Genomic DNA, 230,686 nt, shown 5'->3' on the forward strand with positions numbered 1-230,686 from the left:
GTTAAGCCCACCAGCGCCGATGGTACTGCTAACGCGGGAGAGTAGGCCGCCGCCAGTTTTTATTTTATTTTTAAAAATCCTTTATCTGATGATAAAGGATTTTTTTTGCTTTATACTCTCCACTCCACTATACCTATATACACCCGTATATACCTATAACTACCAGCTTGACTCATAAATAATGAGTAATAAGCAATAAGTAATGAGTAATATCCAACGTATGCTATATTACTTATTACCCATTACTCATCTTTACCGTTCATCACACTCAAACTGTCACTCCGTAGGAGTCTCAACAATCCATTTAAAATTCTGTAGTTTATCCTTTGAATTCTTTAGAGTCTAATAAATGTGGCTAGATTCCTACGGAATGACATAATCAGAACTATTAATCTCACGATATAAAACTGATCATTCTTAAATCGAATCCCGAAGCTCATAATTCATAACTTATAATTCATAATTGATTTTCTCCTAGCCCCGATAGTAATGGTTACCCCGCAGCTTGGATTGGCGAGTGGGTGGGTCTGAGCGTGGAAGCGTGCAGGCGCGAGGAGTATGAATGAATAGCGGGATAAAGCTCCTGAAATATCACTACTTAAATTTTATTAAACTTCTTTATTTAATCAAGAGGAAGGGTTCATTATTTATACGCTGATTATTTATGCTCATAAGCGGCTTATTATCCTTGGAAGCTTATCTGTATATGGAAAATATATATAAACCCTCAGAACCTGCCTTATCTTAATCCAGAAGAAATGAAAAAACCGCTTCTTAAAGAAACGGTTCTTATTTATGGGATTGGGACTTTCAATCTTACATATCACTGTTTGTGTCCGGGCATTTAAAATCATCACTGCAGGTAGCACATACAATGGTTCCATTGCAGTAGTACATACAGAAATCTGTTTCAGGAAGATTAGCACCTCCAGAAATGTTTTTTAATTGGCCTTTTTGTAGTTTTTTTAAATTTTTCATATCGTTTTAATTAATAATTTGAAGTTAAAGTAAAATTAGTTAAAATATTTTTAATTAATAATGTTTGTTGTATTAAAAATAAAAAATTAATATAATAAACAGTTTTAAGAGTTATATGATCAATGATTTTCACATAAATATTTGATTGACAATAAAATAAATGCTATTTTTAAGCTAGCGTTATCCGAAAAGCTTATAGAGTAGGAAAAATTAAAACTATAACTATGAAAAATTTAAAAAAACTTTCAAGAGACGACAAGAGAAGTATTGTTGCGGGGGTCAATTTTCCAGCCTATTGCTTAGAAGGCGGTGGACCGGGAGAAGGAGGATGTTCTGCAGGACAAATCTGCTCAGGGGGAAAATGTGTTCCTTACGAAAATCCTGGAGGTGGAGAAAATCCTGGCGGTGGTGGAGATACATACACCTGCATCTGTCCATGGGGTACTTTTACACAACCTACACCATGTCCTGAATTTTATTGTATAACAGGATAGTATAATGAAAACGGCTACCTCAAATAGAGATAGCCGTTTCTTTTCTTATTTTTTAATCAATCCTAATTCGATTAATCTTTCATGCAGGAATTCTCCGGCAGTTGTATCTTCGTATAATTTTGGATTGTTTTCATCTACACAGTTCTCAAGTGCATTTAAAGACATTGCACTGATAGGATGCATAAAGAAAGGAATTGAATACCTTGAAGTACTCCACATTTCTCTTGGCGGGTTTACCACTCTGTGGATGGTAGATTTCAATTTGTTGTTGGTGTGTCTTGAAAGCATATCTCCAACATTGATCATCAGTTCATCCGGTTCTGCAATAGCATCAATCCATTCTCCGTTGTGGTTTTGAACCTGAAGACCTTTACCCTGTGCTCCCATTAAAAGGGTAATAAGGTTAATGTCTCCGTGAGCAGCAGCTCTTACCGCATCATCTGGTTCTTCGGTGATTGGCGGATAGTGAATAGGTCTTAAAATAGAATTTCCTTCTGCGATTTTATCATCAAAATAAAACTCATTTAACCCAAGGTGCAATGCTAAAGCTCTTAACACATACTGTCCTGTTTTCTCAAGCATCTGGAATGCCTCTTTACCTACTTCGTTGAATTTTGGAAGTTCATCAACGATTACATTGTCTGGATACTCAGTTTTGTATTTTGAATCATCAGACAGATACTGTCCGAAATGCCAAAATTCTTTTAAGTCTCCTTTTTTGAAACCTTTTGCAGTTTCTTTACCGAATCCTACATAGCCTCTCTGTCCACCAATTCCTGGAATCTCATACTTCTGTTTCGTTTCCACTGGTTGTTCAAAAAAGTTTTTTACCTCTCCATACAAATCATCCACTAGGTTGTCATCAAGAAAGTGGCCTTTTAAGGCTACAAAACCAATTTCTTCATAAGCTTTTCCGATTTCATTTACAAATTTCTGTTTGCGTTCCGGGTTGTCCGAAAGGAAATCACGCAGGTCTACACTAGGTATTTTATCCATTTTTAGAAATTTACGAACAGCAAAATTACATTTTTTTTAAATTAAATGATTTTAAAATCATTATTTATAAGTTAAATTTGCTGTATGAAAAAATATTCTTCTAAGAGAAGTATCCAAATACTTGCACATCTTCTTCAGCAGTACGGAATTGCAGATATCGTAATTTCTCCGGGGTCAAGAAATGCTCCTTTGGCCATTCATTTTTCAGAGGTAGATAGTTTCAACTGTTACAGTATTGTAGACGAAAGAAGTGCTGCTTTCGTGGCAATGGGAATGGCAAAAAGCGAGAAAAAACCTGTAGCCATTACCTGTACCAGCGGATCAGCAGTCGTTAATTATTATCCGGCAGTGACTGAAGCCTTTTATCAGAATGTTCCCCTTTTGGTATTGACGGCTGACCGACCTACTGATTTTGTTGATATTTTCGATGGGCAGACGATTAGACAGAAAGATGTTTTTCATCAGCATTCCTATGGTGACTTTCAGCTTTTGGAAGACAGCAAAGAAAATGCAGAAGATATTAATTTCGATATCATTAAAAAAGCAATTGAGCTTTGTTTTGAGAAACAAGGCCCGGTACATATTAATATTCCTTTAGAAGAACCTTTATACGAGCTGGTATCTGAGCTTCCTACTTTTCCTACTGTTGAAAAAACAATCAAACATAAAGAGTATGAAATTCCATCCAATCTGATTGCAGAATGGCATACCTCACAAAGAATTTTGCTGTTGGTGGGAACGAGAGATTACAGCCCGGAATTGGAAAATCAGTTAACTCAATTGGTAAAAAACCATTCTGTTGTTGTATTGAGTGAAGCCAACTCAAATTTACATCACGAGAAGTTCTTCAAACATATAGACCGCTATATTTTTAATTTTACAGAAGAAGATTATAAAACCTATGCGCCTGATCTGTTGATTACAATAGGACAGAATGTGGTTTCTAAAAAGGTAAAACAATTCCTGAGAAAAGCCCACCCGAAGCAGCATTGGCATTTGGATGAAGTGTGGCAGCCTGATACTTATTTCTCCCTCACAGAAAAGATAGAAGTTAAGCCGGAAGTATTCTTCTCAAAACTGCTGAAATTTATCAATCTGGAGCCGAGACCTTATTTTAATCTTTGGGATGTTTTAAGGGATAAAAAAGATGCCAAGCATGAACAGTTTTTGAATACGATTGATTTTTCAGATTTTTATTTCTTCAATAAGGCATCACAAACGATTCCTGAAAACTATAATATTCATATCAGCAACTCTTCCGGAATCAGATATGCACAGCTGTTTGATTTTGGAAAGAGAAAAATATATTGTAACAGAGGAACAAGCGGTATTGACGGTTCTACTTCTACGGCAATGGGATTTGCTATCAAAAATGAAAATCCAACCTTATTAATAACAGGAGATTTAAGTTTCTTTTATGACATCAATGGTCTTTGGAATCAATATATTCCACCATTTGTAAGAATTATGATCTTCAATAACGGTGAAGGAAATATCTTTAAAATCATTCCGGGACCGGGTAACGCCAATCCGAATACGCTGGATGAATTTATTGCTACAAAACACCGTAAGAATGCAGAATATCTGGCGAAACATTTCGGATTCTCCTATATTCGGGTAGAGGACGAGCTTACGCTGGACAGGGTTCTTGAGAATTTCTTCAAACCTGATGCACAGCCAAAAATCCTGGAAGTAAATACTCACGGGAAGAATAGTGCAGATGTACTGAAGTCGTATTTTGAATTTATGAAATAGGGTTAAAGATCAAGATATTCCTCATTCCCCGGCAGGTTGATAATCCTGTCGATAGGATAGATAAACATATCATCAAAATCATTCAACGCATTAATGATCTGGAAATGGGTGAATTGCTTTATATTCTGTAAAGTAATCTCCGTTTCTTTGATCTTTTTATGCTTTAAAAGATGCTGTCTCTGTACTCCGTTCAACAGATAGGTAGAAGGAGTAAACCAATCTTTTCCTTTTAAAAACAAAAGGTTGGAAAAAGAGGTATCAGTGATATGGTTGTTTTTGACAATGATGATTTCTTCAGCTTTTGCTTTCATTTTCATCTTATCCAACTCTTTTCGGTCTTCAAATTTAAATGAATAATCAAAGCTGTTGTTTTCTACCAGCTTGAAATCCTGTATTTCAGGAATAGCATAAGGAATCATCTGTGTTCTGATTCTTTTATCAAGGTCATAGGCAATTCTTAGTTTGAAAAGACCATCCTCATCATGCTGCAGGTTTTTATAGATCTTGGCCAGATCGATAGAGTCTTCCTTCCCGAAATGGGAAAATGTTTGATTGACACGTTTCTGATGTAGATCCAATAGAAAAACCTCCTGATCTTCTACTTTAATGCTTTCAATGAATTGGGACATAGATTTTATTTTTCATTTCCTGATACTCGTCTTCTAACTTACTCATGTGCGTTATACCGCCTCCGCTTTTGAAATAAAGTTGATCTCCTTCTTTTTCAATAAAGCGTATCATTACACAGCTGTCAACATTTTGACCGTCAAACCAGCCACAAACTCCTGTGTAATATCCTCTGTCATATCCTTCCGCATCCAGAATTATTTCCAGTGTTTTAGGTTTGGGAGCTCCTAAAATAGAGCCCGCAGGAAGAAGCTTCTGCATAATACTTCCTACTTTTCCGTTAAATTCAGGTTTTATTGTTCCTGAAATCTCAGAACTCATGGCATACAGATCTTTCTGCTGGGTTTTGATAAAGTCAATATGCTGAAACTGATCTACTTTTACCTCATCAGCTACCATGCTCAGATCATTTCGGAGCAGATCTACTACAGTATAATGTTCTGCCTTTTCTTTCTTATCATTTTTTAGAATTTCTGCTGCATTTTCAATAGAAGCATCAATTGTACCTTTCATGGGATAAGTCAGAATTTTTCCATCAATAATCTTTACAAAAGTTTCAGGAGAAAAAAATACAAAAAAATCTTTATAAAAAACTTTGTACTTCGCATTTGAGTGGTAAAAAATTTCTTCTAAGGTTAAATTGGTCTCTATCTTTGTTTTTCTAGTATAATTTACTAAATAAGAGTTTCCTAAACGAATATTTTTCTGAACCTTATTAAAGCCTATTTTAAAGCTCTCCAGTGTTTCAGGAACTGACTTCCATATTACTTTTTTGTCTAGTGCATGGGTCTCTTTTGACTCTGTAAGTTCTTTGAAATCAATAATTAAACCTTCTTTTTCAATTTCATGTTCCTGATATATTTCTACATTCTCTGCGAGAAAGTCGATGACGAAAAAATAGGGAACCTTCTGAAGGGAAAGCTCGTCCATTTCCATAAATTTTTGATGATTCACTGAAAACATTCTGCAAAAATACTTATTGATGTTTACTTTTGCATAAATTTTTTATGATGCAGAACAAATATCCTCAGAAACCGGGACTAGATTTTATATTGAAGCAGGCATTTTTTTATTGGAATAAAACACTCGTTTTTCAGTTGATGTTTTCAATTTTTTATTTTGGAATTTTCCTGACGGTGTTTTTTGCCGCAGATCTGAAATATAATATTTTTAGCCAGTATATGGAAACCAGCAAGTACCTTAAAGATGGAATGCAGGCTTATGCCACGCAGTATACTAAAATGGTTTCTACTCCGGAATTTCAGAGTTTTTCTCTGATGATTGTGGGTACTATGATTTTTCTTTATCCTCTTAATATTGGTTTTTATCAGATTTACAGAAAGATTGATCTTAAGGAAAAGCTTGAGCTGGGCGATTTACTGGTAGGATATAACGGACTTAACTTTTTTAAGTACATAGGATATTATATTTTCTGGTTTTTCATCTATGTCAATGCTGCCCAGACTATTATTCTTGGAATTGTTTGGGTGATAATAACTGTGTTTGTAGCTCCATTGATGTTCTTTACCAATAAAAGGATTTTTGAATCAATTTCTCTTAATTTTAAAGCACTCAGGATGTATTTTCTGGAAATAACGGTTTGTGTGATCGTTGCTTTTATATTTAAGTATTTGGGTTTTGCCCTGTTTTTTATAGGAGGATTGTTTACATTCCCTTTTTGGAATGCCATGATTTACTCCCTTTATAAAACGGTTTTTTCGGAAAAAAGTTAAAATTCATTCGTGTTTAATATGATTTTTTACTAAAAAAAAGTAAATTTGGTAAAATCATTAAATATTTAAACTATGTCTGAATTTAACGAATTTGATCAGCAAGGCTCTGTGCCTAACAGAGATACGGGATCAATTATTTCTCATGCCTTTGAAATGTACAAGGGTGTTTTTGGTTACGGAATCGTAGCAATGATCATTTACATGATTGGAGGATCTCTTATTCAAATGCTTACCGGATTTGATTCTGCTTCTGTGGCGGAAGAAATAAAATCTTCAGGAGGTGATTTTAATTCCTTGAGTACACCAGGACTTCCCTTGTATATGGGTGCTTCCAGCCTTTTCGGACTTTTGTTATCTCCTTTATATGTAGGACTGATCTACATGGTGAATAAATACAATACCAAAAATCCAATTGAGTTTTCCGACCTTTTCATCGGATACCGTCAGAATTTTGTAAACATTTTGATTTACAGCCTTCTTGCTTGGGTGATTTCGTCAATTGCTCTGGCATTGTGTGTATTGCCTATCATTTTTGTGTATCCTTTCCTTTTATTAGGATATCCTATTCTGTTATTTGAAAATGCTTCAGCTACAGATGCTCTGTCAAAGTCTTTCAATATTGCTAAAGAAAACTATGGAACTTTCTTATTAACAGGTCTTTTAGGGTTTCTAATTTCTTTTGCAGGAATTTTCCTTTGTATTATAGGGATTATCTTAACAGCTCCGTTTATTATGATTGTAATGTACTCCACCTATTGCGCTTTCTTAGGAAAACCAAGACAAATTATGTTCAGCAAATAAAATATAAAAATTGATGATGAATAAGGACAAACAAATAAGCAGTGTTGCGATAAAGCAGATGTCATTGCTGGCCATTATTCTGGTATTGGCAGGTTTAATCTGTTTCAATCTGGCATTGTTTATTCCCTCAGTTCTGGGAGCAATTACCATTTATGTCGTCTGCAGGAAGTATAATTTTTATCTGCAGGAAGAAAAAAAATGGAAACCGTCACTGGCCGCTTTTGCGCTCATGTTGGCGAGTCTTATTGTTCTTATTCTTCCCATCTATTTTATTGCCGATCTGATTATTGATAAACTAGGCAATGCTCAGGCTTATATGGCCAAGTTCAATATTTTCCTGGATAAAATCCATTCTTATATTTTCTCTAAAACAGGATTTGATATTCTGAGCAAGGAGAATATGGCAAAGCTGAAAGATAATGTAGGAAAATTTTCTACATCAGCAGTCAGTGGTACATTCAATACTCTTACTGTAGTAATGTCTATGTATTTCATTCTTTATTTTATGCTGGAAAGGCCGAGACTCTTTGAAAAGATACTGACTTCTTCTGCACCATTGAAGAGAGCCAACATTTCTTTGATTGGCGATAAAATGAGAAAACTAATTATGGCGAATGCTATCGGGATTCCGGTTGTAGCTATAGGACAGGGGATTGTTGCTCTCATCGGTTATCTAATTTTTGGAGCACCCGGAGCAGCATTGCTTTTTGCACTAACGGCTGCAGCTTCAGTGATTCCTGTAGTAGGAACGGCTATTATCTATGTTCCGGTGTGTATCTTTATGATTGCAGAAGGCAATACCGGGCAAGGAATTGGTTTGGCAATCTATTGTCTTGTGGTGGTAGGTCTTACAGATAATCTTCTTCGTTTTACCCTTTTAAAGAAACTGGAAAATATTCACCCACTGAATACTGTATTCGGAATTATCATGGGAATGAATCTTTTTGGCTTCATGGGGCTTATTTTCGGTCCTATTCTGATCTCCCTGACCCTTCTTCTGGTTCAGGTATACAGAAATGAATTTTCGGATGAAGATATGCCTCCGGACCTTGAACTGCCTGGCCAGGATGATATAAAAGAAAAATTAATTTAATTATATAAAAACGTGGAAGGACTCAATCCCGAAATATTAAAAGAAATCTGTGTAATGAAAATGCCCTTCGGAAAGTATGAAGGGACAGTTCTTGTAGACCTCCCGGTGAGTTATCTGGAATGGTTTAACAGAAGCGGAATGCCAAAGGGAAAGCTAGGAATGCAGCTTTCAACAGTTTATGAGATCAAGATAAACGGTCTGATGGATCTTTTGGCTCCTATCAGGGCAGCAGTAAGAAATGGATTGTAAAAACTAAAATATATCAATCTTAGATAGGATTTCGGCGGCATCGAAGATGCCGCCGAAATTTTTTATTATCAGTTGTATTAAGCTTTCAAAGCTGCAATTTCATCTCTCAGTTTGGCTGCTTTTATAAAATCAAGATTTTTTGCGGCAGCTTCCATTTCTTTCTGTTTCTGGGCAATCATTTTCTCAATATCTTCACTTGCGTAGCTGGCTTTTGTTTCAGCAACTTTCTTAAGAATTTCTTTTTGGGTATATTTTTCATCAGGGAAATCTTTGCTTCTCCCTACAAGATTCTCAGAAATCTTTTTATTTAAAGCTTTTGGTTTAAGGCCGTTGTCTTCATTATATTTCATTTGCTTGGCACGGCGGTATTCGGTTTCATCCAATGTAGCCTGCATCGATTTGGTGATTTTGTCTGCATACATGATCGCTTTTCCGTTTACATTCCTTGCGGCACGTCCTACGGTTTGTATCATTGATCTTCTGCTTCTGAGCATTCCCTCTTTATCTGCGTCAAGAATGGCTACTAATGAAACTTCTGGTAGATCCAGTCCTTCTCTTAATAGATTGACTCCAATTAATACATCAAAAAGTCCTAAACGAAGATCCTGCATGATCTGAATACGTTCCAGTGTTTCAACATCAGAGTGAATATATCGTGTTCTGATCCCGAATTTGGTAAAGTATTTCGTAAGTTCTTCAGCCATTTTCTTCGTTAAAGTGGTTACCAGTACTCTTTCATCAGCATCAGATCTTTTATGGATTTCTTCCATCAGATCATCAATCTGATTGATGGTAGGTCTTACTTCAATAATAGGGTCAAGAAGTCCTGTTGGACGGATAATCTGTTCTATATAAGCGCCTCCGGTTCTCTCAAGTTCATAATCTGCAGGAGTTGCAGAGACATATATTACCTGATTCTGAATGGCTTCAAATTCTTCAAATTTTAAAGGTCTGTTGTCCATAGCAGCCGGAAGTCTGAAACCATATTCCACTAATGCTTCTTTTCTGCTTCGGTCACCACCATACATGGCATGAACCTGTGGAACTGTAACGTGGCTCTCATCAATAACCATCAAAAAGTCTTTAGGGAAATAGTCAATCAGGCAGAAGGGTCTTGTTCCCGGAAGACGGCCATCCAGGTATCTCGAATAGTTCTCAATTCCTGAACAATAGCCCAGCTCTTTAATCATTTCAAGATCCAATTCGGTTCTTTCCTGAAGTCGCTTGGCTTCTAATGGTTTTCCTACAGCGCTAAAGAAATCAACCTGTTTTACCATATCATCCTGAATGTCTTTAATGGCACCGTTTAAGGTCTCCTTTGAAGTTACAAAAAGATTGGCAGGATAAATTTGTATCTGATCAAAATTGTCTTCTACATTCCCCGTCACAGGATCAAAGCTTTGGATTTTTTCAATTTCATCTCCAAAAAACTGAATTCTGATGGCATTATCAGTATAGGCAGGAAAAACATCAATTACATCTCCCTTCACCCGGAATGTACCTCTTTGGAATTCGTTTAATGTTCTGGCATAAAGTGCGTTTACTAATGAGTGAAGGAGTGCAGTTCTTGTTACCTTCTCACCAATCGCTATGGAAATTAAAGATTTATGAAATTCCGTAGGGTTTCCGATACCATAAATACATGAAACGGAGGCTACAATCAAAACGTCTCTTCTTCCTGAAAGAAGGCTGGCCGTAGCGGAAAGACGTAATTTTTCTACCTCTTCATTGATACTCAAATCTTTTTCAATGTAAGTTCCTGTTGTGGCAATATAGGCCTCTGGCTGGTAGTAATCATAGTAGCTGACAAAGTATTCCACCGCATTTTCCGGGAAGAATTCTTTAAATTCCATAAAGAGCTGTGCTGCCAGTGTTTTATTGTGTGCCAGGACTAATGTTGGACGTTGAACATTTTGTACAACATTTGCAACCGTAAAGGTTTTTCCGGAACCTGTTACCCCAAGAAGGGTCTGATATTTTTCACCGATCTCTATTCCTTCGGTAAGTTTTTCAATAGCTTGAGGCTGATCTCCTGTAGGTTTATATTCTGATTGAAGCTTAAAATCCATAGAAAAGAATGTATACAACAAAAATACAAAAGAAATTATTAGGCAGGATAATGTTTTGATGTTGAATATTTTGGTAATAAAAATTTCATTAATAATCTTATCGTTTTGATTTTTTGCTACAGTCTGAACAAGAAGAGGTGAAAAATAAAAAGCGCTAATTTCTAGCGCTTTTGTTATTATGGTCGTGTAAAAGTCATCGTTGCAGGAACCTTTAATATGGAAGCAATGGCCTTTCCATCTTTCATTGCGGGGATCCAAACTGTTTCATTACTGATTGTTGTAACTGTTTTCAGAAGTTCCCGGTTCAGGATTTCATTTTGTCCCGAAGTGGTTACCTGAGTTGTTTTTCCTTCCTCATTGATATGAATATAGGCGGTAGATGTTATAGGACCTTTATAGTCTTCTAAACTACTCACATCCACATTTCTGCTTATTTTGATTTTTAAATCTTTAGCTCCCCCAGGATATTGTGCTGGAAATTCGTTTGTGTTTTGTTGAGTATTGATGGCGGTATTTATGTCTTTACCTTCAGTCTTAGATGTTCTTGGAGTGATTGTGTCCGAAACTTTTTTTAATTCCTGGTTTTTGATGTCCGTGATCATTGAGTGGTTTTCCTGTTGAATCTTTTTCTCTTGAGTGTCTGTTGTTAAAGGGGATTGATACAACTTTGGGGTTTCCACTGTCCTTGGATTCGGAGAAGATATTTCTCCTGTTTTATTAGAAAGCGAAATATTGGCTGGATTACCTGCATAAGTTCTCTCAGAGAATAATGCTGCCGCTGCAATCAGTACTGTAATTCCGGTTGTTTTCTTTAACAGACTGAATTTTGATTTTTTTGTTTTCATCATAATAAATCTTTTTTTGGTATTATTAAAATTAAATGAATGGGTCAAAGGAGGATTTTGCTGATTAAGTATTTCTTCGAGAATAAGATTCTGATATTCTTTCATGTTACAATTACTTTTCATCACGGCTTCATCTGCCAGAAATTCATGATTCGTGATCATAGCTTTCTTATACAGGAAAAGAACAGGGTTGAACCAGGTGAAAATATTTAAGATATTCAGAGCCAATAAGTCCAGGCTGTGTTTTTGTTCAATATGAGTCTTTTCGTGAAGGAAAATTTTTGGATCTATCGTATCATTTTTCATATAGCTTTCCCCCATATAAATGGTGTTCCAAAAGCTGAAGGGCGAAAGGTTTTCTTTTGTTAATACAATATTATGATCTTGATAAGTAAGTTTTTCTCCAGATATTTTTTTGATTTTCAGAAGAGAAATAAGGCCTTTTAGCAAAAGAATAAGCGTGATGAAAATATAAATTCCCCATACTGCATTCATCCAGTTAAAACTTTCCTGTTCCTGCTGGATAAAGATCATTTGCTGGGCTGCTTCTTTAATGATTAGCTGAGGAGTAGGCTCAGTGTCCTGGCTTGGCAGGGTAATCGTAACAAACGGAATTGTATATGAAAGCAATAATGAGCCTAATAAATACACTCGATTGAATCTGTGCATTCTTTCTTTTTCCAAAAACAGATAATATATTGCAATGAAAATAGAGGAGCACAAAACTATTTTGAGAATGATGGCTGTCATATCTATTCTTTTATCTGTTCGTCAATAATATCACGAAGTTCTTTCAACTGTTTTTGGCTGAGTTTTGCATTGGAAGTAAAGAAAGAAGCAAACTGTGTCACAGAGCTGTTGAAAAAACGGTCAATCATGGAAGTCATTTCTTCCTTGAAATATTCTCCTTTTTCTACCTTTGGGTAGTATTCACGGGAATTTCCATACAATTTATAGCCTACCAGTTCTTTATTCTGCATTCTTTTAAGGAGGGTTGCAATGGTAGTGGGTGCGGGTTTGGGTTCCGGATAAGCATCCAGAATATCCTTCATGAAAACAGTTTTCTTTTCCCAAAGAATTTCCATAAGGCCTTTTTCAGAATCGGTTATTTTAATCTCTTTCATTCTACATGTTTGTAATTTGTTCTACAAATGTAGAATAAAAATTAATATAAACAAGTTTTATGGCATTATTTTTCCATTCATTTTATAAAAAATAATCATAATAATATGAAAATCAATCAATTTTATATCCCTGTATTAAGCCTTTTTCTTTTTTTATCCTCATGCAAGGAGGGCAATACCAATGCTCAGAAGACCGGAAACGCCGGTAGCGTGGAGACAGAGAGTCCCAATTCTGAATATAAACCGGCATTTAAAGGGCAGACAAGAATCAAGGCCGTGAAGACAGCAACCGCCTATACTGTAGAAATATTGAATAAAGATTTGGGAAGACCCTGGGGAATTATCAATTTGCCTGACGGGAGGTTTCTCATTACGGATAAAAAAGGTCATATGAATGTTGTTTCAACAGATGGAAAACAGGTGTCAAAAATTGAAGGCTTTCCAAAAGTGGATTCAAAAGGGCAGGGAGGAATGCTGGATGTAGCCCTTGATCCTGATTTTAAAACCAATGCTATTATTTACTTTAGTTTCTCTGAACCATTTGGAAAAGGAAACTTAACGTCTGTGGCGAAAGGGAAGTTATCTGCAGATCTCAAAAATATTTCAGAGGTGAAAGTTATTTTCCGTGCCGAACCTTCTTATGACGGAGATAAGCATTATGGAAGCCGTCTGGCTTTTGATAAAGATGGAAATCTATTTGTCAGTACCGGAGAAAGATCAGATAAAGTAACCCGCGTTTACGCTCAGAAAACAGATAATTATCTTGGAAAAATTCTAAAGATTACAAAAGAAGGCAAGCCCGCTCCGGGAAATCCTTTTATTGGGAAGCAAGGCTTTAAGCCTGAGATCTATGCCTATGGTATCCGTAATCCTCAAGGTATGGCAATTGATTCCAATGGAAATTTATGGGATGTGGAAATGGGACCGAGGGGAGGAGATGAGATTAATCTGATTCAACCGGGAAAAAATTATGGATGGGGAGATGTAACGTATGGGATTGAATATTCCGGAGACAAGGTAGGAAAGGGAATAACCCAAAGAGAAGGAACGGAACAACCGGTTTATTATTGGGATCCTGTAATTTCACCAAGTGGAATTACTTTTTACACGGGGAATATTGATGAATGGAAAGGAAATCTTATTATCGGATGTCTGAGTGGCGAGCATATCAACAGAATCGTAATGAAAGATAATAAAGTAGTAGGAGAAGAGCGTCTTCTTGCAGATCAGAAAGAACGTTTCCGTGATGTACTGAATGGAATGGACGGAAATCTCTATGCTGTAACAGACAGTGGTAAGCTTTATAAAATTTCAAAAAAATAAAATAAAAAACTCCTGAAGATTCTCAGGAGTTTTTTATTTTCAATTAAAATTTAAAGTTGACCCTGGCGAAAACCTGCCTTCCGGCAAATCCCATCTGTACAGGATCAAAAATACCTCCGGCTTCTGTATTTCCGCTAGATACATGAGAGGTCTGTAAAGTAGGATATCTGTTGAACAGATTTTTACTTCCTAAAGTCAGATTCAGGTTCTTACAGAATTCATATCCGAAAGAAAGATCGGTGGTAACTTTTGGATTATAGACCTGTTCTGAGTCATCATAGCCAATCAGGGTCACCTTATCAAACCTTACCATTTGCAGATTTACATTGAACTTATTAAGCTTGTAATTAAGGTTTAAGTTCACTTTTGTTTTGGGAGCAGAAGCAAGAATAAATGCTTTTTCTCTTGCACTAAGGTAAATGTCTTCTTTTCCTGCCAGCTGTTCTGAAGTATTTACTTTTGTGATTTCCATATCATTATAGTTTCCGGCTAAAGTAGCAGTCAGTTTTCCAGAACCAATATTTTCAGTATAACTTAAGATAAGGTCAACCCCTTTTGTTTTAGTATCAATAGCATTGGAAAAAAACTGTGCCTGGTCGATGAATGGATTCTCTGCCTGAACATCTGCCGGCAAGTCTGCTTGTGCAAAATATCCGGTCAAAACGATTCTGTCTTTTACACGAATATAGTAGCCATCTATTGTTGCTGTGAATTTCCCTGTATTGAAAGTAAATCCGGCACTTCCGTTCACAGAGGTTTCCTGTTTCAGTTGAGGGATTCCAAGGCTGCTTGCCAGTTTGCTGTCGTTAGATGCCAGCTGAATTGTAATCAATTGTCCTCCCTGGAAGTTGGTAAACTGTTGGCTATAGTATTTCTGAGCCAGAGAAGGCGCTCTGAAGCCCGTAGAAACAGACCCACGGAACGCAAACTGTGGCGTGATCGCGTATCTTGTAGCAAACTTACCATTCAAGGTACTTCCGAAATCATTATAATTTTCAAACCTTCCGGCAATACTTATCATCCAGTTTTTGGTAACATCCAATTCAGTATCTACATAAGCTGCGAAATTGTTTCTGCTCTTGCCAAAATCAATAGAATAGCCGGGAAATCCTTGTGATCCCCCTGGACGATAACGTAAAGGGTCAGAACCAGGAACTGTTACCCATAAATTTTGAGGAGTATCTTTTGTAACTACATTTCCATTGATATCATACATGGCATAGGAGGCTTCTTCTCCTTTGATGATGTCAAATTTTTCATATCTGAATTCTGATCCGAAAGCAACGTTAAGCCCTTCCAGTACTTTGAACTGTTTCACAGCATTAAACCCGGTGGTATTCTGCAGCAATGAATGTCCGCCTGCATTAAAGCTTGTAGGAGATTTAACTCCTAGAGTAGCATTGATTGTATTATCAATCTGGTAAGTAAATCTGTTGTTACCAAAAGCATTATAGAAATCTACATCCCAGTCTGCAACTTTGAATTTTAAGCCATTGTCAAACGTGAAATCTGTAATGCTGGTGTTTTCAATCGGGTTGAATCCATTAGGATAAACTTCAGGAATATTTCCGTCTGCATCAGGTGTTCTGGTCCAGGCATAAGCCTTAGTATTTCTATGTGAAAAGCCCTGACGGGAATAGAATTTCAGACCATCAGTTAAGGGTACCTCAATATTTCCAAAAAAGTAAATATTTTGCGCTTTTGCATCCCCGAAACGCTGTCTTGGTGATGTGTACATATCCGGATTAGCATTTCGAATCGCATAATCTTTATTGATAAACTCTACAGTAAAGTTTCCAAAACCTCCTTTTGAACCTATTTTAGTTCCTAAATTTCCACTGAAATCAAAAGTCGTTCCGTCTATTTTATGATCAGAGACCACATCATTGTTTCCGGGGCTTTTAAAAAGGTTCATTCCTGTGAATAGATTTCCTTCAAAACCTTTGTCTCTGTCATTCAAAATAACATTAATTACTCCTGCAATAGCATCCGAACCGTACTGAGCTGATGCTCCGTCACGTAGAACTTCCACTCTTTTTATCGCGCCAATCGGAATGGTATTCATATCATATCCGGTGTTTCCTCTTCCTTTGGTTCCGAAAAGATTAATCAGTGAAGACTGATGGTATCGTTTTCCATTTAAAAGAAGTAAAGTCTGATCAGGACCAAGACCTCTTAAAGTAGCCGGATCTACAGCATCAGCACCGTCAGATCCTGATTGTTTATTGGAGTTGAAAGATGGAGCGGAAAATTGCAAAAGCTGGTTGATTTCTACCTGTCCTGTGGACTGGCTTACCTGTTTAATGTCTATAATATCGATAGGAACGGGCGTATTGACTACGGTTCTTTTTTTGTTTCGGCTTCCGGTAATGGCTACTTCGTCAATCTTTGATTCTTTCAGAGTGTCTTTTATTTGCTGGGCATAGGAGAGAGTAGAAACTCCAAGGAAAATAATGCTGATATATTTTATTTTCATATTAATAATTTTAAGTGGTGATTCAATCAAAATTATCAATATTTATTTTTAAATCAACATTAAAATAAAATATTTAGTATGAATATCTTAATTTAATGTTGATTTGGACTAAATTCGGAAAAATAATAATCTATTATCTGAATTTAATTAAAAATTTTAATGTTAAAAGCTGGTAATGATTCTGTTAATTCCTTCTTCTAAAATTTCCTGTGAGGTGGAAAAGCAAATTCTGATATGACCTTCAGCGCCTTTTCCAAACCATCTTTCTGATCCGGGAACAATCGCTACTTTTCCGTGTTTTAAGACATGCTGGGCAAATTCATCACTGGACATTCCGTTTTCTATCTTTGGAAACAGTACAAAAGTTGCTTCAGGCAGATTCGGGGTTACAATTTCTGAACGGCTTAATAATCTAAAAGCTAAGTCTCTGTTGTTCTGTAAATGGGCTAGAAACTCTTTATACCAGGGTTTTGCCTTCTCCAGTGCGACACTTCCTGCAATCTGGGATAAAGTAGAAACACCTTCTATGGTGGAGTTGAAATTGGATTTCTCTGTGAAATCTTCAAGGATATCCTGATCATTGCACAGTACAGCTCCAATTCTCAATCCTGCTATTCCGAATGATTTTGAAAATCCATATACTGTAAAGCTCTTTTTCTTTGCCTTCTCAGATACTGAAGAATAGGTATGAAAACTTTTATTGTCATAAATAATATCACTCCAGATTTCATCACTCATGACCCAAAGATCATGGGCTGAAGCAATCTCTGCTACTTTAATCAATATTTCTTTAGAATAAACTTTTCCAAGGGGATTATGCGGATTGCATATGCTGATAAGCTTGGTTTTAGGACTGATTAAAGAAACCAGCTTTTCAAAATCAATTTCTCCCGTCACTGTATCCACAGGACATAATATTACTTTTCCTCCTGCTGTTTCTACTGATTTTTTGAAAAGAAAATCTACCGGATCCAGAATGATGGCTTCATCTCCGGGAGTAAGAACATACGAGGCAATCAGAAACATTCCCTGTGCAGCACTATTGACTGCCAGTACATTTTCAGGAGAGAAATTTCCGTGTTTTTCAGCATTAAAATGATCTGCAACACTTTTTTTGAATTCCGGAAGTCCCGAAAAAGGGCCGTAACTTAAATAGCCGTCTTTCAGGTATTCAATAATTCCCTGTTCTATTTCAGGAGCTGTTCTGAAGTCGGGATCTGCAGCTGTAAGAGGGATAATTCCGTCTTCCAGGGTTGCCCATCTTCCGTTGTAAGCCTTTCTTTTTAGCGCTTCAAAGTTGATATCGTTATTGGTGAACATATTTATTTATAAGATATGGGTAAAATATTTTCTGTTTGTTGGTTGAGAGGGAGTAAAAACTGATTGAGTAATATCCTCCCATTGCTGATGTGAACCTCGATTTCAGGTTTTCTCTCAGACTCATATTTACTGAAAGCATACTCTACAGAATTTTCTTCAACTAAATATTTCGTTAGTAAAAAAGAATCTTTCAAAGCAGAAGTAACGCCCTGGCTTGTAAATGGAATCAGCGGATGTGCTGCATCACCGATAAATACGGTGTTTTCTTTGTAAAATGGATTGAGTTCTTCCAGTTCATAAACATTCCATAAATGTACATTTTTATAGTCTGATTTTCGTATGATTTCCGGAACTATAGGATGCCAGTTTTCAAAAACTTCAAGCATATATTTTCTTAGATTCTCTGCAGAACACTCATTGATTGTGTATTTTTGGTTATCAAACTGTGAATACCAAAGAATCGTATCATCAGAAAGCTTAAGAATCCCGAATGTCAGACCGCCTTCTTCATGATGAAATTTCATAAAGTCATTTTCAATAGAATCTGCAATCTCTTTATTCTGAATGATATTGACAACTTCACTTTCTCTTACCATTCTCATTATTTCATCTTTAAAAAGATTCTTCCTGATGCGGCTTCTGGATCCGTCAGAAATAACAATAATGTCTGCATCAACATTGGTTCCGTCAGAAAACTTAAGACTGTCACTTTGCTGATCATCGTAGAATATGGTTTCTTCGTATGATATCTTTTCTTGAGAAATGTTTTGGGCTAACAGATTAATCAATGCGTGTCTCGAAATTGCAAAAACATTATCCAGATCTTTTTCTGCCAGAAATTTTCCGGTGTGAGAATACTGTACATATTTTTTTAGGAAATTTCCATTTTTGAGAAGAAGATCAGGAGTGATGATTTGATAAAGATAGTCCATCCCTTCCTTGGGGATGAGAAAGCCGTGACCAGCCAGATCTTTCCTTTTTCTTCTTTCATAAATGTGATAATCAATCTTGTATTTTTCTAAGTAATTCGCCATGCTTAAGCCGGAAATACCGGCGCCCACGACAGCAATTTTCTTCATTTGCGGAATAATGTATTTTTCAGGTTGGTTTTTTAAGTATTTTTTATCTCCTTTAGATAAATACAAAATTAAAATTAAAAACCTTCACTATCTCAAAAAATGAGTCAATTTGATTTTTGTTTTATAAAAAATAAAATGAAAAGCATAACGTATTATTTGCAATAAAAAAATATGATTGATTTATTTTTATTTATAATATCTAAATGATTGTGAGATTGTTATGTGGGTAATGATAGCGACAACAAAAACGGGTAAACTTCTTCCTGTTTGATGAATTCTTGAATAGTAATGCATAAAAAAACCGGAAAAAATTTCCGGTTCTATCATTAAGCTTTTTCAAGCTGAACAGTAAAATGTCTTAAGATTTCCGGTTCCCAGGTGATCTTGTATCCTTTTGCTATTTCTTCACGTCTTTCGTATACGTTTTTGATAGCAGCAGCAATATAATCCATATGGTTGTTGGTATACGTTCTTCTAGGAATTGCCAGACGTACCAATTCTAACTTCGGATAGCGGTTTTCTCTTGTTGCAGGATCTCTGTCGGCTAACAAAGTTCCGATTTCCACAGTTCTGATCCCTGCTTCCTTATAAATTTCAAGTCCTAAGGTCTGTGCCGGATATTCTTCACGGGAAACTTTCGGAAGGAAATTTAAAGAATCAATGAATACAGCATGTCCTCCAATAGGTTTCTGAACAGGGATTCCATATTCTATTAATTTATTCCCCAGATATTCCACCTGAGAAATTCTGCTTTCAAGGTAAGCAAATTCAGTAGCTTCATCAAGACCTACTGCCAATGCTGCCATATCTCTTCCGGCCATTCCTCCATAAGTAATAAACCCTTCGTAGATAATGGTAAAATTGGATGCTTTTCTGAAAACTTCTTCATTATTCAATGCAATGAAACCTCCTATATTGACTAAGCCGTCTTTTTTAGAGCTCATTGTCATCCCGTCTCCATAAGAGAAAATCTCTTTACAGATCTCCTTAATACTTCTGTTTTCCTGTCCTGCTTCTCTTTTTTTGATGAAATAAGCATTCTCTGCAAATCTTGCTGAATCAAAGAATACAGGGATTCCATATTGGTCAGAAAGAGCTTTCACTGCTTTCATGTTTTCCAAAGAAACAGGCTGTCCTCCAGAAGAGTTACAGGTAATTGTAATTAAACAGAAAGGAATGTTTTCTTTAGGATGGCTTTTATAAACTTCTTCCAGTTTTTCAAGATTGATATTTCCTTTGAAAGGGTGAAGGTCATTAATATCAAAAGCTTCATCAATTGTACAGTCGATGGCATGAGCTTTTCTGATTTCGATATGTCCTTTTGTCGTATCAAAATGAGAGTTTCCGGGAACTACATCCCCTTCTTTTACCAATACTGAAAAAAGAACATTTTCTGCTGCTCTTCCCTGGTGTGTTGGCAATAAATATTTGAATCCTGTGATACTTTCAACGGTTTGCTGTAATTGTTCGAAAGAACGGGATCCTGCATAGCTTTCATCTCCTGTCATCAAAGCTGACCATTGTCTGTCAGACATTGCTCCGGTTCCGGAATCAGTAAGCAGGTCAATGTAAACATGTGAAGATCTTAAATTGAAAAGATTGTAATTCGCTTCTTTAAGCCATTGCTCTCTTTCTTCTCTTGTAGATTGGTAGATTTCCTCCACCATTTTAATGCGGAAAGGTTCCGCGTACGGTAAATTCATGAGTTAAATATGTTTTAAATTGTTTGTAAAGAAAATGTGCTTGAAAATAATTTTTCAAATTTCATCAATGTATAAATAAGGCGGAAAAAGAAATTATTCCGGAGCCTTAAATATATTTTCATCAGAATGGAATCCGGCTACACCGCCACTCACTGCGAACTTCATGGCAGAAGCCGCTGTCATTCCCACTACAGGTTTGATGTTTTTTTCTTCAGTAACAATTACCCAGCCCGAGATGGCGTACGAGTGGGGAAGATATACCGCAACGTAATTATGCTTGTCAACGTCCGACATTTCTTTTTGGGTTAAAAAGCCGATTCTCCAGATTTCCGGATTCTCATTGGTTTTTACCCATACAGGATCGTTGAATTTTTTCTTATCGCCCACGAATGAAGACATCACGTCTTTCGTAGGAGTATAGATATGTTTTACTCCCGGAGTTTTCTCCAGTAAGCTGTCCATCGTATCGAAAAAGAATCTTCCGACAACGAATTTATTTCCTAAATATCCTAAAATAGCCGTAAACAGAATGATGGATACAAATACGAGCCCCGGAATCTGCTTGGCCAAAGAAGGAACAAGGTTGTCAATCGCACTTACGATATACCAGATGACAAAAATGGTAAGCCCGATAGGACCAATGATCACGAGCCCCTGGAAAAAATTTTTCAGGAATAGATTGGCGATATTTTCAAAGCTTGGCTTCTTCAATGGATACTCTTTACTATTTTTATTTTAACCGTGGATGGTTTCTTTGTTTCCGTAGGATTTAATAATATTGGCCTCATATTCCAGCCATTCTTCCCAACGTTTGTTTACTTTTTCAGGATCTCCAAGCTGTCTTGCAAACCTTATGAAAGTTGTATAATGATTGGCTTCAGAAATCATCAGTTCTTTGTAGAAAACCTTAAGCTCTTCGTCTTTGATGTTTTCGGTAAGAACCTTAAATCTTTCGCAGCTTCTGGCTTCAATCATAGCTGCAAAAAGCATTTTATCTACGATGAGGTCTTCTCTGGTTCCCTGCACAATAAATTTTGCCAGTTCATTGACATAATCATCTTTTCTGGCTCTTCCAAAAGTAAAACCTCTTTTCTTAATGATTTCATGCACCTGATTAAAATGATCTAATTCTTCCTGTGCAATGGCAAGAAGTTCGGTCACAATCTCAGGATATTCCGGAAGCATTGTAATCAGCCCTATGGCATTGGTGGCTGCTTTTTGCTCACACCAGGCATGATCCGTTAAAATTTCTCCAATGTTTCCTTCTGCAATATTTGCCCACCTTGGATCGGTAGGTAGTTTCAACTTAAACATGTTGTAAAATTTTTGTAAATTTAAACAAATTGAGGTAAGGAATGTGACTTTATTTCAATTTGATCATTAAAGTCTTAAGATGCGGTCTTTCTTCTTAAGAATTCCAGAATATTCCAACCTGATGTATCTACTTTTTTCAATCCTGCCGAAATAATGAAGGCCAAAACGATATTAATACCATAAATAATGATCATCAAAAGCCACCACGGCATGTTTTCTTTTAATGGAACTACCAGGAAATAAACCAGAGAAGAACTGATTCCCTGTGCAAAGTAGAAGAAAATGGCATTCTTCCCGATATAGGTGATGAAGTTTTCTTTTGTAATCTTCAGTCGGTTATAAAGGACAAATAAAGTTACCAGAGAGAATAATGCCCAGATGATATAAGGGATTTTTGGAGGAAACTTATTCTTATTGATTTTATAGAAGATATCACCTCCATAGTACCAGAACATCCCTATAAGTGCTGCACCCACAAGTGCATATAATACAGGAATTGCTTTGGCTGGAATCTTTTTTCCACGCATGGTGTGGCCAATTAAAAAGACAGCAAGATAGAAAGCAACATATCCCACCTGTCCCGCTGGATAATATTCCGGAAAGATGTTGAATAGCAGTGTTAAACCTATACAAAGTCCGATGAACCAATGGATATGTTTTGGGAAAAATCTTAAAATTAATACCCCGAAAACGGTGAGGATATAATATACTTTTAGATACCAGAAGCTTCCCATTACCACAGGGAAGGTATCGGCGTTGGTGTACTGATGAAGATACCAATTTCCAAGATTTTCCCATTGGGGATAGACTGAAATACTGGTTGTTGAATATTTGGAACCAAAGGTGGAGTAAAAACTCTGGAGCCATTCCATAGAAAAGAAACTCAATCCAAATACTTTAAAGAAGTAATCTAAAAAGAAAAGGAAGGTTACAAAAATCATATAAGTGATCTGCAGTTTCAGAAGACGGTATAATGTTTTTTCAATATTTGCTCCCGAAGTAATACCGCTCAACGCATAAAAAAGTGCGACATCAAAGACCAGAGAAAACACTCTTACTTCTGCGGGAATATAAAACTGCCCAGACCAGAAAGCGGTATGGATAAATATGATGGAAAGTGTGGCCAGTCCTTTGGCGAAATCAATGTAGAGATCTCTGTTCATCGTAGTTGCTTGGATATTCTTTTTATTTTTCAAAAATACAAACAAATTGATTTTATAAATAGAGAAAAAAAATGTTAAAATAAAAAGGGGCGGAACATACTGTCCGCCTCCTTTCTTAAATATGCTAAAAATGAATGTTCTCGTTTATTGAAGATGTTTAAATTCTTCCGCAGAAATTTCTCCTGACTGAATTTTTCTAAGTTCATCAATATATTGACTCATATACGCGTCAATTTCAGGATTTACGGTATTCTTAGCCATCTTATAAGTTCCGTTTAATACTCCCTGATAATAATAGAAGAAGTTATAATCGAAATTTGAAGCATTAAGATCATACTGTCCTAAAAGGAATCCTAAACGAACTGCTGATCTTCTTTGTGCAGGTGTTCCGTGATGGTTAACACTCGTTGTCTGATAGTCCCCAATGCTTTGAGCAAATTCATAGGCTGCTGCAATTTCCGGGAAACTGGTTTTGTTGTACCCGTTAGGTCTTCTCAGATAATATCCTGCAAAGCCATCCGCTTCAAGTTCGTTCGGTCTGTATGTTGATTCTGATACAGAAGGCAGATTGAAGATGTACTGCAGCTGATGCCCATATTCGTGAGCAAGAATCATTGCGTTTACAATATCACCTCCTTTTGATTTTGCATCATAATAGATTGCATATCCATAATAGATCTTTCCTGTGGAGTAGGAAATCGCATTATAGGTTGAATTGAAATTGGATGGATCGTTTACAAAACGCAGCGTAGGATTGCTTCTTCCCCACATGCTTGCAATTTTAGTCATCTGACCGTTCATAAAATTGGTGTCTGTGGTGTTTTGAAGCCCAGTCAGTAAAACTGAATTGGAGCTCCAGTTGTTGTCAACATAAGAACACCCTTTTTCAGTAGTTCCTGGCTGATCAATTTTTGCACTCTGTGCTTCTTGTTGAGGTTGAACATTGTTGTCCATTTGGTCATCACTACATGCTGTTAATGAAGTTACAGCAATGGCACCTGCTAGTAAGCAGAGATTAAAGTTTCTTTTCATATATAAATTCAATTTGGTAAAACGAAGGTATGAAATTATCTCTTAAGTGTGAGTACATTATTTAAAAAAATTATTCAAAACATAGTGAATAGGATTTTAATTAAAAAAACATTGCTTTGATTGTAAGCTAATTAGAAATTTATATGTATATTTGCACCTCGAAATAACTAAAAATTTATAAACAATGTTTGCAATTGTAGAAATAGCAGGGCTTCAATACAAAGTTGAGCAAGACCAGAAGTTGTTTGTAAACCGTTTAAAAGGAGATAAAGGAGGAAAAGTTTCTTTCGATAAAGTTCTTCTTACTGTAAACGGTGCAATCACTGTAGGCGCCCCAGCTGTAAACGGAATCACTGTAGAAGCAGAGATCCTTGACCACGTAAAAGCTGATAAAGTAATCGTTTTCAAAAAGAAAAGAAGAAAAGGTTACAAAGTGAAAAACGGTCACAGACAATCTTTAACTCAAATCGTAATCACTGGGATTACAGGATTTGAAGGTGGAGCTAAAAAAGCTGCTGCTAAAAAAGAAACTGTGAAAGGTGAAGTTCTTTCTGACAACGCAACTGTTAACTTTGGTGAAGATCACGAGTTGAACTATCACTTAAAGAAAAACAACTTGTCTCAGTCTAAAGAGAACAGAGAAACTTTAATTACTTTAGGTAAAGCAGTTAAAGTTGAATTAGAAAAGAATATTCTTACTCATGAAGAAGTAGATGCTGCTATCATTAAGAATATCGATCAATTTAAAGCACTTAATAAATAATCCAGTAATAAAATGGCACACAAGAAAGGAGTCGGTAGTTCCAAGAACGGTAGAGAGTCTCACTCTAAAAGATTAGGTGTGAAGATTTTCGGAGGACAAGAAGCTATTGCCGGAAATATTATTGTTAGACAAAGAGGTACTCAACACCACCCAGGTGATAACGTGGGAATCGGTAAAGATCACACTTTGTTTGCATTAGTAGATGGTAAAGTAGTTTTCAGAAAGAAAGCAAACAACAGATCTTTCGTATCTGTAGAACCAAACGCATAATTTTTAAGCGTTTTATAAAAATTAAAACCTCAGTTTTTACTGAGGTTTTTTTATTTACAGGTTTTAAAGTATTCATTTATTCGTGAAATATTTTATATTTGTTAACTGTCCAGTTTTGAGTCAGTTGCGAAAGCCGAAAAGCATAAAGAGTAGGCCAATAATAAAACAAAATATCCATGAAAAATGTAAGAAAATTAACCAGAACGAATTTAAAAGGAGTAACCGGAGGTGTGGCAGCAGTATGTCCTTCCATGTTTCAGTCCTGTGACGAATGGTGCAGATGGTCTCCGTGGCAGAAATCACACTGTATGCTTTCTCAGCCATGTACAGAATGTTTCGAATAAGATATACAAGTACAGACTTTATTATTCTTGAAAATAACAAGAGAGCTGAACCTTTAATAGTGTTCGGCTTTTTTTTAAACTATTAAAAAACGTTAAATAATATCTCGTGGTTGTGAAATATTGATATATTTGTCCGTAATCAAATAAAAAAGTCATTGCGGAAGCCGAAAAGCAGAGAGAGTAGGCAACAAATAAAACTAAACAATCATGAAAAATTTAAGAAAATTAACCAAGAAGAATCTGAAAGAAATCAACGGAGGAGCGGGTGCAGTATGGTGTCCACCAAAACCAATTACTTCATGTGGTACGTGGTGCGGACTGACGAAGGAGCAGAAAATGCGTTGTCTGCTTGACGTGGAAGAACCTTGTGAGTGTTTTTAAACATCACTGACTTTATATAAAGTTTAAAAAATAAAATCCGGCGGCTTCAAAGAAGCCGCCGGATTTGTTTTATCTTATTTTCAATTTAGAATCCTACCTGGAAACCCGCTTTAACACCGAATTTTGAGATATCCGGTCTGTCAAGGTAATTACCTCTCCAGTTGAAATCAACTCTGAAGATTCTAAGGTTTCCGATTCCTATATTTTCAATCCCGAATCCGTATTCATAATAAATATGTTCGCTGGGCGCTGAATATCTGAAGCCTTCCACATTGATTGCCTTGGCCGCATCACTTAATGTTCCATACGCTCCTCTGATGAAGGCAACCTCTCTAAGTTTCAGTTTTTTAATCAGCGGAATATAAGAAAGTATCTTACCGTTAAAATGGTGCTCCAGCTGAAGGGTGGTATAGGCATCAGCCACAAATTCATAATAGTTAAGCTGAGAGAATGTATTGGGTACCAAACCATAGGAAAGGTTGGCAGGAATGATATTCTGTAGTGCCAAAGGAACTGTATTAAAGTTCTTTCCGGCCTCAAAATTCACCACTAGTTTTCCCACACTTCCAATCAGGAAAGGTTTATAAAGCATAAACTGCAACTTGTCATAGTTGAAATCTGCATTAAATAACCCTTCAATACCTCTTGTATATCTTAAAACAATAGTTGGAGCTAAGTTTCTGGCCTGGTAACGGTCAATTCCGGTTTGTGAGAATTTTGCCCCGGGTTTTGCAATTAAACTGATGGTAACATGAGAGTCATTCACTGTTTGTCTCAGCTGGCCATCTTTATAATACATCAGATTGAATTTCTCCGGAATAGCAGACTTAATACTCTGCATTACTCCGTCTATTCGGATCTGGAAGTTTTTCCAGGGTTCAATAGCAGCAAAGACACTTGTTTTGTTTACAGAGCTTAAAGAAATGTTTTCTCCTCTTGCAAAAAAGGTACTGGAAGATGAAGATTGTGGGGTAACCCCATCACCGGAGGTAAGCTGTCCTCCAAGCTGAACAATATCTCTGCTGGTTCCTGCTCCAATCATAAAACGGTTAAGCTTATTGAACATATATCTTGCCTCAACCCCATATTTGAACTGTTGATCTTTGAATCCGTAGGCTGTATAAAACTGAGCTCTCCAGGTATCATTCAATCCAAAATAGGTTCTTGCTCCTAATCTTATTCTGTCTCCTTCTACCTCATTTCTTCCGTAAATTGAAAATATAGGACCAATATCTATTCCTTTAAATGCATTATAATATCTTGAACCAAGCGTTTCAAACAGTTTTACCATCCTGTTGAATTTAGGAGTCTGCTGAAGCTGATCAAGCATGTTGTATACTCCCTGCTCTGCTTTAGATAAAGTATCAGGTCTGGCTTTAGTCCAGTAGGCTTCATCTTTATTGGTAAACTTGTCTTCGTATTCTTCTTCGGTGCGTTTGAATACTTTAGGATCAAGAGGTTTGTTGAATTGATAATCGGAATAATCTACCGATCTTTTGGCTATGATGCTTTTCGCTCCTTTCTTTTTTGAAAAAGGACTCATTTCAAATTCCGTAACCAGTTTTTTAGGAAGAAATGTAGCGTCATCAGGGTTGTCATATTCCACCTGAGTATACACACTGTTGACAAAGTTGACATTGATTTTCTGTGTTGATTTCAATGTTGCTCCTAAAACAGCATAGGTATCTGTATCAATATAAAGATTTCCCTGGAATGCAAGGATGTCTTTTCTTTTAGGCTGGTATCTTATCTGGAAGGCTTTTTCCCCACGAATAGTAATGGTGTCCATCAGACTATAGTCATAGGTGCTGAAGCCATCCGTTCCCACAGGGCTTTGGAAACCAATATCGAAATAATTTAAAGTATTGTCGTAGATATTGATATCACGATATAAGTTTTTAGCAGAAACCGTAATCACCTGATTGTCCTGAAAACCTGAGGTCTTTTGAGCAACTAATGTTCTTTTGCTGTCCTTATCAGGTCTGTTTTTACCAAAATTCTCATAAACGGCTTCATTTAGGAAAATAGGGAGGCCTAATCTTCCACTAGCTGTGGAATCTGCATAGTCAAAAATAAAATCCAGTTTGTTGAAAATCTTTTTCTTCATGAACGCACTGTCAAGATTGTTAAGATCAAACTGTGTTTTTTCGTACTCCTTATACGAATAGGTATCGAATTTCTCCAGTCCGTTATTTCTTTTTTGAGCCCAGACTTTCTGCATAATCGCATAAGCCGGGTTTTCTTTCTTGTTCTTATATTTTGTTTTACCACTTTGAAGAACAATCTCTTGAATATCACTTACTTTAGCCTGTGAAAGCTGTACGAAAATATTTTCAGCATTTTCGGGAGTGATATCAAGGGTTTCTGTAGTATAATTTTTTCTGGAAAATCTTAACTGATGAATGATGCTGTCTGACTGAACGATGAAACTACCTGAAGTTGTCGTCAGGGAAGGAGTCTTATCATTGTTGATAAAAATATCAACTTTATTCAGTTCTTTATTGTTCTTTTCGTCAACCACCTTACCGCTGGCCCTGTTTTGAGCGCATACGGAACTGGAGAGAATCAGAAAAAAAAATAAAAGATAGTGTTTTTGGGAGTTATTGTTTAACATCATTCGTTTCTTCAGGCAATTATCATAAACAAAAAGCATGCAGTTTATTAAAAAAATAGGTGAAAAAGTAAAATATTTTTATTCTATAATATAAAACGACAAATGTAGCGAAAATTATATATGCGTTTGTGAAAATTAAAAAGGAAATTTTAATGCTTAAAGGATAAGAATCAGAGGATTAATAGCAAGTAAAAAGTCTTTCCCTATAGGAGTGAGTCCAATTCTTTTTCTGTATGATTAATAAATAAAAAAAGACCTACATTTCTGTAAGTCTTTTGCTCCTCCTGCTGGGCTCGAACCAGCGACCCTCTGATTAACAGTCAGATGCTCTAACCAACTGAGCTAAGGAGGAATTTCCCTTGTTTTAGGTGCTGCAAATATAATATGAATATCCGTACCAAGCAAGTTTTATCCCTTATTCTTACTAGTTTTTAACTAAATGTATTGAAATTCAATAAGAAATATTTTCAGAAAATTTCAGGTAAAGCTAGATGTCTTCAAATAAATGTTGAAAATAACGTTCTGGTGATTCCAAAAAATTCTTTGTGAGCTGATAATGCTCTGTTTCTTTATAGTGTATTTTTTGAATTTTATCATCAAGCAGATAAATTTCTGCAGTCGGATAACTCATTAAGATCGGAGAATGGCTTGAAATTATAAACTGAGCCTTCCCTGTTTTTTCTAATTTGTGAATAATAGAGAGTAAGGAAAGTTGCCTTTGTGGTGATAAAGCAGCTTCCGGTTCATCAAGAAGATAAATTCCGTGTTGAAAATGGTTATGGAATAATGATAGAAATGCTTCACCATGGGACTGTTGGTGTAAAGATTTCCCTCCATAGGCTTCCAGAACTCTTTGATCCTCTTCAGCAACTTCGTCAATATAGGTCGCAAAGTTGAAAAAACTTTCAGCCCTCATGAAAAAACCTTGAGAAGTTTTATGACGCCAGGAAAGAGTAAGATATTCCGACAGCATCGATTCTGTTTTATGAAAGTTGTAATTATGATTGCGATTTCCTCCGGCAACATTGAAATTACACTTGTCTGCAATGGCTTCAAGCAGCGTGGATTTTCCAATTCCATTTTCGCCAACAAAAAAGGTAACATTACTTTTTAGTCTAATATCTAAGCCCTCGCGCAAAAAAGGCAGGGTGAAAGGGAAGTCTTGTGGATGATTATCTTTTAAATAAATCCTGGATAAATAAGGCATTTTGCTTGATAAAAATTATTACCATTATCAAGCAAAATATGTGCAAAAAACAAGAACTAATCCTTATTTCTTCAAATCCTTAAGTATTTCCTGAACAGCTCTTTCCAGCTGGGGATCGTTATCCTGAAGACGGTCCATAAAGGTGTTTTTAATGTAAATGTCAGGTTTTACTCCTGTTTTTTCAAGATTTTGTCCGTCCAGCGTATAAGTACCCCACGAAGGCAATCTATAAGAAGAACCGTCTACAAGGCCTTTTGCTGAAGTGAAAATAATCCAGCGATATGTATCCTGGCCAATGATTTTGCCCAGTTTCAATGCTTTAAATCCGGCTGCAGTCATTTCTGCGTCACTTAAGGAGGCTTCATTAATCAAAAGGACAATTGGTTTTCCGGAAGGGGCAAAATTAGGTTGTGTGGTTATTTTTCCTTCACGGTATTTCCATTGCAGATAAGGTTTTTGAGAAAGGAAATTCAATACTTTGTCATGAACATTTCCTCCCGTATTATAACGAAGGTCAAGAATAACAGCATCTTTTCTGTTTTCCTGCTCTACCATATCCAAAAGAAAACGGTCCAGCTCATCAGTAGACATGTTTTTCATGCATGAATAAGCGATTCTGTTGTTGCTAAGCTTATCAACACGCTGGTGATTGTTGTAGATCCACTCATCGTAAAGCAATCCTTTTAATTCTCCATTAGAAATCGGATGCACTTTGGCGGTTACATTTTTACCATCACGGTTGAACGTGAGTACAAGCTCATCCTGTTTTTTAGGGCTTGTAAAATACGTTTCGATATTTTCGTTTGGATCAATTTTTTTTCCGTTTACAGAAATCAACTGGTCGCCAGGTTTAATATCAACTCCTGAACGGTAAGCCGGAGATTTTCTTAAAATGCTTTCTACGGTGTAAGGCTGGTCTTTTTTGAAGGTAATTCCTGTTTCGTTGGTGAAATAGCTCAGGAACATGGTCTCTTCTTTCCCTGTAGAAGAAAATCCTGTGTGTGAAGAATTAAGCTCACCTAAAAGATCATTTAGTAAAATTCGCAGATCATTTCTGTTATGCACATAGGGCAGATATTTGGCGTACTGTTCTTTTTTTGCTTTCCAGTCAATGCCATGGAACTTTTCATCATAGAAGTTTTCTTCTACGCCAGTCCAGGCTTCAGCATACATCTGGGTGAATTCTGATGCCAGATCCTTGTCAAAACTATATTGAATGTTTATTTTCTCAGGTTTTAAGGCGGCAACCGTTGTTTTATAAATATTACCTTCTACCAGGGCGAAGAGGTTTTTCTCATTTTTAGTAAGGTAGTATGCTGCTTTATCGAAAACTTTTTCTGATTTGGCAGGTTCAAAATCTGTGAAAACTTTTTTGAACAGTTGTCTTTTTCCATTATCCTGATTAGAATTGAAAAGGAGGATTTCTTTCTTGTCATCAGCAAAAACGGCAGGGTCGTCCTGATAGCCATATCGGTCCGTAACCAGCTCGATTCTGTCCAGTGTATCTTCAGGATTTACTTTCAGTTCTTTGATAATCGGTTCTTTTTCTTCTTTTTTCTCTTTTTCCTTATCGTCGTCTTTTTTATCCTTCTTGTCTTTATCTTTTGCTTTGTCTGAAGATTTTGTTTCCTTCTTTTCTTCAGTAAAAAGATTATCGAATTTTTCAGATTTAAAAGGTTCGTCAAACCAGTCCAGCGCCATGCGGTAAATATTAGACTTCTGCATGCCTAAAGGATAAGACGGATTGGTTCTGTCGCTGGCGAAATAAATATACTTCCCATTCGGTGACCATACAGGATCTTCCTCTGAAACACCTGTGTTGGTAAGGTTCAGCGTCTGTGCTTTTTTAATATTGTAGATGAAAATATCAAGTTCAAAGTTTCTCTTCGCTGAAAACAATACATATTCATCGTTAGGAGAAAAAGAAGGTCTGGAGTTTTGGAAAGCCCATATTTCATCCTTCACAATGGTTGTAGATTTGAAGCTTTTTAAATCCAACAATCTTACTTCATCACGACCGCTTAAATAAACTGCTTTTGAAAGGTCGTTATTCAGGGTGATATTGCGGTTGTTGCGCAAATCTTCCGTTAATTGCTTTGGTTGACCTTTCCCGTCTGCAGGAATCGTAAACCAGTTTTGATAGCCGTTATACGTTTGATTGTAAAGAAGCGTTCTGTTGTCTTTCAGCCATTTTACTTCCATTGCCCGTTCTTTCCCATCAGAAACCTGCTGGGCAAATTTTCCTTCAATATCTGAAACGAATATAATCCCACGGCTTATGAATGCCATTTTTTTACCATCGGGTGATACATCATAATAAGAAATATTATTTTCAACATTGAAATTCTGGGCTTTTTCCAGTGTTTTGTTGGCATTCAGACTGATGGTAAGAGGTGCGGTGTTTTTTGAGGCTGCATCATAAGTGAAAAGCTGATAATCCTTTTCAAAAATAACTTTAGATCCATCCGCTGAAACATAAGGTTTTTTAATAGAAGTATCAAATTGGGTTAAAGCAGTCTTTTTACCATTTTCAAGTTTGTAAAGGTTGTATTCCCCGTTGTTCTCATCAGAAATAAAGTAAATAATACCATTTTTATCTACACTTGGGTTGAAGTCCTTTCCTTCGTAATGGGTGTATTGTTTGAAAGAATTGCTTTTTGGGTTGTATCCAAGGATGTCAGGATTGTTTTCTCCTTTATAGCGCTTTCTCTGTACCTGATGAGCGCTTTCCGAAGAACTCGTGAAAAGATATTCTCCCGAAGGGGTTTCTACAAGCCCGTTGGTATTGTTAAAATAATTATTGAACAGTTTTTGTGGTGTTTTCCCTTCAATGGTTGTTTTAAAACTGCCGAAGTTATTATTTCTGCTGGACGTAAAATAAATGGTTTTACTGTCCCATGCCCAGCTTTCCATTTCGTCTCTTCCGGTATGAAAGGTTAGCTGTTTGATCGTTCCTCCTCCTGCAGGCATTATATACACATCATAATTTCCATATTGGTTGGAACTGAAGGCAAGCCATTTTCCATCCGGAGAAAGACGGGGATTGATCTCTTCTCCGTCCAGTGCCGTAATTCTTGAAGCATTTCCGCCATTGGAATCTGATTTCCAGATGTCACCATCGTAAGCGAAATAGGCTGTTTTTCCATCAGGACTTAATGAGGGACTTGATAAAAAATATGACTTTTCCTGCGCTGAAATTCCTATAATAGAAAATGCTGTTAGTAACGAAATAATAGTTTTCTTCATGGTACATTGAGGTATTTATGCAATACTATATGTTGGTTTTATTATTCTTTGTTTTTATAGAGGGATATTTTACTCTATAAAAGAATAGTCGGATTATTGACGAAATAGTTACAGGTAAAATGCCTGAAGAGGTGGGTATTATTTAGTGAAACAGATCGATATTTCATGAAAACTTAAGATAAGTTGCAAATATCATTCAACGATCTTAATGATTAAGTGTGTTAAGAAAGTGACTTAGCTGCTGATGAAAGGATATAAATATGCTTAGAAATTATCAGTGAAGTTGATTGGGTTCTCACAATTTGCTCCTGATCTGTCTTTTTTAGATCATAGCTGTACTATTGTTCAGATTAAAGCACAAAAAAAGACTTACATTTCTGTAAGTCTTTTTGCTCCTCCTGCTGGGCTCGAACCAGCGACCCTCTGATTAACAGTCAGATGCTCTAACCAACTGAGCTAAGGAGGAATGTCCTTTGTTTTAAGTGGTGCAAATATAGGACGAATATTTATACCCTACAAATATTTTTAAGAAAAATTTTAAAAAAATTATAATTTCCCTGTGAATACCTTGAAGATGTCGCTTCCGAAGATGAGTAACATTAAGCCTAACAGGAAGATAACTCCAATCATCTGAGCATTCTCTAAAACTTTCTGTGGAACCGGTTTTCCTACAATAATTTCATATAAAGTAAATAAAACGTGTCCACCATCAAGTCCCGGAATAGGAATAAGGTTCAGGAATGCCAACCATACAGAGAACATCGCTGTAAAACTCCAGAAAGCAACCCAGTTGATTTTAAAGCTTCCGTCAGCATCTTTATCCACAGGCATATTCTTTACAATAGCAATAGGACCTCCTACATTTTTATACCCCTGAACTTTAGAGTTGAACATAATTTTGAACTGCTTAACCTGAGTGGTCAACGCCTCGATAGTTCTTGTAAATCCTCTTGGAATAGATTCTCCAAAAGAATATTGTTTATTGGTTACGATTTCTTTTGCAATGCTTTTTGTATCAATAGCTATTCCTAATTTTCCGTTTTTATCAACAGAAACTGAAGGTAAGGTTTGTACAGCTCCGTTTCTTTCAACGTCTACAGTAATTGTTTTTCCTTTATTCTCAGCTAAAAGAGCGCTTACTTCATCAAAGAATGCTGCTTTCTTACCGTTGATTCCTACAATTTTATCACCTTTCGCAAGACCAGAGGCCTGAGAAGAAGGAGTTGCTAATGAATCAATAACCATAGAAACTCTTGGAGTGATGTATAGTTTCGCTTCTCTCTGTTTAAGAACATCCGCAACACCGTCAGCATTTACCGGGAAAGTGACTTCCTGTCCGTTTCTGTTTACAGTAACATGGTCTCCTAAAAGAATATTGATTGAAGTGTTTTCAAGTCTTTCTGCCGGTTTTCCATCTACGCTGATGATTTTGTCACCATTCTGGAATCCCATTTTCTTTCCAGCTGAAGTAGCTTCAATACCGTTGTTGAATTTCGTGATATCTGTATACGTTTCTCCATTGAAGAAAGATAGAGAACTGTAGATTAACCATGCAAGGAAAAAGTTAACAGTAACCCCTCCCAGCATAATAATAAGTCTCTGCCAAGCTGGTTTTGATCTGAATTCCCATGGTTCTGCCGGTTTTTTCATTTGGGCAGTATCCATACTTTCATCTACCATTCCTGCAATTTTCACGTATCCTCCGAAAGGAAGCCATCCGATTCCGTATTTGGTTTGTTCAGGATGCTTTCTCCAGTCATTATCCGGAAGTTTTGATATATCGATAGGAACTTCTTCCTTCTTTCCGTTTATCTCTATTACTTCAGAATCCGGCAGGTTCTTTGATAAAAATTTGTACTGCCATTTTCCATTGATTTTCTTCATGGAGAATATGGAGAAGTAAGGATCAAAAAACAGGAAAAACTTCTCTGCTCTTGTCTTGAACCATATTGCGGGTAAAAAATGCCCAAGCTCATGAAGAAGCACTAGTATAGAGATGCTCAGAATGAACTGAAAAAGTTTGATTGCTATTTCCATTAATAAATTTTAGATTTTAATTTGCAAAGGTAACAATTATCAAAACTATGCCAAATAAAAAAGCTCCCCGAAACGAGAAGCTTTGTCATATTTAAAGACGATTTGTTTATAAATTGAAAGAAACCCCAAGGCTGCCATTATTACCAACCTCTGCAAAGACTCCTATTTTCTCTGTGAAGAAATAGCGGGCTCCGATGTGAGCACCCACTCCGAAGTCTTTTCCCAGAACTCCAAGGTCCACTCCTGGGTAGATGTCCCATTTTGAAGGCAGGTTCAGCGCTTCCTGTAAGTGAAAGTTCAGCCTCCCGAAAACAAAAACACGATTATCCTTATCGTTGTTTTTATAATTATCAAAATAGCCGTTGATACCGGCTCCTACTGAAATAAGTTGATTGAGTCCGTAGTCATAAGTTCCCGTTATTCCGGTTCCATATCCCCAGGCACTCAGCCCCAGTTGTATTTTCTGATCTCCTTTTCCTGTCCAGGCCTGAGCATTGGCCATTGCACCAAAAAATAAGATCGTCACCATAAAAAACAATTTCTTCATAAATTTTTAATTTTTAAGGATAGTAATAAAAAATATTTCTATCAAAAATGAAACCGAAAGAATGTTAGTCCTATAAAAATGGATGACTTTAATAAATTATTATGAAAAAGGATTCTGTTTTTATGGGTAAAATTGTCTTTTCAATAGTTTTAATTCCTCTTTTGTAATCATAAAAGCTGTATTTTTATACATCAGATTTGGAATAATTTAAAAAAGAATAAAAGATGAAAGTTGTAGGGCTTAATTTAGATATCATCTGGAAAAATAAAACTGACAATTTTAAACTCATAGAAAACGAACTGCAAAATGTGGAAGCTGATCTGTTTCTCCTTCCTGAAATGTTTTCAACAGGTTTCTGTATGGATGCTTCTGAAGTTTCGGATAGGAATAATGAATCACTGGAGTTTTTGAAAAGAATGTCAAAAGAAAAAAATGCAGCATTCTGTGGAAGTGCTCCCGTAGAGCAAAACGGAAATTTTTACAACAGAATGTATTTTATACAACCGGATGGTGAAACGGCTTTCTATGACAAAAGACATTTGTTCTCCTTTTCGGGTGAAGATAAAGTTTATACGCCAGGGAAAGACAGGGTAATCGTTGAATATAAAGGGATACGTTTCCTGCTTCAGGTCTGCTATGATCTGCGTTTTCCTGTTTTTGCAAGAAATAATGATGATTATGATGCTGTTTTATATGTTGCAAACTGGCCGGAGAAAAGAGTAGGAGCGTGGGAACACTTGTTAAAGGCCAGAGCCATTGAGAATTTATCTTTCGTATTTGGTTTAAATAGAATTGGAACGGATGGGAATAACCTCTTTTATCAGGAGAGCTCTCACTGTTTCTTTGCGGACGGAAAAGAAATTTCCCAAAAGCATGGGAATCTTGTATCTGCAGATTTGAATAGGGATGAACTGAAAGATTTTAGAGAACATTTCCAGTTTTTGAATGATAGAGATTCCTTTTCTATTGAATTTTAGGATTTTCCCACAGATTTCGCAGATCTTCACAGATTTTTAATTTCTATATAAAGAAAAATAAGCATAATTATCTGTGGAAATTTGTGCGATCTGCGGGAATGATAAAAAGCAAAAACTGTGAAAAATCACAGTTTTAAGCATATTCTTGTAAAAGTTGTGTGAGGGTATTCACATCATGAACACCACTTTCCTTCCATAGCATTTCTCCATTTTTGAAAATGGCCAGAGTAGGTACTCCTCGCACTCCGTATTGAGCTGCCAGTGCAGGATATTGGTCTACATCTACCTTTATAATTCTGGCTCCTTCACCAATATTTTCCTTTACCGTATTTAATACCGAAGACTGTACTTTACAAGGCTGACACCATGTTGCGAAAAAGTCAATAAGTACCGGTCTTTCAGAATCAATAATTTCCTGGAATTTTTGTGACATAGTTTGGGGTTTATTAGTTTGCTTTTTTGTTTGTTTCGTCCTGGATTGCTTTTACGTTTTTCCAGCTTGTACCATCATAGGCTTCAACTCCATTTTTCTTCAGTATTTCCATAGCCTGATCTGCCTGAACTCCTTTATTGCAGAACACAACAACTTTTTTGCCCTTCAGGGTTTCTATATTGTTTTGAATCTCCGCTAATGGAATATTGATGGCATTTTTTGCGGTTCCTGCCGAATACTGTTCCGGAATTCTGACATCCACCAATGTGACATCAGAACTGTTGACCACTTCTTTGATGTTCGCTTTGGGTGTGACAGTCGTATGAGATGTTTTACAGGCACTTAGCGTAAAAGCCATTGCTAAAACAAGTCCAAAAAACTGTATCTTCATGATCTTACGATGTTTTGGATTGGCAGACAAAATCTGTAGTCGGGAATTTTTCCGTCTTTTTGATGCCGTTAAAACCTCCTTCTATTTCGGTGAAATTTCTGATTCCGTGTGAGTTAAGTATGCTTGCTGCGATCATGCTTCTGTATCCCCCGGCACAGTGCAGAAAGAAATGTTCAGAATCATCAATCGTACGGGCCCAGTCACTGATAGTATCCAATGGCTTGTTGTAAGCATTGTCAATATGCTCGGCAGAATATTCAGTCAGTTTTCTTACATCCACTACGGTAGAGTTTTCTGTAAACTGTTCTGCGAATTCGGCTGGAGTGATTCTTTTGATCTCGTCAATTTCATTACCTGCATTTTTCCAGGCTTCAAAACTTCCTTTCAGATATCCTATTACATTATCAAAGCCTACTCTGCTCAGTCTGGTGATTACTTCCTCTTCAGTACCTTCATCAGTTACCAATAATAAAGGGTGTTTTACATCCACAATAAGCGTTCCTACCCATGGTGCGAAATCTCCTTTCAGACCTATGTTGATAGAGTTAGGTACAAATCCTTTATGGAAATCTGCAGCTCCTCTGGTATCTAAAATTAATGCTCCCGTTTCTTCTGCCAATGCTTCGAAATCTTTTGGAGCAACAGGTTGCATCCCTTTGTTCATCACAACATCCAGGCTTTCATAACCGCCTTTATTTAAAGCGACATTCATTCCGAAATATTTCGGTGGAGCGGTCAAACCGTCAAGTACTTCTCTGATGAAAGATTCTTTATCTGGTTGATTAAGAGCGTAGTTCGTCTTCTTTTGGTTTCCTAAAATATCTACCGTTTCCTTCTGCATATTTTTTCCACAGGCAGATCCGGCACCGTGAGCTGGATAAACCGTAATGCTGTCATCCAATGGCATAATCTTATTCTGAAGACTGTCGTAGAGAATTCCTGCAAGGTCTTCCTGCGTAAGATTTGTTGCTTTCTGCGCAAGATCTGGTCTTCCAACGTCTCCTAGAAATAAAGTGTCACCTGTAAAGATTGCAGTTTCAACACCATTTTCGTCTACTAAAAGGTAAGTGCTGCTTTCCATAGTGTGCCCAGGAGTGTGCATTACCTTTATTTTTATTTTTCCGATTTCAAAAATCTGATTGTCTTCTGCAATAATGGCTTCAAATTCCGGAGCGGCCGTAGGTCCATATACAATGGGAGCACCTGTTTTTTTACTTAAATCCAGATGTCCTGATACGAAATCAGCATGGAAGTGAGTTTCAAAAATATATTTTAAAGTGACATTGTCTTTTTCCAGACGATCCAGGTAAGGTTTTACTTCTCTTAAAGGATCAATAATGGCAGCTTCATTCTCTGATACAATATAATAGGCACCCTGAGCCAGACAGCCCGTATATATTTGTTCAATTTTCATTGGGGTCTTTTTTTAATGAGTTAAAGATACAAAGTATTAGATAAATTCTAAATGAAATGTTAAATCCCATTGATAGTTTCTTTCAATACTTTGTTAAACGGATGTTTAACGTAAGATGTTTTTCAGCAAAAAGAATGCCTTACATAAAGACAATTGGGAAATGCTGTTTTATATCATGTTTAGCTTTTGAAGCCTAATTCCTTTACTCAATGATATAGTATAATTTGTAAAAAATTTCATTGGTATTTTCTGTGATGTTTTTATCCGTTTTGAATTGAAGATATTCATCTTTTTTAGCTTCTCCTTCATCATATTGAATCAGCCTGTTGTATTTGTCATAGAGATAATCTTTAATCTTCCCATGGTCTGCAATCCTGATCATTTCATCAAAATATTTCTTAGTGTCTGCATGCATAGGCCCATCTTTTTCATGGGTTTTATAGAATTCTATCATTTTCTGTATGGAATATACCTCAGATTCAATATTCATATCATTAAACCCAGTCAAAAGTTCTTTTTTTTCTGAATTTTTACCCAGCCATTCTATTTTTGCATGAGCTGCAGCAATTACAGAATTAATCATCATAGAATCTCTTTTGATAACGGGAGATAAAATAATAGCGGGAGTATTGCTGATGGGAAGAGATTTTTTAGAGGCAATGTCCAATAATCCAAAATAGACTTCAGTTTTATTTTTTAGTTCTGCCAGTTGATCAGAAGTCATATCATCACTTGAAACCCTGATTTTAAAGCCCCATCCTCCACATTCATAAATGGCGAGGAGAGACTTCTTATTCGTATATTTTACTCCTTTAAAAAAATCACGTTCACCCATGGCATGATCAAATATTGAATAGAGATAATGTACTTTTACTTTATCATTGGATGAACTTCCAAACATCGGTTTGAGGTCTACACTTTTATTAGAATTCTGATTAAGAACTGTTTCATACACAGCAAATTCATCCCTCAATAGCTGATTGTCAACTGATTTTTTAGGATAGAGATATAGAGTAAGAACCGTTTTGCTTTTTTTACTGTTTTGCTGTACATAGCTTACTACAACGTGTTTGTTCTGTATATCATAAGAGGTGATCGTTTCTCTTTGAAAATCAGACCATAAAGCTGGGAAGACTACTGAAGTAGATGTATGGGTAAAATCTCCTTTTATCTGTAAATTGACAGGTTCATTTCTTTTTTGAGAAAAAAATAATGTAGAAAAAATAGAAAGAATAACGAATGTAATTTTCTTAAATGAAATCATGTGTGGTATATATGTTGTTGTCATGGCTAAGTGAATAGTAAATTTAATGAACTTAGAACAAAATTTAATCATATAATATTACTTTAATTACTCAGACTTTTACAAAAAATTTTATATTTATAAGTTAAAAAGCGATCAAATGGCAGACAAAACACAATTTATTGAAGAACTCAACGCTAGATACACTCCGAAAGGAGAGCATATAATATTAGGAAAAGGAATGCTGGATGGAGAAGTGGTCACAGAAGTGAACGTAACCATTCCCCTGAAAACGATTAACCGCCACGGTCTTATCGCCGGCGCTACGGGAACAGGAAAGACAAAAACATTACAGGTATTTGCAGAACAGCTTTCCCATGCAGGAATTCCCTCTTTGGTTCTTGATATTAAAGGAGATTTCTCCGGGATTGCAGAAGCCGGCCAGATGAATGCTATCATTGAGGAAAGATATGGCAAAACACAGCTTCCTTATAACCCACAAGGCTTTCCGGTGGAACTGATGAGTATTTCCGGAGGAGAAGGAGTGAAACTGAGAGCTACGGTTACAGAATTTGGACCTGTTTTACTCAGTAAAATCCTTGAGCTTAATGATACACAGCAAAGCATCATGTCTATTGTCTTCAAATACTGTGATGATAAAGGTCTTCCATTGATTGATCTTAATGATCTGAAGAAAGTACTTCAGTATGTGACGGATAATGCACAAGGAAAAGCTGAGCTTGCAGCCAATTACGGATCTATTGCGCCATCATCTCTCGGAGCGATTTTAAGATCTATTGTTGCGCTGGAACAACAGGGAGCAGCAGGTTTTTTCGGTGAGCTAAGTTTTGATGTTCATGACTTACTGGAAACACGAGACGGAAAAGGAGTGGTTAATATTTTAAGAGTAGCAGATATTCAGAACAAGCCACAGCTTTTCTCAACATTCATGCTTTCGCTTTTTGCTGAAATTTATATGACGTTTCCGGAAGAAGGAGATAGTGGTAAACCAAAGCTGGTATTATTCATAGACGAAGCCCACCTGATTTTTGATGAAGCTTCCAAAGCCCTTCTTTCACAGATTGAAACAATGGTAAAACTCATCCGTTCCAAAGGAGTAGGAATTTATTTTATTACTCAGATTCCGGGTGATGTTCCTGAAAATGTACTTTCCCAATTAGGATTGAAGATACAGCACGCCTTAAGAGGTTTTACCGCAAAAGATAAAAAAGAAATTACCAAAGCTGTCGAAAATTATCCTACTACAGAATATTATAATGCTTCCAGCCTGATTCAGAACTTGGGAATTGGAGAAGCATTTGTTACGGCTCTGGATGAAAAAGGAATTCCTACCCCATTAGTGCATACTTACCTGATCTCTCCGGAATCAAGAATGGATGTTTTGAGTGGAGCAGAAGTTTCTGATCTGACTTCAAAATCAGCTCTTGTTGCAAAGTATGAGCAGGCTGTTGACAGAGAATCTGCTTATGAAATGCTGACTAACAGAATGGAACAGGCTGCACAAAATCCTGCTCCTACCCAAAAGACCAGACCAGTAAAAGAAGAGCCGGGAATGTTTGAACAGGTATTACAGAGTAAAGCAGGCCGTACTTTTACCAGTACATTAATGAGAGAAGGAGCAAAAGCTATTCTCGGAATGTTTGGTCTGGGAGGCAGAAGAAGATAATTTTGAAGAATAATCTGTTATATTTTAACATATTTTTTGTTATTTTAGCAGGTTATCTTTACTTAACAAGAAAAAATAGAACCGGATTTTATCGGGGAAAAGACGCCGGTTTTAAATATAAATGACAAAAAAACAGCAGTTAATATTAAATGTATTCAATTATAGATATAGAAAGTAATGGTGCAGGTTATAGAAATGAATGCATTATAGATATCGCCATATACAGATATGATGGTCAGAAAATTATTGATCAGTTTATATCTCTGGTAAATCCTGAAGGTGATATTACTCCTTTTGTACAGAAGTTGACCAGTATTACCCCGAAAATGGTCAAAACTGCCCCGAAATTTCATGAAATTGCCAAAAGAGTTATCGAAATAACTCAAAATACAACGTTGGTAGGTCATAATATTGATTTTGATTACAGAATGCTTCGTCAGTCATTCAAAAGGCTTGGCTATGATTTTAAAATCAATACGTTAGATACAATTCCATTGGCGAAGAAACTGATTCCTGATGAGGTAAGTTATTCGTTGGGAAAATTGGTGAAGTCTTTGGGAATTCCTTTGACAAACCACCACAGGGCAGAAGGTGATGCCAGAGCTACGTTAGAGCTTTTTAAGCTTCTGATTTCGAAGGATACCGAAAATGAGATCATTCAGAAACAGCATGATGAGTCCAACGCAAAAACCTATATCAATAAGATCAAAGAACTTACCCAGGATCTTCCTAATGATAAAGGGTTTGTCTATTTTCAGGATGAATCCGGGCGGATTATGTTCTCGGATTATGTTCAGGATATCAATAAGTTTTCCAAAAAAGTCTTCAATTCCAAATCAAAAAAATGGGAACAGATCCAGAAAGAGGTGGAGCAGATTAATTTTGAGCTTACCGGAACAGACACTATTGCCAAGCTGATTCTGAATTCTAAGAATATTAAAAAGAAAGAAGTTCTGCCTTTCGGACTCTATTTCAGGAATAATAAATATATAGTTGAAAAAAATACACTCAATAAAACTGAAAAACCAGTCTTGAAATTCAGATCATTTACTCAGGGATCCAAAGCGGTTCAGTTTATCGGTTCTCAGGAAGAATTTAAAGATTTTTCTGCCTTGAAACAGAAAATTGAATTCAGAAAAAGAAATGAACTTTGGCTGGGACAAGGAAGGAAATTGGGTGAAAAATTATTTTTAATCATAGAAAACGGAAAAGTAGTTTCCTTTGGTTTTTATGAACTTTTTACACAAATTCAAACCTTAAGTAAGCTTACTAAGTTAAAAATTGACCTTCCATTATCCTCCACGGATTTGAATAATGAATTGCAGCTGGCACTGCTTCGAAGCGATTTTGAAACACTTCCGTTGCCGAAATAACAGAGAAATTTACACTTTATAAACTTTTGTTAACAAGAAGGTGCTTTTCAAATCAATTTTCGTAAAATAAAAAATAAATAGTATTTTTGCAAAAAATAAATAGTAGCAATGCAAAATTTTAAACAAATTAAAACTGGAAAAAAGGGAGCTGTAAGGTTCTCTAAGGTTTGGAATATTTAAAAGAGTTGTCTTGCATAAAAAATAATCAATGCGGCAGACTCTTTTTTGAAAGAATCTGCCTTTTTTTATGTTAAAATGAAATTATGAATTCAAAAGAATTATTAAAGATTGCCACTGAGTTTGGCACCCCGGTGTATGTTTATGATGCTGAGTCCATCAAAGTTCAATACGAAAAACTTACATCTTCTTTCTTAAAACATACGAAGTTTTTCTATGCAGCAAAGGCTTTGACAAACATCAATATTCTTAAGTATGTCAAGAACCTGGGCGCTTCTTTGGATTGTGTATCGATTAACGAAGTTAAACTTGGATTAAAGGCAGGATTTTCGAAAGAAAAGATTTTGTTTACTCCCAATTGTGTTGACTTGGCTGAAATTGAGGAAGCAATGACTTTTGGAGTTCATATAAACATTGATAACATTTCTATTCTTGAGCAATTCGGGAATAAGTACGGAAATACCTATCCTATTTTAGTAAGAATCAACCCGCATATTTTTGCCGGAGGTAACTATAAAATTTCAACAGGACATATCGACAGTAAGTTCGGTATTTCCATTCACCAGGTTCGTCACATTGAAAGAGTGATGAAAAGTACAAATCTGAATGTTGAAGGACTTCACATGCATACAGGAAGCGAGATCAAAGATCCGGATGTATTTCTACAGGCATTGGAAATCATGCTGGAGCTTTCTGAGCACTTCCCGAACCTGAAATATCTGGATATGGGAAGCGGCTTCAAAATCCCTTACCAGGACAGTGAAGAAGAAACTGATGTGAGAACATTAGGTAAAAAAGTAGAAAAAGTAATTTCTGAGTTTTCAAAATCTACCGGGAAAAAATTCGAATTATGGTTTGAACCCGGAAAATTCTTAGTAGGAAAAAGCGGATATTTATTGGTTAAAGCTAATGTGATTAAGCAAACAACAGCTACTGTTTTCGTGGGAGTAAACTCAGGATTCAACCACCTGATCCGTCCGATGTTCTACGATTCTTACCATATGATTGAAAATTTATCCAATCCAAAAGGAGCGGAAAGAATTTATACTGTAGTAGGAAATATCTGCGAAACAGATACTTTTGCATGGGACAGAAAACTCAATGAAGTGAGAGAAGGAGATATTCTTGCTTTCCACAATGCGGGAGCTTATGGTTTTGAAATGAGTTCAAATTTCAATTCAAGATTAAAGCCTGCTGAAGTACTGTTCTTAGACGGAAAAGCACACCTTATCCGTAAGAGAGACGAATTTGAAGATCTGTTGAGAAATCAGATCGAAGTAGTGATGTAAATCCGAAACATATGATATAAACAGCCGCCTTTTTTGGGTGGCTGTTTTGTTTTAAAGTAAACATCCAATCTGTAAGGTTTTATCATAAATTCACAAAGTTTTAACAGGGTAATAACGGGAAAATTTCAATTTAATTAGCTAAATTTGATAGAGATAGGATGGGAATTATTTTTCTCAATTACTATTTTTCACCCAAAAAACAACCACCAAAATAAAGTAATTATGGCAAAAAACATCGCTGAGCAGATTGTTGAAATGCTCGAAAATGCCAATGTGAAAAGAATTTATGCAGTAACCGGTGATAGTCTCAATCATCTGAATATTGCTGTTAAAAAAAGCAGTATCAAATGGATTCATGTAAGACACGAAGAAGTAGGAGCGTATGCCGCGGCGGCAGAAGCAGAGCTTGATGGGCTGGCCGTATGCGCCGGAAGTTGTGGTCCTGGGCATGTTCACCTGATTAATGGAGTTTACGAAGCACATCGCTCTCATGTTCCAATGTTGGTGATTGCTTCCACAATTCCCAGTGATGAAATGGGAATGGATTACTTTCAGGAAACCAATACCATAAAACTTTTTGATGACTGCAGCTACTACAATCAGATGATTACCCGTCCGGAGCAGGTGCAGAGAACCGTTCAAACAGCTATTCAACATGCGATTTCCAAAAAAGGAGTTGCTGTGATAGGTCTTCCGGGAGATGTTTCCGAACTGGATGCTGAAGAAGGATCTACTTCCACTCAAATCTTTAAAACCAATCCTGTAATAAGGCCTTCGGATACTGAGTTAAAAAGCTTATCAACACTCATAAACAATAGTAAAAAAGTAACGGTATATTGTGGAATAGGTGCTGCAGAAGCCCGTGATGAGGTAATCGCTTTATCCAACCTGTTAAAAGCCCCTGTAGGATATTCATTTCGTGGGAAAATGGCCATCCAGCCGAATAATCCTAATGAAGTGGGACTTACGGGATTATTAGGATTTCCTTCAGCGTATCACGCCATGCATGAAGCAGACCTCGTGATTCTTTTGGGAACGGATTTTCCGTATCAAAAATTCATGCCTGTAAAAAATAAAATAGTGCAGATTGATGAAAGTCCTGAAAGATTAGGAAGAAGGGCAAAGCTGGAGCTGGGGCTTGCAGGAGATGTTAAAGAAACAATTAAAGCATTGCTGCCATTACTGCAAGAAAAGACAGATGTTCATTTTCTGAATGAGCAGCTGGCATTTTACGATAAAGTAAAAGAAAACCAATTGGAGTATGTGAAAGATTTTGGGAAAGAGAATGCTATTCAGCCGGAATATGTGGCACATACTCTAGACAAACTTGCTAAGCATGATGCTATTTTTACGGTAGATACCGGAATGTGCTGTGTTTGGGGAGCCAGATTTATTACCGGAACAGGAGAAAGGAAAATGCTGGGATCATTTAATCACGGATCAATGGCGAATGCAATGCCTATGGCAATTGGTGCTGCCCTGGCTCATCCTGAAAAGCAGGTTATTGCTATGTGTGGAGATGGAGGGTTATCCATGTTACTAGGAGATATGGCGACTATTTTTCAATATAAATTGCCGGTAAAACTGATTGTATTCAACAACAGAACCTTGGGAATGGTAAAGCTGGAAATGGAAGTGGGAGGAATGCCCGATAATGAAACAGACATGATTAATCCGGATTTCGCGATGGTAGCCCATGCGATGGGGTATCCCGGAAAAAATGTACACCTGCCGGAAGATGTGGAAAGTGCTATTAAAGAATGTCTGGATCACAACGGTCCTTATCTTTTGAATATTTTTACCAATCCTAATGCGTTGGCTCTTCCTCCTAAAATTGAGTTTGACCAGATTATGGGAATGACCAAGTCTATGGCTCAGCTAATGCTTGGCGGTAAAATGGATGAGGTTTTTGAAACGGTGAAAAGCAATTATAAACACATTAAAGGTCTGCTGTAAAATTATAGGGTGATCATTTCAAATATATCCTGAACCTGCAGTGTTCATGTTTAAAAACTTCATACTTTGTGTGAAGTTTTTCTTTTTTACCAATAGACTAAATATTTACCTTTGTTTATTATTAGGAAACAAAATTATGAGAACGGTACTTTTATTTTTGGCTTTATGTGCAGCGAATTTTTCATTGGCACAGGATCAGGAAGAACGTGATGATTCTTTTATCAGGGAAAGCAATAAAAATCTTTTAAAAATAGATATTAAAGAACCCTTTATGCAGGTTGCTATAAAATGTAATGATTTTAAACCCGCAGCTTATGAAGGAGGTGTTGCAGCCTATAAAGATGTTCTGAACAAATATATGTATGCCTATCTGAATTCTGACTTCTATGCTTTAACCGGAGATTTTACATTTACCTTAGTCCTTGATGACAAAGGAAAAGTAGTGGATGTGAAAGGGATGCCTAAAGTTCAGAACAGTGAAGTTTTTTTTGACGATATGCAGTATGTGGTGAGACGAATTAAAAAGAACTGGACTCCGGCGTCTTGTAACGGACAGCCTGTGGCTTCACAGATTAAAGTTAAAATGAACTTCTCTTCTATTTCAGCAGATATTGATTAAATAATTTAAACACAAAAATGAAAAAGACTTTTATTATTTTTTTTCTGGCTTTTGTCTCTCTGTATAAAGCTCAAATACTTGATGAATACCCGGAGAAGCAAAGCTTTTATGAAGGTGGAATGGTTAATTTTTACAAAGATGTTCATGAATTTCTTATCAATAGTAAATTGAAAGAATGTGATGGTAAAGAAATTTATCAGCCTAGAATTATCATCACCGATAAATCTGAAGTTAAATTTATTAAAGACCAGGATACGGCTAATATTGCAAGGAACAAATGTGCATATGATCTTTCCAGAGAAGTTCTTAAGAATCTTAAAAAATGGAAACCTGCTGAAGTAAAAGGCTGGAAAATTGGAGCCATTACTGAATTTATTTTATATCCAAAAGATGTGATGAGTAATTATCAACCGGGTTATGATGCCAATAAATTTGTAGCACATACCAAATACCCGGAAGGATCAAAAGCTTTTCATACATTATTTCATGATAATTTTATGATGATTTTTGAAGATTATCAACTTAACGGAAAGGTAAATCTGGAATTTTATATCAGTAAAGACGGGCATATTATTAATCCTAGAATTTATCCTGAGATTTATAATCAGAATTTTAATAATGATTTTATGCGGACTCTTGCAAGGATGAAAAAGATCTGGATACCAGCTTTCTATAAAGATATTCCTATCGTTGAGAGGATTTCATTTCCGGTACAGTTTTCAGTAACATTTACTGAAAGATAATCCTGACATTCTGTCACAATATTTTGTATCTTTGCAAACTTATTTGTTCGTAATTGATGATTGCGAAACTTAAATTGATTATCGTGCAGGAAAAATATATAGACGAAACAAAACAGGGCGAAGCTTTTGCTATTGCAGAAAGACCTGAGAATTCTAAAAAACTGTTTTTAGAAAGCTATGGTTGTCAGATGAATTTCTCTGACTCTGAGATTGTTGCATCCATTCTTAATGAACAGGGGTATAATACAACAATGAAGGTAGAAGAAGCCGACCTGATTCTTTTAAATACCTGTTCCATCCGTGAAAAAGCGGAACAGACTGTAAGAATGCGTCTTTCTCAGTTCAAAAACCTCAAAAAAGAAAGACCGAATATGACGGTAGGTGTTTTGGGATGTATGGCTGAAAGATTGAAAACCAAATTCTTAGAAGAAGAACAATTGGTTGATCTTGTTGTAGGACCAGATGCCTATAGAGATTTACCAAATCTTTTAAAAGAGACTGATGATGGAAGAGATGCAATTAATGTTATCCTTTCCAAAGAAGAAACGTATGCAGATATCAATCCCGTTCGTTTAGGAGGAAACGGTGTTACCGCTTTTGTTACCATTACCAGAGGTTGTGATAACATGTGTACATTCTGTGTAGTTCCTTTTACCAGAGGAAGAGAAAGAAGCCGTGATCCTCACTCCATTATAGAAGAATGTAAAGATCTTGCCAACAACGGATATAAAGAAATTACCCTTTTAGGACAAAACGTAGACTCTTACCTTTGGTATGGAGGAGGTCCTAAAAAAGATTTTGCCAAAGCATCTGAAATGCAGAAAGCAACAGCCGTAAACTTTGCTCAGCTTCTTGATTTGGTTGCTAAAGCTGTTCCGGAAATGAGAATCAGATTCTCTACTTCAAATCCGCAGGATATGAGTCTGGATGTATTCAGAATGATGGCAAAACACGACAATATCTGTAAATATGTACACCTTCCTGTACAAAGCGGAAGCAATAACATGCTTGAAGCAATGAACAGACAGCATACCCGTGAAGAATATCTTGATCTGATTAAAAAAGCGAAAGAAATTGTTCCTGATGTATCCTTTTCTCAGGATATGATCATTGGATTCTGTAATGAAACAGAAGAAGATCACCAGGATACTTTAAGCCTGATGAGAGAAGTAGAATATGACTATGGTTATATGTTTGCATACTCAGAAAGACCTGGAACTCCGGCTCACAAGAAAATGGAAGACAATATTCCTGCTGATGTGAAACAGAGACGTCTTGCTGAGGTTATTGCACTTCAGGGTGAACTTTCAAAACAAAGAATGAAATCTTATGTGGGAAGAATACACCAGATTCTGATTGAAGGAATTTCCAAAAAGAACAAAAATCAATGGAAAGGAAGAAACTCTCAGAATGCAGTATGTGTATTCGATCAGCTTGAAGGACAGAAAATAGGTGACATTGTGGATGTTTTTGTATATGACAACACACAAGGCACACTTTTAGGGAGAACAGCGGAATAAAATTAAGTTTTGATCAAAGCGGCTTACCTTTTCACAATGCTTTCCTTTGGTTGGGTATCCTGCCAGACAGAAAAAAATGTGAAAAAATATCCCGGTACCGTAGGAGATGTCGAGTTTGATCATCAACTGGATGATCCTGATTTTAAAAAATGTGGTTCTGAAAAATGGGGACATTTTAGCTTTCAGTACTATCAGGGAACAAAAGAATTTAGCTACAAAGGAGAAAAGATAGCGATTGCTGAAAAACTTAAAAAAGAAAATATATATTCTGAAAAGAAGGTCAACGGCTATATAACCGTGAGATTTTTAGTAAATTGTGAAGGAAAGACAGGACGGTTCAGGTTACAGCATATGAGCCCGGATCTGAAAGATTCTGTATTGGATGAAGAATTGGAAAAGAAGGTACTGCAGTTTACAAAATCACTCGATGGCTGGATGCCGAAAGAGATAAAAGGTTTAAAAGTAGATTACTATCAGTATTTAACCTATAAAATTGAAAATGGAAAAGTTTCAGAGGTATTACCTTAGCTTTTTGTTACTTATCGTTTACACCAATACTATTGCACAGGTTAACTGTAATGCAGTAGAGGGTGAGAACTGCAAAAAAGCGTGTGAGTTATACAACTGGGCTTCAGATTTACAAGGATACGCAGAATCGCAGGAAGGCTTTGATAAAGCGATTGAGCTGTGCCCCGATTTCTCCCGTTCCTATATGGAAAAAGCCGTTCCATATCTTAAAAACGGAGATTTTGTTACCTGGAAAATTTTAATTGACAAAGCTGTTGCTTTAGATCCTCAAATGCACCTTGGCTATAGAGGCTGGACCAAGTTTCAGTTTTTAAGAGACTATAAAGGGGCTATTCAGGATTTAGATGCATTAAAAAAATATGAGCCCGGAGACTTAGGAAGATCTCAAAACGGAGACTATAATCTGGATGTAGTAAGAGCTATGTCCTACAGTGCTTTAGGACAGAAAGAAAAAGCAGCGGGGATTATAGAAAGGCTTCTGGCTACCAGAGGTTATGTGAAGGGAATGTTTGATCATTATCAGCTGGGAGTGACCTATTTTGAGCTGGGAAGGTATGACAAAGCCCTGGAAAATTTTGAAAAACAAAGCAAAGAATACAACTTTGCCGAGAACATATACTTTAAAAGTAAAGTTTCTAAGATCAGAAACAAAGATTATTTGGATTTAAAAATGTTAGCCCTGCAAACGTATGATGAAGGGAAGACCATGAAAGATGTCTACACTCATCATTTTAACAAAGTCTACAGAAAACAGATAGAAGAACTGTAGAAGATTAACATTAAATCAATAATCAAAAATTTACTTATGAGCAACGAGCTACAAAACATAAAAAACCGTTTCGGAATTATCGGAAACTTTCCTGCACTTAACCGGGCCCTGGAAAAATCTATACAGGTGGCACCTACAGATATTTCTGTGCTGGTCATTGGAGAAAGTGGGGTAGGTAAAGAATTTATTCCGAAAATCATTCATTCAGAATCAAAAAGAAAACATCAGCCTTATATTGTGGTAAACTGTGGTGCAATTCCGGAAGGAACCATAGATTCTGAATTGTTCGGACACGAAAAAGGAGCTTTTACAGGAGCTACAGCTACAAGAAAAGGATATTTTGAAGTAGCAGATGGCGGAACTATCTTTTTAGATGAGGTAGGAGAGCTTCCGCTGCAGACTCAGGTTCGTCTTTTAAGAGTGCTTGAGAGTGGTGAATTTATGAAAGTAGGTTCTTCACAGGTTCAGAAAACGAACGTAAGAATTGTGGCCGCTACCAACGTTAATATGATGAAAGCCATCCATGACGGAAGGTTCCGTGAGGATTTATATTACCGTTTGAATACCGTTCAGATTGATATGCCGCCTTTGAGAGAAAGGAAAGGTGATATCCATTTATTATTCAGAAAGTTTGCAATAGATTTTGCAGAAAAATACAGAATGCCGGAGCTTGAATTGGAACCAAGCGCTGTTCATTACATTGAAAGTTATTCTTTTCCAGGTAACATCCGTCAGCTAAGAAACTTAGTAGAGCAGATGACCGTTGTGGAAAGGAATAGAAATATAACCGCTGAGAAATTGGCCGAGTATATTCCTATGGAAACCCACCTTCCCATGGTAGTAAATACTCAAAGTACTCCAAAGCAGAGCGATTTCGGAAGTGAAAGGGAAATCATGTATAAAATTCTATTCGATATGAGGAATGATATTAATGATTTAAAATCCTTAACTTCGGAATTGATCAAAAACAGAGGAACAGCAGATCTTAGTAATCATGAGAAAAACCTGATCAACAGGATTTATACCCCCGAAAGTCAGCCGCAGGTGAATTCCGGATCATTGTTGTATTTTGAAAATAATAACGATACACCGACCGTTCAGACTCCTACGATTATTTCGACTCCTGATGACAGCTATGAAGATATTGAAGACATCGAAATTGAAGAAAACAGACCGGAATCACTTTCGCTTCAGAATAATGAAAAAGATTTGATTATCAAAGCTTTGGAGAAGCATAAAGGACGCAGAAACAGAGCGGCAGATGAGCTGGGAATCTCACAAAGAACTTTATACAGAAAAATAAAACAATATAACCTGGAAGATTAACACAACATAGATAATGAAAGTAAATTTAACACCCAAGCCGATCAATTTTAAACTCGGAGAATATATTAACAAAGGTTTCGAACTTTTAAAGAAAGATTTCGGGAATATTTTTGTAGCATTTTTACTATGCTTTATCATGTCGATTATTCCGTTCTGCGGACTGTTGGCAAAGGGTAATTTATACAAATATCTTCAGAGATTAAATAGAAATCAGCCGGCAAGCCCGGGAGATATCTTTGATTTTAAAGATTTCATGCCTTATTTTATGTTGCAGTTAATTATTTTTGGTAGTGTTTTATTACTTTACATTCCTTTATTTGCGGTGTTGGGTATATCAGGGGCATTATCAGAGCGTAATGAACCTAACCCAATGGTTGCTCTTTTCGTGTTTCCTTATATGTTTTTATTAATTGCAGCGATATATTACTTCGTATTGAAGGGCTTTTATATCATCCCGTTAATCAGTCTTAAAGGGATTAAAGAAATAAAAGAAGCCTGGAAGATTTCAAAAGTAATGACCAAAGGAAATCTCCTGTCGATTTTTCTTTTCTCAGTGGTAGTGAGTATTTTAGCTCAGATTGGTATTGTTGCCTGTGGGATAGGAATTTTTCTTACCTTACCATTTTTATACACAGCAAACTATTTTGCTTATGAAGACGCTATTCAACAAATTGAGTATGATGAAATTATTGAAATCGGATCTAAAAATGAATTTTAACATTAAAAATATCAGCCTGAAACAATCACTGTTAACGGGAATGCTTTTTGCATTGCTGGGAGTTTTAAATTCATGCTACAGCTTTACAGGATCGTCTCTTACAGACGAAAAGACTGTTCAGATCAATGAATTTCCCAATAATGCACCTCTTGTAAACCCTGCATTATCGCAACAGTTTTCTACAGCAATACAAAACAGATTCCTTCAGAGAACTACTTTGAAAGGAACAAAAGAGAATCCTGATATTCTTATTGAGGGAGAGATTACAGACTACTCCATCACGCCTACCACAATCAGTTCCAATACCCAGACAAACCCTTCTGGTGGGGTGATTCAGCAAGCACAGAATAAACTTACGATTACAGTAAAAGTACATTATGAAAATAAAATTCATCCGGATGCAAGTTTCGACAGAACGTATTCTGATGAAGCTGCTTTCAACAGTGATGTATCACTAAGTCAGATCGAAGACCAGCAGGTAAAGCTGGTAACAGATAGAATCATTAATAAGATATTTAACGACATTGTAGCGAATTGGTAAGATGAATCCACGAGTTTTAGAATTAATAAAAAATCCGAAAAATATTCAGTCCGAAGACCTTGGTCTTTTGAAAGAAGAGATTCACACTTTTCCTTATATTCAAAATATCAGGGCACTTCACCTGTATGGAGTACATCTGTACGAGAAAGAAAACTATCAGAAAGAGCTTTCCACAACAGCGGCATATACTACTGATAAGAAGATTTTGTATCAGCTGATTAACGGAAAGATCAAACCTGAAGTTGTTAAAGAAAAGAAACCTTCTAAGACAACTGAAAAAGCGGCTCAGTTTATACCAAAGACCCAATCTTTCCCTATCAGGAGAGAAGAGGAAATCTCTTTGGAAAAACCATCTGAGGAGCAGGAAAATACGTGTGTAATTCCAGCTGCACAAGAAGTTAAACATATCTATGTAAACGGTGAACGAAACAGAATTTTATTTGAAGGAGAAGAAAACTTTCTGGATGAACAAAATTCTGAAACGATAGATATTGAGTCTACTCTGGAATCAGGAACTTTGGTAACCCAAAAGACTGAACCTGTAGTGGAGGAGCCTATTCAGCAAGAAGAAAAGCAAACTGAAATAGAGGAAAAAGCAGGAGAAGACTTTACACCGGAAACGATCATTGATGAAGATCAGATTTCTTCAGAAAAAGAAGAAGAAAAGGTTGACGAAGAAGAAAATATCAGTTTCCATGAAGTATCTCCTTTAGCATCAGAGGAAAGTATTGAAGAAGTTACGGAAGAGCCTTTAAATACAAGATCAACTGATATTGAAGCTATATCTGTTTCTGAAGAAGAAATCGCTCAACAAGAGATACAAACTGAAGTAGAAGATAATGCTGGAGAAAATTTTACGCCAGAAACCATTATCGACGAAGATCAGATTTCTGCTGAAAAAGAAGAGGCAAATAGTAATGAAGAAGAGTCATCAATAGAAATATCTGATGCTGAAGTAAGCTTCCATGGAACAGATTCATTTATGCCGGACGTTAAAATTCAGGCCAATAATGAAGAAACTTTAGAGACCGTTGAGATTTCCCAACCGAATGTAAATAAACATGAGGAGGAAATGAGACGCCTGATTGAAGAGGTTGAGAAAAAAATGAAGGAGACGAAACCTGTTCTGCAAGAGGAAGTAGAGCCTGAAGTGGTTGAAGATCATGAAATTAGCTTTGCTGATACTCAGAATTTTCATTTCTGGTCAACAAGTGAGGATAAACCTGAGGAAACAAAAGAAGAATCCTTACCTGAAGAAGTTGTTGAAAGTCAATTGCCTGTAGAAGAAGCTAAGGTTGAAATTACAGAAGAAAAAGAAGAAGAAACTCCTGGAGTACAGTCTGTATGGAAGCCCATGAGCGTGGAATCCAATATGCCAGATTCTTTAATCAGCAAATCAGAAAAAGGATCAGCGCCTGAAATCAAAATTCCGGTAGCGGAAGCAGCTCCTGTTGCAGAGCCTGAAGCAATCATTGAAGAACAGCAGCCTTCCGAAACTGTTACAGCAACCGTTCAGGAAGAAGCTCTTCCAGTATCGGAAATGTCTGAAAATGAAGAGAATCACTCTGTGTTAATTGAATCAACTGAAGAAGAAAAAACGGATACAGAAAATGGAAAAGAAGATGTTCCTGTGATGAATGTTTCATTCTTTGGAACTGATATTTCTACCCTTAAAGTTGAAGAAAAGCAGAAGGAAAAGAAAGAAGAACCTGTAGAAAAAACAGAAGAGGTTACTATGAAGAATACGGCTCAGTCGTCAATAGACAGCAATGTCCCAGGTTTTATCAATACTTGGCAGAGCTGGCTTAAGATTGGCAGAACAGAAGAAAATGAAAAGGAAAAGTTGGAAATTAAAGATAAAGCTATTGAAACCTTTATTGAAAACAATCCTAGAATCAGTCAGTTAAAAGAAGAAAGTACCTATGTTGTAAAAGAAAAGAATGACGATATCTCGCATTTGATGACAGAGACATTGGCCAATCTTTATTTTGAACAGAAACTCTATACAAAAGCAATAAAAGCGTTTGAAATATTAATCAAAAAGAGTCCTGAGAAAAAGGAATATTTTGAATCCAAGATTAAGGATATTAAGGACTTCAGAAGTAAAAATTAAAAAAGAATAAGGTACTGATTAGAACAGTACCTTTTTTTATTTTATCATTTCTGAGGATTGTTTTTACTGCTTCTTAATTTTTTCCAGGCTTTTCGTCCGAACACAATAACAACAATTAAGGTAATTATTGCAAAAATAGCGGCCAGTACTGGAGCTGCCATCGCGAGAATAGACATTATGCCTGCTCCTGCCGTCTCTGTTGTTCCTACCATAGAATTTCCCAGACCTCCTGTTGTTGCAGTAGAAGCGGCCCTTATTCCTGCAAATCCGGAACTGATTGTTGCTGCGGTGCCTCCACCTGCAATTAATGCCAGCGCCCATTGCGGAAAAGTTCCAAGTTCAGCAAACTGGCTGGCAAATAAAATGGAACCTGCAACCGTTGCCATAGGAATAGAGACCGTGTCCAGTAAATGATCAATAAAAGGGATATAATAAGCCAGAATCTCAATAATAGTGGCTATTCCTGTTGTAATAAGTGTAGGCAGACCTGCAAGCCATTCAAAATGCTCATTCATAGGAATCCAATTGAAATAAGAGGCAAGACTTACGATAAACATGGGAAGAAATACCCGGAAGCCTGTAGCAGCCGCCAATCCAATGCCGATAAACGCACTGATTATATAAGAAAAATAGGGAATATTGTCTAACATATTAATTTTCAGATTTATTGTTTTCTCTAAAAATACAAAAACTATCTGAAATTAAGAGTACGGTTGATTTTTGAGTCCCGGGATACGAGTTTCGAGCTTCGCTATTTGTGATTTACTGTAGAATAAAAAAAGTACCGATGTAATAATCAGCGTAAATCTGTGTGATCCGTGGGAAAATAAAAAATCTGCATGGTTAGCATAATCCGCGAGATAAAATACATCACAGATCTTTTATTCTAAAGGAAAATTACTTTTTCTGTGCTTCACAAAGCTTTATAAACTGAGCCTCTACATCCTGAAATTTCGGAGGCATCTCAGCAGAAACCCAGAACAGCATCGCCACAGTTTTTTCTCCAAACGCTTGTTTAAACAAATCTTTGTTCAGACGATAGCATTCTCTCAGTAATCTTTTGATACGGTTTCTGTGCACTGCTCTTTTAAAATATCTTTTAGAAACAGAAACTCCAAATTTTGCTTCTTCTACAGGAAGATTGGGTTTGTCTTTCAGAATAATGATTCTCAGATTTCCACTCGTTCTCCATTTGCCTTTTTCAAAAAGCAAACTGATCTCTGTGTTTTTTTTGAGCTTTTCCGCTCTGGGATATTGGAAATTTGTCATTTACGGAGTGTAAATAGGGGTTTTTATTTTTTCTCCCATCTATTTCACGAATTTATATACGAAATCGTTTTGTAAATCCGTGAAATAGGCTGGGGAATATTTTAATCCTGGTTTAATAAATGATTAATCACTTCTGAAGCGGTATACAACCCGAAAATGGCAGGCATATAGCTTATTGTTCCGTAAAAAGATCTTTTATAATTAGTTCCATCAGTCATTTTCAAACTTTCTTCATCCTGAATATCATTGGCAAAAACACAACGAACTCCTTTGTCAATTTTTGCTTTTTTCAGCCTTTTTCTTACCTGTCTTGCAAGGTGGCAATGTTCAGTTTTGCTAATATCTCTTACCAATACTTTGCTTGGATCGGTTTTTCCGCCGGCTCCCATTGAACTTACAATTTTTATCCTTCTTCTTTTGGCAGCGATAATCAGGGAAAGCTTTGGCGTAACACTGTCGATGCAGTCCAGAACATAATCAAATTTTGCAGAATCCAAAACTTCATCCATTCTTTCCGGATTCAGAAATTCATTGATTTTCGTTAAATTCAGCTGTGGATTGATGTCAAGAAGTCTTTCAGCAACCACCTCTACCTTATGTTTTCCGACCGTAGAATGCAAAGCAGGAAGCTGTCTGTTGATATTGGTGATATCTACTGTATCGCCATCCACAATCGTCATATTTCCCACTCCGGCTCTTGCAAGAAATTCCGCGGCAAAAGAACCTACTCCGCCCAGGCCTACTACAAGCACATTGGCTTTTATGAGCTTTTCTAATCCATCTTCTTTTATCAAAAGTTCAGTTCTTTCCAGCCAGTATTTATCCATTTTTTATTCTGTGTAAATTTTCTAAAATTTGTTCATTGAGTTGTTCCAAAGAAACTTCTTTTATTTCCGAAACTTTAACGTACAATTCTTCGATGTTAAAATTTTCATTGTCAGTCTCTAAAAAGATTTTGTCTAATGGAGTGTTTTTCAAAATATCCTGCAAAGATAAATTATACAAAACAGCTTTTCCAAAACTCAGGTAAAAATTATTGGCAAGAAGATCTTCAGCAATTTGATGTTTTTTATTAAAACCATGAATGATCATAGGCTGTTGCGCCTTCTTTTTAAATGAAATAACCTCATAAAATTTTCTTACACAATGAATAATCAGAGGTTTTTTTACTTCATTAGCAATCTTAATCTGCATTAAAAAGACTTCTTCCTGAATTTTATGATCAACAGAAACTAAAGAATCCAAGCCGCATTCACCAATGGCAAAACAGTTCTGAAATATCATATTTTTCATCCACAAAAACTGCTGTTCTATATTATTTACATCAATATCCTGAGGATGAATTCCGATAGAATAAGGGGAATCAGGCGGAATTTGCTCAATGTTCAGATTGTAAATTCCGTTTCTGATGTTTTTTTTATGATGGTGAAAATCAAAAAAGTCCATATTCAAAAGTAAGGATTTTTCAGAATTAATTTAAAATTATTAAACGTACGTTTATAAATGTGTTAAAAATTTCTTAACTTTACTCAAAGTACACTTCATGAAAAAAAAATTTACAGAAAAACAGATTCACATACTGGATATTGCAGAAGAGCTGATTGCAAAAAAAGGATACGAGGGAACTTCTGTAAGAGATATTTGTTCTAAAGCAAATATCAATGTTGCCATGATCTCTTATTACTTTGGTTCCAAAGAGAAAATGATGTCTTACCTCTATCAGTACAGGGTGCTGAAGACCAGAGAGAACTTTTCGGAATTTGCGGATACCATCAAAGAAGGGAAACCGGAAATGCAGTTGCGGGAAATGATTAAATATATTGTTTCTCAGCTTTTTAAGTATAATTATTTCCACGGTTTTGTGACTCAGGAGCTTCGTCATACAGAAAATCTGAAAGATGAATTGCTTGATTTCTATCAGTTATTCGTCAAAAAGCTGGATGAAGTCATTAAAAAAGGTGTTGCATCAGGTGTTTTTACTTTTACACCAAAGCCTGAAGATATTCTTACCATGATTATCGGATCTACTTTATTTGTAATCAGGAACAAAAATTTCTATGAGCTCTATGTTCCGAGCAAAAATGAGGAAACCTATGCAAAAGAAGCTGAGAAAAAGGTGAGAATGAATCTTTTATTAAGTGTTTTTGCGATTCTGGGATACGCTGCAGACTAAAATTACGTTAAATATTCATAAAAAAAAATCTATTGACAAAAAAGTTATATTTTTGCAAATTAGTAAATCGGCTGTATAATCCGAAAACTGTTGAACTTTTTATATGAAAAAATATATTTTAGGTCTTTTTGTTGTAGCGGTGATTTCATCTTGTGTAAGCCAACAGGAAAGAGCAATGAGAAGTGCTGATAAAGAATTTATCTTAAAGGCAGCTAATGAAAATTTCGCTAAGAAAAAGTGGAAAAATGCATTGGCGCTTTACGACAGACTTGCAAATCTTGTGGCAGGAACGGATGATTTTCCTAATGTAGGTTTCAACACTGCTTATGCTAACTACTATGACAAGAGTTATAAGCTGGCAGGTCACCAGTTTAAAAACTTTGCAGTGAGTTTCCCAAAAGATCCAAGAGCTGAAGAAGCAGCGTATATGTCTGCATTGTGCTATTATGAAGGATCTATGGATTATAACTTAGATCAGTCCAGTACAGAATTGGCTATTAATGAGCTTCAGGAGTTCCTGAACAATTATCCCAACTCTGAAAGGTCTAAAAATATCAGCCAACTTATTGATGAATTGTCTTATAAGCTTGAATTTAAAGCTTACGAAAACGGAAGACAATACTATAAAATGGGAGAGTATAAAGCAGCGAATGTAGCATTTGAAAATGTTTTAGAAGACTTTCCAAGTACAAAACTTCGTTCAAAAATTTATGATTATATCATGAAGTCACGTTATGAACTGGCGATGAAATCAGTATATAATCTTAAAGACGAGCGTATTGAAAGTGCTCTGACTTACACAAAAGTGGTAGAGAAAGAGCTTCCTAATACAGAATATTCTAAAACGGCATTAGATCTTAGAGAAAAACTGGAAAAGGAAAAACAAAACTTCGTTGTTGTTAAAAAACAAACTGAAGCAAGAATTGCAGCTTTAACGGCAAGACAGAAAAAAGAAGCTGAAAAACTGGCAGATAAAGATAAAGCTGATCAGCAAATAAAGGATCAGATCAGCAATGAAAAGAAAGCAATCCAGTTACAGAGGGACAGTGCGGCACTTAAGACGCCTCCTCCTGCAGCGACTTTCAAAATTCAAAGATAATTCGTAAATTTGCCATCTTAAAATAAAATAATTTTCTCAAAATGAGTGTAAAAGATACAAAAGCAGAAGTAAATACTATTACTTACGATAAAGATAAGATTGAAGATAAAGTAGGTTCAATCTATGAAGCTATTGTTATCATGGGAAAGAGAGCAGAGCAGATCAATGCGGAGATCCGTACGGAACTTCACAACAAATTGGATGAATTTGCTGTTCATAATTCTACATTAGAAGAGGTTTTCGAAAACAGAGAGCAAATTGAGATCTCTAAACATTACGAAAAGCTTCCAAAGCCAACTTCAATTGCTATTGAAGAATGGTTAAACGAAGATGTTTATTTCAGAAAAACAGAAGAAAGAAAATAATCAATCATCTGTGTTTTAATAAATCAAGGTCATAAAGGAATTCATTTCTTTTATGACCTTTTGTTGTTTTAAAGCCTCATTGTGTGGGAAAAAATAAGTACTTTAGTATTTCAAAAATTAGAACTAAATGAGTGTTTCCGGTAAAAAGATACTTATCGCTGTCTCTGGAGGAATTGCGGCTTACAAAATTCATTTTCTCATCAGAGATTTTGTGAAGAAAGGAGCCGAAGTACAGGTTATTATGACTCCTGATGCTGAAAACTTTGTGACGAAACTAAGTCTGTCTACATTATCCAAAAAACCTGTGTATTCAGATTTTTACAGCAGCAACGGAACATGGAACAGTCATGTGGAAATGGCTTTGTGGGCAGATGTTATGATTGTCGCTCCATGTACGGCCAATACACTGTCTAAAATGGTCCACGGAATGTGTGATAATCTGGTTATTGCAACGTATATGTCTGCAAAATGCGCGGTATTCATTGCTCCTGCAATGGATCTTGATATGTATGCACACCCTTCTACAAAAAAGAATCTGGAGCTGGCAGAAAGCTTCGGACATATAATCATACCTGCGGAAAACGGAGAGTTGGCAAGCGGACTGATCGGGCAGGGAAGAATGGCAGAGCCGGCAACGATCTTTACTACAGTTGAACATTATTTTCATTCAGATAGCCATTCCGGAAGTCTTGATGGGAAAACGGTTTTAATTACTGCAGGACCTACTTATGAAGCTATTGATCCGGTAAGATTCATCGGAAATCATTCGTCTGGGAAAATGGGCTTTTCTCTCGCAGAAGAAGCTTCGAAAAGAGGCGCAAGAGTAATCCTGATTTCAGGGCCAAGTTTTCAGACCCTTAATGATCCAAATGTTGAACTTCATAAAGTAACTTCGGCAAAAGAAATGCTGGCCAAAGTATTTGAATTTTACGACAGAATAGATATTGGGATTGCCAGTGCGGCAGTAGCAGATTATGCTCCAAAAGAAGTGGCTAAGGAAAAGATCAAAAAAAATGATGAAAACCTGACGATTGAATTGGTTAAGAATCCTGATATCCTTAAAACAATGGGGGAAAAGAAGACTCACCAGTTTCTGGTAGGATTTGCCCTGGAAACCCAAAATGAAGAGGAAAATGCAAAAGGAAAACTGGAAAAGAAAAATCTGGATATGATTGTTCTGAATTCTCTTCGTGACGAAGGTGCTGGTTTTAAAAATGACACCAACAAAATCAAAATATTTACAAAAACAGAGAAAAAAGAATTCAATCTGAAATCAAAGGATGATGTAGCAAAAGATATTCTCAATTTTGTAGAGGCTCAATTTTTAAAATAATTTTAATAAATTTCCGTTCTCAATTTTTAATAGACAATGAAAAAAATTATAAGTTTATTTTTTCTGTTTTTTCTATATACCCAAAGTTTTTCTCAGGAGCTGTTGGCAACAGTACAGGTAAACTCCAATCAGCTTGGGGGAAGTAACCAGCAGGCCTATAAAGCATTGGAGAAAAGTCTCAGGGATTTTATTAATAATACCAGTTGGACGGGTAAAAAACTTCAGAATTTTGAAAAAATAAAATGTGCTTTTTCTATTGTTATTTCTGAAAGAGACGTAAATAAATTCAAAGGAACTATTGTTATTCAGGCAGTAAGACCTGTTTATAATACGACCTATGAATCTCCTTTACTGAACCTTCAGGATCAAAGATTTGCTTTTGAGTACATTGAAAATGAGAGTCTTATTTTTAATGAAAGACAGTTTTCAGGGAAAAATCTTACGGATGTGATCAGTTTCTATATCTATGTGATTTTAGGGTTGGATGCAGATAGCTTCCAGTCTATGGGAGGATCTCAATGGTATGCAAAAGCACAACAGATTGCTCAGAATTCCCAAAACAGAAACTATGAGGGCTGGAATACCATCAATGAGCCAAGAAGCCGTTCTATTTTGATCAACGAAATCATGAACCCAAACTGGGGTCAGTTGCGTTCTACCATTTATACTTACCACAGAGCAGGATTGGATAACCTTTTCAACCAGGATCAGACGGCCGGGAAAAAAGTGATTTTTGATGCGCTGATGCAGCTTAAAATGTACGAAAACAATTTCCAGCAGGCATTTTTCTTCAACCTGTTCATGGATACCAAAAGTGATGAAATTTTCAATATTTTCAATTCTGGAAATAATGGAGGCCTCATTCTTAATGACCTTAAACAGAATATGATTATCCTCTCACCAAAGAATATAGAGAATAAGTGGAATAAATGGAAAGTCTAAAATTTCTGAGTACGTTTAATAACAGATAGCATTATTGATGAGTGCACAATCAAAAAACGATTTCTTAACTCATTAAAAAAACTTAATTTTACCGTTCAAACTCAAATTGGATTATAACCCGGATTATCAATGCTTTCGAGAATTTACATTAAAAACTTTGCCCTGATTGATACCCTTGAAGTATCATTGAAAAATGGTTTACAGGTTATTACCGGAGAAACCGGGGCTGGTAAATCTATTATTTTAGGGGCTTTGCGACTTATTTTAGGAGAAAGAGCAGATGTAAAATCTATTGCCAAAACTGAAGAAAAAAGCGTTGTGGAAACCGAGTTTTCCCTCAACAATCAGTTTAAGAAATTCTTTATTGAAAATGATCTGGATTACGAGCTTCAGACTATTATCCGAAGAGAAATCCTTCCTTCAGGAAAATCCCGGGCTTTCATTAATGATGTGCCGGTAACGCTGGATATTCTTAAAGAACTTTCCTCACAACTCATTGATATCCATTCTCAATTTGAAACCTCTAACCTTTTTACCTCAGAATATCAGTTTAAAATTATTGACGGGCTTTCTGAGAATAAAAAAATCATAGAAGATTATCAACAGGAGTTTTCTGATTTTCAGACTCTTAAACTGTTGTTGAAAAAGCTGAAAACCCAGCTTTCAGAATCTAATAAAGAAAGTGATTATAAAGAATTTCTGCTTAACGAACTGGAAGAGCTTAAACTTGATGATGTAGACTATGAAGATGTTCAGAACCAGCTTTCCATTCAGGAAAATGCAGGGATGATTTCAGAAAATGTAGGCCAGATCTTATCAAGATTCCATCAGGAAGAAATAGGTATTTTATCCTTCTTCCATGAAGCTACAAATAAGCTTTCGAAAATTTCCGAAGTTTCCACCAGTTTTGCTGAACTTGATGAAAGACTTGAAACCTCTTTTGTAGAGCTTAAAGATATCATTTCCGAACTGGAACATGAGGCGGAGAGAGTTGAAATCAATCCGGAAAATCTGGTATACCTTACCGATCTTAATAACAAAATCAATGCTTTATTTCTGAAGCACAATGTTTCAGATCTTCATGAACTGATTGAAATCAGAAACCAGCTGGCAGGAGATCAGAAAGGAGCTTCGGATCTTGAATCACAGATTGAAGAAACGGAAAACAATATTTCTCAAAAAGAAAAAACACTTCAGACTCTTGCTGCAAAGCTTTCAAAGAACAGACATAAGAATGTTCCTGTTTTCATCAAAAAAGCAGAAGTCCTTTTGAAAAAACTAGGGCTGGAAAAAGCAAAAGTCGATATAGAATTACAGGATGCTGAAGAATTCAACCCGTTTGGAAAAGAAAATATCCAGCTGTTGTTTCAGGCCAATTCCGGTTTCCCTTTAAAACCTATCCAGACTGCTATTTCCGGAGGAGAAAGATCAAGAGTAATGCTTGCTGTAAAGAAGATTATTGCAGAAAGTGATGAGCTTCCAACCCTTATTCTGGATGAAATTGATACCGGAGTTTCAGGAAAAGTAGCTGAAGAGATCGGAAACCTTATGAGAGAAATGTCTGAAGACATGCAGTTGATTGTTATCTCTCACCTTGCACAGGTTGCCGCCAAAGGAAATGATAATTATAAAGTGGTGAAGCAGGATATTTCGGGCAAAACACAATCCACCATTATTCCTTTAAGCAGTGAAGAAAAACTGAACGAAATTGCCCAATTGCTTTCCGGAAGTAAAATTACAGAAGCCGCTCTGGCACAGGCAAAAGAACTTATAGGATAACGAGAGAAATCTAATTTTCGTTAAAAATTTGTAACATATTTTGCATTATATTTACTAATGTAAAAAACTAACATATGTTTCTAAAGTTCCTTAGGCTTGAAATCAAAAGCTTCTTTCGTGGTACATCTTTAGGGATCAATCTGACCATGAAAATCCTCCGTTTCATAGGAATTCTTTACTTCATAGGATGTCTTATTGGGGGTGCCTTTCTTGCTTTTTTCTACATTCAGGAAGAAATGCATCAGAATCCTTTAAAGATGGTTTCAAAATTCATGATCGTTGCGTGGATTATAGATTTGGTTATTAAATATTTATGGCAGGAAGTTCCTACACAGAATATTAAGCCATTTCTTACCATGAATATCAGGAAGAATACACTGGTCAATTATATGCTGGCCAAAACCTTTCTTTCTGCATTCAGCTGGCTGACCTCATTATTCTTTATCACATTTTCCCTGATTGCTTTATTCAAAGGATATAGCATTATAGGAATGCTGGTGTGGCTTATTGGAGTCATAGCATTGCTCTATCTGAATAACTTTATCAATATTTTTTTCAATGGGAAAGAGCCTTTAGCTATTGCCATTGGAATCTGTTTTGTGATCATCGGAAGTCTGGGATACTACAATATCATTCCGGTTTTATCATATTCAGAATCAGCTTTTTTAAGCTTCTATGAAAAACCTTACTTTGCGCTGATCCCTGTTATTCTGTTTGTCCTGCTGTGGTGGATTTGTTTCCGTTATCTGCGTAAAGAATTTTATCTTGATCAGGGGCTTGAAGCTAAGAAAACAGTAGGGAAAACAGAAAATATAGCTTTCCTGAATAAATATGGTGTTATTGGTACATTTATCAATAACGATGTTAAAATGCTGAGACGTAATAAGGTCGCAAAAGGTATTTTACTCGGCAGTGTTATGTTTCTTTTTTATGGATTGCTGATGTTTACTTCTTCACTATACAAAACCCCTGCAATGATGATGTTCATGGGATTATTTGTAACAGGTGGTTTCCAGTTTCTTTTTGGGCAGAGGGTGCCGGCTTTTGACAGCTCATATTATCCTCTGATGATGACTCTGAATGTTCCGTACAAAGAATATTTAAAAGCAAAATGGTGGCTGATGAATATTGTAACCGGAGCTTCTATAATTATAGCACTTTGCTATGCTTATTTTGGCTGGGAAGTATATGTCACATTTTTTGCAGCAGGATTGTACAATATGGGGGTGAATTCTCAATTTACTTTGTGGTCGGGAGCCTTCAACAAAACTCAGATTGACCTGAACTCAAAGGAAAAAAGACTGGGACAGAAAGGAAGTTTTAATATGGTGGCTATACTTTTATTGATTCCTAAAATGCTTCTTCCTATGGGAGTATTTGCTTTGGCAAAATATTTTACAGGAATTACAGGTGGAGTGGTAAGTATTGCTATTATTGGAGTTATCGGATTTTTTATGAGAGAAAAGATCTTCGATATTATTGTAAAACAATATAAAAGAGAAAAATACAGCGCACTTGATGCATTTAAAAATAAAGGTTAAATCATGATCAACATACAAAATTTATCCAAGACATACGGAACAGCAACTGTTCTTAATATCGAACATCTTGAGATTCCAAACGGGGAAACATTTGGCCTTGTAGGAAATAACGGAGCAGGAAAAACAACTCTTTTTAGCCTGATGCTGGATTTGATTCAGGCAAGCACAGGATTTGTGAGTATTGACGGAATTAAGGTCAATGAATCCGAAGCCTGGAAAAATAAAGTTTCAGCATTTGTAGATGATACCTTTCTCATTGGTTATCTTACTCCAGAGGAATACTTTTATTTCATCGGGGAGCTGAGAGGTCAGAACAAAGCATCTGTAGATGAATTCCTGAAACCTTTTCATGATTTTTTCAATGGTGAGATCCTGAAATCAGGGAAATATATCCGTGATCTTTCAAAAGGAAATCAGAAAAAAGTAGGAATTGTAGGAGCTATCATTGGAAATCCTGAGATTATTATTCTCGATGAGCCCTTTGCCAATCTCGATCCTTCTACACAGATCAAACTTAAAAATCTGATCAAAGAATTATCAAAACAAGATGGTGTTACTTTCCTTATTTCCAGTCATGATCTTTCACATACAACAGAAGTATGTAACAGAATCGTGGTGGTGAACAAAGGTCTTTTGGTAAAAGATATTCAGACCAATCCGGAAACTTTGAAAGATTTGGAACAATATTTTGCAGATCAGGTTTCAGTTTCGGATATTTAATACCACAAAAATAGAGGTATGAATACGACAGAATCACAGAATGTGACAGACTATCCAAATAGCAATACTATTTTCATGGTCTGGAAACTTCATGACAGCCCGCAGCTGAAAGATATTTTTCAGGAGCTATGTGCTTTGGTTTTAAATCTTAATAATTCGGTTTTTAACCGTTTCCCGGACAGCAGGGCAAGTTGTGTAATGGGAATTGGTGCTGAAGCATGGAGGAAGCTGGAACTTCCAATGCCACTGCCAAAGGAATTGACTGGTTTTGAAGAAATAAAAGGAGTAAAACATACGGCTGTCTCCACTCCCGGAGATCTTCATTTTCACCTGAGAGCAGATAACAAAAGCCTGATTTTCGATATGGCGGTTGAAATATCCAAATTATTGAGTTCGGTAGCTGAAAGTATTCTGGAGATTCACGGATTTAAATATTGGGATGCACGTTCCATTCTTGGTTTTGTAGACGGAACGGAAAATCCGCATGGTGACGACCGTGATTATTTTGGAAAAATAGGAGATGAAGATCCTCAATATAAAGGAGGAAGTTATCTTTTCGTTCAGAAATACCTTCACAATATGGATGCCTGGAAAAGCCTGTCCACAGAAGATCAGGAGAAAGTGATCGGAAGATCAAAGGAAAATGATATTGAAATGTCTGATGATATAAAACCTTCCAATTCACACATTGCCTTAGCCAATATCGAAGGTGAGAATGGAGAGGAATTGAAAATAGTCAGAGATAATATGCCTTTTGGTAACCCATCTACGAATGAGTTCGGAACCTATTTTATAGCCTATTCAAGTACATTTACCACAACAAAAAAGATGTTGACCAATATGTTTATAGGTGATCCACCAGGAAATTATGACAGAATCTTAGATTTCAGTACTGCAGTTACAGGAACACTTTTCTTCGTTCCCACCAGAAATATGCTTGATGAATTCTCAGGATAAAATATAAAGGCTGTCTTATTCTAAGGCAGCCTTTTTCCTTTATTAAGTAATATCAATAAAAATATTTTTAAAAAATTGTAACCTTTTTTTGTTTTGAGTGTCTTTAAGATAGAAACAGCATAAGCATGAAACTTTTGTTCGGAAATAAAAAGAATGATTTGTTGAGCCTCCTGAAAAAACAGGATCCGGCTGCACAGAAGATTTTCTATGAACAGAATGTAAAGAGATTTCTGAGCGTAAGCAAAAGCTATGTGAGCGATTTGTATCAGGCGGAAGATTGTCTTATTAAAGCATTCTGTAAAATTTTTAAGCATATAGAAAGCTTCAGAGGAGAATCGAACCTGGATAGCTGGGCGAGGAGAATTGTCGTTAATGAATGTCTGAATTTTATCAAAAGCCATAAAACAGTATTCTATCTGGACGAAATCAACCAGTCTTTTCACGAAGACATTCATGAGGCGGAGATAGATTGTGATTTTAATGCACAGGAACTTTTGGATCAGCTTCCCGATGCCTACAGAATGGTTTTTAACCTGTATGTACTGGAAGGCTATTCTCATCAGGAAATTGCTGATACTTTGCAGATTTCAATTGCAGTGAGCAAAACCCAGTTGTTTAGAGCAAAAGAAAAATTAAGAAAGATCTACTTTCAACAACAAAAAAAAGTGAAAAATGAAAACGTCTAAAGATAATATTGAATGGCAGATCAAAAAACAGATGGAGGAAAGGGAAATTACCCCATCGCGCGATCTGTGGTCTGAAATTGAGCTTCAGAACAGCAGTAATCGTCCCAGATTACAGGTGAACTGGATATTAATAGCGGCATGTTTCCTGTTGACATTTGGTTTAGGGAGTGTTTTCTTTTTTCTTAATCAGCCTTCAGAAACACAACCGGAAATTGTAAAGAAAACAGCAAAAAATAATGAAGAAGAAATTATAAAAGCTCCTGTTCAGAATAATATTCCGCTGGCAGTTGAGAATAATGATAAAAAGGAAGTGAAGAAAACACTTTCAGAAGATAACAAAGAAGTTATTTCTCCATTGGCAATGGGGGAAAATAAACTTCTTCCTAAAGAAATGATTCCTATTAAGAAACTGGATATTCCTCAGATTTCCAATCCTAGACTGATGGCGAAAGCCGATTCTTTAAAAACTCCGGTTAAAAAGAAAAAATATGTAGATCCTTCCACACTTCTTTTCTCAGTAGAGCATAAAGATGTCATCGAAAAAACAAAAGATGGAAGTAACGTGGCAACTACTATTGATTTGAATGCCAGATAATTTATCCGTAATAAATAAAAAATAATACTATGATCAAGAAATTAATCGTAATGGGATTGCTGTGCTTTTTTTCAGCGTCAATCCATGCACAAAAGAAATTCAATATTAATCTTTCTTCTAAAAAAGATACGGAGGTAAGCCCGATTGTAAAAGAGAAAGTAGAAGAATATGCAGTTAAAATCAACGCTATTATTCAGGAAGAAAAAAAACTGATGGAGGAGGAATTGGTAGTTTTGCAGGCAAAAAATCTCAATAAATCTGATTTCGACAGAGAAAAAGCTCTGATTGCAGATCGGTATTCTGAGAAAATGGATAAAAGAATTGAGGAACTTGGATTTGATCTGGATGATGTGATTCAGAAGCAGGTAAGATATTCTCTTTTGAATACAGATGTTACGTCCAAAGAAGAACTTAAAGAAAAGCTTTTGAAAAAATTCCGTCCCAGCAGAAGCTTTACAGGATATTTCTCCTACGGAATTATGACATTAACGAATAGCTCTCCGGATAATGTACTTGATAAAAATATCGGATATGCCAATAACCTGGAATTTGGTCTTAAACTCAATTATCAGCTTAGCAGAACAAGTCCCTGGGCTATTATTTCCGGATTAGGATTCTCCTGGAGAACGGTAAGAGCAGATAATAATATGCTGTTTACAAGAAGTGCAGATCAGGGAGTTGCTTTAGTTCAAGCTAACGAAAACCTTGATAAAAGTAAACTGAGAACTGGGTATATTATGGTTCCTTTGGGGGTACAATATAATTTCTCCAAGCTTAAGAATGCAGGAATGGATATCCAGTACCGCAGCTATTACACCGGATTTAAAATAGGAGCCAATGTATACGGAGGGGTAAAAATGTCAACCAACAATATTATAAAAGATGGTGATGGTGAAACCAGAGACCGTGGAAATTATCAGGTGAATCCTTTTGTATACGGAGCACAGATTACGGTTTCCTATAACAGCTTTAGTCTCTTTGTTAAAAAAGATTTCAGCAACTTCTTTAAAGACAGCTATTTCAAAAATGATAAAGCATTGATATTCGGCCTGGCTATTGGATTAGATTAAATATATTTTAATAGCAAACGAAAAACTCCGGGAAAAGCTCCCGGAGTTTTTGCATTGTATCAGTTATAGAATCATTATTTTAAACTTCCTACCATATCTTCTGGTTTCACCCACTCGTCAAACTGTTCAGCAGTTAATAAACCAAGATTAACAGCCTCTTCTTTTAACGTTGTCCCGTTCTTATGAGCGGTTTTTGCAATCTTAGCTGCATTTTCATATCCGATATGAGTATTTAATGCTGTCACAAGCATTAAAGATTTGTCTACAAGCTCTTTAATTCTCTCATGGTTCGGTTCAATACCTACAGCACAGTGATCATTGAAGGAAATACATGCATCAGCAATCAACTGGGCCGACTGTAAGAAATTGTAAGCCATAACCGGTTTGAAAACATTCAGCTCATAATTTCCCTGAGTTCCGGCAAAAGAAATGGTGGTGTCATTTCCTAAAACCTGTGCACAAACCATCGTCATTGCCTCATTTTGAGTAGGATTTACTTTTCCAGGCATGATAGACGATCCCGGTTCATTCTCAGGAATATGAATTTCCCCGATTCCTGAACGAGGACCTGATGCCAGTAATCTGATATCCTGAGCTATTTTATATAAAGACACAGCCAGTTGCTTTAACGCTCCGTGAGATTCAACAATCGCATCGTGTGCAGCAAGGGCTTCAAATTTATTTTCTGCAGTAATAAAAGGATGGTTGGTAAATTGGGCAATATATTCTGCCACCTTTACATCGTAGCCGTTAGGAGTATTCAATCCTGTACCTACAGCTGTTCCTCCCAATGCCAGCTCAGAAAGATGGGGTAATGTATTTTTCAAAGCTCTCAATCCGAATTCCAGCTGAGCCACATATCCGGAAAATTCCTGTCCGAGAGTAAGCGGAGTAGCATCCATCAGGTGGGTTCTCCCGATTTTTACAATATCTTTGAAGGCTTTTGATTTCTCAGCCAGTGTATTTTTTAATTTCTCTACTGCAGGAATAGTTACCTCCACTACTTTTGTATACGCAGCAATGTGCATGGCAGTAGGATATGTGTCATTGGAAGATTGGGATTTATTCACATCATCATTCGGGTGAATTTCAGATTTTTCACCCAACGTTCCTCCATTATTAACATGGGCTCTGTTGGAAACGACTTCATTGACATTCATGTTCGATTGCGTTCCGGAACCTGTCTGCCAGATCACCAACGGAAACTGGTCATTAAGTTTTCCCTCCAGAATTTCATCACATACTTTAGCGATCATATCTCTTTTTTCAGCAGGAAGTACTCCCAGATCTGTATTGGTATAGGCTGCTGCTTTTTTCAGATAAGCAAAAGCTTCAATGATTTCTTGCGGCATTGAACCCTCAGGTCCGATTTTGAAATTATTTCTGGAACGTTCCGTCTGTGCACCCCAAAATTTATCTGCAGGTACCTGCACTTCTCCCATGGTGTCTTTTTCTATTCTGTAATTCATATTATTTATTTGATTTTTCTTTTGTTAAAATGAGATCCTTTATATCGGGCATATTCCTCCCCACATCATAGCTTATAAAACATATTGGGCCAACTGATTTTAAATTTAGTCTCATGCTGTCCTGCAAGACATTAAATAGAGTTAAAGTTCCTGTGGAAAATATGCAATCTTCGTAGCGTTGTGAAGAAAATTTAGCCTCTTTAATAGAAATAACAAACTCATTTTTTTCATTAGTTGTTACATCAGATTTTAAAATTGTAAACCTTTCATTTTGAAAATTGATAAACGAAAAAGTAATAGAATGGGGTGTTTTTTCCAAAATCTCAAATTTAATTGGATGCCCCTCAACTTTTCCGGTCCAAGTTCCTGAAAGTTGTATCGTATTTTCATATTGACCGAAATAGCTACTGTACATTATAAAACAGAAAAAAATGACTAATGTATTTTTCATTAAATTGAATTATGCAAATTTGAAATCTATTACAATAACATTCTATAAAGGTACTTATAAACTCAGAAATCTCCAATTTATAATCATTATAAATATCAATATAAATGACTGATTTTACTCATATTTTTTTAAAGGAGGCGTATTTTTGTACAAACAAAAATTGAATGGATTTTAGATATCAGGATCCGTATCCTATTCAGAAGGATGATACGGTGTACAAAAAGCTTACATCAGACTATGTAAAGGTTGAAAAACTAGGGGACAGAGAAATTTTAACAGTAGATCCGAAGGGATTGGAATTATTAGCCGAAGAAGCGATGGCAGATGTTTCTTTCATGCTTCGTACTTCCCACCTTGAAAGCCTTAGAAGAATTATTGATGATCCTGAAGCTACAGATAATGACAGATTCGTTGCTTATAACCTTTTACAAAATGCTGCAGTGGCTGTTGAAGGAGCGCTTCCTTCATGTCAGGATACAGGTACAGCCATTGTAATGGGGAAAAAAGGAGAAAATGTGTACACAGGAGTAGAAGATGGAGAGTACCTGAGCAAAGGAATTTTCAATACTTACCAAAAAAGAAATCTAAGATATTCTCAGGTTGTTCCTTTGACGATGTTTGAGGAGAAGAATTCAGGGTCTAACCTTCCTGCACAGATTGATATCTATGCTAAAAAAGGAGATTACTATGAATTTTTATTCTTAACAAAAGGAGGAGGTTCAGCTAATAAAACATTCTTATATCAAAAAACGAAATCTTTATTGAACGAAAAATCTCTTGAAGAATTTGTTAAAGAAAGAATTTCAGATCTTGGAACAGCGGCTTGCCCACCTTACCACTTAGCATTGGTAATCGGAGGAACTTCAGCAGAAGCCAACCTTGCTGCAGTGAAAAAAGCGTCAGCAAAATATTATGACAACCTTCCGACAGAAGGAAATGAGGCTGGACAGGCATTCAGAGACCTTGAATGGGAAGCTAAAGTTCAGAAAATATGTCAGGAAAGTGCAATTGGAGCTCAGTTTGGAGGTAAATACCTTACCCACGACGTAAGAGTAATCAGACTTCCAAGACACGCTGCATCTTGTCCGGTAGGAATGGGAGTTTCTTGTTCTGCAGACAGAAATATCAAAGGAAAAATTACAAAAGAAGGAATCTTCCTTGAGCAATTGGAACAGGATCCGAAAAGATTCTTGCCTGATACTCCTCCGCACCTGGAAGAAGCTGTTGAGGTTAATCTGAACAAGCCAATGCCGGAAATTCTTGCTGAGCTTTCTAAATATCCGATCAAAACAAGATTAAAACTGAACGGAACATTAATCGTAGCAAGAGATATTGCGCACGCAAAAATCAAAGAAATTATCGACAGTGGGAAACCAATGCCGGAATATTTTAAAAACCACCCAATCTATTATGCAGGACCGGCTAAAACTCCGGAAGGAATGGCTTCAGGTAGTTTCGGACCTACCACTGCAGGAAGAATGGATGTTTATGTAGACGAATTCCAAAGCCACGGCGGAAGTATGATCATGCTTGCAAAAGGAAACAGAAGTAAAGATGTTACCAATGCATGTCATAAATACGGAGGTTTCTATCTTGGATCTATCGGAGGACCAGCTGCTATTCTTGCGAAAGACAATATTGTGTCTGTAGATGTAGTAGACTTCCCGGAATTAGGAATGGAAGCGGTAAGAAAAATTGAAGTAAAAGACTTCCCTGCATTCATCATTTCCGATGATAAAGGAAACGATTTCTTCGCAAATCTTGCTCACTAATTAGTTTAAAATTAAAATAAATAACAAAATAGAACGCCGATCTTTTGTGTAAAAAGGAAAAAAGTTCTATTTTTGCCTAAAATCTTTAAGAGAATGATAACGATATTATCAGCATTTTGGCCGTTCTACCAGTTCCTTTGGACTATATTCTTCATTACTATGTTCTTAGTAGGATTCTGGTGTATTTTTATGTTCTTCGGATTAGTAATCCCAATGTGGCTAACTGAAGGTTTGAAAGAGTATTTCGGAAAAGTAAAGCCTTTCGACCCTGAAGATATCAGAAGAAAGCTTGTTTCTGAGCAGGAAGGTGTAGAGGTTATCTACAGCGAGCCTAAAGGAAACGGACCTTTCCTTCACGATCACGGACATCATCATTAATTGATTGTCATTGCTTTTTCACCTGAATTCTGAAAAAGTAATATCAAAGCAAAACAACATATATAAACCGCTTAATTATTTAGGCGGTTTTTCTATTTATTATTTCTCAGACTTTCCGGAGAGACACCAAACTTCTTTTTAAAAGCCCGCGTAAAGTTCTGGAGATATTCATAGCCGCATTCAATGGCGATCTCTTTGATCATAATTTCCTTATCTGTAATCAGTTTCCTGGCTTTTAACATTCTAAGTTCCGATATATAATGAGCAATCGTTGTATGATACTGAGCTTTGAATTCTTTTCTTATGATATTTTGATTCATACCAATATATTTTCCGATCTCTTCCGCTTTTATATTCCTGTGATAATTTTCATCAATGAATTTTCTGATTATTTCCGGAGTCTTTGGGGTAGATTCCAATGTGTTTTTCTCATTAAACTGTTCAAAAATCAGAATAAGAAGTTTGATGATTTTTGCTTCTATGAATAATTTCTGCATGATTCCTTTCTTGGTATACCCTAAAATTTCCTTTACGATCATATGCATTTCAACGGTCATGTCCGGAGGTGTTTCTTTATGCAGGAATATAAAATTATTATGAATCATATTTTCAAGAATCTCTGCATTCTCACGATTATGCTCAGGATTGATGAGGTTGAAAATATATTGATAATTGATCTGAATCTGCAGATATTTCAGGATTTCCTGATTTTCAGTCCATAATTCTGCAACATTTTCTTTAGGGGAATAATGAAGGATATATTGATTTTTCTTGAACAAAAATTGAGTTCCACAGTCATGAGCCTCCAGATTAATGGCATTGCTCAGAAAGAACAGAAGGTTAAAGCTTGACTTCCCTTCCAGCATATGAGACTTGAAGGTTTGGTCAGGACACAGATCTTCCTGCATAATGATTTTGATGTCTTCGGATCTGAACAAAAGTCCATTTTTAGATTGACTCCTCATACAACACATTTTTACGGCCATGGTACAACTTACTTAAGGGAAAAGTCCTTCGCAGGATAACCAAAAGTTCGAAAATGATAACTCGGGGTTAATTATGTGAGGTACTTTTGCGCAAAATTAAATTAAATTTAGAATAATTAAAAATAATATTTCATATGTTTAAAGATTTACATTTTGCAATAAAGAAAATCAGAACGGGATTAGCGCTGCTAACCCTTGCTGGAAGCTATATGTATGCCCAACAATGGGAAAATGTAGGAGGAGCTCAGGATGTATCTGCAGGAGGAAGCAGTTTTAATAATTTGGTTATTGATAATCAGGGAAATTATTATCTGTCATATTATGATGTTTCAGTAGCTAAAGGCTCTGTTCAGAAATTTAACGGAACCTCATGGGCTTACTTAGGGGGAAGCCCTGGAATTACTACAGGAACAGCAACTTACAACTCACTGTCAATAAGTCCAAACGGGAATAGTATTTATTATACCAACCAGCTTGGTTATCCAGGTTCCGGAATGGAAGTACGCTTGTTTACAGGATCTTTATGGTCTCAGCTTCCCAACGCTACGGATAGCTCTGTTAATTATCAGGCTTCCGCAGTATCAGCTGATAATATCATATTTACTTATGGATCTTATGGCTCAGGAACTGTTAAAAGATACTTTGGAGGAGCTTGGGAACAAGTAGGGAATGCAGGCTTTTCAGGAGGAGCTGAATTTGCTGAAATGGTCATCGGAACCAATAATATGGTGTATACCTGTAATGTTTCCGGAGGTTTGAAAGTATATCAAAACAGTACTGGTGCCAACTCAACACAAAACTGGAGTTTAGTAGGCGGAGCTGCGGCAGACGCTTCTTCTTCAGGAGAACAGTATAATGCTGATATTGCTTTAGATGGATCCAATACTATTTATGTAGCCTATGTTTCAAACTCAGGAGGAGGAAAAAAGGTAAATGTCAAAAAATTTGATGGGAATTCATGGGTGCAGGTTGGAAATGCTAACTTTTCCGAAGGAAGGGTACAACATGTTGCTTTAGCTGTAACAGAATCTGGGAAACCTTATGTGGTTGCCAGCCGTTTTGAAAATGACAATTTCCTGAGAAATACCGTTTATAAATTAGATGATTCACAAAACTGGGTTTCATTTGGAGGTGACTTCGTTTCCGATGATGAAGCAAAATACAATGATCTTGCAATAGATAAAGCACACAACTACCTTGTTCTGGCTTATTCTGACAACACCACAAAAGTTAAAAGAATTTCATTAACATTAAATCCTCAAACGTGCAGTAATACAGATCCAGGAGCAAATGTAGGTGACGTAGGCTGTGTAAGTTTTATGTATCGCGGTCAACAGGTAGCGTATTCTACAGTAAGAGGCGCTGACGGAAAAATATGGCTTCAACAGAATCTTGGAAGTACGCAGGTAGCTTCTTCAGTAGCCGATGCGAACGCCTATGGAGATCTTTTCCAATGGGGAAGATGGGATGATGGTCACCAGCTTAGAAATTCTCAGGTTGTACAGGCTCCATCGCCCAATACACCAGAAGGAACAAGTACCACGGGAGGAGGTTATATTGCCGGATCTCCAGCATGGTGGGCTGGTTTTTCAAGTGGAGATACATGGACAGGAGTATCAGCGGCAGATGTTAATGCATCGGCTGGAGTAGATCCTTGTAAAGCAATAGGTGCAGATTGGAAAATGCCTTCTCAGGCGGACTGGACTGCTTTAGTAGGAGCAGAAGGTATTGCCAATCCGGCAACGGCCTATAGCAGCAATCTTAAATTACCGGCTGGAGGATACAGAAGCTCCAGTGATGGTAACTTTACTTTTGTAGGACAAAGAGGTTATTTCTGGAGCTCTGATACATCAAGTCTGGGAGCAAAATATCTGTATATCGGATCAACAATTGCCAATCCGTCAGCAGGATCTATGAGAGGACAGGGATCATCGGTAAGATGTATCAAGCCCACAACTTCTTTGGGTACTTCAGAAACTACACTGAAAAATGCAGTAATAGGAATGTATCCTAATCCTACAAAAGGAATTCTTACGGTTAAATCTGATTCCGGAATTGAAAAAATAAATGTAGTAAATGCTGTAGGACAAAGAATGAATGTACAGTTTTCAGATAATCAGATTAACATGACTGAACTTCCTTCAGGATTATACATCGTAGAATTAAAACTTAAGAATGGACAATCCATTTCGAAAAAGATTATAAAAGATTAAACGAATTTCAAGAACATCGATTTTCGTCAAAAAATTAGTTCATTACAATTACTTTTATTGGGAGGCTCATGAAATTTTCATGAGCCTTTTTTTTATTTATTTTTTCCCGGAAAATTGAAATATTTGATGAAGACTGGACAAAAATAGTCGTTATGAAGAAAAATTTATGCTATATTCGATAAAAAAATAAGAAATGAAAAAGTTTTATTCCGTTGGTTTTCTGCTGATTACATTGTTTGTTTTTGGGCAGATCAATTATACCATTACCCCCAACCCATTCGATGAGACAGATGCTGTAACACTTACAGTTCAGGGAGATCAGATTGACGAATCTGCGTGGGGTGTTTCCAATAATGCCATCTATATCTGGTCCTGGTCTTTTGACACGAATTATCAGAACAGTCAGGATTGTCCTACCAATGGCAGCTGGAACAATTCCAGTGATGTAAATAAACTGAATTATAATGCAGCTACAGATAGTTACTCGCTTACTTTGACTCCAACAGCCTTTTTCGGAAGAACAGGAATAGGCAGGTTTGGATTTTTATTAAAAGATAAAACAGGATCACATCAGACCTCACCGGATATTTTTGTGAACGTAGGTACTTTAAGCTTAAGTCTTACCCATCCGCTGGCCAACAGTTTAACTTCTGTTCCCGTTGGGAATTCTATCAATATTACGGCTGCCTCTAATGGTAATGCTACATTTCAGTTAAAAGCCAACGGAACGGTTGTAAATTCAACAACAACGCCTTCACAATCCTATTCTTATAGTTATACTGTTTCTCAGGATGCCAGTATGGAACTTATAGCTACTCAGGGATCTAATTCTAAAACCGCAACGTTCATCCTACAGGTTCCGAGAAATGTAGTTTCTGAAGCAATCCCTAACTGGATTAAGCAGGGAATCAATTATCATCCGACAGATCAGACCAAAGTGGGACTTGCTTTATATGCGCCGGGTAAAAACTTTGTGCATGTCATCGGAAGTTTCAATAACTGGACAGTGAATGATTCTTATTTAATGAAAAGAGACACCACAAACCCGGATCTTTATTGGATTGAACTCAACGGGATTACCCCTCAACAGCTCTACACTTTCCAATACAGGACCAATGATTTGAGAAAAATAGCAGATCCTTATTCACCACAAATATTATCTTCTTATGATGATCCGTGGATTTCGGCTTCTACCTATCCAAACTTACCTGCATTTCCTGCCGGACAGGGTTTTGAAGTGTCAACATTTAAAACAGGGCAGACAGCCTATAACTGGCAGGTTACCAATTTTCAGAGACCCGCGAAACAAGATCTGGTGGTGTATGAATTATTATTGAGAGATTTTACACAGGAAAAGAACTGGCAGTCATTGATTAATAAAATTTCTTATTTAAAAAATCTAAAAATCAATGCTATAGAACTACTTCCGATCATGGAATTTGACGGAAACCTTTCGTGGGGATACAATACTTCCTTCCATTATGCATTGGACAAAGCTTATGGAACTCCTGAAAAATTCAAAGAATTTGTAGATCTGTGCCATCAGAACGGAATTGCTGTTATTCTTGATGTTGCGTTTAATCACGCTACAGGACGTTCACCTTTGGTAAGGCTGTGGAATGTAGATCCTGATGGTGACGGCTATGGAAATGTTGCGCCAGACAACCCTTATTTTAATCAGGTTCCGAAACATTCGTACAATGTATTTAATGATTTTAACCATACAAGTCCTTCAACGCAATATTACGTTGAAAGATGCCTTCAGCAATGGCTGACTGAATATCACATAGACGGATTCCGTTGGGATTTAACAAAAGGTTTTACCCAAAGCTGCTCTGAAAATGATGAAGCCTGTACCAATGCTTATCAACAGGATAGAGTGGATATCATGAAGCATTATGCTGACAGACAGTGGGCTATAGACCCGAATTCTTACATGATTTTTGAACATCTGGGAACTGATGCAGAGGAACAGCAATGGGCAAACTACAGGATAGTAGAAGGAAAAGGCGTTATGCTTTGGAATAAGCAGACAGAGCCTTACAACCAGAATACAATGGGGTATCAGGAAAACAGCAATTATGACCGTATGAATCACAGTCTTCATGGTTTTACCAATATGAGTGCTGTAGGATATGGAGAAAGCCATGATGAAGAAAGGCTGATGTTTAAAAACCTTGCCTATGGCTCCACTAATGGGAGCTATGATGTTAAAAACCTGAATACAGCTCTTGAAAGGATGAAAACTTTCGGTGCCACGTTCTTTACCATTCCCGGTCCGAAAATGATCTGGCAGTTTGGAGAATTGGGATATGAATTCAGCATCAACAGATGTGCTAACGGAACTATCGACAGCGGATGCAGAACAGATGAGAAACCTGTTGCATTTACATTAGGATATGATACCAATGCAAACAGAAAAGCAGTTTATGATACATGGGCTAAAATCATCAATATCAGAAATACCCATCAGGTTTTTAAATCTAAAACGTACAGTATAGAATCCAATAACCTTACGAATGATCCCAATGGGCTGATCACGAGAATTTATGTGTATGATGCAGCAATTACAACTGGAATAAAAAATATAGTAGTATTGGCTAATTATACTACTTCTTCCCAAAATGTGGTGCCTTATTTCCCTTACACAGGTCAATGGCAGAATCTGATGGATGATAGTATTTCGAATGTGGCTTCTACAACAACTCCGATTACTTTACAGCCTGGAGAATTCAGAATATTTGGAAACTATGCAGGTGCTTTGTCAACAATGGATATCAATGCAGGAAACAAATTGTCCCTTCAGGTTGGAGACAATCCGATACAAAACGGAATCGCTCGATTCATTTTCAATAAAGCAAAAAACGGAGAAATTTTAATTTTTGATATGACGGGTAAAAAGCTGGACTCTTTCAAGCTAGATAAAGAAAACGGTACTCATGAAACGAAAATCAGTTATCCACCGGGAACCTATCTGGTACAGCTGAAATCGGACACCGGAATTGCCATTCAAAAGATGATGATCAAATAAAAACAAATTATAAAGTTGTTTAACTTATCAAAAATGTTGAATATAGTAAAACCATTAAGAAGGATTTAAGAAATAAAGGGTAGTTAAGATGAATTATTCTGATTTTTAAGCTTAAAGCGAAGCTTATCTTAATACTCTTATCACCTTAATATCATCTTAATGTTTCAAAAATAAAAGTGTAAACAAGTTCTATAAAATAATGAAAGGCAGATTTGCAGTACAGCAGATCTGCTTTTTTGTATATTTAAAAAAATAGTCTACTTTTGCAGTAGATTTATCAAGAAAGGTGGAGGGATTTGGCCCGGTGAAACCTTAGCAACCTGCACGATTCCAGAAGTGTAAAGGTGCTAATTCCAACCCGGAGGGGGAGATAAGTGAAGTCAATATTCTATATGAATTCCATTTCTTGAAGTCTTGTGTATCTGCGGAAAGATCCGTCAGACTCGTATTATTAATTGGCAAGAACAAAAATGAAAAAATTAAGCACAGCTGTATTATTGCTTGGGGCAATGTTAGTCGCTGCTCAGGAGAATGAGGAGAAAGGCAAAGAAATAGAAGATATCATCATTGTCGGAAACCGAAATGTCAAAAGAACAAAACTGGAAACACCAGTTCCTGTAGATGTTATTAATATTGACAAAATACAAAGAAGTTCTCCACAAATGACGGCTCAGGATCTCCTGAACTATGTGATTCCATCGTTTAATGCCGTGAGACAGTCTGCTTCTGATGGGACAGAGCATATTGATCCTGTAACCTTAAGAGGAATGGGGTCAGATCAGATCCTGGTTTTACTTAACGGAAAAAGAAGACATTCTACCTCTTTAGTTAATTATCAGAATACTGTTGGAAACGGATCTGTAGGAACAGATTTAAGTACAATTCCTGTCATTGCGATTGATAGAATAGAAGTGTTAAGAGATGGAGCTGCAGCACAATACGGTTCTGATGCCATTGCAGGAGTGATCAATATTATTCTTAAAAAAAATACGGGAGCCTCAGCAAGTCTTACGTATGGATTGACTGGAAGAAATGATGGGGATACTTATCAGGCAGGAGCCAATTATGGGACTTCATTAGGAAAAAAAGAGGGTTATATCAACCTTTCCCTACAATTAAGCCATAGAGGAAAAACAACACGAACTCAAAATCATGATCTGGATATTTTTGGAAATAATTTTGCCTATGCATTTGCTGATGATCCGGAAGCGGCAAGAGCAGCAGATGATGCAAAGATTAAAGAACGAGGATTAACCCGTGACGATTTTAATTTTCAGATCGGAGATGCACAGATCAGACAGGGACAGTTGTTTTTCAATGCAGAATACCCTTTTAATGATCAATTTAAAATCTATTCTTTTGGAGGCTTCAGCATCAAAGAAGGAAAAGGGTTTGGTTTCAGAAGACTTCCAAGCGAAACGTCTAATGTGGTTTCATCCATTTATCCGAACGGATTTCAGGCAAATCTCGGATCACAAGTGTATGATGTCTCCTATGCTGTAGGAGCAAAATATAATGTTAATGATTGGTTTTTTGACCTTAGCAATACATTCGGAAGCAATACATTCAATTACAATGTTAGCAATACCAATAATGCATCTCTAGGAGCAAATTCACCAACCCGTTTTTATGCTGGAGCACACAGCTTTCTTCAAAACACAATTAATCTTGATGTTTCCAAAAAGATAAACCGTTTCAATATCGGATTCGGGGGAGAGTTCAGATTGGAACAATACCAGATCAAACCCGGTGATGAAGCTTCTTATACCCAATATGACACCAACGGAAATGTTGCCACTGAAGGATCAACAGTGCTTGGAGCGGGCGGATCTCAATCTTTTATCGGATTCTCTCCAAACAATGCAGTGAAAAAAGACAGACATTCCACGGCAGTATATGCAGATGTTTCCTATGATCTGGATAAAAAACTGAATATTGACGCTGCTGCCAGATTTGAAAATTATTCAGATTTTGGAAATACCCTGAATGGGAAATTAGCAGTGCGATATGAATTTGTAAAAAATTATGCAATTAGAGCAGCTGTGGGAACAGGTTTTAGAGCTCCTTCCCTTCAACAACAGTATTTTAATAACTCTTATGCCGATATTTCTACTTCCGGTTCAGGAATTGTAACCAAAGGGATTTTTCGAAATGATAGCGAAGCAGCCAGAATTCTTGGGTTTGATAAGCTTAAACAGGAAACGTCTGTCAATGCAAGCGCTGGATTTACCCTGAGACCTTTAAACAAACTCTATATTTCGGTAGACGGATACTGGATAAAAGTAAAAGACAGGATTGTAATTACCAGCAATATTACCGATCCCAGACTGGATCAGTTTAACGTAGAAAGCGGAAGATTCTTTACAAATGCCATCGATACTGAAACAAAAGGAGTAGATGTAGTTGTTTCTTATGACTGGATTCTTGGAAGCGGAAATTTAAATATTAATCTTGCCGGAAACTATACAGAAACAAAAATCACAGACTTTCATTTTCCGGAAAACTTAGGAACTCCTCAAAATGAATTCTTTGGCCCGGATCAGATCAACATCATTGAAACCCTGTCTCCAAAAACAAAAGCTTCATTAGGCTTGAATTATGGAATAGGAAAGTTCAATTTTCTCGTAAGAAATACCTATTTTGGTAAAGTAATAAGAGATGGTTATCCATTTGGAGGCGTTCAGGAATTCTCTCCGAAAGTCGTAACGGACATCAGTGTAGGGTATGACATCACAAAAAATATCAATTTTACAGTAGGAGCCAATAATGTATTTGATGTTTTCCCGGATCGCCAGATCTATGAAAATTCATATTATGGAGTATTCAAATATGCGCCGGTTCAAATGGGAACACTGGGAAATTATTTCTTTGGAAGACTTAATTTTAACTTTTAATCATTAAATGAGTACTGCTTCACATCAGATTGGCTGGAAAACAGCCGCCGCTATCGTCGTTTCCAATATGATCGGAACCGGGATTTTTACAACCCTGGGATTTCAGTTGTCCGATATTACCAATACCTACAGCATTTTCCTGCTTTGGAGTATTGGAGGAATTCTCGCCTTGTTCGGGGCTTTTTGCTATGCTGAATTAGGTTCATATTTTAAAGGAAACGGAGGCGATTTTATTTACCTCAAAGAAACCTATCATCCGATATTCGGATATCTGATAAGCTGGATTTCACTTATCATCGGATTTTCTTCTCCGGTTGCACTGGCAGCATTGGCAATGTCAAAATACCTTTCCGTATTCGATTATTCTTTTGGAAATGGGTTTGCCATTGCCGCAATATTTCTGGTTGCCATTGCATTATCATTTAGCCTGAAAACATCCAGTAGATTTCATAACTTTTTTACATTCATTAAGATTGCGTTCATTATTGTCCTGGTCATTCTTGGAGTAGGAATTTCAGGTTCACCGCAGATTGGGAACAGTCTCAATTTCAGTGACAGCTGGCAGCATGAGATGATGCTTCCTGCCTTTGCTACATCACTTGTGTTTGTTACCTATTCCTATACGGGCTGGAATTCAGCTTCTTATATCGCAGGAGAAATAAAAGATGTTCAGAAAAACCTTCCTAAATCTCTTATTATAGGAACTGTTTTCGTGACGGTAAGCTATATTCTGGTGAATTATATTATGCTGAAACATGCTCCTGTGAGCCAGTTGGCAGGAAAAGAAGATGTGATGGGAGAAGCTGCTGTCAATATGTTGGGACCTGCTTTTGGAAAGATTGTCAATGTTTTTATTGCCCTGCAATTGATAGCAACAATTAGCGGATATTTGTGGGTAGGTTCGAGGTTAACACAGGCTTTTGCAAAACATACCTATATTTGGAAACCCTTATCCGAAGGGAATAAAAAAGGAATTCCGGTAAGAGCCATTTTTGCTCATGCAGTGATTGCCTCTGTTATTATTCTGACAGGAAGTTTTAAAGAGATCTTTGTCTATACAGCTTTTATTTTACAGCTTTTTGCCAGCCTGGCAATTTCTACCGTGTTCTTTCTTAAGAAAAAAGACAGAAAAATCTTTAAATCTAATGCTTTTCATATTTTTCCGGTAGTTTTTCTGTTGTTCAGCATCTATATTCTTTATTTTACTTTCATTCATAATCCTAAAGAAAGCTTGATAGGATTGGGGATTATTGCAGTGGGAATTGTTTTATATCTGATTGACAGAAGGCTTTCTAAAAGATATTAAAGTACGTTTTGGTGATGCCGAAAGACGGATAAACAACTGGGAAATTGGGAATTTTCTTCATTTTGCGCCCTTTATCCCTAATGCTCAAAAATTTATGATGATTCGGAATTTTAATTTTGAATTAATAATCCTTATCTTTGCACCCACAAAATTTCTACAATGTCTAAATCATTAATTCCAAAATTAGAAGCTATAAAACAAAGATATAATGAGGTTGCAGACCTTATTATACAGCCTGATGTCATTTCAGACCAAAAAAGATATTCTTCTTTGAACAAAGAATATAGTGATTTGGGAAAAATTGTAAGAGTTTACGATCAGTATAAAAGTGCGCTGGATAGTATTGCAGAATCTGAAGAAATTATTGCAGACGGTTCAGACAGAGATTTGGTAGATCTTGCTAAAGAAGAAAAGCTGGAAGCTCAGGCTAAAATTCCAGGATTGGAAGAAGAGCTGAAAGTATTACTGATCCCTAAAGATCCTGCTGATGACAAAAACGTTATCGTAGAATTACGTGCCGGAACTGGAGGTGATGAAGCCGCTATTTTCGTAGAGGACGTGTACAGAATGTATACCATGTATTTTAAAACAAAAGGATGGAGACATGAAGTAACAGATTCCAACGAAGCTGCAAAAGGATACAAGGAATTGATCATGAAAGTGGAGGGAGAAGGAGTTTACGGAATCATGAAATTTGAATCCGGAGTTCACCGTGTGCAGCGTGTACCTGAAACAGAATCTCAGGGAAGAGTACACACTTCTGCCATTACAATTGCTGTTTTACCGGAAGCTGAAGAAGTAGATTTTGAATTGAACCCTGCTGATATTGAAATGCAGACTTCTCGTTCAGGAGGTGCCGGAGGTCAGAACGTAAACAAGGTTGAAACTAAAGTTCAGCTTACACACAAACCTTCCGGGATGGTAGTGGTTTGTCAACAAGCTCGTTCTCAGCTGGCTAACCGTGAGCTGGCAATGGAAATGCTAAGAACAAAATTATACGATATCGAATTACAGAAAGTACAGGGAGATATTGCAGCACAACGTAAATCTATGGTGTCTACAGGAGACCGTTCTGCAAAAATTAAAACGTACAATTACCCACAAGGAAGAGTTACAGACCACAGAATCAACAAGTCTATGTACAACCTTGATGCTTACATGAATGGAGATATTTCTGAAATGATTGATGCAGTAATCATGGCGGAAAATGCAGAGAAAATGAAGGGGGAAGAAGAAAATTACTAAAATTATCAATACATAAAAATAAAGCCTCTGACTTTTCAGGGGCTTTGTTTTGCCAAATAATAAAACAAAATATACACTATGAAAACCTACAAAATTATTTTATTGTTGTTGCTTACGATGATGGGGCAGCAGCTTATCGCTCAAACTGAAGTAAAGAAACCTAAAGAAGCCTTTGAGCTCTTCTTTGGTACTTTCGTGAACAATGATGAAGCAGCATTGGGTAAGCTTAATGAGTATTTAAAGCCTACAGTAGACGGACAAGTTGCTTATCAGGTGAATTTTAAAGAAACTTCACAGGAAATGATCAATGGCAGTGTAGAGAATTTTCTTTCAGCTTTTCCTAAAGGAACAGCTGCAGCATGTAAAAAAGAAGCACAAGATTATTTCACGGCGATGTTTGGGAACTTTAAAACCGGAAAACTTAACGTCAAAGAAGTGAAAGTGGTTCCTAATGAATACGTTGAAGGGCAAAAAATTGCAGAAATAAGTTATGCTGTAAGCTTCCTGGTTCCTTCCAAACTGACTTCTGGTCCAAAAGGAGATCTGAATAAAATAAAAACTGAGGATCTGAAAAAATATTTAATTCAGGCAGTTCAGGATTTTAAAAATGCCGATAAAACGGTAACAACAGATCAAAACTTTACTTTATATGAATTGAAAGAAGGAGATAAAATATACTATTGGAATGGAAGTCCGGATGAGATTGTTAGCAACCTTACCGATTTCTATTTTGAAAGCTTCGGTGCCAATGAATAGTTGAAATATCCTATAATAAATAAAAAAAGTCCCAATGTAAAGGGACTTTTTTTATTTCACATACTTTGCGTATTTTTGAGAAAAACCGATCAGTATGAATTTTAAACCTATATTGTTAACTGCTGGAGTGTTGTTTTCAGCATCTTTTTATTCTCAGAAAATGATTTATCCTAAAGCACTAAAAGGAAGCCAGACAGATTCCTATTTCGGAAGCGCTGTTTCCGATCCATTCAGAGATCTGGAAAATGATTCTGAACCTACAAAAAAATGGGTAGATGAAGAAGTCGCTTACAGTCAGAATTATCTATCTAAAATTCCGTTCAGGGATAAAATCAAAAGCCAGCTGAAGGATATCTGGAACTATGAAAAAATTTCAGCGCCTTTCAAAGAAGGAGATTACACCTATTATTCTAAAAACGATGGATTGCAGGCTCAGTCTGTTTTGTATAGAACAAACAATAAGACCAATGTTACAGAAGTATTTTTAGATCCTAATAAATTTTCAGAAAAAGGAACTACTTCACTTTCCAACCTGTCATTCAACAAAAAAGGAAACCTTGCTGCTTATTCTATCTCTGAAGGAGGAAGCGACTGGAATAAGATTATTATCATTGATGCAATTACCAAAAAGCAGATTGATGAAACTTTACTGGATGTAAAATTCAGCGGAATTTCATGGCAGGGAGATGAAGGATTCTATTATTCCAGCTACGACAAACCTAAAGAAGGTACCGTACTTTCGGGAATGACAGATAAACATAAAGTATACTTTCATAAACTGGGAACAAAACAATCTGAAGATAAATTGATTTTCGGAGGTGATAAAACCCCAAGAAGATACTTAAGTGCAGGCGTTTCTCAAGATCAGAGATACCTTATTATCTCTGCAGCTAATGCTACAAATGGTAATGAATTGTACATAAAAGACCTTAAAAAAGGAGGTGACTTTGTGCAAATTGTGAATGGGTTTGACATTAATGCCAGCATCGTAGATACACAGGGTGATGATCTTTTCATTTTTACAGATAAAGATGCCCCGAATATGCGTCTTGTGAAAACAACTATCGCTAACCCGGCTCCTGCAACATGGAAAGATCTAATTCCACAAACGGAAAACGTATTAGGAATTTCTTCAGGGGGAGGATATTTCTTTGCAACCTATATGATTGATGCCATAGATCAGGTAAAACAGTTTGATAAAACAGGAAAACTGATCAGAGAAATTACACTTCCCGGAAAAGGAAATATTTCAGGATTCGGAGGGAAAGAAAAAGAGAAAGATGTGTATTTCTCTTTCAGTAACTATATTACACCGGGAACTACCTACAAATTCAATGTAGACTCAGGAAAATCTGACGTGTATCAAAAACCTAAAGTGAAGTTTAATCCGGAGGATTACGTTTCAGAACAGGTATTCTATACTTCAAAAGACGGTACAAAAGTTCCTATGATGATCAATTATAAGAAAGGAACTAAACTTGACGGTAAAAACCCTACTATTCTATATTCTTACGGAGGTTTCAACATCAGCTTACAGCCTTCGTTCTCTGTAGTAAATGCAATCTGGATGGAAAATGGAGGTATTTACGCTGTTCCAAACATCCGTGGTGGTGGCGAATATGGTAAAAAATGGCATGATGCAGGAACAAAACAACAGAAGAAAAATGTTTTTGAAGACTTTATTGCTGCCGGAGAATACCTTCAAAACAAAGGCTATACTTCAAAAGAATATATGGCACTGTCAGGAAGATCAAACGGAGGATTATTGGTGGGAGCCACAATGACAATGCGTCCTGATCTGGCTAGAGTAGCATTTCCGGGAGTAGGAGTTTTGGATATGTTGAGATATAATAAATTTACGGCTGGAGCAGGCTGGTCTTACGACTATGGTACAGCAGAAGACAGTAAAGAAATGTTTGAATATCTTAAATCCTATTCTCCTGTACACAATGTAAAAGCAGGAACCTGCTATCCGTCAACAATGATTATTACCAGTGATCATGATGACAGAGTAGTTCCGGCACACTCATTTAAATTTGGTGCAGAGCTTCAGGAAAAACAGGCATGTAAAAATCCTATTCTTCTGAGAATTGAAAAGAATGCAGGACACGGTGCCGGAAGATCTACAGATCAGGTGATTAGTGAAAATGCGGATCTTATATCATTTGCATTATACGAGATGGGAATAAAGAAATAACTCTAAAAAAGAGATATATTTAATAAAACGGCTAATTTTATCTAAAATTGGCCGTTTTTTTTATGTTGTTGTGTTTATAATTATTATTTTTATGGCGGATATTTAAAGTTTATCAATTCTAAACTAATTAGGTAATTATGAAAAAAAGAATTTTACTAGTGTGTGCCTTGGCTGCTGGGCTTTCCAGTCTCCATGCACAGAGGTGGGAACCGGCCTCACAGAGAACCTCTCAAATCAGAAAAGAAGTAGAAGTTCAATATTCTTACAGGTTTGATTTGCAATCGCTTAGGAATATTTTAAAAGATGCTGTAGAAACAGGGAAAGGAGCTCAGGCTGTGATTGTCTCTCTACCTACAGCAGAAGGAAAAATTGAAAAATTTGCTGTATACAGTGATCCTGTTATGGAAAAATCTATGGCTGACAGATACCAATTGGGTTCTTACGTAGGGATTGGAGTAGATGATCCTTCTAAATATTTAAGATTCAGTACTTCTCCAACAGATATGCAATCCATGATTATTAAAGATGGTGTATATCAGTTTATAGAGCCAATTACTACAGATAAACAAACATACGGTGTTTTCTATAAAACAAAAAGAACAGAAGGATTACATGGTTTTGAATGTGATACTGACGGAAAAGGATTAGACATCAAAACATTAGAGGCACACGGAAAAAAAAATCTTTCTAATGTAAATGCTGGAATTACAAATAGACCAGCAATTACAAAATTTAGAACTTATAGGTTAGCTTTAGCAGTTACAGGTGAATATACGAAAAAGTTTGATCCCAATGGAGGGACAGCAAATACTGTAGCTCAAATGAATGCTACGATGAATCGTGTAAATGGTATTTTCCAGAAAGATTTTGGAATTAGGCTAATTATTCAGGATCTTCCTACGATTATATTTACAGATCCTAATACAGACTTCTATACTCCTCCAGCAGTTCAGGGTGATCCTTCATTAAATCTTCAGCTTCAAAGGATGCTTACCCAAAATGTTGGAAATGCTAATTATGATATCGGTCACGTATTTAATGCAGCAGGAGGTAACGGAAATGCGGGTGGAATAGGAATAATATGTCTTAACCCTGCAAATAATAACTCTTTAGCAAAAGGAGCTGCATTTACTCAAATGGCGTTGCCAACGGGTGATGCTTTTGATATTGATTACGTAGCTCATGAGATGGGGCATCAGCTTGGAGGGAACCATACTTTTTCACATGCTACTGAAGGATCTGGCGTAAATATTGAGCCGGGTGGAGGTACTACAATTATGGCCTATGCGGGAATTACACAGGATAATGTACAGATGGTCTCTAATCCTTACTTCCATTATTCTTCCATTAATCAAATTTTAAATACTCTGGATAGTAAGCCAACATGTGGAGTTGCAGAAATCATAAATGATAATACAGCGCCTGTTATTTCAACTCTTACAGCATATACGATCCCAAAAGGAACAGCTTATTATCTAGAGGCATCGGCAACTGATGCACAAGGTGATGCTATTAATTATACGTGGGAACAATTTGATACAGCAAGTAGCAAAACCTCTATTTCAGGAGATAGTGGTTGGGGCTTCATTACAGAAGGTTCTATTGCAAGATCTTTTACGGGTACTGACAGTGGAAAAAGATACTTCCCTAGCTTACCGCTTGTAATGGCTGGTAAACTTACAAACAAAGCAACATGGGAGACTGTTTCGTATGTTCCTAGAGTGCTTAATTACGCTGTAACAGCAAGAGATGCAAATACAGTAAGACCAATGCTTTCGTCTTTAGAAACAACAGTTACAGTAGGTAATGAAGGACCATTTAAATTCAATGGAATTACGGGGTCTACATCCCTTTATAACAATGCTGCCAATACCATTTTATGGGATGTTGCCAATACCAATATAGCACCTTATAATGCAGCTAATGTTAAAATTGAATATACTACAGATCTTGTAAACGGAACAACATGGACCCAGTTGGTAGCTTCTACTCCTAATACAGGAAGTTATACTGGGCAAATGCCAGCTAATCTGACAGGAAATATTAAGTTGAGAATATCTGCTATAGGAAATGTTTTTTTTGCAGTATCTCCTACAGTTAAAGTTGAAACAGCGCCTACTTCCTCTACTGCAGCACCTACAGGTGTTTTAGCATTAGATACTGAAATCTTAAAAAATTCAGCTAGATTATCTTGGAATAATTTTCCGGGAGCTACCTATTTAATAAACTACAGAAAAGTAGGTGAAACAACTTGGCAGAATACAACAAGTACAACAAGTTCTGTAGCATTATCAAACCTTGAAGACGAAACGAATTATGAAGCTCAGGTTGCAGCTGTTGTAAACAGTGTTCCAGGAGCATATTCTTCCAATTATGCCTTTAAAACAAAAGGTTTAAGAACAGGTTATGATTACTGTTTAATGACTACCGGAGGTAATAACATGAATGGATATTACTATAGTGGAGTAATTGGGTTCAAAGTAGCAAATTTAAACTTTTCACAAACGAGTATTGCCGCATTATCAAAAACTTATTTAGATTATAGCGAAGATGCAAGTAAGGTGGTTAATTTAACAAAAGGGACACAATATACTATTACATATAGAAACTTAGGTAATGCTGCCGGATATAATGATTTTATTGAAGTATGGATCGATTACAACAGGAATGGTGTTTTTGAAGCTTCAGAGAAAGTTGGTTCTAAAGGTAGTGTTCCTGTTTATGATAATGCTTCTGAATTTGATTATCATGATGGAACAATAACGTTTACAGTACCATCTACAGCTTATTCAGGCGATAAAACACTTAGAATGAGAGTGGCAAGCACTTTCTTTAATCCTGCATCAGGTCCGTGTGGATTTCCTTCTGTAGCTTCAGGTCCTAATAGCATTGTTTCAGCCGGAGGGTTCAGAGATTTTGCTGTAAAAATTACAGAAACTCTTGCTGTAAACGAAACAAAAGATGTAAAATCATCTGAAATTTCAATTTATCCGAATCCTGCAGATACATTCGTAGAAGTGAAAAATCTGAAAGGAAAAGCAGACTATAAAATCTATACTGCTGACGGAAGATTAGCTCAGGAAGGGCAGATTGACGGACAAAGAATTAATGTAGCTTCATTAATCAAAGGTATGTATGTAATCACGATAAAAGATGACAAAAATACTTACAATACGAAGCTTATCAAAAAATAAGCATACTATTTACTAATATGAAAGGCCGGGCATTTGCCCGGCCTTTTTCTTTTCATAAATTGAAGTAAAACAGGACGTTAACAGAAGTTTCATGTTTCGCTCAAAAAAATTAACTTTACGGGGACAAAAATAATTGGAATGCGAAAGACAATTTCTGTGAAAAAACCGGATTTTAATGTATCATCTCAGGAAAGAGAGATTTACAATTTTGAAAAAGACGGACTTGAACTCAAATCATCCTATGAAAAAAAAGATGTAAAAGATGAATCATTAACGCAGACTTCTCCAGGAATTGCACCCTATCTTAGAGGTCCGTATTCCACCATGTATGTTCAAAAACCATGGACGATCCGTCAATATGCCGGATTTTCTACGGCTGAAGAATCTAATGCGTTTTACAGAAGAAACCTTGCTGCAGGCCAGAAAGGACTTTCAGTAGCATTTGACTTAGCAACACACAGAGGATATGACTCTGACCACTCAAGAGTAGTAGGAGATGTAGGAAAAGCAGGAGTTGCTATCGACTCTGTGGAAGATATGAAAATCCTTTTCAATGAAATTCCCCTGGATCAGATTTCAGTATCTATGACTATGAATGGAGCTGTACTTCCTATTTTGTCTTTCTACATCGTAGCGGCAGAAGAACAGGGAGTAAATCAGGATCAGCTTTCAGGAACGATTCAGAATGATATTTTGAAAGAATTCATGGTAAGAAATACCTACATTTATCCGCCGGCACCTTCCATGAAGATCATCGCAGATATTTTTGAATACACTTCGCAAAACATTCCAAAATTTAACTCCATTTCTATTTCCGGATACCATATGCAGGAAGCAGGAGCTACACCTGTACTGGAAATGGCTTACACCCTGGCAGACGGTCTTGAATATGTAAGAACAGGAATAAAAGCAGGAATGAACGTAGACGATTTCGCTCCAAGACTTTCTTTCTTCTGGGCAATCGGGATGAATCATTTCATGGAAATTGCTAAAATGCGTGCTGCAAGATATATCTGGGCAACTCTTTTAAAACAGTTTAATCCTCAGAATCCAAAATCTCTGGCATTAAGAACCCATTCACAGACTTCCGGATGGTCTCTGACAGAGCAGGAACCTTTCAATAATATCACAAGAACAGCTATAGAAGCATTATCCTCAGCACTAGGAGGAACGCAGTCTCTTCACACCAATGCGCTGGATGAAGCTATTGCCCTGCCTACAGACTATTCAGCAAAAATTGCAAGAAATACACAGATCATTCTTCAGCAGGAAAGCGGAATATGTGATGTTGTAGATCCAATGGGAGGAAGTAATCTTGTAGAAAGCCTTACTCAGCAAATGATTGAAGAAGCGATGAGGTATATTGATGAGGTAGAGCAGGAAGGAGGGATGACTAAAGCTATTGAAGCCGGAATTCCAAAAATGAGAATTGAAGAAGCGGCAGCAAAAAAACAAGCGAAAATTGACAGCGGAGAAGAATTTATTATTGGAGTCAATTCATTCAAATCTTCATTGAAACAGGATGCAATAGAAATCCTGGACATCGATAATACAGAAGTTCGTAGGAAACAGATTGAAAGATTAAATACAATCAAAACAGATCGAAATACAGAAGCCGTTGAGCAGATTCTGAATGAAATCCGCGAAAGTGCTCAGACAGGGAAAGGAAATCTTCTGGCATTATGTATCGAAGCAGCAAGAAGAAGAGTTACCCTTGGAGAGATGAGCGATGCCATGGAAGAAACCTTTGGAAGATATAAAGCAAATATTAAAACAATCTCTGGTGTATACGCTATGAATGCCGGTAAAAACGAATACTTTGAAAAAGCCCTTAATCTGACTCAGAAATTTGAAGAAGAAGAAGGACGCCGCCCAAGACTTATGGTCGCCAAAATGGGGCAGGACGGCCACGACAGAGGAGCAAAAGTAGTGGCAACAGCGTTTGCCGATATGGGATTTGACGTGGATGTCGCTCCTTTATTCCAGACACCGGAAGAAGTGGCTAAACAAGCTGTAGAAAACGATATTCATATTTTAGGAGTATCTTCATTAGCGGCAGGACACAAAACATTAGTTCCTCAGGTAGTAGAAGAATTATCCAAACTGGGAGCCGATGATATTACCATCGTTGTGGGAGGAGTAATTCCTCAGCAGGATTATGAATTCCTTTATGCCAATGGTGCAGACTTTATTTTCGGGCCTGGAACCAACCTTCCGAAATGTGCAGTAGAAATTCTGGAAAGATTTTTAGAAAAATAAAAAGAAAAGTTTTAATTTCATCACAGAGATTAAAACATACCCCATGAATCTAAAAAATATAATAAAGCCTACGAGGAAAAAACTGTTTCTTCTCGTAGGCTTATTTGTTATTACAGGTGTTTTCTTGCTGGGTTCAGGGAAGAGCAATAGATCAATCCAAAGCTCGAAGGTTGTTGCAGATACTGCTTTGGTTAAAAAGCATTTGATCGCAATGACCCAAACTCCACAATTTAGAAACCATAAAAATATAGACCAGCTGAATGCCATTGCAGACTATATCCATCAGACTTTTAGTACTTATGGTGACAGCACTGCTTATCAGGAATACAAAGTTGATGGAAAAATATATAAAAACGTTATTTCATCCTTTGGAACAGAAAATAAGAAGCGGATTATTATAGGTGCTCATTACGATGTTTGTGGAGATCAGCAGGGAGCAGACGACAATGCCACCGGAGTTACCGCTCTTCTGGAACTTGCAAGAATGCTTAAAGGACAAAAACTGAATTACAGAGTAGATCTTGTAGCCTATACCCTGGAAGAACCTCCTTATTTCAGGACTGAAAACATGGGAAGCTATGTTCATGCAAAATATTTAAAAGACAACAAGATCGATGTCTATGGAATGGCCAGTGTAGAAATGATCGGCTATTTCAAAGATGAAAAAGATTCCCAGACTTTTCCTGTAGGGCTTCTTTCCTGGATATATGGTGATCAAGGAGATTTCATTACATTGGTGAAAAAAATCAGTGGAGCGGGTCCTTTTGTAAGAAATTTCATAGGTAATTTTAAAGATTCAGGACAGATAAAAACAGAAACCTTCTCAGCCCCAAAATTTGTAGCAGGAATAGACTATTCCGACCATCTGAACTATTGGAATTTTGACTTTCCCGCGCTCATGATCACGGATACTTCCTTCTTCAGAAATAAAAATTATCACGAACCCACGGATACGCTGGAAACTCTCGATACAAAGAGAATGGCAAAAGTTATTGATGCCATTTTTCTCAGTATTATTCACCTTAAGTGAAAAAAATATTTTGATTCTCAGAAAAATTTATATATTTGCACCTGAAAATCAAGTTTAACCAATAAAAAACAACGAAGCAATGTTCAGAACAAAACAGAATTCTACAGTTGGATTACCCCTTATGGTGGTAAGGCTTCGCGGTTTGGTACATTCTTAGAATAACAGTACAATGAAATATCAAAACCCGAAGTCGTAGAGATTTCGGGTTTTTTATTGCGCAATATTTCAAACTCCCAAGTTTACCCGAAATCTTTTTTAGTGTCATGAAGGACAAGATTGGATGAGGTATATCCTCAAAACTTTCATTGTCTATTATTAATCCATTCAACGAGTATTTTAGTTGATTAAAAGTTGTGTGAGATAAAATAAACGGAAGTCTATTTTATCATATCCAACTTCTGTTAACAATGGAAAATGATAACCTTCTGTTTTCCCGCCTGAGAAGTGTGAGGAGCAGAAAAAGAACAATTAGAAAAGATGTAGAAAAGCAGATAAGAAAAAAATATCGACGTAGTGATGAGCTTTGGGATATAAGACGAAATATCCCATGGATTCCTTTGGAAAAACCCTATCAGAGAGGATTTGTAAGATTCTTTGCGGTAAGGGAAGATGTAAGGAGATCTAAAGACGGAGATTTCTTTGAAGGAATTTTGAAGAAGATCAATACCTACATGTATTCAGAAAGCCGCCAGTTTTTGAAAAAGAAAAGAAAATTCGGGCGTAGAATATATGTTGAAAGAGTACAAAAACTCAAAAATATCTCTTCATATTCCTGGAATGATCCGAAGCTGGGACTCACAACAAGAGAAAGACAGTATTTTTTGAAACAGGAAGAATATTGCCCTATCCGGAAGTCTTATGTTCCTTACTACGAATTTATTGAACCCTGGAGATTTACCTTACGTACAAGACCCAATATGATTACCCATTATAAACCTGTAGACTTTGAATTAGAAAAAGAATGCGCAGAACTGGGATCCTATTTAGGGCAGCATACAATTGTAGGGATTATCCACAAAACAATTTATGGTAGATCATACCCATGGAGAAGAAAAAGAGAAGATATTTCACTTATTAAAAGCAGGAAATATAGTACCTGCGTAATGTCTGCAACAGAAATTGCAGAAAGCTTACTGGACGTATAAGTCCGACTGTTATTTAAAACAAAAACAATGGGAAATTTAAAACTAAAAGGAAAAGATATATTAAAACTGGGCTATCCAAATAATCAAAGTGTAAACGTAGCATTGGAAGTCATGAAAAGAAATTTTGCAACGAAGAATATTCACCACGTAAAATCTCTTTTAAAGGAAATCCTGCTGAATCCGGAAGAATTTGAAAAAGATCTGACCTTCGGACAAATTGCAGAAACCCTGCTTTCATCCAAAAAAACAGAAAAAAGAATGCTGAATTCACAGCGTGCTTCGTTTCAGATTTTTGGAAACAATATCTCGGAAGAGGCTAAAAATCAGTTGTATACTGCTTTGAAACTGCCTATTTCTACTCAGGGAGCATTAATGCCTGATGCCCACAGCGGTTACGGACTTCCGATAGGAGGAGTTCTGGCAGTGGAAAATGCGGTAATCCCTTACGGAGTAGGAATGGATATTGGCTGCAGAATGAGCCTCAGTATTTTGGATACACCGGTTTCATATCTTGAAGGAGCAAGAGATAAATATGAAAAAGCTCTTGCAGAACATACAAAATTCGGAATGTATGAAACGCACAAGTCTCACATAGATCATGAGATTTTCGAAAGAGATACATTCGATATGATCCCGATCTTAAGAAGATTAAAGGGAAAAGCAATCAAACAGATGGGTTCCTCAGGCGGAGGAAATCACTTCGTGGAATTCGGAGAAGTGGAAATCACTGAAGAAGATGAGCAAATTGGTCTGCCAAAAGGAAAATATCTGGGAATCCTTTCTCATAGTGGCTCAAGAGGTCTGGGAGCAGAGATTGCCCAGTATTACTCAAGAGTGGCAACAGAACAATGTCCGTTACCAAAAGAAGCTCAAAACTTTGCCTGGCTGGATCTTAGTACCCACCTGGGATTGGAATATTGGACAGCAATGAATCTTGCCGGAGATTATGCCTCTGCCTGCCATGATGATATTCACAGAAGGCTGGTAAAAGCTGTTGGCGGAAGGGTAAAAGCCAGAATTGAAAACCATCACAACTTTGCCTGGAAAGAAATCCATAACGGTAAAGAAGTGATTGTTCACCGAAAAGGAGCAACACCTGCCAATGAAAATGAACTGGGGATGATTCCCGGATCTATGACGGCAAAAGGATTTATCGTCCGAGGAAAAGGAAATCCTGAATCCCTGAATTCAGCATCACATGGCGCAGGAAGGGCTCATTCAAGAGGAGAATGCAGAAGCCTTTTCACTCAGCATGATATCAAAAAAGAACTGAAATTGAAAAATGTCACCCTGATGGGCGGAAATGCAGAAGAAGCCCCTATGGCCTACAAAGACATTAATGAAGTGATGAATGCACAGAGCGAATTGGTAGATATTCTGGGAACTTTCCAGCCGAGAATTGTGAGAATGGATAAGTAATTAGCCTAATATTTTATAACCTTACAGGTTTCAAAAACCTGTAAGGTTTAATCAGGAAATATTTAAAAACAAAGAAATGGGAGCACCACATAACATAAAAAGATACGGTGAAATCTGGCCGGAATACAGAATCCGGTTAGGGCTCGAAATTTTAAATACATTAAAAGATAAAGTCATTATATCAGGTGGCTGGGCGTGGCATTTTATGTCAGAAACAGGACATACGGAATATAAACATGCTCATGACCATAAGGATATTGATGTTTTTGTAAAAAAAGAAAATGTAGCAGAAACGGTTATCATCCTTCAGCAGGAAGGGTTCCAGAAAGTATGGACCCGATATGATCATCTGCCAAGTGAGGAGAACTTTCGCAGGTACGAGAAAACAGTAGTATTGGAAAATGATAAATTCTACAGAATTACCATTGACTTCTTTGAAAAAGATGATCTCGAGACTATTGAAGCTAATGGTTTTACCGTTGTGAAACCTGAAATTTTACTTTCTTTTTACAGAAATATTCACTCCAGTGACAAATGCTGGGCAGTGATGGCTGCAAAAAATTTATTAGAAAAAGGAATAGATCCGGTAGGACATCCTTTATTAAGCAAAATGCCAACATAAAATGGAAAAATTAATACAGATCACTTCAGGAAGAGGGCCTTTAGAATGCCAATGGGTAGCAGCCAAGGTGCTGAAGACCTTTCTTGAAGAGGCAAAACAAAATACAATAGAATACGAAATCATTCATCGTGAGAATGGTGATGAGAACCTGACATTAAAATCGGTGACTGTTCTTTTAAAAGGAAAAGAAGTAACTCCTTTTTTAAAAAACTGGCTGGGAAGTGTCTGCTGGATAGGGAAAAGCACATTCAGGAAACTGCATAAAAGAAGCAATTGGTTTATCGGAATTTTTGAATTGGAAAATATAAAAATGATTGATTTCAATGAAAAGGATATCCGGTTTCAGACCGCCAGAAGTCAGGGAAGTGGAGGGCAAAACGTAAACAAGGTGAATACCGCCGTACGGGCTACTCATATTCCTACTAACGAAACTGTTTTTGTACAGGATTCCCGTTCACAGCTGGAAAATAAAAAACTATCCGTTATCAGATTAAAAGAAAAAGTAATGGCGGTTTATATCCGGCAGCTGGAAAGAAAGTTGAAAGATACTTGGTCTCTTCAGATGCAGGTAGAACGCGGAAATCCGGTTCGGACATTTTCAGGAACAGATTTTAAAAAGAATTATGAAGACAAGACATTCAAAAAACAGAGGAATGCCTTGAAAAATGAATTAAAAAACTACAACAATGACCTTAACTAAAAATAAATATTATTTTGAGGCATTAGATAATTATCCATATAGCCTTCCCTCCTGTTTAGAGGCATTAAACTACGCTTTGTCATATGATCCGGAAGATGCAGACAGCCTGTGTCTGATGGGAAGAATTTATAGTGAAATGCTGTTTGATTATGAAAAAGCTAAACTGTATTTCGAAGAAGCGATGCAATGCAATATTTCTAATCTGAATACACCGCAATATCATATCAAGTGCCTTTTAGACAATGAAGATCTGGATGATGCAGAAAAACTGATTGACTATTCTTTAAAGATAAAAGGAATAGATAAAAGCAGAATCCTGATCCATCAGTCTTTACTCTTTGAAATCAGATTAGAGTATAAACAAGCTTTGAAACCTTTAAAGCTTGCCCGCGCATTTGCCTATGATCAATGCATGCTTGATTTCTTAAAAAGCAGAGAAAAATTTATAAAAAGTAAAATGCCACAGAAAAAAAAGAAAAAAATAATTGAAAAAAAGAAAAAACATTAATTAATTTCACTTTTTGATAAAAAATCCGAAATTAACATTTCAATATCGCAAATAATTTATAGTTTTGTTGTGTAAAAATCAATCTTATGAATAAAAAATTATTTTTATTACCTGTATCTGTAGTATTTTTTTTCTGTTTTGGGAAAATGAATGGCCAGAACTCTAACAGGCTTATTCAGGATTATTATCAAAAAAGTGGAAAACTAAACCAAAATAAAGTGGGCGTTATCATTCTGAACGAAGATATGTCCAATAGTTTAGGAGCAAATATTGTGAATGTACAGCAGACTTATAAAGGGCTGAGAGTATACAATGCATTGGGAAAAGTCATCATTAAAGGGGATCAGATACTCTCTGAAAATAATGACTTCAACAGGAATATTATAGCTGCCAGTACAGCAAAAGTGCATGAGAGATTTTCAGATGCCCTTCTTAAGCAAAAACTGGGATTAAGTGCTATTTCGGATACAGACTATTTACCTGATGTCTATTTTGAGAAGAATGGTAAGTATATTCTGGCCAAAGAACTGTTTGTTTCAGATCAAAACTCTTCAGATGTGTGGCATGTACTTGCGGATGCTGAAAATGGAGAAATACTCAGTAAAGATAATATGACACTAAACTGCAGCTTTGAAGATCACGGTCATTCTCATGAAGCGGTATCCAAGGAATGGGAGAAAGCATCAACAGTGGAGAATCAAAGTAAGCTGTTAAATGCCTTGTGGGCACCTACAAATGCGTCTTATAATGTTTTTCCATTGCCGGTAGAAGCTCCTACGTTTGGGGCTCGTGCATTGGTAAATAATCCATGGGACTTAGTGGCATCACCGGAAGGCTGGCATTCTGATGGAACGAACAGCTATACCAATACAAGAGGAAATAATGTATATGCATATTCAGATCAGGATAATACGAATAATCCGGGATATTCCCCGGACGGAGGAAGTTCCCTCACTTTCAATTTTCCTTTTGCCGATGGGAGATATGATAATCCTATAACCTATAGAGATGCTGCGATTACCAATCTGTTTTACATGAATAATAAGATGCATGATATCTTTTATAAATTCGGATTTACAGAAGCCGCCAGAAACTTTCAGACGAATAACTTTGGAAAAGGAGGTATACAGGGAGATGCTGTAAGAGCTGAGGCTTTTGACGGAAGCGGTCTTAATAATGCCAATTTCGGTGCAGGCTATGAAGCGGTCATTAGTGGAACCACTTATCTTTCTGCACCAAGAATGCAAATGTATCTTTGGGACAGAACACAGCCAGCCAATGATCCTATCTTAAGATATCAGTATAATGCTCCGGCCGCTATTGTAAACCGCCCTAAAGTGGCAACCGGAGGGGCAAGTTTTGGCCCTCTTCTGTTAGGTGGCCAAACGGTAACAGGAGATCTGAAAATTGCTACACCGGATGATGCCTGTACAGCTCTTGCAGCAGGAAGCATGACAGGGAAAATAGGAGTTGCCAAAAGAGGAACCTGCAGTTTTGCCACTAAGGTTAAAAATATGCAGCTTGCAGGAGCCTTGGGAGGAATTATCTATGATCCTAATAATGTGGATCCAATTTCAATGGGGAAAGATGATGCCGTGACAGGAATTACCATTCCTTCCATTATGATGGGGAAAACAGAAGGCGAGTATATTGTAAATCAAATCAATACAGGAGAGACTGTTAATACAACATTAAATTTCGACTATAATGGTTTTAAGCATTCCAGTCTGGATAATGGAATCGTTGCCCATGAATATGGACATGGTATTTCAAACAGATTAACAGGGCAGGGATATAGCTGTCTTCAAAGTGCTGAGCAGATGGGTGAAGGATGGTCAGATTATTTTGCTTTAATGCTTACAACAAGACCCGGGGATACATCAGCGTTGGCGAGAGGAATTGGAACCTATACAAGTAGCCAGCCTATTACAGGAGGAGGGATCAGACCTGCCAAGTATTCACCAGACTTTAGTGTAAACAATTATACGTATGGCAAAACGAATACCGTTTCAGGACCACATGCCATTGGGTTCATCTGGGCAACAATGTTGTGGGATCTTACCTGGAAATACATTGAAAAATATGGCTATAACAGTGATGTCATGGCAAGCAGTACTTCCGGAAATGCTAAAGTGCTGCAAATAGTAATGGACGGACTGAAATTACAGGCTTGTAACCCTTCATTTATTGATGGAAGAAATGCCATTCTTCAGGCTGATGCTGTAGGTAATGCAGGCTTGGATAAATGTATGATATGGAACACCTTTGCTAAAAGAGGTCTGGGGGTAAATGCTTCAGCAGGAAGTAGTTCTGCGGCTAATGATCAGGTGGAAGACTTTACGGTACCACAAGAATGTATTACAGCACTGGCTACTCAGGATGTTAAACTTTCAGATCAGAAATTTATTATTTTCCCTAATCCTACTTATGATGAATTCTTTGTAGGAAATATAGACAAATCTTCTAAAGAAGTTAAGATCAGAATATTTGATATGTCAGGCAAACTGATATTCTCTGATACCAGAGAATCAAGTTCTAAAAAAGCTATTTCTACTCAGGGATTCCAGAAAGGAGTTTATATGGTTCATATCCAACAGGGAGAGAAAATTCAGGTTGAAAAACTGATGGTAAGATAAGTGGTTAAGTATTATTTTCAACAGAAAAATACCCTTGATATATTACAAAAGAAGGCCTCATTTCTGAGGCCTTCTTTTATTTTTTATTTACAGAGATCAGATAATCATAGACCATTTGATGCTGGTCATCAGTTAACTTAGCCTTTGGAGCCATTCTGCTTAAAGTGTTGATCCATCCCTGGTTGTCATGCTTGGTAGGTTCTGGCAGCTTATGACATTTTGCACAGGAATTTTCAAAAATGGTTTTTCCTTGTGCCAACTGCTCAGATGAGGTATACTTTGGCCCTGTTACAGCCACACTTTTTGGCCCGCAGGACACCAGAAATGCTGATGCTGCTATGCCGCTTAAGATGAGTTTTTTCATACCATATTTTTGTTTGATGATTACTTTTTCACAGAAACAATATAATCATAAACCCATTGGTGCTGTTCATCCGTCAGTTTTGCTTTTGGAGCCATAGAATTCATAATTCCTACCCATTGTACAGGATTGTGTGAAGCAGGATCCGGTAATTTATGACATCTTCCACAAGAGTTTTCAAAAATAGTTTTCCCCTGAGCAATCTGTTCTGCAGTAGATGTAGATGTTCCTGCAGTAGTAGCGGATGTAGAAGCTTTCGGCGTACAGGAAACCAGCAAAATAGCAGTAAACGAAGCCGCAGCGATGAGTTTTTTCATGTTTCTTCTTTTTGATATATAACAAATGTAATAAATTCCTTAAGCCGTTGATACAGGGCGTTCTAGTTTTAATTTAGAAGAAATAAAAATTGAATTCATGAAAAATCGTTAATTTCCAATGAAAACAATTTAGGGCTTTTGTCTCATCATTATGAGCGGGCTATTGACCATTCGCATTTTAATTGTTAATTTTGAATCAATGAAATTTACTACAGAAGAGTTAATAGAAGGAATACAGTCAGGAAATAAACGCCTGATTGCAAAAGCTATTACATTGGTTGAAAGTAAAAAAGCAGAACACAGAATACAGGCAGAAGATCTATTGAAGAAAATTATGCCCCTTACCGGAAACTCTGTGAGAGTAGGAGTAACAGGAGTTCCCGGAGCCGGAAAATCCACTTTTATAGAAAACTTTGGCCGCTTGGTTATTGCTCAAGGTAAAAAAGTAGCTGTTTTAGCAATTGATCCCAGTTCAGCGATCAACAAAGGAAGTATTTTAGGGGATAAAACCAGAATGGAAGAACTTGCCAAAGAAGAGAATGCATTTATACGTCCTTCTCCCAGCTCAGGTTTTTTGGGTGGAGTAGCCAATACTACCTTTGAAACCATGATGATCTGTGAGGCAGCAGGATATGATTATATTTTGATAGAAACCGTAGGCGTAGGGCAGTCAGAAGTATTGGTCGCTGATATTACCGATGTTTTCCTGTTCCTTAAAATCATTGGCGGTGGAGACGAACTTCAGGGTATAAAAAGAGGAATCATGGAAATGGTAGACCTTATTTTCATCAACAAAGTAGATCAGGACAATCTTCAGAAAGCCAAAAATACAAGACTTGAATTAAAAAGAGCTCTGGATTTTATTCCACCTAAAGAAAAAGGATGGAAAATCCCTGTTTTATTAGGTTCTGCCCTTTATAATGAAGGATTACAGGAAGTTTATGATACAATTTTCGAATTTATTGATCTGAAAAAGAAAAGCGGACGTTTTGAAGAAATTCGTGTTCAGCAGGCTGAAAAACGCTTCGAATACTGGGTTCAGGAATATATTTTATCACTGATGAAAAAGAGCAATGCAGTAGAGGAAGCTTACCATATGCATAAAAAAAATGCTTCAGCTATGGTTTCGAATCCAAGTACTGAAGCAAAATTATTTGTTGAAAAATTTTTATCTAACGAAAAAAGAAATTAAAGCTTCTCTTTTTCCTGTTTTACTTCTGTTTTAGAAATATATCCGTCATAAGTAATGGGCTGTCTGTCGCTACTTCTCACAGAAACGAAAGCTTTACCGTTTTTAAAAACTTCAATATTAAGTTCATCAACATTTCTTGCATCTTTAGGCTTGAACTTTAACGTCCAGGTTCCTTTTTTATTCTGAGTTTTAGTTATTGTAAAATCTTTTGAAGTAAATCGGTAACTATTATCACTTGCTCCTCCATAAGTTGGATTGAACATCCTTCCAAAGTAAGGTAGCACTACATCCAGCGTATTTTTGCTTACATCAATGGTATACTCTCCATTGAGATTAAGTACTCTCGTTGCAGTAGAATTAGGCATTGAGTTCAACACATTAATAACATCATAATTCGTTGGGTTGGCTCTTTGTGCATAGAAAGTAAACTCCTGAGAATCTATCAAATTATCTACTGTTTTCGGATCTAATGACCCTTGTGAGGCACAACTCTGAAAGAAGAACAGGAATCCAAAAATCGTCAGTAAAGAAATATACTTTTTCATAATGAGATAATTATTAAATTTAGACAGCAAAATGTATGCAAATATATTCTTTCTGGAATATTTTGGAATAAAAATTGTTAAGGTTGAATTATTAACACTCAAACTATGAAAGTTACACATCTATTTGGAATAGGAGCTATTGCTCTGTCGGCTGTTGCCTGTACTACGAACCCAATTACTGGAAGATCGTCTTTACAGCTGGCCAATAACTCGGAAATTTTAACAATGTCTTCACAGGAATATAGAACGACATTGTCTAAAGGTAAAGTAATTACTGGTACGGCAGATGCAAAGAGAGTGGTAAATGTAGGAAACAGAATTAAAAGCGCTGCGGAAAGATATTATCAAAGTATCGGTAGATCAGCAGATCTTACCAGCTACAGCTGGGAATTCAATCTTCTGCAAAGCAGTGAGCTGAATGCCTGGTGTATGCCTGGTGGTAAAGTAGCCGTTTATACCGGAATATTACCGATCACAAAAGACGATAACGGTCTTGCAGTGGTAATGGGACATGAAGTTTCCCACGCGCTGGCAGGCCATGGAAACGAAAGAATTTCTCAGGCTATGGTAGCTCAGTATGGAGGTGCTATCTTGGGAGGAACTATCTCAAACTCACAATGGGCAAGTGTTTTCCAGAAGGTGTATCCTATTGGTTCACAAGTAGCTTTATTGAAATACGGAAGAGGTCAGGAATCTGAGGCAGATGAAATGGGTCTTTACCTGATGTCTATGGCTGGATATGACCCAAGAGCGGCCATCCCTTTCTGGAACAGAATGGAAGCGGCATCTTCAGGAGCAAGACAGCCGGAATTTTTATCTACCCACCCAAGTCCGGAAACCAGAATTTCAGATATCAATAAAGATCTTCCGAAAGCTTTAGAATATTATAAGGCTGCGGGAGGAAAAATATAATTAGAATTTTAATCTTGAGTAAGGCCTTATTAAATTTTTAGTAAATTTGGTAAGGCTTTTTTATGTAACCACCTAAACACAATATTATGAAGAGTTTATCCATTACCGGACTTATACTTTTAGCTGTTTCAGCATTACTTTTCTATTTAACGACTGATTTTGCCGTAGAACAAATAAAAATCTCTCATATTATGGGAATCATGGCAGGAGTCGGGATAGGGCTTATCATTGGAGGAATGGTAGGGTATTTAAGTAAAGGAAGCGCTATCAAAGAAGAACAGAAGAAAAAAGAATTTAAGCAGCTACAGAAAGACAAAGAAGAGCTTGAAAAGCAGGCCGCAGAAATTGCAAAACGTCAGGCTGAACTTGAAAATCAAAATAAAAACCCTCAAATATAAATTTGAGGGTTTAAAATTGCTATTTTCAATAATTCATTAGAATTTATATCCTAAACCTACCATAAACAGGTTAGGTCTGTTGTCATACCTGATTTCAGAACCGGAAACTTTATTGATGAAATTTCTTTCGTCTTTACTGAAAGCTCCTTCATATCTTGCATTTACAATAAGCTTTTTAATTTCAAGCTGTGCACCAAACTGGTATCCTACTGTAAAGTCATTTTTAGCATTTTCTTTGAAATCATTGTAAGTATTGTCTTTGTTTAAGTTAAAACTTCCAACGGGTCCTACAAAAACTCCCAGCATATTCCCCAAAAGGTTATATCCTAAAAGAACCGGAACATCAATACGGTTGCTTTTTACATCAAAAGTAGTGTTCTCTGTAGTAAACTCATTTTTGAAGTGAGTATAATAGATTTCGGGCATCACAAACAATGAAGTAGGAAGTCCTACTTTTAATGAAAGTCCTACGTTAAAACCTACATTGTTTTTACCTGTTCCATCAATGGCATCATTCACTGTTCCTTTGATATTGGACCATGAAGGAGAGCCTGTTGGAAAAATTAAGTTAGCCTTACCTGCCAGTGAAATCTGTGCAGAAGCCCACATTGAAAACCCTAATAACGCTATACTAAGTACCTTTTTCATTATCGTCTATTTTTGTATTTGTAGTTTCAATCGTTTTATTATTCTCAAGTAAATATTCTCTCAGCTCTTTAAACAGTTCTGAAGAATAAACGAAATCAATCAGATTTTTATTGCCTGCGGTAATCAGAATGTCTTTGTTACCTTCCCATTCTTTAATTCCCAGTCTTAGGTATACAATTTTCTCGCCAATCGTCATTACAGAGTTCATATCGTGGGTATTGATGATGGTTGTAGTATTGTATTCTTTTGTGATTTCATAAAGAAGATCATCAATGATCTTTGAGGTATACGGATCGAGCCCGGAATTGGGTTCATCACAGAACAGGTATTTGGGATTATTTACAATAGCTCTGGCAATAGCCACCCTTTTTTGCATTCCCCCTGAAATCTCGGACGGATATTTTCTTTCCGCTTTGTCAAGATGTACTCGTCCTATTACTTCAAAAACTCTTTTCTTTTTTTCTCTGTAGGTAAGATTGGTAAACATATCCAGAGGAAACATAATATTTTCTTCCACAGTTAAGGAATCAAATAAGGCACTTCCCTGGAATACGGTTCCGATTTCTGAACGAAGATGTTGTTTCTCATCTCTCGTCATGGTATTGATATCCTTACCATCAAAAAGGATTTCTCCTGAGGAAGGCATATAAACATTCAATAAACTCTTTAAAAAAACGGTTTTTCCGGAACCACTCTGTCCAATGATTAAGTTTACTTTTCCTTTATCAAATGAAGTTGAAATTCCTTTCAATACTTCAACATCATCAAAACTCTTCTTAAGATCTTTTACCTCAATCATCAGCTTAATATTAATTGGGTTAAAATTAATTCAGAAATGATAATGAATACCATTGTCCATACCACGGCCTGCGTACTCGCTCTACCAACTTCCAGTGATCCTCCTTTTACATTATATCCGAAATAAGAAGGAACTGTTGCAATGATAAACGCGAACACTATAGTCTTAGAAAATGCATAGTAAATAAATAAATTCGGCATATACATTTGAATACCAACGATATAGTCGTTTTCTGTCCAGTTTCCTGTTAAAATCCCGGCAATATAACCTCCACCAATACCAAATACGATACTGATAGCAATAAGAATGGGATTAAACAGCATACAGGCGATAATTTTAGGAAATATCAGAAAATTGGGTGAGTTTACTCCCATGATATCCAATGCATCAATCTGTTCGGAAACTCTCATGGTTCCAATACTTGAAGCAATATAAGAACCTACTTTACCCGCCAGAATCAGACTGATAATGGTAGGAGCAAACTCCAGAACCAAAACCGCTTTCGTAGCATATCCTACAAATGAAGGCGGAATAGGAAAAGAAGATGCATCAAAGTTGTTGAACATCTGAATAGCCACTACAGCTCCAACGAATATGGATGTGAAGATGACAAGTCCGAAAGAATTTACTCCCAAATCATTAATTTCTCTCATGAACAGCTTCCAGAAAACCCTCATTTTCTGAGGTTTCTGCAGGGATTTTCCCAAGAGGATAATGTATTCCCCTACTGCTGTGAAAAACTTTTTTAACATACTGCTAAATTAGACTTTTTTATTTAATTGGGCTACAGTCAAGAATAAGACTAAAGCCTGGTTTTGTGTTAAAATTATTTCAATATAAACCTTATTCGGTTTATTATTTTGCGTTTTTATCTCCTCCTATCACCAATAAGACGGTTTTCAAAATAATAACCAGATCGAGTACAAAACTCCAGTTTCTTACATAGAAAGCATCGGCCAGAACCCTCTTTTTCATCTCTACTTCCACGTCTCCGAAGTCACCACGCAATCCATTTACCTGAGCTAATCCCGTAATGCCCGGATTGACCATGCTTCTTAAACTATATCTTCCGATTTTGGGTTTATAATAATTGTCAACAGCCAGCATATGGGGACGCGGACCTACCACAGACATCTCACCCTTCAATACATTAATGAATTGGGGAAGCTCATCAAGACTGGTTTTTCTTAAAAATCTACCCACTTTGGTAATCCTGGAGTCGTTTACGGATGTAGTTTTAGTTGTAGATTCATCATTAACCACCATGGTACGGAATTTAAAACAATGAAAAACTTCTTCATGAAAACCATATCTTTTCTGAAGGAAAAAAACCGGACCTTTGGAAGTGGTTTTGATTAAAATGGCAATGATTGGAAATACCCATGAGCAAATTAAAACCAATATAATGACAGAAAAGAAAATGTCAAACGTTCTTTTCATCAGGAAATTAGAATAATAATCCAAAGGATATCTAGCCTGATTCAGTACTGGCTGAGTCTGTATATAACCAAGGTCATACAAGAAAAAATCACTTTGTGTGATACTTGGAATAAGTGAAATATGAATCTTATTATCTTCTGCCAGTTTGAAAAGTTCATTCTGAATCCATTCATCATAAGAGTTTTCCAGAGATAAAAATAAGGTATGAATCCCATTCTTTTTCCAGAAAGCAACCAGTTCATTAATATTGATATCAGAATTTTCGTATTCAAATATTCTGTATCCGTAATCTTTACGTTCTATGAAGATATTCTTAAGAATCTCTGTAGAATGATTATCTCCCAAAAACATTACATTCCTGTAGTTGGCTCCAAGGGATCGTAAGTATTTGATGGCGAAATAGACCAGCGATTTTGCCAGGAAAATAGAAATAAAAAGATAAAGGGAAAGCCAGTAAATATCCGAATTAAAAAATACATTATTACTTACCTTTCCTATAAGCAGTACGCCAAGTATAAAAAAGAGGAAATGGATTAAAAGACGTTCAAGAAACAAGGTATAAGTAAGGTTCCTCGGAATATTGTATATTTTTGTCCTACCACTAAGGAGCACCCAGAACAAAAACAACAGAATCAGAGAAAAACTATTCTGATACCAGGTTTCTTTATTGTATTTTAAACTTTCGTTTCTGCTTATAAAAAAGAATATGAAGATAGATGCAATAACCATGAGGTCAAGCAACATAATGATTGATTTCAGGTATCTAGAGTATCGAATTCTCTGCATCTATCAGTATTATAGCGGATAAGCCCGGCTAATTTACGCTTTTTTACGGTATATTCAGATATTTGTGAGTCTGAACAGAAGCCTGCCATTCCGGATTTTCCAGGATAAAATCTGTGATCTTAGGATACATATCATCTCTCTTGCTCCATTCACTCTGAAGATAAAGCTTACAGTTTTCGGAAACTTTTGAAGCCTGTTCTTGAGCAAACGTAAAGTCATGCTGATTGAAAATGATTACTTTAAGCTCATTGGCCTTTTGATAAATCTCTTCTTTAGGCAATCCTGTTTTCTTTGGCGAAAGAGTAATCCAGTCCAGATGTCCGCTCATAGGATAAGCTCCTGAAGTTTCAATATGTACTGTACATCCTAGTTCTTTCAGTTTGGAAGTCAGTATATCTAAATTCCACATTAAAGGTTCACCACCCGTCAACACAATTGTTTTACAGTGTTTGGCAGCAGTTTCTGCAATTTCTTCTGCATTCATTAAAGGATGAAGTTCCGGATCCCAGCTTTCTTTTACATCACACCAGTGACATCCTACATCACAACCTCCCAGTCTGATAAAATAGGCTGCTTTTCCGGTGTGTGCTCCTTCTCCCTGTAAAGTGTAAAAATGCTCCATTACCGGGAGCATTTTACCTTCTTTTAATAAAATATCTTCTTCTTTATTCATTTTAAAATTAGTCGTTATAGACCGAAGTTTTGTAGGCAATGATGGTGTTTTTCATCAACATCGCTCTTGTCATAGGGCCTACTCCTCCAGGTACCGGTGTAATCCAGCTCGCTTTTGCAGCACAGCTGTCAAAATCTACGTCACCTGCAAGGTAATATCCTTTTGGAGAATCATTATCTACTCTAGTAATACCCACGTCAACAATTACCGCTCCTTCTTTGATCATATCTCCTTTCAGGAAATGGGGATCTCCCAAAGCAGTAATAACGATGTCTGCCTTTCTTGTATATTCTTCGATGTCTTTTGTGTATGAGTGTGTAAGGGTAACGGTAGAGTTTCCTGGGAAATCTTTTCTTCCCATAAGGATACTCATTGGTCTTCCTACAATTTTACTTCTTCCGATAATTACACAGTCTTTTCCTTTGGTTTCAATATTATATCTTTCCAATAATGTTAAAATACCAAAAGGAGTTGCCGGTAAGAAAGTATCCATTTCAAGAGCCATTTTTCCAAAGTTTTCAGGGTGGAAACCATCCACGTCTTTTCTAGGATCAATAGCATTGATAATCTTCTCCTGATCAATCTGATCCGGTAAAGGCAGCTGAACGATAAATCCGTCTACTGCTTTAGATTTATTAAGCTCATCAATTTTTTCCAATAATTCAGATTCAGAAACTGTACTTGGAAATTTGATTAAGCTGGATTGAAACCCTACTTCCTCACAGTCTTTTACTTTAGAGTTTACATAGGCCTTGCTTGCTCCGTTATTTCCTACAAGAATAGCCACCAAATGTGGAGCTCTTCTTTTGCCAGCGAGAATCTTTTCTACTTCAACCTTGATCTCTGCTTTTATTTCCTTGGATACTTTAAGTCCGTCAAGAATTTCTGCCATTTTTACTTTTTTACTTTATAGATTTACTTTTACTTTCTTTTTACTTACTATTTGTTTTCCTTATAGTAATTGATCAATCCGTTGGTAGAACTGTCATGAGAGCTTATTGCTTCATTGTTCTCAAGTTCAGGAAGGATTTTATTGGCTAATACTTTTCCTAATTCCACTCCAAACTGGTCAAAGCTGAAAATATTCCAGATTACACCCTGAACAAAAATTTTGTGTTCATACAGAGCAATCAACTGACCTAGTGAAAAAGGAGTTAATTCGTTGAATAATATTGAGTTAGTTGGGGTATTTCCATGGAAGACTTTGAAATTGATCAGTCTCTCTATTTCTTCATCAGATTTGCCTGCATTTCTCAATTCTTCTTCTACTTCTTCTTCCAGTTTTCCGAAGGCAAGTGCTTCAGTCTGAGCGAAAAAGTTTGCTAATAATTTATCCTGATGATCCGAAACTTTGTTTGGGCTTTTTGCATACGCAATAAAGTCTGCCGGAATCAATTCTGTTCCCTGGTGGATCAGCTGATAGAATGCGTGTTGGCCATTTGTACCTGGTTCTCCCCAGATGATAGGTCCTGTTTCATATTCTACAAATTCACCGTTTCTGTCTACACATTTTCCGTTACTTTCCATATCTCCCTGTTGAAGATACGCTGCAAATCTGTCCAGATATTGAGAATAAGGTAAGATTGCATAAGTAGTTGCTGCATAGAAGTTACGGTACCAGATTCCCAAAAGTCCCATTAATACCGGAACGTTTTCAGAAAAGTCTGCAGTCTGGAAGTGTTGGTCAGTATCAAAAGCACCCCTTAAAAGCTGTTCGAAGTTTTCATATCCTACAGAAAGTACAATACTTAGTCCGATAGCACTCCAAAGAGAATATCTTCCACCTACCCAGTCCCAGAATTCAAAAATATTTTCTTCTGCGATTCCGAACTTCTTAACTTCTTCAATATTAGTGGATAAAGCAACAAAATGTTTTGCTACATCTTCCTGTTTTCCAGCTTTCAGGAACCAGTCTTTCGCTGAATTGGCATTCGTCATTGTTTCCTGAGTCGTAAAAGTCTTGGAAGCAATGATGAATAATGTGGTTTCAGGATTTAAGCTTTTTACCACTTCTGCAATATGATTTCCGTCTACGTTGGAAACAAAATGAACATTGAGTCTTGTTTTAAAATGCTTTAAAGCCGAACAAACCATAACGGGTCCCAAATCTGATCCTCCAATACCGATGTTTACGACATCTGTGATCTCTTTACCACTGAAACCTTTATGTTCTCCTGAAATAATTTTTTCAGAAAAAGATTTCATGTGCTCAAGAACTCTTTTGATTTGTGGTTTGATATTTTCTCCGTCCACAATAATTTCACGGTCTGAGAAATCTCTTAATGCCGTGTGCAGCACTGCTCTTCCTTCTGTTTCATTGATTTTATCTCCTGAGAACATTTTAGAAATAGCATCTTTTAGCTGGCTTTCTTCAGCCAATTGCAATAAAAGCTCCTTTGTTCTTGAATCAATTAAGTTTTTAGAATAATCAAAAAGATAGTTGTCCTTTTGCAGGGAAAACTCATTAAAACGGTTCGGGTTATATTGGAAAAGAGTTCTAAGATCAAAGTCATTTCCACCGAAGTGTTCGTCAAGTGCTTTCCAGCTGTTAGTTTGTGTTGGATTTATTTTTGATAGCATATTACAGAATTTTTATCGTTCAGAAAATCATGTATTGGATGGAAATAGCTCATAATCCATAATGATTTATTTCTGATCTGCAAATTTACGGAAAAATAAAACCTCAGATAAATTTGAAGATGATAAATAACGATTTTTTAAAAAACAAAACCTCAGAAAGGCTCTGAGGTTGTATAAAAAGTGTTTTGTGATAGATGTTTTAAATGTTATTCATCCATTTCGTTCAGGATATTTTCCAATTGTTTGGCGCTAGGTCCGTAAAAATATTTTGTCCATAAAATAATACTTGCTACAACAGAAAGAACGCCTATCAAGACTAATAAAATAAGGGATATTTGATGTTCATGGCTAATATCCGCCAACGATTCACCTTTTTTCTCCAGAAGATTATATGCCACTAAACCTAATGTTATTATAAAATGGGGAAGTAACAAGAATCCAAACGACTGGTATCTTTCCATATTTAACTTGAGTTCGTGGTAGATCTTCCAAAGACTATTTCTTGTGTTTCCGGTATAAAGTTCCGCTTGTTTGTAAAATTGGTAAAATCCGAATAAATAATAACAGGATACCACTACCAATAAAGCATAAGATATATAATAAATGGTATACTGTGAAGGCGGAAACTGGAATAGCATCGGAAAGAAACCAATAAGGATGATGGAAATAACCTGCGCAGGAAATTCCTTTTTCATACTCTTTTGAATCTTCTCTATAGGATGTCTACTTTCCTTTAATTGTTCTATGGTATCAGGAATATGGACATCGCTGTCTTCTTTATTCCATTGTTCTTTTAATTGATCAAAATTCATAACCTGATTTTTTTATGATTTGTTGTATTTTTTCTTTTGTTCTGTTGAGTTTTACACGGGCATTGCCTTCACTAAGCCCTAAATTATTTCCTATTTCTTTGTGTGACATCCCTTCCATGAAATAAAATATGACTGCTTTTTCTAAGGAGTTCAGCTCCTGAACGGCATTGTAGAAAATTTCCAGCTGCCTGTCCTTTGTAGGATTGTAATCCTCCTGTTGTACTTCAAAATGAGCAGGAGCATCTGTATGATTATTGGATCTTTTCTTTTCTTTTTTTAAATAGGTGATTGCGGTATTGATGGCAACCCGATACATCCAGGTAGAAAACTCACTGTTACCCTTAAAATTCTGATAAGATTTCCAAAGCTGGATAAGAATTTCCTGCTGCAGGTCTTCGCGGTCTTCTACGGAATCTGCGTAGATCCGCGAGGCTTTGTATAAAATACCCTTGTGCTGGTTAACGAGCTTTAAAAAAGCAGTTTCAGTTGGATTACTCACAATAGTTTCATGGTTTGGTTAGTGTTATAAACTCGATACAGGTTTTACCGTGTAACCCTTTGCCTGTAGAAGAGGAATAATTCCGTTTTCACCCATAAGATGAGAGCCTCCAACGGCAAAGAAAGAACTTTCTTTTTTCATCATGTCCGGCATTATTTTTACCCAGTTTTGATTTCTGTTGGTCAACATAGCCTTTTCCTGCTGAGCATTCATGAATCTTTCATCCTTAAAAAGGCTGTATAGAGATTGTATATTTTCATTTTTAAAAGCTTCAATCATCTGTCTGAACAATATTTGATATTCCTTGTCCATTTTAAGCTGAGAGATCGTGCTTTTCAGATCATATGCTTCATTGATTGATTTCATTTGATCTTCCACTTTTTCAAGTCCTTTGATGCTTTTTTTATCTTTTATTGCTTTTTGAAGAAGTTCCATTTCGTAAAGCTTTACTTCGGTCTGAGGGCAGGGGATTGCTTTGGTAGAAAGCAGTGCATACAGAGTCTGAGGACTTGAAGAATCTATACTTTTCAGATCAGTTCCATAATTAGCGAGAACAGTATTCAGTTCTTTAGCTTCTTCGGGAGAAAGCTGATCCGATATTTTTTTATCTGCTTTAAACATTTTCTGTAATGACATCATTTCAGCGGGATCCGTATAATTGATTTCCATTACAAAGCTTTCTGACTTGTTGAGTGCATTCCAAACTTTCGGTTTTATTTCAAAATCTTTACTGCATAAGATATGAAAAGTTCCGGTAATGTAAGATGGCTTCGAAAGGCCGTTTCCGGAAACCTCCCAAAGAAGACTGTTTTCTTTGTTCGTATTGTTACTTTGTGCTTTTGCAGTTACTGTGCTTATTGATAATAATGCTGCGAATCCAAGTTTTACTAAATTTTTCATAGTATTAATTTTTTTGATTTTCTGTTCTTTTAAAGAGTAGGTAAAGCAGGGGTTATAATCGTTACAGTTTTTTTTGAAAAAAATAAAAACCTCTCAAAAATGAGAGGTTGTAAAATCTAAAATTATGATGATAACCAATTGGTTAGGAATATTTTCTATCCCTGAATTTTGGACTGTTCAGATTTTAAAGTTTTTCTTTTTCTTAAAAAATAAATGATAGCTGCGGCAATTAACAGAATAGGCCAGACATTGATAAGACCCACTATAATTCTCTGAATCAGATAGAATCCGTAAACAAAGCCATCTTTAGCATCATAGATGAAATTGTATTTATATTGATTGTCGATGTTTGTTGTATTGGTAACAGCAATTTCAGCGATACGTAATTGAGGTTCTTTGATGTAGATATCAATAGTGCTGTATTTTAAATCATCTGTCATATTCATACTTGACAGTTTTTGAAGGTTTCCTTCAGACATATTTTCGTCATCAAGCTTTACCTTGTCCTTATTTGTTTTCAGCTTGCTGATATTCTCAGAGGTCTTTTGATTTCTTTTTCCTTCCAGCTCAGAATATTTGATATTTGCTGTCACATCTTCCGCATTGATAGATCTTGAATTCAAAAATAATTTGTTTGTATTGATTGCCGTCAGCAGTTCCCCAAGCTTTTCCGTAGGAATACGTACCTGCATTCTATTCTCTGTCTGATATTTTTTGACCAGCATGGCTTCTTCACTAGATGTGTTGTAAGTGTTTTCAGAAACTACGTTACTTTGAAGATTGCTATTGGTGACAAAACCTCCAAGCTCCTGTACTGATTTTTCAATGGCAATAGTGGTATTGTACACATCTTTTACCTCCATATTGACATCTGCAGTCTTGATAAACTGTTTGTCTTTTACTTTCATACTGGCTACAGAGGAGATGCTGTCCGAAACAACAACAGCAGCTGAGTCTGTAGTAGCATAAGCTTCAAGATCGGTTGAGGCAACTTCACCCTTTTTACATGAATAAATTCCTAATAAAAGAGCAGCAGCCAGAGATAGTTTAATGTAAGTAGTTTTCATAACGTTAATTTTTATTGTTTTCCTGAGATCAAAGTTCAGTCAGGATCTTTTGTAACGCTTGAAAATCAAAAGTAAAAAGCTTGTAAACAAAATAGGTTGTTTTAATTCGTTGAAATTAAGTGTTTTGTAAAACGATAGTAAGCTTTGCCCTTTGCTTTCGGAGCAATTTTTGCTTATCTTTTACAAACCAAAACTACAATCTATCATTATGTCGAATACTTTTTCCAAAATCAGAAACGCAATAGAATTATTTACCTCCATAGATTTCGATCAGTTGAGTGCCATTTCTAGAAAAGTAGATCTGCCAAAACTGATGCAGAATTTCTCAAAACTGGATGATAAACAGCTTTCCGGGCTTATGAAAATGCTTGATCCGGAGAAGAAAAAAAAAGAACTTCCTCCCATAGATGGAGACTTTTATGATATTTACCATACGCTTACTCCTGAACAGCGTGAAATTCAGCTTAAAGTGAGAGCATTCATGGAAAAAGAAGTAAAACCTTTGGTGAACCATTACTGGCTCAGAGATGAATTTCCTTTCGAACTGATTCCTAAATTCCAAAAACTTGATATTTGCGGCGTTACCTATGAAGGTTACGGTTGTCCGGGGATGCCTTTCCTGATGGAAGGAGTCATTGCGATGGAAATGGCAAGAGTAGATGCTTCCATTGCAACGTTTTTCGGAGTACAGTCTGGACTGGCGATGGGTTCTATTTATATCTGCGGATCTGAAGAACAGAAACAAAAATGGCTTCCGCAGATGCAGAAGTTTGAAAAAATAGGCGCTTTCGGGCTTACGGAGCCGGAAGTAGGCTCAGGCGCAGCAGGTGGACTTACAGTGACCTGTAAAAAAACACCGGAAGGCTGGGTTCTTAACGGCCAGAAAAAATGGATTGGAAATGCCACATTCGCTGATCTGATCATAATCTGGGCAAGAGATCTGGACAGCGGAGAAGTAAAAGGATTTATTGTAGAAAAAGATAATCCGGGATACGCTGTAGAAAAAATCAAGGGGAAAATGGCTTTAAGGATTGTCCAAAACGGATTAATTACTTTAAAAGACTGTCTGGTAACTGAGGAAAACCGTCTGCAGAATGCCAATTCCTTTAAAGATACCGGAAAAGTACTGAGAATGACCCGGGCAGGAGTTGCATGGATGGCTACGGGTTGTGCACGTGGCGCCTACGAAAGTGCTTTGGATTATACCCGAAAAAGAGAACAGTTTGGAAGACCTATTGCCTCATTTCAAATGATACAGGGACATTTGGTAGAAATGTTGTCTAACCTTACTGCCATGCAGACTATGGTTTTCAGACTGTCCGAAATGCAGGATGAAGGAATTTTAAAAGATGAACATGCTTCGTTAGCAAAAGTTTTCTGCACACTCAGAACAAGAGATATTGTTTCCAGAGCAAGGGAAGTGATGGGAGGAAACGGAATTCTGCTGGAATATGATGTTGCAAGATTTGTTGCCGATGCAGAGGCTATTTATTCTTATGAAGGGACAAAAGAAATTAATTCGCTCATCGTAGGACGATCGATTACAGGTTTCAGTGCTTTTGTATAGGTAGCAGGCGGCAGATAATAGGTTACAGGTAGTGAAAAGAAACAATAGACTTCATCTGAAGTTTACTGGTACTGCAACCTGCAACCTATAATCTATTGTCTGCCACCTTATGAAACTAAATGTTTGTATTTCTCTCTGTTGTCAATCAATATCCAGATATTAATCAGAAACATAATTCCAGCAATGCTCATTCCCATGGGAGATTTATCCATCGTGAAAACATGGGTAACAATTCCTATCATGACAGGCAGAATAACAATGGCACCTAATGCTCTTGTTTTTGGGAAAATAAATAATAATCCGCCAATGATTTCCACGATACCAACCAAAGGCATCAGCCAGCTAATTTCTCCAAAAGCGGCGAAGAGTTTCATTTGCTCAGGAGTGGGTTTCTCCATGGGCATATAATTAAAAAACTTGTTAAGCCCGGCATTAATAAACATAAGCCCGAAAAGCAGACATAAAATGAATTTTACTATTTTCATGATTGATGATTTTATATCAAATGTAAAATAAAAATAGGATATCTTGTGTTTTATTTAACATAAAATATGAAATCAATCATTAATATGTGTTAGTGGTTGTTTTTGTGTAATTTTTTTTTCTCCGCTATCCACGGTCAATCCATTTCCTTCAGTGTAATATTCTTGGAAATCTTATAACTTTTCTTCTTTTTATGAGGTTTTGGCTCTTCTCCCAGCAATCTTCCCCAAGGTTTGAGATCATCCACTCTTTCACAGATAATCTTAATAATAGCAATGGCCGGAATACATAAGAACATTCCTGCAATTCCCCAAAGATGTTCTCCTAAAAGAATTCCAATAAAAGAAAATAAAGCATTGATCTTTACTTTAGAACCCACAACAAATGGAAGGACAATATTACCATCTACAGCATGAATTGCAATATATCCTAAAGCAACATAAATACATGTTGACGGAGTAGAAGTGGCAAATGCTATAAAACAGGAAATTAACAGTGAGATAAAGATTCCCAGGTACGGAATAACGTTTAGTAATCCTGTCAAAACTCCTAAAAGAATCGCATATTTTACGCCCAAAATCGTAAGGAGGGTGGAAGTAAGAACAGATACGATAATTACCTGAAGAAAGAGTCCGAAGATATATTTCTTGGTCATGATTCGAATCTCATTTACAGCTTCCTGTACACTTGATTTATGTCTTTCGTTAAAAACAGTAACGATAAAATTATTTAAAAGCCTTCTGTAATTTAAAATAAAGATAAAAAACAGGGTGAAAAATATAATGAAGCCGAATCCCGTTGAAAAAATCCCAAATGTAAATCCTAAAATGACTCCCGAAGAAGACAGTAGTTTAGTTAATCCCTGGTTAATGTAATCCACCTGTTCATCCACTTTCACATTAAATGTTTTGGAAACCCAATGCTGAAGGCTGTTAAAAACAGTAGTAAACTGTTCCTTGAGGTGGGGAAGATCCTTACTAAAATCAGAAAGCTGATTGGTAAAGAAATAAATGATACCACTTAGAATCATCAGCATAATGAACACTGAGGTCATCGTAGACATTGATCTTGGAAATCTTAACTTTCTTTCCATAAAAGTTGCCGCTGGCAAAAACAGCATAGCCATAAGGAATGCCAGAAAAAAAGGAGCTAAAATACTCTGTCCTAACGCCAGAAGATAGCCAAGTCCAATGATGGAAACCACCACGAGCGTAAGCTTGACAAGGAAAGGAAGTCTAAGAAAATTCATAATGTAAAAATATGCAGTGTGGAATAAAAATAAGAAAACCCGTGTGAATTGAAAAACTTTTTATTCAATCCTTCGAAATTTTCTTGTATTGCAGCAAATTTTATTCCACCGAATAAGGAGCATTGTACTTTTTGGCTCTAAAACAGAAACACGCTCTGAATTTCAGAACGTGTTTCCTTATTGAGAAGTTAATATGTTATAAGTTGTTTTATTCTTCAATGGCGATGTCAATGACTTCTTCCATTCTGTTGACGTAGTGTACTCTCAGATTTTTCAGATAATCTTTTTTGATCTCTTCCACATCTTTTCTGTTGGCTTCACAAAGAATAACATCTTTAATGCCTGCTCTTGTTGCAGCCAGCAGCTTTTCTTTGATTCCTCCTACAGGAAGTACTTTTCCTCTTAATGTAATTTCTCCCGTCATGGCAAGGTGTGGTTTTACCTTTTTGTTTTTGAATGAAGAAACCATAGAAGTCAGCATGGCAATACCCGCAGATGGTCCATCTTTAGGTGTTGCTCCTTCAGGAACGTGTACGTGAATGTTTTTCTTATCAAGGTCTTCTTGTGGAATTCCCAGTTCGTCATGTTTTGCTTTAATATATTCCAGGGCAATTGTAGCAGATTCTTTCATTACCGTTCCAAGATTTCCGGTCATTGTTAAAGCTCCTCCTTTGCCATTGCTTAAAATACTTTCAATATAAAGAATATCTCCGCCTACACTTGTCCATGCAAGCCCTGTTACTACACCGGGAACTCCTGTGATTTCAGATAAGCTTTTCGGTCTAGGAACGCCAAGGATTTCATCTACTTTTTCCAATGAAATTTTTGGATCATATTCTTTTACCAGAGCTGTCTGAAGTGCTACCCATCTTCCAACGGCAGCAATTCTTTTTTCCAGTGTTCTTACTCCACTTTCTGAAGTATGTGCTTCAACAATATGTTTAAGTTCTGGATTTCCGAGTTTAAATGATTTTGCATCCAGACCATTTTCCTCCTGTTGTTTCTTGATTAAATGTCTTTTAGCGATCTCAATCTTTTCTTCCAAAGTATAACCGGCAATCTGAATAATTTCCGTTCTGTCTAGAAGAGGAGTCTGTATCGTTGAAAGTGAGTTAGCCGTAGCAATGAACATTACTTTAGATAAATCATAGCCCATTTCCAGGAAATTATCGTAGAAAGATTTATTCTGTTCAGGATCAAGGACTTCTAAGAGTGCTGAGCTTGGATCCCCATGAAGACCCTGTCCGATTTTATCAATTTCATCAAGAACAATCACCGGGTTTGAAGTACCGGATTTCTTGATAGACTGCAAAATTCTTCCCGCCATAGCACCAATATAGGTTTTTCTATGCCCACGGATTTCACTCTCGTCATGAAGACCTCCTAAAGATAATCTTACATACTTTCTTCCTAAAGCATCTGCAATGGATTTTCCTAAAGATGTTTTACCTACTCCAGGAGGCCCTACCAATAATAGAATTGGAGATTTCATGTTGTTTTTTAATTTTAAAACAGCCATGTGCTCCAGAATTCTCTTTTTAATATCTTCCAATCCGAAGTGAGCTTTATCAAGTACTTTTTCAGCCTTAGCAATATCAAAAATATCTTTTGTGTATGTTTCCCAAGGAAGGTCCGTAAAGAAGTCCAGGTAATTTCTCTGTACATTATAGTCCGGAGAATTAGGATTCTGACGTTGCAGTCTGCCGATTTCTTTCTGGAAATGTTCCTCTACTTCCTTACTCCATTTTTTGGTTTTTGCCTTGGCTATCAGATCCTCAACATCGCTTTCAGGTCCGCCACCCAATTCTTCCTGGATGGTTCTGATCTGCTGATTCAGAAAATATTCTCTCTGTTGCTTATCAAGATCCTTAGAGGTTTTCTGATGAATCTGATTTCTCAGTTCCAGCTTTCTGAAATCCTCATGCATCATTTCATAACACTGATTGGCTCTGGTCATCAGGTTTTTCTCTTCAAGAAGCTTTTGCTTTGCAATGGAAGAAAAGTTAGCATTGGTACAAATGAAATTCAGAAGATCATCATTGTTATTAATGTTTTTGATGGCAAAGTTGGCGGCATTGGGAATATTGGGATCCAGTTCAATAATCTTTAGTGCAAGATCCTTGATGTTCTCCAGCAATGCTTCGTACTCTTCCTGATCCTTAGGTCGGGTATCTTTTAATTTTGATATTTCTGCTTTGAAGTAAGGTTGGTTATCAATGATCTTTTTAATCTTAAACCTGTGGAATCCTTTGGTAATAGCCGTGATATTGCCTTCCGGCAGCTTAATGATCTTAATGATCTTAGCCAGCGTACCTGTAGAATAAATATCTTTTTCGGAAGGTTGTTCCAGATCCGAATTTTTCTGGCTTACAATTCCAATAAAATCCCCGTTCTTCTGTGCTTCCTCAAGAAGCTGTATCGAGGTTTTTCTTCCTGCAGTAATAGGAATTACCACGTTAGGGAACATAACCATATTTCTTACCGGAAGTATAGGGAATATTTTCTGTTCGGAATTTTTATCAGTCTCTGCGAAGTCGGAAAGATTGATTTCTTCAGCTACGATATCAAATCCGTCACTGATCATTTCTTCTAAACTAATATCTTCAAATTCTGTCATAGTCAATCGAATGACAAATTGTCATTTTCGTTTTTTATCGTTATAAGGATTTTTTATAATATACTCTGAAAACGTGTGGCATATTATAATATTCTAAAGATGCACAATACTTATGCCATTTGTTTTTTACTTAAAAATACGGTCAAAATTTCCTTTTTTAGATAATCTTTGCATTAAAAATCAAAATAAAGCAGTTCTGTTTCTGTAATTTCTTAAAAATGTGTATTTTCGCAAACTGATAAAAAACTATAATTTATAAAATGGCAATTTTAGGACAGATTAGGAGTAAGCCTTGGCTTTTAATGGGAGTAATAGCCTTAGCGCTTTTGGCGTTCTTGGTGAACCCGGATAGTATCGACAAGGTTTTTGGTAAGAATCCTGACGTTTTAGGAAAAGTAAACGGTGAGAAAATCACCCGCGAAGAGTTCAATGATCAGCTTTTCGTGTTGCAGCAGCAGGCTGAACAGCAAGGTCGTCCGAAAAACGGTCTTGAAGAGCAGGCTTGGCAGTTACTTGTACAATCTAAACTTATCAAACAACAGTTTGAGAAATTGGGCTTTGAAATGACTGATGATTATTTCTGGAATCAAATCCAGTACGATCAGATGTTTGCCCAGAATCAACAGTTCTTTGATGAGAAAGGTAATTTTAAAACTCAAGAGCTTAAAAAAGAAATTGAAACATTACAAAACACCAATCCTCAAGGATATACTCAATGGTTGAAAACAAGAAAGACAATCGAGTACAGACTTATGGCAAGACAGGTGTTTACTAATCTTTCAGCAGGTATTACTACAGGTAAGAAAGAAGCTGAAGAATTGATGAAGCAGAGAGATCAGCTTGCAGATATCGACTTTGTGAAAGTAGATTATGCAGCGTATCTTCAAAAAACAAAGATCAATGTTTCCACACAAGATCTTGCTGATTACATCAAGCAGCACCCTGTAATGTTCAAAGCAGAGCCAAGCAGAAATATCGGTATTGTATTTTTCCCGTCTAAACCTAGTGCAGCAGATGATGCAGCAGCCTTGAAAGAAATTACTAAATTATATTCAGGAGGTACAGATGCAAGTGGAGGAACTGAAAACTTCCAAAATACTAAAAACGATTCTATGTTTGTGGCGGCAAACTCTGATGCACCATTCAATCCTCAGTATTTGAATCCTGCTCAATTGCCTCCAACAATCAAAGATCAGATCGCAGCTGCAGCAGTTGGTCAGACTTTTGGCCCTTATAAAGAACAAGATGTATATGTAGTCTCTAAATTGGTTGGTAAAAGACCTTCAGATTCTACCTTATCAAGACATATCCTTATTGCATTCAAAGGAAGTCCTGCAGGTGAAGGAGTAACAAGAACCAAAGAGCAGGCTAAGAAATTGGCAGACTCTATTGGGGCTATTGTAAAAGCGACTCCTGCTAAATTTACAGAATTCCTTAAGCTTTCAAGCGATCCGAATTCTGCAGCACAAGGCGGAAGCTTAGGATGGACAACTCCGGAAACACCTTTTGTTCCTGAATTCCTTGCTTATCTTGCAAGCAATCCTAAAGGAGCTACAGGTGTAGTAGAAACACAGTTCGGTTATCATATCATCAATATTGAAGATAAAAAGTCAGGATCAATGGGTTATAAAGTTGCTAACCTTGTGAAAGCAATCAAACCTTCAGATGCTACTGAAGCTGAAACAGACAAAAACTCAAGAAAATTCATTCAGCAGGTTCAAGGGAAATCTTTCAACGATTTCGTGAACATTGCTAAGAAAGGAAACTATCAGTTCTCCAATCCAAAAGCAGCAAAAAGATTTGAAGGCCAGCTTCAGGGCTTAGGTACTGAAAAAGATGCTGATATCCTTACTTGGGCTTTCGATAAGAAAAGAACAAAAGGAGATACTGAATTATTTACAGTAGACGGAACAGGAGATAAAATTGTAGTATATCTGAACGGAAAACAGGACGCAGGTCTTGCTGATCCGGAATCGGTAAGAGACCAGATTGAAGTTCTTGTTAAAAATAAATTGGCAGCAAAACAAATCTCTGATAAGATTGCAGCAGCAAAAGCTTCTAGTTTAGATCAGATTGCTAAATTGTTTGCCGCTCCAAAACAATCCGCTCAGGTGAATTTACTGAACCCTTCAGTAGCGGGTGCTATGGAACCTAAAGTAGCGGGTGCAGCATTCGGTGTTGCAAAAGGTAAACTTTCTAACCCGGTTGAAGGAGGAACAGGAGTTTATGTTTTGGTTAAGAAATCAGAAACAGTAAACAAACAGCCTGGAGATCTTAAGCAGTTTACAGAATCTCTTACTCAGAGAAATGCAGGAATGTTCGGACAGGCTTGGATGAAGAGTCTTCAGGACAATGCAGATATCGAGGATTACAGAATTGAGATCTGGAACAAGCTGGGAAATCAGCAACAATAAGAAATTCATTTCTATAAATATTAAAAGCGACAAATTTTTTTGTCGCTTTTTTTGTATTTAACGCAGAACAATAAAGGAAAAGATTTATTTAAAATGTATTATATTTGCTTATTAGAAAAAAATTAGCAAGTGAAGTTCAGTAAAGAATTAAAAGCTGGTGTGATTGCACTTCTAGCTATTGTAGGCTTTGTGGTGTTGTTTCAGTTTATGAAAGGGAAAAGCCTTTTTACTACCGACAATATATTTTACGCAAAATATGATAATGTAGAAGGTCTGGCACAGTCTTCGGCAGTCTCTATTAATGGTCTGAAAGTAGGACAGGTAGACAAGATTATTCCTATAACGGCAAAAGATGGAAAAATTAATTTTGTCGTAAAAATTACAGTCGACAACAAATTCGAGTTTTCAAAAAATTCATCATTGGAGATCTTTGAACCAGGATTAATGTCTGGTAAAGAAATGAGAGTAAATCTTATGTATGGAGGCCCGACTGCAAAGGACGGTGATACCCTGAAAGGAGCTTTCAAACTTGGAACTCTGGGAAGTCTTTCTTCTCAGGTAGGTCCGGTAAAAGATCAATTGCAGGTAGTATTACACAGAGTTGACTCTTTAATGGCCAATGCAAACCAGGTTTTTGACGCTCAGAACAGAGCTGAAATAAAAGCTTTATTAGCGAACCTTAATAAAACAGTAGGAGCATTACAGTCTACCGCAGGAAGTGTTAACAACCTTGTAGGTCATAACGATCCTAAATTGCAGAAAGTATTGGATGATGCAAGTCTTACTATGCAAAGCGGAAAGGTGACTTTGGATAAATATGGAAATCTGGCTCAGAGTATTGATACTAAACAGTTGAATGCTACTATTGCCAATTTAGATGCTACTGTAGGTAAATTGAATCAGGTGATTGGCGGTATAGATAAAGGAGAAGGAAGCTTAGGCAAACTGATGAAGGATGAGCAGCTTTATAACAACCTGAATTCGGCTTCTTCCAATTTAAATTCATTGATCGAAGATATGAAAGCGAATCCGAAGAGATACATCAACTTCTCGGTTTTCGGTAAAAATAACAAAGACTAATACGCCTTATGCAGTACATCGATAACATTATTTTCCTGATTTTATTAGTGGCAGGATTCGGGCTGTTTGCCAAAAGCCTGCAGAAGATCTATAGAAATATCAGATTGGGTCACGAAATCAATAGAAACGACAGAAAAGGAGAACGTTGGGAAACTATGGCTCGTGTAGCTATGGGACAAAGTAAAATGACGGCACGTCCTGTAGCTGGAGTCTTACACCTTTTTGTGTATGTAGGTTTTGTGATTATTAATATCGAATTAATAGAAATTGTTGTTGATGGAATATTTGGTACCCATCGTTTCTTATCAAGCATTTTCGGACATACATTTTATAATTTCTTTACTGCAACCTTAGAAGTTTTAGCTCTTTTGGTGGTTATTGGGGTTGTCATTTTCTTTATTCGTAGAAATTTTTATGGAGTGAAGAGATTGACGATGAAAGAACTTTTTGGATGGCCAAAAAATGATGCAAACTGGATTTTGATTATTGAATTTGCTCTGATGATGGCTTTCTTTATGATGAATTCATCAGATTTTATTTTACAGTCGAGAAATGTTTTGCCAGAACATGGAAGCTTCCCGATCAGTGAGATGACATTGGTTCCGTTTTTAGAGATTTTCAGCTTTGATAACGGATTTTTGATGTTCACAGAGAAAGCGGCATGGTGGTTTCACTTTGTAGGAATTCTTTTCTTCATGAACTACCTTTACTATTCAAAACACCTGCATATTATCCTTGCGTTTCCAAGCACATGGTATGCAAATCTAGATAAAAAAGGAAAATTCAACAATCTTGAATCTGTTACAAAAGAGATCAAATTAATGATGGATCCTAACGCAGATCCTTATGCTGCTCCGGCTGAAGGAGCAGAAGCAGATGTACCTTCTAAATTCGGTGCTGAAGATATCTTTGACCTGAACCAAGTACAGTTGCTGAACGCCTATTCTTGTACAGAATGCGGACGTTGTACTTCTGTTTGTCCTGCTAATATTACCGGAAAAAAACTTTCTCCAAGATTGATCCTTATGAAAACAAGAGATCGTTTGGAAGAAGTAGGAAGAAATATTGATCAAAACGGAAAATTTGTTGACGACGGTAAAAAACTGTTGAACGACTATATCACAAAAGAAGAACTTTGGGCGTGTACCACATGTAACGCATGTACAGATGCCTGTCCGGTATTGCTTGACCCGCTTTCCATTATTTTTGAAATGAGAAGATTCCTGGTGATGGAACAATCTGCTGCTCCACAGGAACTGAATCTGATGATGACCAATGTGGAAAACAACGCGGCTCCTTGGCAGTACAATCAGGCTGACCGTCTGAACTGGGCATCGGAAAACTAGATAATTAATCAATTTGAATGTTTGAAATTGATACCAGTCTACATCATTTTCAAATCTCCAAATTCTCACATTTTCAAACTGAAAAAGAAATGGATTTCAATATAAAAACAATGGCAGAATATGCTGCCGAAGGAAAAGCCCCGGAAGTTTTATTTTGGGTGGGATGTGCGGGAAGTTTTGATGACCGTGCTAAAAAAATTACAAAAGCATTTTGCAAGATATTAAATAAAATAGGTGTTGAATTTGCGGTTTTAGGACAGGAAGAAAGCTGTACCGGAGATCCTGCAAAAAGAGCCGGAAATGAATTTGTTTTCCAGATGATGGCCCTTACCAATATCGAAGTATTGAATGCTTACGAAGTAAAGAAAATTGTAACGGCTTGTCCACACTGTTTCAATACTTTGAAAAATGAATATCCAAGCTTAGGTGGACACTTTGACGTGGTACACCATACTCAGTTCCTTAAAACATTAATGGAAGAAGGAAGGCTGAAAATTGAAGGAGGTGCATTCAAAGGGAAAAAAATTACTTTCCATGATCCATGTTACCTGGGACGTGCCAATGACGAATATGAAGCGCCAAGAATGCTTCTTGAGAAACTGGATGCAGAACTTGTAGAGATGAAACGTTGTAAAACCAACGGACTTTGTTGTGGAGCAGGAGGAGCACAGATGTTTAAAGAGCCTGAAAAAGGAAATAAAGACATCAATATTGAAAGAACAGAAGAAGCTTTATCTTTTGAACCTAAGGTAATTGCTACAGGATGTCCTTTCTGCAATACCATGATGACGGATGGGGTAAAACACTTTAACAAAAACACTGAAGTAGCCGTAAAAGATATTGTTGAACTTCTTGCTGAAGCAGAAGACTTATAATCTTATAAAAGGTTATGAAGGTGAAATGGAGACTCTCCTTTTTATTGATCATTTCAATACTTGCTCTTCTTACATTCTGGAATTATCAAAACAGAGTATATGATTGGGATATGCCGGGCTACATGGGAAGTATGTATACTTCTGAGTTCCCGGATTCACCGGATAAGGTTCGAATCATTACCTATCAGGAAATAAAAAAGGAGGCTCCTGCAGACCATTATACAGACATCATCGGAATAAAGCAATGGGATATTCCAAGGCAGTATTTCGTAAAAAATACACAATCTTTTACAGAACAATTACCCTATTTTCAGATTAAAGTAGGGTATATTCTTGTCATAACTCTTTTTTATAAGCTTGGGCTTTCATCTCCAATGGCAGTCCTGTTTACCAGCCTTATTTCGTACTTTTTTTCAGGGGTATTATTATTTTATATTTTAAAACTGCTGTTTCCAAAGAAATATTGGCTTGCGGTAGTATTAACGGTTGCCTCCATGCTATTGCCCCCCATGACCTACATGTCCAGAGTTTCTACACCTGATATGTTTATTTTTCAGTTTATGCTGATCTTTATTATTGGTTTGCTCAAAAAATGGAGCAAGTGGGCCATGTTTGTGCTTCTATTTGGGATTACTTTTATACGGCCGGATTATATCACATTCACTCTCACCTATATTATTGCTGTTTTCTTTTTCCAGTATCTTCAGGAAAAGAAAATTGATGTTTCCTTTATCGCACAGGGAACAGTTCTTCTGATCATGTACCTGGTCATTATTAAGTTTTATCATTATCCTGGATGGAAAGATCTCTTCTATGATACTTTTATCGATAGAAGGCCTATTATCTCAACACATCCTATTGATGTTAGTGTAAAAGACTATCTGAGTATTATTTATATTAAAATTATCTACTTTAAAAAAGTAACGCTATCCGTAGCCATTATGATTGGAGTCATATTTTGGCGCTCCAAAGATGTTTGGGTAAGAATGATCTCAGTTCTTTTTCTGATCAATGTGTATATCAAATTCTTTTTCTTTCCGCAGTCAGCAGCGTTAAGATTTTTCTTTCCGTTTATTTTTCCGCTTTTCATGATGATGCTCTATGTACTGAGCAAAAAATACAATGATCTTAAACTGGAGAAAATTGCGTAATTTTGTCTTTAAGAAGATAGGGATTTACCATCACTGTTCAATTCATATTCTGTTCAATAACCGGAATTGATGATACGTGTTCAAGTTCCTGAAAAATAAATATTTACATTATGAAAATCGAAGAATCTAATATTGTAGAAACCAACGACTACAGAGTTATTATATACCCGGCTTCAAGACCTTTTGAAACCAAAGAAGCAAAAGCTATCACTGAAAAACTTTTTGATTTCCTTGCCACATGGGCTGCTCATGGAAAACCGCTTTCTTCTTCATTTAAAATTGAAAAGAATCAGTTTATCATAGTATGTGTAGATGAAGAAAAAGAAATGGCTTCAGGATGCAGTATTGATGCTCTAGGGAAGATCATGAGAGAAATTGATGAAGAGTATCAATTGGGTCTTTTTGACAGGATGAAAGCAAGCTTTGTAGAAAATGGTGAAGTGAAAACGTTAAAGTTAATTGATTTTAAAACGAAGCTGAGAAATGGAGAGCTTGCAGGAGATATCCAGGTTTTTGACTTCTCTAAAAATACTTATCTGGACTTTTTAAGCCACTTCCTGCTTCCTTTGGAGAAGAGCTGGGCGGCTTCTATAAAATAATCGCTGTTATCCTGATACAGCAGTATAATCATAAAGTGGAAAATATATTTCCACTTTTTTGTTTTAATGTATATTTGTATAGATTCGAGTAGAGACTAATGCCTAAAGTACTTTTTTTAACGACTTCCCATAGCTATAATGATGACCGGATTTTTTATCATCAGGCCAAAGCTCTTAGAGATAATGGGTATGAAGTAAAAATATGCAGTTTACATGCAGAGTATAAAGGTTTTATAGATGGAATTGAAATAGAATCTTATGCTGTACTGGAGGAAAGTATAGATCATAAAATGCAAACTTTCCGGAAAGTTTGTAATGATTTTCAACCCCAATGTATCATCTGCTCTGAACCTCTGGCTATTGTAGCGGTAAGGAACTTTGTAAAAGAAAACAAGATAAGCTGTATCTATGATGTTACAGAATGGTATCCATCCCTATCAATGCTTCAAAAGTACAGGTTTCCGGCTAAAATTTTTCAAACGGTAAAATTTTCTCTTATCCAGTTGTGTGCTGGTTTTTTAAGCACTCATTTCATTTTTGGAGAAACAACCAAAAAGTTTCCGCTGGCTTATTTTTTTGGATTCAAAAAACAAATGATTCTTCCCTATTATCCGGATTCTATTTATATCAAGGAAAGCATAAAACAGCTGGATACAGATACGATTACGCTCTGCTATACAGGTCAGATTTCTAAAGATAAGGGTATTGAAAATTTTTTCAGTACAATAGATAAGCTTCGTCAGAAAATGCCCACGCTTCATATCAGGATTCTGATTATCGGATCAACGGTAGATGGAGATGATGAAATTTATTTTTCAGCATTACTGAAGCAATATTCTTTTGATCATATAGAGATCCGAAAACCAACAGCTTTTGAAAGGTTTACAGAATCATTGGCAGAAGCAGATATATGCTTTGATCTTCGGGAAATTAATTTTGAAAACAATCATTCTCTGCCCATAAAACTGTTTTATTTTATGGGAGCAGGAAAACCGGTGATTTATTCAGATTTAAAAGGAATCCGGAAGCATTTGGGCATTCTTTCGTTTGGCAGTCTGGTAGATCCTCATCATGCCGAATTTATTTCGGAGATTATCATCAATTATATCAGGAATCCTGAGTCATATCATGCTCATGCTCTCAATGCCAGGAAAGAATTTAAAGAACAATATAATTGGGATAGAATAAAAGTTTCCTTCGTTGATTTTGTGAAAAGATCTATTGATAAATAATCACCATGCAGCTTACTATCATTAAAACATTTGTCTCCCGTTTTCTTATTCTGATCCTGAGTTTCGGATTGGTGATCTATTCTACGAATATGTGGGGTAGTGAAGGAAAGGGAACCATTTCTATTGTGGTTGCCAATGCTGCTGCAGTGAGCTTTTTCAGCAGTATCTTTTCGGGGAGCAGTGCTTCTTATTTTGCTTCAAGATTTAAAATAGAAAAAGTCTTATTGTATGCTTATCTGTGGTCTCTTCTCACAGGGCTTCTGATCCCGTTTTTATTCAGTCTGGCTTCTATTCAGAGTGAATATCTTTTTTATCTTATCGGAATCTCTGTATTTTCTTCCCTTTTGTCTACTAATATCAGTTTGTTTATTGGAAAACAGGATATTAGAAAGTTTAATGTGTATACCGTTTTACAGCAGCTTGTACATATTATCTTTATAGGATTACTAGTATATGTGATTGGGAAAAAAGACGTTTCAGTCTATTTTCTTGCACAGATTGGGTGTCTGGCACTTCTTTTCCTGACCAGCTTTTTTCAGATCATCAGAAAATGTAATATTTCCGAAATATCATTCTGTAAAGAGGTAGCCAGAAATATGTTTGAATATGGCTGGAAAACCCAACTGAGTGCTTTCGTTCAGTTTCTTAATTACAGGCTTTCATTCTATTTCCTGGAATACTTTGAAGGCATCGCCAGCGTAGGTATTTTTTCCATTGGAGTCACTTTTTCAGAAGCAATATGGACGATTACCCGTAGCATCGCTGTCGTTTTATACTCTGATGTCGTTAATAGTAAAAGTAAGGAAGAATCCATAGGGAAAACCAAAGAGTCTTTAAAGCTGACATTTATTTTAATGATAGGTTTTGTGCTGGGAATTATTATTATCCCTTCACAGGTTTATGAGATGATTTTTGGGAAAGAATTCAGAGAAACCAAAGAAATTATGCTCCTCTTATCACCAGGAATTTTTGCCATAGCCGTAAGTGATATGGTTGGGCATTACTTTTCAGGAATGAGAGAACTTAGAATTCTCAATGTTAAATCAATGGTCGGATTGGTCGTTACAGTGGTCTTTTCTTTTATTGCAATACCCAGATGGGGAATTTTAGGAGCATGTATTGCCACTACTTCATCTTATTTGGTTTCAGCTTTTCTGTTGTTCCGAAAATTTTATAGTTCCACCTCATTGAGTTGGAAAGATTATATGGTTTCCAAAGAAGAAATACATCTTTTAAAACAAAAATTATTGAAGAAATAATTACTCATTACACGAACGGAAAATAAAGTCATTTCCCTATTTTTACAAAACTATTAAGTCTTTACTATGTGCGGAATCAGCGGTTATTATTCATTTCATAAAAGTATTTCCTCAAAAAATATTCTGGAAATGAATCAGGCAATCAGACATCGCGGACCGGATGATGAAGGATTCTGGCTATATGATCACAGCCATGGACTTTGTTTTTCAGGAAATGATTCTACTCAAAAAATTCAAGAACAGTTTCCGGTTTTACAGGAAATAAATTCCAATATTGCCTTAGGGTTTCGCAGGCTATCCATTATTGATCTTTCTGAAAAAGGGCATCAGCCGATGCTTTCAGAAGACGAGCAGATTGTTATTACATTTAATGGAGAGATTTATAATTTTAAAAAATTAAGAAAAGAACTTGAAATTTTAGGACATACTTTCTACAGTACTTCTGATACGGAAGTTATTCTCAAGGCTTATAAAGAGTGGGGAAATTCAACCTTTGCAAAGCTGGATGGGATGTTTGCGATTTGTATCGTGGATCTTATCTCCCAAAAGCTTATACTGGCAAGAGATAGAGTAGGGATGAAACCTTTATTTTATCATCATAGTGAACAAGGGCTGGTTTGGGCTTCAGAAATAAAAGCATTACTGAAAAATGAATGGGTAAAACCAGAAATCAACTGGGATGGAGTGTATACTAATTTCCTTTTTCAGACCACACTGGCTCCACAAACCTGTTTTCAGCGTATTTTCTCTCTGGAACCAGCTTCCTTTATGACCGTTGATTTAAAGAATCAAAAAATTATCAAAGAAAAATTCTGGAAACTGCCTTCACCGTCTGCTAAAAACATTTCTCAGGAAGAAGCGGTAAAAAAAATAGACGAACTTCTTTCCGAAAGTATTTCAGAACAATTATATGCCGATGTTCCTGTAGCAGTTATGATGAGTGGTGGGATAGATTCTACCTTAATTGCTTCAAAATCAAAATCTTTTAATGCCAATATTAATACCTACACCATCTCTTATCCGTTTTCTGATGAAGAAGTGAAAAATGCATCTCTGGCAGCTCAGCATTTTGGGGTTTCCCATGAAGTGAAGGAAGTAAGTGATGAAGAAGCACTGGAACAACTTAAAGAAAATATTCAGCATTTTGAAGAGCCTTACAGCAGTTTTGAAGTGTTAATCAATGCGGCAAAATATGCACATGATAAAGATTTTAAAGTGGTATTGAGCGGAAACGGAGCCGATGAGCTTTTTGCAGGTTATTCCCATACGCTGAAGCTCAACAGATGGCTTCTGATGAGGAATTTTAATTTTCTAAGTCCATTGATCTTCACAAAAGACAAATTTTCGCAACGGGTTAAAAACTATTTCTCTCAGGATGATATGTTTGACTTTTTCAGACAAAGCCAGATCAGTATGATGCCTTTGGAAGCTAAAAGCCTTATACAGCCTGATATTTACAATAAAATTAATTCAGAACTTTCAGAATATCATCTTTCAGAAACAAAAAACTATTCCGGATATTTTGAATATGATATGAAATATTCACTGTCTTCTCACCACGTTTTTCGGGATGATCTGAGTGCCATGAAATACAGTGTGGAATTTCGTTATCCCTATCTAAGTAACAATCTTATTGATTATGTATCAGCCCTGCCCCAGAATATCAGGTTTAATGGTATTCAGAATAAACCCTTATTGCGTAAAACCGCTGAAAAATATCTTCCCGAATCAGTTTTGAATATGCCTAAAAAAGGGTTTTCATTTCCTGTTAATTATTTCATTAAAAACGAAAAAAGAGTAAGAGATTTTATTGTTGAAAACCTTGAAAGTTTAAAGAAGAGAAACTTCTTCAATGCAGCGGTGATTGATGAATGGTGGAATCACCAGGAACATGAATATGACTGGGTGAAAATATGGCAGCTGGTTACTTTTGAGCTATGGTACCAGAAATATTTTGAAAAATAAAGAAGCTGCCTAAAGATTAATATTTTACCTTTGTATTTATGATGAAATATTTTTGGAGTATACTTGTTGTGGTTTTTGCACTGATCAGTTGCAAAAGTGATGATGATTCTTTACAGAGAATAGATCAGGTACTTAATATCTACATGAAAAACAGCGCTGGTCAGGATCTTCTGAACAGTAAGAAAACAGGATCTTTTACAGGATATTCTGTGAATGATGTTTTCGGAGCTAAAGATAATTCTCCGGTGAGCATTTCATTGAGAATGACAACCGATTCTCTGTTTTATATGGAATATCTTGCAGGCGCAAAAAGAAGACGTCTGGATTCTATCAGCCCAGATAATCCGGGAACAGGAACTTCCTATTTCTCCAGAATGCAGATTACGTTTACTAAAAGTACTAATGTAGCTGATAATGTTATAGGATTACTGGAGGTTCAGTATCGTAATACGCCCACCGCATTTCAGGTTTCAAAGGTATTATATGACGGAAATGAAGTGTTTTCAAAAAATGCTGATGCACCAACTTCGATAAATACCGTTACGATCACAAAATAATTTTTAAATTTGTACAACTGTTAGCTGATTATAAGCTAAACATCTAATATTTAACATCTAAATAAAATGTTACAAGTCAATTTTTTGCGCGACAATAAAGAACGCGTTTTAGAAGGTCTTAAGAAAAGACAATTCAAAAATCTTGAGTTGGTAGACGAGGCGATCGCTGCCGACGAAGAAAGAAAAAGAATCCAGTTTGAACTAGATTCCCAGCTTTCCGAAATCAACAAAATTTCGAAAGAAATCGGACTTTTGATGAAAGAAGGGAAAAAAGAAGAAGCGGAATCGGCAAAGTCTAAAACAGCACAATACAAAGAGTCGAGCTCAGAATTGAAATCCCAGTTAGAAGTTAAAGAAAATGACTTACTGAATATTCTGTATCAGCTTCCCAACATTCCCAATGAATTGGTGAAGAGTGGTGCTTCTGCTGATGATAACGAAATTATTTTCCAGTCTCATCCTGTAGAAGGTCTTGGGGAAGGAGCAATCCCTCACTGGGAACTGGCAAAAAAATATAACCTTATCGATTTTGAATTAGGAGTGAAAATTGCCGGAGCTGGTTTTCCTGTTTATTTAGGAAAAGGAGCAAGATTACAGAGAGCTTTGGTGCAGTATTTCTTAGATAAAAACGTTGAAAAAGGATATACAGAAGTAAATCCTCCTCATGTTGTAAATGAGGCATCAGGTTTTGGTACCGGTCAGCTTCCGGATAAGGAAGGACAGATGTATTATATCAACGAAGATAAATTATATCTTATTCCTACAGCAGAAGTTCCTGTAACCAATCTTTACCGTGACGTTTTGCTTGATGAAAAAGATCTTCCGATCAAAAATACAGCATTCTCTCAGTGTTACAGAAGAGAGGCAGGAAGCTACGGTGCTCATGTAAGAGGGCTAAACCGTCTTCACCAGTTTGAAAAAGTTGAAATTGTAAGAATTGAAAAACCTGAAAATTCTTATGCTGTTTTGGAAGAAATGGTAGAGCATATCAAAGAAATTCTTACAGATCTTGAACTTCCGTTCAGAGTATTGAGACTTTGCGGTGGTGATACAGGTTTTGCATCTGCAATGACGTATGACTTCGAAGTTTGGAGTGCTGCCCAGGAAATGTGGTTAGAAGTAAGTTCTGTATCTAACTTTGAAACATTCCAGGCCAACAGATTGAAGTGCCGCTATAAAGGAGATGGTAAATCTCAGCTGGTTCACACCTTGAACGGATCAGCCATGGCATTACCAAGAATTATGGCTGCGTTGCTTGAAAACAACCAGACAGCAGAAGGCATCAAACTTCCTAAAAAGGTTGCAGAATATGCACGATTTGACGTTATAAACTAAAAATTAGTATAAAAATAATTAAACCCTCCTATCTTTAGATAAGAGGGTTTTTATTTTGTCGCTTATTTATTGAATAGAATATAATAAGCAAAGGTGAGGATCATTTAAATATACCTGACCTTACTGTCAAAATCTCAGATTAGTTATAACCGCAGTAGCAATACCAGCTTCCGTCTGCTAACTTAAAGCATCTGTAGATAGGTGTTGTTTTAGGACATGTTCCACCGATATCTCCTCCTGGATCTAATCCTTCACCCATGTCAATTGCACGTGCTCCGCTGATGTTTTTTAATTCGTCTCTTGTTAAACGAGATTTTGATAAATTAGTTTTTTTCATGGTTAGATTTTTTTTAGTTTTTATACCATTTTAATCACATTTCAAATGTAAAAAAGAGGATTCAATAAAAGAAAACCTATTTTACTAAGTTTCAGAAAATTTTTACTAAATTTATCATTACCATGAAAATCGGACAAAAATTAAAACAAGTGAGGGAATCCATGAGGATGTCTCAGGATGACTTGGCGTCATCTCTGAACACAACACAAAAGACTATTTCGAATTGGGAGAGTGATAAAGGTCTTCCAACAGTTATTCAGCTGGCATGCATTGAAAAAATCCTGCATGTAGATGTATTATCCTGGTTTGAAGATAATGGTATTATTTTTAAACATAAAACGGATAAAGGAGAGAATTCGGAGATTGTAACTCATAACTTCAGTAAGGTTATTGAACAATATGAGAAACGTATATTTGAAAAAGATATATGTATTGATGAACAAAAAGAAATCATTAAATCTCTGATAGAAAAGTTCAATCTTCAGAATTGAAATTTGATTTTTTGATAGATTAAACGTAAAATAATAAAACCCACCGGAATCCGGTGGGTTTTGCTTTATTCTGTGACAATAATAATTTTTTTATCGGCATTTTTGAGCTTTGCTTCGTTATTGTAGATGGCTTTCAGATCATATTCTATTCTTACAGAATAATCGTCAACCTGCTTCAGCCAGTCATGTTTACCGGTGATTGATTTTATTTTACTTTCAAATTTTAAAGTCGTTCCGATATTTTTGAAAAACATCATCATCATTCCCTCCATTTTTTCCGTTTCTTCTTTAGAACCTTGAGAGCGAAGTACTTCTTCAATATTTTTAAGATTGAAAAAATCGGTGTTAATGGTTAGAGTTTTACCATCCCAGGTATTGAGTAAATTTTGATCAAAGGGTAATTTTTCGTCATTATTGAAATTTTTAATGATCTCATAATCATATGGAGTAAAATGATCCATTTTAAAGGAAAATCCAGTGGGAATAGGATCGTTGCCATCTTTTGTGGATTTCAAAAAAACTTTTTTCAGCATTCTGAGCGTATCCTGATTTTCCGTTTTTAGTTTCCCTTCTTTCTTTAGAATATCATGCATGCTGGTCCAGACTGTTGGGAATCGATCCAGCTCATTAAATTTCTCCTGTTTCAGGGAATCAGGAGTCATAGCCTGCATCTCTGCCATAAATTCCCTGGTATCTACATCAGTAATCATAGAGGTGGCTGTATCCTTATGATAGATTACTTCAGTATTAATGTTGCAGGATTGTAGGGTAACCAGACTTATTAAAAATAAGACGATTGTTTTCTTCATGGTATATTATAAATTCTAATTAATGGCAGTTCACCGCTCCGTTGGGATCTTTAATAATCGTCATTGCTTCAGCTTTCGGGGAAACATAAGGAATACCCAGTTCAAGACCTCTCAGGATAAATAATCCTCCTAAAATAATCATGATCACCGGAACAGCTTTTAGAACTTTTACCCTGAAGGCCTGATTCATGAGGTTCCCGGCCAGAACAATGGCAAACATGAACGGAAGGGTTCCGAGACCAAATAAAGCCATATATAAAGCTCCCTGCCATATTCCTCCGCCTGCAAGACTGGCGGTAAGTGCCATATACACCATTCCACATGGTAAAAAGCCATTCAAAAGTCCAGTAGAGAATCTTGAGCGATAATCTGCTTTCTGAAGAAGTTTTCCCAAGTTCATTTTTACACTGTACAGGAATTTGGAGAGGAAAGGAATTTTTGAAGCAAAATCTTTTCCACCAAATGAAAATACAGCCATAATAATGAGGAGAACTCCCGCTGTAATCGTCAGATATTTCTGAAAGCCTGCCATTTCAAATCCCTGTCCGATAATTCCCAGAAGTGCACCCAATAATGAATAGGTGAAAATTCTTCCGAATTGATAAGTAAGGTTCTGAAGATAGAAGTTAGCGGCCTGCTTTTTAGTTAATCCCATCGACAAGGCAATAGGACCACACATTCCGATACAGTGAAAACCGGATGCAAAGCCTAAAGCAATAGCCGATACAATAAGTCCTATTTCCATATCACATCATAATCCATTCTATAGTCTGTTTTATCTTTGCTCCAACTTAATCTTAACGTGTAGTTTCCTACTTTCAATACCTGTGCGGGAATTGTGAAAGACTGGCTGGCATCAAGCTGTACAGATTTTTTGATGTCTAAATTCTGGTCGTCGGTTCTGTTTAAAACAAATTTTACCGTAGTATTTGAATTATTATATTCTTTTGGAAATGTAATTTTAATTCCCTTGGTGTCCTGGCTGTATAAAGGTTTTTCCTGTAATTCATCCGCTTTTTTCTTCGCATCAATCACATCCTGGTACTTCAGCTCTTCTTCATAATAATTATCCGTTACCATTTCGGAATTCTTCTGCCCGTTCGGGAAAAGAAACATCATGGATAATATAAAAACTATGAATGCAAGTAATGCAATTACAACACCGTGTCCCCAACTAAAGTTCTTCATTTTTTTCTAATTAAAATTGCAGTTTGAATGGTCCTTCAAAATAAGTCTGATATGAATCCACCAATTTACCTTTCATGTCATAAACACCAATGGTAATATTCTGTTTAGACAGTTTCATTTCATCTTCCGGGAAACTGATATTGATGGTTCCTTTTGATATTTTATCCCTGTCTACCTGGATTTTACTTGATGCACTGTAAGTAATTTCACCATGGGCAGGAGCAATTACTTTAATGGTCACCATTTTCTTTTCGTTCGTTTTATTAAGGAAGGTATAATTATAGGTATTGGTAATTTTACCGTCTCTTACAAAGAATGTACTTCCTGCAGGTTTGATGAATTTAGCCTCCATCTCACCACGGCTGTACAGAAGATATCCTAAGAAACCTACAAGAAGGAAAAGAAATATACTGAAACCTTTCATTCTTCCTGTAAATTTGAACTGAGTTTCTTTTTCAATTTCGTTCTCAGAAGCATATCGGATCAGTCCTTTTGGAAGTCCTACTTTTTCCATGACTTCATCACAGGCATCTATACAGGCAGTACAGTTGATACATTCCAACTGTTGTCCGTCTCTGATATCAATCCCTGTAGGGCATACTACCACACACTGATGGCAGTCGATACAGTCTCCTTTTCCTGCTGCTTTTCTGTCTTCTCCTTTTCTCCATTTTGATCTGTTTTCTCCTCTTTTGAAGTCATAGAAAACGTTGATGGTATCTTTATCAATCAATACTCCCTGAAGTCTTCCGTACGGGCATACCAGTGTACAAACCTGTTCTCTGAACCATGCAAATACAAAATAGAATGCAGCGGTAAGAAGAATCATGACAATAAAATTGGTAGGATGAGCAAATGGCCCTTCACCAATAATTTTAAATACCTGTTCATATCCTACGATATACATGAACATAAAGTGGGTAATGATCAATGAAATGATAATATAAACAGTCCATTTCAAACTTCTCTTCCAGATTTTCTCACTGTTCCACTCTTGTCTGTCCAGCTTCATTTGCTTATTTCTGTCACCTTCAATCAGATATTCGATTTTACGGAATATCGATTCCATAAAAATTGTCTGAGGGCAAATCCACCCGCAGAAAATTCTTCCGAATGCAATCGTAAAAACAATAATAAAGATTAAAGAGGCAATAGCACCTAAAGTAAGGATAAAAAAGTCCTGTGGATAGAAAGGTTGTCCAAAGATGAAAAACGCTCTGTCTATCACATTGAACATCAATAATGGGTTACCATTGATTTTGATGAACGGTAATGCAAAGTAAATAATTAATAAAAGGTAGCTTACAATGTTTCTATAGTTGGTATATTTCCCTTTTGGCTTTCTGGGAAATACCCATCTTCTTTTTCCGGATTGCTCCATTGTCCCTATAGAATCTCTGTAAGTCTCAGGGTCCAGAACCTGTCCCTGTCCGCCGCGTACTTCTATATCTTCTATGTCTGACATATGTAATAGGTTTTAAAAAAGAAAAAACATAATTCGTTACTATTTTTTAGCTAATAACAAATTATGTTTTTTTCATATATTTTTTCTAATTTTTTAAATTATTCTTTTTCCCAGTGAGCTTCTTCTCCATATGGTGGAGCTCCTCCCTGAGCCGGAGTAATTGGTTGCTGTTCCTGGTTGATATGATAAACATATGCTGCAACATTTTGAATGTCTGCTCCAGTTAAAACTCCATTTTTACCCCAAGCCTGCATTGCAGTCCCTGTAACTCCATTTTCTACAACGTGGAATACGTTTTTGAATAATGTTTTTTCAGGTTGGTTATGCCAGTAGTTATCGGTAAGGTTTGGTCCGATACCTCCTCTACCACCATCAGAGTGGCAAGAAACACAGGTTGTCTTGAATATTTCTTCCCCTGCAGCAATATTATCTGCTGAATATTTTGCAGATTCAATAGTTACAGGAGGCTGTTCTGCCATATATTTATCAATAGCTGCCAGTTGCTCTTTATATTCTTTTTCATATTCGCTTAACGGGTGAGCGAAGTCTGTAAAAGAGTATGCTGCGATATATACAATACAAAAAGCGGTCCCAAAATAGAATAAACCTACCCACCATTTTGGTAATTGGTTATCCAGCTCCATGATTCCATCGAAACCGTGGTCGATAAGGATATCTTTTTCTTCAGAAGCAGATTGCTTTTTGAAAGCACTTTGATATAATCTTTTGAAAAAAGGTACTTTCTTTTCAGCTAAATAAGCAGCCTTTTCTTCAGGAGACAATTTCTTGAATTTGTTGTTTTCAATAAGGTCTCCAATAGCTCCATGAATGTAAGCAAGGATCCCCGCAATCACAACAGTTCCCCAGAAGTAAGGTGAAGAAAGGAACGCGTAGCTCTGTACAAATAAATAATAAAAAACTATTAAAAGTCCGATTATTATTAAGATGTTTATAACAACAGGTGTTCTTTGTTTCATAAAAAATAGTTTAATTTTTTAAATTAAAATCGTCATCTTCATCATCCCCAAGAGGTGCCTCTTCTTCTTCTTTGTAATATTTTTTAGGCCTGCTAAAAACATAGATTACCAAAGCGATGAAGAACAGCATAAAGAAAATCAGAGCCAGTGTCTGGTAGAAGCCAGCATTTTCTGTATTGGATAATATATCTTTAAAGTTCTGAGGAATCATAGTATGCGCCTTTTAATGTTTTTTAGTTATTACTTGCTGTTTTGATTTCAGTTGTTTTGATATCTGTACCTAATCTCTGAAGATAAGAAATAAGAGCTACAATTTCTTTTTTCTCTAGTTCTCCCTGAGGTCTCTTAGCATAAGCTACCTTAAGGTCATTTGCTTCTGCGAAGATATCTTTTACAATTTTTGCTGATTGGTTGTTTGCCCATTTATCTGCAGAATCGATTTCAGCCTTAGTATAAGGTACATCGAATACATTCTTCATCAGCTTCATTTTGTCTACCATCTTAGTTCTGTCTAAGTCAGTAGCAATTAACCAAGGGTAACGAGGCATGATTGAACCAGCAGAAGTAGATCTTGGGTTATACATGTGTTTGTAGTGCCAAGAACTTGGGTTTTTACCACCTTCTCTATGTAAATCCGGTCCTGTTCTCTTAGAACCCCATAGGAATGGTCTGTCGTATACGAATTCTCCAGCTTTGGAGTATTGTCCGTTTTTACCGTTGAATCTTACGATCTCATCTCTGAACGGTCTTACCATCTGAGAGTGACAAGCGTTACATCCTTCACGGATATAGATATCTCTACCTTCAAGTTCCAGTGGTGAATAAGGTTTCACAGCTGAAATCGTAGGTACACTTTTCTTAAGAGATAATGTAGGGATAATTTCAATTGAACTACCGATAGATATGGTAATGAAAGATAAAATACCTAGTAATACAGGAGTTCTCTCTAACCAAAGGTGAGTTCCTTCTCCTTCTTTTCTGTTCTTGCTGATGTTTGCCAATGCAGGAGCTTCAGCAGGAACTTCTTTCTGGAATGATCCTTTTCTTACCGTAGCAATTACGTTTACGATCATTAGGATAGATCCTGAAATATAGAATAAACCTCCTACGAATCTCATTTTAAAGTAAGGAATAATTGCCGTTACAGTATCCAACCAGTTTTTCCATAATAATGTTCCATCCGGGTTGAATTGCTTCCACATTAATCCTTGTGTAAATCCTGAAATATACATTGGTACTGCATAGAAGATAATTCCTAAAGTACCTAACCAGAAATGCCAGTTAGCTAATTTTACAGACCAAAGTTTTGTTCTCCACATAATTGGTACCAAATAATAGATAACCCCGAATGCCATGAAACCATTCCATCCAAGAGCTCCTAAGTGTACGTGACCGATAACCCAGTCTGTAAAGTGACCAATTTTGTTGATGTTTTTAGTTGCCAAAAGCGGCCCTTCAAACGTTGCCATACCATAACAAGTAACAGCTACTACAAAGAACTTAAGGATAGGATTTTCTCTTACTTTATCCCAAGCTCCTCTTAGCGTAAGAAGACCATTTAACATTCCTCCCCAAGATGGTGCAATAAGCATGATAGAGAACCCTGTTCCTACCGCCTGAGCCCACGCTGGAAGAGCTGTATACTGAAGGTGGTGAGGACCAGCCCAGATATATACGAAAATTAATGACCAGAAGTGAATAATAGACAGTTTATAAGAGAATACCGGTCTGTCTGCAGCCTTCGGAAGGAAGTAATACATTAAACCTAGAACCGGTGTCGTCAATACGAATGCAACCGCATTGTGACCATACCACCACTGTACAATAGCATCTTTTACCCCTGCATATGCTGAATAAGATTTCCAGCCTGTGAAAGATAAAGGTACTTCAAGGTTGTTGAAGATGTGAAGCATTGCTACTGCAATCCAAGTACCGATGTAGAACCAGATGGCTACATAAAGGTGTCTTACTCTTCTCTTCGAAATAGTCAGGAACATATTGATACCAAAAATGATCCATGAGAATGCGATCAATATGTCGATCGGCCACTCGTGTTCTGCATATTCCTTAGAGGTATTGATCCCCATAAAGAAGGTAACGAACGTAGCAACGATCATAAACTGCCAAGTCCAGAAATGTAACCAAGACAAGGTGTCACTGTACATTCTTGTTTTTAATAATCTTTGTAATGAGTAATAAATACCCGTGTAAACGATGTTACAAACGAATGCAAAGATTACGGTATTGGTGTGCAACATTCTGATTCTACCAAAACCAAATGCACCATGAGTGTTTATTAACCCTTCAATATTACCCGATGCCAAACTTTTAATGGTTGTGTCATCTGTCCCGAAAAAGAATTCAGGTAATTCAGGGTAGAAAAGCATTAATGCCGCCGTAAGCCCGAACGTAAATCCAATGAGACCGAAAACTAAGGTCGCATAAAGGAACGCACGGACAATACTATTGTCATAACTAAACTTCTGTGTTTCCATATCAACTATTCACTATTTTTCTCAATTTTTATTATTTTCTCCTATTTCTTCCTCGTCTTTATTTTTGTCGCCAGTTTCATCCTTTTCTTTGACTTTTTCGTCATCGAAAAGGATTCTGACAGCAGGAGATTCATCATCTTCAAACTGTCCTTTTCGGGCATACACTATAAATACGACCAAGAAAATCGCAGCTAAAGAAACACTGCAGAGGATCATTAAATATAGAATATCCATTGGACAACAAAATTAACCTATTTTCGGGGTTCAAATTTAGTGAAAAATAATGACATTCATCACGAAATGCCGATTTCAGCTAATTTAAAATCAGTCTAAATAAGGGCTTTTACGCCTGTTTTTTGAAATGTTTACGACCTAATATCCAGGTTGAAAGTGTAGTAAAGGTAACCACCGTGATCGAACTGATTGGCATGATGATTGCAGCAAAAAGCGGATGCATATGCCCTGTAACAGCGTAACTTAAACCAACGATATTGTATAGGAAACTGATTATAAATGTCATTTTCACAATGGTAATAGAGCCTTTACAAACGTTCAGGTAATTGTCAAGAGTCACCACTTTATCACCGTTCATAATGACATCAGAAGATGGGGTGAAACTATTGGTGTCGTCTGCAATAGCAATTCCTACATTACTTTGTTTTAAAGCTCCTGCATCATTAAGACCATCTCCAAGCATAGCTACTTTCATATGCTGATCCTGAAGGTTTTTGATATAATTCAGTTTGTCTTCCGGGCTTTGATTAAAGGCCATTCCTTTGTAATTCGGGATAAGCTCTTTCAGCTGGTTTTCTTCTGAGGAATTGTCTCCGCTCAGAATAAATATTTTGTAGTGGGTAAGTTTTGTGAAAAGTTCTCTCAGTTTCGGACGGTACTCATTTTTAAAGATAAACTTACCTAAATATGCTCCGTTTTTGCTGATATAAACTGCTGTTTCAAGATTTTTAGGCTCCTGGTTATTATAACGGGCAGAACCAATTTTATAAAGATTTCCTCTTACGCTGGCTTCATATCCTTTTCCGGAAATTTCAACGAAATTCTCTACCGGGAAATAATCATCATTTACTTCAATGAATTCATACAATGATTTTGAAAGCGGGTGATTGGAGTTCTTTAATAATGTTTTAATATTCAGAGAATCAAATTCATTAATTTCAGCTCCCTCGTATTTGATATTGGATTTCTTTCTGTGGGTAATCGTTCCGGTTTTGTCAAAAACAATGGTGTCGAGCTTTGCGATTTTTTCAATCGTTAAAGTATCTTTCACATAAAACTTATTTCGACCTAAAATCCTCATAATGTGTCCGAAAGTGAACGGTGCAGACAATGCAAGAGCACAAGGACATGCAATGATCAGGATGGCTGAAATAACCTGGAACATTTTATTTAAATCAATAAAATACCAATACGTTCCGGCAACTAAAGCGATACCTAAAATAATGAATGTGAAATATTTACTGACGTTATTTGTTAACGTGTCAAGTCCTGTTTCGTGTTTTTTAAATGCTTCTTTATTCCAAAGCTGGGTTAAATAACTTTGGTCTACATTTTTAATCACTTCAAGTTCTAAAGAAGATCCGATCTGTTTTCCTCCCGCGAAAATTTTATCTCCGGGCTGTTTGCTGATGCTTTCACTTTCTCCGGTAATAAAACTGTTGTCAATATTTCCTTCTCCATTGATCAAAATTCCGTCAACAGGAATGATTTCCTGATTTCTAACTAAAATTCTGTCACCCACTTTTATTTCGGACAGTAAAATATTATCCTGTTTCCCTTCGAAATCAACTTTCGTTACGGCAATCGGATAGAAAGATTTGTAATCTCTGTCATAGGAAAGAGCGTTGTACGTTCTTTTCTGGAAAATTTTCCCGAGAAGCATAAAGAATAAAAGTCCGCAAAGGGTATCGAAATATCCTGGACCATAATCTGTTACCACTTCATAAATACTTCTTCCGTAGAGAACAAAAATTCCTAAAACAATCGGAACATCAATGTTGACGATCTTATTTTTTAAACCATACCATGCAGATTTGTAATAATCTGAAGCTGAATAGAATACCACAGGGGTCGCCAGTAGAAATATTAAAGTTCTGAATAAACCTTTATAATGTTCCATCCAATAATCTTCCCCTCCGATATATTCTGGAAAGGCAAGGAACATTCCGTTACCGAAAGCAAAGGCTGCAATAGCAAATTTTACCAATAAAGATTTATCGAGATGATCTTCATTTTTATCGGCAGTTTCGAGGCTGATAACAGGTTTATATCCCAGATTGGTTAAAAATTTAGCAAGTTCGCTTAATTTCAGATCGTTATGGTTGAATGAGATCTGTAAGGTCTTCCTTGTAAAGTTGACCTGCGAATATTTGATGTGGGTATTTAAAGTATGAAGACTTTCCAATAGCCAGATACAGGAAGAGCAATGGATTACAGGGATTTTGAATGTAACAAGGCTGGTGTTTCCTTCAGAAAAATCAGTAACTTTTTCAAAGATTTCCGGTGTATCCAGATAGTCAAATTGAGTAGAATTTTCATCATTCGGACGAATTCCCGCTCCTTTATTAAGCTCATAGAAATTGCTTAAATTATTTAAATTTAGAATTTCGTAAACAGACTTACATCCATTACAACAGAAAGTCTTTTCATCAAATAAAATTCTCTCTTTTTCTATCCCTTGACCACAATGAAAACAGTTCTCGCTCACCCCATAAAATATTGAACTACAAAATTATAACAAATTTTTTTGTTTATCGTGTTAAAAAGTTCTATTTTTGTGATAAATATCATATAAAATGCCGCAGGAACAACAGATAGCAATTGAAGAGAGGTTCGCCAGAGTTTTTAATGATAAATCATTTAAAGAAAGACTTTCTAGCGCAGATTTTGAAAAATACATTAATGGCAAAAAGAAACTGAGTTTTCAGAAACACGATACCATCTTCGAGGATGGCGAAACTCCCAAAGGAGTTTTTGTTCTGGAAAAAGGGGCTGCCAAACTTTCAAAATCAGGAGCGTTCGGGAAAGATCAAATTTTAAGATTTATCAAAGAAGGGGATATCATCGGCTATCGTTCTTTGCTTTGCGGGGAAAATTTCCAGGCCAAAGCAGAAGCAATGACAGATATTGAATGTGTTTTCTTACCAGCTGATATCTTTATGTATCTTTTGGAAGTAGACCCACAGCTGTCTTTCGTAATGCTTCAAAAAATTTCTTACGAATTAGGAGAATCGTCCAATACCATTACCTTCCTTGCCCAGAAAACGGTAAGAGAAAGACTGGCAGAAATTCTGCTGCTTCTGGAACAGAAACTGGGAGTAGATCCTGAAGGTTTTATCAAGATCTCATTAACAAGGGAAGAAATTGCCAATATCATCGGTACTGCTACAGAAAGTGCCATCCGTCTGATCTCAGAATTCAAACAGGATAGCCTGATTGAAGTGGACGGAAGAAATATCAAGATCTTAAATCACGACAAACTCATGAAACTCGGTCACGTAGTTTTATAAATCATACAAAAACTTAAGTCGGCTGAAGGCCGACTTTTTAACTTTTAAAAATAGATAAATTATGTCTGTTCACTCTGAAATTAAAAAAGTTACGACTGAAACCTTGCGTAAAATGAAATTCGACAAGGAAAAAATAACAATGCTTACAGCCTATGATTTTACCACAGCAAAGATGGTAGATGCAGGTGGAGTAGATGCTATTTTAATTGGAGACTCTGCAGCGAATGTAATGGCTGGTTTTGAAACTACATTGCCTATTACGCTGGATCAAATGATCTATCATGCCCAAAGTGTGGTAAGAGGAACCGACAGAGCTTTGGTGGTAGCAGATTTACCTTTCGGAACTTATCAGAGTAATCCTGAAAAAGCATTGGAATCTGCGGTAAGAATGATGAAGGAAGGTGGAGCACATGCTGTGAAAATTGAAGGCGGAAAGGAAATTTCCAAGTCTATTAAAAAGATCATCAATGCCGGAATTCCGGTAATGGGGCATTTGGGATTAACGCCACAGTCCATCTATAAATTCGGAACGTATAAAGTAAGAGCTAAAGAAGAGGCGGAAGCAGAAAAACTAATTGCTGATGCTCAGCTTTTGGAAGAATTAGGCTGCTTTTCCGTTGTATTGGAAAAAATACCTGCAGAACTGGCGAAAAAAGTTACAGAAAGCATTTCTATTCCTACTATCGGAATCGGTGCCGGAGCAGATTGTGACGGACAGGTTTTGGTATACCATGATATGGTAGGAATGAACAAGGGATTCAGCCCGAAATTCTTAAGAAGATATCTTGACCTTTACACGGAAATTACAGGAGCTGTTGCTCAGTATGTAAAAGATGTGAAAAGTGTAGAGTTTCCAAACGAAAACGAAAGTTATTAATCCATGCAGAATCAACAACAATCTATCCAGGGAATATTATCTATCGCAGCATTGATTTGCCTTGCTGTAGGATGGTTTAATTTATTTTCCCCGGAAATCAACCATTTGCTTTCAAGAAAAGTTTTTTATGTTCTGATAGGAGCCAGCTTCTTTATCCAGGCTCCGTTGCTTACGAATAAAAACTTTGTGTATGCTATGTATGCTGCAGCTGCTATTTGTGTATTGGGTGCTTTTATACCGGAAGGATCAAAGCTTTCAGCCCTTAAAACAGTAGGACTTCTGGCAGGGATTATCCTGTCATTATCTAACAGAAGAAGATAGATTGAAAAAGAATGAAGGAGCAGATTATATATGAAGATAACCATCTTCTGGTGATTAATAAAAAGGTAGGTCAGCTTGTACAGGGTGACAAAACCGGAGATGAATCACTATTAGAATCCATCAAGAACTTTATAAAAATAAGAGATGCTAAGCCGGGAAATGTTTTTCTCGGCTTGGTTCATCGTATAGACCGCCCAACTTCAGGGCTGGTGATCTATGCAAAAACTTCCAAAGCGCTTTCCCGTCTTACGCAGATGGTGAAAAACCGTGAAGTGAAAAAAACGTATTGGGCAGTTGTAGGAAAAGAAATGATCCCGCAAAGCCAGAGACTGGTTCATTATTTAAAGAAAAACGAAAAAAATAATAAAGCAATCGTGTTTCCTAAAGTTACTGAAGGAGCAAAAGAAGCCATTCTTACGTATCATGTGATTAAAACATTAGATAATTATCTTCTTCTTGAAATTGACCTTGAAACGGGAAGACATCATCAGATCAGAGCGCAATTGTCTAAAACAGGAATTCCGATCAAAGGAGATCTGAAATATGGAGCACCACGCTCCAATCCGGATGGAGGAATTAATCTTCATGCAAGAAAACTGGAATTTATTCATCCTGTTACCAAAGAAAACATTGAGATCATAGCTCCTGTTCCGCAGAATGATGCAATCTGGAGGGCTTGTGAAGAATAAGCATATCATAAAACTATACCATGAAATTCAAATCACTTTTATTAGCCACATTGCTGGTTATGGTATCTTGTTCAGACAATGATGAATTGCCAGTTGATCATTCACAACAGACGATTACCGAAAATACAAGTAAAATATCGTGGAATTATCCTGTTTTGTCACCTGTCTTTAATGGATTGGAACAAAATTATATGTTCGAATATGATGCTCAGGGAAGAGTTTATAAAAAAAATGGAGGAATTTTGAAGTCCTCAGGAGCTTCGGGAGCTCCAGACCGATTTACAAATCTGATTTATACTAAAATATCTTATTCAGGAAATACAGCTGTTGTAGGAAGTTATAGCTCAGATCCATCATTTAATGTTCAATTGAATGAAAGGAAATTTGAATTTGATAATCAAGGTAGAGTTATTAAAGTAGTTATTCCACAGGTTAATAATTCATATATGGATAAGTATTTGACCTATACTTATGATTCTTCAGGAAAATTAATTGAGATTTTAACTGAATATCCTAATGTTCCATACGATCCGACTGATCCTCAAGATTATATTTTGACCTACGTAGAAAAATTTATTTATAATAATTCAGGAAATTTAGAAAAGGCTATTAAAACTGAAAAGCATAATAATATGGATGCTTACATTACGAATGAAATTACTTTTGATAACTTTGATGCTGCACAAAATCCATTTAAAAATTTGGGTATTTTTGAAGAATATTTCTACTTTTCATTATCAAAAAATAATCCTCAAAGAATGATTTCAAAAGAATATAAACCTTATAGTTCCGAATTTTTTCTGAGCCAATCAAATTGGACTAATCAATATAATTCTGATGGAAGCTTGAAGCTTTTTTACTAAAGAACTATTTAAAATATAAGTGAAGACTGTCTCAAAATTGAGATGGTCTTTTTTCTTTCATATCATTTCAGATTTTGCTCATTCTAAAAAAATGTCTAACTTCGTTCCCAACTTTAGGGGTGTCTGTTACCAACAGACTGAGACTTTACCCTTTGAACCTGATCTGGATCATACCAGCGTAGGGAAAAGTAGATGACTTTTGCTGTACATTCTATTGTACAATAATGGCCATTCCTAAAGTATATTTTAAATTATTAGGAATGGAACTTATAATCAACCACACCCGAAAAACATTTGATGTACTTCCTGAAAACCTGGAAGCATTATTGGCTATTGAGCTACCCGGAAAGAAGAAAGGTATTGCTGTAGCCCTAAACAATCGCATTATTCCGCTGTCAGTCTGGGCGGAAACCATCCTTAACAACAACGATTCAGTTTTAATCATTACTGCCACTCAAGGCGGTTAATTCTCATATTTAATACCAATACTTATGGCTCACTCCATTACATGTTCGCCATTTCCGAACTCAAAGAAAATCTATGTTGAAGGAACATTACATCCGATCAATGTAGCAATGCGTGAAATACAGCTTAGCCCAACCAAATTGACCAATGGCGGCTTTGAACATAATGCTCCGGTAACCATTTACGACACTTCAGGACCTTATACTGACGAAAATGCAGTTATTGACATTCAAAAAGGACTTCCGAGAATCAGAGAACAATGGATTCTGGATAGAAATGACGTAAATATTCTGGAAGGAATTACCTCAGAATACGGAAAAGCCCGTTTAGCAGATCCACGTCTTGATGAACTGAGGTTTTCCTATGACCATAAACCTAAAGTGGCGCAGGAAGGAAAAGAAGTTACCCAGCTTTATTATGCAAAACAGGGAATCATTACTCCGGAAATGGAATACGTAGCGATCAGGGAAAATCAAAGAATTGAACAGCTTGATTCCGTATCAAAAGAAATGGCTTTTCAACATCCGGGACACAGCTTTGGAGCAAATACTCCCAAAAGTAAAATTACTCCGGAGTTTGTAAGAGACGAAATTGCTGCCGGAAGAGCAATCATTCCTAATAATATCAATCATCCTGAAAGTGAACCGATGATTATTGGAAGAAATTTTCTGGTGAAAATCAATGCCAATATCGGAAACAGTGCCGTTTCATCCAGTATTGAAGAAGAAGTAGAAAAAGCGGTTTGGGCTTGCCGATGGGGAGGAGATACGATTATGGATCTTTCAACCGGAAAAAATATTCACGAAACAAGAGAGTGGATCATCAGAAACAGTCCGGTTCCAATTGGTACCGTTCCTATTTATCAGGCATTGGAGAAAGTAAAAGGTGTTCCGGAAGACCTGACATGGGAAATTTTCAGAGATACCCTGATTGAACAGGCAGAACAGGGCGTTTCTTACTTCACTATTCATGCTGGTGTTTTGTTGAGATACATCCATTTAACCGCTAAAAGAGTAACCGGAATTGTTTCCAGAGGAGGATCAATTATGGCGAAATGGTGTTTGTTTCATCATAAAGAAAGCTTCTTATATACTCATTTTGAGGAGATCTGCGAGATCATGAAGAAGTATGATGTAGCTTTCTCTCTGGGAGACGGTCTTCGTCCAGGATCCATTGCAGATGCCAACGATGCTGCTCAGTTTGCAGAACTGGAAACTTTAGGGGAACTGACAAAAATTGCATGGAAGCACAATGTACAGGTAATGATCGAAGGCCCGGGCCACGTTCCGATGCATATGATCAAAGAAAATATGGAAAAACAACTGGAGGAATGTCATGAAGCTCCATTTTATACATTAGGCCCATTAACTACAGATATTGCTCCAGGTTATGATCACATTACCTCAGGAATTGGGGCGGCGATGATCGGTTGGTTTGGCTGTGCTATGCTTTGTTATGTAACGCCGAAAGAACACTTAGGTCTTCCGAATAAAGATGATGTAAAAGTTGGGGTAATTACTTATAAACTGGCAGCCCATGCGGCAGACTTAGCAAAAGGTCATCCGGGAGCACAGTACAGAGATAATGCATTAAGTAAAGCCAGATTTGAATTCAGATGGGAAGATCAGTTTAATCTTTCATTAGATCCAGAGACGGCAAGAGCTTATCACGATGAAACACTTCCGGCAGAAGGAGCAAAAATTGCCCATTTCTGTTCTATGTGCGGACCAAAATTCTGCTCGATGAAAATTACTCAGGAAATCCGTGAGTCTGCAGAAAAAGGAATGCTGGATAAATCTCAGGAGTTTATTGAAAAAGGGAAAGAAATTTATATATGATTCTCGTTATCACTCCTGAATTGATTGTCCCGAACGAAACAGATACCATTAATCAAATGTTTCAGGAAGGTCTTGATCTGCTTCATATCCGTAAACCATGGATTACTCGCGATGAAATGACTGAGTTTATCAGCCAAATTGATGACGTTTTTCATTCACAGCTGGTATTGCATACTCATTTCGATTTGGGGAAAGAATATAACATTTCAAGGTTTCATTTCAGGGAGATTGATCGGAAGGAAGAAGTATACAAGCCTTTTGCAGAAGAAAATATCATTTCAACTTCAGTGCACGATATTACAACATACAATACTTTGGACAAAGAATGGGATTACACTTTCATAAGCCCGTTCTTTCCCAGTATATCCAAAAAGGGCTATGGACTGGATTCTACTATTAAGCACGAAATAGCACAACGGAACAATCCGGATGTAAAATTGATTGCCCTTGGTGGAATTGACCAGAATAATATCCACGAAGTTTTCGATACAAATGTAGATGGAGCAGCTTTGTTAGGAGCAATCTGGGAAAGTGAAGAACCTTTAAAAGTATTCAAAGAATGCAGGAACGTCCTTATGTCATAAGTATTGCGGGTTTCGACCCTAGCGGTGGAGCAGGTTTGCTATCAGACAGTAAAACTTTTGAACAATTGAAAGTGATGGGACTGGGAGTGTGTACAGCATTGACATTGCAAACCGCTTCCCAATGCCTGAGTCTGGAATGGCGTCCTGTAAAAGAAATCACTGAAGCGATTCAGGTACTGATGGAGAATTACCCGGTTTCAGCAGTGAAAATCGGAATTGTAAAAGATGCAGAATTTCTAAGTAAGATTGTAGAAACCATTCAAAAAAGTAATCCTGAAGTAAAAATTGTTTGGGATCCTGTTCTGAAAAGTACTTCCGAGTTTACTTTTTTTGACCTTAAAACACTTCCTCAATTAAAGAACACGGTTAATAAACTCAGTTTAATAACTCCCAATTATAACGAATACAATGTTTTAAAGGAAAATAATCTTTTACCGGATACCCATCAATGTTCATTACTGATTAAAGGCGGACATAGAGAAGATCATTTAGGAACGGATGTTTTAGTTGAAAATGAAAAAGAAACTCTTTTACTTCCGGGAGAAGAAAATACAGCATATTTTCCTAAACATGGTTCCGGCTGTGTTTTATCTTCTGCCATCGCAGCTGAGCTCGCTAAAGGTGAAAATAAGGAAACGGCCTGCCGGAATGGGAAATCATACATTGAAAAATTTTTAAAAAGCAATCCCTCTTTACTGGGAACGCATTCATTATAAACATGGAAAAATTACAATACATATCACAGGGAAATACAAAACAGGAACAGGAGCTTCATATCCGAAAAGCCTTGGACAATGGAATCCAATGGGTTCAGGTTCGATGGAAAAATGCTCCGGAAAATGAATTGATCAGTCTCTGTGAAATATCAAAACAGCTTTGTTCAGAATATCATGCAGTTTGTATCATCAATGACCATGTACAGCTGGCAAAAGAAATAGATGTTGATGGTGTGCATTTGGGATTAAATGACAGCTCTATCGAAGAAGCAAGACTGATTTTAGGTGAAAATAAAATCATTGGAGGAACAGCGAATACGCTTTCAGATGTCATTCAAAGAATCAAAGAATCCTGTGATTATATTGGTTTGGGACCCTTGAGATTTACCACCACTAAAGAAAAGCTGAGTCCTGTTCTTGGTTTTGAAGGTTACCAGGAAATCATTAGCGGATTAAGAGAAAAATCAATAGACATTCCCAAAATATTTGCCATCGGAAGTGTTACCCTTGAAGATATTTTACCATTACAAGAAATCGGAATTTATGGTGTTTCCGTTTCAGGGCTTATTACCAAGCAGCCTACCATTATTAAAGAACTAAACAAAGTAATGATATGAACAATCAGAAATTAGAAATAGCAGGAAGAATTTTTGAATCAAGACTGTTTTTAGGAACAGGAAAGTTTGGAAGTCTCACAGATATGGTGCAGTCTGTCATCGCATCAGAAACCGATATGGTGACTATGGCTTTGAAAAGAATTGATGCCCGGTCCCATGAAGATAATCTGCTTGATTCATTAAGAGAAACCCATGTTCATCTTCTGCCTAATACTTCAGGAGCGAGAACAGCGAAAGAAGCAGTGTTAGCTGCACAGTTAGCCCGGGAAGCACTGGAAACAAACTGGGTAAAACTGGAAATTCATCCGGATCCAAAATACTTACTACCGGATCCTATTGAAACCTTATATGCGACTGAAGAACTGGCTAAACTGGGATTTGTAGTAATGCCTTACATTCACGCTGATCCTGTTTTGTGCAAACGTCTTGAAGATGCCGGAACAGCAGTCGTTATGCCTTTGGGAGCACCAATTGGAACAAATAAAGGATTAAGAACCCAAGACTTTCTTGAAATCATCATCAGTCAAAGTAATGTTCCTGTAGTAGTAGATGCGGGAATCGGGGCACCATCAGATGCTGCAAAAGCAATGGAAATGGGAGCAGATGCCGTTTTGGTGAATACAGCCATTGCCGTTGCAGGAAATCCATTGAATATGGCTGTCGCTTTTAAGGAAGGTGTCATTGCCGGAAGAAGAGCTTTTGAATCAGGGCTGGGAGCCATTGCCAACCATGCTGAAGCTTCAAGTCCGCTCACTTCGTTTTTATTTGAATAAATCTGACTCATGAAAAGCTTTAAAGATGTTTTTGAAAACTACCAATGGGGTGAGGTAAAGAATAAGCTTGAAAAAGTAAGCTTGTCTGATGTAAGATACAGTCTTCAAAAAAAGAATAAAACGCTTGATGATTTTCTGAATCTCCTGTCGCCAGCCGCTTCTCAGGAACTGGAACTGATGGCAAGAATGACACAGATGCTCACCCAAAAAAGATTTGGAAAAACCATTCAGCTGTATGCACCGCTGTACCTCAGCAATGAATGTCAGAATATCTGTACCTATTGCGGATTCAGTCTGGATAATCAATTGAAAAGGAAAACTCTTTCCGATACGGAACTGATGATTGAAGCATCAGTACTGAAATCAATGGGTGTGAATCACGTATTGCTGGTAAGCGGAGAAGCCAATAAAATAGTAGGAGTTCCTTACTTTCAGAATGCTGTCCGCAAGTTGAAACCTCATTTTTCCAATATTTCCATTGAAGTACAACCCTTAATGGAAGAAGAATACAAACTGCTTCATGAAGAAGGCGTGCATTCCGTTTTGGTGTATCAGGAAACCTATCATCAGGATGTTTACAGAGAATATCATCCGAAAGGTAAAAAATCAAACTTTCATTTCCGTTTGGAGACTCCGGATAGGATAGGAAGAGCAGGAATTCATAAAATTGGGCTGGGCGTTCTTCTTGGACTTGAAGACTGGAGGGTGGATAGTTTTTTCAATGCATTACACATAGATTATCTTCAGAAGCAGTATTGGAAAAGTAAATTTTCTGTTTCCTTTCCCAGGCTCAGACCGGCTGAAGGAATTATTGAACCGAATTTTATTATGGAAGACAAAGATCTCCTTCAACTTATTTGTGCCTACAGAATCTGGAATGAAGATCTGGAAATCTCTATTTCTACCAGAGAAAATGAAGTCTTCAGAAATCATATTGTGTCTCTGGGAGCAACAGCCATGAGTGCGGGTTCAAAAACAAATCCGGGAGGCTATGCTGTAGACAAAGAATCGCTGGAGCAGTTTGAAACCAGTGATGAGCGAAGTATGGAAGAGATTAAAATCATGATCAAAAAAGCAGGCTATGATCCTGTAATGAAAGACTGGGATTCTGTATATAGTGGAGTTTAAATTTTTAAACCATTAAGGATTTTGAAGAAGTGAAGGTTATTTAAGAAAAATCGAAGATTTTTAAGACACTATCTTTTTTGAAGCGAAGCTCAACTTAACTTTCCTTACAAACTTAAAGAATCTTAATGGTTCAATTATAATTATGAAAGAAGATAACTTTTCACGGTACAGCCGGCAGATATTTATCGAAGAAATAGGGTTGGAAGGACAAAAGAGAATAATAGATTCCAAAGTTCTCGTTATTGGCGCAGGAGGATTGGGAAGTCCTGTTATACAATATCTGGCTGCTGCAGGAGTGGGAACTTTAGGCGTTGCAGATTTTGATGAGGTGGAACTTCATAACCTGAACAGACAGATTATTCATACTGAAAACAGCGTAGGATTATCCAAAGTGAAGAGTGCAGAAACATTTGTAGAACACCTTAATCATCAGGTTGCATTTAAAGGAATCGAAGAAAAAATAAATGAAAATAATGCTGAAAAAATACTTTCTCAGTACGATGTTATTATTGACGGTTCAGACAATTTTTCAACAAGATATCTGGTGAATGATACCTGTGTAACATTGAAAAAAACGCTGGTTTATGGCAGTATTCTGGGATTTTCCGGACAGATTGCAGTTTTCAATCATCACGGGAGTAAAAATCTTAGGGATATTTTCCCTGAACCGCCTTTTGATGAAGAGATGCCGGATTGCGACAGCCTTGGTGTATTAGGTGCTTTGCCAGGAATAATAGGCAGTATGATAGCTCTTCAGACTTTAAAAATTATCACTGATCTTCCGGTACATGTAAATCAGCTGACATTGATAGATGCAATGGATTGGAGATTTCAAATAATAGATTTTTGATGTAAATATAAACACTAATATCACTAATGTTTTCACAAATAACACCATTTTAATATCAATAGGAATGGGCTTTAGCCAAAATCTATATTCCATACAAAAAAGAGGCGGTTACCTTAGGTGCCGCCTCTTTTATTTTATCTCAAAAAATTATTGTGCCTGCTGCATTACGCCGCCGTTATCTTCTTTTTTGGTCTGGTTAAGAATATTTGGATCCTCTTTCGCCAGTTTATTTCTTGTTGGAATTTTATAATTGATAGAAAGTCCGAAGTTTCTTGTATCATATTTACTATAGATCATTACCGGAGTTCCTGATGGCGGGTTAGAACGTACCTGCATCATCTGGCCGTTGAAAATATCATTCGCAAAAACAGAAAGGGTCAAACGGTTGTTCATAAACTTCTTCGTCAGTGTAATGTCAAGCGAGTTGTTGAAAGGCTTCTCTGCTGTAAAGTAGAAATATCCTGCTTTTGGAGTCAGATAGCTGTAATTGGCTGTCAGTTTGATATCTTTAGGCAAAATAATCTGCGTCATGATATTGAAAATCCAGAATCCTTTATTGTTCAGATTGTCGATTTCATGTTTCTGATAACCAGCATATAAATACATGAAATTAATTTTATCAGGATTAAAATTAAACTTCATAATTTCGCTCAAAGGCTTGCTGAAAATCATAAAAGGAACGGGTAATCCCACATTGAAATTATGAATTTTCATATTTGAAATGTTCACCTGCTCATTAAAGAGTTTTCTTCCGTCTTTTCTGATGATTTGTGCCACCTGATTGCTTGCCGAACTTACACTATACCCGATAAATGCATAATCAAAAGCGGATACTTTTATTTCATAATTATCAAAAATAGTAGGTTGCAGATTGGGGTTACCGTTTACTTCCGTACTGGGTCCGGAGAACGTTACGTTATTCGGGTTTAAGGCAGAAATACTTGGTAGGCTGATTTTTCTGTTGTAATTCGCGGCAATATAAACCTGATTCATCATGTTATATTGTACACTTGCATTCGGGAAAAACTTAAACTTATTGAAGGGAATCAAATTCGCTTCCACCAGTTTTGCATTTTTATCAAAATATCTTGTTACTCCGGAAATATCATAATTTTCAGCACGCGAACCCAAGGTGAAATCAAACTTTTTCAATTTAGCCTGAAACTCTAAATAGGTTGAAGCAGTCTGTCTCTGATATTCAAGATTCGTTAAGCCAAAGCTTTCCGTATCATAATCCTGTTTCTCATACAATCCACCAAAGCTTACTTTTCCACCGTCAAGAAGCTTGATAGGCTGGGCATAATCTACTTTGAAGTTGGCAATATTCATGACAGATTTATTGTTCAGAATATCTTTCAACCCATTGGTAGGGCTATTGATTGGCAGATTTGGAGCAGCTGCAAATGTACCATCCTGAAAGAAATTGTCCTGAGAAAACTTACTGTCTGATCTGGTATACCCAAACTGGAAGTCCAGTTTTTGAGATTTATCAGCAAAACGTTTCTGATACGTTACTACAGCTTCCTGTCTCAAATTATTGGTATGAGCCACATCCGAAGACGTATAAAATGCCTCTCTTAAATCCTTAGGGTTATTCTCAAAAGGCAAATCTCCATGCCCGTCACTTAAAGTGTAGTTGTCATTATTGTTGTGATAAATATCGTAGTTCAATAATAATCTGTCCTGCCCTAAATCAAAAGTCAATCCTGATTTTGCAAAATATCCGCGTCCATATCTGTCGGTATGACTCGTTAAAAGCTCATCCTGCTGGCCATTCAGCATACTTTCACGGTAATTTTGTCCTACGTTCAGCTGCCATCCGAAATATTTATTTCTGGCATTTAAATTAACAGAATTGGTTGTTCTGCTTCTGTATTTGTCATAATTCGTGAAAGAATAATTCCCCGAATAAGTAGCTGTTAAATATTTATTGGCATTTTTGTTGGTGATAATATTCATGATAGCGCCTCCGGAAGTAGCCGGAAACTCAGCTCCAGGCTGGGTAATTACCTCAATTCTTTCTACAGAATTAGCGGGCATTCCTTCCAGGAAAGAGTTCAACTCATTGGATGTGATGTTCAGAGGTCTTCCGTTAAGATATACTTCCAGCATTTTTCCCTGATACATCATTCCAGCAATATCGGTAGATACAAGTCCGGGAAGTTTTTTTATTCCTTCCAGAACGTTTCCGTTATTCAGTTGAGGTTGCTCAGAAAAGTCAAAAATAGTACGGTCTGCTTTTTGTTCAACTGCTTTTTTAGTTTTGGTGATGACTACTCCTTCAATTTGTTTTTCCTGAGGTTTATTATTTTTTTCCTGAGAGAAAACAACGACAGAGCTTAACAAGGATAATGCGAAAATCGTTTTTTTCATAATGTTTTACTGATATCCGGTTAGACGCTGAAAAACAGAATTTGTTACGGTAAAATTGTGAAAATCGAAAAATTAAGCTGAAATTTTTTTTATTTCCGAAATAATTATATCTTTGCCAGGTAATTATCAAGAATCTCTAGATGGGATAGCAACCTGCAAAAACAAGCAAGGTGCTGCAATCGATAAGCCGGATCTTCCGGAAAAAATGTTTATCATTCTATCATTACTCCCATCTTGAATTTTTGTTTTAAAGTTAAAATCAAATGTTTAAAGACAAGGGAAATCACCTTACATCAGTAATTTTTTATTCTTCGGATCATGAAGTGAGTCTTCATTATTCTGATATGTTTTCATGCCATTTCTACATGCGCATGCATTGTTGTTTCTAGCCTTCTCTATTTCTAAAAAATAATACAAACATTTCGAAAATCGATGGTAACCTTAAAATATAGGGTTACAGGATTTGTATTGTTCAAAAAACAATTTTTAACAACAAAAAAGTTAACAACAAACAACATGCATAATTTCAAGAAAAAAATCTTTGTTCCTTCTATTGCGCTTATCTCAACATTTTATTATGCGCAGACAGATACCTTACAATCAAAGAAAATAGATGATGTGGTCATCCTTGGATCAAGAGGATCCGGAAGATCATTGACAGATACTCCCGTTCCCGTAGATATCATTAATATCTCAAAAATTTTAAAACAAAGCCCAACGAACAATATCAGTCAGGCTTTGAATTATATTGTACCCTCATTTTCATCCACCTCACACACGGTCAACGATGGAACTGATTTTGTAGATCCTGCACTTTTAAGAGGATTAGGTCCGGATCAGGTTTTAGTTTTACTCAATGGAAAAAGAAGATATCAGTCTTCCCTTATCAATGTTACCCTCACACCGGGAAGAGGCTCTGTGGGAACCGACCTTAATGCTATTCCGGCCTTTGCTTTAGAAAAAATTGAGGTTTTAAGAGACGGAGCTTCTGCTCAATATGGTTCAGATGCCATTGCTGGGGTAGTTAATCTCGGTTTGAAAAAAAGATTAGGACTTTCCGGGCAGGTATTTTTAGGAGGATATGCTTCGCCTGTTGCCAATAATTTCACAGGTGGGGTAGATGGGCAGACCATTTCTGTAGATCTTAATTATGGTGCTAAAATAGGGAAATCCGGATTTTTTAACATTACAGGTTCTGCGCAGTACCGTGATCCTTATTCAAGAGCTGGAGTAAGAGAAGGAGATATTTATAATGCTTATAATGCCATTAATTACAGAGCATTGCAGGATGGAGTTAATATTGACGGTTTGTATAAAAACATTACCAATACTTCCAATACTCAGCAGATTATCAATACCGTTAAACAATATGCAGCCAAGGTAGATTATTTTGGTTCTGATTTTCAATCCCAGATTTCGGGAGCAAACAGTATTGCTGACCTTCAAAAAATATTAGGTAAAGATTTTACTTCTCAGGAACTTAATTACAGAGGGTTGGAGAGACAAGATTTCAGTCTGAGAGCCGGGCAGTCTAAGTTGCAGTCCGGGCAGTTATTTTTCAATTCTGAAATTCCTGTTAATGATGAGTGGAAAGTATATTCTTTTGGTGGCTATAGCTATCGTCTTGGAAATGCCGGAGGATTTTACAGACTTCCGAATAATGAAAGAAACATCAATGCCGTTACCCCCAATGGATATCTTCCTCAGATTGAAGCTGCTGTAAATGATTATTCTCTTGCTGCCGGAATTAAAGGGAAATGGAATGGCTGGAATGTGGATTTCAGCAATACATTCGGGAAGAATACTTTTGGTTTTGGGGTGGTAAATACGTTTAATGCCTCGCTTACAGACAGCTCTCCGAGAACTTTTGATGCCGGAGGATCTGAATTCTCACAAAATACCGTCAATCTGGATTTCTCCAAAAAATATGATGTTCTGAAAGGATTGAACATTGCATTTGGGGGTGAATACCGACACGAAAATTATAAAGTAAATGCAGGAAAAGAAAATTCCTACGTTTCTTACGATATTTTTGGGCGTGTAGTAACCGCTAAAACTCCTGAAAATGAAAAAGTAACCGACTTTTTTGGAAGTATAAGACCAGCCGGAGCTCAGGTTTTTCCAGGTTTTAGTCCGGAAAATGCAGTTTCAGGAAATAGAAACAGTGTTGCGGCTTATGCTGATGCAGAACTTGAAGTTACCAACGGATGGTTGCTGGAAGGAGCTTTACGGTATGAAAATTATTCAGACTTTGGATCTACATTCAATTATAAACTGGCAACCAATGTAAAACTGGCTCCCAATCTAAACTGGAGAGGTGCCGTTTCTACAGGGTTTAGAGCGCCTTCTTTAGCTCAAATCTATTATAGCTCTACTTCTACACTGATTCAGCAGGGAAAAACTACACAGGTAGGTACTTTCAGAAATAACTCTGAAGCTGCACAGGCATTGGGGATTCCAAAACTGAAACAGGAAACCTCACAATCCTACAGCACAGGAATTACCTGGAAAATTCCGGCATTAAGCCTTACTTTCACTGCTGATGCTTATTTAATAAAGATTAAAGACAGGGTAGTACTGACTGATCTCTTCTTCCGTCCTAATGGTAATTTTACTCCAGGCTCTGATCAGGCCGTTCTTCAGGATGCGTTTGATCTGGCAAGAGCAAGCGCTGCCAACTTTTTTGCCAATGCGGTGGACTCTCAGACAAAAGGTTTGGATATTACAATTTCTCAGAATTCAAAGATTTCATCAGGAATTTCTTTGGAAAATAATTTTGGACTTAACCTTAATCAGACCAGAAGAATTGGAGATATCCATGCATCACCTAAATTGGTAAGTCAGATTGATAATTATTTCTCAGAGCCTAATAGAGTATATTTTGAAGAAGCTGTACCGCGTGTAAAAGCTACCTTATCCAATACGTTAAGAGTTTCCGGTTTTACTTTCCTGCTGCGTAATTCATTCTTTGGTAAAGTGACAGATGCAGATGTTTTAGATGCTAATTTTGATGGAGTAACGGGAAGTACAGAGCATTTCGTCCTTAATAACCGTTTGATAACAGATTTATCTGTAGGATATGATTTTAATAAAAATATTTCAGCAACCATCGGAAGCAATAACATTCTGAATATTCTGCCTTCTAAGAGTCCCAATATAAGCTCATTAACCGCAGATAATCAATTTGTGTATTCCAGACAGGTTTCTCAGTACGGTATCGGAGGAAGATTCTTGTTTGCAAGAATTGAATTCAGGTTCTAAATATTAGTTACTTAAATAAAAAAACAGAGTTATAGGCTCTGTTTTTTTATATATGTTGATGGTCTCTCAGGAAAAATTCCCTGAGTTTAGTTTTTTGCATTTATTGTGCTCGCTCTTTTTCTTCAAAATTGATAGCTCTTTTATTCGATTTTACTTTTTGATTCCCAAAATTGTAGGTGATGCTGAGTGTCATTCTTCGTGCATCCCAATAGTTGTTGAATGATTGTGTATTATCTGTAAAATACAGATCAGCTTTAAATCCGGATTGTTTAAAAATATCACTCACTGAAAGATTAACCTGCAGGGCTTTTTCCACAAAACTCATTTTTACTCCCGCATCAAAACTTGCTCTGCCTTTGATGGAAGCGGAGCCGTCTCTCGAGGGAAGATTGTGCCAATAATTGACAAATAGCATGAAGGTCTTAGCCTTGTTCAGCTGGAATGTATTGTTGAGAGAATAATAAAATGACTGACCATTTTTAGGAACCAGATTGAATCTTGTAATCTGTGTTTCATTATAACTGAGCGAGGTTGAAATATTACTTTCCCAGATTTTGAAAAAAGTATCCGTATAATTGAAATTGATCCCGTAAATATTCTGGTTGTAATAGTTTTCATAGGTACTGATAAGATCAATGCCGTTCAGGAAGGAAATCTGGTCAAAATTATTCTTTGTTCTCTGATAATAAAGATGGGCTGAGAATTTATTTTTAAAAATATAATTGAATTCAATATTATGATTAAAAGAAGGTTGCAGACTTGGGTTTCCGGCATAATACGTAGTAGGGTTAGAATACCATCGGAATGGATCTAAAGCCCGGAAATAAGGACGGTTGATTCTTCGGGAATAGTTAATACTGAATTGGTTATCCTGACTGGCTTTATAGGAAACATAAGCGGTCGGGAAAAATTTTCCGTAATTATTCTCGGATTTAGACAGGGTAATAGGGGAGAATCCATTGGTTTGTGAATATTCATAACGTAATCCTGCTTTCACTGACCATTTTTCACCAAGATCTTTACCGGCACTGACATAAGCGGCATAATTTTTTTCATTATAATCAAAAAGATTGCTCTTTGCGGGATCTATGATATAATTTCCATGGGTGAAATTGAAATATCCGATGTCAGAATTATTAGAAAACTGACTGTATTTAGCGCCGGTTTCTAATTGGATTTTTTTTAAATTTAAAGTCAGATCAGCCTGTCCTAAATAGATTTTATAGTCCACACCAGAAAGATTTCTTACCGTCTGCATTGAATTATCAGCAATATTTCTTGTGGTAAAATTGACCTCCGTATCGGGAAGGTTTCCATAATAATTGGCACCAAAACTTAGCTTATGTTCTCCCATTTTCTGGTCAAAATAAAGATTAAGCATTTGGGTTGTAAAAGCAGAACGGTGCTTTGAATCTGTATCCGTTTGCAAAGTAGGAGTATTGTTGGTAAAATAGTTTTGCGTTGCGTGGATATCCATATTAGAATGTCCTTTTGTAATATCATATACCAATCCAATATTGGAATTTTTAGAAAGTGAATAATCAAAGTTGGCATTCAGGCCGAGTCCGTCATTCATATCCCTTCTCTCATTTCTGCTGATAGAAGAACTTTGCCCCGTAATTTTATAATTTTCTACCGATTTTTTGTCACCGTCATATCCCATCAGCTTTACGGAAGCTTTAATCTTTTCATTCTGATAATTTATTCCTGCTACCGTACTGAATGCAGCATATGTTTTTTGAGTGTAATTAGTAATCAGGTAGCCGTTCCATCCAAGATTCTGATTCTTTTTAAGGACAATATTAATGATTCCGCTATTTCCCTGTGCTTCATACTTGGCAGGGGGAGTCGTGATCACTTCAATTTTCAGGATGTTTTCAGAACGAAGGTTTCGAAGATAGTTGATCAGTTCAGAGCCGGAAAGATTAAGCATCCGGTCGTTGACCATCACAGAAACTCCATTTTTTCCTGCAATGGAAAGAAGTCCTTTGCTCTCATCTACCTGTAATAAAGGAGTGCCAGCCAACACCTCTGTTCCGGAACTTCCTTGTGAAAGCATAGAATTCTGAACATTATAAACAAGGCGATCTACTTTACGCTCTACCAGAACTTTCTTACCATTTACTGTTACTGCCTCAATTTTGTTAACGTTGGCAGTGTCTTTTGTTTGTGCTGTAGCAAAAGAACAAGCAAGGGTGACTATAAATAAAATGTGTTTTTTCATATGATAAATGATGGATTAAATGACGATTGTGTTACATTTCTCTGGCAAAAGTATTGGAGGAGCCTTTGAAATGAAATAGCATTTAGATGAAGGGCATGATTATGCTTATCAAAAAAGTTTCATCGGGAAAAAACAGGTTTTTATCGAAAAGGGTTAACGAATTATCCTGATAGAGATTTATCTTTGAGTATGAATAAAAAGCAAATTATCTGGCTGCAAATTATTTATTGGGGATTCAATTTTTTTGGAACCGTTATTACGCCTAATTTTTTTATACCGGAGAGCAATCGTCGTGAAGTACATATTTTGAGAATTACCTTCTTTATTGTAAAAATTGCTACCTTCTATATTTCCTATCTGTTTATATTTCCAAAGGTTTTTAAACTTGAGAAACTGTATTCAGCGGTTTTCGTTTTTATTCTGACCCTTTTGTGTTTTGCCAGCATGAGATATGCTTTGGAGGAAATGATCCTCCCTTCTACTCTTGGCTTCCGGAATTATGATGAAAGAACAGGCCTTCTCTATTATTTTTTCGATAATATTTACAATAGCTCTCTGACTACTTTTATAGCTGGGATTTTATGGATACTGGAGAAATATGGTGTTGCTGAAAATGACAAAAAACAGCTGCTGATTGAAAAGAAACAGGCAGAGCTTCAGGCATTAAAAACTCAGATCAATCCTCATTTTATTTTTAATTCATTAAATAATATCTACTCTCTTGTCTATCAGAAATCAGACAAAGCACTTCCTGCAATAGAAGAACTTGGACAATTGTTAAGATACAGTACAAAGGATCTTGAAAAAGATTCAATTCCTTTGGATAAGGAAATTGGATATATTGATAGCCTGATTGCCCTGGAAAAACTTAGAATCAGAAGACCTGAGCTGTTGCTCATAGAAAAAAATATTCAGTATCCCCACCTTAAGATCTCGCCAATGCTGTTGGTTCCTTTTGTTGAAAATGCTTTTAAACATGGAGATTTCCGTGATAAAGGTTTTGAAATGAAAATCTCAGATCATGATAAAGTGCTGCATTTTTATCTTTTCAATTTTAAAACACAGAAAATGAAAGATACTGTTTCCGGAATAGGAATTCAGAATGTGAAAAAAAGACTTGAAATATTGTATCCCAAACATCAGCTGGAGATCAGAGATTCGGAAACAGAGTTTATTGTAGACTTAAAAATTGATTTACGCGATGAATAAGATAAAATGCATTATTGTTGATGACGAGCCACTGGCAATCTCTCTTCTTGAGCATTATGTAGAAAAACTCCCTTTTCTTGAGCTTGTGTTTTCTACAGAGAACCCGATTTTGGCTTTGGAGTATCTTCAGAAAAACGATTCAGATCTTATCTTTTTAGATATTCAGATGCCGGAGCTTACGGGAATCAATTTTATGAAGATTGTAGGACCTGGTCAAAAATATATTTTAACAACGGCTTATTCAGAATATGCCTTGGAAGGATATGAACATAATGTTGTGGATTACCTGCTGAAACCTATTTCATTTGAAAGATTTCAAAAAAGTGCATTAAAGGTACAGGAACGATTTTCTTTTCCTCAGGAGGAAAATACATATTTCTTTGTGAAATCCTCAGGACAAAGACATCGTATTGGTTTTAATGAGATTTTGTACGTTGAAAGTATCAAAGACTATGTCAATATCCGGACGGAAAATGAGGAGTTTATTGTGCTGGATACTCTTAAATCAATGGAAATTCAGCTTTCTGAGAGGTTTGTACGTGTTCATAAGTCTTTTATTGTTAATTTGGATAAAATTAAAAGTATTGGTGCTAAAAAAGTGAACTTTCCCGAGTACGAAATTCCTATTGGAGAAAGCTATAGAGCCAATCTTCTGGAAAGGCTGAAATAAAAAAGACGACTTCTATTGAAGCCGCCTTTATATTAATCTAACAATTAATCTTATTTTTCCTGTTGTTTGATCAGGTTCAGAGCAGAACCCGCCTTAAACCACTCAATTTGTTGATCGTTGTACGTATGGTTAGCCATGACGATATCTTTAGTTCCGTCAGCATGAACGAATTCTAAAGTCAATTGTTTTCCTGGAGCAAACTGATCAAGATCTAAAAAGTTAACCGTGTCATCTTCCAGAATTTTGTCATAGTCAGCTTCATTAGCGAAAGTGATTCCCAGCATTCCTTGTTTTTTAAGGTTGGTTTCGTGGATTCTTGCAAATGATTTTACCAATACGGCTTTCACACCAAGGTGTCTAGGCTCCATAGCAGCGTGCTCTCTTGAAGAACCTTCTCCATAGTTCTGGTCTCCCACAACGATTGTTGGAACGCCTGCCGCCTTGTAAGCTCTTTGTACAGCCGGAACTTCACCGTATTCACCGGTTAATTCGTTTTTAACCTTATTGGTTTCCATGTTGTAAGCATTTACAGCTCCAATCAACATGTTGTTTGAAATATTATCTAAGTGACCTCTGTATTTCAACCATGGTCCAGCCATAGAAATGTGGTCGGTAGTACATTTTCCGAAAGCTTTGATCAATACCTTAGCTCCTTCAATATTTTTACCATCCCAAGCTGGGAATTCTTCTAATAACTGCAGTCTGTCTGAAGTAGGGCTTACGTTAACAACAACGCTGGAACCGTCTTGCGAAGGAGCCTGGTATCCGTTGTCGTCTACAGCAAAACCTTTTTCAGGAAGCTCAAAACCTTTAGGCTCGTCAAGTTTTACCTGTTCACCTGCTTCGTTAGTTAAAGTATCAGTAATTGGGTTGAAATCTAATCTCCCTGAGATTGCCACAGCAGCTACCATTTCAGGAGAAGCTACAAATGCGTGGGTATTTGGGTTACCATCTGCTCTTTTGGCGAAGTTTCTGTTGAAAGAGTGAATAATAGAGTTTTTCTCTCCTTTTTCCGCCCCTTCTCTGTCCCATTGTCCGATACATGGTCCACAAGCATTGGTAAAGATTCTTGCGTTTTCAAATTTTCTGAAAGAATCTAAGAAACCATCTCTTTCCGCTGTGAATTTCACCTGTTCAGAACCAGGGTTGATCCCTAAAATAGCTTTAGGTTTTACTCCTTTTGATACCGCATCTTCTACAATGGAAGCCGCTCTTGATAAATCTTCATAAGAAGAGTTGGTACAAGAACCGATAAGTGCCCACTCAACTTCTAAAGGCCATCCGTTAGCCTCAGCTTTAGCTCTGAATTCAGCAACTGGAGTCGCCAAGTCCGGAGTGAAAGGTCCGTTTAAGTGTGGAGTCAGTTCAGAAAGGTTAATTTCTATTAATTGGTCGAAATATTGTTCTGGGTTTGCATATACTTCAGCATCACCTGTTAAATGTTCAGCAATTTTATCGGCAGCATCTACCACATCCTGTCTTCCGGTAGCGGCAAGATATCTTCTCATAGAATCATCGTATCCGAAAGTAGACGTTGTAGCTCCGATTTCTGCACCCATGTTACAGATAGTACCTTTACCTGTTGCAGAAAGTGATTCTGCCCCTTCACCGAAATATTCTACGATACATCCTGTACCTCCTTTTACCGTAAGAATTCCGGCTACTTTTAAGATCACATCTTTTGCTGAAGTCCATCCATTCATTTTACCGGTTAATTTTACCCCGATAAGTTTAGGCATTTTAAGTTCCCAGGCCATTCCTGCCATTACGTCTACAGCATCAGCTCCTCCTACACCAATGGCTACCATTCCAAGTCCTCCTGCATTTACTGTGTGAGAGTCTGTACCGATCATCATTCCGCCAGGGAAAGCATAATTTTCCAGTACTACCTGGTGAATGATCCCTGCTCCCGGTTTCCAAAACCCGATTCCGTATTTATCACATACAGAACTCAGGAAGTTGAATACCTCAGAGTTTTTGTTGATACCTTCCTGTAAATCTTTATCAGCACCTACTTTTGCCTGGATCAGGTGATCCGCATGAGCCGTAGAAGGAACCGCTACTTTAGCTTTTCCTGCCTGCATAAACTGTAAAAGTGCCATCTGAGCTGTTGCATCCTGCATCGCTACTCTGTCTGGCGCAAAGTCTACATAAGAGTTTCCTCTTTCATATTCTTGTGTAGCATTTCCTTCCCAAAGATGGGTGTAAAGAATTTTTTCTGAAAGGGTAAGAGGTTTTCCCACGATTTGTCTTGCTGCTGCAATTCTTTCTGGGTAACGCTCGTACACTTTTTTGATCATATCAATATCAAAAGTCATATCGTATTTTAATTTTGTTCTTTTTCCGTTAATGCTTCTTTTTCTCTGGTGTTTGAAAAAGAAAAATCACTTTTAATGCATCAAAAAACGTTCCTATAATCTATAAACAGGGGTAATTTTGATTCCAAAATCAATAGATTTTATAACTTTCAATTTAAGAAAAAATAGAATTTATTTTCCGGATTTTATCGAAAAAAAAACGTAACTATCTTAAAATAGAAACGTTCTAAACAAAAAATTGGAAGATTTTAAATCCTAAAGGACCAAAATCTTCCAATGATATAGTTTTAAATAAGTCTTTCGACGTATTTATTAATCTCTTAGTGAGCGCTTGTACTTGTCAATTCTTTAATAGAAGGAACAAAAGTAGTAAGGTCAATACCCTCAACAGCAGCTTTGTACTCATCAATGCTAGGAATTCTTCCGATAATAGCAGAAAGAACCACAACCGGAGTTGAAGCAAGCAGAGATTCTCCTTTTTTACGTTCAGAATCTTCAACTACTCTTCCCTGGAAAAGACGGGTAGAAGTCGCTAAAACAGTGTCTCCTTTTGCTGCTTTTTCCTGGTTACCCATACAAAGGTTACATCCAGGACGCTCAAGGTACATTACGTTTTTGTATTCGACACGAGCTTCTCCTTTTGGAGCATTATCATCAAATTCAAAAGCAGAATATTTTTCTAATAATTCCCAGTCTCCTTCTGCCTTTAATTCATCAATGATGTTATAAGTAGGAGCAGCGACTACAAGAGGAGCACTAAATTCTACCTTTCCTTGTTGTTTTTCAATGTTTCTAAGCATCTGAGAAACGATCTTAAGGTCTCCTTTGTGAACCATACAAGATCCTACGAATCCAAGATCTACTTTTTTCTCGCCTCCATAATAAGAAAGATCTCTGATGGTATCGTGAGTATATCTCTTAGATACATCATCATTGTTTACATCCGGGTCAGCAATCATTGGTTCAACAATTACATCAAGATCTACCACTACTTCTGCATAATATTTAGCGTTGGAATCCGGAGTCAAAGCAGGTTTTTCTCCTGATCTGATTTCTTCAATTCTCTTATTCGCTTTATCAATTAATCCCTGAAGAACTTTGTTGTGGTTATCCATACCCTTGTCAATCATGATCTGGATTCTTCCTTTTGCAATTTCCAGTGATTCGATCAAAGTATTATCTTCAGAAATGTTGATAGAAGCTTTTGCTTTCATTTCAGCAGTCCAGTCTGTAAAGGTAAATGCCTGGTCAGCAGGAAGCGTTCCGATGTGAACCTCAATGATTCTACCCTGGAATACGTTTTCTCCTCCAAACTGCTTCAACATCTGAGCCTGCGTTGCATGAACCACATCACGGAAATCCATGTGTTCTTTCATGTTTCCTTTGAATGTTACTTTCACAGATTCCGGAATTGGCATAGAAGCTTCTCCAGTAGCTAATGCAAGGGCAACAGTTCCTGAGTCAGCACCGAAAGCCACCCCTTTAGACATTCTTGTATGAGAGTCACCACCAATGATGATAGCCCACTCATCTACAGTGATATCATTCAGTACTTTGTGGATTACGTCAGTCATTGCGTGGTATTCACCTTTTGGATCACGGGCTGTAATCAGACCGAACTCGTTCATGAATCTCATTAGCTTCGGAATATTAGCCTGAGCTTTTTTATCCCAAACAGAAGCGGTGTGACATCCTGACTGGTAAGCACCGTCAACGATTGGCGAAATCACAGTTGCTGCCATGGATTCAAGCTCTTGAGAAGTCATAAGACCTGTCGTATCCTGAGATCCAACGATATTTACCTGTACACGAACGTCTGAACCAGCGTGTAAAACTTTTCCTGGAGTAGTTCCAACAGCATTTCTGTTGAATATTTTTTCTACAGCGGTAAGTCCTTGTCCTTCATGAGAAATTTCTTTTGACGGAGCAAAAACAGCAGGAGCTTCAACTCCTAAAAGCTGAGCTGCAAATGTCTGTAGTTTTTTACCAAATACAATCGCGTAAGATCCACCCGCTTTGATGAATTCCATCTTTTGCGGAGTGAAAGATTTGGTAAGGTCGATCAATTCTTTATCGCCGTTATATAATTTCTTTTCTTTTGTATTAATCGTTAAAACGGTTCCTGTAGCTACTGAATATGCTTCTTCAAGAACAATGTCACCATTTTCGTTACGAATTGGGTTTCCGTTTTCATCAACTTTCTTTACCCAGTTTTTAAGGTCAACACCAATACCTCCGGTAACATCTACTGTTGTAAGGAAGATTGGAGAAATACCATTTGTTCCTCCTACAATTGGAGCGATATTTACGAATGGTACATATGGGCTCGCCTGTTTTCCTGTCCAAAGAGCAACGTTATTTACTCCGGACATTCTTGATGAACCTACACCCATTGTTCCTTTTTCAGCGATAAGCATAACGCTTGCCTCAGGATGTTGAGCCTGTAAAGCTTTAATCTCTTCCTGAGCCTGAGGAGTAATCATACATTTACCATGAAGTTCACGGTCTGATCTTGAGTGAGCCTGATTACCCGGAGAAAGCAAATCTGTAGAGATATCTCCTTCACCTGCAATAAATGTTACTACTTTAATTTCTTCAGCAACTTCGGGAAGTTTTGTGAAAAATTCAGCTTTTGCGTAGCTTTCAAGAATTTCTTTTGCAATTTCGTTACCGCTATTGAATGCTTCCTTCAGACGGGTAGTGTCTGCTTCGTAAAGGAAAACCTGTGTTTTAAGAACATTAGCCGCTTCTTTAGCAATTGCTGCATCATTTCCTAAAGCAAGGTCTAACAACACTTCAATAGAAGGTCCACCTTTCATATGAGATAATAATTCAAAGGCAAATGCCGGAGAAATTTCTTCTACTACGGATTCACCTAGAATAATTTCTTTTAAAAATTTTGCTTTTACTCCCGCTGCACTTGTTGTTCCGGGTAGTGTGTTATAAATGAAAAATTGAAGAGAATCTGATCGGTCAGCATTACCTGAATCTTTAATTTGCGTAATAATTTCGCTTAGTAATTCAGCACCATCAATTGGCTTTGGATGAAGCCCCTGGGTTTTTCTTTCTTCAATCTCTTTGATGTAATCCTTATAAATACTCATAATAGAAGGTCTTTCAAAATTAAAGGTAGGCCTGCTTTTTCTTTATCGGTCTGTATAAATACAGTTAATGACATTTTGAGTTCTCGCATTTTGATGCAACATTAACCGAATAAAGTCAGCATAATCTACACTTTTCCAAAAGTTTTTTAAAATTATCAAACAATTCAAAATGTTCCCAAAATTACGAAATTTTACTATTTTATAAGAATGAAATTATTTAGATTCTTTATAAATATGAATTTTATAATATCTATTTTTGGTCGTATTTTTGTAAACAAATGGAGAATATGAAAAATATCCTGAATGTTTTATGTGTTTTTATTTCGATTTTCGTTTTCTCTCAGACTCAATCTGTGAAGAAAATTCCCACGAAGAAAGGATCGAAAACCGCGGTCAAAAAAGCTACTGCAGCCCATAAGCCTGCTGCTGATCTTGTTATGATCAATAAAGATCTTCCTCTTTTGATTCCTAAGAAGAAAGGGGATCAGTTCGGATATGTTAACCAGAATGGGAAATTTATTATTCAGCCGGAATATCATATTGCCGTATTTTTTTATGAAGACTGCAATCTTCTGAATTCACCTAATGAAAAGGCTAGAAAATTTGGAACAAAAGAGTATGCGACCGTAGAGAAAAATATGATTTCGTACCGTGTAGACCAATCGGGAAAGAGAGTATATCAGTTCAAAGAAGCAGATTTTGGAAAATGTAAATTCGAAGAATATAAACAACAGTTGTTCCAGGCTTACATCCTCAACGGTTTTTACGGAATTATTGAAAAATCAAAGTTTGTGAATGCAGCTGATTACAGACAATACCAAATCTATCCTCAATACCAGTATCTGTTTATTCTGGAGGGAGATGATGTAGCTAATCCTATGATTGTGGCTTCCAATAATGATAAATTTGGAGTTATTGATGTCAACAATAAAATTATCATTCCGTTTGAATACTCGAATATTAAAAGAAATTTCAGCTGGAAACTGGGAAAAATGTTTGAAGTGACAAAAGATGGCTCAAATTATTACTATATCGACTCCAACAACAAAACTTATTAGATAATTATAAATTATAAATGATGAATGATGAATGATGAATGATGAATGATGAATGATGAATGATTTATTTGATAACTCCTATTTTTCGTAGTATTTTTCCATTGCGTAACTCGCAACCTAACACCCCGTATCTTGCACCTCGTAAGCCGCTATCCCGCATCTCGAAACCCGAATCTCAATTCATATATTTTTTGTATTTTTGCCGTTGAAATAAAGGGGTGCTTTAACAGGCTGAGATTATACCCAACGAACCTGGAACAGGTAATGCTGTTTAGGGATGTGTCTTCATAAGACGCTGAATTGTATAATATCTTATCGATCCCCTTTTATTCATTAAATGTCAAAGATTTATAGAATGAAAGGATTATTTTTTTTAGGGCTTAGCGTAAGCTCTGTAGCTTTTATCCAGGCTCAGAATAAAGATTCTCTGAAGGTCAGGGAAATTGAAGCGGTCAACTTTACTAAAAGACTTCCGGTTGCAAAGGAAATCATCAATGTACAGAAAGATTTAGACGGGAAAAATTTGGGACAGGATCTTCCTATCCTTTTAAAAAATCAAACCTCTGTAATTTCCACCTCAGATGCAGGAAACGGAGTGGGATATACCGGTTTTAGAATTCGTGGAGTTTCAGGAAGTGCCATTAATGTAATGATGAATGGTGTTCCGTACAACGATTCTGAAAGCCAGGGAACATTTTTTGTCAACGTTCCGGATTTAACAAGTTCTGCCTCACAGATTGTCATTCAGAGAGGAGTGGGAACTTCCAATAATGGTGTTTCTGCTTTCGGAGCAAGTATTAATGTACTTTCCAAAGATCCGGAAGAGAAATTTTATTTTAAAACAGATGACAGTTACGGATCATTTAATACCTATAAATATTCAGCTGAAATAGGCTCCGGGAAATTCTGGAACAACCGTCTTTCTGTAATGGGAAGATATACTCATATTCACTCTGACGGATATATTGACAGAGCTTCATCCAATTTACACTCTTATAATTTTACCGCTTTATTTGAAGAGGGAAATACGAAGCTACGTTTAATGGCTTTCGGAGGTAAAGAGAAAACGTATCAGGCCTGGAATGGGATTGATCGTAAAACCTGGGAAACAGACCCGAAATTCAATGTTTCGGGAGCAATTTATGATGCCAATTGGGAGAATATTGTAAGTTTCTATGACAATGAAACCGATAATTACAGACAGAATCATTATCAGTTACTTTGGGAACAAAAATTCAGTGACCGATGGAATCTGGAAACAACTTTTCATTATACCAAAGGAAAAGGATATTACGAAAACTATAAGCAGGGAAATCTTTTTTCAAGATACAATCTGCCTAATATCATTGAAGGTGGACAAACCATAAAATACTCTGATTTTATCAGAAAAAAATGGCTGAATAATGATTTCTATGGTATGGTTTCTACCTTGTACGGAAAGTTTGAAAATCTGGATCTGAACTTTGGAGCTGTTGTGAATCAGTATTACGGAAGGCATTATGGAAATGTTACCGGTGTATTTTTCCCTCAGATTGATGAAAGTGAATACTACAGAAACCGCTCGGTAAAGAATGAAGTGTCTGGTTTTGCAAAAGCATTATTCAGAGTAGATAACTTTGAATTCTTTGGTGATTTACAACTAAGAAAAATCAATTACAATACCAAAATCCTGATGGCGGGTGACGGTGAAGGTGCGGATTTAAGCAAAAACTGGCTGTTTTTTAATCCAAAAGCTGGGGTGAACTACCGAATTGAAGGAGGGAAGGTATTCCTTTCTTATGCTCATGCTCACCGTGAACCGAACAGAGATGACCTGATGGCCAATAATGATGTGAAAGCTGAAAAACTTCATGATATTGAAGCTGGTTTTGAAAAACAGTTCGGAATCGTATCACTTACTGCGAATGTTTACTATATGTATTATGTGAATCAGTTGGTTTTAAACGGAGAATTGAATAACGTAGGAGCATTTATCAGAACAAACTCAGGAAAGAGCTACAGAAGAGGAGTTGAGGTAGGTGCTTTGGCAAAGCTATCCAAACAATGGGAAGTTTCCGGGAATGTAACCTTAAGCCAGAACAGGAATCAGGATTTTAATATTCAAAATGGAGATACTCCTAAAAGTCTTGGAAATACACAGATTTCATTTTCTCCGAACGTAATTGCTAATTTGAGCTTGAAATTTAATCCTACAAAAAATTTCCAGTTTGTATTAATGAACCAGTATGTGGGAAAACAATATCTTGATAATACCGAAGATGCAAACTTACAGCTTAAAGATTATTTTCTGACAGACTTCAATGCGCAGTATCAGTTTAAAATTGCCAATAATGAAATTGCTTTAAAACTGTTGGTGAATAACCTGTTCAACAAAAAATATGTGAACAATGGATCTGTATATGAAGGGCAGCCATACTATTTCTCTCAGGCAGGAACAAACTTTATGTTTGGGGTGAGTTGGAAGATTCAATAACAGTTGAAAAGGCAAAAAGGTTTCGAAAACAGATTTGTAGAATCATAAATTTGACCTTTTTATTTTTGATTGTTTTACCACTCTCATAACAATTGTTAAGCTTAAAAAAAGAAGTTTAAATAACCGTATTCCTATTTTAATACGGAATAATCAAAGGACTGTTTCGGCAGTCTTTTTTTATAAAGGTTAAATATCCTCAAAAGTCATGAAAAAGTTATAAATTTGCTGCCAAATGAATATTTCAGCATACATTTTAGAATATTTAAAACAATTTGGAACTGCCACGGTTCCAGGCTTTGGGGTGTTTTCACTGAAAAATTCTAAGGCAATTATCAATTCCGAAAACGGAAGCATCCTGCCTCCTGCCAGTCAGATTGAATTTACAATAGACTACGAAGTACAGGCTGAAGATCTTACTGCTTTTATTGCAGGACAGAAACAGATGTCCCTGGAAGCTTCAAGAAGTGATCTTAAGATCCAGACTGATTTTTGGAAGAAAAAACTTCAGGCCGAACAGGTTCTTGAAATTCAAAACCTTGGAACAGTTTTCATTGAAGAAGGGCATACCCATTTCAAAGGAAAAAGAATAGAATCCGGACGTCCTGATTTTTACGGACTGGAAGAGATCCGTTTTTCAGATATCAATAACGGGGAAAAGGTAAAAACTTTAGTGAACCGCGAAAAAGATTTTAAATTCAGAAAAACAATTCTCTGGGTTTTCCTTCTGATTATTCCGGTTCTAGGAATTTTATATCTGGCATTTACCCAGCAGGAACTTCTTTTTGGAAAAAAATCTTTCAAGAATGTTTCCGTACAGACTTCTACCCATCGAATTGTAAAAGATACAGTGAAGGTGATGGTACATACTCCGGAAGCACCCGTTTCAGATTCTTTGAAAAAAGATTCATTAGTAAAACCTGCCGGAAAAGCAAAACAATCTACCCCGGCCGCTCCAAACAACACTAAGAATAGATGGCAAAAATAAAAAAAGCGTCAGAATCTCTGACCATTATGACCAATATCGTTCTTCCGAACGAAACCAACTCTTTAAGAAACCTTTTTGGTGGTGAACTATTAGCAAAAATGGATCGTTGTGCGTCTATTTCTGCAGCAAGACACTGTGAAAGAAGAGTTGTAACAGCTTCTGTAAACCACGTATCTTTCAATCATCCGATTCCGGAAGGTGGAGTAGTGGTATTGGAATCTAAAGTTTCCAGAGCATTCTCTACTTCAATGGAAGTGTATGTGGATGTATGGTTGGATGATCCGATCAATCAGAAGAAAATTCACACCAATGCCGGTATTTATACCTTTGTTGCTGTAGATGAATTCAACCGCCCGATTCCTATCCCGGAAATGGTTCCGGAAACAGAAGAAGAGAAAGAAAGATTTGCTGCGGCTTTCCGTAGAAAAGAACTTTCATTGATTCTTTCAGGAAGAATGAAACCTCTGGAATCTGTAGAACTTAAAAAGTTATTCCAGGAACCACAGGAGTCTAAGAAAGACAAGAAATAACCTTCTTTAAAACACAAAAAACACAAATGTCTTACACAAATTTTCACAAATGGTTTGTGCCTGATCAAATGGAAAAAAATAATGAAAATGGATATTTCAGAAAATGATATATCAAAAATTGTTTATGAAGCTGGGTATATAGTTCATAAAACGTTGGGGCCAGGACTTTTGGAAAGTGCTTATGAAGAATGTTTATTTTATGAATTAAATAAATATAACCTTCTTGTAGAAAGACAAAAGCCCATGCCATTAGTTTATGATGATGTGAAAATGGATGTTGGCTATAGGCTTGACTTTTTGATTGAGAAAAAATTTGTGCTGGAAATAAAATCTATAGAATCATTACAAGATATTCATTTAGCACAAATACTTACATACCTTCGTTTAAGTAATTGTAAACTTGGAATGTTGATTAACTTTAATACGCTTCAATTTAAAAATGGAGTTAAGAGAGTGATTAACGGGATATTGTAATTTGTGTTATTCGTGAAATAAATTAGTGTCATTCGTGTTTAAATTATGAAAATACTTCTTTTAGATAAAAACCATCCTCTTATTACTGATCAGCTTTTGGCTCAGAATTTTGTATTGGAAGAGGATTTTACGTCGTCCTATGATGAGGTTTGTGATAAAATTGAGAATTACGACGGTATTATTATCAGAAGCCGTATTCCTTTAGACAAAAACTTTCTGGAAAAAGGTAAGAATCTGAAGTTTATTGCAAGAGTAGGAGCCGGAATGGAAAATATTGATATTCCTGTTGCCGAAAAACTGGGGATTCAATTAATCAATTCTCCGGAAGGAAACAGAGATTCTGTAGCAGAGCATGTAGTAGGAATGCTGCTTGTCATCATGAACAGACTTTTTATAGCTTCTCAGGAAGTGAAAAACGGGATCTGGAAACGTGAAGAAAACAGAGGGGATGAGCTGTTAGGAAAAACAGTCGGATTAATTGGGTATGGAAATATGGGGAAAGCTACGGCAAAAAGACTTTCCGGTTTTGGATGTAAAGTGATTTTCCATGATATACTTCCTGATCTTTCTGATGAATATGCAACACAGGTTTCACTGGAAGAACTGAAGCAGTCTGCAGAAGTTGTAAGCTTACATATTCCTTTAACTTCGGAAACTCATTATCTTATTGATGAAACTTTCATTGCAGAAATGAAAAATGATTTTTACTTTGTGAATACAGCAAGAGGAAAGAATGTAAAAACTAAATGTTTAGTAGAAGCGTTGAAAGCAGGAAAAGTAAAAGGTACTTGTCTGGATGTATTGGAGTATGAAAAGTCTTCTTTCGAGAATATTGAGGCCGAAAATGAAGATTTAAAATATCTTCTCGAATCTGAAAAAGCCATTGTAACGCCACACATTGCTGGCTGGACGTATCAGAGCAAAGAAAAACTGGCCCAGTTTATTGTAGATAAAATAGTAGCTTCACATTGTTAAGCTAAAGAAATATATAAAAGATAAAAAGCGAATTTACGAAAAGTGAACTCGCTTTTTTATTAACTATGAACACGTTTTTAATTGTTGTCGCTGTAGGGTTTTTTGTTGTATTTACAGTGGGAATTCGTAGTAAGAGAAAATTTAAATGTCCACTAGAATATGAATCATTTAAAATGGGAAAGACTGAGGATTAGTCTCTATGTATAAACTAAGAAGAAATCTACAAGTTTATTTATTATAATAAAATTCCCTAATGAGTGATTGAATAATTATATATATTTACAGTCCAATTCTAAAATATTTATTATAATGAACAATTTAAGACAAGTTTCAAAAGAGCAATTAAAAAAAGTTTTTGGAGGAACAGGCCCTCAGGTTAACTGTCATTGTAGCCCATCGGGATCAGGAAAACCTGCGATCGATATTATTGCTGATAATGCGGTTGATTGCTTTAATAAATGTGAGGAGTATAGAAATAATTAAAATTTTTCAATTTGCCCTTCACAAATGAAACAGTCATTTTTAGGTAAGAGGATATTCTGTATCCTCTTATTCAGTTCTTCAGTATTATCATCTCAAAAAATTACTATTATTAATAACAATACCGGATCGGTTACTATTAAAAATAATAAGACAGAAGTGATATTAAAAGACGGGAATAAAAAGGAATTCTCCGGTATAGTAAATAAAATTTCAATTAAAGGGACTCAAGATCTGGATAGATCTTTGACGATATATCTTGAACCTACCGAAAAATTAATATTAACTATAAAGAATAATACAATTGTTTATCAAGGAGATCAAGCCGCTATTAATGAATATCTCAATGAAAAATTAAATGTAGATACATATGGGAAAATGAAGGACTATTTACAGGCAAGTGAAAAAAAGAGTTTGAGCCCTTTAAAAATAAATTCCGAACTATTTCTTACAAACATTTTAAAGAAAGTAAATTTAAAATCTATAATTATTTCTTCAGAAGATACTAATTCTACGAAAAAAATAAAAACTCATATAAAGTATAACTGGCTTTATACCATTTTTTCTTCTGTTATTAGCTTAAAGGATAAAAATTTCAGTAAAGAAGTTATTAACTATTATTATCAGAAATATATTGAATCGGATACTGCAGAATTCAGCTGCAATGGAGCATTCCAATATAGCGTTATGGAAATATTAATAAAAAATAAAGATATAGTATCTGCTCAATTTCCGATGTATACTATTGTTGAACATTCTGATTCTGATAATATAAATCAGTATCTTCCAAAAACTTGTCAAAAATATTTTTTTTTCAATAAATACCGCTACTTTGAGCATATTAATGACCCTCAGAAAGATTATTATGAAAAAGTTCTAAATGAAAAATTTACCGATTAATTACTATACAATGCGAAAGTTTATATTTTATTTATATATTTTTTTATCATCATGTACTTATATAGCTGCGCAAAATTATCAGGTCACATATGAAGTACAATTTAAGCCAGTAAAGGAGAAAGATTCATTAGTAAAAGAATATATGGCTCTCAAAATAATTGCTAATCAAAGTATTTTTTATAACCTAAATAAAGAAAAAATTGATTCTCTAGTCAGTAAGTTGGATTATAAAGGAGTATCAGCAATTAAAAATTCTTTTTTAAGAATAAAAGTATTCAAAGACTTTTCAAAAGATTATTTTACTATAGGTGGTAATTTTAACCAATTCAATTATTGGTATAAAGAAAATAAGATTAATTTTTACGATTTAAAGAAGTATGGTAAATATAAGGGCTATATGGCCAATGAAGCATTCGCCGATTTTGGGAAAAGAGTATGGCACGTTTTATATACCAATGATATTCCAATCAATGATGGTCCTTATGTTTTTTCAGGATTACCCGGTTTAGTTATTAAAGCAGAGTCACTAGATGGAAATTATAGTTTTGAATTAATTGGAATTAAAAAATTAGAGAATCAGCCTGAAATGAAGGCTATCAAAGAAAACATAAGAAAAGAGAAACTAAAAAAGAATATTAATGACTTTATAAAAGATCCTGCGGCTCATAATATTAACTTTAAAAATGATTTGGGAGATAGTTTTAGTTATGAATTTAAAGGGATTAAAGACAATAATTATAATGCTACAAATGAATATTTAAATAAAATATTTAATCAATTCAATAACTATCCAGATAAGGACATTCCTATTATAACATTTTAGAAATTCTGTACTGTTTTATAAATTACCAGGATAAGGCACTATGATTGAGTTGGATTAGGTCAGAACAGGATTGAAGAATCTTAGAACAGTTCTTGTCCAAATTTCACTTTTTCTCTCATGAATGTTAAATAATTCATAATGTCCACCTCATGTTTATTATTTATTTTGAGTTTTATTAAATTGCCGCTCATTTTGAATCTCATGACGACGCGTAATTTTGTACTTATCTTAACTGTTTTCTTATCAATATTTTCTTGTAAAAAAAAGTCTGAAGCTAAAGGTGCTTCGGCTGAAAATACAACCAATCTTCCTAACTATGGAAACGTAGATCTGGGAGATGTCTTCACGAAAGGTGATGGACAGCTTCTAAACAGACAGACTACGGTAAGTTATATCGATCAGTATTACAAAAAGATATGGGAAGCAGGAGATCTTAGTGGCGGAATTCTTGTTGCCAAAGGTGATGAAATTCTATATGAGAACTACAGAGGTTTTGGAAGAGAAGGAAATCAGATGCCTATTGATAAAAATACACCTTTACATGTAGCGTCAGTTTCAAAGACCTTAACTGCAATGGCAATGATGAAGCTAATTGAAGCTGGTAAAATAAAACTTACAGATCATCTTACTCAGTTTTTTCCAGGATTTCCTTATCCTAATGTTACCGTTCAGACGTTATTAGATCAAAGAAGTGGTCTTCCGAAATACGAATACTTTATTACTAAAATACAGCCTGCACCGACTGAACTTTCCAAGCCATTCATTACCAATCAGGATGTATTGAATATGATTATCAAATACAAGCCTGATCTGGCAAGAGATACGGATACAGGGTTTATGTACTGTAATACCAACTTTGCTTTATTGGCTTTATTGGTTGAAAAAGTTACCAAAACTCCTTTCCCTCAAGCCATGAAAGAAATGGTTTTCACTCCGCTGAAAATGAATAATACATACATTTTCCAGGAGAAAGATATTCCTACCGCTTCACAGTCATTCTATTATGGAGGAAACAAACTGTATCCTTTAGACAGACTGGATCTTATTTACGGAGATAAAAATGTATACACTACCCCAAGAGATTTATACAATTTCTCAAAAGCAATGTTTTCAAAAAATTTCCTTAAACCGGAGCTGATGGAAATGGTATTTACTCCTTATAGCAATGAAAAAGCAGGAATGAATAACTATGGCTTAGGGTTCAGAATGAAAATATTTGATAACGGAGAAAAACTGACATATCATAACGGATGGTGGCATGGTACGAATTCCGTATTTGCCCACCTTTTAAAATCTAAAGTGACCATTGTAGCTATTGGAAACAAATATTCAAACAAAGTATATACAGCCCTTGCATTATCAGGCTTATTCGAAGATTTCCCTTTGCAGAAGGATAAGCTTCATACCGTGATGAATGACAATAAAGATACTTTGAATTCCGGACAGGAAGTTTTTGGAGAATAATGTTTACTTTTGCCTAAACATTTTCATGAAAAGGTTTCTTTTATTATTCGTTATCTGTTTTCTTGTTCATTCTTGTGCAAGAGTAGGATCTCCTGTTGGAGGGCCTAAAGATACCCTTGCACCAAAGTTTTTAAGCTCAAACATTGATACCACAAGAATTAATGTCAAAAGAGATATTCGCGAACTCCGTCTGGATTTTGATGAATATGTGACCTTAAAGGACATCAACAAAAATTTGATTATTTCACCTCCTATAAAAGGGATAACAAGGATTCTTCCTTCGAATATAGCCAATAAATTTGTACTGATCCAGTGGACGGATACTCTTCAGGCCAATACAACTTATAATTTCAATTTTGGAAATTCAATTGTTGATAATAATGAATCCAATATACTGAGGTATTTTAATTTTGCTTTTTCCACAGGAAATAAACTGGATGATCTTTATGTGAGCGGTGAAGTAAAGGATGCATTGGATATTAAAAAGAAAACCGGAACAACAACGGAGAATAAACTGGTGGTGGGATTGTATCAGGTAAAAGACACCATGGATTACAAGAAAAAGCCTTACTATATCACCAAGGTGGATGAAGACGGATATTATGAATTAAACTATCTGACCCCAGGGAAATATAAAATTATTGCTTTTGAAGATGAGAATGGAAATTCTATGTATGATCCGGGTAAAGAAAAAGTAGGATTCCAGAAAGATCCGATTAATGTTGAAAAATCTATTTCAGGATTAAATCTAAAAGTATATCCTTCCAAAAAGCCTGTGAAATATGTAGAAATGAAAGAAACTGCAGGAGGTGTTCTGATGACATTCGAGGGGAATCCTGAGGAAGTAAAAGTTCAATCATTGAATGAGAAATTGAAGGATGTGAAAATAACACACAATCCAAAATCTGATTCCGTTAGAATCTGGTTTGATGCAGTGAAAGATGACGTGGGGCAGACCGCCAATGAAAAGCTTATATTCACACATAATAAAGGTCCGAAAAAAGACAGTGCTTACAGCGTTTCCTTATTTTACAGATATAATAAGAAGAATGCTATGGATGTCTTCAGTGATAATGATGGAACTTCCATCGCTCCAAAAGCCGATTTAAAAATTGCTTCCAACTATATCGTCGATAAAATTGATCCTTCAAAATGGACACTGAAAATTAAAGGAGACAGCTTGACAACCTTGCCATTTACCGCAAAAATTTCAGAAACAAATCCTTATCAGATTCAGGTTCAGTCAGATTTTGTGATGGGAAAAAGCTATGAGCTTACCGTTCCTAAGGAAACGATATCCTCATTCTATACAAAAAATACACAATCTAAGCGTTTCGACTTTGATGTGGCTAAAGTAGACCAGTTTGGAAGTGTTGAATTCTCTATTTCGAATGCGCCAACTACCAATTATTGGATTCAGCTGGTAGATTCTTCAGACAAGATAGCCTATCAGAAATATATCAAAGGAGATCATATAAAATTTGATATCCTGAAACCTGGAGAATATATTGTAAGAATTCTGGTGGATAATAACGGCAATAAATATTGGGATGAAGCAGACTTTGCTAATGATGTTTTTGCTGAGGATGCTTATATTTTCTACAAAAAAGTAATTGTCAGAGGTCTATGGGAAACAAGGGAAGAATGGGATCTGAAAGATTCCAGAACACTTGATAATCCTAAAGGAACAACAGCTCCTGCACCAACTCCTGTCGTGGAAACACCACCAGCTGCAGCTGAAGTGAAACAGGAAGTTAAGAAAGAATTGAAATCCTCCAATGCTGTTCTAACTCCGGTAAAGTAAGCTGATGAAAATAGTTAAGAAAATAGTATTCTGGACATTGGTAGCATTTGCTCTGATTCAATTTTTTCCTATCGACAGAACCAATAAACCTGTTGATTCTGCTGTAAACTTTGTGGAGGCAAGGAAATCACCGGAAAAGATCAGAACACTGCTTAAAAATGCCTGTTATGACTGTCATTCCAATGAGACGGTTTATCCAAAGTATGCCTTTATTGCTCCCGTTTCATGGTCTGTAAAAAGCCATGTGAATGAAGGCAGGGAACATCTGAATTTTTCTACCTGGGGAAATTATAATAAGGATTTGAAGGAGAGTATGCTTACGAAATCTATTCAAACAATCCAGAACAGGACAATGCCAATGCCTGGTTATATTGTCTATCATCCAGAAGCCAATCTTTCAGAAGCAGAAAGAGCATTATTGATTCAGTACTTTGAAGAAATGCTTAAGGCTAAAACATATTAATTCAATCATAAAAAAAACTCTCGCAGATTTTACAGATCCAGCAGATAATTGTGTTTACAATCTGCTCAATTTGCAAAATCTGCGAGAGAATATATTACAAAAATTATTTCTTTAAATAACTCTCGAAAAATCTCTTCTGGGAATCAAAAGCAATGTCCTCTAAGTTTAACTCCTGTAAAGGAATCCAGACTGCTTCTGAAATCTCAGAGAGCTCAAGATTTACCTCAAACTTTTCCGAAACATTATACTCATAAAATAGATCAATCGTATTATAATCAATCTCTTTGTATTGATAGATGTTGGGAAGGCTGGTAAGGTATTTCAGGTTAGAAATATCAATATCAAGCTGAAGTTCTTCAAAAAGTTCTCTTTTACAGGTTTCCTCTGCACTTTCTTTTGGGTCGACAAATCCTCCGGCAAGATCGAGTTTTCCTTTTTTGGGATCTCTGTTTCTTCGGGTAAGATAAATTTCGTCTCCACATCTGATGACAACTGCTACTGCACCTGCCACATTATTATACAAAGTAAAACCGCATTCCGGACAGCTCCATTTCTTTTCACCATCCCAGTGTAAGGACTCTTTGCCACAGCTTGGACAATATTTCAATAGTTTCATTGAGCAATATTAATATTTCTCGGGTGATAACTCAAAATAACATCCCTTAATTCTTCAGTTTTCAGGTGCGTATAGATCTCCGTTGTTGTAATACTGGAATGTCCCAGCATTTCCTGAATATAACGTAAATCTGCCCCATTCTGTAATAAATGGGTGGCAAACGAATGTCTGAAGGTGTGTGGAGATATTTTTTTGTTGACCCCGGCTTTATCTGTAAGTTCTTTAATAATAAGGAATACAATCACTCTGGACATAGAAGTCCCACGGCTGTTTAAAAACAGAGTGTCTTCATATTTCTTATTAATTTTACCTTTAGAACGTACCTCTTTGATATAACTTTCCAGCAAATCTGCAGTATAGTCAGCTAAAGGAACAAAACGGGTTTTATTTCCTTTTCCGTGTACCTTGATGTACTGCTCTTTGAAGTTGATATTGGAGATCTTCAGATCAATCAGTTCGGAAACCCGAAGTCCGCAGCCATATAGTACCTCTATGATGCAGTGGTTTCTTTTTCCGAGATCTGTATTGACCTCAATAGCAGCAATAATTTTGTTGATATCAGGCAAGCTTAAAGTATCTGGTAGATATAATCCCAATTTAGGGCCTTCAAGTAACGCCGCAGGATTGTCTTCACGATATTCATCCTCCAGCAGAAATTTAAAGAAAGCTTTAATGGAAGATATCCATCTTGCTTGTGATCTCTCACTGAATTTCTGTTTGGAAAGATTGAAAATGTATTCCTGCAGGTTTTCGTAACCGATGGAGTCTGGACCGACGTTTTCCAGATCCTCTTCTGCGTAATCTTTTAATTTCTTAATGTCCCGAACGTAGGCGTCGAGTGTGTTTTCTGAAAAATTTCTTTCGAAACGAAGAAATATTTCAAAATCTTTGATCTTTTCATCCCAAGTCATTTGTGCTTATTTTTTTAGTTCACAGTCCGATATTTGTTCTATTTCAATATTATGGTTTCTCAGGAACGATATTCCATCGTCATCCGAATACTCATTAATGTACACCAGCCTCGTAATTCCTGCCTGCAAAATCAGCTTGCTGCATTCTTTACAGGGAGACAGCGTCAGATATAACGTTGCCCCTTTTGCAGATTGAGTGGAAGCTGCTAGTTTTAATATAGCGTTGGCTTCCGCATGCAATACGTACCAGTGTGTTTTCCCTTCTCCATCTTCACAGCAGTTTTCGAATCCCGAAGGAGTCCCGTTGTAACCATCTGAAATAATCATCCTATCTTTTACGATAAGAGCTCCCACCTGTTTTCTCTTACAGTAGGAGAGTTTTGCCCATTCCTGAGCCATTTTTAGATAAGCTTTATCAAACTTATTCATACCGCAGCATTGTTTTTTTTCGAAATAATTTGGATTAAAATCTTTTAGAAAGATTTAGAAGTTAGGTTTTCTCTTCTCTAGAAACGCAGTAACTCCTTCTTTCTTATCTTCCATGTCAAAAAGTTCGCCGAAATATTTGATTTCAGCTTCAAAACCTTTCTCCGTGTCAGATAAATTCACGGCATTTATAGCCTTGGAGATTGCCATTGGTGAATTGTAGGCAATCGTGTTTGCTAATTCTTTCGTTTTGGTTAATAATTCTTCAATAGGATATACTTCATTAACCAGTCCGATCTCTTTTGCTTTTTGAGCAAGGATCATTTTGGCAGAGAAGATCATTTCATTGGCAATACCTTTTCCTACAAGCTTTGGAAGCCTTTGCGTTCCTCCATATCCTGGAATCAGTCCAAGAGTTACTTCAGGAAGCCCTAATCTGGCGTTTTCCGATGCATATCTGATGTGGCATGCCATGGCAAGCTCTAAACCTCCTCCCAATGCAAAACCGTTTACGGCTGCAATGACAGGTTTAGACATGTTTTCAATTTTGTTGAACAATGTGTTTTGTCCGTTTCTTGCAAGTTCTTCAGCTTTTTCCTGTCCGAAATCACTGAATTCCTTGATGTCAGCTCCCGCTACAAAAGATTTCTCTCCACTACCTGTAAGGATAATTACCCTACAAGAAGTATCAGCATTAAGCTCATCCAGTGCAGTACTGATTTCCTGAATGGTTTTTGCGTTTAAAGCATTTAAACTTTCAGGTCTGTTTATGGTAATGATAGATAATTTATCTTCTTTTTTTAATAATATGTTCTCGTAACTCATTTTTCCACTTTAAAATATCATCCTTTGCAAATTATGAATTTTTTACAAAAAAAAGGAAAAAATATTATTTTTTTTTCCTTTTTTTTAATTTATCATTCCAAATAATTATTTGGAATGATTCATCATATTTGCATCAATATTGACATTTAGCTGAGAAGCCACTTTCATGCCAAGTTCAATATTAGCACGGAAAAAGTGACACAGCTGTCGATTGATAATTTCATCTTTTTTCGGTCCGGTTATACCATTCATGCTGCCTACGATATTTTTGATCAAATGATCTCTGTCTTCTGCATTCATTGCTTTTGAATATAAAAGCCCCGGTTGAGTATAATGATCACTGTCGTTCTCATTCCTGTTGTAGCTGGCAACATGTGCACTGTCTAGCTCATATTCATAGTTTTTATAAGAGGTATCTGCTTTGATGTCATCGAAGCTGTTGGGATGATAATTGGGCTTATCCTGATAATGGCTTGAATCGGCCATATAGCCGTCTCTCTGATAGTTGTTAACTTCAAAAGGACATCTGTTCACTTCCAGTTGATGAGAGTTTACACCTACTCTGTAGCGGTGTGCATCAGGATAAGAGAATAATCTTCCCTGAAGCATTTTGTCAGGTGAGAAGCTAATTCCGTTAATCAGGTTGCTGGGTGAAAAAGTAGACTGTTCCACATGCGCAAAATAATTAACAGGTACTTCGTTCAGTTCCATTTCTCCTACTTCGATCAAAGGGAAGTCATCATGGAACCATACTTTGGTTACATCAAAAGGATTCCATCTGAAATCTTTTGCCTGTTCTTCGGTCATTACCTGTATAAATAAGGTCCATTTCGGGAAATCTCCATTTTCAATAGCGTTGCAAAGATCTTCCTGCGCGAAGTCCGGGTTTTCACCAGCCATTTTTACGGCTTCTTCATCCGTGAAGTTTTTTACACCTTGTTTTGTTTTAAAATGGAATTTCACCCATACTCTTTCATTTTTATCGTTGATCATGGAGAAAGTATGAGATCCGAAACCGTGCATATGCCTGTAGCCGTGCGGAGTTCCTCTGTCTGACATTAATATAAGAACCTGATGAAGAGATTCAGGATTTAAACTCCAAAAATCCCACATCATGGTGGCACTTTTTAAATTGGTTTTGGGTACTCTTTTCTGAGTATGGATAAAGTCCGGGAATTTTTTTGCATCCTTAATAAAGAATACCGGTGTATTATTTCCTACAAGATCCCAGTTTCCGTCTTCAGTATAAAATTTTAAAGCAAAGCCTCTTGGGTCTCTTGCCGTATCTGCGCTTCCTTTTTCGCCTCCTACCGTGGAGAATCTTGCAAACATTCTGCACGAATTTCCTACTTCTGAAAACAGTTTTGCTTTTGTGTACTGGCTGATGTCATGCGTTACGGTAAAAGTTCCGTAAGCGCCGCTTCCTTTGGCATGCACAATTCTTTCAGGAATCCTTTCCCTAACGAAATGCGCAAGATTTTCCTGAAGAATAAAGTCTTGCAGCAATACCGGGCCTCTTGGTCCTACCGTCTGTGAATCCTGATGTTCAAAATAAGGTGCGCCGTTACTTAACGTTAATTTTTTAGAATCCATATCATTAATGATTTGTATAAATGTTTTTCTTTTTCTAAATCCAAGTGTAAAGGTAATGAATATCAAATTTACTTGAATTTTTAATTGCTAATAGCAAAAACGTTATATCTTTGTAATAGATAATATTAATCAAATGAACATTCAGCAACTGGAGTATCTTATCGCTGTTGATAAGTATAAACATTTTGGTAAAGCCGCTCAGGCGTGTTTTATTACCCAACCTACGTTAAGTGCCATGATACAGAAATTTGAGGATGAACTGGATGTAAAGGTGTTCGACAGGACTACCCATCCGATTCGTACCACGGATGTAGGTCTTCAGATTATTGATCAGGCAAAGGTAATTATCGAATCTGTCAATGAGCTGAAAAACAAAGCTAACCTTTTGAATAATATTTTAGGAGGAACTATTAACCTGGGGATTATTCCTACGGTATCTTCTTTCATTCTGCCAACGGAAATCTTTAAATTCCTTGAAGATAACCCGAAGATCCAGATGAATGTAAAAGAAATGACCACTGATAATATTATTAAAGCTTTGAAAGCTGGTGAACTGGATGCGGGAATTATCTCAACACCTTATGACACTGCTGACGAGTTTTATCAGGATTTCTTATTCAATGAAGAATTGATGATTTACAGCTCCAATACGGAAGCCAACAAAAAGAATTCTTACATCATTCCGGAAGATCTGAATGTAGAGAAAGTATGGTTGCTTGAAGAAGGAAACTGTTTGAGAAACCAGTTTGAAAATATCTGTCACCTGAAAGAAAATACGTTGAAACCTAAAAATTTAGACTTCCTGGCTTCCAATATCCAGACATTGGTGCACATGGTGGATAAAGTAGGAGGAATCAGTATTCTGCCGGAATTGGCATTGAGCCAGCTTTCAGAAGAGCAGAAGAAAAATGTTTTCAGATTCAAAAAACCTTTCCCTTACCGAGAAATTAGTATTATTTACTATAAACCAACCTTTAAGCAAAAAATTATTGATGAATTATCACATTCTATCAAAACTTCTTTAGAACTTAAGCTGAATTACCACGAAAGTCCGAAAGAATTTGTAAGCATTAAGCCTCAGTAATGGAAATGCTTTAAAGTGATAGAAATCATCAATTTAAATAAAATTATAATTAATAAACAAAAGTTTTGAGTATTACGAAAATAGTGCTTAAATTTGCTGACGTTTATTACGAGGAAAAATTTGACCTGATTGCAACCTCTATAAAAATATGCTAAAACAGTATTCTTTTTTCTGGGCAATTTTATTTCATATTTTTCTTCAACACTATTTTTTAAATCTTTAAAAACAAAAGAATTATATGTCTTATTTATTTACATCTGAATCAGTTTCAGAAGGACATCCGGATAAAATCGCCGATCAGATTTCCGATGCATTAATCGACCATTTCTTAGCCTATGATAAAGATTCAAAAGTAGCATGTGAAACTCTTGTAACGACCGGACAGGTGGTATTGGCAGGAGAAGTAAAATCAGATGCTTACCTTGATGTACAGACCATTGCCAGAGAAGTAATCAACGGAATCGGATATACAAAAGGAGAATATATGTTTAATGGAGATTCTTGTGGAGTGATCTCTGCAATCCATGAACAGTCACCTGATATCAATCAGGGAGTTGACAGAGCCGTAAATGATGAGTCTTTTGAGGCTAAAGCAAATGCACAGGGAGCTGGAGACCAGGGAATGATGTTCGGGTATGCTACTAATGAAACGGCAAACTATATGCCTCTTGCATTAGATCTTGCTCACACAATCCTTAAAGAACTTTCTGCCATCAGAAGAGAAAATAAGGAAATCACTTACCTTCGTCCTGATGCGAAAAGCCAGGTAACTATTGAGTATTCTGATGATCACAAACCTATCAGAATTGATTCTATCGTAGTTTCTACTCAGCACGATGACTTTGGAGCAGAAGAAGAAATGTTGAACAAGATCCGTGAGGATATCAAAAATATTCTGGTTCCAAGAGTGGTTGCACAGCAAACAGAAGAAATCAAAGCTTTGTTCAATGATCAGATCAAATATCACATCAATCCTACAGGTAAATTCGTAATCGGAGGACCTCACGGAGATACTGGTCTTACAGGGAGAAAAATCATCGTTGATACCTACGGTGGTAAAGGAGCTCACGGAGGTGGTGCTTTCTCAGGAAAAGACCCTTCTAAAGTAGATAGAAGTGCTGCTTATGCAACAAGACATATTGCTAAAAACTTAGTGGCTGCAGGAGTGGCTGATGAAGTTTTAGTACAGGTTTCTTATGCAATTGGGGTAGCTGAACCTTGTGGTTTATATATCAACACTTATGGAACGGCAAAAGTAGATCTTCATGATGGAGACATTGCGAAAAAAGTTTCTGCTATTTTCGATTTAAGACCTTATGCTATTGAGCAGAACTTAAAATTAAGAAATCCTATTTATCAGGAAACAGCGTCTTACGGACATATGGGTAAAGAGCATTATGTGGCTGATAAAACATTCAACAAAGGACAGAAAAACGAGATTACCTTAAAAGATCTTGAGTTCTTTACTTGGGAAAAGCTTGACAAAGTAGAGGAAATTAAAACCGCTTTTGGAATTTAATTTCTCTTTAAAGAATAATAAATGAACTGCTTTATCTTTGGATAAGGCAGTTTTTTTTAATTTTACACCTTAATAATATAGAAAGATGATGAATTTTCGAACTGTAGTTGCTGTCCTGTCCCTGTTTTTACTGAGTACATTGGTAAAAGCTCAATATACTATGCACAAAATGATCAGTGTGGGATATACTTACCAGAACCAGAGTTTTGGTGAAGTAGGTGGTAAATTGCTTTTCCTTAAAAATGATGATGTGATTTACAGATTGGGAGGATCTGCAATGATGGGATCTGTAGATTCAAAATTTGCTATTATGCCGAAACTGCAGGCTGATGTCCTTCTTAATTTTGAAAAGAATGTGGATTTCTACCACTCTTATTACTTTTTAGCCGGAGTAGAAGGAACGAATAAATATATTGCCCCTAAAATAGGAGTTACCCTGTTTGGAATGCTGGATCTTACAGGAGGCTATGCTTTTCCCATCGGAGATACCCGATTGAATGGGAAAGAAATGAAAGGACTAAATGTTAATTTTACATTAAATATCCCTACAGTCTTTATTCATGACATGTTTAAATGATTTTTTTTAGATTTTTCTCTATAAAATTTAATAATAGGTTAACAGTTATTAAAAAATTATTATATTTACATCATAATAATTGTACTACTGCCTATAGAAGAGACTCTACTCTAGAACTGTTTTGTTTATACAGCAAAGGCCAGAAGAAATATCTGGTAGAATGCCTGTCTGCAAATATTTATATTGAGAAGAGTTATGAAATCAAAATCGGATAGTTTACTAATTTCCCTTTACCAGAAAGGAGACGAGGGCGCATTATCAACCCTTATTCACCGACATCAGAGAGAACTTTTTACATTCATTTTTTACAAAATTAATGATGAAGATTTAGCCAACGATATCTTTCAGGATACTTTCATGAAGATTATTGTGATGCTGAAAGAAGGACGCTATAACGAAGAAGGTAAATTTATTCTTTGGGCAAAAAGAATTTCCCACAATTTAATCATCGATCATTTCAGGTCTAAAGCCAAGAATATCAAAGTTTCAGAAACTACTTTTGAAACTGATGAATATTCTATTTTTGATTTGATCAGAGAGCCTTCGGAAAATATTGAAGATCAGCTTGTAACGAATCAGATTCAGGAAGATCTTTTAAGGATGTTACAGTTTTTACCACAGAATCAACAAGAGGTAATCAAACTGAGATTTTTTGACGGCTTGAGTTTCAAAGAAATTGCAGACCATACTGAGATGAGTATTAATACAACATTGGGCAGAGTAAGATATGCACTCATAAACCTGAGAAAAATCATGGATGAAAACAACATAATATTAACCAGATAGATAATATTTAGTGAAATTTCACGTTTTAAGGAAAACATACTTCGCTTATGAAAAAAAATGACTCCTTAAAAGTGAAAACTTTGAAACCTAAGAAACAAACAATTGATTTTTTGCTGAATTTTTCTAAAAGCCTTGAAATTGTGAAAAGCAAGAGCAAAAATTATCCTATTACAAAAAATTAAAATTATTAACTTTGTGCTGTATGAAAATGCAGCATGTTTTTTTTGACCTGGATAATACACTCTGGGATCACCGCAGAAATGCCTATCTTACCATCAAAGACCTTTTTGAAAAACAGGAAATAACTTCGAAGTATCATATTGACTTTGAGGAGTTTCATTCTGTTTATCACGATATCAACGAAGAATTGTGGGAAAAGATCAGAGACGGGATTATTGGCAAAGAGTACTTGAGAGAACACCGTTTTTATGATTCATTTAAACATTTTGGAATAGATAATAAAGAGCTTGCCCTTTATTTTGAAGAAAACTTCCTTGATAATATTGTGAGTCATAATGAACTGGTAGAAGGAGCAGAAGATGTTTTGGAATATCTGAAAGCTAAGAATTATACATTACACATTATTTCCAACGGATTTCAGGAGGTGACAGAAAGAAAATGTACCCTATCCGGAATCGCTCCCTATTTTAAAACAATTACCAGTGCCGATGCTGTGGGAGTAAGAAAACCTAATCCAAGGATTTTTGAATACTCTCTGGGACTTTCCGAAGCCAGAAAAGAAGAAAGTATTCTGATCGGAGACGACTGGATTGCAGATGCCCTGGGAGCAACTGATTTTGGAATGGATGCCATCTTTTTCGATGTCTATAAAGAAGATAAGCAGAAAGAAGGATTAAAAGCCATTACCCATCTTCAGCAGATTAAAGAATATTTATAAAGTGTAAGATTTTACCATCTATAAATAAGCCATTAAGTTTTCTTAATGGCTTTTCTGTTTTTCAGTGAATTCTGGAGAGATGATCTGTGAATAAATTAAACTTTAAGCTGTTTATTTTTTTATTGAAATCTGTTTTCCCAATTCTTTCCCAATTTGATGATGAACTTTGCAACATAATAACAACAGAAAAATTTAATAGTATGAAAAATGTAAAGAAAATCACCGGAGTATTAATGATCCTATTTTTATTAATTGGAGGTTGGGTTTCTGCTCAGGACAGAGCAATCACTGCGAATCAGTTACCGAAAACAGCTAAAAACTTTCTAGCTTCCCATTTTAAAGGAATCCCTGTAAACTCAGCATTAGAAGACAGAGAAATCTATGGAGTAGACGAATACAAAGTATATCTGACCAATGGAATGAAAATAGAGTTCGACAGCAGTGGAAACTGGAAAGAAGTAGATGGTAAACACCAGAAGGTTCCGTATGGTTTCATCCCTGCATCAATCAGAAATTACAGCAGCAAAAATTTCCCTAATACTTACATCATTAAGATTGAGAAGAAAAGATGGTCTTATAAAGCAGAACTTTCCAATGGATTGGAGCTTGAATTTGACAGAAATGGGAATTTTAAAAAAATCGATGATTAACATTTAACCGAATACAAACACTAAATATTAATAGTATGGTCAACTGGAATTTAATAAACAGCAACGGAAGAAAGATTTCTTCTGCTCAGATTAGAAAAAATATAGTTTCATTTATGACAAGAAATTATCCTTGCAGCATCATTGATTCTATTGAACGAAAATATAGCGCTTATAAAATTCATCTGATGAATGGCTTGTGTCTCGTGTTTGATGCAGACGGGCGATTTGTTAAGTAAGAAAGCCGGAGGCAGGAAGAGGGAAGTGATGGCAGTGTAAAAAACTTCCCGCTTCCTGCTTTCATTCTTCCCGCTTTTAATTTCTTATATTTGATAGAAGTTAATCATACAGCAAAGCATATAGATCCGGAAATATGAAGATTTTAATTGTAGAAGATGAGCCCGCACTGAAAGATACAATACAGAAGTTTCTGGAAGCAGAACATTTCATTGTAGAATATGCGGAAAATTACAGCAGCGGACTGGAGAAAATTATTTCGTATGAATACGACTGTATTTTGCTGGATATTATGCTGCCTGACGGAAACGGTATAGATCTTCTTAAAGAGATCAAAAAAATGCACAAGAAAGATCCGGTAATCATTCTTTCAGCCAAAGATTCTGTAGATGATAAAGTGACCGGACTGGAAATAGGGGCTGATGATTATCTTGCCAAGCCTTTCCACCTTGCAGAGCTGATGGCGAGAATCAAATCTGTCATCAGAAGAAAAAATCAGGATGGTGAGAATATTATCCGCTATAAAAATATAAGTATTAATCCGGAGAACAGAACGGTGAAAGTGGGTGATGAAGAGCTTGTCCTTAACCGTAAAGAATATGATCTTTTGTATTATTTTGTCATCCATCCGGAAAAAACCTTACAGAAAACAACTTTGGCTGAAGCAATCTGGGGAGATTATATCGATCAGGCAGACAGTCTGGATTTTATTTATTCCCAGATTAAAAATCTTCGTAAAAAATTAAAAACCCTTCATGCAGAAGCCGATTTCCAGGCTGTGTATGGAATAGGATATAAATTTATCTGATGAAAACCTCATTAAAATATTACACCATAAAATACCTGATCATGATCCTGCTGTTGATTATCGCAGTATGGGCAGGGTTGTTTTATGCCTATATTCTGGATGAAGTGCATGATAATGTGGATGACGGGTTGAGGGATAGAAAGATTCAGATTATTAAAGCGGTGTATCTTAACCCTGAATTGTTGAAGAATAAGGAGTTTGGTTTTAATGAGTTTAAAATCAATCCGATTAAAGCCGAAGAGTATCAAAACAAAAGCAGGTTGTACAACAAGATGTACTACATGGAGTATGATGATAAAGACCAGCCTTACAGAGTGTTGGAAGCAGACTTTATCGATCAGTTCAAAGATCATAGACGGCTTGTCATAAGAACTTCAACCGTAGAAGAAGATGAGTTGATCTATGATCTTACAACAGCATTGATTGTGCTTTACATTCTTTTGGTTATAAGTATTGTAGCGGTTAATGGTTATCTGCTTAATAAAGCCATGAGACCTTTTTACCAGATTCTGGAGAAGCTTAAGAAATATCAGTTCGGAATTCCTTTTTCCCAGGAAAAACAGAATTACAAGATCACAGAATTTGAAGAATTAAATGTGGAAATCAATGAAATGATTGAGCGTAATGAACTTGTTTTTTATCAGCAGAAACAGTTTATTGAAAATGCTTCCCATGAACTTCAGACACCTTTGGCTATTGTGATTAATAAAATTGACCTTTTGATTCAGAATGATGATCTGGACAAAAAGAGTATGACCTTTCTTACTGAAGTTAAAAATGACCTGAGAAGAATGGTGGGGCTGAATAAATCTTTATTAATGCTTTCCAAAATTGAAAACAGCCAGTTTAATAGAACTTCAGATGTTGATTTTAACGGAATGGTTACCCAGCTCGTTCAGAATTATGAAGACTTTATTGCGTTTAAAAAAGTAGATGTCAATATTATTGAGAAAGGAAAATTTGTTGCAGACTTTAATCAGGATCTTGCGGATATTCTGTTGTCCAACCTTCTTAAGAATGCCGTTAAATATAACAATGAAGAAGGAACTTTAAATATTATTGTTGAAAATAACAGGATAACATTCCAAAACAGTGGAGTATCCATCCCTTTGGATAAATCCAGAATCTTTAACCGGTTTTATAAGCAGGGATCAGATCATACCTCTACCGGACTGGGGCTGTCTATCATCAAAACCATTATCAGACAATATCCGGGCTGGGATATTACTTATGAATTCGGGGATCAGATGCATTACTTTATCCTTACAAAGAATAATAACAACTTCAATCAATAGAAAAAGCCTTTCGTTTGAAAGGCTTTCTTATGTTGGTAACTCAGAATTAAAATCCTAAGCTTGTTCTTACTCTTTTAAGAGTTTCCAGAGCAATAGGTCTGGTTTTCTCCGCACCTTGCTGCAGTTTTGCTTCCAATTCATCAAGATTGCTCATATAATAAGCAAACGTTTCTCTTTCTTTGGCAAAACGTACCAGGATAAGATCCAGCAACTCTTTTTTAGCATGTCCGTATCCGAAGTTTCCGGCAAGATATTTTGCTCTTAATTCCTCAGTTTGTTCAGGCGTTGCAATCAATTCATAGATCTGGAAGGTTTTATCCGTTGCAGGATCTTTAGGCTCCTCCAGTGATTTAGAATCCGACTCAATGCTCATCACTTGTTTTTTCAGCTCTTTTTCAGGTAAGAAAATATTGATAATATTTCCCATTGATTTAGACATTTTACGTCCATCAGTTCCCGGAACATATTTCGTGTCCTGCTGAAGTTCGGCCTGTGGTAAAACAAGAACTTCACCCATTTGGTTGTTAAATCGGGAAGCTACATCTCTCGCAATTTCCAAATGCTGAAGCTGATCTTTTCCTACAGGAACAATCTCTGCATCATATAGCAAAATATCTGCAGCCATCAAAATTGGGTAAGTAAACAGACCTGCATTTACATCCTGCAGCCTGTCAGCCTTATCCTTAAATGAATGCGCCAATGTTAATCTTTGATAAGGAAAAAAACATGATAAATGCCAAGAAAGTTCACAGGTTTCAGCGATATCACTTTGTCTGTAGAAATATGTTTTTTCAGTATCTAATCCACAAGCAAGCCAAGCCGCAGCAATCTCGTAGGTATTTTGTCTTAAAGTCTGCGCATCTTTAATCTGTGTAAGCGTATGAAGATTCGCAATAAATAAAAATGATTCATTTCCTTCCTGCTTGGATAGTTCAATCGCAGGAATAATTGCCCCTAATAAATTTCCAAGATGGGGTGTTCCGGTGGCTTGAATGCCGGTAAGAATTCTTGACATTTGTTTAAAATTTATATTTAAAAATTAATGAATAGCAAATTTACGAGGTTTGACGGAATAAAGAAAGATAAAAGATAAAAGATAAAAGATCTTGTTATTAAAATTCAATAGGGGTGGGCTTTAGCCTAGCCAGCTTAAAATTCAAAATCCATCCATTGGCTTTAGCCAAAACCTATCAACCTTCAATAATCTATATGTCTTTACGCATCACCCGCGAAAATCTGTGCAATCTGTGGGAAATATTAAGGAATTACAATTTTTTCCCCGCCAAACTTCGGTTCCACTCCAAAAAGAAGATCCCAATATGCCTTGGCTTTCGCAAAATACTCTCTCAAATTGGTTTTTAAACCTGCATATTTATTTACATCAGCAGCATTATACCCAAAGGCTTCCATCCCATTTTTTCTGGCCAGAAAAACGGCTCTTTCATTGTGGAATTTCTGAGAAATAATAACCAGTTTCGTCTGGCTGAAAATATCTTTTGCTCTTACCACAGAATCCAGTGTTCTGAATCCGGCGTGGTCAAGAATGATTTTATCCTGTGGAACTCCGCTCTGCATTAATGCCAGCTGCATATCTTCAGGTTCATTATAATCTTTGGTGCTGTTGTCTCCACTGACGATAATGTACTGTATTTTTCCGCTTTTATATAAATCGCTTGCCGCCTTAATTCTGTTGTAGAAATAAGCATTTGGGGTTCCGTTGCTCAACAGCTTTCCGGTTCCCAATAAGAGTGCAGCTTTTGCTTCTGGTACATCAGCAATATTGTAGGAAACGAATGGTTCGCTGTCTTTTTTGATGCTGTAATTCGCCCAGGCAATAAAAATAATTCCTGCCACGAAAAGAAGCAGGAAAATTTTAAAAATATTTTTGATTATTTTTTTCATCCGAAATATATCGTTTAAAACTCCAGACCGTTCGGGAAAGCTTTCTTTCTGAATATGAGTAAGAATGCTGCCCCTACTGTAATGGCAGAATCTGCCACATTGAAAATATATTTGAAGAACTCAATATGTTTTCCACCAATTAAAGGCCAGCTTTCAGGAACATACCAGTCTACCAGTGGGAAGTGGAGCATATCAACCACACATCCTTTCATAAAAGTAGAGTATCCGTGTCCGAAAGGAGCAAGCTTAGAAATTCCTCCATATCCAATCCATCGGTCAATACTTTGGTCATATACTGTTCCGCTGTCGAAGATCATCCCATAGAACATTCCGTCAATAAGATTTCCGATGGCTCCAGCAAAGATAACAGCCATGGGAATCAAAAGATAGTTGGATGCTCCTTCTTTCAGCCATTTTTTAAACATATACACCATTCCCCCAATCAGGAAGATTCTTAGGATCACCAGAAAATACTTCCCAATGATGCCTCCGAAGTGAAATCCATAAGCCATTCCCGGGTTTTCCACAAAGGTTAGCTTAAAACCTGGCAGGACAGTAATGCTGTCATCCAGATTAAAATGGGTTTTGATATAAATTTTCGAAGCCTGGTCAATTAATAACACCAAAAATGTTATCGCTAAAATCTTTTTCATTACTGTCCTTTAGGTTTTGAAGGCTTTGCTGAAGCAGGCTTTACATTTTTGTTGTCGCTTGCTTTCTTTACCACTTTCTGTCCGTTATATGAACTTTTAACATGAGCTTTTTCAAATTTAATGTTCATTTCTTTAAGGACACCTTTCAGTGCACTAAGCTCCATTGCATTTTTTGGATGTACTATAATAGATTCCATTTCTTATTATTTAATTTTTACATTTTGGACAATTCATCAAGTCTTTTTCTATCTTTTTCAGACAGATCATTGACTCCGTTTTTGCCCATCTTACTCAAAAGTCTGTCGATCTCTTTCTCCCTTTCACGTTTATCAGAATTGAATTGATCATCAATCGTATAGTTTTTCTGCGGTTCAGGAAAGAATCTGTTTTTGATCCATTCTCTATTGAAAAATAGTACTGCTATAACGATAACAAATCCCAAAATTAATAATTCGCTCATGGGTATACATTAAAAATTAGGTTTATAAAGTATCCGTGAATACGATATAAACCCAATATTATTTTTTACAAACCTTACGGTTATTTTTGCATGTTTTTCGCTTCGATGCTCAGTGTAGCATGAGGAACGGCTAAAAGTCTTTCCTTAGGAATCAGTTTTCCTGTTACTCTACACACACCATACGTTTTATTTTCGATTCTGATCAAAGCATTTTTAAGGTCACGCACGAATTTTTCCTGTCTTCCTGCTAAAATAGAGTTTTGCTCTTTGCTCAGCGTTTCTGCTCCTTCTTCAAAAGCTTTGAAGGTAGGAGAGGTATCATCAGTTCCGTTATTCTGGTCATTGATGAAACTTTCTCTGATAAGCTGAAGATCTTTTTCTGCTTTTTCTATTTTTTCTTTAATGATCGCTTTAAATTCCTGTAAATCAGCATCGCTGTATCTAACTCTTTCGTCTGACATATTCTTTCTCTTTTTTAATAAAATTATGAAATGGAATTTGAAATATAATAACTACATGTTAATTTTTTTCAACATTTATCTTAAAATTAACCTCATCTATTTCGATTTCGTTAAAATTTGAAAGTGAAGATACAATTTCTATTTTATTTGACAAGACTTCAGAAGAAATATATTCTTCATTTTTCTTAATATCATCAAGGAAAGGTGAGTTTTCTTCAATGGAGATACTAATCTTGTCTGTCAGTTCAAAGTCTTTATCTTTTCGCAGGTTTTGAATTCTGTTGATAAACTCTCTTGCGATCCCTTCAGATTTTAATTCATCGGTTAACGTCAAATCTAATGCCACAGTTGTTTTACCATCGGAAGTAACAGTCCATCCCGGGATATCTTTTGTAGAAATTTCCACATCGTTAAGAGTGATTTCATATCCCTGAACATCTATTTTTCCTTCTTTTTCAAGATCGGCAATCTGTTCTGTAGTAAGATTGGCAATTTCGGCACCTACCACCTTCATATCTTTTCCTAATTTAGGACCAAGTGCTTTGAAGTTGGGCTTTATCTGTTTTACAATTAAGTGAGAAGCTTCTTCAGCATTGATTAACTGTAATTCTTTCACGTTTACTTCCTGTTTGATAAGATCTGCCACAGCAAGAATCTGTTCTTCTGTTTTAGAATCCAGTACAGGAACCAATACTTTTTGTAACGGCTGACGAACTTTTACATTTTCTTTCTTTCTCAGAGAGAATACCATACTTGTAATGTTCTGAGCCAAATGTGTTTTCTCCACCAGATCCTGATCGATTAAGCTTTCATCAGCTACCGGGAAGTCTGTAAGGTGTACAGATTCACAGTTTTCTTTTCCGGTTACTTTATTTAAATCCTGATATAGCTGATCCATAAAGAACGGAGCAATAGGAGCAGATAGTTTAGCAACTACTTCAAGACAGGTATATAAAGTCTGGTAAGCAGAGATCTTGTCATCAGAATATTCTCCTTTCCAGAAACGTCTTCTGCATAATCTTACATACCAGTTACTCAGGTTGTCATTCACAAAGTTACTGATTGCTCTTGCCACTCTTGTTGGCTCATAGTCTTCATAGAATGCTTTTACATCCTTGATCAGAAGGTTGAGTTCGGAAAGAATCCATCTGTCAATTTCAGGACGGTTTTCCACTTCTTTTTCTGAATAGTTGAAGCCATCCACATTCGCATATAAAGCAAAGAATGAATAGGTATTGTAAAGTGTTCCGAAGAACTTTCTTCTTACTTCGTCAATTCCTTCAATATCAAACTTCAGGTTTTCCCATGGGTTTGCATTGGAGATCATATACCAACGGGTAGCATCCGGTCCGTATACAGAAAGTGTTTCGAACGGATCTACAGCATTTCCTAAACGTTTTGACATCTTCTGCCCGTTCTTATCCAGAACAAGACCGTTACTCATTACGTTTTTATAAGCAACCGAATCAAACACAGCAGTTCCGATGGCGTGAAGCGTGTAGAACCATCCACGGGTCTGGTCAACCCCTTCTGCAATGAAATCAGCTGGGAATGCTTTATTGTTATCTATTAATTCTTTGTTTTCAAAAGGATAATGCAACTGCGCATAAGGCATGGAGCCTGAATCGAACCAAACATCAATCAGGTCACTTTCACGTCTCATTGCTTTTCCTGAATCAGAAACCAATACTACTTTGTCTACTACGTTTTTGTGAAGATCCACAAGCTCATAGTTAGATTCAGCCATATTTCCGATGATGAAACCTTTGAATGGGTTTTCAGTCATCAGTCCTGCAGCAATGGATTTCTCGATTTCATTGTATAGCTCTTCTACAGAACCGATGATCTTTTCTTCTTTCAAGTCATCTGTTCTCCAGATTGGCAACGGAATTCCCCAATATCTAGAACGGGAAAGGTTCCAGTCGTTTACATTTTCCAGCCAGTTGGCAAAACGTCCTTCTCCGGTAGCTTTCGGCTTCCAGTTGATTTCTTTGTTTAAATTAACCAGTCTGTCTTTTACAGCTGTCATTTTCACAAACCAGGAATCCAAAGGATAATACAATACCGGTTTATCTGTTCTCCAGCAGTGTGGATACGAGTGGACATATTTTTCTACTTTGAAGGCCTTGTTCTCTGTTTTCAACAGGATTGCAAGTTCTACATCCCATGATTTCTCAGGAGCAGTTCCTTCATCGTAATATTCGTTTTTGATATAAGTTCCGGAGAATATCTCTGGAACATTTTCTCCTTTGATGAATCTACCCTGTAAATCTACCAATGGAACAAGGTTGTCATTTTCATCTTTTACCAACATTGGCGGAATCTCAGGCTGAGCCATTTTAGCAACTCTCGCATCATCCGCACCGAAAGTAGGTGCCGTGTGAACGATACCTGTACCATCCTCCGTAGTTACGAAATCCCCTAAGATTACTCTGAATGCATTTTCAGCATTATCGTTGGGCGTAAACCAAGGAACTAATTGTTCATATCTCGTGTCAACAAGTTTATCTCCTGTAAACTCTTTTAAAACCTTAAAAGGAATTACTTTGGTTTCCGGAGTATAGCTGGCAAAATCTTCATCTGTACCTTCTGCATATTTTTTACCGAAAACCTTAGGTAAAAGAACACTTGATAAAACAACTGTTACGGGTTCAAATGTATATTGATTGAAGGTTTTAACTACAACATATTCTATATCTCTTCCTACAGTAAGAGCGGTATTGGATGGCAACGTCCATGGAGTCGTCGTCCATGCAAGGATATGTACATCTCCGTCAACATCATTGAACAATGCTGAAGAGTCTTTCTTTACTTTAAACTGAGCCACAACCGTTGTATCTGAAACATCACGATAGGTTCCGGGCTGATTCAGCTCATGAGAAGAAAGTCCTGTTCCTGCTTTTGGAGAGTAAGGCTGGATGGTGTAACCTTTGTACAACAAGTCTTTATTATACAATTGTTTCAATAACCACCAAACGGTTTCCATATATTTTGACTTGTACGTGATGTACGGATCATCAAGATCTACCCAATATCCGATTTTTTCGGTAAGGTTGTTCCAAACGTCTGTATAACGCATTACTGCTTCACGGCAAGCTTTGTTATAGTCTTCAATAGAGATTTTTTTGCCAATATCTTCTTTAGTGATTCCTAACTCTTTTTCTACACCCAGTTCCACAGGAAGACCATGCGTATCCCAGCCTGCTTTACGGAAAACCTGCTTTCCGTTTTGAGTCTGGTAACGGCAGAAAATATCTTTCAATGCTCTTGCCATTACGTGGTGAATTCCAGGCATACCGTTTGCTGAAGGCGGACCTTCATAAAAAACAAACTCAGGATTTCCCTGACGAATCTCAACACTCTTATTGAAAGTTTTATTTTGTTTCCAAAATTCCGCTACATTCTCTGCTACGTCAATAAGGTTGAGGTTTTTGTATTCTTTAAATTGGCTCATTGTAAATATCTCAATATCGTTGATTAATTAAGTCTGCAAATTTACTAAAATTTGTCGGTTTATAATATATGTTTTATTTTGATATCTTCTATTAAAAAGTTCAATCTCAGAAATATAAATGAAGAAAGTGAGAAAACGTGAATGGTGAATGGTCAATAAGTGAATTTTTCTGGGTGTTTTTTATATAAAATTTAATGCAATTTATTCAATAGGATTGGGCTTTAGCCCGCTTAAATAATAAAAACAAATCCAATGGCTTTAGCCAAAACTTAATGGTCACGCAAAGTTCACAGAGATCTATGGATAATATAAGATCGGTCGCAAAGGCGTTTCATTCAGCAGAGGAAATAGGGGTAAGAAAATACAATTGATTAGAAAAATAGGGTGGAGCAGCAACCGTTTATTGGCTGGAATTTTGTACATTTAAATAGACGTATAAAACCAAATGCTGTATGAAAATCTTTTATCACTTGATGCTTTTTGTTTGTTTTATCAACACAAGCATTGTACAGGCTCAAAATAATTATCTACAGAATTATTTCCGGAATCCACTCAATATTCCCATGCAGCTGGCGGCTAACTTCGGAGCAATCCGTACGAATCATTTTCATATGGGACTGGATCTGAGAACAAACAGCCTGGAAAATTTACCGGTTCTTGCAGCAGCAGAAGGTTATGTGAGTAGAATCAAAGTGGAGCGGTATGGATTTGGAAACGCCATATACATTACCCATCCCAATGGATATACTACGGTGTATGCTCACTTGAACAAATACTTCAATACGCTCGATGAATATGTAAAAGAAAAACAATATAAAGATGAAAAGTGGGAGCAGGACATAACGTTTCAACCTGGGCAGTTTCCTGTGGAGAAAGGACAGCAGATTGCCTTGAGTGGAAATACCGGAGGATCCGCAGGTCCGCATCTGCACTTTGAAATAAGAGATACCAAAACAGAAGAGTGTCTTAATCCGTTACTTTTTGGATTTGCTATCCCTGATAATATAGCCCCAATTATCAGTGGAGTGTATTGGTATGACCGACGTTTCAGTACCTATGAACCCGGAGCTAACGCAATTGCAGTGAAAAAAACTGGAAGTGGCTATAGTGCGGATGTAATCCGTGTAAACTCCCCCTTAATAAGTTTTGGAGTGAAAGCCGTAGACAAAGCCAACAAAGGATTTAATCTTGGAATTTATCAGGCTGAATTGCTAATGGATGGCAAGCTGATTTACAGTTTTAAAATTGATAAAATCCACTATGATGATACCCGTTATATCAACGGCTGTATAGATTATACTAAATTCATCAGAGATAAAATGGGAATTCAGCACCTGGCTGATTTACCCGGAATGAAACTTCAGAATTACAGCACTCCGAATTTGACAGGAGTTATCAATCTTCAGGATGAGGAAGTTCACAATATTGAAATGGTACTGAAAGATACAAAAGGAAATACAAGCCGGTTAACAACAAAAGTTCAGTTAAACAAAACCTTAGAAAAAGTGTCTTCCACAGGGAAAACGGTAACACCTAACGAAGGAAAAACTATTACCACTGAAAATACAGAGATTAGTTTCAGCAAAAATGCGGTCTATGATGCGGTCAATTTCAATGCCTATGAAAAGGCTGAGGCAGATCCTAATGCAGCTTCAAACAATATTGTTTTATACAATTCCTATATTCCGGTTCAGGATGAATATACTTTAAAAATAAAGCCAAATAGGAAATTAACCAATGCAGAAAAAGATAAAGCCGTTATGGTCCTTGATTATGGCAGTGATAAAAATGTTGTAAAGGTAAAATGGAATAATGATTGGGCAGAAGGGAAATTCAATAGATTAGGAGTTGTAAAATTACTGATAGATAATGCTTTGCCGTCTGTTTCATCCGGCTGGGCAGAAGGAGCATTGGTGAATATCGGCTCTTTATTGCTCAAAGGAACAACGAAAACAGGAGATATTGTTTCATTCCGTGCAGAACTGGATGGTAAATGGCTTCGTTTTGCCCGTATAAAAGATAATTTTGTTTACACATTTGACGAAAAGTGCCCCAAAGGATCAGGTTCCCATACTTTAAAAGTAACCACATCGAATACCGCCGGAAATACAAACATACAAACCTTTACCTTTCAGAGATAAATAATCTTTTAATACTTAAATCTTTTAATTTTAATTAAATAAATTTGCCTTTTAAAAATTAAAATCATTGGAATTTCATCCGTCAATTGAGAAAGCAGATATTCAGGAAATCAAACTATTTCAGGAAGAAAAACTTCATGAGCTTTTGGCTTATCTTGAAACGAATTCTCCTTTTTATCAGAAACTGTTCAAAGAAAATAATATCCATATTGCAGACATTCGTACGTTGGAAGATCTTCAGAAGATTCCTACCACTACAAAGAATGATCTTCAGCAGTATAACCATGATTTTTTCTGTATAACACCAGATAAAATTGTGGATTACAGTACTACTTCCGGAACATTGGGAGATCCGGTTACTTTCGGATTGTCAGATAGCGATCTTGAAAGACTTGCTTATAATGAGGCAATATCGTTTGCCTGTGCAGGGATTCAGAAAGGAGATGTTGTTCAGATGATTACCACTATAGACAAGCGGTTTATGGCGGGGCTTGCCTATTTTCTGGGCTTAAGAAAAATGGGTGCGAGTGTAGTAAGAATGGGACCCGGAATTCCTGAACTACAATGGGATTCTATTTTCAGATACAAACCTAAATATTTGATTACCGTTCCTTCTTTTCTGTTGAAAATGATTGACTATGCGGAAAAACACGGATTGGATTATAAAAATTCCAGTGTTTATGGTGCAGTATGTATCGGAGAAAGTATCAAAAATCAGGATTTTACAGATAATATTCTTTCACAGAAGATCAAAGAAAAGTGGGATATCAAACTCTTTTCCACCTATGCCTCTACTGAAATGAGTACTGCTTTTACGGAATGTGAACTCCAGATCGGAGGGCATCATCATCCGGAACTGATCATTACAGAAATTCTTGATGATAATGGTAATCCTGTGAAAGAAGGAGAAAGTGGTGAACTGACGATTACAACTTTAGGGGTAGAAGCTATTCCTCTGCTAAGATTTAAAACGGGAGATATTGTAACAGCTCACTACGAACCCTGTCAGTGTGGAAGAAATACGATGAGGCTAGGGCCAGTGATAGGCAGAAAACAGCAGATGATCAAGTATAAAGGAACCACACTGTATCCGCCTGCAATGAACGATATTTTGAATGATTTCAATACTATCCTGTGCTATCAGATTGTCATTCAGGCCAACGAAATCGGACTTGACGAAATTATCATCAAATTAAGTACTGAAGCGGAACACGAAGGCTTTGTGAATGAAGTAAGAGACCATTTCCGTGCAAAGCTGAGAGTAAGTCCGAAAATTGAAATTATAGATTTTGATATCCTCTCTAAAACAGTTTTTAATCCAAACAGCAGAAAACCCATTACTTTTATTGATTTAAGGTAAAAATTAAAAATAAAGAGTCGATAGAGATTTTCTTTTATAATATCTTTGGGCTCTTAAAATAAAAAGCTAATACACTATGAAAAAACTATTATTGCTGGTCTTTGTAGCTATAATGACCACCGCTTTCGGACAGGAAAAAATGAAATTAGTTGCCGGAAGTTTGGGTGTTTTGAAAGATCAGACTGAAGTAAACGTTGAGGTTAAGTTTGAGAATGTACTATTTATGAAAGAAAATATTACAGAAACTCAATATCTTGAAAACAGGAAAAAACAAGTTCTTGACAATCCTAAAAGAGGAGAAGAAGCATGGAAACAATGGATTGGAGAATGGGAAAAATACAAAAAGGAATATTATGTGGACTATTTTGCAAAGGGTTTGAATAAGACCTATAAAAATATTTCATTTAAAAAAGATGCTGCTGCAAAATATACCCTGCGCTTGGAAACAAATTGGATATTTCCGGGCTGGCATGCCGGAATTACTGCAATGACTGCTGAAATATCAGGTAAAATAAAACTGGTGGAAACAGATAATCCTTCTGTTGTTTTAGCTGAAGTAGAACTTAATAAGTTTGATAAATTTGTGCAAAATAAAGAATTTGTAATGGAGTACGGGAGAATAGCCTCAGCCTATGATTCTGCCGGAAGGTATTTAGGAAGAGAAATTAAAAAGTCTTTAAAATAAAACAAAAAACGGTCTGAAATTTCAGACCGTTTTTTTATTGTTGACTTTGCTGCTCCTGTTTTTCTAATTTAATCAGGTTCGCAAGATTTTTAATAACTGTATCGTGCTTTTTCACAAAAGGATTGTCTTTATTCCACACATAACCTGCTAAAACAGCACAGATCTTTTTCTTGACATCCGGATTTTCCGGCTGGTGGAAGAAGAGCTCCTGAAGATTTCCGGTATACCATTCTTTTACATAGGTGGTGAAAACATCCACTCCGTATAAAATATAATCTGAATATTCCGTCTGCCAGTCAATTTTTTCTCCGTTTAATTGTCTTAGAGCCAGTTTTGCTGCCAGCATTCCGGATTCTGTGGCAAAAGCCATTCCTGAAGAGAAAACGGGGTCAAGAAATTCTGAAGCATTCCCCGTTAAAGCAAATCCGTCTCCGAATATACTTTTAACCGAACAGGAATAATCTTTAAGATGCTTGGGTTCAAAAAGGAAATCTACCTCTCCAAAACGTTTTACATAATAATCAGAAAGAGAAATTGCCATTTTCAAAGCTTCAGCAGGATCTCCGTTTTCAGATAATTGATCAATATATTCGGTAGGTCCTACAATTCCCACACTGGTGTTTCCGTTAGAAAAAGGAATGACCCAAAGCCATACTTCGGTTTCAATAATGTCAAAAGAAATTAAAGTACCTTCCTCTCCCGGTTCTCTGTTAATATCATCTACATGAGAGAAAATGGCAGAGTGAGGAGATAGTTTTGAAGGTTTTTCAAGGTCTAGCAGACGAGGGAGTACTCTTCCGTAGCCGCTGGAATCAATAACAAACTTAGCATGGATTTCTTTCGTTTCTCCATCCTTATTTTTTACCGTAGTCACAGAATCCGTTCCGTCAAATTTTATGTCAATAACTTCGGTTTCAAATTCAAGATCAATTCCTTTATTAATAACTTCCTGAGCAAGAGTATTATCAAAATCAGCTCTCGGAACCTGCCAGGTCCAGTCCCAGCCTTCCCCGAATTTGTTGCTGAAATCAAAAATGCAGACTTCTTCACCACGAAGAAAACGGGCTCCCAACTTTTTTTCAAAGCCCATTTTGTCTAATGCAGGGAAAAGTCCGGCCTCATCAAAGTGGTCCATTACCCTTGGAATTAAGCTTTCACCCACTACCAGTCTGGGGAATTTTGTCTTTTCGACTACTTTTACGTTGACGTTATTCTTCTTTAAGTACGAAGAAGACACGCATCCGGAAGGTCCAGCTCCGATTACAAGAACGTCAACAAATTCTTTGCTCATCTTTGATTTTTTATTTTAATAATAACTTTTATCTTTGCCGCAAAATTAGTGACAAATAATTAATATTTTACAAAATTATCAACTATTACTTTTAATTGATGAAAATAAATAACTTTTTAGAACTGAAAGACTTTCAAAAAATTATCATTGAGAATGAAAAAATAGAACTGGATGAATCACTTTTATCGAGAGTGGATAAAAGTTTTCAGTTTTTAAAAGAATTTTCAAAAAATAAAGTAATATATGGTGTCAACACTGGTTTTGGGCCTATGGCTCAGTTTAAAATCAGCGATGAAGATACACACCAGCTTCAATATAACCTTATCAGAAGCCATTCTTCAGGAATTGGAAATCCTTTACCTGCCGAAGAAGTAAAAGCTTGTATGCTGGCAAGGTTGAATACCTTATCATTAGGAAATTCAGGAGTACACCAATCTGTTATTTATCTTCTTCAGGAGCTGATCAACAGAGATATTACCCCATTGATATTTGAACATGGAGGAGTAGGAGCAAGCGGAGACCTTGTTCAGCTGGCACACCTGGCGTTAGTATTAATTGGAGAAGGCGAAGTATTTTATAAAGGGGAAAGAAAATCCACAAAAGAGATTTTCGAAATTGAAGGATTACAACCCATTCAGGTAGAAATTCGTGAAGGCCTTGCTTTGATGAACGGAACTTCCGTGATGTCAGGAATTGGGATTGTAAATGCTTATAAAGCGAATCAGCTTACAGATATTTCCCTTCGACTTTCTTGTGCGATTAACGAAATTGTACAGGCTTATGACGATCATTTATCCGAAGCGCTGAACGGGACGAAAAAACACTACGGTCAGCAGAAAGTGGCAGAAAGAATGCGTGCTCATCTTGCGGATAGTAAGCTGATCAGAAAAAGAGAAGATCATCTTTACACTCATTTCGAAGAACAGGAAAAAGTATTCAAGGAAAAAGTTCAGGAATATTATTCTTTAAGATGTGTGCCTCAGATTTTAGGTCCGGTATTGGATACGTTGGAATATACAGAGAAAGTTCTTGAAAATGAGATCAATTCAGCCAATGATAATCCCATTATCAATGTTGAAGACCAGCATGTTTATCATGGAGGAAACTTCCACGGAGATTATATCTCTCTGGAAATGGACAAACTTAAAATTGTAGTTACCAAACTGACCATGCTTGCCGAAAGACAGTTAAATTACCTTCTGAATGCCAAAATCAATGAAATTTTGCCTCCTTTTGTAAATTTAGGTAAATTAGGTTTCAATTTCGGGATGCAGGGCGTACAGTTTACGGCAACTTCTACTACCGCAGAAAGTCAAATGTTGTCGAATTCAATGTATGTTCACAGTATTCCAAATAATAATGATAATCAGGATATCGTTAGTATGGGAACTAATGCTGCGGTGATCTGCAGAAAAGTAATTGAAAATTCTTTCGAGGTATTGGCCATTGAAGCCATTACGATTATTCAGGCTGTTGAATATCTTGGATTCCAGGATAAAGTTTCATCATCTACAAAAGAACTGTATGATGAAATCAGAAAAATAATTCCTGCTTTCTCAGATGATATGGTTATGTATCCGTATCTGGAGGAAGTAAAGAAGTATCTGAAAGGAATGTAACTATTAACGGCGGTGAATTGTCTTTTAAAGAAAGATGCATCATTCAACTTAAAAAAACTAAAAACGATATAAACACTAACGCATGAAATGTGCAATTGTAACAGGAGGCTCCAGAGGAATCGGGAGAGCAATCTGTATAAAACTGGCTGAAGAGAAAAACTATCACATCTTAATCAACTACGCTTCAAACGAAACGGCAGCAAAAGAAACTCTGGCTAAAGTACAAGAACTTGGATCTACAGGAGAAATTCTTAAATTTGATGTAGGGAATACCGAAGAAACACAGGCTGTTTTAACGGAATGGCAGGAGAAAAATCCTGACGCAGTGGTAGAAGTGATTGTCAATAATGCCGGAATCACAAGAGATGGTCTTTTTATGTGGATGCAGAAAGAAGACTGGAACAATGTGATCAATACAAGCCTTGACGGATTTTTCAATGTGACCAATTTCTTTATCCAAAAACTGCTTCGTAACAAATACGGAAGAATCATCAATATGGTTTCTGTATCCGGAGTAAAAGGAACCGCTGGTCAAACGAATTATTCTGCAGCAAAAGGGGCATTGGTAGGCGCTACAAAAGCTCTTGCTCAGGAAGTTGCCAAAAGAAATGTTACCGTAAATGCAGTAGCTCCTGGTTTTATCAGAACAGATATGACTCAGGAATTTAATGAGGATGAACTGAAAGCAATGATTCCTGCCAACAGATTCGGTGAAGCAGAAGAAGTGGCAGATCTTGTCGCATTCTTAGCATCTAAAAAATCTTCTTACATTACAGGAGAAGTGATTAATATTAACGGAGGAATTTATTCATAACATGGAAAATAGGGTTGTAATTACCGGAATGGGAATTTATTCCTGCATCGGGACATCTTTAGAAGAGGTCAGGGAATCCCTATATCAAGGAAAATCCGGTATTGTTTTAGATCCGGACAGAAAAGAATTTGGTTTCAGGTCTGGCCTTACAGGAGTTGTCCCAAAACCTGATCTGAAAAACCTTTTAAACAGACGCCAGCGTGTCAGTATGGGTGAAGAAAGCGAATATGCTTATCTGGCAACCATGGATGCATTGAAACAGGCAAATCTGGATGAAGAATTTCTGGATTCTCATGAAGTAGGAATCTTATACGGAAATGACAGCGTTTCTCAGGCTGTTGTAGAATCTATTGATATTGCCAGAGAAAAAAAAGATACTACATTGATGGGGTCAGGAGCGATCTTCAAATCAATGAACTCTACAGTAACAATGAACCTTTCCACGATTTTTAAGCTGAAAGGAATCAACCTTACCATCAGTGCAGCATGTGCAAGCGGTTCCCATTCTTTGGGACTGGCTTATATGATGATCAAGAATGGTTTTCAGGATATGATTATCTGTGGAGGAGCTCAGGAAACCAATAAATATTCTATGGCTAGCTTTGACGGATTGGGAGTATTCTCCGCCAGAGAAGATGAACCCACAAAAGCTTCCAGACCTTTCGATGCAGAAAGAGACGGATTAATTCCTAGTGGCGGTGCTGCCAGCCTTATTGTGGAAAGCCTTGAATCTGCTCAAAGAAGAGGCGCTCCGATCATTGCAGAAATTATCGGCTATGGTTTCTCTTCGAACGGAGGTCATATTTCAACACCCAATGTGGATGGACCAGCTTTGGCAATGGACAGAGCATTAAAACAATCAGGATTAAAAGCTTCAGATATCGATTATATCAATGCTCATGCAACTTCTACCCCCATTGGTGATGCCAATGAGGCAAAAGCCATCTATGAGATCTTCGGGAGTGAAGTTCCGGTAAGTTCTACCAAATCTATGACCGGACATGAATGCTGGATGGCAGGTGCAAGTGAAGTTATCTACTCAATTCTGATGATGCAGAACGATTTTGTTGCTCCCAATATCAATCTGGAAAACCCTGATAATGAAGCACAAAAGATAAATTTAGTGGCAAAAACAAAAAATCAAAAAATTGATGTATTTTTGTCGAATTCTTTTGGGTTTGGGGGAACCAATTCTGCACTAATAGTTAAAAAATTTGATTAAAAACATGGAAAGGGAAAAAATTGTTGCTATCGTTAATGATTTTCTGGTAAACGAATTCGAGGTAGACGGAGACGAAATCAGTAATGATGCCAACCTTAAAAATACACTGGGCTTAGACAGCCTGGATTATATCGACATGGTAGTCGTGATCGAATCCAATTTCGGCGTGAAATTAGGAGAAGCAGATTTCAAGAAAATGGTAACATTTGATGATTTCTATACAACGATTGAACATAAGATTGCTGAAAAAAACGCTTAGTTATTGGGTAAATCTTTATTCTATAAAATGAGCCAATGTAATACTACCACAGTGATTCGCTAACGGACACTTCTAAAATGGTAATATTACATTGGTTCTCTGTTATATTAAACTGTAGATATGAACAAGTGGAAAGGTAAATCTAAAGGAACAGTACTCGGATACAGAATATTCGTCTGGTGTATTAGAAATATCGGAATCAAAAGTTCATATGGGGTATTGTATTTTGTAGCAGCTTATTACTCGCTCTTTCAAAAGAAAAGCAACCAATATATTCTTTATTATTTTCAGAAAAGACTGAACTATGGATCCTGGAAATCCAAAGCCTCCATATTTAAAAGTTACTTTACCTTCGGAAAAGTTCTGATCGATAAAACCGCTATTTCTGCCGGACTTAGAGAAAAATACACCTATGAATTTGACGGTATTGAAAACCTCAGAAATCTTTTAGCCGCTAAAAAAGGAGGCGTACTGATCAGCGCTCATATCGGTAATTTTGAAATTGCAGAGCACTTTTTTGCAGATATAGACTTCGATTGCCAGATCAATCTGGTGACTACAGATCAGGAAGTTACCGTAATCAAGGAATATCTGGAAAGCGTTGCTGTAAAAGAGAGTAATATCAAGTTTATCTACGTAAAAGAAGATATGTCGCATATCTTTGAGATCAATCAGGCTTTGTCCAATAATGAGCTTATCTGCTTTACCGGAGACCGCTATTTTGAAGGCTCCAAATATCTGGAAACAGAACTGCTCGGGAAAAGTGCAAAATTTCCGGCAGGCCCTTTTTTGATTGCCTCAAGGTTAGGGGTTCCCGTAGTATATGTTTATGTAATGAAAGAAAAGAATCTTCATTACCATTTGTATGCAAGAGTAGCACAGAATATCAAAAACCGTGATTCACAAGGCCTTTTAAATTCTTATGTTCAAAATCTTGAAACCATGGTGAAAAAATATCCGCTTCAATGGTTTAATTATTTTGATTTTTGGGATGATATTGATTAATTTTTCTATTTTTATCAAATAAAAACGAATAAAAAACTAAAAACCATTAAGATTTACCGAGGTTTAAGATGATCAGATCATATTACCTGATACAAATTTCTTTGTTTACTTTACCAAAGTAATCTTTAAATATCTTAAATTCCCTGTTTCTTAATTATTAAAAGCACATTCTCTTTTGAAGAAAGCATACGACATACTTGTAATCGGAAGCGGATTGGGAGGTCTTGTTTCAGCTCTTATTTTGGCGAAAGAAGGCCTGAAAGTATGTGTTCTGGAAAAGAATAACCAATATGGAGGAAATCTGCAGACCTTTGCAAGGGACAAACTTATTTTTGATACGGGAGTTCATTATCTTGGAGGATTGGCAAAAGGACAGAATCTGAACCAGTTCTTTTCCTATCTTGAAATCATGGATGATCTTGAGCTTCAGCTGATGGATGAAGATGGCTACGACAGGATCAGCTTTGGAGAAGATGAAATAGAATATCCCCACGCTCAAGGATATCAGAATTTCGTAGAACAGCTTTCAAAATACTTTCCCGAAGAAAAAGAAAACCTTGAAACCTACTGTGAAGAAATCCAGTATGTATGCAGCCAGTTTCCCAGATATCATGTGGTAGGAAAAGATAGCTATAATGAGGAAATCCTGCATCTCAATACCAAAAGATTTATTGAATCCGTTACCCAGAACAAAAAACTTCAGTCGGTTTTGCTGGGTTCCAACTTTTTATATGCCGGAGATTCCGAAACCGTACCTTTTTATGTACATGCTTTAACGGTAAATTCTTATATTCAAAGTGCTTACAAATGTGTAAAAGGAGGAAGCCAGATCTCTAAACTTTTGATCAGAAAGCTTAGGGAATATGGAGCAGAAGTACATAAGCATTCAGAAGTTTCTGAATTTGTTTTCAATGAGAATAATAAACTGACCTCTGTAAAAACAAAAACAGGAAAAGAATACACGGCAAAACAATTTATTTCAAATATAGAAATCCGTTCCACCATTAAGCTGATTGGAGAAGAAAGGTTGAAGAAGTCTTTTCTGAACAGAGTTTTAAGCTGGAAACCGGTTTCATCATGTTTTAGTATTTATCTGGTTTTAAAACCTCACAGCCTTCCCAACTTTAATTACAACAGATATCACTATTCATCCGAAGAGCAGGTATGGAATGCATTCCGCTACAGGAAAGAAGCATGGCCGGAAACGTATATGCTTTCATCCACCCCTTCAAAACATCATCCTGAATTTGCAGAAAGCCTTACCGCTATTTCTTATATGGATTTTGATGAGGTTAAAGAATGGGAAAATACCTTCAACACGGTAGCAGATGAGCATGAAAGAGGAGCAGCCTATGAAAGGTTTAAACTCGAAAAGACAGAGAAAATGCTTGATGCTCTGGAAAAGAAAATTCCCGGCCTAAGGCATACCATTAAAACAATATATACATCTTCTCCCTTGTCTTACCGGGACTATATCGGGAATTTTGAAGGAAATATGTACGGATACATGAAAAGCTCGGAGAATCCTCTTAAAACAATGGTTTCTCCCCGTACCAAAATCGACAATCTGTTTCTTACCGGACAATCCGTGAATATGCATGGAATTTTAGGAGTTACCATCGGAGCTTTTAATACCTGTGCAGAAATTCTTGGAAAAGAAACGATTGACATGAGGTTGATACAAATGATTAATAAAAACTAAAGTGAAAAAAACTAAAACCATTTATAGATCCCATAAAAGAGCTTTTCTTTACCTTACTTTTTGTTTTTTCCTCACGGCCTGTGGAATATCAAAATCTATCCGGCATATTCCAGAGGTAAAACAATATGCGCTGGAAGTTCCGACGGTTACCAGAATCAACGACAGTACTTTTAGCTATAATCAAAATTATCTTACCAAAAATAAACAGCAGCTCTGGGAACTTTATATTAAAGGAAACCCGATACAGCTGGGATATAATAACGGAGCATTGACTCAAAGCTTAATGCAGAAGCAGGAAAGTATCTTCTTCGCAAAAGTTGAAGGGTTTGTACCCTCAAAATTCAGACAAAGGCTGTTAAGAGGTTTTTTAAAATGGTACAACAGAAAAATGTATCTGAATGTAAGAGAAGATTATCAGGCAGAATTATATGGTTTAGCACAATATTCATCTGATCAGTATGATTTTATTGCTCCTAAATATTTAAGGAACCTTTACCTGCACGGTGCTCATGATATCGGGCATGCCATGCAGGATCTTGCTATGGTAGGCTGTACATCTCTTGCCGTATGGAACGAAAATACCGAAGATGGAGACCTGCTGATCGGAAGAAATTTCGACTTTTATGTGGGAGATGACTTTGCAAAAAATAAACTGGTAGAATTTGTTCAGCCAGAGGAAGGAATTCCGTATATGTCTGTAAGCTGGCCGGGAATGATTGGTGTGGTTTCCGGTATGAATAAAGAAGGAATTACAGTCACGATTAATGCCGGGAAATCAAAAATTCCTTTGACGGCAAAGACTCCCATTTCCCTTGTTACAAGAGAAATTCTGCAGTATGCCAAAAATATTGATGAAGCGATTGCCATTGCTAAAAAAAGAAAAGTTTTCGTTTCTGAATCTATTCTTGTGGGAAGTGCAGCAGACAAAAATGCGGTAATTATTGAAGTTTCGCCTAAAAACTTCGGTGTATACAGAGTGCAGAATACCAGCAGGGTTCTTTGTACGAATCATTTCCAGTCTGAAGCCTATAAAGAGGACAGAAGAAATCAGAAACATATTGAAGAAAGCCATTCCGAATACCGTTATGAAAGACTTCAGGAGCTTTTACAGGAAGAAAAAAAGATGACCCCGGAAAAGATGGCTTCCATTTTAAGAAACAGATCCGGCTTAAAAGATGAAAACATAGGCTATGGTAATGAAAAAGCACTCAACCAACTTTTAGCTCACCATGCGGTTATATTTTCACCTCAGAAAAAGCTGGTCTGGGTTTCTTCAAATCCTTACCAGTTAGGAGAATTTGTATGTTATGATCTGAATGAAATCTTTTCTGACAAACCATTATCGCAAAGTCTGCAGGCAAAAACAAAATTGAATATTGCAAGGGATCCGTTTGCCGATTCTGAAGAATTTGAGCACTATGAACAATCTAAAATGCTGGCTAAAGAAATCAATGAGGCCGCAGAAAATAAAGATATATTGTTGACAGATGATCTTATTCCTCATTATCAGTCTATGAACCCCGATTTTTGGCAGGTGTATTATCAGTCAGGAAAATATTATTTTAACAAAAAAGAATATTCAAAGGCAAAAGTCGAATTTGAAAAAGCTTTGACGAAAGAAATTACCACAGTTCCTGACAGAAAAAATGTTGAAAAGTACCTTAAGAAAACTTTAAAGAAACTGAAATGATCCCCAAATATATAAAACTGCTGTTCTGCATTCCTTTTGTCATTATCATCTGCCATTCCGTGTATTTGTTTACGGTATACAGTTCAATCCCAGACACCATCCCTATTCATGGCTATGGAAATATGAAAGACATTGATGGAAGCAAAATATTTCTTATCATGCCAATCCTCATGAATTTGGTTATTCTTCTCTTTATCTGGCTGATTATCAGAAGACCTGATAAGATAAAATTTACTTTTGAAATCAATGATGACGAAAGAGAAAAAATATACCATATCACCCAGCTGGCGCTGGTAATTATTGCCATATTTGCTACCATTATGATGACTCCATTATCATTCTCTGATGTGGTTTACAGATAAATAACCATGAAAAAACTTATTGCTCTTCAAAATATTATGAAGCATAAGGAAAGATAGATGAATGGGTTTTAAAGATCTATAACATTTTTGAGTAGTTAATAGTGAGTAATACAATTTACTGACTTGAATTATTTTTTTAAATAAATAATATGTGATTTTGTAACAATTTAGATCGTTTTTCTACTAACTGTTAAATCTAACGTATTAATATTTGTTAAAAGTAATCTAAATGAAAAAAATTCGACTAAGTGTTAAGCTATTGTTGTTTTGTTCAATTTTTGGTGCGGGTGTAGTATCTGCCCAGCAATATGAACAAACCATCAAGGACTATGTTAATTCTGCTCAGGGATCGTTTCAGAGAGTGAATCCGGAGCTTAAAGTATTTAAAATCATTAATGTAGATCCTTCAAAAAGCTTAAATGGAGATGTTGTAGGGATACAGCAAACAATTAATGGTATTCCTGTTTTTGGAAGCTCTGCCAATGTTTTGATCAGAGATGGAAAAGTTTTAAACTTTGCAGATACTTTCATTAAAAATTCCCCTTCTGCGATTAAAGGAAAAGAAAAAGGGAAAAAAGAATCATTAGTAGCTGAAACCGTTAAAAAGCTGAACGGTTTACCTACTGTTAAAAATGTTGACGGAAAAGAAGAACCTATCCGTGTCAATACGGTTTATTTTGCAAAAAATGGAGAGCTGATTCTGGGTTACCAGTTCTATATTGAAGAAAAAGGAACCGGTAATGTATGGAATACCATCGTCAGTACAGATGACAGCAGCATTTTATACCAGGAAAATACAACTTTATCATGTAATTTTCACGATGAAGCTTATGATCACCATAGTTCATCAGAACATAATATTCAGACCTCTTTACCTGAAAATATAGCAACTGCAAATCTGCAGAACCCTGCAAATTTCGTATTAGTGCCTGATAATGCTTCTTACAACGTGTTTGCATTTCCTACGGAAGCGCCTACGTTTGGAGCAAGGACATTGCTTACCAACCCATGGGATCTGACAGCTTCACCGGAAGGATGGCATTCTGACGGAACTAATCATTATACCATAACAAGAGGGAACAACACATTTGCTTATACTGATGAGAGTAATCTCAATACTCCACAATTTTCTCCAGATGGAGGGGCAAACAGAGTATTTGATTTTCCTTTAGATATAACAGCCAGTCACACAACATATACTTCGGCAGCAGTAACGAATTTATTCTACAATGCGAATAAAACGCATGACGTATTTTATAAATTCGGATTTACAGAATCTGCAAGAAATTATCAGGTAAATAATTTTGGAAACGGAGGAGTAGGTAATGATCCTGTTCTTGCGGAATCCAGAGATGGTAGTGGTCTTAATAATGCCAACTTTAGCCCGGGTACTGATGGAACAAGCGGAAGAATGCAAATGTTCCTTTTTTCACCGAGTGGAAATGTAAGGTATCTTTATTATAATTCACCATCCACTTATACCGCCAGAGCCCCTATTGCTACTACCGCGAATTTTGGACCTCAAATTATGGGAAATCCACCTGTAACAGGAGATCTTACTCTTTCTACACCTGCTGACGCATGTACTGCAGTGACTGCCGGAAGCCTTGTAGGAAAGATAGCAGTAGTCAATGCTGCAGGATGTGGTTTTGCTGTTAAAACAAAGAATTTACAGAATGCAGGGGCAGTAGGAGTTATACAATACCACCCGTCAAGTAATACTCCTGTAGGAATGGGAGGAGCGGATGCTTCCATCACAATCCCTACCATTATGGTGGGTATGTCAGAAGGTCAGTTCCTGGTGAATGACCTAACTAACGGAACTGTTGGTAATGCTACATTGAAAACAGATGCCGTTTACAAAGATGCAAGTTTAGATAACGGAGTAATCAGCCACGAGTACGGTCATGGTATTTCCAATCGTCTTACCGGAACAGGAAGCTCTTGTTTGTCTTTTATTTCGTCTAATGAGCAGATGGGTGAAGGATGGTCAGACTTCTTCGCTTTGATGATGACAACCAGACCGGGAGATACTTCTTCTATGGCCAGAGGTGTAGGAACTTTCGTTTCAGGACAGACTACTACCGGTGGAGGAATAAGACCTGCAAAATATTCACCTGACTTTGCCATCAATGATTATACTTATGGCCGTACCAACGGGATGAAAATAAGTACAACTATTTCAGGAATAGCAGTTACAGTGCCTGATGTTCACAGTATCGGATTTATCTGGGCTTCCATGCTTTGGGACCTTAACTGGAAATATGTAGAAAAATACGGATACAACAGTAACGTTCTTGCAGATGCGAACAGTGGAAGTGCACGAGTACTTCAGTTGGTCGTAGATGCTCTTAAATTACAGCAATGTAACCCAACTTTCATACAGGGAAGAAATGCGATTCTTGCTGCAGAAATGGCAAAAACAAATGGGGTAGATAAATGTATGATTTGGAATGTATTCGCTAAAAGAGGGTTAGGGGTTAATGCATCTGCAGGAGCTCTTAATGGTTTAGCAATGGGTGCTAATCAGCCTTTACCGGAAATGAGTGATCAGGTGGAAGACTTTACTGTTCCTGCAGAATGTGCTGCATTGGCGGTAAAAGAAATTAATAATTCTAAAGGAATATCCATCTATCCAAATCCTGTAAGAAATGAATTCACGATAAAAACACCGTCAGATGTTAATCTGTCAGGAATTACAACTGTTTCTATCTTTGATTTTACAGGAAAACTGATTTCTAAAGAAAGTATCAACCTTAATAAGCAAAATACCATCAGTGCAGAAAAACTGATCAATGGTGCTTATATTGTGAAAGTTAGCAATGAATCAATTGACTATTCTCAAAAGATTATCGTTTCAAAATAGGAAATAATAATAACTAATTGTGATGAGCCTGGAACATTGTTCCGGGCTTTTTTAGTTGTTTTCCGGGCTTACTTTATTCAGGAACAGAAAAGAGGCTATCCCTGCAAGAGCAGAAAGTGTTGTACTTAAGATGAAACTGCCGATAACGTATTGCAGAAGATTGTTTTTGATCAGCTCAAAATTTAAATCCTGGCTTAAAATATCACTGTCACCACTTACAAATGGTGCTCCTAAAAATAGAGAAGCGGCAATGATAAAAGGAATAAAAGGGGGAAGACTTACATTGGAGGCTACAAATGCAAGTACTTTGTTGAGCTTAAAGAGTACAGATAGACTGATGACCAGAAGCGTCTGAAATCCCCAAAAAGGAGAAAGCCCTATAAAAACTCCCAGCGCTATAGAAAATGCCTTTGTACGGTTGCTCCCGTCACTTTCTAAGACATCTTCCTGTATGAATCTTTTAAAGCTTTTTTTTTTGAAATTATTCACGAAATTTCTCGGAATAATATAAAGCAGGGTAATCGTCACCAAAATCGTATTCAGAATACTGATTCTCGTAAAATCCTTGAAAGGTCTGAAGTGGGAAACCCGTTCTGCCGGATCATATAAAACCCTGATCGGTACATTTTTTACCGGAACATGTCTCCAGGCAGTTCTTACAATGATTTCGATTTCAAATTCAAACTTGGGGGTAAAATATTTCTTTGGAATTCTATGTAAAGGATAAAGTCTGTATCCGGATTGGGTATCTTCCAGTTTTATACCAGTTTCAAACCAGAACCAGAAGTTGGAAAAACGGTTTCCAAAGCTGCTTTTCTTGGGAATACCATCCTGAGACATATTTCTGTTTCCAATCAGAAGAACTTCTTCTTTTTCCTGAAGAAGCGCCTCTACGAATACCGGAATATCATCCGGATAATGCTGTCCGTCCGAATCAATGGTGATGGCATAATCATACCCGGATTTTTTTGCTGCTCTAAAACCTGTTTTAAGGGCATTTCCTTTTCCTTTGTTCTCTGGTAAAGAGATTACCGTAATCTGAGGATATTGGCCAAGGATCTGAGGGGTAGAATCTGTGGAACCATCATTGACCACAATAATACTTCCGGTGTAGTTGAGAACACCGTCAATAACCCTGTTCAGAGTCTTTTCATTATTGTAGGTAGGTATTAAAATGCATATCTTCTTTTCAGAAATTGCATTTTGAACTTCAGCAAGGGACATTTTTTTATTTTAAAGTGGCTCTTTCCGCCTCTGTAATGGTTTTAGATTGCATAGCAAACCTTTTGATATAGCCTTTTAATGCAGTATTCTGTTTGCTGTAATTATTCAACAGGAAAGCTTTATCATCCTTTAGGCTTCCGCGGTAGCCTACAATTTTCGGAATATTTTCCTGAACGCTTAATCTGATCAGACGTAATTCTGCATTATTAGGATTACTTTTGATAACGCTTTCAAGACTTGTTGCTCCTGTTTTTACCAGTGATTTTCTGTTACTTTTAGCAATTTTTGCCTCCATAATCTTCGCTGCTGCCTTGTAGCCTACAGTGACTGCATCAGAACCGGATTGTTTATCCGCAGTTTCAATGAAGTTTTGGGTATTGCCATTAGATTCATTGGCTTTAGCATAGCTGTTTCTCAATGTTTCAAGATCCGACTGAAAGAAAAAAACAAATGCCGCTAAGAATGATAAGATTAGTTTCATGATGGTATTTTTTTATAGCTTACAGACAATTTCAATGCAATAGTCTCGCCAAAAGAAGTTGCGTTTTTTACTTTAACGTCTTCTCCATTTTCAGCAATATCAAGTTGAAGAATCAAATCAGGTGTTTCAAACGGATTGATAATTGCCATAAATTTTACATTCGAAGCTGTTTTAAGGAATAATTTTGAACCTGTAAATTCTTCTGTCAGCTCTTTAATGATCTGCATCATACAAACACCAGGTGTTACCGGATTCCCAGGAAAATGTCCTTTAAAAATCTCGTGGTCTTTATTCAGATGGATATGAGCGGTAAACTTTCCGTCTTCTGTCTTATCGTATGATGTTAATGTGTAAAAGTCTGTAAGAATGGTTTGCATGATCTTATTTTTTAAGATTAAATGTACAATACAATCTGATCTGAAAAGAACTCAAATATGGTACGATTTCCCTGTTGGAACTTATTCTGTTTCGGTTATTTGAACTAGTTTTATATTGATCTTAAAGTCTTTGTGCTGTAGATTTAAGCTATCCGCGAAGATATGCTTTTTTGCATCAAAAGTAAAATCGATTTTTTCCTTGTTATTTTTCGTGTAAATGATCTGTTTCAATAAATTGTTTTCTTTACTGAAGAATAAATAATACCTTTTATTCTCAATTTTAGAAAGATAAATTTTCGCATTTTCATTCTCAAAACTTTCGCTTACCGGATATTGTTTTTTCAGAAGCTGCTGAAAATCGTTCTTCAGGAAATTAATAACGATTTTTTTATCCAGGTCAGGAAGTACATAATTCAATTTGAAATTATTCTCAGAAACCTCAAAATCAATTAGTTTGTTCCCGAAATCTGATGTTAAAGCAACACGATGGGTTGTTTCATTCAATTTTTTGATGATCAGAATCCCGCTCACATGGTTTTTATAAATGTCCATCTGGCATTTGTATACATAATCTTCGCCTGAAGAGAAGTATAAGTTTTCAACCATCTTTTCAGACGGGGAAACAGGCTTTACTCCCGTTAGCTTATACGTTTTACAGGAAACTGCCAGAATGAGAATCAGGCTATAGAGTAAACTCTGACGCAGGAATTGAAGCATTGACCTTGGTGTTTTTGAAAACAATATTCGTAGTATCTCCGGAAGCTTCAGTCATATTTACCTGAGAAACCGTCGACTGGTTCTTAGGGAAATACAGCTCAATCTGTTTGATGTATTTCAACAGTTGGGATGTTTTAGGAATAAACTTGGCCACATTATAATTTCCGTTCTTGAAGTACGTTACCGTAAATTCAGGATCATTGAACATGGTTCCGTTTGAACTTCCTACAATCAGTTTATTGATTTTTTCAAATGTTTTGCTCTTGGCATCTACAGAAGATTTTTTCCCCTGATCATTGATGTAGATCTTATTGCTTTTAAAAACAATACTGTACTGATAAGGTTTAGTATACTTCCAGCTCAGCATATTGGGAGTCTGTAATGACATTTTTCCATAGGTAACAATGCTTTTATCCAGAAAATCCATTTTTTTGGTCTGGGTAAAATCACTTTGTAATGTTTTGATCTCTTTGGTCTCTGAAGAAACCTTCGATACAAATGCTTTGGCTTCAGCTCCTGACATTGCCGTGTTTTGTGCAAAAAAGAAACCTGAAACCAGTAAGAATGCTCCGAAAGCAATATTTTTAATCATTTCTATTTGAATTTATAACTGTATCAACGGTAAAGGTTGAATATTTTTTGTCCTTCAAAAATACTAATAAATCTATCAGAACACGATAAGTCTTTTCCGAAGTATCATGAAGCAGGATAATGCTCCCTTTTTTTAAGTCTTTGGTAACTCTGGTATAGATTTTCTTTTCATCATCAATGATGGTGTCTAAGGAACGGACATTCCATCCGATACTTTTTTTATGTGTTCTTTTAATCGCTTTCGCAATATTGGGATTTGTCACTCCGAAAGGTGGCCTGTAGAGATGGGTGCTGATATTTCCAACGTTCTTCATGATTGCATCACATTTTTCAATTTCCTCAATCATTTTTGAAGTAGATAAAAATCCGGTGGAATTGGAATGTGATAACGTATGATTTCCGATCGTATGGCCTTCAGCAATAATTCTCTGAAACGTTTCCGGATATTTTTCGATCTGTTTCCCAATACAGAAAAAGGTGGCTTTTACCTGATGTTCCTTAAGTAAGTCTAAAAATTTCGGGGTAAACTCGGTAGGCCCGTCATCAAAAGTAAGAGCTACTTCTTTAAATTTGGTGCGTTTATGAGTAAGGCTGTTGACAAAATATCCCAGTTCAATATCAAAAGAACCCCAAACTACAATTGCAGAAAAAGCAAAAAAACAAAATAGATACACCCAAAAACTTCCGTGAAACGCATAAATAAAAGCGTTACAGAAAAGATAGAAGAGGATGAATGGATAGTGTTTCATTGCTGATTACTTTTTTATATTGTTGATTAATTGGAAACCTCTGTTGTACTTTGTCACTCCGTAGGGGTCTAAACTAATTTAGATTACACGCTCCACTTCAGAACCTTGTTCGCAGACCTTTGGTCTGTGCTCTGAATGACAAATAGACCGTATAATTTTCAATTTCAACAATTATGCCTTTTCCAGTAATACCAAACTGTGATCATCACCTCCCAGATGATTGTAGAGAAGTATATTCTTCACACTTTCTTTTTTCTCAGTGTTGATCATCATAACCTCCGGGATCTGCTGTTCCTTAAGGATATGACAGGCTATAAACGTTGAAAAACCACTGGCTGTATTGAATTCACCACTCAGATGTTTATAATACAGCTGCGCTGAATCCGGAAAAAGATCCATTGCTTTAGTATAATACATATCTGAATTTGCATCTCCACTGAACCCTAAAATAACCGCATCAATATGATTGTGGGAAAGATTGTTTTGAGCTAAAAAATTCTGGATGAAATCTTTTACTTCATTCAATTCCACCTTATTGCTGATTTGGATATTCTTAAGCTTGGCGTAAGAGTTTTCAGTCTTGTTTTTTCCTACAACAAAGAAACTTGCCCCTTCACCCCAGATTACTCCATTGGTAGTGGAATTGAAGTAGTCAACGGGAAGATCTGTTTCTTTTTTGATGGTATTATTCAAACAGTAAAGCTCCATTGTTCTGTCGGTCTGTTCATCTGTAGATCCTACAAGAACATTTTCTGCTTCTCCGTCATTGATCTGAAGCTGAGCATCCAATAATGAAAACTCCAGTGAGGAAGAAGTATTTACATAGGTGAAGTTGTAAGCATGACATTGCAATCCCAGAGCAATCTGTCCTGCTACCGTATTGTGAGTAGACTGAATAAAAAAGGTAGGAGTAAGAAACTCTTCATGATTATCAATCACATTTTTCAGGAACTTTTCAGAATCCTGTGAACAGCCCATTCCGGTTCCTACGATGATGGCATCCGGTTGTTCAATACCGGCTTCCTTCAATGCGTAATTTGATGCTACAGAACTCATTTTTACTGTTTTAGACATTCTTCTGATCATTGCAGGCGGAATGAACTCTTTATAATTGGGTTCTATCGCTTTAATGATGTTTGAAGAATTCCTGGGAGTAAGGTTCTGTAGAATATTGTCGTTTAAAGTGTCCTGAACTGAGATACAGGATGCACTGTTGATGTATACTGTACTCATGATTTTGAGAAAATTAAAGTTGAACAGTTTCCTCCAAATCCAAATGAATTGGAAAGCACATGATGGATGCTTTTCTCTTTTAATTCAGTAACCGGAGTGAGATCAAACTCTTCCATTTTTGTTTTGAAATTCAGGTTGGGGAAAATAAGGCTGTTTTGCATTGCTAAGATTGAAAATACCGCTTCAATTCCTGCTGCCGCTGCCAAAGTATGACCTGTAAATGCTTTTGTAGAACTGAATTCAGGTACCTGGTTTTCACCGAAGATTCTGATCATGGCAATTCCTTCTGATAAATCATTATTAGGAGTTGCTGTTCCGTGAACATTGATGTAATCTATATTTTCTTTATCTAATCCGGAGATTTTCAGGGCTTGCTGCATGGCTAAAAATGCCCCTTGCCCGTTTTCTGAAGAGGCTGTCTGATGGTGTGCATCATTCGCATTTCCATATCCGGAAAGATAAGCCAGGACTTTTTTGTTTTCTTTTTTGACTATCTCTTCAGATTCAAGAACTAAGAAAGCGGCTGCTTCTCCAAGGTTCAATCCTTTTCTGTTGTTGTCAAAAGGAGTGTTATAGGAATCCGTAAGAATCATCAGGGTATTGAATCCATTTAAGGTAAACTTTGAAAGGGAATCTGTTCCCCCGACAATGACACGGTCCAAAACTCCGTTTTTGATCAGTTTAGCGCCCATCATAATCGCATTGGCTGCCGATGAGCAGGCTGTACTGATGGTAGAAACCATGCCTTTCAATCCTAAATAATCAGCAATTGCCAATGAGGAATTTCCGGCATCGTGAGCGTCAATATATTTTTGCTTTTCAGGGAAGTCTTCGTAAGAGTAGAAATATTTTTCAGTAATATCCATTCCTCCTACACTGGTAGAAGAGATCAGCCCGGTTTTGTAACCATTGATATCTGAAATACCTGCACTTTCTACAGCTTCTTTTGCAGCAATCATTCCCAATAAAGAAGTTCTGGTTACATTGTTGTCTTCATCAAGCTGAAGTTTCTGTACAAGTTCTTTATTGGATAATTTTATTTCACCTGTTTTAATGATTCCGGCATGGCGGGTTTCAAACATTTCGATATCTGAAATTCCGTGTTTTCCGGTTTCTAATGAAATAAAATTTTCCTCCACATTGTTTCCAATGGAGGAAATGATGCCCATTCCCGTTATGGCAATTTTTTGACTCATGGTATTAAATAATATAACAATGTATCAATCTAACAATTTACCAATAATTGTTACATTGTTACACTGTTAAATTGTTATATTGGTTTATTTTGTTCTGTTATCCTCGATGAATTTAGCCATCGTATCGATAGATTGGAAAATCTCTTTTCCTTTTTTAGGATCGGCTAATTTGATTCCATAGTCTTTATCAAGAAGAACAATAAGTTCCAAAGCATCAATAGAATCTAATCCTAATCCTCCTCCGAATAATGGATCAGTATCTTTGATTTCTTCTACAGATACATCTTCAAGGTTAAGGACTTCAATAATTTTGTGTTTCAATTCTGTTTTTAAGTTTTCCATAAATATTATTTTAATGTAACAATATATCAATGTACCAGTTTACCAATAGTTGTTATTACCTTTAGCATTGGTACATTATCAGATTGGTACATTGTTAAATTATAATGTGAGCAAATATACAAAAGCTTTATAATTTTCCTGATACAATTCTACCCAGCCACATAATACCTTGTCAGCCTTGCCTGACTGCAGAATCTGTTCAGAGTAATTGTTTAAAAAATTTTCATCAAATTCATCCAAAACAAAAAAAGCATTTTCTGTCTGCATTTTATGTTTAATGCTGATTTCGCCTACACAAATATTGGGTAAGGTGTAAACAAAAACTGCCGGACTCGGATAGAAGTTATCCTGATTATTGATGCTTTCCTGATATTTGAAGTCCGTATCAAGGCTGGATGATCTGTTGGCAAAAACAATTGCTGTTCTGCTGTGATCTTCGTCTTTCAAAATCGTTTCTGCGGAAAGAAAAGCCAGTTTACTCAGATGATCCATTTTATGAAACTTAGGGTAACTGAGATCTAAACTTTTATAAGCTTCCTTGGCAAATTCCTGAAAGGTTTCGCTTTGACTTTCAAAAATAAGATTTCCGTCAACGGTTATTTTTGAATGTTCTATGGTACAGGTGTTTATTTTCTTCATCAAGTTCAATTTAACATTTTTCCAGCACAATAGCTGCGTTACAACCACCAAAACCTGAAGCTGTTTTCAGAATAAATCTGATGTTTGCAGTTTGATTGTCTTTGATAATATTCACTGGCTGAGTTATTCCCATTTCTTCAAAGTTCTTTGATGGAAGTAAAGTACTATGAAGAGCACTTTCCATAGAAATAATGTTTTCCAGAAGACCTGATGCACCCAGGCAATGTCCGTAATATCCTTTCATACTGTTGAGAGGAATATTTTGAAGTTCCATTCTGTTGAAAGCAATGGCTTCCATTTCGTCGTTATATAAAGTTGCTGTTCCGTGGGCAGAAATAAAATCAATCTGTTCTGAGGAAACATTTGCTTCAGTCATGGCATTTCTGATACTGGCATATAAACCGTCACCTGTTCTTGAAGGTCCGGAAATATGGTTGGCATCATTTACGGCAGAATCTCCCAAAACTTTAAACCTGAATTTTTCGTTTTGTGAGGGATTGCTCGTTATATAAACTGCTGCTGCAGCTTCACCGATATTGATTCCGTCTCTGTTTTTGTCATAAGGTTTGCAAGGTCCTGATCCTATGGCCTGAAATGAATTGAATCCTGAAATAACAAATTCAGAAAGCTCATCACCGGCAATAACAAAGGCATCTTTGTATTTTCCTGCCTGGATCATATTCTTAGCTACTGCAATTGCCATGACTCCTGAAACGCAGGCATTGGAAACTACGATGGGTTTTGTTTTGAATCCGAAGAAGTCTGCAATTTTTCCTGCTAATTTCGACAGATAAACTCCTTCCGGTAATTCAGACTGATTTTTTAGCAGACTGATATTTCCTTTTGTTGTGGAAAGGATAAAAGCCGTATCTTCTGATATTGTATGTTGTTCAACAAGAGGTTTTATACTTAAAAGAAGCATTTTCTCCAGTCTTGTAAAATAATTATTGTCGTTCTGTGTAAAGAATCTGTTGAATTCTTCATTCAGTTTTTCAGAATCAATCATTGAAGCATGAAAAGCATCCTGATTGTCTATGATTTTATGTAAATCAACTCCTGATTGTCCTTCCAAAAGTGCCTTCCAGTTATTATCCACATTGAAACCTAAAGGAGTTACACAACTGTAGTCTGTGATATAAATTTCCTTTCTCATGATAATCCCATTTTATCTTTCCAGTTTTGAAAAAACTCCGGATTGTACAGACATAAGCTTCCATTACTGTCCAGGAATACCTGGATGGTTTCCCCGCTACATACCAATTGGTCTTCCTGATTGAAGAGCTCATATCGGTAGATTAGTTTAGCAGAAACAGAATTGATAAAAGTAGTTACAATCCTGAATGTTTCACCATATTTTAAAGGAAGAAAATGTTCACAGGTACTTTTTACGATGGGAGTTACAAATCCTGCATTTTGAATATCAAGATAAGTAAGGCCGTGCAGACGACCGAAAGCTTCTCTTCCGTCTTCAAAATACACGATATAATGGCCATGCCAGACAATTCCCAATGGATCTGTCTCATTGAATCGTACTCTGACTTCTTCAGTACAGGTTAATATGTTTTCTTTAGACTGCATTTTGTTTTCTTTCGTAAAAAATGGAAATGGATACGGTGGCAAGGTAAAATAATAATAAGAATGCCAATTCTTTAGCAATTCCTCCAATTCCACTGTTTCTTAAAATAATATCGTAATAGGCATTCAGTCCCCAGTTCATAGGAGAGAATTTTGCGACAGTCTGCATGAATTCCGGCATTAAAAATACAGGAACCCAGATTCCTCCGATTGCTGCTAAAACCACTACAGATGTTGCCCCGAATGGAGCCGACTGTTCCTGAGTATCGGCAATTGTACCCAATAAAACACCGAACCCGATAGCAGCTAATCCTGCAAATAATGTTACAGTAACAAGCTGGAACATTTTTCCGGATACATCAAATGCCGGAAGATCCATATAAGGGAAAAGATAAATTCCTACTGCCACCATCAGTAAAAACTGTATGATGCAGATAATAAGATAAGTAAATGTTTTTCCTAAAATATGAACAAAATAGGGGGTAGGGCTTATTCTCGCTCTTACACTTGTTCCCTGACTTTTTTCCTTCACCAGATTAATGGATAAAGGAACCACAATAAAGAATATTGCAAAAAGAGTCCATGCAGGAACGTTGTGCTGAACAGAATTCGGCATGACGTCCATTTCTCCTTTCTTGGGAGTGATCTCTTTAAAGCTGATCAGGTTTTTATTTTCGTCAAGATTTTCTGTAGTTCCCAGCTGATCCTGGAATGCTTTGTAAATCTTTTTATTTTCAATTTCAAAAACCATTTTATTGACAGAATTCATCACAGAGTTCTTGAATCCGGCATTGGTAGCAGGATCAAAGTATAAATGAATTTCTTTCGCCTTAGGAGCAGCCGTTTTTACTTTTGCAGAGTCTCCTTCCAGTCCGAATGAACTTACAATGGTCTGAACTTTTGAATCAATATTAGAATTTAAATCTTTCGTTAAATTTTCAGGAATGACAATCGCCATCTGATAATCTCCGGAAAAAACAGCATCCTGAGCAGATTTTTCA

208 protein-coding genes, 2 tRNA genes and 4 riboswitches (1 of these 214 cut by a window edge) are annotated in these 230,686 nt (G+C 36.5%); of the genes, 120 read left to right on the forward strand and 90 right to left on the reverse strand.

Annotated features, from left to right (window positions below; all coding sequences use genetic code 11):
• Positions 1 to 816: 816 nt before the first annotated feature.
• The gene (locus CQ022_RS23050; protein WP_165791697.1) at positions 817 to 978 is read right to left on the reverse strand and encodes a bacteriocin-like protein; all 162 of its coding nucleotides are present in this window, start codon (positions 976 to 978) and stop codon (positions 817 to 819) included.
• Positions 979 to 1,202: 224 nt separating this feature from the next.
• Here CQ022_RS23050 and CQ022_RS19750 point away from each other — a divergent pair, with 224 nt between their 5' ends.
• Complete coding sequence (locus CQ022_RS19750) at positions 1,203 to 1,472, forward strand: bacteriocin-like protein (protein WP_034692794.1); 270 nt, start codon at positions 1,203 to 1,205, stop codon at positions 1,470 to 1,472.
• Positions 1,473 to 1,517: 45 nt separating this feature from the next.
• Here the strand turns inward: CQ022_RS19750 and CQ022_RS19755 are convergent, their stop codons facing one another.
• Complete coding sequence (locus CQ022_RS19755; RefSeq protein WP_105684016.1) at positions 1,518 to 2,468, reverse strand: isopenicillin N synthase family dioxygenase; 951 nt, start codon at positions 2,466 to 2,468, stop codon at positions 1,518 to 1,520.
• Positions 2,469 to 2,552: 84 nt separating this feature from the next.
• Here CQ022_RS19755 and menD point away from each other — a divergent pair, with 84 nt between their 5' ends.
• Entirely contained in the window at positions 2,553 to 4,223 is a 1,671-nt protein-coding gene (gene menD / locus CQ022_RS19760; protein WP_105684017.1) for a 2-succinyl-5-enolpyruvyl-6-hydroxy-3-cyclohexene-1-carboxylic-acid synthase, read from the forward strand.
• A gap of 2 nt (positions 4,224 to 4,225) precedes the next feature.
• Here menD and CQ022_RS19765 read toward each other — a convergent pair whose 3' ends face one another.
• Positions 4,226 to 4,852, reverse strand: a complete 627-nt coding sequence (locus CQ022_RS19765; protein WP_105684018.1) for an aminotransferase class IV — start codon at positions 4,850 to 4,852, stop codon at positions 4,226 to 4,228.
• Positions 4,836 to 5,813 carry an aminodeoxychorismate synthase component I gene (locus CQ022_RS19770; protein ID WP_105684019.1) on the reverse strand — a complete coding sequence of 326 codons (978 nt, stop codon included), beginning with the start codon at positions 5,811 to 5,813 and terminating at the stop codon, positions 4,836 to 4,838. The genes CQ022_RS19765 and CQ022_RS19770 overlap by 17 nt, the downstream gene beginning before the upstream one ends.
• 44 nt (positions 5,814 to 5,857) lie before the next feature.
• Here CQ022_RS19770 and CQ022_RS19775 point away from each other — a divergent pair, with 44 nt between their 5' ends.
• The 4 genes from CQ022_RS19775 to CQ022_RS19790 all read left to right on the forward strand — a co-directional run bounded on the left by CQ022_RS19775 (position 5,858) and on the right by CQ022_RS19790 (position 8,726).
• Complete coding sequence (locus CQ022_RS19775; protein WP_228421875.1) at positions 5,858 to 6,583, forward strand: hypothetical protein; 726 nt, start codon at positions 5,858 to 5,860, stop codon at positions 6,581 to 6,583.
• 72 nt (positions 6,584 to 6,655) lie between these two features.
• The gene (locus CQ022_RS19780; protein WP_105684021.1) at positions 6,656 to 7,384 is read left to right on the forward strand and encodes a beta-carotene 15,15'-monooxygenase; all 729 of its coding nucleotides are present in this window, start codon (positions 6,656 to 6,658) and stop codon (positions 7,382 to 7,384) included.
• A 13-nt stretch (positions 7,385 to 7,397) separates the two neighbouring features.
• Positions 7,398 to 8,477, forward strand: coding sequence for an AI-2E family transporter (locus tag CQ022_RS19785; protein WP_105684022.1), 1,080 nt, complete (start codon positions 7,398 to 7,400; stop codon positions 8,475 to 8,477).
• A gap of 12 nt (positions 8,478 to 8,489) precedes the next feature.
• The gene (locus tag CQ022_RS19790; RefSeq protein WP_105684023.1) at positions 8,490 to 8,726 is read left to right on the forward strand and encodes a DUF3820 family protein; all 237 of its coding nucleotides are present in this window, start codon (positions 8,490 to 8,492) and stop codon (positions 8,724 to 8,726) included.
• A gap of 77 nt (positions 8,727 to 8,803) precedes the next feature.
• Here the strand turns inward: CQ022_RS19790 and uvrB are convergent, their stop codons facing one another.
• From uvrB to CQ022_RS19805, 3 genes are all read right to left on the reverse strand, one after another.
• Positions 8,804 to 10,795, reverse strand: a complete 1,992-nt coding sequence (gene uvrB, locus CQ022_RS19795; protein ID WP_105684024.1) for an excinuclease ABC subunit UvrB — start codon at positions 10,793 to 10,795, stop codon at positions 8,804 to 8,806.
• 176 nt (positions 10,796 to 10,971) lie between these two features.
• The gene (locus tag CQ022_RS19800) at positions 10,972 to 12,309 is read right to left on the reverse strand and encodes a M56 family metallopeptidase (RefSeq protein WP_165791698.1); all 1,338 of its coding nucleotides are present in this window, start codon (positions 12,307 to 12,309) and stop codon (positions 10,972 to 10,974) included.
• A gap of 83 nt (positions 12,310 to 12,392) precedes the next feature.
• On the reverse strand, positions 12,393 to 12,764 hold the full coding sequence (locus CQ022_RS19805; RefSeq protein WP_105684026.1) for a BlaI/MecI/CopY family transcriptional regulator: 372 nt from the start codon (positions 12,762 to 12,764) through the stop codon (positions 12,393 to 12,395).
• Between the two features lie 105 nt (positions 12,765 to 12,869).
• Here CQ022_RS19805 and CQ022_RS19810 point away from each other — a divergent pair, with 105 nt between their 5' ends.
• The gene (locus CQ022_RS19810) at positions 12,870 to 14,087 is read left to right on the forward strand and encodes a PQQ-dependent sugar dehydrogenase (RefSeq protein ID WP_105684027.1); all 1,218 of its coding nucleotides are present in this window, start codon (positions 12,870 to 12,872) and stop codon (positions 14,085 to 14,087) included.
• Between the two features lie 43 nt (positions 14,088 to 14,130).
• Here the strand turns inward: CQ022_RS19810 and CQ022_RS19815 are convergent, their stop codons facing one another.
• From CQ022_RS19815 to CQ022_RS19850, 8 genes are all read right to left on the reverse strand, one after another.
• Positions 14,131 to 16,563: a TonB-dependent receptor plug domain-containing protein gene (locus tag CQ022_RS19815; protein ID WP_105684028.1), complete on the reverse strand. Its 2,433-nt coding sequence runs from the start codon at positions 16,561 to 16,563 to the stop codon at positions 14,131 to 14,133.
• Between the two features lie 162 nt (positions 16,564 to 16,725).
• Positions 16,726 to 17,883: a pyridoxal phosphate-dependent aminotransferase gene (locus CQ022_RS19820; RefSeq protein ID WP_105684029.1), complete on the reverse strand. Its 1,158-nt coding sequence runs from the start codon at positions 17,881 to 17,883 to the stop codon at positions 16,726 to 16,728.
• Positions 17,884 to 17,885: 2 nt separating this feature from the next.
• Positions 17,886 to 18,962 (reverse strand): FAD-dependent monooxygenase, encoded by a 1,077-nt coding sequence (locus CQ022_RS19825; RefSeq protein ID WP_105684215.1) that lies wholly within the window; start codon positions 18,960 to 18,962, stop codon positions 17,886 to 17,888.
• A 326-nt stretch (positions 18,963 to 19,288) separates the two neighbouring features.
• Entirely contained in the window at positions 19,289 to 20,665 is a 1,377-nt protein-coding gene (locus tag CQ022_RS19830; RefSeq protein WP_105684030.1) for a tryptophanase, read from the reverse strand.
• A 93-nt stretch (positions 20,666 to 20,758) separates the two neighbouring features.
• The gene (locus tag CQ022_RS19835) at positions 20,759 to 21,376 is read right to left on the reverse strand and encodes a DUF502 domain-containing protein (protein WP_047377240.1); all 618 of its coding nucleotides are present in this window, start codon (positions 21,374 to 21,376) and stop codon (positions 20,759 to 20,761) included.
• 24 nt (positions 21,377 to 21,400) lie between these two features.
• Entirely contained in the window at positions 21,401 to 21,979 is a 579-nt protein-coding gene (locus CQ022_RS19840; protein ID WP_105684031.1) for a tRNA-(ms[2]io[6]A)-hydroxylase, read from the reverse strand.
• A gap of 74 nt (positions 21,980 to 22,053) precedes the next feature.
• Positions 22,054 to 23,142 (reverse strand): acyltransferase family protein, encoded by a 1,089-nt coding sequence (locus CQ022_RS19845; protein ID WP_105684032.1) that lies wholly within the window; start codon positions 23,140 to 23,142, stop codon positions 22,054 to 22,056.
• 144 nt (positions 23,143 to 23,286) lie between these two features.
• Positions 23,287 to 24,174: a metalloprotease gene (locus CQ022_RS19850; protein WP_105684033.1), complete on the reverse strand. Its 888-nt coding sequence runs from the start codon at positions 24,172 to 24,174 to the stop codon at positions 23,287 to 23,289.
• 184 nt (positions 24,175 to 24,358) lie between these two features.
• On the opposite strand from CQ022_RS19850, the gene rplU reads away from it, so the two are divergent.
• The 4 genes from rplU (at position 24,359) to CQ022_RS23060 (ending at position 25,932) form a co-directional block, all read left to right on the forward strand.
• Positions 24,359 to 24,937 carry a 50S ribosomal protein L21 gene (gene rplU / locus CQ022_RS19855; protein WP_076597840.1) on the forward strand — a complete coding sequence of 193 codons (579 nt, stop codon included), beginning with the start codon at positions 24,359 to 24,361 and terminating at the stop codon, positions 24,935 to 24,937.
• 12 nt (positions 24,938 to 24,949) lie between these two features.
• Positions 24,950 to 25,207 (forward strand): 50S ribosomal protein L27, encoded by a 258-nt coding sequence (gene rpmA / locus CQ022_RS19860; protein ID WP_002984034.1) that lies wholly within the window; start codon positions 24,950 to 24,952, stop codon positions 25,205 to 25,207.
• A 176-nt stretch (positions 25,208 to 25,383) separates the two neighbouring features.
• Complete coding sequence (locus CQ022_RS23055; protein WP_165791699.1) at positions 25,384 to 25,551, forward strand: bacteriocin-like protein; 168 nt, start codon at positions 25,384 to 25,386, stop codon at positions 25,549 to 25,551.
• A gap of 207 nt (positions 25,552 to 25,758) precedes the next feature.
• Complete coding sequence (locus CQ022_RS23060) at positions 25,759 to 25,932, forward strand: bacteriocin-like protein (protein WP_165791700.1); 174 nt, start codon at positions 25,759 to 25,761, stop codon at positions 25,930 to 25,932.
• An 85-nt stretch (positions 25,933 to 26,017) separates the two neighbouring features.
• Here the strand turns inward: CQ022_RS23060 and CQ022_RS19870 are convergent, their stop codons facing one another.
• The 7 genes from CQ022_RS19870 to CQ022_RS19900 form a co-directional block, all read right to left on the reverse strand.
• A complete protein-coding gene (locus CQ022_RS19870) occupies positions 26,018 to 28,546 on the reverse strand; it encodes a DUF5686 family protein (protein WP_228421876.1) in 2,529 nt (842 codons plus the stop codon).
• A gap of 278 nt (positions 28,547 to 28,824) precedes the next feature.
• Positions 28,825 to 28,898 (reverse strand) — tRNA-Asn (locus CQ022_RS19875).
• Positions 28,899 to 29,033: 135 nt separating this feature from the next.
• On the reverse strand, positions 29,034 to 29,753 hold the full coding sequence (locus tag CQ022_RS19880; RefSeq protein WP_105684034.1) for an AAA family ATPase: 720 nt from the start codon (positions 29,751 to 29,753) through the stop codon (positions 29,034 to 29,036).
• A gap of 63 nt (positions 29,754 to 29,816) precedes the next feature.
• Positions 29,817 to 32,999: a S41 family peptidase gene (locus CQ022_RS19885; protein WP_105684035.1), complete on the reverse strand. Its 3,183-nt coding sequence runs from the start codon at positions 32,997 to 32,999 to the stop codon at positions 29,817 to 29,819.
• Between the two features lie 392 nt (positions 33,000 to 33,391).
• Positions 33,392 to 33,465 (reverse strand) — tRNA-Asn (locus CQ022_RS19890).
• A gap of 80 nt (positions 33,466 to 33,545) precedes the next feature.
• Entirely contained in the window at positions 33,546 to 35,036 is a 1,491-nt protein-coding gene (rseP, locus tag CQ022_RS19895; RefSeq protein WP_105684036.1) for an RIP metalloprotease RseP, read from the reverse strand.
• A 106-nt stretch (positions 35,037 to 35,142) separates the two neighbouring features.
• Entirely contained in the window at positions 35,143 to 35,583 is a 441-nt protein-coding gene (locus tag CQ022_RS19900; RefSeq protein ID WP_105684037.1) for a DUF6646 family protein, read from the reverse strand.
• Between the two features lie 224 nt (positions 35,584 to 35,807).
• Between CQ022_RS19900 and CQ022_RS19905 the strand changes: the two genes are divergently transcribed.
• Positions 35,808 to 36,560 carry a nitrilase-related carbon-nitrogen hydrolase gene (locus CQ022_RS19905; protein WP_105684038.1) on the forward strand — a complete coding sequence of 251 codons (753 nt, stop codon included), beginning with the start codon at positions 35,808 to 35,810 and terminating at the stop codon, positions 36,558 to 36,560.
• A 133-nt stretch (positions 36,561 to 36,693) separates the two neighbouring features.
• On the opposite strand, the gene CQ022_RS19910 is transcribed toward CQ022_RS19905, so the two are convergent.
• From CQ022_RS19910 to CQ022_RS19925, 4 genes are all read right to left on the reverse strand, one after another.
• Entirely contained in the window at positions 36,694 to 36,993 is a 300-nt protein-coding gene (locus CQ022_RS19910; protein ID WP_105684039.1) for a thioredoxin family protein, read from the reverse strand.
• Between the two features lie 13 nt (positions 36,994 to 37,006).
• Positions 37,007 to 37,384, reverse strand: a complete 378-nt coding sequence (locus CQ022_RS19915; protein ID WP_105684040.1) for a rhodanese-like domain-containing protein — start codon at positions 37,382 to 37,384, stop codon at positions 37,007 to 37,009.
• Between the two features lie 4 nt (positions 37,385 to 37,388).
• The gene (locus tag CQ022_RS19920; protein WP_105684041.1) at positions 37,389 to 38,798 is read right to left on the reverse strand and encodes an MBL fold metallo-hydrolase; all 1,410 of its coding nucleotides are present in this window, start codon (positions 38,796 to 38,798) and stop codon (positions 37,389 to 37,391) included.
• Positions 38,799 to 39,000: 202 nt separating this feature from the next.
• Complete coding sequence (locus CQ022_RS19925) at positions 39,001 to 40,062, reverse strand: hypothetical protein (protein WP_123864461.1); 1,062 nt, start codon at positions 40,060 to 40,062, stop codon at positions 39,001 to 39,003.
• A 139-nt stretch (positions 40,063 to 40,201) separates the two neighbouring features.
• Here CQ022_RS19925 and CQ022_RS19930 point away from each other — a divergent pair, with 139 nt between their 5' ends.
• The 13 genes from CQ022_RS19930 (at position 40,202) to CQ022_RS19990 (ending at position 55,400) form a co-directional block, all read left to right on the forward strand.
• Positions 40,202 to 41,728 (forward strand): helicase HerA-like domain-containing protein, encoded by a 1,527-nt coding sequence (locus CQ022_RS19930; protein ID WP_105684043.1) that lies wholly within the window; start codon positions 40,202 to 40,204, stop codon positions 41,726 to 41,728.
• A 149-nt stretch (positions 41,729 to 41,877) separates the two neighbouring features.
• Positions 41,878 to 43,101 (forward strand): PolC-type DNA polymerase III, encoded by a 1,224-nt coding sequence (locus tag CQ022_RS19935; protein ID WP_105684044.1) that lies wholly within the window; start codon positions 41,878 to 41,880, stop codon positions 43,099 to 43,101.
• A 263-nt stretch (positions 43,102 to 43,364) separates the two neighbouring features.
• Complete coding sequence (gene lysA, locus CQ022_RS19940; RefSeq protein ID WP_185126832.1) at positions 43,365 to 44,567, forward strand: diaminopimelate decarboxylase; 1,203 nt, start codon at positions 43,365 to 43,367, stop codon at positions 44,565 to 44,567.
• 222 nt (positions 44,568 to 44,789) lie between these two features.
• Positions 44,790 to 46,523, forward strand: coding sequence for a thiamine pyrophosphate-dependent enzyme (locus CQ022_RS19945; RefSeq protein ID WP_105684046.1), 1,734 nt, complete (start codon positions 44,790 to 44,792; stop codon positions 46,521 to 46,523).
• A 136-nt stretch (positions 46,524 to 46,659) separates the two neighbouring features.
• Positions 46,660 to 47,142 carry a hypothetical protein gene (locus tag CQ022_RS19950; protein WP_105684047.1) on the forward strand — a complete coding sequence of 161 codons (483 nt, stop codon included), beginning with the start codon at positions 46,660 to 46,662 and terminating at the stop codon, positions 47,140 to 47,142.
• A 17-nt stretch (positions 47,143 to 47,159) separates the two neighbouring features.
• Complete coding sequence (locus CQ022_RS19955; RefSeq protein WP_105684048.1) at positions 47,160 to 47,885, forward strand: energy transducer TonB; 726 nt, start codon at positions 47,160 to 47,162, stop codon at positions 47,883 to 47,885.
• Between the two features lie 83 nt (positions 47,886 to 47,968).
• Complete coding sequence (gene miaB, locus CQ022_RS19960) at positions 47,969 to 49,405, forward strand: tRNA (N6-isopentenyl adenosine(37)-C2)-methylthiotransferase MiaB (RefSeq protein ID WP_105684216.1); 1,437 nt, start codon at positions 47,969 to 47,971, stop codon at positions 49,403 to 49,405.
• Between the two features lie 78 nt (positions 49,406 to 49,483).
• Positions 49,484 to 49,933, forward strand: a complete 450-nt coding sequence (locus CQ022_RS19965) for a hypothetical protein (RefSeq protein WP_123864462.1) — start codon at positions 49,484 to 49,486, stop codon at positions 49,931 to 49,933.
• Complete coding sequence (locus CQ022_RS19970; RefSeq protein ID WP_105684050.1) at positions 49,905 to 50,702, forward strand: tetratricopeptide repeat protein; 798 nt, start codon at positions 49,905 to 49,907, stop codon at positions 50,700 to 50,702. The genes CQ022_RS19965 and CQ022_RS19970 overlap by 29 nt, the downstream gene beginning before the upstream one ends.
• 36 nt (positions 50,703 to 50,738) lie before the next feature.
• Positions 50,739 to 52,028 (forward strand): sigma-54 interaction domain-containing protein, encoded by a 1,290-nt coding sequence (locus CQ022_RS19975; protein WP_105684051.1) that lies wholly within the window; start codon positions 50,739 to 50,741, stop codon positions 52,026 to 52,028.
• Between the two features lie 13 nt (positions 52,029 to 52,041).
• Positions 52,042 to 52,746 carry a hypothetical protein gene (locus tag CQ022_RS19980; RefSeq protein ID WP_105684052.1) on the forward strand — a complete coding sequence of 235 codons (705 nt, stop codon included), beginning with the start codon at positions 52,042 to 52,044 and terminating at the stop codon, positions 52,744 to 52,746.
• Positions 52,736 to 53,287: an LptE family protein gene (locus tag CQ022_RS19985; RefSeq protein WP_105684217.1), complete on the forward strand. Its 552-nt coding sequence runs from the start codon at positions 52,736 to 52,738 to the stop codon at positions 53,285 to 53,287. The genes CQ022_RS19980 and CQ022_RS19985 overlap by 11 nt, the downstream gene beginning before the upstream one ends.
• A 1-nt stretch (position 53,288) precedes the next feature.
• A complete protein-coding gene (locus tag CQ022_RS19990; RefSeq protein ID WP_105684053.1) occupies positions 53,289 to 55,400 on the forward strand; it encodes a hypothetical protein in 2,112 nt (703 codons plus the stop codon).
• 44 nt (positions 55,401 to 55,444) lie between these two features.
• On the opposite strand, the gene CQ022_RS19995 is transcribed toward CQ022_RS19990, so the two are convergent.
• From CQ022_RS19995 to CQ022_RS20010, 4 genes are all read right to left on the reverse strand, one after another.
• On the reverse strand, positions 55,445 to 56,050 hold the full coding sequence (locus tag CQ022_RS19995; protein ID WP_105684054.1) for a DUF4126 domain-containing protein: 606 nt from the start codon (positions 56,048 to 56,050) through the stop codon (positions 55,445 to 55,447).
• A 247-nt stretch (positions 56,051 to 56,297) separates the two neighbouring features.
• Positions 56,298 to 56,669, reverse strand: coding sequence for a ribonuclease P protein component (gene rnpA / locus CQ022_RS20000; RefSeq protein ID WP_105684055.1), 372 nt, complete (start codon positions 56,667 to 56,669; stop codon positions 56,298 to 56,300).
• Between the two features lie 101 nt (positions 56,670 to 56,770).
• On the reverse strand, positions 56,771 to 57,496 hold the full coding sequence (locus tag CQ022_RS20005; RefSeq protein WP_105684056.1) for a ThiF family adenylyltransferase: 726 nt from the start codon (positions 57,494 to 57,496) through the stop codon (positions 56,771 to 56,773).
• Positions 57,489 to 58,115 carry a TatD family hydrolase gene (locus CQ022_RS20010; RefSeq protein ID WP_105684057.1) on the reverse strand — a complete coding sequence of 209 codons (627 nt, stop codon included), beginning with the start codon at positions 58,113 to 58,115 and terminating at the stop codon, positions 57,489 to 57,491. Before CQ022_RS20010 ends, CQ022_RS20005 begins: the two co-directional genes overlap by 8 nt.
• A gap of 97 nt (positions 58,116 to 58,212) precedes the next feature.
• On the opposite strand from CQ022_RS20010, the gene CQ022_RS20015 reads away from it, so the two are divergent.
• From CQ022_RS20015 to CQ022_RS20070, 12 genes are all read left to right on the forward strand, one after another.
• Positions 58,213 to 58,842, forward strand: coding sequence for a TetR/AcrR family transcriptional regulator (locus CQ022_RS20015; RefSeq protein ID WP_034692722.1), 630 nt, complete (start codon positions 58,213 to 58,215; stop codon positions 58,840 to 58,842).
• A gap of 103 nt (positions 58,843 to 58,945) precedes the next feature.
• The gene (locus tag CQ022_RS20020; protein ID WP_105684058.1) at positions 58,946 to 59,941 is read left to right on the forward strand and encodes an outer membrane protein assembly factor BamD; all 996 of its coding nucleotides are present in this window, start codon (positions 58,946 to 58,948) and stop codon (positions 59,939 to 59,941) included.
• Between the two features lie 41 nt (positions 59,942 to 59,982).
• Positions 59,983 to 60,306, forward strand: coding sequence for a DNA-directed RNA polymerase subunit omega (locus tag CQ022_RS20025; protein ID WP_034681463.1), 324 nt, complete (start codon positions 59,983 to 59,985; stop codon positions 60,304 to 60,306).
• 127 nt (positions 60,307 to 60,433) lie between these two features.
• On the forward strand, positions 60,434 to 61,639 hold the full coding sequence (gene coaBC, locus CQ022_RS20030) for a bifunctional phosphopantothenoylcysteine decarboxylase/phosphopantothenate--cysteine ligase CoaBC (RefSeq protein ID WP_105684059.1): 1,206 nt from the start codon (positions 60,434 to 60,436) through the stop codon (positions 61,637 to 61,639).
• Between the two features lie 36 nt (positions 61,640 to 61,675).
• Positions 61,676 to 62,581 carry a DUF4835 family protein gene (locus tag CQ022_RS20035; protein WP_105684060.1) on the forward strand — a complete coding sequence of 302 codons (906 nt, stop codon included), beginning with the start codon at positions 61,676 to 61,678 and terminating at the stop codon, positions 62,579 to 62,581.
• Between the two features lie 129 nt (positions 62,582 to 62,710).
• Positions 62,711 to 64,360: a DNA repair protein RecN gene (locus CQ022_RS20040; protein ID WP_105684061.1), complete on the forward strand. Its 1,650-nt coding sequence runs from the start codon at positions 62,711 to 62,713 to the stop codon at positions 64,358 to 64,360.
• 74 nt (positions 64,361 to 64,434) lie between these two features.
• Complete coding sequence (locus CQ022_RS20045) at positions 64,435 to 65,901, forward strand: DUF5687 family protein (RefSeq protein ID WP_105684062.1); 1,467 nt, start codon at positions 64,435 to 64,437, stop codon at positions 65,899 to 65,901.
• Positions 65,902 to 65,904: 3 nt separating this feature from the next.
• On the forward strand, positions 65,905 to 66,621 hold the full coding sequence (locus CQ022_RS20050; RefSeq protein WP_105684063.1) for an ABC transporter ATP-binding protein: 717 nt from the start codon (positions 65,905 to 65,907) through the stop codon (positions 66,619 to 66,621).
• Positions 66,622 to 66,639: 18 nt separating this feature from the next.
• On the forward strand, positions 66,640 to 67,578 hold the full coding sequence (locus CQ022_RS20055; protein WP_105684064.1) for a Dyp-type peroxidase: 939 nt from the start codon (positions 66,640 to 66,642) through the stop codon (positions 67,576 to 67,578).
• Positions 67,579 to 67,703: 125 nt separating this feature from the next.
• Entirely contained in the window at positions 67,704 to 68,264 is a 561-nt protein-coding gene (locus CQ022_RS20060) for an RNA polymerase sigma factor (protein WP_105684065.1), read from the forward strand.
• On the forward strand, positions 68,251 to 68,859 hold the full coding sequence (locus CQ022_RS20065) for a hypothetical protein (protein WP_105684066.1): 609 nt from the start codon (positions 68,251 to 68,253) through the stop codon (positions 68,857 to 68,859). The genes CQ022_RS20060 and CQ022_RS20065 overlap by 14 nt, the downstream gene beginning before the upstream one ends.
• Positions 68,860 to 68,888: 29 nt before the next feature.
• The gene (locus CQ022_RS20070; RefSeq protein ID WP_105684067.1) at positions 68,889 to 69,929 is read left to right on the forward strand and encodes a porin family protein; all 1,041 of its coding nucleotides are present in this window, start codon (positions 68,889 to 68,891) and stop codon (positions 69,927 to 69,929) included.
• Positions 69,930 to 70,003: 74 nt separating this feature from the next.
• On the opposite strand, the gene fumC is transcribed toward CQ022_RS20070, so the two are convergent.
• Both fumC and CQ022_RS20080 read right to left on the reverse strand, forming a co-directional pair.
• Positions 70,004 to 71,398 (reverse strand): class II fumarate hydratase, encoded by a 1,395-nt coding sequence (fumC, locus tag CQ022_RS20075; RefSeq protein ID WP_105684068.1) that lies wholly within the window; start codon positions 71,396 to 71,398, stop codon positions 70,004 to 70,006.
• Between the two features lies 1 nt (position 71,399).
• On the reverse strand, positions 71,400 to 71,849 hold the full coding sequence (locus tag CQ022_RS20080) for a hypothetical protein (RefSeq protein ID WP_105684069.1): 450 nt from the start codon (positions 71,847 to 71,849) through the stop codon (positions 71,400 to 71,402).
• Between the two features lie 164 nt (positions 71,850 to 72,013).
• On the opposite strand from CQ022_RS20080, the gene CQ022_RS20085 reads away from it, so the two are divergent.
• Positions 72,014 to 73,621, forward strand: coding sequence for a fumarate hydratase (locus tag CQ022_RS20085; RefSeq protein WP_105684070.1), 1,608 nt, complete (start codon positions 72,014 to 72,016; stop codon positions 73,619 to 73,621).
• A 93-nt stretch (positions 73,622 to 73,714) separates the two neighbouring features.
• Positions 73,715 to 73,999: a hypothetical protein gene (locus CQ022_RS20090; protein WP_172625768.1), complete on the forward strand. Its 285-nt coding sequence runs from the start codon at positions 73,715 to 73,717 to the stop codon at positions 73,997 to 73,999.
• A gap of 92 nt (positions 74,000 to 74,091) precedes the next feature.
• On the opposite strand, the gene CQ022_RS20095 is transcribed toward CQ022_RS20090, so the two are convergent.
• Entirely contained in the window at positions 74,092 to 74,964 is an 873-nt protein-coding gene (locus CQ022_RS20095; protein WP_165791701.1) for a helix-turn-helix transcriptional regulator, read from the reverse strand.
• A gap of 155 nt (positions 74,965 to 75,119) precedes the next feature.
• Here CQ022_RS20095 and CQ022_RS20100 point away from each other — a divergent pair, with 155 nt between their 5' ends.
• The 16 genes from CQ022_RS20100 to CQ022_RS20180 all read left to right on the forward strand — a co-directional run bounded on the left by CQ022_RS20100 (position 75,120) and on the right by CQ022_RS20180 (position 102,140).
• The gene (locus CQ022_RS20100) at positions 75,120 to 77,198 is read left to right on the forward strand and encodes a T9SS type A sorting domain-containing protein (protein ID WP_105684072.1); all 2,079 of its coding nucleotides are present in this window, start codon (positions 75,120 to 75,122) and stop codon (positions 77,196 to 77,198) included.
• Between the two features lie 193 nt (positions 77,199 to 77,391).
• Positions 77,392 to 80,229 (forward strand): alpha-amylase family glycosyl hydrolase, encoded by a 2,838-nt coding sequence (locus tag CQ022_RS20105; protein ID WP_105684073.1) that lies wholly within the window; start codon positions 77,392 to 77,394, stop codon positions 80,227 to 80,229.
• Positions 80,230 to 80,500: 271 nt separating this feature from the next.
• Positions 80,501 to 80,606, forward strand: a riboswitch (SAM riboswitch).
• 93 nt (positions 80,607 to 80,699) lie between these two features.
• Positions 80,700 to 83,123 carry a TonB-dependent receptor plug domain-containing protein gene (locus tag CQ022_RS20110; protein WP_105684218.1) on the forward strand — a complete coding sequence of 808 codons (2,424 nt, stop codon included), beginning with the start codon at positions 80,700 to 80,702 and terminating at the stop codon, positions 83,121 to 83,123.
• Positions 83,124 to 83,130: 7 nt separating this feature from the next.
• The gene (locus CQ022_RS20115) at positions 83,131 to 84,429 is read left to right on the forward strand and encodes an APC family permease (RefSeq protein ID WP_105684074.1); all 1,299 of its coding nucleotides are present in this window, start codon (positions 83,131 to 83,133) and stop codon (positions 84,427 to 84,429) included.
• 159 nt (positions 84,430 to 84,588) lie between these two features.
• Complete coding sequence (prfA, locus tag CQ022_RS20125; protein WP_105684076.1) at positions 84,589 to 85,674, forward strand: peptide chain release factor 1; 1,086 nt, start codon at positions 84,589 to 84,591, stop codon at positions 85,672 to 85,674.
• Positions 85,675 to 85,752: 78 nt separating this feature from the next.
• Positions 85,753 to 86,430, forward strand: coding sequence for a hypothetical protein (locus CQ022_RS20130; protein WP_105684077.1), 678 nt, complete (start codon positions 85,753 to 85,755; stop codon positions 86,428 to 86,430).
• Positions 86,431 to 86,524: 94 nt separating this feature from the next.
• Positions 86,525 to 88,627, forward strand: coding sequence for a prolyl oligopeptidase family serine peptidase (locus CQ022_RS20135; protein ID WP_105684078.1), 2,103 nt, complete (start codon positions 86,525 to 86,527; stop codon positions 88,625 to 88,627).
• A gap of 137 nt (positions 88,628 to 88,764) precedes the next feature.
• Positions 88,765 to 91,821: a reprolysin-like metallopeptidase gene (locus CQ022_RS20140; RefSeq protein WP_105684079.1), complete on the forward strand. Its 3,057-nt coding sequence runs from the start codon at positions 88,765 to 88,767 to the stop codon at positions 91,819 to 91,821.
• 138 nt (positions 91,822 to 91,959) lie between these two features.
• Positions 91,960 to 94,080: a methylmalonyl-CoA mutase gene (gene scpA, locus CQ022_RS20145; protein WP_105684080.1), complete on the forward strand. Its 2,121-nt coding sequence runs from the start codon at positions 91,960 to 91,962 to the stop codon at positions 94,078 to 94,080.
• A gap of 43 nt (positions 94,081 to 94,123) precedes the next feature.
• Positions 94,124 to 95,110, forward strand: a complete 987-nt coding sequence (locus tag CQ022_RS20150) for a M28 family peptidase (RefSeq protein WP_228421816.1) — start codon at positions 94,124 to 94,126, stop codon at positions 95,108 to 95,110.
• Between the two features lie 407 nt (positions 95,111 to 95,517).
• Entirely contained in the window at positions 95,518 to 96,255 is a 738-nt protein-coding gene (locus CQ022_RS20155; protein ID WP_105684081.1) for a hypothetical protein, read from the forward strand.
• Between the two features lie 27 nt (positions 96,256 to 96,282).
• Positions 96,283 to 97,674: an RtcB family protein gene (locus tag CQ022_RS20160; RefSeq protein WP_105684082.1), complete on the forward strand. Its 1,392-nt coding sequence runs from the start codon at positions 96,283 to 96,285 to the stop codon at positions 97,672 to 97,674.
• Between the two features lie 76 nt (positions 97,675 to 97,750).
• Entirely contained in the window at positions 97,751 to 98,296 is a 546-nt protein-coding gene (locus CQ022_RS20165) for a hypothetical protein (protein ID WP_105684083.1), read from the forward strand.
• 1 nt (position 98,297) lies between these two features.
• Positions 98,298 to 98,996 carry a peptide chain release factor H gene (prfH, locus tag CQ022_RS20170; protein ID WP_105684084.1) on the forward strand — a complete coding sequence of 233 codons (699 nt, stop codon included), beginning with the start codon at positions 98,298 to 98,300 and terminating at the stop codon, positions 98,994 to 98,996.
• Complete coding sequence (locus CQ022_RS20175) at positions 98,983 to 99,504, forward strand: hypothetical protein (RefSeq protein ID WP_105684085.1); 522 nt, start codon at positions 98,983 to 98,985, stop codon at positions 99,502 to 99,504. Before prfH ends, CQ022_RS20175 begins: the two co-directional genes overlap by 14 nt.
• Positions 99,505 to 99,590: 86 nt before the next feature.
• On the forward strand, positions 99,591 to 102,140 hold the full coding sequence (locus CQ022_RS20180) for a T9SS-dependent M36 family metallopeptidase (protein ID WP_105684086.1): 2,550 nt from the start codon (positions 99,591 to 99,593) through the stop codon (positions 102,138 to 102,140).
• Between the two features lie 76 nt (positions 102,141 to 102,216).
• Here CQ022_RS20180 and CQ022_RS20185 read toward each other — a convergent pair whose 3' ends face one another.
• Positions 102,217 to 102,504 carry a c-type cytochrome gene (locus CQ022_RS20185; protein ID WP_105684087.1) on the reverse strand — a complete coding sequence of 96 codons (288 nt, stop codon included), beginning with the start codon at positions 102,502 to 102,504 and terminating at the stop codon, positions 102,217 to 102,219.
• Positions 102,505 to 102,524: 20 nt separating this feature from the next.
• The gene (locus CQ022_RS20190; RefSeq protein ID WP_062676044.1) at positions 102,525 to 102,818 is read right to left on the reverse strand and encodes a c-type cytochrome; all 294 of its coding nucleotides are present in this window, start codon (positions 102,816 to 102,818) and stop codon (positions 102,525 to 102,527) included.
• Between the two features lie 199 nt (positions 102,819 to 103,017).
• Here CQ022_RS20190 and meaB point away from each other — a divergent pair, with 199 nt between their 5' ends.
• Positions 103,018 to 104,010, forward strand: a complete 993-nt coding sequence (gene meaB / locus CQ022_RS20195) for a methylmalonyl Co-A mutase-associated GTPase MeaB (RefSeq protein ID WP_105684088.1) — start codon at positions 103,018 to 103,020, stop codon at positions 104,008 to 104,010.
• Here meaB and CQ022_RS20200 read toward each other — a convergent pair.
• Complete coding sequence (locus tag CQ022_RS20200; protein WP_105684089.1) at positions 104,007 to 104,555, reverse strand: DUF4251 domain-containing protein; 549 nt, start codon at positions 104,553 to 104,555, stop codon at positions 104,007 to 104,009. The genes meaB and CQ022_RS20200 overlap by 4 nt on opposite strands.
• Before the next feature lie 105 nt (positions 104,556 to 104,660).
• Here CQ022_RS20200 and CQ022_RS20205 point away from each other — a divergent pair, with 105 nt between their 5' ends.
• Complete coding sequence (locus tag CQ022_RS20205; protein ID WP_105684090.1) at positions 104,661 to 105,467, forward strand: M48 family metallopeptidase; 807 nt, start codon at positions 104,661 to 104,663, stop codon at positions 105,465 to 105,467.
• A gap of 86 nt (positions 105,468 to 105,553) precedes the next feature.
• Positions 105,554 to 105,865, forward strand: coding sequence for a hypothetical protein (locus tag CQ022_RS20210; protein ID WP_105684091.1), 312 nt, complete (start codon positions 105,554 to 105,556; stop codon positions 105,863 to 105,865).
• Between the two features lie 36 nt (positions 105,866 to 105,901).
• Here CQ022_RS20210 and CQ022_RS20215 read toward each other — a convergent pair whose 3' ends face one another.
• The 11 genes from CQ022_RS20215 to CQ022_RS20265 all read right to left on the reverse strand — a co-directional run bounded on the left by CQ022_RS20215 (position 105,902) and on the right by CQ022_RS20265 (position 116,069).
• A complete protein-coding gene (locus tag CQ022_RS20215) occupies positions 105,902 to 106,513 on the reverse strand; it encodes an outer membrane beta-barrel protein (RefSeq protein WP_105684092.1) in 612 nt (203 codons plus the stop codon).
• Positions 106,497 to 107,312 carry an ABC transporter ATP-binding protein gene (locus tag CQ022_RS20220; protein ID WP_047428831.1) on the reverse strand — a complete coding sequence of 272 codons (816 nt, stop codon included), beginning with the start codon at positions 107,310 to 107,312 and terminating at the stop codon, positions 106,497 to 106,499. The genes CQ022_RS20215 and CQ022_RS20220 overlap by 17 nt, the downstream gene beginning before the upstream one ends.
• Positions 107,312 to 108,064 carry an MlaE family ABC transporter permease gene (locus tag CQ022_RS20225; RefSeq protein ID WP_105684093.1) on the reverse strand — a complete coding sequence of 251 codons (753 nt, stop codon included), beginning with the start codon at positions 108,062 to 108,064 and terminating at the stop codon, positions 107,312 to 107,314. Before CQ022_RS20225 ends, CQ022_RS20220 begins: the two co-directional genes overlap by 1 nt.
• A gap of 103 nt (positions 108,065 to 108,167) precedes the next feature.
• Positions 108,168 to 109,538 carry an exopolysaccharide biosynthesis polyprenyl glycosylphosphotransferase gene (locus CQ022_RS20230; RefSeq protein ID WP_105684094.1) on the reverse strand — a complete coding sequence of 457 codons (1,371 nt, stop codon included), beginning with the start codon at positions 109,536 to 109,538 and terminating at the stop codon, positions 108,168 to 108,170.
• A 43-nt stretch (positions 109,539 to 109,581) separates the two neighbouring features.
• A complete protein-coding gene (locus CQ022_RS20235; protein ID WP_105684095.1) occupies positions 109,582 to 110,211 on the reverse strand; it encodes a 7-carboxy-7-deazaguanine synthase QueE in 630 nt (209 codons plus the stop codon).
• Between the two features lie 7 nt (positions 110,212 to 110,218).
• Entirely contained in the window at positions 110,219 to 111,103 is an 885-nt protein-coding gene (locus tag CQ022_RS20240; RefSeq protein ID WP_105684096.1) for a bifunctional 5,10-methylenetetrahydrofolate dehydrogenase/5,10-methenyltetrahydrofolate cyclohydrolase, read from the reverse strand.
• 47 nt (positions 111,104 to 111,150) lie between these two features.
• The gene (pgi, locus tag CQ022_RS20245) at positions 111,151 to 112,791 is read right to left on the reverse strand and encodes a glucose-6-phosphate isomerase (RefSeq protein ID WP_105684097.1); all 1,641 of its coding nucleotides are present in this window, start codon (positions 112,789 to 112,791) and stop codon (positions 111,151 to 111,153) included.
• Positions 112,792 to 112,997: 206 nt separating this feature from the next.
• Positions 112,998 to 113,603, reverse strand: coding sequence for a hypothetical protein (locus CQ022_RS20250; RefSeq protein ID WP_105684098.1), 606 nt, complete (start codon positions 113,601 to 113,603; stop codon positions 112,998 to 113,000).
• Positions 113,593 to 114,102, reverse strand: coding sequence for an RNA polymerase sigma factor (locus CQ022_RS20255; RefSeq protein WP_105684099.1), 510 nt, complete (start codon positions 114,100 to 114,102; stop codon positions 113,593 to 113,595). Before CQ022_RS20255 ends, CQ022_RS20250 begins: the two co-directional genes overlap by 11 nt.
• A gap of 24 nt (positions 114,103 to 114,126) precedes the next feature.
• Positions 114,127 to 115,002 carry a TraB/GumN family protein gene (locus tag CQ022_RS20260; RefSeq protein ID WP_105684100.1) on the reverse strand — a complete coding sequence of 292 codons (876 nt, stop codon included), beginning with the start codon at positions 115,000 to 115,002 and terminating at the stop codon, positions 114,127 to 114,129.
• 155 nt (positions 115,003 to 115,157) lie between these two features.
• A complete protein-coding gene (locus tag CQ022_RS20265; RefSeq protein ID WP_105684101.1) occupies positions 115,158 to 116,069 on the reverse strand; it encodes a DUF4349 domain-containing protein in 912 nt (303 codons plus the stop codon).
• A 208-nt stretch (positions 116,070 to 116,277) separates the two neighbouring features.
• Between CQ022_RS20265 and CQ022_RS20270 the strand changes: the two genes are divergently transcribed.
• The gene (locus CQ022_RS20270; RefSeq protein WP_105684102.1) at positions 116,278 to 117,636 is read left to right on the forward strand and encodes an acyl-CoA dehydrogenase family protein; all 1,359 of its coding nucleotides are present in this window, start codon (positions 116,278 to 116,280) and stop codon (positions 117,634 to 117,636) included.
• Positions 117,637 to 117,743: 107 nt separating this feature from the next.
• Here the strand turns inward: CQ022_RS20270 and CQ022_RS20275 are convergent, their stop codons facing one another.
• The 3 genes from CQ022_RS20275 to lon all read right to left on the reverse strand — a co-directional run bounded on the left by CQ022_RS20275 (position 117,744) and on the right by lon (position 121,985).
• Positions 117,744 to 118,121: a DoxX family protein gene (locus tag CQ022_RS20275; RefSeq protein WP_105684103.1), complete on the reverse strand. Its 378-nt coding sequence runs from the start codon at positions 118,119 to 118,121 to the stop codon at positions 117,744 to 117,746.
• 134 nt (positions 118,122 to 118,255) lie between these two features.
• Positions 118,256 to 119,368 carry an AI-2E family transporter gene (locus tag CQ022_RS20280; protein WP_105684104.1) on the reverse strand — a complete coding sequence of 371 codons (1,113 nt, stop codon included), beginning with the start codon at positions 119,366 to 119,368 and terminating at the stop codon, positions 118,256 to 118,258.
• 208 nt (positions 119,369 to 119,576) lie between these two features.
• Positions 119,577 to 121,985 (reverse strand): endopeptidase La, encoded by a 2,409-nt coding sequence (lon, locus tag CQ022_RS20285; protein WP_105684105.1) that lies wholly within the window; start codon positions 121,983 to 121,985, stop codon positions 119,577 to 119,579.
• Positions 121,986 to 122,245: 260 nt separating this feature from the next.
• Here lon and CQ022_RS20290 point away from each other — a divergent pair, with 260 nt between their 5' ends.
• From CQ022_RS20290 to serS, 11 genes are all read left to right on the forward strand, one after another.
• Entirely contained in the window at positions 122,246 to 124,399 is a 2,154-nt protein-coding gene (locus CQ022_RS20290; protein WP_105684106.1) for a SurA N-terminal domain-containing protein, read from the forward strand.
• Positions 124,400 to 124,528: 129 nt separating this feature from the next.
• Entirely contained in the window at positions 124,529 to 125,479 is a 951-nt protein-coding gene (locus CQ022_RS20295; RefSeq protein WP_105684107.1) for an MlaD family protein, read from the forward strand.
• Positions 125,480 to 125,487: 8 nt separating this feature from the next.
• Positions 125,488 to 126,825 (forward strand): (Fe-S)-binding protein, encoded by a 1,338-nt coding sequence (locus tag CQ022_RS20300; RefSeq protein WP_105684108.1) that lies wholly within the window; start codon positions 125,488 to 125,490, stop codon positions 126,823 to 126,825.
• A gap of 89 nt (positions 126,826 to 126,914) precedes the next feature.
• Positions 126,915 to 127,700, forward strand: a complete 786-nt coding sequence (locus tag CQ022_RS20305; RefSeq protein ID WP_047377320.1) for a (Fe-S)-binding protein — start codon at positions 126,915 to 126,917, stop codon at positions 127,698 to 127,700.
• A 14-nt stretch (positions 127,701 to 127,714) separates the two neighbouring features.
• Positions 127,715 to 128,851, forward strand: a complete 1,137-nt coding sequence (locus tag CQ022_RS20310) for a hypothetical protein (protein WP_105684109.1) — start codon at positions 127,715 to 127,717, stop codon at positions 128,849 to 128,851.
• 110 nt (positions 128,852 to 128,961) lie between these two features.
• On the forward strand, positions 128,962 to 129,450 hold the full coding sequence (locus CQ022_RS20315; RefSeq protein ID WP_105684110.1) for a hypothetical protein: 489 nt from the start codon (positions 128,962 to 128,964) through the stop codon (positions 129,448 to 129,450).
• Positions 129,451 to 129,548: 98 nt separating this feature from the next.
• On the forward strand, positions 129,549 to 130,682 hold the full coding sequence (locus CQ022_RS20320; protein ID WP_105684111.1) for a glycosyltransferase: 1,134 nt from the start codon (positions 129,549 to 129,551) through the stop codon (positions 130,680 to 130,682).
• Positions 130,683 to 130,687: 5 nt separating this feature from the next.
• Positions 130,688 to 131,941: a polysaccharide biosynthesis C-terminal domain-containing protein gene (locus tag CQ022_RS20325; protein WP_105684112.1), complete on the forward strand. Its 1,254-nt coding sequence runs from the start codon at positions 130,688 to 130,690 to the stop codon at positions 131,939 to 131,941.
• 66 nt (positions 131,942 to 132,007) lie between these two features.
• Positions 132,008 to 133,906 (forward strand): asparagine synthase (glutamine-hydrolyzing), encoded by a 1,899-nt coding sequence (gene asnB / locus CQ022_RS20330; protein ID WP_105684113.1) that lies wholly within the window; start codon positions 132,008 to 132,010, stop codon positions 133,904 to 133,906.
• Between the two features lie 38 nt (positions 133,907 to 133,944).
• Complete coding sequence (locus CQ022_RS20335; protein WP_105684114.1) at positions 133,945 to 134,463, forward strand: hypothetical protein; 519 nt, start codon at positions 133,945 to 133,947, stop codon at positions 134,461 to 134,463.
• A 66-nt stretch (positions 134,464 to 134,529) separates the two neighbouring features.
• Positions 134,530 to 135,798: a serine--tRNA ligase gene (gene serS / locus CQ022_RS20340; protein WP_105684115.1), complete on the forward strand. Its 1,269-nt coding sequence runs from the start codon at positions 134,530 to 134,532 to the stop codon at positions 135,796 to 135,798.
• Between the two features lie 139 nt (positions 135,799 to 135,937).
• Here serS and CQ022_RS20345 read toward each other — a convergent pair whose 3' ends face one another.
• The gene (locus tag CQ022_RS20345) at positions 135,938 to 136,135 is read right to left on the reverse strand and encodes a hypothetical protein (protein ID WP_105684116.1); all 198 of its coding nucleotides are present in this window, start codon (positions 136,133 to 136,135) and stop codon (positions 135,938 to 135,940) included.
• A 122-nt stretch (positions 136,136 to 136,257) separates the two neighbouring features.
• On the opposite strand from CQ022_RS20345, the gene CQ022_RS20350 reads away from it, so the two are divergent.
• Complete coding sequence (locus CQ022_RS20350; RefSeq protein WP_105684117.1) at positions 136,258 to 136,626, forward strand: helix-turn-helix domain-containing protein; 369 nt, start codon at positions 136,258 to 136,260, stop codon at positions 136,624 to 136,626.
• Positions 136,627 to 136,691: 65 nt separating this feature from the next.
• Here CQ022_RS20350 and CQ022_RS20355 read toward each other — a convergent pair whose 3' ends face one another.
• The 9 genes from CQ022_RS20355 to CQ022_RS20395 form a co-directional block, all read right to left on the reverse strand.
• Positions 136,692 to 137,435, reverse strand: a complete 744-nt coding sequence (locus CQ022_RS20355) for a hypothetical protein (RefSeq protein WP_105684118.1) — start codon at positions 137,433 to 137,435, stop codon at positions 136,692 to 136,694.
• Positions 137,436 to 137,454: 19 nt separating this feature from the next.
• Positions 137,455 to 138,180: a sulfite exporter TauE/SafE family protein gene (locus tag CQ022_RS20360; protein ID WP_105684119.1), complete on the reverse strand. Its 726-nt coding sequence runs from the start codon at positions 138,178 to 138,180 to the stop codon at positions 137,455 to 137,457.
• Positions 138,171 to 138,623 (reverse strand): FixH family protein, encoded by a 453-nt coding sequence (locus tag CQ022_RS20365; RefSeq protein WP_105684120.1) that lies wholly within the window; start codon positions 138,621 to 138,623, stop codon positions 138,171 to 138,173. The genes CQ022_RS20360 and CQ022_RS20365 overlap by 10 nt, the downstream gene beginning before the upstream one ends.
• Positions 138,624 to 138,633: 10 nt before the next feature.
• Entirely contained in the window at positions 138,634 to 140,088 is a 1,455-nt protein-coding gene (gene ccoG, locus CQ022_RS20370) for a cytochrome c oxidase accessory protein CcoG (protein ID WP_105684121.1), read from the reverse strand.
• 98 nt (positions 140,089 to 140,186) lie between these two features.
• On the reverse strand, positions 140,187 to 141,065 hold the full coding sequence (locus CQ022_RS20375; protein ID WP_105684122.1) for a c-type cytochrome: 879 nt from the start codon (positions 141,063 to 141,065) through the stop codon (positions 140,187 to 140,189).
• A gap of 10 nt (positions 141,066 to 141,075) precedes the next feature.
• The gene (locus tag CQ022_RS20380) at positions 141,076 to 141,276 is read right to left on the reverse strand and encodes a cbb3-type cytochrome oxidase subunit 3 (protein ID WP_002983870.1); all 201 of its coding nucleotides are present in this window, start codon (positions 141,274 to 141,276) and stop codon (positions 141,076 to 141,078) included.
• Positions 141,277 to 141,298: 22 nt separating this feature from the next.
• Positions 141,299 to 143,560 (reverse strand): cytochrome-c oxidase, cbb3-type subunit I, encoded by a 2,262-nt coding sequence (gene ccoN / locus CQ022_RS20385; protein ID WP_105684123.1) that lies wholly within the window; start codon positions 143,558 to 143,560, stop codon positions 141,299 to 141,301.
• A 21-nt stretch (positions 143,561 to 143,581) separates the two neighbouring features.
• On the reverse strand, positions 143,582 to 143,794 hold the full coding sequence (gene ccoS / locus CQ022_RS20390; protein WP_105684124.1) for a cbb3-type cytochrome oxidase assembly protein CcoS: 213 nt from the start codon (positions 143,792 to 143,794) through the stop codon (positions 143,582 to 143,584).
• 109 nt (positions 143,795 to 143,903) lie between these two features.
• Positions 143,904 to 146,282, reverse strand: a complete 2,379-nt coding sequence (locus tag CQ022_RS20395; protein WP_105684125.1) for a heavy metal translocating P-type ATPase — start codon at positions 146,280 to 146,282, stop codon at positions 143,904 to 143,906.
• A gap of 88 nt (positions 146,283 to 146,370) precedes the next feature.
• Between CQ022_RS20395 and CQ022_RS20400 the strand changes: the two genes are divergently transcribed.
• The 13 genes from CQ022_RS20400 (at position 146,371) to CQ022_RS20460 (ending at position 156,805) form a co-directional block, all read left to right on the forward strand.
• The gene (locus CQ022_RS20400; RefSeq protein ID WP_034692595.1) at positions 146,371 to 147,084 is read left to right on the forward strand and encodes a Crp/Fnr family transcriptional regulator; all 714 of its coding nucleotides are present in this window, start codon (positions 146,371 to 146,373) and stop codon (positions 147,082 to 147,084) included.
• A 61-nt stretch (positions 147,085 to 147,145) separates the two neighbouring features.
• Positions 147,146 to 147,961 (forward strand): 3-methyl-2-oxobutanoate hydroxymethyltransferase, encoded by an 816-nt coding sequence (panB, locus tag CQ022_RS20405; RefSeq protein ID WP_103232094.1) that lies wholly within the window; start codon positions 147,146 to 147,148, stop codon positions 147,959 to 147,961.
• A gap of 3 nt (positions 147,962 to 147,964) precedes the next feature.
• Positions 147,965 to 148,282: a hypothetical protein gene (locus CQ022_RS20410; RefSeq protein WP_105684126.1), complete on the forward strand. Its 318-nt coding sequence runs from the start codon at positions 147,965 to 147,967 to the stop codon at positions 148,280 to 148,282.
• An 11-nt stretch (positions 148,283 to 148,293) separates the two neighbouring features.
• Entirely contained in the window at positions 148,294 to 148,971 is a 678-nt protein-coding gene (locus CQ022_RS20415) for an RluA family pseudouridine synthase (protein WP_105684127.1), read from the forward strand.
• A gap of 20 nt (positions 148,972 to 148,991) precedes the next feature.
• Positions 148,992 to 149,834, forward strand: coding sequence for a hypothetical protein (locus CQ022_RS20420; RefSeq protein WP_105684128.1), 843 nt, complete (start codon positions 148,992 to 148,994; stop codon positions 149,832 to 149,834).
• Positions 149,835 to 149,939: 105 nt separating this feature from the next.
• A riboswitch (TPP riboswitch) is annotated at positions 149,940 to 150,036 on the forward strand.
• 58 nt (positions 150,037 to 150,094) lie between these two features.
• On the forward strand, positions 150,095 to 150,301 hold the full coding sequence (gene thiS / locus CQ022_RS20425; RefSeq protein WP_105684220.1) for a sulfur carrier protein ThiS: 207 nt from the start codon (positions 150,095 to 150,097) through the stop codon (positions 150,299 to 150,301).
• Between the two features lie 24 nt (positions 150,302 to 150,325).
• Positions 150,326 to 152,137, forward strand: a complete 1,812-nt coding sequence (gene thiC / locus CQ022_RS20430) for a phosphomethylpyrimidine synthase ThiC (protein WP_105684129.1) — start codon at positions 150,326 to 150,328, stop codon at positions 152,135 to 152,137.
• Positions 152,134 to 152,721: a thiamine phosphate synthase gene (locus tag CQ022_RS20435; protein WP_105684130.1), complete on the forward strand. Its 588-nt coding sequence runs from the start codon at positions 152,134 to 152,136 to the stop codon at positions 152,719 to 152,721. Before thiC ends, CQ022_RS20435 begins: the two co-directional genes overlap by 4 nt.
• The gene (locus CQ022_RS20440; protein ID WP_105684131.1) at positions 152,697 to 153,437 is read left to right on the forward strand and encodes a hydroxymethylpyrimidine/phosphomethylpyrimidine kinase; all 741 of its coding nucleotides are present in this window, start codon (positions 152,697 to 152,699) and stop codon (positions 153,435 to 153,437) included. The genes CQ022_RS20435 and CQ022_RS20440 overlap by 25 nt, the downstream gene beginning before the upstream one ends.
• A gap of 2 nt (positions 153,438 to 153,439) precedes the next feature.
• Positions 153,440 to 154,054: a thiamine phosphate synthase gene (locus CQ022_RS20445; protein WP_105684132.1), complete on the forward strand. Its 615-nt coding sequence runs from the start codon at positions 153,440 to 153,442 to the stop codon at positions 154,052 to 154,054.
• Positions 154,051 to 154,827 (forward strand): thiazole synthase, encoded by a 777-nt coding sequence (locus CQ022_RS20450; protein ID WP_105684133.1) that lies wholly within the window; start codon positions 154,051 to 154,053, stop codon positions 154,825 to 154,827. Before CQ022_RS20445 ends, CQ022_RS20450 begins: the two co-directional genes overlap by 4 nt.
• A 9-nt stretch (positions 154,828 to 154,836) precedes the next feature.
• Positions 154,837 to 155,955, forward strand: a complete 1,119-nt coding sequence (gene thiH / locus CQ022_RS20455; RefSeq protein ID WP_105684134.1) for a 2-iminoacetate synthase ThiH — start codon at positions 154,837 to 154,839, stop codon at positions 155,953 to 155,955.
• 142 nt (positions 155,956 to 156,097) lie between these two features.
• Entirely contained in the window at positions 156,098 to 156,805 is a 708-nt protein-coding gene (locus tag CQ022_RS20460) for a HesA/MoeB/ThiF family protein (RefSeq protein WP_165791702.1), read from the forward strand.
• Between the two features lie 147 nt (positions 156,806 to 156,952).
• Here CQ022_RS20460 and CQ022_RS20465 read toward each other — a convergent pair whose 3' ends face one another.
• The gene (locus tag CQ022_RS20465) at positions 156,953 to 159,178 is read right to left on the reverse strand and encodes an outer membrane beta-barrel protein (RefSeq protein WP_105684136.1); all 2,226 of its coding nucleotides are present in this window, start codon (positions 159,176 to 159,178) and stop codon (positions 156,953 to 156,955) included.
• A gap of 118 nt (positions 159,179 to 159,296) precedes the next feature.
• A riboswitch (SAM-I-IV-variant riboswitch) is annotated at positions 159,297 to 159,394 on the forward strand.
• Between the two features lie 300 nt (positions 159,395 to 159,694).
• Between CQ022_RS20465 and CQ022_RS20470 the strand changes: the two genes are divergently transcribed.
• A complete protein-coding gene (locus tag CQ022_RS20470) occupies positions 159,695 to 162,439 on the forward strand; it encodes a TonB-dependent receptor plug domain-containing protein (protein ID WP_165791703.1) in 2,745 nt (914 codons plus the stop codon).
• A 100-nt stretch (positions 162,440 to 162,539) separates the two neighbouring features.
• On the opposite strand, the gene CQ022_RS20475 is transcribed toward CQ022_RS20470, so the two are convergent.
• Positions 162,540 to 164,663 carry an outer membrane beta-barrel family protein gene (locus tag CQ022_RS20475; protein WP_105684138.1) on the reverse strand — a complete coding sequence of 708 codons (2,124 nt, stop codon included), beginning with the start codon at positions 164,661 to 164,663 and terminating at the stop codon, positions 162,540 to 162,542.
• 189 nt (positions 164,664 to 164,852) lie between these two features.
• Between CQ022_RS20475 and CQ022_RS20480 the strand changes: the two genes are divergently transcribed.
• A complete protein-coding gene (locus tag CQ022_RS20480; protein WP_105684139.1) occupies positions 164,853 to 165,872 on the forward strand; it encodes a sensor histidine kinase in 1,020 nt (339 codons plus the stop codon).
• Positions 165,865 to 166,542 carry a LytR/AlgR family response regulator transcription factor gene (locus CQ022_RS20485; RefSeq protein ID WP_105684140.1) on the forward strand — a complete coding sequence of 226 codons (678 nt, stop codon included), beginning with the start codon at positions 165,865 to 165,867 and terminating at the stop codon, positions 166,540 to 166,542. The genes CQ022_RS20480 and CQ022_RS20485 overlap by 8 nt, the downstream gene beginning before the upstream one ends.
• Before the next feature lie 50 nt (positions 166,543 to 166,592).
• Here CQ022_RS20485 and CQ022_RS20490 read toward each other — a convergent pair whose 3' ends face one another.
• Entirely contained in the window at positions 166,593 to 168,860 is a 2,268-nt protein-coding gene (locus CQ022_RS20490) for an aconitate hydratase (RefSeq protein ID WP_105684141.1), read from the reverse strand.
• Positions 168,861 to 169,180: 320 nt separating this feature from the next.
• Positions 169,181 to 171,964 carry a bifunctional aconitate hydratase 2/2-methylisocitrate dehydratase gene (locus CQ022_RS20495; protein WP_105684142.1) on the reverse strand — a complete coding sequence of 928 codons (2,784 nt, stop codon included), beginning with the start codon at positions 171,962 to 171,964 and terminating at the stop codon, positions 169,181 to 169,183.
• A 287-nt stretch (positions 171,965 to 172,251) separates the two neighbouring features.
• Between CQ022_RS20495 and CQ022_RS20500 the strand changes: the two genes are divergently transcribed.
• From CQ022_RS20500 to CQ022_RS20550, 12 genes are all read left to right on the forward strand, one after another.
• On the forward strand, positions 172,252 to 173,022 hold the full coding sequence (locus tag CQ022_RS20500) for a WG repeat-containing protein (protein ID WP_228421818.1): 771 nt from the start codon (positions 172,252 to 172,254) through the stop codon (positions 173,020 to 173,022).
• A 205-nt stretch (positions 173,023 to 173,227) separates the two neighbouring features.
• Positions 173,228 to 173,317: riboswitch (TPP riboswitch) on the forward strand.
• A 60-nt stretch (positions 173,318 to 173,377) separates the two neighbouring features.
• Positions 173,378 to 175,495: a TonB-dependent receptor gene (locus tag CQ022_RS20505; protein ID WP_105684144.1), complete on the forward strand. Its 2,118-nt coding sequence runs from the start codon at positions 173,378 to 173,380 to the stop codon at positions 175,493 to 175,495.
• A 232-nt stretch (positions 175,496 to 175,727) separates the two neighbouring features.
• Complete coding sequence (locus CQ022_RS20510) at positions 175,728 to 176,480, forward strand: hypothetical protein (protein WP_105684145.1); 753 nt, start codon at positions 175,728 to 175,730, stop codon at positions 176,478 to 176,480.
• Positions 176,468 to 177,010, forward strand: a complete 543-nt coding sequence (locus tag CQ022_RS20515) for an acyl-CoA thioesterase (RefSeq protein ID WP_047381641.1) — start codon at positions 176,468 to 176,470, stop codon at positions 177,008 to 177,010. The genes CQ022_RS20510 and CQ022_RS20515 overlap by 13 nt, the downstream gene beginning before the upstream one ends.
• 87 nt (positions 177,011 to 177,097) lie before the next feature.
• Positions 177,098 to 177,484 carry a GxxExxY protein gene (locus CQ022_RS20520; protein ID WP_105684221.1) on the forward strand — a complete coding sequence of 129 codons (387 nt, stop codon included), beginning with the start codon at positions 177,098 to 177,100 and terminating at the stop codon, positions 177,482 to 177,484.
• Between the two features lie 45 nt (positions 177,485 to 177,529).
• Entirely contained in the window at positions 177,530 to 178,459 is a 930-nt protein-coding gene (locus CQ022_RS20525) for a 2-hydroxyacid dehydrogenase (RefSeq protein WP_105684146.1), read from the forward strand.
• 309 nt (positions 178,460 to 178,768) lie between these two features.
• The gene (locus CQ022_RS23065; RefSeq protein ID WP_165791704.1) at positions 178,769 to 178,942 is read left to right on the forward strand and encodes a hypothetical protein; all 174 of its coding nucleotides are present in this window, start codon (positions 178,769 to 178,771) and stop codon (positions 178,940 to 178,942) included.
• A 24-nt stretch (positions 178,943 to 178,966) separates the two neighbouring features.
• A complete protein-coding gene (locus CQ022_RS20530; protein WP_105684147.1) occupies positions 178,967 to 179,839 on the forward strand; it encodes a hypothetical protein in 873 nt (290 codons plus the stop codon).
• Positions 179,820 to 180,662, forward strand: a complete 843-nt coding sequence (locus tag CQ022_RS20535) for a GLPGLI family protein (protein WP_105684148.1) — start codon at positions 179,820 to 179,822, stop codon at positions 180,660 to 180,662. Before CQ022_RS20530 ends, CQ022_RS20535 begins: the two co-directional genes overlap by 20 nt.
• A gap of 201 nt (positions 180,663 to 180,863) precedes the next feature.
• On the forward strand, positions 180,864 to 182,126 hold the full coding sequence (locus CQ022_RS20540; protein ID WP_105684149.1) for a serine hydrolase domain-containing protein: 1,263 nt from the start codon (positions 180,864 to 180,866) through the stop codon (positions 182,124 to 182,126).
• A gap of 25 nt (positions 182,127 to 182,151) precedes the next feature.
• Positions 182,152 to 183,930, forward strand: a complete 1,779-nt coding sequence (locus CQ022_RS20545; RefSeq protein ID WP_105684150.1) for an Ig-like domain-containing protein — start codon at positions 182,152 to 182,154, stop codon at positions 183,928 to 183,930.
• A gap of 4 nt (positions 183,931 to 183,934) precedes the next feature.
• Positions 183,935 to 184,393 carry a heme-binding domain-containing protein gene (locus CQ022_RS20550; protein WP_105684151.1) on the forward strand — a complete coding sequence of 153 codons (459 nt, stop codon included), beginning with the start codon at positions 183,935 to 183,937 and terminating at the stop codon, positions 184,391 to 184,393.
• 103 nt (positions 184,394 to 184,496) lie between these two features.
• Here the strand turns inward: CQ022_RS20550 and CQ022_RS20555 are convergent, their stop codons facing one another.
• From CQ022_RS20555 to CQ022_RS20575, 5 genes are all read right to left on the reverse strand, one after another.
• Entirely contained in the window at positions 184,497 to 185,009 is a 513-nt protein-coding gene (locus tag CQ022_RS20555) for an NUDIX hydrolase (protein WP_105684152.1), read from the reverse strand.
• Entirely contained in the window at positions 185,006 to 185,920 is a 915-nt protein-coding gene (xerD, locus tag CQ022_RS20560) for a site-specific tyrosine recombinase XerD (protein WP_105684153.1), read from the reverse strand. Before xerD ends, CQ022_RS20555 begins: the two co-directional genes overlap by 4 nt.
• Before the next feature lie 6 nt (positions 185,921 to 185,926).
• Complete coding sequence (locus tag CQ022_RS20565; RefSeq protein ID WP_034692520.1) at positions 185,927 to 186,349, reverse strand: deoxycytidylate deaminase; 423 nt, start codon at positions 186,347 to 186,349, stop codon at positions 185,927 to 185,929.
• A gap of 54 nt (positions 186,350 to 186,403) precedes the next feature.
• On the reverse strand, positions 186,404 to 187,171 hold the full coding sequence (locus CQ022_RS20570; RefSeq protein ID WP_105684154.1) for an enoyl-CoA hydratase-related protein: 768 nt from the start codon (positions 187,169 to 187,171) through the stop codon (positions 186,404 to 186,406).
• 105 nt (positions 187,172 to 187,276) lie between these two features.
• Entirely contained in the window at positions 187,277 to 188,764 is a 1,488-nt protein-coding gene (locus tag CQ022_RS20575; protein WP_105684222.1) for a catalase, read from the reverse strand.
• A 133-nt stretch (positions 188,765 to 188,897) separates the two neighbouring features.
• On the opposite strand from CQ022_RS20575, the gene CQ022_RS20580 reads away from it, so the two are divergent.
• The 9 genes from CQ022_RS20580 to CQ022_RS20620 all read left to right on the forward strand — a co-directional run bounded on the left by CQ022_RS20580 (position 188,898) and on the right by CQ022_RS20620 (position 196,615).
• Entirely contained in the window at positions 188,898 to 189,848 is a 951-nt protein-coding gene (locus tag CQ022_RS20580) for a LysR substrate-binding domain-containing protein (RefSeq protein WP_047428937.1), read from the forward strand.
• 238 nt (positions 189,849 to 190,086) lie between these two features.
• Positions 190,087 to 191,367 carry a methionine adenosyltransferase gene (gene metK, locus CQ022_RS20585; RefSeq protein WP_105684155.1) on the forward strand — a complete coding sequence of 427 codons (1,281 nt, stop codon included), beginning with the start codon at positions 190,087 to 190,089 and terminating at the stop codon, positions 191,365 to 191,367.
• Positions 191,368 to 191,452: 85 nt separating this feature from the next.
• Complete coding sequence (locus tag CQ022_RS20590; RefSeq protein ID WP_105684156.1) at positions 191,453 to 191,944, forward strand: hypothetical protein; 492 nt, start codon at positions 191,453 to 191,455, stop codon at positions 191,942 to 191,944.
• A gap of 195 nt (positions 191,945 to 192,139) precedes the next feature.
• Complete coding sequence (locus CQ022_RS20595) at positions 192,140 to 192,730, forward strand: RNA polymerase sigma factor (RefSeq protein WP_105684157.1); 591 nt, start codon at positions 192,140 to 192,142, stop codon at positions 192,728 to 192,730.
• A 202-nt stretch (positions 192,731 to 192,932) separates the two neighbouring features.
• Complete coding sequence (locus CQ022_RS20600; protein ID WP_105684158.1) at positions 192,933 to 193,628, forward strand: YjjG family noncanonical pyrimidine nucleotidase; 696 nt, start codon at positions 192,933 to 192,935, stop codon at positions 193,626 to 193,628.
• A 200-nt stretch (positions 193,629 to 193,828) separates the two neighbouring features.
• On the forward strand, positions 193,829 to 194,278 hold the full coding sequence (locus CQ022_RS20605) for a PepSY-like domain-containing protein (RefSeq protein ID WP_105684159.1): 450 nt from the start codon (positions 193,829 to 193,831) through the stop codon (positions 194,276 to 194,278).
• Positions 194,279 to 194,313: 35 nt separating this feature from the next.
• Complete coding sequence (locus CQ022_RS23365; protein ID WP_105684160.1) at positions 194,314 to 194,514, forward strand: PepSY-like domain-containing protein; 201 nt, start codon at positions 194,314 to 194,316, stop codon at positions 194,512 to 194,514.
• Positions 194,515 to 194,648: 134 nt separating this feature from the next.
• On the forward strand, positions 194,649 to 195,320 hold the full coding sequence (locus CQ022_RS20615) for a response regulator transcription factor (RefSeq protein WP_105684161.1): 672 nt from the start codon (positions 194,649 to 194,651) through the stop codon (positions 195,318 to 195,320).
• Positions 195,320 to 196,615, forward strand: a complete 1,296-nt coding sequence (locus CQ022_RS20620; protein WP_105684162.1) for a sensor histidine kinase — start codon at positions 195,320 to 195,322, stop codon at positions 196,613 to 196,615. The genes CQ022_RS20615 and CQ022_RS20620 overlap by 1 nt, the downstream gene beginning before the upstream one ends.
• Positions 196,616 to 196,661: 46 nt before the next feature.
• Here the strand turns inward: CQ022_RS20620 and trpS are convergent, their stop codons facing one another.
• The 7 genes from trpS to ileS all read right to left on the reverse strand — a co-directional run bounded on the left by trpS (position 196,662) and on the right by ileS (position 203,545).
• Positions 196,662 to 197,630 (reverse strand): tryptophan--tRNA ligase, encoded by a 969-nt coding sequence (trpS, locus tag CQ022_RS20625; RefSeq protein WP_105684163.1) that lies wholly within the window; start codon positions 197,628 to 197,630, stop codon positions 196,662 to 196,664.
• Between the two features lie 242 nt (positions 197,631 to 197,872).
• Positions 197,873 to 198,517, reverse strand: coding sequence for a vancomycin high temperature exclusion protein (locus CQ022_RS20630; RefSeq protein WP_105684164.1), 645 nt, complete (start codon positions 198,515 to 198,517; stop codon positions 197,873 to 197,875).
• Between the two features lie 14 nt (positions 198,518 to 198,531).
• Positions 198,532 to 199,170 carry a lipoprotein signal peptidase gene (locus CQ022_RS20635; protein WP_105684165.1) on the reverse strand — a complete coding sequence of 213 codons (639 nt, stop codon included), beginning with the start codon at positions 199,168 to 199,170 and terminating at the stop codon, positions 198,532 to 198,534.
• Positions 199,170 to 199,367 carry a DUF2683 family protein gene (locus CQ022_RS20640; RefSeq protein WP_105684166.1) on the reverse strand — a complete coding sequence of 66 codons (198 nt, stop codon included), beginning with the start codon at positions 199,365 to 199,367 and terminating at the stop codon, positions 199,170 to 199,172. Before CQ022_RS20640 ends, CQ022_RS20635 begins: the two co-directional genes overlap by 1 nt.
• Positions 199,368 to 199,384: 17 nt before the next feature.
• On the reverse strand, positions 199,385 to 199,630 hold the full coding sequence (locus tag CQ022_RS20645) for a DUF6576 domain-containing protein (protein ID WP_105684167.1): 246 nt from the start codon (positions 199,628 to 199,630) through the stop codon (positions 199,385 to 199,387).
• Positions 199,631 to 199,710: 80 nt separating this feature from the next.
• Complete coding sequence (locus CQ022_RS20650) at positions 199,711 to 200,091, reverse strand: TraR/DksA family transcriptional regulator (RefSeq protein WP_002983772.1); 381 nt, start codon at positions 200,089 to 200,091, stop codon at positions 199,711 to 199,713.
• 58 nt (positions 200,092 to 200,149) lie between these two features.
• Positions 200,150 to 203,545 carry an isoleucine--tRNA ligase gene (gene ileS, locus CQ022_RS20655; protein WP_105684168.1) on the reverse strand — a complete coding sequence of 1,132 codons (3,396 nt, stop codon included), beginning with the start codon at positions 203,543 to 203,545 and terminating at the stop codon, positions 200,150 to 200,152.
• 452 nt (positions 203,546 to 203,997) lie between these two features.
• Between ileS and CQ022_RS20660 the strand changes: the two genes are divergently transcribed.
• From CQ022_RS20660 to CQ022_RS20670, 3 genes are all read left to right on the forward strand, one after another.
• Positions 203,998 to 205,686: a M23 family metallopeptidase gene (locus CQ022_RS20660; protein WP_105684169.1), complete on the forward strand. Its 1,689-nt coding sequence runs from the start codon at positions 203,998 to 204,000 to the stop codon at positions 205,684 to 205,686.
• Positions 205,687 to 205,753: 67 nt separating this feature from the next.
• Positions 205,754 to 207,046: a phenylacetate--CoA ligase family protein gene (locus CQ022_RS20665; RefSeq protein ID WP_105684170.1), complete on the forward strand. Its 1,293-nt coding sequence runs from the start codon at positions 205,754 to 205,756 to the stop codon at positions 207,044 to 207,046.
• A 76-nt stretch (positions 207,047 to 207,122) separates the two neighbouring features.
• On the forward strand, positions 207,123 to 207,731 hold the full coding sequence (locus tag CQ022_RS20670; protein WP_123864463.1) for a hypothetical protein: 609 nt from the start codon (positions 207,123 to 207,125) through the stop codon (positions 207,729 to 207,731).
• 34 nt (positions 207,732 to 207,765) lie between these two features.
• Here CQ022_RS20670 and CQ022_RS20675 read toward each other — a convergent pair whose 3' ends face one another.
• Positions 207,766 to 209,022, reverse strand: a complete 1,257-nt coding sequence (locus CQ022_RS20675) for an NAD(P)/FAD-dependent oxidoreductase (RefSeq protein WP_105684172.1) — start codon at positions 209,020 to 209,022, stop codon at positions 207,766 to 207,768.
• A 98-nt stretch (positions 209,023 to 209,120) separates the two neighbouring features.
• Here CQ022_RS20675 and hutH point away from each other — a divergent pair, with 98 nt between their 5' ends.
• The 9 genes from hutH (at position 209,121) to CQ022_RS20720 (ending at position 220,561) form a co-directional block, all read left to right on the forward strand.
• Complete coding sequence (gene hutH / locus CQ022_RS20680; protein WP_185126833.1) at positions 209,121 to 210,641, forward strand: histidine ammonia-lyase; 1,521 nt, start codon at positions 209,121 to 209,123, stop codon at positions 210,639 to 210,641.
• 82 nt (positions 210,642 to 210,723) lie between these two features.
• The gene (gene fabG / locus CQ022_RS20685) at positions 210,724 to 211,455 is read left to right on the forward strand and encodes a 3-oxoacyl-ACP reductase FabG (protein WP_105684174.1); all 732 of its coding nucleotides are present in this window, start codon (positions 210,724 to 210,726) and stop codon (positions 211,453 to 211,455) included.
• Between the two features lies 1 nt (position 211,456).
• Entirely contained in the window at positions 211,457 to 212,677 is a 1,221-nt protein-coding gene (locus tag CQ022_RS20690; protein ID WP_105684175.1) for a beta-ketoacyl-[acyl-carrier-protein] synthase family protein, read from the forward strand.
• Positions 212,678 to 212,681: 4 nt separating this feature from the next.
• Positions 212,682 to 212,936 (forward strand): acyl carrier protein, encoded by a 255-nt coding sequence (locus CQ022_RS20695; protein ID WP_034692469.1) that lies wholly within the window; start codon positions 212,682 to 212,684, stop codon positions 212,934 to 212,936.
• A gap of 120 nt (positions 212,937 to 213,056) precedes the next feature.
• The gene (locus CQ022_RS20700) at positions 213,057 to 213,941 is read left to right on the forward strand and encodes a lipid A biosynthesis acyltransferase (protein WP_105684176.1); all 885 of its coding nucleotides are present in this window, start codon (positions 213,057 to 213,059) and stop codon (positions 213,939 to 213,941) included.
• A gap of 175 nt (positions 213,942 to 214,116) precedes the next feature.
• Positions 214,117 to 215,643 carry a phytoene desaturase family protein gene (locus tag CQ022_RS20705; RefSeq protein ID WP_105684177.1) on the forward strand — a complete coding sequence of 509 codons (1,527 nt, stop codon included), beginning with the start codon at positions 214,117 to 214,119 and terminating at the stop codon, positions 215,641 to 215,643.
• A 1-nt stretch (position 215,644) separates the two neighbouring features.
• Positions 215,645 to 217,333, forward strand: coding sequence for a C45 family autoproteolytic acyltransferase/hydolase (locus CQ022_RS20710; protein ID WP_105684178.1), 1,689 nt, complete (start codon positions 215,645 to 215,647; stop codon positions 217,331 to 217,333).
• The gene (locus CQ022_RS20715) at positions 217,330 to 217,695 is read left to right on the forward strand and encodes a hypothetical protein (protein WP_105684179.1); all 366 of its coding nucleotides are present in this window, start codon (positions 217,330 to 217,332) and stop codon (positions 217,693 to 217,695) included. The genes CQ022_RS20710 and CQ022_RS20715 overlap by 4 nt, the downstream gene beginning before the upstream one ends.
• A gap of 229 nt (positions 217,696 to 217,924) precedes the next feature.
• Entirely contained in the window at positions 217,925 to 220,561 is a 2,637-nt protein-coding gene (locus tag CQ022_RS20720) for a T9SS-dependent M36 family metallopeptidase (RefSeq protein ID WP_105684180.1), read from the forward strand.
• A 51-nt stretch (positions 220,562 to 220,612) separates the two neighbouring features.
• Here CQ022_RS20720 and CQ022_RS20725 read toward each other — a convergent pair whose 3' ends face one another.
• From CQ022_RS20725 to CQ022_RS20785, 13 genes are all read right to left on the reverse strand, one after another.
• Positions 220,613 to 221,785 carry a DUF2062 domain-containing protein gene (locus CQ022_RS20725; protein WP_105684181.1) on the reverse strand — a complete coding sequence of 391 codons (1,173 nt, stop codon included), beginning with the start codon at positions 221,783 to 221,785 and terminating at the stop codon, positions 220,613 to 220,615.
• Between the two features lie 4 nt (positions 221,786 to 221,789).
• Positions 221,790 to 222,266, reverse strand: a complete 477-nt coding sequence (locus tag CQ022_RS20730; RefSeq protein WP_105684182.1) for a hypothetical protein — start codon at positions 222,264 to 222,266, stop codon at positions 221,790 to 221,792.
• Complete coding sequence (locus CQ022_RS20735) at positions 222,263 to 222,643, reverse strand: 3-hydroxyacyl-ACP dehydratase (protein WP_105684183.1); 381 nt, start codon at positions 222,641 to 222,643, stop codon at positions 222,263 to 222,265. Before CQ022_RS20735 ends, CQ022_RS20730 begins: the two co-directional genes overlap by 4 nt.
• 81 nt (positions 222,644 to 222,724) lie before the next feature.
• A complete protein-coding gene (locus tag CQ022_RS20740; protein ID WP_105684184.1) occupies positions 222,725 to 223,360 on the reverse strand; it encodes a hypothetical protein in 636 nt (211 codons plus the stop codon).
• On the reverse strand, positions 223,326 to 223,952 hold the full coding sequence (locus CQ022_RS20745; RefSeq protein WP_105684185.1) for a LolA family protein: 627 nt from the start codon (positions 223,950 to 223,952) through the stop codon (positions 223,326 to 223,328). Before CQ022_RS20745 ends, CQ022_RS20740 begins: the two co-directional genes overlap by 35 nt.
• Positions 223,945 to 224,700, reverse strand: coding sequence for a polysaccharide deacetylase family protein (locus CQ022_RS20750; protein ID WP_105684186.1), 756 nt, complete (start codon positions 224,698 to 224,700; stop codon positions 223,945 to 223,947). The genes CQ022_RS20745 and CQ022_RS20750 overlap by 8 nt, the downstream gene beginning before the upstream one ends.
• Positions 224,701 to 224,871: 171 nt before the next feature.
• Positions 224,872 to 225,933 carry a beta-ketoacyl synthase N-terminal-like domain-containing protein gene (locus CQ022_RS20755; RefSeq protein WP_105684187.1) on the reverse strand — a complete coding sequence of 354 codons (1,062 nt, stop codon included), beginning with the start codon at positions 225,931 to 225,933 and terminating at the stop codon, positions 224,872 to 224,874.
• Positions 225,930 to 227,129 carry a beta-ketoacyl-[acyl-carrier-protein] synthase family protein gene (locus tag CQ022_RS20760; RefSeq protein WP_105684188.1) on the reverse strand — a complete coding sequence of 400 codons (1,200 nt, stop codon included), beginning with the start codon at positions 227,127 to 227,129 and terminating at the stop codon, positions 225,930 to 225,932. The genes CQ022_RS20755 and CQ022_RS20760 overlap by 4 nt, the downstream gene beginning before the upstream one ends.
• Positions 227,130 to 227,213: 84 nt before the next feature.
• Positions 227,214 to 227,471, reverse strand: a complete 258-nt coding sequence (locus CQ022_RS20765) for a phosphopantetheine-binding protein (RefSeq protein WP_034692439.1) — start codon at positions 227,469 to 227,471, stop codon at positions 227,214 to 227,216.
• Positions 227,472 to 227,570: 99 nt separating this feature from the next.
• Positions 227,571 to 228,110 carry a 3-oxoacyl-ACP synthase gene (locus tag CQ022_RS20770; protein ID WP_105684223.1) on the reverse strand — a complete coding sequence of 180 codons (540 nt, stop codon included), beginning with the start codon at positions 228,108 to 228,110 and terminating at the stop codon, positions 227,571 to 227,573.
• 10 nt (positions 228,111 to 228,120) lie between these two features.
• Positions 228,121 to 229,263, reverse strand: a complete 1,143-nt coding sequence (locus CQ022_RS20775) for a beta-ketoacyl synthase N-terminal-like domain-containing protein (protein ID WP_105684189.1) — start codon at positions 229,261 to 229,263, stop codon at positions 228,121 to 228,123.
• Positions 229,260 to 229,688 (reverse strand): acyl-CoA thioesterase, encoded by a 429-nt coding sequence (locus CQ022_RS20780; RefSeq protein ID WP_105684190.1) that lies wholly within the window; start codon positions 229,686 to 229,688, stop codon positions 229,260 to 229,262. The genes CQ022_RS20775 and CQ022_RS20780 overlap by 4 nt, the downstream gene beginning before the upstream one ends.
• On the reverse strand, positions 229,678 to 230,686 hold the 3' portion of the coding sequence (locus CQ022_RS20785) for an ABC transporter permease (RefSeq protein ID WP_105684191.1). Its footprint extends 260 nt past the window's final position; 1,009 of the gene's 1,269 nt are visible here — the last part of the coding sequence; the start codon falls outside the window, past its right edge — the gene reads right to left on this strand; it ends in the stop codon at positions 229,678 to 229,680. The genes CQ022_RS20780 and CQ022_RS20785 overlap by 11 nt, the downstream gene beginning before the upstream one ends.

It is taken from the genome of Chryseobacterium culicis (genome assembly GCF_002979755.1).
Lineage (GTDB): Bacteria > Bacteroidota > Bacteroidia > Flavobacteriales > Weeksellaceae > Chryseobacterium > Chryseobacterium culicis_A.

Coding starts and splice junctions, on each gene's coding strand:
- CQ022_RS20410 (WP_105684126.1), top strand. CDS start 147,965: ATGCAGAATCAACAACAATCTATCCAGGGAATATTATCTATCGCAGCA.
- ileS (WP_105684168.1), bottom strand. CDS start 203,545: ATGAGCCAATTTAAAGAATACAAAAACCTCAACCTTATTGACGTAGCA.
- CQ022_RS20230 (WP_105684094.1), bottom strand. CDS start 109,538: ATGCAGAGAATTCGATACTCTAGATACCTGAAATCAATCATTATGTTG.
- CQ022_RS20220 (WP_047428831.1), bottom strand. CDS start 107,312: ATGATTGAGGTAAAAGATCTTAAGAAGAGTTTTGATGATGTTGAAGTA.
- CQ022_RS20380 (WP_002983870.1), bottom strand. CDS start 141,276: ATGATTCCTCAGAACTTTAAAGATATATTATCCAATACAGAAAATGCT.
- CQ022_RS20675 (WP_105684172.1), bottom strand. CDS start 209,022: ATGAGCAAAGAATTTGTTGACGTTCTTGTAATCGGAGCTGGACCTTCC.
- CQ022_RS19930 (WP_105684043.1), top strand. CDS start 40,202: ATGGCAGACAAAACACAATTTATTGAAGAACTCAACGCTAGATACACT.
- CQ022_RS19975 (WP_105684051.1), top strand. CDS start 50,739: ATGAGCAACGAGCTACAAAACATAAAAAACCGTTTCGGAATTATCGGA.
- CQ022_RS20480 (WP_105684139.1), top strand. CDS start 164,853: ATGAATAAAAAGCAAATTATCTGGCTGCAAATTATTTATTGGGGATTC.
- CQ022_RS20320 (WP_105684111.1), top strand. CDS start 129,549: ATGCCTAAAGTACTTTTTTTAACGACTTCCCATAGCTATAATGATGAC.
- CQ022_RS20745 (WP_105684185.1), bottom strand. CDS start 223,952: ATGATTAAAAATATTGCTTTCGGAGCATTCTTACTGGTTTCAGGTTTC.
- menD (WP_105684017.1), top strand. CDS start 2,553: ATGAAAAAATATTCTTCTAAGAGAAGTATCCAAATACTTGCACATCTT.
- CQ022_RS20100 (WP_105684072.1), top strand. CDS start 75,120: ATGTTTAAAGATTTACATTTTGCAATAAAGAAAATCAGAACGGGATTA.
- CQ022_RS20435 (WP_105684130.1), top strand. CDS start 152,134: ATGATTCTCGTTATCACTCCTGAATTGATTGTCCCGAACGAAACAGAT.
- CQ022_RS20335 (WP_105684114.1), top strand. CDS start 133,945: ATGATGAAATATTTTTGGAGTATACTTGTTGTGGTTTTTGCACTGATC.
- CQ022_RS20620 (WP_105684162.1), top strand. CDS start 195,320: ATGAAAACCTCATTAAAATATTACACCATAAAATACCTGATCATGATC.
- CQ022_RS20300 (WP_105684108.1), top strand. CDS start 125,488: ATGCAGTACATCGATAACATTATTTTCCTGATTTTATTAGTGGCAGGA.
- CQ022_RS19850 (WP_105684033.1), bottom strand. CDS start 24,174: ATGAAAAGAAACTTTAATCTCTGCTTACTAGCAGGTGCCATTGCTGTA.
- CQ022_RS20595 (WP_105684157.1), top strand. CDS start 192,140: ATGAAATCAAAATCGGATAGTTTACTAATTTCCCTTTACCAGAAAGGA.
- CQ022_RS20420 (WP_105684128.1), top strand. CDS start 148,992: ATGAAATTCAAATCACTTTTATTAGCCACATTGCTGGTTATGGTATCT.
- CQ022_RS20090 (WP_172625768.1), top strand. CDS start 73,715: ATGATAACGATATTATCAGCATTTTGGCCGTTCTACCAGTTCCTTTGG.
- CQ022_RS20445 (WP_105684132.1), top strand. CDS start 153,440: ATGGAAAAATTACAATACATATCACAGGGAAATACAAAACAGGAACAG.
- CQ022_RS20495 (WP_105684142.1), bottom strand. CDS start 171,964: ATGAGTATTTATAAGGATTACATCAAAGAGATTGAAGAAAGAAAAACC.
- CQ022_RS19845 (WP_105684032.1), bottom strand. CDS start 23,142: ATGAACAGAGATCTCTACATTGATTTCGCCAAAGGACTGGCCACACTT.
- CQ022_RS19880 (WP_105684034.1), bottom strand. CDS start 29,753: ATGCCTTATTTATCCAGGATTTATTTAAAAGATAATCATCCACAAGAC.
- CQ022_RS19905 (WP_105684038.1), top strand. CDS start 35,808: ATGAAAGTTGTAGGGCTTAATTTAGATATCATCTGGAAAAATAAAACT.
- metK (WP_105684155.1), top strand. CDS start 190,087: ATGTCTTATTTATTTACATCTGAATCAGTTTCAGAAGGACATCCGGAT.
- meaB (WP_105684088.1), top strand. CDS start 103,018: ATGAAATTTACTACAGAAGAGTTAATAGAAGGAATACAGTCAGGAAAT.
- CQ022_RS20165 (WP_105684083.1), top strand. CDS start 97,751: ATGGGAGCACCACATAACATAAAAAGATACGGTGAAATCTGGCCGGAA.
- CQ022_RS20740 (WP_105684184.1), bottom strand. CDS start 223,360: ATGCTTCAATTCCTGCGTCAGAGTTTACTCTATAGCCTGATTCTCATT.
- CQ022_RS20525 (WP_105684146.1), top strand. CDS start 177,530: ATGAAAATACTTCTTTTAGATAAAAACCATCCTCTTATTACTGATCAG.
- CQ022_RS20720 (WP_105684180.1), top strand. CDS start 217,925: ATGAAAAAAATTCGACTAAGTGTTAAGCTATTGTTGTTTTGTTCAATT.
- CQ022_RS20700 (WP_105684176.1), top strand. CDS start 213,057: ATGAACAAGTGGAAAGGTAAATCTAAAGGAACAGTACTCGGATACAGA.
- CQ022_RS20350 (WP_105684117.1), top strand. CDS start 136,258: ATGAAAATCGGACAAAAATTAAAACAAGTGAGGGAATCCATGAGGATG.
- CQ022_RS20510 (WP_105684145.1), top strand. CDS start 175,728: ATGAATATTTCAGCATACATTTTAGAATATTTAAAACAATTTGGAACT.
- lon (WP_105684105.1), bottom strand. CDS start 121,985: ATGACAGAATTTGAAGATATTAGTTTAGAAGAAATGATCAGTGACGGA.
- CQ022_RS19915 (WP_105684040.1), bottom strand. CDS start 37,384: ATGAAGATACAGTTTTTTGGACTTGTTTTAGCAATGGCTTTTACGCTA.
- CQ022_RS20635 (WP_105684165.1), bottom strand. CDS start 199,170: ATGAAAAAGATTTTAGCGATAACATTTTTGGTGTTATTAATTGACCAG.
- CQ022_RS20010 (WP_105684057.1), bottom strand. CDS start 58,115: ATGGACTTTTTTGATTTTCACCATCATAAAAAAAACATCAGAAACGGA.
- CQ022_RS20200 (WP_105684089.1), bottom strand. CDS start 104,555: ATGAAAAAGTATATTTCTTTACTGACGATTTTTGGATTCCTGTTCTTC.
- CQ022_RS20005 (WP_105684056.1), bottom strand. CDS start 57,496: ATGGATAAATACTGGCTGGAAAGAACTGAACTTTTGATAAAAGAAGAT.
- CQ022_RS20500 (WP_228421818.1), top strand. CDS start 172,252: ATGAAAAATATCCTGAATGTTTTATGTGTTTTTATTTCGATTTTCGTT.
- CQ022_RS20540 (WP_105684149.1), top strand. CDS start 180,864: ATGACGACGCGTAATTTTGTACTTATCTTAACTGTTTTCTTATCAATA.
- CQ022_RS20085 (WP_105684070.1), top strand. CDS start 72,014: ATGGATTTTAGATATCAGGATCCGTATCCTATTCAGAAGGATGATACG.
- xerD (WP_105684153.1), bottom strand. CDS start 185,920: ATGACTTGGGATGAAAAGATCAAAGATTTTGAAATATTTCTTCGTTTC.
- prfA (WP_105684076.1), top strand. CDS start 84,589: ATGTCTAAATCATTAATTCCAAAATTAGAAGCTATAAAACAAAGATAT.
- scpA (WP_105684080.1), top strand. CDS start 91,960: ATGCGAAAGACAATTTCTGTGAAAAAACCGGATTTTAATGTATCATCT.
- rpmA (WP_002984034.1), top strand. CDS start 24,950: ATGGCACACAAGAAAGGAGTCGGTAGTTCCAAGAACGGTAGAGAGTCT.
- CQ022_RS20470 (WP_165791703.1), top strand. CDS start 159,695: ATGCATAATTTCAAGAAAAAAATCTTTGTTCCTTCTATTGCGCTTATC.
- uvrB (WP_105684024.1), bottom strand. CDS start 10,795: ATGGATTTTAAGCTTCAATCAGAATATAAACCTACAGGAGATCAGCCT.
- CQ022_RS20345 (WP_105684116.1), bottom strand. CDS start 136,135: ATGAAAAAAACTAATTTATCAAAATCTCGTTTAACAAGAGACGAATTA.
- CQ022_RS20670 (WP_123864463.1), top strand. CDS start 207,123: ATGAAAAAACTATTATTGCTGGTCTTTGTAGCTATAATGACCACCGCT.
- CQ022_RS20205 (WP_105684090.1), top strand. CDS start 104,661: ATGAAAGTTACACATCTATTTGGAATAGGAGCTATTGCTCTGTCGGCT.
- CQ022_RS20160 (WP_105684082.1), top strand. CDS start 96,283: ATGGGAAATTTAAAACTAAAAGGAAAAGATATATTAAAACTGGGCTAT.
- CQ022_RS20355 (WP_105684118.1), bottom strand. CDS start 137,435: ATGAAGAAAACAATCGTCTTATTTTTAATAAGTCTGGTTACCCTACAA.
- coaBC (WP_105684059.1), top strand. CDS start 60,434: ATGAGTGTTTCCGGTAAAAAGATACTTATCGCTGTCTCTGGAGGAATT.
- CQ022_RS23365 (WP_105684160.1), top strand. CDS start 194,314: ATGGTCAACTGGAATTTAATAAACAGCAACGGAAGAAAGATTTCTTCT.
- CQ022_RS19990 (WP_105684053.1), top strand. CDS start 53,289: ATGAATCCACGAGTTTTAGAATTAATAAAAAATCCGAAAAATATTCAG.
- CQ022_RS20730 (WP_105684182.1), bottom strand. CDS start 222,266: ATGAAACTAATCTTATCATTCTTAGCGGCATTTGTTTTTTTCTTTCAG.
- CQ022_RS20485 (WP_105684140.1), top strand. CDS start 165,865: ATGAATAAGATAAAATGCATTATTGTTGATGACGAGCCACTGGCAATC.
- CQ022_RS20775 (WP_105684189.1), bottom strand. CDS start 229,263: ATGAGAAAGGAAATTTATATCACAGACTACAGTTGTGTAACTCCTTTA.
- CQ022_RS20375 (WP_105684122.1), bottom strand. CDS start 141,065: ATGAAACAAAGAACACCTGTTGTTATAAACATCTTAATAATAATCGGA.
- CQ022_RS19935 (WP_105684044.1), top strand. CDS start 41,878: ATGTATTCAATTATAGATATAGAAAGTAATGGTGCAGGTTATAGAAAT.
- CQ022_RS20770 (WP_105684223.1), bottom strand. CDS start 228,110: ATGAAGAAAATAAACACCTGTACCATAGAACATTCAAAAATAACCGTT.
- CQ022_RS19770 (WP_105684019.1), bottom strand. CDS start 5,813: ATGTTTTCAGTGAATCATCAAAAATTTATGGAAATGGACGAGCTTTCC.
- CQ022_RS20580 (WP_047428937.1), top strand. CDS start 188,898: ATGAACATTCAGCAACTGGAGTATCTTATCGCTGTTGATAAGTATAAA.
- CQ022_RS20155 (WP_105684081.1), top strand. CDS start 95,518: ATGGAAAATGATAACCTTCTGTTTTCCCGCCTGAGAAGTGTGAGGAGC.
- rseP (WP_105684036.1), bottom strand. CDS start 35,036: ATGGAAATAGCAATCAAACTTTTTCAGTTCATTCTGAGCATCTCTATA.
- lysA (WP_185126832.1), top strand. CDS start 43,365: ATGAATTCAAAAGAATTATTAAAGATTGCCACTGAGTTTGGCACCCCG.
- CQ022_RS19780 (WP_105684021.1), top strand. CDS start 6,656: ATGTCTGAATTTAACGAATTTGATCAGCAAGGCTCTGTGCCTAACAGA.
- CQ022_RS20315 (WP_105684110.1), top strand. CDS start 128,962: ATGAAAATCGAAGAATCTAATATTGTAGAAACCAACGACTACAGAGTT.
- thiS (WP_105684220.1), top strand. CDS start 150,095: ATGGAACTTATAATCAACCACACCCGAAAAACATTTGATGTACTTCCT.
- CQ022_RS23060 (WP_165791700.1), top strand. CDS start 25,759: ATGAAAAATTTAAGAAAATTAACCAAGAAGAATCTGAAAGAAATCAAC.
- CQ022_RS20325 (WP_105684112.1), top strand. CDS start 130,688: ATGCAGCTTACTATCATTAAAACATTTGTCTCCCGTTTTCTTATTCTG.
- CQ022_RS19885 (WP_105684035.1), bottom strand. CDS start 32,999: ATGAAGAAAACTATTATTTCGTTACTAACAGCATTTTCTATTATAGGA.
- CQ022_RS20140 (WP_105684079.1), top strand. CDS start 88,765: ATGAAAAAAAGAATTTTACTAGTGTGTGCCTTGGCTGCTGGGCTTTCC.
- CQ022_RS20575 (WP_105684222.1), bottom strand. CDS start 188,764: ATGGATTCTAAAAAATTAACGTTAAGTAACGGCGCACCTTATTTTGAA.
- CQ022_RS20475 (WP_105684138.1), bottom strand. CDS start 164,663: ATGAAAAAACACATTTTATTTATAGTCACCCTTGCTTGTTCTTTTGCT.
- CQ022_RS19765 (WP_105684018.1), bottom strand. CDS start 4,852: ATGTCCCAATTCATTGAAAGCATTAAAGTAGAAGATCAGGAGGTTTTT.
- CQ022_RS20115 (WP_105684074.1), top strand. CDS start 83,131: ATGAGTACTGCTTCACATCAGATTGGCTGGAAAACAGCCGCCGCTATC.
- CQ022_RS20590 (WP_105684156.1), top strand. CDS start 191,453: ATGATGAATTTTCGAACTGTAGTTGCTGTCCTGTCCCTGTTTTTACTG.
- CQ022_RS20400 (WP_034692595.1), top strand. CDS start 146,371: ATGCCGCAGGAACAACAGATAGCAATTGAAGAGAGGTTCGCCAGAGTT.
- CQ022_RS20715 (WP_105684179.1), top strand. CDS start 217,330: ATGATCCCCAAATATATAAAACTGCTGTTCTGCATTCCTTTTGTCATT.
- CQ022_RS20440 (WP_105684131.1), top strand. CDS start 152,697: ATGCAGGAACGTCCTTATGTCATAAGTATTGCGGGTTTCGACCCTAGC.
- CQ022_RS20660 (WP_105684169.1), top strand. CDS start 203,998: ATGAAAATCTTTTATCACTTGATGCTTTTTGTTTGTTTTATCAACACA.
- hutH (WP_185126833.1), top strand. CDS start 209,121: ATGAAAATAAATAACTTTTTAGAACTGAAAGACTTTCAAAAAATTATC.
- pgi (WP_105684097.1), bottom strand. CDS start 112,791: ATGCTATCAAAAATAAATCCAACACAAACTAACAGCTGGAAAGCACTT.
- CQ022_RS20465 (WP_105684136.1), bottom strand. CDS start 159,178: ATGAAAAAAACGATTTTCGCATTATCCTTGTTAAGCTCTGTCGTTGTT.
- CQ022_RS20040 (WP_105684061.1), top strand. CDS start 62,711: ATGCTTTCGAGAATTTACATTAAAAACTTTGCCCTGATTGATACCCTT.
- CQ022_RS20135 (WP_105684078.1), top strand. CDS start 86,525: ATGAATTTTAAACCTATATTGTTAACTGCTGGAGTGTTGTTTTCAGCA.
- CQ022_RS20765 (WP_034692439.1), bottom strand. CDS start 227,471: ATGGAAAACTTAAAAACAGAATTGAAACACAAAATTATTGAAGTCCTT.
- prfH (WP_105684084.1), top strand. CDS start 98,298: ATGGAAAAATTAATACAGATCACTTCAGGAAGAGGGCCTTTAGAATGC.
- CQ022_RS20725 (WP_105684181.1), bottom strand. CDS start 221,785: ATGTCCCTTGCTGAAGTTCAAAATGCAATTTCTGAAAAGAAGATATGC.
- trpS (WP_105684163.1), bottom strand. CDS start 197,630: ATGTCAAGAATTCTTACCGGCATTCAAGCCACCGGAACACCCCATCTT.
- CQ022_RS19950 (WP_105684047.1), top strand. CDS start 46,660: ATGAGAACGGTACTTTTATTTTTGGCTTTATGTGCAGCGAATTTTTCA.
- CQ022_RS20175 (WP_105684085.1), top strand. CDS start 98,983: ATGACCTTAACTAAAAATAAATATTATTTTGAGGCATTAGATAATTAT.
- CQ022_RS20545 (WP_105684150.1), top strand. CDS start 182,152: ATGAAAAGGTTTCTTTTATTATTCGTTATCTGTTTTCTTGTTCATTCT.
- CQ022_RS20130 (WP_105684077.1), top strand. CDS start 85,753: ATGAAAACCTACAAAATTATTTTATTGTTGTTGCTTACGATGATGGGG.
- CQ022_RS20055 (WP_105684064.1), top strand. CDS start 66,640: ATGAATACGACAGAATCACAGAATGTGACAGACTATCCAAATAGCAAT.
- CQ022_RS20210 (WP_105684091.1), top strand. CDS start 105,554: ATGAAGAGTTTATCCATTACCGGACTTATACTTTTAGCTGTTTCAGCA.
- CQ022_RS19985 (WP_105684217.1), top strand. CDS start 52,736: ATGAATTTTAACATTAAAAATATCAGCCTGAAACAATCACTGTTAACG.
- CQ022_RS20070 (WP_105684067.1), top strand. CDS start 68,889: ATGATCAAGAAATTAATCGTAATGGGATTGCTGTGCTTTTTTTCAGCG.
- CQ022_RS20605 (WP_105684159.1), top strand. CDS start 193,829: ATGAAAAATGTAAAGAAAATCACCGGAGTATTAATGATCCTATTTTTA.
- CQ022_RS20045 (WP_105684062.1), top strand. CDS start 64,435: ATGTTTCTAAAGTTCCTTAGGCTTGAAATCAAAAGCTTCTTTCGTGGT.
- CQ022_RS20180 (WP_105684086.1), top strand. CDS start 99,591: ATGAATAAAAAATTATTTTTATTACCTGTATCTGTAGTATTTTTTTTC.
- CQ022_RS20565 (WP_034692520.1), bottom strand. CDS start 186,349: ATGAATAAGTTTGATAAAGCTTATCTAAAAATGGCTCAGGAATGGGCA.
- CQ022_RS20750 (WP_105684186.1), bottom strand. CDS start 224,700: ATGAAACACTATCCATTCATCCTCTTCTATCTTTTCTGTAACGCTTTT.
- CQ022_RS19815 (WP_105684028.1), bottom strand. CDS start 16,563: ATGAAAATAAAATATATCAGCATTATTTTCCTTGGAGTTTCTACTCTC.
- CQ022_RS20530 (WP_105684147.1), top strand. CDS start 178,967: ATGAAACAGTCATTTTTAGGTAAGAGGATATTCTGTATCCTCTTATTC.
- CQ022_RS20640 (WP_105684166.1), bottom strand. CDS start 199,367: ATGGAATCTATTATAGTACATCCAAAAAATGCAATGGAGCTTAGTGCA.
- CQ022_RS20275 (WP_105684103.1), bottom strand. CDS start 118,121: ATGAAAATAGTAAAATTCATTTTATGTCTGCTTTTCGGGCTTATGTTT.
- CQ022_RS19785 (WP_105684022.1), top strand. CDS start 7,398: ATGATGAATAAGGACAAACAAATAAGCAGTGTTGCGATAAAGCAGATG.
- CQ022_RS23055 (WP_165791699.1), top strand. CDS start 25,384: ATGAAAAATGTAAGAAAATTAACCAGAACGAATTTAAAAGGAGTAACC.
- CQ022_RS20280 (WP_105684104.1), bottom strand. CDS start 119,368: ATGAATTTTCTTAGACTTCCTTTCCTTGTCAAGCTTACGCTCGTGGTG.
- CQ022_RS20225 (WP_105684093.1), bottom strand. CDS start 108,064: ATGTTAAAAAAGTTTTTCACAGCAGTAGGGGAATACATTATCCTCTTG.
- CQ022_RS20310 (WP_105684109.1), top strand. CDS start 127,715: ATGAAGGTGAAATGGAGACTCTCCTTTTTATTGATCATTTCAATACTT.
- CQ022_RS20515 (WP_047381641.1), top strand. CDS start 176,468: ATGGCAAAAATAAAAAAAGCGTCAGAATCTCTGACCATTATGACCAAT.
- CQ022_RS20780 (WP_105684190.1), bottom strand. CDS start 229,688: ATGCAGTCTAAAGAAAACATATTAACCTGTACTGAAGAAGTCAGAGTA.
- CQ022_RS19870 (WP_228421876.1), bottom strand. CDS start 28,546: ATGTTAAACAATAACTCCCAAAAACACTATCTTTTATTTTTTTTTCTG.
- CQ022_RS19920 (WP_105684041.1), bottom strand. CDS start 38,798: ATGAAAATTGAACAAATATATACGGGCTGTCTGGCTCAGGGTGCCTAT.
- thiC (WP_105684129.1), top strand. CDS start 150,326: ATGGCTCACTCCATTACATGTTCGCCATTTCCGAACTCAAAGAAAATC.
- CQ022_RS19755 (WP_105684016.1), bottom strand. CDS start 2,468: ATGGATAAAATACCTAGTGTAGACCTGCGTGATTTCCTTTCGGACAAC.
- CQ022_RS20305 (WP_047377320.1), top strand. CDS start 126,915: ATGGATTTCAATATAAAAACAATGGCAGAATATGCTGCCGAAGGAAAA.
- CQ022_RS20250 (WP_105684098.1), bottom strand. CDS start 113,603: ATGAATTTTGATCAATTAAAAGAACAATGGAATAAAGAAGACAGCGAT.
- CQ022_RS20490 (WP_105684141.1), bottom strand. CDS start 168,860: ATGACTTTTGATATTGATATGATCAAAAAAGTGTACGAGCGTTACCCA.
- CQ022_RS20450 (WP_105684133.1), top strand. CDS start 154,051: ATGAACAATCAGAAATTAGAAATAGCAGGAAGAATTTTTGAATCAAGA.
- CQ022_RS19980 (WP_105684052.1), top strand. CDS start 52,042: ATGAAAGTAAATTTAACACCCAAGCCGATCAATTTTAAACTCGGAGAA.
- CQ022_RS19910 (WP_105684039.1), bottom strand. CDS start 36,993: ATGTCACAAAAATTCCAGGAAATTATTGATTCTGAAAGACCGGTACTT.
- CQ022_RS20240 (WP_105684096.1), bottom strand. CDS start 111,103: ATGGCAGAAATTCTTGACGGACTTAAAGTATCCAAGGAAATAAAAGCA.
- CQ022_RS20460 (WP_165791702.1), top strand. CDS start 156,098: ATGAAAGAAGATAACTTTTCACGGTACAGCCGGCAGATATTTATCGAA.
- thiH (WP_105684134.1), top strand. CDS start 154,837: ATGAAAAGCTTTAAAGATGTTTTTGAAAACTACCAATGGGGTGAGGTA.
- CQ022_RS19775 (WP_228421875.1), top strand. CDS start 5,858: ATGATGCAGAACAAATATCCTCAGAAACCGGGACTAGATTTTATATTG.
- CQ022_RS20760 (WP_105684188.1), bottom strand. CDS start 227,129: ATGAGTCAAAAAATTGCCATAACGGGAATGGGCATCATTTCCTCCATT.
- CQ022_RS20260 (WP_105684100.1), bottom strand. CDS start 115,002: ATGAAAAATTTAGTAAAACTTGGATTCGCAGCATTATTATCAATAAGC.
- CQ022_RS20615 (WP_105684161.1), top strand. CDS start 194,649: ATGAAGATTTTAATTGTAGAAGATGAGCCCGCACTGAAAGATACAATA.
- CQ022_RS20630 (WP_105684164.1), bottom strand. CDS start 198,517: ATGAAAAAAATAATCAAAAATATTTTTAAAATTTTCCTGCTTCTTTTC.
- CQ022_RS20415 (WP_105684127.1), top strand. CDS start 148,294: ATGAAGGAGCAGATTATATATGAAGATAACCATCTTCTGGTGATTAAT.
- CQ022_RS19805 (WP_105684026.1), bottom strand. CDS start 12,764: ATGAAAGAGATTAAAATAACCGATTCTGAAAAAGGCCTTATGGAAATT.
- CQ022_RS20150 (WP_228421816.1), top strand. CDS start 94,124: ATGAATCTAAAAAATATAATAAAGCCTACGAGGAAAAAACTGTTTCTT.
- CQ022_RS20060 (WP_105684065.1), top strand. CDS start 67,704: ATGAAACTTTTGTTCGGAAATAAAAAGAATGATTTGTTGAGCCTCCTG.
- CQ022_RS19900 (WP_105684037.1), bottom strand. CDS start 35,583: ATGAAGAAATTGTTTTTTATGGTGACGATCTTATTTTTTGGTGCAATG.
- CQ022_RS20365 (WP_105684120.1), bottom strand. CDS start 138,623: ATGAAGAACTTTAGTTGGGGACACGGTGTTGTAATTGCATTACTTGCA.
- CQ022_RS20215 (WP_105684092.1), bottom strand. CDS start 106,513: ATGAAAAAGGTACTTAGTATAGCGTTATTAGGGTTTTCAATGTGGGCT.
- CQ022_RS19840 (WP_105684031.1), bottom strand. CDS start 21,979: ATGTTTAAGTTGAAACTACCTACCGATCCAAGGTGGGCAAATATTGCA.
- CQ022_RS20735 (WP_105684183.1), bottom strand. CDS start 222,643: ATGCAAACCATTCTTACAGACTTTTACACATTAACATCATACGATAAG.
- CQ022_RS20755 (WP_105684187.1), bottom strand. CDS start 225,933: ATGAGTACAGTATACATCAACAGTGCATCCTGTATCTCAGTTCAGGAC.
- CQ022_RS20095 (WP_165791701.1), bottom strand. CDS start 74,964: ATGAGGAGTCAATCTAAAAATGGACTTTTGTTCAGATCCGAAGACATC.
- CQ022_RS20110 (WP_105684218.1), top strand. CDS start 80,700: ATGAAAAAATTAAGCACAGCTGTATTATTGCTTGGGGCAATGTTAGTC.
- serS (WP_105684115.1), top strand. CDS start 134,530: ATGTTACAAGTCAATTTTTTGCGCGACAATAAAGAACGCGTTTTAGAA.
- CQ022_RS20235 (WP_105684095.1), bottom strand. CDS start 110,211: ATGAATAAAGAAGAAGATATTTTATTAAAAGAAGGTAAAATGCTCCCG.
- CQ022_RS20105 (WP_105684073.1), top strand. CDS start 77,392: ATGAAAAAGTTTTATTCCGTTGGTTTTCTGCTGATTACATTGTTTGTT.
- CQ022_RS20020 (WP_105684058.1), top strand. CDS start 58,946: ATGAAAAAATATATTTTAGGTCTTTTTGTTGTAGCGGTGATTTCATCT.
- CQ022_RS20695 (WP_034692469.1), top strand. CDS start 212,682: ATGGAAAGGGAAAAAATTGTTGCTATCGTTAATGATTTTCTGGTAAAC.
- CQ022_RS20080 (WP_105684069.1), bottom strand. CDS start 71,849: ATGAAAAATACATTAGTCATTTTTTTCTGTTTTATAATGTACAGTAGC.
- CQ022_RS20025 (WP_034681463.1), top strand. CDS start 59,983: ATGAGTGTAAAAGATACAAAAGCAGAAGTAAATACTATTACTTACGAT.
- CQ022_RS20505 (WP_105684144.1), top strand. CDS start 173,378: ATGAAAGGATTATTTTTTTTAGGGCTTAGCGTAAGCTCTGTAGCTTTT.
- CQ022_RS20015 (WP_034692722.1), top strand. CDS start 58,213: ATGAAAAAAAAATTTACAGAAAAACAGATTCACATACTGGATATTGCA.
- CQ022_RS20650 (WP_002983772.1), bottom strand. CDS start 200,091: ATGTCAGACGAAAGAGTTAGATACAGCGATGCTGATTTACAGGAATTT.
- rnpA (WP_105684055.1), bottom strand. CDS start 56,669: ATGACAAATTTCCAATATCCCAGAGCGGAAAAGCTCAAAAAAAACACA.
- ccoS (WP_105684124.1), bottom strand. CDS start 143,794: ATGGATATTCTATATTTAATGATCCTCTGCAGTGTTTCTTTAGCTGCG.
- CQ022_RS20190 (WP_062676044.1), bottom strand. CDS start 102,818: ATGAAAAAACTCATCGCTGCGGCTTCGTTTACTGCTATTTTGCTGGTT.
- ccoG (WP_105684121.1), bottom strand. CDS start 140,088: ATGTCAGACATAGAAGATATAGAAGTACGCGGCGGACAGGGACAGGTT.
- CQ022_RS19925 (WP_123864461.1), bottom strand. CDS start 40,062: ATGATTTCATTTAAGAAAATTACATTCGTTATTCTTTCTATTTTTTCT.
- CQ022_RS20550 (WP_105684151.1), top strand. CDS start 183,935: ATGAAAATAGTTAAGAAAATAGTATTCTGGACATTGGTAGCATTTGCT.
- CQ022_RS20290 (WP_105684106.1), top strand. CDS start 122,246: ATGGCAATTTTAGGACAGATTAGGAGTAAGCCTTGGCTTTTAATGGGA.
- fabG (WP_105684174.1), top strand. CDS start 210,724: ATGAAATGTGCAATTGTAACAGGAGGCTCCAGAGGAATCGGGAGAGCA.
- CQ022_RS19830 (WP_105684030.1), bottom strand. CDS start 20,665: ATGAATTTACCGTACGCGGAACCTTTCCGCATTAAAATGGTGGAGGAA.
- CQ022_RS20265 (WP_105684101.1), bottom strand. CDS start 116,069: ATGAAAACTACTTACATTAAACTATCTCTGGCTGCTGCTCTTTTATTA.
- CQ022_RS20360 (WP_105684119.1), bottom strand. CDS start 138,180: ATGGAAATAGGACTTATTGTATCGGCTATTGCTTTAGGCTTTGCATCC.
- CQ022_RS20035 (WP_105684060.1), top strand. CDS start 61,676: ATGAAAAAAATTATAAGTTTATTTTTTCTGTTTTTTCTATATACCCAA.
- panB (WP_103232094.1), top strand. CDS start 147,146: ATGTCTGTTCACTCTGAAATTAAAAAAGTTACGACTGAAACCTTGCGT.
- CQ022_RS19945 (WP_105684046.1), top strand. CDS start 44,790: ATGGCAAAAAACATCGCTGAGCAGATTGTTGAAATGCTCGAAAATGCC.
- CQ022_RS20600 (WP_105684158.1), top strand. CDS start 192,933: ATGAAAATGCAGCATGTTTTTTTTGACCTGGATAATACACTCTGGGAT.
- fumC (WP_105684068.1), bottom strand. CDS start 71,398: ATGAATTACAGAATAGAAAAAGACACCATGGGAGAAGTGCAGGTACCT.
- CQ022_RS20185 (WP_105684087.1), bottom strand. CDS start 102,504: ATGAAAAAACTCATCTTAAGCGGCATAGCAGCATCAGCATTTCTGGTG.
- rplU (WP_076597840.1), top strand. CDS start 24,359: ATGTTTGCAATTGTAGAAATAGCAGGGCTTCAATACAAAGTTGAGCAA.
- CQ022_RS20690 (WP_105684175.1), top strand. CDS start 211,457: ATGGAAAATAGGGTTGTAATTACCGGAATGGGAATTTATTCCTGCATC.
- CQ022_RS20555 (WP_105684152.1), bottom strand. CDS start 185,009: ATGAAACTATTGAAATATTGTCCAAGCTGTGGCAAAGAGTCCTTACAC.
- CQ022_RS20570 (WP_105684154.1), bottom strand. CDS start 187,171: ATGAGTTACGAGAACATATTATTAAAAAAAGAAGATAAATTATCTATC.
- ccoN (WP_105684123.1), bottom strand. CDS start 143,560: ATGGAAACACAGAAGTTTAGTTATGACAATAGTATTGTCCGTGCGTTC.
- CQ022_RS19820 (WP_105684029.1), bottom strand. CDS start 17,883: ATGTTCACCAATAACGATATCAACTTTGAAGCGCTAAAAAGAAAGGCT.
- CQ022_RS20270 (WP_105684102.1), top strand. CDS start 116,278: ATGTCGAATACTTTTTCCAAAATCAGAAACGCAATAGAATTATTTACC.
- CQ022_RS19750 (WP_034692794.1), top strand. CDS start 1,203: ATGAAAAATTTAAAAAAACTTTCAAGAGACGACAAGAGAAGTATTGTT.
- CQ022_RS20520 (WP_105684221.1), top strand. CDS start 177,098: ATGGATATTTCAGAAAATGATATATCAAAAATTGTTTATGAAGCTGGG.
- CQ022_RS20535 (WP_105684148.1), top strand. CDS start 179,820: ATGAAAAATTTACCGATTAATTACTATACAATGCGAAAGTTTATATTT.
- CQ022_RS19955 (WP_105684048.1), top strand. CDS start 47,160: ATGAAAAAGACTTTTATTATTTTTTTTCTGGCTTTTGTCTCTCTGTAT.
- CQ022_RS19810 (WP_105684027.1), top strand. CDS start 12,870: ATGAAAATCAATCAATTTTATATCCCTGTATTAAGCCTTTTTCTTTTT.
- asnB (WP_105684113.1), top strand. CDS start 132,008: ATGTGCGGAATCAGCGGTTATTATTCATTTCATAAAAGTATTTCCTCA.
- CQ022_RS20050 (WP_105684063.1), top strand. CDS start 65,905: ATGATCAACATACAAAATTTATCCAAGACATACGGAACAGCAACTGTT.
- CQ022_RS19970 (WP_105684050.1), top strand. CDS start 49,905: ATGGAAAAGTTTCAGAGGTATTACCTTAGCTTTTTGTTACTTATCGTT.
- CQ022_RS20065 (WP_105684066.1), top strand. CDS start 68,251: ATGAAAACGTCTAAAGATAATATTGAATGGCAGATCAAAAAACAGATG.
- CQ022_RS19995 (WP_105684054.1), bottom strand. CDS start 56,050: ATGTTAGACAATATTCCCTATTTTTCTTATATAATCAGTGCGTTTATC.
- CQ022_RS19825 (WP_105684215.1), bottom strand. CDS start 18,962: ATGAAGAAAATTGCTGTCGTGGGCGCCGGTATTTCCGGCTTAAGCATG.
- CQ022_RS19800 (WP_165791698.1), bottom strand. CDS start 12,309: ATGCACAGATTCAATCGAGTGTATTTATTAGGCTCATTATTGCTTTCA.
- CQ022_RS20645 (WP_105684167.1), bottom strand. CDS start 199,630: ATGAGCGAATTATTAATTTTGGGATTTGTTATCGTTATAGCAGTACTA.
- CQ022_RS23050 (WP_165791697.1), bottom strand. CDS start 978: ATGAAAAATTTAAAAAAACTACAAAAAGGCCAATTAAAAAACATTTCT.
- CQ022_RS23065 (WP_165791704.1), top strand. CDS start 178,769: ATGAACAATTTAAGACAAGTTTCAAAAGAGCAATTAAAAAAAGTTTTT.